This is a genomic window from Salinibaculum salinum (assembly GCF_037645885.1).
Lineage (GTDB): Archaea > Halobacteriota > Halobacteria > Halobacteriales > Haloarculaceae > Salinibaculum > Salinibaculum salinum.
In genome coordinates, this window is the sequence record NZ_JBBENW010000006.1 from 1 (window position 1) to 224,494 (window position 224,494).

At 62.6% G+C, this 224,494-nt stretch carries 223 protein-coding genes, 2 tRNA genes and 1 pseudogene (1 of these 226 cut by a window edge); 112 read left to right on the plus strand and 114 right to left on the minus strand.

Annotated features, from left to right (window positions below; translation table 11 throughout):
- The 3 genes from WDJ60_RS07030 to acs form a co-directional block, all read right to left on the minus strand.
- On the minus strand, positions 1–1,277 hold a 1,277-nt coding region (locus tag WDJ60_RS07030; RefSeq protein WP_340099489.1), incomplete at its 3' end, for an AMP-binding protein.
- Positions 1,278–1,557: 280 nt separating this feature from the next.
- Complete coding sequence (locus WDJ60_RS07035; RefSeq protein ID WP_340099491.1) at positions 1,558–3,288, minus strand: bacterio-opsin activator domain-containing protein; 1,731 nt, start codon at positions 3,286–3,288, stop codon at positions 1,558–1,560.
- 146 nt (positions 3,289–3,434) lie between these two features.
- Complete coding sequence (gene acs, locus WDJ60_RS07040) at positions 3,435–5,399, minus strand: acetate--CoA ligase (RefSeq protein ID WP_340099493.1); 1,965 nt, start codon at positions 5,397–5,399, stop codon at positions 3,435–3,437.
- A gap of 181 nt (positions 5,400–5,580) precedes the next feature.
- On the opposite strand from acs, the gene WDJ60_RS07045 reads away from it, so the two are divergent.
- Positions 5,581–6,048 (plus strand): cupin domain-containing protein, encoded by a 468-nt coding sequence (locus WDJ60_RS07045; RefSeq protein WP_340099494.1) that lies wholly within the window; start codon positions 5,581–5,583, stop codon positions 6,046–6,048.
- A 191-nt stretch (positions 6,049–6,239) separates the two neighbouring features.
- Complete coding sequence (locus tag WDJ60_RS07050; RefSeq protein WP_340099496.1) at positions 6,240–6,677, plus strand: HPP family protein; 438 nt, start codon at positions 6,240–6,242, stop codon at positions 6,675–6,677.
- Between the two features lies 1 nt (position 6,678).
- Here WDJ60_RS07050 and WDJ60_RS07055 read toward each other — a convergent pair whose 3' ends face one another.
- From WDJ60_RS07055 to WDJ60_RS07075, 5 genes are all read right to left on the minus strand, one after another.
- The gene (locus WDJ60_RS07055; protein WP_340099498.1) at positions 6,679–7,395 is read right to left on the minus strand and encodes a type 1 glutamine amidotransferase; all 717 of its coding nucleotides are present in this window, start codon (positions 7,393–7,395) and stop codon (positions 6,679–6,681) included.
- Positions 7,396–7,468: 73 nt separating this feature from the next.
- On the minus strand, positions 7,469–8,761 hold the full coding sequence (locus WDJ60_RS07060) for a hypothetical protein (RefSeq protein WP_340099500.1): 1,293 nt from the start codon (positions 8,759–8,761) through the stop codon (positions 7,469–7,471).
- A 98-nt stretch (positions 8,762–8,859) separates the two neighbouring features.
- Positions 8,860–9,885: a 3-oxoacyl-ACP synthase gene (locus WDJ60_RS07065; protein ID WP_340099503.1), complete on the minus strand. Its 1,026-nt coding sequence runs from the start codon at positions 9,883–9,885 to the stop codon at positions 8,860–8,862.
- A gap of 148 nt (positions 9,886–10,033) precedes the next feature.
- A complete protein-coding gene (locus WDJ60_RS07070; RefSeq protein WP_340099505.1) occupies positions 10,034–11,686 on the minus strand; it encodes a class I adenylate-forming enzyme family protein in 1,653 nt (550 codons plus the stop codon).
- A 183-nt stretch (positions 11,687–11,869) separates the two neighbouring features.
- The gene (locus WDJ60_RS07075; RefSeq protein WP_340099507.1) at positions 11,870–12,655 is read right to left on the minus strand and encodes an alpha/beta fold hydrolase; all 786 of its coding nucleotides are present in this window, start codon (positions 12,653–12,655) and stop codon (positions 11,870–11,872) included.
- A 110-nt stretch (positions 12,656–12,765) separates the two neighbouring features.
- Between WDJ60_RS07075 and WDJ60_RS07080 the strand changes: the two genes are divergently transcribed.
- From WDJ60_RS07080 to WDJ60_RS07095, 4 genes are all read left to right on the plus strand, one after another.
- Positions 12,766–13,515: a DICT sensory domain-containing protein gene (locus WDJ60_RS07080; protein WP_340099508.1), complete on the plus strand. Its 750-nt coding sequence runs from the start codon at positions 12,766–12,768 to the stop codon at positions 13,513–13,515.
- 102 nt (positions 13,516–13,617) lie between these two features.
- Positions 13,618–13,887 carry a DUF7571 family protein gene (locus tag WDJ60_RS07085; protein WP_340099510.1) on the plus strand — a complete coding sequence of 90 codons (270 nt, stop codon included), beginning with the start codon at positions 13,618–13,620 and terminating at the stop codon, positions 13,885–13,887.
- Between the two features lie 390 nt (positions 13,888–14,277).
- Positions 14,278–14,532 carry an SHOCT domain-containing protein gene (locus WDJ60_RS07090; RefSeq protein ID WP_340099512.1) on the plus strand — a complete coding sequence of 85 codons (255 nt, stop codon included), beginning with the start codon at positions 14,278–14,280 and terminating at the stop codon, positions 14,530–14,532.
- A gap of 123 nt (positions 14,533–14,655) precedes the next feature.
- Positions 14,656–16,062, plus strand: coding sequence for a multicopper oxidase family protein (locus WDJ60_RS07095; RefSeq protein WP_340099514.1), 1,407 nt, complete (start codon positions 14,656–14,658; stop codon positions 16,060–16,062).
- Positions 16,063–16,253: 191 nt separating this feature from the next.
- Here WDJ60_RS07095 and alaS read toward each other — a convergent pair whose 3' ends face one another.
- Positions 16,254–19,034: an alanine--tRNA ligase gene (gene alaS, locus WDJ60_RS07100; protein WP_340099516.1), complete on the minus strand. Its 2,781-nt coding sequence runs from the start codon at positions 19,032–19,034 to the stop codon at positions 16,254–16,256.
- Between the two features lie 376 nt (positions 19,035–19,410).
- Entirely contained in the window at positions 19,411–20,385 is a 975-nt protein-coding gene (locus WDJ60_RS07105) for a replication factor C small subunit (RefSeq protein ID WP_340099519.1), read from the minus strand.
- 98 nt (positions 20,386–20,483) lie between these two features.
- Here WDJ60_RS07105 and samp2 point away from each other — a divergent pair, with 98 nt between their 5' ends.
- Positions 20,484–20,687, plus strand: coding sequence for a ubiquitin-like small modifier protein SAMP2 (gene samp2 / locus WDJ60_RS07110; RefSeq protein ID WP_340099522.1), 204 nt, complete (start codon positions 20,484–20,486; stop codon positions 20,685–20,687).
- Positions 20,688–20,693: 6 nt separating this feature from the next.
- On the opposite strand, the gene WDJ60_RS07115 is transcribed toward samp2, so the two are convergent.
- From WDJ60_RS07115 to WDJ60_RS07125, 3 genes are all read right to left on the minus strand, one after another.
- Positions 20,694–21,170: a hypothetical protein gene (locus WDJ60_RS07115; protein ID WP_340099524.1), complete on the minus strand. Its 477-nt coding sequence runs from the start codon at positions 21,168–21,170 to the stop codon at positions 20,694–20,696.
- Positions 21,171–21,232: 62 nt separating this feature from the next.
- Complete coding sequence (locus tag WDJ60_RS07120; RefSeq protein WP_340099526.1) at positions 21,233–22,420, minus strand: redox-regulated ATPase YchF; 1,188 nt, start codon at positions 22,418–22,420, stop codon at positions 21,233–21,235.
- A gap of 100 nt (positions 22,421–22,520) precedes the next feature.
- Positions 22,521–22,661 (minus strand): hypothetical protein, encoded by a 141-nt coding sequence (locus WDJ60_RS07125; protein ID WP_340099528.1) that lies wholly within the window; start codon positions 22,659–22,661, stop codon positions 22,521–22,523.
- A 137-nt stretch (positions 22,662–22,798) separates the two neighbouring features.
- On the opposite strand from WDJ60_RS07125, the gene WDJ60_RS07130 reads away from it, so the two are divergent.
- Together WDJ60_RS07130 and WDJ60_RS07135 are read left to right on the plus strand one after the other, a co-directional pair.
- Complete coding sequence (locus WDJ60_RS07130; protein WP_340099531.1) at positions 22,799–23,302, plus strand: peroxiredoxin family protein; 504 nt, start codon at positions 22,799–22,801, stop codon at positions 23,300–23,302.
- Complete coding sequence (locus WDJ60_RS07135) at positions 23,299–23,697, plus strand: GNAT family N-acetyltransferase (RefSeq protein ID WP_340099534.1); 399 nt, start codon at positions 23,299–23,301, stop codon at positions 23,695–23,697. Before WDJ60_RS07130 ends, WDJ60_RS07135 begins: the two co-directional genes overlap by 4 nt.
- A 6-nt stretch (positions 23,698–23,703) precedes the next feature.
- Here WDJ60_RS07135 and WDJ60_RS07140 read toward each other — a convergent pair whose 3' ends face one another.
- From WDJ60_RS07140 to larB, 5 genes are all read right to left on the minus strand, one after another.
- Complete coding sequence (locus tag WDJ60_RS07140) at positions 23,704–24,237, minus strand: GNAT family N-acetyltransferase (RefSeq protein WP_340099537.1); 534 nt, start codon at positions 24,235–24,237, stop codon at positions 23,704–23,706.
- Positions 24,238–24,303: 66 nt separating this feature from the next.
- Positions 24,304–25,692 carry a phosphohexomutase domain-containing protein gene (locus WDJ60_RS07145; protein WP_340099540.1) on the minus strand — a complete coding sequence of 463 codons (1,389 nt, stop codon included), beginning with the start codon at positions 25,690–25,692 and terminating at the stop codon, positions 24,304–24,306.
- A 124-nt stretch (positions 25,693–25,816) separates the two neighbouring features.
- Positions 25,817–25,966, minus strand: a complete 150-nt coding sequence (locus WDJ60_RS18895) for a DUF7563 family protein (protein WP_465269217.1) — start codon at positions 25,964–25,966, stop codon at positions 25,817–25,819.
- A gap of 84 nt (positions 25,967–26,050) precedes the next feature.
- Positions 26,051–26,305 (minus strand): GIY-YIG nuclease family protein, encoded by a 255-nt coding sequence (locus tag WDJ60_RS07150; RefSeq protein WP_340099542.1) that lies wholly within the window; start codon positions 26,303–26,305, stop codon positions 26,051–26,053.
- Positions 26,306–26,324: 19 nt separating this feature from the next.
- Positions 26,325–27,092, minus strand: coding sequence for a nickel pincer cofactor biosynthesis protein LarB (gene larB / locus WDJ60_RS07155; RefSeq protein ID WP_340099544.1), 768 nt, complete (start codon positions 27,090–27,092; stop codon positions 26,325–26,327).
- A 130-nt stretch (positions 27,093–27,222) separates the two neighbouring features.
- Between larB and WDJ60_RS07160 the strand changes: the two genes are divergently transcribed.
- Entirely contained in the window at positions 27,223–27,390 is a 168-nt protein-coding gene (locus WDJ60_RS07160) for a DUF1931 domain-containing protein (RefSeq protein WP_302082779.1), read from the plus strand.
- Positions 27,391–27,512: 122 nt separating this feature from the next.
- Here the strand turns inward: WDJ60_RS07160 and rpiA are convergent, their stop codons facing one another.
- On the minus strand, positions 27,513–28,193 hold the full coding sequence (gene rpiA, locus WDJ60_RS07165; RefSeq protein WP_340099551.1) for a ribose-5-phosphate isomerase RpiA: 681 nt from the start codon (positions 28,191–28,193) through the stop codon (positions 27,513–27,515).
- Between the two features lie 169 nt (positions 28,194–28,362).
- On the opposite strand from rpiA, the gene glmM reads away from it, so the two are divergent.
- Positions 28,363–29,667, plus strand: coding sequence for a phosphoglucosamine mutase (gene glmM / locus WDJ60_RS07170; protein WP_340099554.1), 1,305 nt, complete (start codon positions 28,363–28,365; stop codon positions 29,665–29,667).
- A gap of 48 nt (positions 29,668–29,715) precedes the next feature.
- Here glmM and WDJ60_RS18900 read toward each other — a convergent pair whose 3' ends face one another.
- From WDJ60_RS18900 to WDJ60_RS07180, 3 genes are all read right to left on the minus strand, one after another.
- Entirely contained in the window at positions 29,716–29,874 is a 159-nt protein-coding gene (locus WDJ60_RS18900; protein WP_436900536.1) for a DUF7563 family protein, read from the minus strand.
- 114 nt (positions 29,875–29,988) lie between these two features.
- Positions 29,989–30,567 carry a DUF7090 family protein gene (locus WDJ60_RS07175; RefSeq protein ID WP_340099557.1) on the minus strand — a complete coding sequence of 193 codons (579 nt, stop codon included), beginning with the start codon at positions 30,565–30,567 and terminating at the stop codon, positions 29,989–29,991.
- Between the two features lie 63 nt (positions 30,568–30,630).
- The gene (locus WDJ60_RS07180; RefSeq protein WP_340099559.1) at positions 30,631–32,724 is read right to left on the minus strand and encodes a restriction endonuclease; all 2,094 of its coding nucleotides are present in this window, start codon (positions 32,722–32,724) and stop codon (positions 30,631–30,633) included.
- 138 nt (positions 32,725–32,862) lie between these two features.
- Between WDJ60_RS07180 and WDJ60_RS07185 the strand changes: the two genes are divergently transcribed.
- Together WDJ60_RS07185 and nucS are read left to right on the plus strand one after the other, a co-directional pair.
- A complete protein-coding gene (locus WDJ60_RS07185; protein ID WP_340099561.1) occupies positions 32,863–33,405 on the plus strand; it encodes a hypothetical protein in 543 nt (180 codons plus the stop codon).
- Positions 33,406–33,560: 155 nt separating this feature from the next.
- Positions 33,561–34,307, plus strand: a complete 747-nt coding sequence (gene nucS / locus WDJ60_RS07190; RefSeq protein WP_340099929.1) for an endonuclease NucS — start codon at positions 33,561–33,563, stop codon at positions 34,305–34,307.
- Positions 34,308–34,317: 10 nt separating this feature from the next.
- Here the strand turns inward: nucS and WDJ60_RS07195 are convergent, their stop codons facing one another.
- The 5 genes from WDJ60_RS07195 to WDJ60_RS07215 form a co-directional block, all read right to left on the minus strand.
- Positions 34,318–34,968, minus strand: a complete 651-nt coding sequence (locus tag WDJ60_RS07195; protein ID WP_340099563.1) for a hypothetical protein — start codon at positions 34,966–34,968, stop codon at positions 34,318–34,320.
- A 37-nt stretch (positions 34,969–35,005) separates the two neighbouring features.
- On the minus strand, positions 35,006–37,648 hold the full coding sequence (gene mutS, locus WDJ60_RS07200; RefSeq protein WP_340099566.1) for a DNA mismatch repair protein MutS: 2,643 nt from the start codon (positions 37,646–37,648) through the stop codon (positions 35,006–35,008).
- A gap of 45 nt (positions 37,649–37,693) precedes the next feature.
- Positions 37,694–38,539: an ABC transporter permease subunit gene (locus tag WDJ60_RS07205; RefSeq protein ID WP_340099569.1), complete on the minus strand. Its 846-nt coding sequence runs from the start codon at positions 38,537–38,539 to the stop codon at positions 37,694–37,696.
- The gene (locus tag WDJ60_RS07210; RefSeq protein WP_340099571.1) at positions 38,536–39,462 is read right to left on the minus strand and encodes an ABC transporter ATP-binding protein; all 927 of its coding nucleotides are present in this window, start codon (positions 39,460–39,462) and stop codon (positions 38,536–38,538) included. The genes WDJ60_RS07205 and WDJ60_RS07210 overlap by 4 nt, the downstream gene beginning before the upstream one ends.
- A 101-nt stretch (positions 39,463–39,563) precedes the next feature.
- Complete coding sequence (locus WDJ60_RS07215; RefSeq protein ID WP_340099574.1) at positions 39,564–39,701, minus strand: DUF7331 family protein; 138 nt, start codon at positions 39,699–39,701, stop codon at positions 39,564–39,566.
- A gap of 231 nt (positions 39,702–39,932) precedes the next feature.
- Here WDJ60_RS07215 and thiD point away from each other — a divergent pair, with 231 nt between their 5' ends.
- Positions 39,933–41,294 carry a bifunctional hydroxymethylpyrimidine kinase/phosphomethylpyrimidine kinase gene (thiD, locus tag WDJ60_RS07220; RefSeq protein ID WP_340099576.1) on the plus strand — a complete coding sequence of 454 codons (1,362 nt, stop codon included), beginning with the start codon at positions 39,933–39,935 and terminating at the stop codon, positions 41,292–41,294.
- Here thiD and WDJ60_RS07225 read toward each other — a convergent pair.
- Both WDJ60_RS07225 and WDJ60_RS07230 read right to left on the minus strand, forming a co-directional pair.
- Positions 41,265–43,382: a M61 metallopeptidase family protein gene (locus WDJ60_RS07225; RefSeq protein ID WP_340099579.1), complete on the minus strand. Its 2,118-nt coding sequence runs from the start codon at positions 43,380–43,382 to the stop codon at positions 41,265–41,267. The two genes, thiD and WDJ60_RS07225, sit on opposite strands and share 30 nt — an antisense overlap.
- 43 nt (positions 43,383–43,425) lie before the next feature.
- A complete protein-coding gene (locus WDJ60_RS07230; protein ID WP_340099580.1) occupies positions 43,426–45,579 on the minus strand; it encodes a M61 metallopeptidase family protein in 2,154 nt (717 codons plus the stop codon).
- A 300-nt stretch (positions 45,580–45,879) separates the two neighbouring features.
- Here WDJ60_RS07230 and WDJ60_RS07235 point away from each other — a divergent pair, with 300 nt between their 5' ends.
- From WDJ60_RS07235 to ygfZ, 9 genes are all read left to right on the plus strand, one after another.
- Complete coding sequence (locus tag WDJ60_RS07235; RefSeq protein ID WP_340099583.1) at positions 45,880–46,278, plus strand: ArsR/SmtB family transcription factor; 399 nt, start codon at positions 45,880–45,882, stop codon at positions 46,276–46,278.
- Positions 46,271–47,431, plus strand: coding sequence for an ACR3 family arsenite efflux transporter (arsB, locus tag WDJ60_RS07240; protein ID WP_340099585.1), 1,161 nt, complete (start codon positions 46,271–46,273; stop codon positions 47,429–47,431). The genes WDJ60_RS07235 and arsB overlap by 8 nt, the downstream gene beginning before the upstream one ends.
- Positions 47,432–47,436: 5 nt before the next feature.
- Positions 47,437–47,886, plus strand: coding sequence for a low molecular weight phosphatase family protein (locus tag WDJ60_RS07245; protein ID WP_340099587.1), 450 nt, complete (start codon positions 47,437–47,439; stop codon positions 47,884–47,886).
- A 74-nt stretch (positions 47,887–47,960) separates the two neighbouring features.
- Positions 47,961–50,660: a DNA mismatch repair protein MutS gene (gene mutS, locus WDJ60_RS07250; protein ID WP_340099590.1), complete on the plus strand. Its 2,700-nt coding sequence runs from the start codon at positions 47,961–47,963 to the stop codon at positions 50,658–50,660.
- Between the two features lie 173 nt (positions 50,661–50,833).
- The gene (locus tag WDJ60_RS07255) at positions 50,834–51,439 is read left to right on the plus strand and encodes a DUF4397 domain-containing protein (protein ID WP_340099593.1); all 606 of its coding nucleotides are present in this window, start codon (positions 50,834–50,836) and stop codon (positions 51,437–51,439) included.
- 247 nt (positions 51,440–51,686) lie between these two features.
- Positions 51,687–53,771 (plus strand): DNA mismatch repair endonuclease MutL, encoded by a 2,085-nt coding sequence (gene mutL / locus WDJ60_RS07260; protein WP_340099595.1) that lies wholly within the window; start codon positions 51,687–51,689, stop codon positions 53,769–53,771.
- Positions 53,772–53,848: 77 nt separating this feature from the next.
- Positions 53,849–54,817 (plus strand): sugar kinase, encoded by a 969-nt coding sequence (locus WDJ60_RS07265; RefSeq protein ID WP_340099597.1) that lies wholly within the window; start codon positions 53,849–53,851, stop codon positions 54,815–54,817.
- A gap of 96 nt (positions 54,818–54,913) precedes the next feature.
- Positions 54,914–56,179, plus strand: a complete 1,266-nt coding sequence (locus tag WDJ60_RS07270; RefSeq protein ID WP_340099600.1) for a carboxypeptidase-like regulatory domain-containing protein — start codon at positions 54,914–54,916, stop codon at positions 56,177–56,179.
- Between the two features lie 44 nt (positions 56,180–56,223).
- Positions 56,224–57,300 carry a CAF17-like 4Fe-4S cluster assembly/insertion protein YgfZ gene (gene ygfZ, locus WDJ60_RS07275; RefSeq protein ID WP_340099603.1) on the plus strand — a complete coding sequence of 359 codons (1,077 nt, stop codon included), beginning with the start codon at positions 56,224–56,226 and terminating at the stop codon, positions 57,298–57,300.
- A gap of 162 nt (positions 57,301–57,462) precedes the next feature.
- Here ygfZ and WDJ60_RS07280 read toward each other — a convergent pair whose 3' ends face one another.
- Positions 57,463–58,548, minus strand: a complete 1,086-nt coding sequence (locus WDJ60_RS07280; RefSeq protein ID WP_340099606.1) for a geranylgeranyl reductase family protein — start codon at positions 58,546–58,548, stop codon at positions 57,463–57,465.
- 175 nt (positions 58,549–58,723) lie between these two features.
- Between WDJ60_RS07280 and WDJ60_RS07285 the strand changes: the two genes are divergently transcribed.
- The 10 genes from WDJ60_RS07285 (at position 58,724) to WDJ60_RS07330 (ending at position 68,800) form a co-directional block, all read left to right on the plus strand.
- Positions 58,724–59,008: an NADH-quinone oxidoreductase subunit J gene (locus WDJ60_RS07285; protein WP_340099930.1), complete on the plus strand. Its 285-nt coding sequence runs from the start codon at positions 58,724–58,726 to the stop codon at positions 59,006–59,008.
- Positions 59,005–59,301: a proton-conducting membrane transporter gene (locus WDJ60_RS07290; protein ID WP_340099609.1), complete on the plus strand. Its 297-nt coding sequence runs from the start codon at positions 59,005–59,007 to the stop codon at positions 59,299–59,301. Before WDJ60_RS07285 ends, WDJ60_RS07290 begins: the two co-directional genes overlap by 4 nt.
- Entirely contained in the window at positions 59,302–59,607 is a 306-nt protein-coding gene (nuoK, locus tag WDJ60_RS07295; RefSeq protein WP_340099612.1) for an NADH-quinone oxidoreductase subunit NuoK, read from the plus strand.
- A 2-nt stretch (positions 59,608–59,609) separates the two neighbouring features.
- Positions 59,610–61,658, plus strand: a complete 2,049-nt coding sequence (gene nuoL, locus WDJ60_RS07300) for an NADH-quinone oxidoreductase subunit L (RefSeq protein ID WP_340099615.1) — start codon at positions 59,610–59,612, stop codon at positions 61,656–61,658.
- Complete coding sequence (locus tag WDJ60_RS07305; RefSeq protein ID WP_340099617.1) at positions 61,659–63,185, plus strand: complex I subunit 4 family protein; 1,527 nt, start codon at positions 61,659–61,661, stop codon at positions 63,183–63,185. It abuts the gene before it with no gap.
- Positions 63,185–64,690: an NADH-quinone oxidoreductase subunit N gene (locus WDJ60_RS07310; RefSeq protein WP_340099619.1), complete on the plus strand. Its 1,506-nt coding sequence runs from the start codon at positions 63,185–63,187 to the stop codon at positions 64,688–64,690. The genes WDJ60_RS07305 and WDJ60_RS07310 overlap by 1 nt, the downstream gene beginning before the upstream one ends.
- 294 nt (positions 64,691–64,984) lie before the next feature.
- Positions 64,985–65,650, plus strand: a complete 666-nt coding sequence (locus tag WDJ60_RS07315; RefSeq protein WP_340099621.1) for a YIP1 family protein — start codon at positions 64,985–64,987, stop codon at positions 65,648–65,650.
- Between the two features lie 140 nt (positions 65,651–65,790).
- On the plus strand, positions 65,791–66,576 hold the full coding sequence (locus tag WDJ60_RS07320; protein WP_340099624.1) for a sulfite exporter TauE/SafE family protein: 786 nt from the start codon (positions 65,791–65,793) through the stop codon (positions 66,574–66,576).
- Positions 66,577–66,626: 50 nt separating this feature from the next.
- On the plus strand, positions 66,627–67,604 hold the full coding sequence (gene mvaD, locus WDJ60_RS07325) for a phosphomevalonate decarboxylase MvaD (protein WP_340099626.1): 978 nt from the start codon (positions 66,627–66,629) through the stop codon (positions 67,602–67,604).
- 56 nt (positions 67,605–67,660) lie between these two features.
- Positions 67,661–68,800, plus strand: a complete 1,140-nt coding sequence (locus tag WDJ60_RS07330) for an NAD(P)/FAD-dependent oxidoreductase (protein WP_340099628.1) — start codon at positions 67,661–67,663, stop codon at positions 68,798–68,800.
- A gap of 6 nt (positions 68,801–68,806) precedes the next feature.
- On the opposite strand, the gene WDJ60_RS07335 is transcribed toward WDJ60_RS07330, so the two are convergent.
- The gene (locus tag WDJ60_RS07335) at positions 68,807–69,772 is read right to left on the minus strand and encodes a chemotaxis protein CheW (RefSeq protein ID WP_340099630.1); all 966 of its coding nucleotides are present in this window, start codon (positions 69,770–69,772) and stop codon (positions 68,807–68,809) included.
- Positions 69,769–70,668: a ParA family protein gene (locus tag WDJ60_RS07340; RefSeq protein ID WP_340099632.1), complete on the minus strand. Its 900-nt coding sequence runs from the start codon at positions 70,666–70,668 to the stop codon at positions 69,769–69,771. The genes WDJ60_RS07335 and WDJ60_RS07340 overlap by 4 nt, the downstream gene beginning before the upstream one ends.
- A gap of 262 nt (positions 70,669–70,930) precedes the next feature.
- Here WDJ60_RS07340 and WDJ60_RS07345 point away from each other — a divergent pair, with 262 nt between their 5' ends.
- Together WDJ60_RS07345 and WDJ60_RS07350 are read left to right on the plus strand one after the other, a co-directional pair.
- A complete protein-coding gene (locus WDJ60_RS07345) occupies positions 70,931–71,425 on the plus strand; it encodes a FlaD/FlaE family flagellar protein (protein WP_340099634.1) in 495 nt (164 codons plus the stop codon).
- A gap of 67 nt (positions 71,426–71,492) precedes the next feature.
- Entirely contained in the window at positions 71,493–72,578 is a 1,086-nt protein-coding gene (locus tag WDJ60_RS07350; protein WP_340099636.1) for a hypothetical protein, read from the plus strand.
- On the opposite strand, the gene WDJ60_RS07355 is transcribed toward WDJ60_RS07350, so the two are convergent.
- A complete protein-coding gene (locus WDJ60_RS07355) occupies positions 72,575–72,751 on the minus strand; it encodes a hypothetical protein (RefSeq protein WP_340099638.1) in 177 nt (58 codons plus the stop codon). The two genes, WDJ60_RS07350 and WDJ60_RS07355, sit on opposite strands and share 4 nt — an antisense overlap.
- A 134-nt stretch (positions 72,752–72,885) precedes the next feature.
- Between WDJ60_RS07355 and WDJ60_RS07360 the strand changes: the two genes are divergently transcribed.
- Positions 72,886–73,017 carry a hypothetical protein gene (locus WDJ60_RS07360; RefSeq protein WP_340099640.1) on the plus strand — a complete coding sequence of 44 codons (132 nt, stop codon included), beginning with the start codon at positions 72,886–72,888 and terminating at the stop codon, positions 73,015–73,017.
- 395 nt (positions 73,018–73,412) lie between these two features.
- Here the strand turns inward: WDJ60_RS07360 and WDJ60_RS07365 are convergent, their stop codons facing one another.
- Positions 73,413–73,625: a DUF7979 domain-containing protein gene (locus WDJ60_RS07365; RefSeq protein WP_340099643.1), complete on the minus strand. Its 213-nt coding sequence runs from the start codon at positions 73,623–73,625 to the stop codon at positions 73,413–73,415.
- Positions 73,626–73,821: 196 nt separating this feature from the next.
- Between WDJ60_RS07365 and WDJ60_RS07370 the strand changes: the two genes are divergently transcribed.
- Positions 73,822–74,193: a DUF2237 family protein gene (locus WDJ60_RS07370; protein WP_340099645.1), complete on the plus strand. Its 372-nt coding sequence runs from the start codon at positions 73,822–73,824 to the stop codon at positions 74,191–74,193.
- On the opposite strand, the gene WDJ60_RS07375 is transcribed toward WDJ60_RS07370, so the two are convergent.
- Positions 74,194–75,999: an L-aspartate oxidase gene (locus tag WDJ60_RS07375; protein ID WP_340099647.1), complete on the minus strand. Its 1,806-nt coding sequence runs from the start codon at positions 75,997–75,999 to the stop codon at positions 74,194–74,196. It abuts the gene before it with no gap.
- 214 nt (positions 76,000–76,213) lie between these two features.
- Positions 76,214–76,336 carry a hypothetical protein gene (locus WDJ60_RS18825; protein ID WP_417750442.1) on the minus strand — a complete coding sequence of 41 codons (123 nt, stop codon included), beginning with the start codon at positions 76,334–76,336 and terminating at the stop codon, positions 76,214–76,216.
- Positions 76,337–76,538: 202 nt separating this feature from the next.
- Between WDJ60_RS18825 and WDJ60_RS07385 the strand changes: the two genes are divergently transcribed.
- Positions 76,539–77,309 (plus strand): creatininase family protein, encoded by a 771-nt coding sequence (locus WDJ60_RS07385; RefSeq protein ID WP_340099649.1) that lies wholly within the window; start codon positions 76,539–76,541, stop codon positions 77,307–77,309.
- A gap of 167 nt (positions 77,310–77,476) precedes the next feature.
- A complete protein-coding gene (gene ppc, locus WDJ60_RS07390) occupies positions 77,477–80,164 on the plus strand; it encodes a phosphoenolpyruvate carboxylase (RefSeq protein ID WP_340099651.1) in 2,688 nt (895 codons plus the stop codon).
- A gap of 6 nt (positions 80,165–80,170) precedes the next feature.
- On the opposite strand, the gene WDJ60_RS07395 is transcribed toward ppc, so the two are convergent.
- From WDJ60_RS07395 to WDJ60_RS07405, 3 genes are all read right to left on the minus strand, one after another.
- Positions 80,171–81,133: an oxidoreductase gene (locus tag WDJ60_RS07395; RefSeq protein WP_340099653.1), complete on the minus strand. Its 963-nt coding sequence runs from the start codon at positions 81,131–81,133 to the stop codon at positions 80,171–80,173.
- Between the two features lie 81 nt (positions 81,134–81,214).
- Positions 81,215–81,838 carry a universal stress protein gene (locus WDJ60_RS07400; protein WP_340099655.1) on the minus strand — a complete coding sequence of 208 codons (624 nt, stop codon included), beginning with the start codon at positions 81,836–81,838 and terminating at the stop codon, positions 81,215–81,217.
- A 97-nt stretch (positions 81,839–81,935) separates the two neighbouring features.
- A complete protein-coding gene (locus WDJ60_RS07405) occupies positions 81,936–82,322 on the minus strand; it encodes an Hsp20/alpha crystallin family protein (protein WP_340099656.1) in 387 nt (128 codons plus the stop codon).
- Positions 82,323–82,457: 135 nt separating this feature from the next.
- Between WDJ60_RS07405 and WDJ60_RS07410 the strand changes: the two genes are divergently transcribed.
- Positions 82,458–82,796 (plus strand): thioredoxin family protein, encoded by a 339-nt coding sequence (locus WDJ60_RS07410; RefSeq protein ID WP_340099658.1) that lies wholly within the window; start codon positions 82,458–82,460, stop codon positions 82,794–82,796.
- Between the two features lie 45 nt (positions 82,797–82,841).
- Here WDJ60_RS07410 and WDJ60_RS07415 read toward each other — a convergent pair whose 3' ends face one another.
- The 4 genes from WDJ60_RS07415 to WDJ60_RS07430 all read right to left on the minus strand — a co-directional run bounded on the left by WDJ60_RS07415 (position 82,842) and on the right by WDJ60_RS07430 (position 88,003).
- Positions 82,842–83,966, minus strand: a complete 1,125-nt coding sequence (locus WDJ60_RS07415; protein ID WP_340099660.1) for a type IV pilin domain-containing protein — start codon at positions 83,964–83,966, stop codon at positions 82,842–82,844.
- An 81-nt stretch (positions 83,967–84,047) separates the two neighbouring features.
- Positions 84,048–85,112, minus strand: coding sequence for an ABC transporter ATP-binding protein (locus WDJ60_RS07420; protein WP_340099662.1), 1,065 nt, complete (start codon positions 85,110–85,112; stop codon positions 84,048–84,050).
- Positions 85,102–86,991 carry an ABC transporter permease gene (locus WDJ60_RS07425; RefSeq protein WP_417750443.1) on the minus strand — a complete coding sequence of 630 codons (1,890 nt, stop codon included), beginning with the start codon at positions 86,989–86,991 and terminating at the stop codon, positions 85,102–85,104. Before WDJ60_RS07425 ends, WDJ60_RS07420 begins: the two co-directional genes overlap by 11 nt.
- A complete protein-coding gene (locus WDJ60_RS07430; RefSeq protein ID WP_340099664.1) occupies positions 86,948–88,003 on the minus strand; it encodes a thiamine ABC transporter substrate-binding protein in 1,056 nt (351 codons plus the stop codon). Before WDJ60_RS07430 ends, WDJ60_RS07425 begins: the two co-directional genes overlap by 44 nt.
- Before the next feature lie 220 nt (positions 88,004–88,223).
- Here WDJ60_RS07430 and WDJ60_RS07435 point away from each other — a divergent pair, with 220 nt between their 5' ends.
- The 3 genes from WDJ60_RS07435 (at position 88,224) to WDJ60_RS07445 (ending at position 90,597) form a co-directional block, all read left to right on the plus strand.
- Complete coding sequence (locus WDJ60_RS07435; protein WP_340099666.1) at positions 88,224–89,210, plus strand: tyrosine-type recombinase/integrase; 987 nt, start codon at positions 88,224–88,226, stop codon at positions 89,208–89,210.
- 90 nt (positions 89,211–89,300) lie between these two features.
- On the plus strand, positions 89,301–90,119 hold the full coding sequence (locus WDJ60_RS07440; protein ID WP_340099668.1) for a hypothetical protein: 819 nt from the start codon (positions 89,301–89,303) through the stop codon (positions 90,117–90,119).
- Positions 90,112–90,597, plus strand: coding sequence for a hypothetical protein (locus WDJ60_RS07445; RefSeq protein WP_340099670.1), 486 nt, complete (start codon positions 90,112–90,114; stop codon positions 90,595–90,597). The genes WDJ60_RS07440 and WDJ60_RS07445 overlap by 8 nt, the downstream gene beginning before the upstream one ends.
- A 298-nt stretch (positions 90,598–90,895) precedes the next feature.
- On the opposite strand, the gene WDJ60_RS07450 is transcribed toward WDJ60_RS07445, so the two are convergent.
- Positions 90,896–90,970 (minus strand) — tRNA-Val (locus WDJ60_RS07450).
- Positions 90,971–91,022: 52 nt separating this feature from the next.
- Positions 91,023–91,286, minus strand: coding sequence for a DUF7553 family protein (locus tag WDJ60_RS07455; protein WP_340099672.1), 264 nt, complete (start codon positions 91,284–91,286; stop codon positions 91,023–91,025).
- 109 nt (positions 91,287–91,395) lie between these two features.
- Between WDJ60_RS07455 and WDJ60_RS07460 the strand changes: the two genes are divergently transcribed.
- Positions 91,396–92,343 (plus strand): MBL fold metallo-hydrolase, encoded by a 948-nt coding sequence (locus tag WDJ60_RS07460; RefSeq protein ID WP_340099674.1) that lies wholly within the window; start codon positions 91,396–91,398, stop codon positions 92,341–92,343.
- 12 nt (positions 92,344–92,355) lie between these two features.
- On the opposite strand, the gene WDJ60_RS07465 is transcribed toward WDJ60_RS07460, so the two are convergent.
- The 6 genes from WDJ60_RS07465 to WDJ60_RS07490 form a co-directional block, all read right to left on the minus strand.
- Entirely contained in the window at positions 92,356–92,892 is a 537-nt protein-coding gene (locus WDJ60_RS07465; protein ID WP_340099677.1) for a cob(I)yrinic acid a,c-diamide adenosyltransferase, read from the minus strand.
- A gap of 58 nt (positions 92,893–92,950) precedes the next feature.
- The gene (locus WDJ60_RS07470) at positions 92,951–93,247 is read right to left on the minus strand and encodes a CGCGG family putative rSAM-modified RiPP protein (RefSeq protein ID WP_340099679.1); all 297 of its coding nucleotides are present in this window, start codon (positions 93,245–93,247) and stop codon (positions 92,951–92,953) included.
- Positions 93,248–93,264: 17 nt separating this feature from the next.
- Positions 93,265–93,594 carry a DUF7521 family protein gene (locus tag WDJ60_RS07475; protein WP_340099688.1) on the minus strand — a complete coding sequence of 110 codons (330 nt, stop codon included), beginning with the start codon at positions 93,592–93,594 and terminating at the stop codon, positions 93,265–93,267.
- A 158-nt stretch (positions 93,595–93,752) separates the two neighbouring features.
- Entirely contained in the window at positions 93,753–94,043 is a 291-nt protein-coding gene (locus WDJ60_RS07480) for a DUF7521 family protein (RefSeq protein WP_340099690.1), read from the minus strand.
- Entirely contained in the window at positions 94,040–94,417 is a 378-nt protein-coding gene (locus WDJ60_RS07485) for a helix-turn-helix domain-containing protein (RefSeq protein WP_340099693.1), read from the minus strand. Before WDJ60_RS07485 ends, WDJ60_RS07480 begins: the two co-directional genes overlap by 4 nt.
- Before the next feature lie 94 nt (positions 94,418–94,511).
- Positions 94,512–95,555 carry a halocyanin domain-containing protein gene (locus WDJ60_RS07490; RefSeq protein ID WP_340099696.1) on the minus strand — a complete coding sequence of 348 codons (1,044 nt, stop codon included), beginning with the start codon at positions 95,553–95,555 and terminating at the stop codon, positions 94,512–94,514.
- 171 nt (positions 95,556–95,726) lie between these two features.
- Between WDJ60_RS07490 and nirK the strand changes: the two genes are divergently transcribed.
- Positions 95,727–96,845 (plus strand): copper-containing nitrite reductase, encoded by a 1,119-nt coding sequence (gene nirK / locus WDJ60_RS07495; protein WP_340099699.1) that lies wholly within the window; start codon positions 95,727–95,729, stop codon positions 96,843–96,845.
- On the opposite strand, the gene WDJ60_RS07500 is transcribed toward nirK, so the two are convergent.
- Complete coding sequence (locus WDJ60_RS07500) at positions 96,836–97,543, minus strand: TOBE domain-containing protein (protein WP_340099703.1); 708 nt, start codon at positions 97,541–97,543, stop codon at positions 96,836–96,838. The genes nirK and WDJ60_RS07500 overlap by 10 nt on opposite strands.
- Before the next feature lie 80 nt (positions 97,544–97,623).
- Here WDJ60_RS07500 and WDJ60_RS07505 point away from each other — a divergent pair, with 80 nt between their 5' ends.
- The 5 genes from WDJ60_RS07505 to WDJ60_RS07525 all read left to right on the plus strand — a co-directional run bounded on the left by WDJ60_RS07505 (position 97,624) and on the right by WDJ60_RS07525 (position 102,369).
- A complete protein-coding gene (locus WDJ60_RS07505; protein ID WP_340099705.1) occupies positions 97,624–98,571 on the plus strand; it encodes an extracellular solute-binding protein in 948 nt (315 codons plus the stop codon).
- Entirely contained in the window at positions 98,568–99,386 is an 819-nt protein-coding gene (locus WDJ60_RS07510; RefSeq protein WP_340099708.1) for an ABC transporter permease, read from the plus strand. The genes WDJ60_RS07505 and WDJ60_RS07510 overlap by 4 nt, the downstream gene beginning before the upstream one ends.
- A complete protein-coding gene (locus tag WDJ60_RS07515) occupies positions 99,383–100,474 on the plus strand; it encodes an ABC transporter ATP-binding protein (protein WP_417750445.1) in 1,092 nt (363 codons plus the stop codon). Before WDJ60_RS07510 ends, WDJ60_RS07515 begins: the two co-directional genes overlap by 4 nt.
- 129 nt (positions 100,475–100,603) lie before the next feature.
- Positions 100,604–101,290 (plus strand): PHP domain-containing protein, encoded by a 687-nt coding sequence (locus WDJ60_RS07520; protein ID WP_340099712.1) that lies wholly within the window; start codon positions 100,604–100,606, stop codon positions 101,288–101,290.
- A gap of 2 nt (positions 101,291–101,292) precedes the next feature.
- On the plus strand, positions 101,293–102,369 hold the full coding sequence (locus WDJ60_RS07525; protein ID WP_417750446.1) for an asparagine synthase C-terminal domain-containing protein: 1,077 nt from the start codon (positions 101,293–101,295) through the stop codon (positions 102,367–102,369).
- Between the two features lie 15 nt (positions 102,370–102,384).
- Here WDJ60_RS07525 and WDJ60_RS07530 read toward each other — a convergent pair whose 3' ends face one another.
- The 3 genes from WDJ60_RS07530 to WDJ60_RS07540 all read right to left on the minus strand — a co-directional run bounded on the left by WDJ60_RS07530 (position 102,385) and on the right by WDJ60_RS07540 (position 104,100).
- The gene (locus WDJ60_RS07530) at positions 102,385–102,561 is read right to left on the minus strand and encodes a hypothetical protein (protein ID WP_340099717.1); all 177 of its coding nucleotides are present in this window, start codon (positions 102,559–102,561) and stop codon (positions 102,385–102,387) included.
- A gap of 211 nt (positions 102,562–102,772) precedes the next feature.
- Positions 102,773–103,576: a helix-turn-helix transcriptional regulator gene (locus tag WDJ60_RS07535; protein WP_340099719.1), complete on the minus strand. Its 804-nt coding sequence runs from the start codon at positions 103,574–103,576 to the stop codon at positions 102,773–102,775.
- A 41-nt stretch (positions 103,577–103,617) separates the two neighbouring features.
- Positions 103,618–104,100, minus strand: a complete 483-nt coding sequence (locus WDJ60_RS07540; protein ID WP_340099722.1) for an NUDIX hydrolase — start codon at positions 104,098–104,100, stop codon at positions 103,618–103,620.
- A gap of 339 nt (positions 104,101–104,439) precedes the next feature.
- Here WDJ60_RS07540 and glyA point away from each other — a divergent pair, with 339 nt between their 5' ends.
- Positions 104,440–105,687 carry a serine hydroxymethyltransferase gene (gene glyA, locus WDJ60_RS07545; protein ID WP_340099724.1) on the plus strand — a complete coding sequence of 416 codons (1,248 nt, stop codon included), beginning with the start codon at positions 104,440–104,442 and terminating at the stop codon, positions 105,685–105,687.
- 59 nt (positions 105,688–105,746) lie between these two features.
- Here the strand turns inward: glyA and WDJ60_RS07550 are convergent, their stop codons facing one another.
- The 3 genes from WDJ60_RS07550 to WDJ60_RS07560 all read right to left on the minus strand — a co-directional run bounded on the left by WDJ60_RS07550 (position 105,747) and on the right by WDJ60_RS07560 (position 106,995).
- Positions 105,747–105,932, minus strand: a complete 186-nt coding sequence (locus WDJ60_RS07550) for a hypothetical protein (protein ID WP_340099726.1) — start codon at positions 105,930–105,932, stop codon at positions 105,747–105,749.
- The gene (locus tag WDJ60_RS07555) at positions 105,929–106,261 is read right to left on the minus strand and encodes a HalOD1 output domain-containing protein (RefSeq protein WP_340099728.1); all 333 of its coding nucleotides are present in this window, start codon (positions 106,259–106,261) and stop codon (positions 105,929–105,931) included. The genes WDJ60_RS07550 and WDJ60_RS07555 overlap by 4 nt, the downstream gene beginning before the upstream one ends.
- Positions 106,262–106,353: 92 nt before the next feature.
- On the minus strand, positions 106,354–106,995 hold the full coding sequence (locus WDJ60_RS07560) for a helix-turn-helix domain-containing protein (protein ID WP_340099730.1): 642 nt from the start codon (positions 106,993–106,995) through the stop codon (positions 106,354–106,356).
- Between the two features lie 195 nt (positions 106,996–107,190).
- Here WDJ60_RS07560 and WDJ60_RS07565 point away from each other — a divergent pair.
- Together WDJ60_RS07565 and WDJ60_RS07570 are read left to right on the plus strand one after the other, a co-directional pair.
- Positions 107,191–107,846 (plus strand): annotated as a pseudogene (locus tag WDJ60_RS07565) (helix-turn-helix domain-containing protein).
- 109 nt (positions 107,847–107,955) lie between these two features.
- A complete protein-coding gene (locus WDJ60_RS07570) occupies positions 107,956–108,321 on the plus strand; it encodes a DUF7344 domain-containing protein (RefSeq protein ID WP_340099734.1) in 366 nt (121 codons plus the stop codon).
- Between the two features lie 20 nt (positions 108,322–108,341).
- On the opposite strand, the gene WDJ60_RS07575 is transcribed toward WDJ60_RS07570, so the two are convergent.
- The gene (locus tag WDJ60_RS07575; RefSeq protein WP_340099736.1) at positions 108,342–108,566 is read right to left on the minus strand and encodes a DUF7542 family protein; all 225 of its coding nucleotides are present in this window, start codon (positions 108,564–108,566) and stop codon (positions 108,342–108,344) included.
- Positions 108,567–108,646: 80 nt separating this feature from the next.
- On the opposite strand from WDJ60_RS07575, the gene WDJ60_RS07580 reads away from it, so the two are divergent.
- Positions 108,647–109,141: a hypothetical protein gene (locus tag WDJ60_RS07580; RefSeq protein ID WP_340099738.1), complete on the plus strand. Its 495-nt coding sequence runs from the start codon at positions 108,647–108,649 to the stop codon at positions 109,139–109,141.
- Positions 109,142–109,476: 335 nt separating this feature from the next.
- Here the strand turns inward: WDJ60_RS07580 and WDJ60_RS07585 are convergent, their stop codons facing one another.
- Both WDJ60_RS07585 and WDJ60_RS07590 read right to left on the minus strand, forming a co-directional pair.
- On the minus strand, positions 109,477–113,583 hold the full coding sequence (locus WDJ60_RS07585) for a PAS domain S-box protein (RefSeq protein WP_340099740.1): 4,107 nt from the start codon (positions 113,581–113,583) through the stop codon (positions 109,477–109,479).
- Positions 113,584–113,818: 235 nt separating this feature from the next.
- Entirely contained in the window at positions 113,819–114,397 is a 579-nt protein-coding gene (locus WDJ60_RS07590; protein WP_340099742.1) for a MaoC family dehydratase, read from the minus strand.
- Between the two features lie 225 nt (positions 114,398–114,622).
- On the opposite strand from WDJ60_RS07590, the gene folD reads away from it, so the two are divergent.
- The gene (gene folD, locus WDJ60_RS07595; protein ID WP_340099744.1) at positions 114,623–115,516 is read left to right on the plus strand and encodes a bifunctional methylenetetrahydrofolate dehydrogenase/methenyltetrahydrofolate cyclohydrolase FolD; all 894 of its coding nucleotides are present in this window, start codon (positions 114,623–114,625) and stop codon (positions 115,514–115,516) included.
- Here the strand turns inward: folD and WDJ60_RS07600 are convergent.
- Both WDJ60_RS07600 and WDJ60_RS07605 read right to left on the minus strand, forming a co-directional pair.
- Complete coding sequence (locus WDJ60_RS07600) at positions 115,513–116,220, minus strand: TFIIB-type zinc ribbon-containing protein (RefSeq protein ID WP_340099746.1); 708 nt, start codon at positions 116,218–116,220, stop codon at positions 115,513–115,515. The two genes, folD and WDJ60_RS07600, sit on opposite strands and share 4 nt — an antisense overlap.
- Positions 116,221–116,492: 272 nt before the next feature.
- Positions 116,493–116,771 carry an amphi-Trp domain-containing protein gene (locus tag WDJ60_RS07605; RefSeq protein ID WP_340099748.1) on the minus strand — a complete coding sequence of 93 codons (279 nt, stop codon included), beginning with the start codon at positions 116,769–116,771 and terminating at the stop codon, positions 116,493–116,495.
- 455 nt (positions 116,772–117,226) lie between these two features.
- Between WDJ60_RS07605 and WDJ60_RS07610 the strand changes: the two genes are divergently transcribed.
- Entirely contained in the window at positions 117,227–117,502 is a 276-nt protein-coding gene (locus WDJ60_RS07610) for a PadR family transcriptional regulator (RefSeq protein ID WP_340099933.1), read from the plus strand.
- 14 nt (positions 117,503–117,516) lie between these two features.
- Positions 117,517–117,756, plus strand: coding sequence for a hypothetical protein (locus WDJ60_RS07615; RefSeq protein ID WP_340099750.1), 240 nt, complete (start codon positions 117,517–117,519; stop codon positions 117,754–117,756).
- Here WDJ60_RS07615 and WDJ60_RS07620 read toward each other — a convergent pair.
- The 3 genes from WDJ60_RS07620 to WDJ60_RS07630 all read right to left on the minus strand — a co-directional run bounded on the left by WDJ60_RS07620 (position 117,753) and on the right by WDJ60_RS07630 (position 123,309).
- Complete coding sequence (locus WDJ60_RS07620; RefSeq protein WP_340099752.1) at positions 117,753–118,970, minus strand: AI-2E family transporter; 1,218 nt, start codon at positions 118,968–118,970, stop codon at positions 117,753–117,755. The genes WDJ60_RS07615 and WDJ60_RS07620 overlap by 4 nt on opposite strands.
- Positions 118,971–119,193: 223 nt before the next feature.
- The gene (locus WDJ60_RS07625) at positions 119,194–121,194 is read right to left on the minus strand and encodes a CARDB domain-containing protein (protein WP_340099754.1); all 2,001 of its coding nucleotides are present in this window, start codon (positions 121,192–121,194) and stop codon (positions 119,194–119,196) included.
- A gap of 171 nt (positions 121,195–121,365) precedes the next feature.
- Positions 121,366–123,309, minus strand: coding sequence for an Ig-like domain-containing protein (locus tag WDJ60_RS07630; RefSeq protein WP_340099756.1), 1,944 nt, complete (start codon positions 123,307–123,309; stop codon positions 121,366–121,368).
- A 231-nt stretch (positions 123,310–123,540) separates the two neighbouring features.
- On the opposite strand from WDJ60_RS07630, the gene WDJ60_RS07635 reads away from it, so the two are divergent.
- On the plus strand, positions 123,541–124,881 hold the full coding sequence (locus WDJ60_RS07635; RefSeq protein ID WP_340099758.1) for a class-III pyridoxal-phosphate-dependent aminotransferase: 1,341 nt from the start codon (positions 123,541–123,543) through the stop codon (positions 124,879–124,881).
- Between the two features lie 43 nt (positions 124,882–124,924).
- Here WDJ60_RS07635 and WDJ60_RS07640 read toward each other — a convergent pair whose 3' ends face one another.
- A complete protein-coding gene (locus WDJ60_RS07640) occupies positions 124,925–125,254 on the minus strand; it encodes a ribbon-helix-helix protein (protein WP_340099760.1) in 330 nt (109 codons plus the stop codon).
- A gap of 260 nt (positions 125,255–125,514) precedes the next feature.
- On the opposite strand from WDJ60_RS07640, the gene WDJ60_RS07645 reads away from it, so the two are divergent.
- Complete coding sequence (locus tag WDJ60_RS07645; protein WP_340099762.1) at positions 125,515–125,658, plus strand: rubrerythrin-like domain-containing protein; 144 nt, start codon at positions 125,515–125,517, stop codon at positions 125,656–125,658.
- On the opposite strand, the gene WDJ60_RS07650 is transcribed toward WDJ60_RS07645, so the two are convergent.
- The 3 genes from WDJ60_RS07650 to WDJ60_RS07660 form a co-directional block, all read right to left on the minus strand.
- A complete protein-coding gene (locus WDJ60_RS07650; RefSeq protein ID WP_340099763.1) occupies positions 125,659–126,114 on the minus strand; it encodes a DUF7992 family protein in 456 nt (151 codons plus the stop codon).
- A gap of 80 nt (positions 126,115–126,194) precedes the next feature.
- Positions 126,195–126,626 (minus strand): acyl-CoA thioesterase, encoded by a 432-nt coding sequence (locus WDJ60_RS07655; protein WP_340099764.1) that lies wholly within the window; start codon positions 126,624–126,626, stop codon positions 126,195–126,197.
- Positions 126,627–126,663: 37 nt separating this feature from the next.
- Positions 126,664–126,939 carry a PadR family transcriptional regulator gene (locus WDJ60_RS07660; RefSeq protein WP_340099765.1) on the minus strand — a complete coding sequence of 92 codons (276 nt, stop codon included), beginning with the start codon at positions 126,937–126,939 and terminating at the stop codon, positions 126,664–126,666.
- Positions 126,940–127,055: 116 nt separating this feature from the next.
- Here WDJ60_RS07660 and WDJ60_RS07665 point away from each other — a divergent pair, with 116 nt between their 5' ends.
- From WDJ60_RS07665 to purM, 3 genes are read left to right on the plus strand one after another with little or no spacing between them, the layout of a single operon-like run.
- Entirely contained in the window at positions 127,056–128,627 is a 1,572-nt protein-coding gene (locus WDJ60_RS07665; RefSeq protein WP_340099766.1) for a TraB/GumN family protein, read from the plus strand.
- Positions 128,624–129,265, plus strand: a complete 642-nt coding sequence (locus WDJ60_RS07670; RefSeq protein WP_340099767.1) for a zinc metalloprotease — start codon at positions 128,624–128,626, stop codon at positions 129,263–129,265. The genes WDJ60_RS07665 and WDJ60_RS07670 overlap by 4 nt, the downstream gene beginning before the upstream one ends.
- 45 nt (positions 129,266–129,310) lie before the next feature.
- Positions 129,311–130,327, plus strand: a complete 1,017-nt coding sequence (purM, locus tag WDJ60_RS07675) for a phosphoribosylformylglycinamidine cyclo-ligase (RefSeq protein ID WP_340099768.1) — start codon at positions 129,311–129,313, stop codon at positions 130,325–130,327.
- A 50-nt stretch (positions 130,328–130,377) separates the two neighbouring features.
- On the opposite strand, the gene WDJ60_RS07680 is transcribed toward purM, so the two are convergent.
- Positions 130,378–130,575, minus strand: a complete 198-nt coding sequence (locus WDJ60_RS07680) for a dodecin (RefSeq protein WP_340099769.1) — start codon at positions 130,573–130,575, stop codon at positions 130,378–130,380.
- 214 nt (positions 130,576–130,789) lie between these two features.
- On the opposite strand from WDJ60_RS07680, the gene WDJ60_RS07685 reads away from it, so the two are divergent.
- Positions 130,790–131,725 carry a metallophosphoesterase gene (locus WDJ60_RS07685; protein WP_340099770.1) on the plus strand — a complete coding sequence of 312 codons (936 nt, stop codon included), beginning with the start codon at positions 130,790–130,792 and terminating at the stop codon, positions 131,723–131,725.
- Here WDJ60_RS07685 and WDJ60_RS07690 read toward each other — a convergent pair.
- Both WDJ60_RS07690 and WDJ60_RS07695 read right to left on the minus strand, forming a co-directional pair.
- The gene (locus WDJ60_RS07690; RefSeq protein WP_340099771.1) at positions 131,722–132,264 is read right to left on the minus strand and encodes a CBS domain-containing protein; all 543 of its coding nucleotides are present in this window, start codon (positions 132,262–132,264) and stop codon (positions 131,722–131,724) included. The two genes, WDJ60_RS07685 and WDJ60_RS07690, sit on opposite strands and share 4 nt — an antisense overlap.
- Before the next feature lie 51 nt (positions 132,265–132,315).
- Entirely contained in the window at positions 132,316–132,681 is a 366-nt protein-coding gene (locus WDJ60_RS07695) for a DUF555 domain-containing protein (protein ID WP_340099772.1), read from the minus strand.
- A 308-nt stretch (positions 132,682–132,989) separates the two neighbouring features.
- Between WDJ60_RS07695 and WDJ60_RS07700 the strand changes: the two genes are divergently transcribed.
- The 5 genes from WDJ60_RS07700 (at position 132,990) to WDJ60_RS07720 (ending at position 136,530) form a co-directional block, all read left to right on the plus strand.
- Positions 132,990–133,157: a hypothetical protein gene (locus tag WDJ60_RS07700; RefSeq protein WP_340099773.1), complete on the plus strand. Its 168-nt coding sequence runs from the start codon at positions 132,990–132,992 to the stop codon at positions 133,155–133,157.
- 181 nt (positions 133,158–133,338) lie between these two features.
- Positions 133,339–133,560: a HalOD1 output domain-containing protein gene (locus WDJ60_RS07705; RefSeq protein ID WP_340099774.1), complete on the plus strand. Its 222-nt coding sequence runs from the start codon at positions 133,339–133,341 to the stop codon at positions 133,558–133,560.
- A gap of 91 nt (positions 133,561–133,651) precedes the next feature.
- On the plus strand, positions 133,652–134,377 hold the full coding sequence (psmB, locus tag WDJ60_RS07710; protein WP_340099775.1) for an archaeal proteasome endopeptidase complex subunit beta: 726 nt from the start codon (positions 133,652–133,654) through the stop codon (positions 134,375–134,377).
- A 39-nt stretch (positions 134,378–134,416) separates the two neighbouring features.
- On the plus strand, positions 134,417–135,130 hold the full coding sequence (locus tag WDJ60_RS07715) for a hypothetical protein (protein WP_340099776.1): 714 nt from the start codon (positions 134,417–134,419) through the stop codon (positions 135,128–135,130).
- Positions 135,131–135,183: 53 nt separating this feature from the next.
- Complete coding sequence (locus WDJ60_RS07720) at positions 135,184–136,530, plus strand: phosphohexomutase domain-containing protein (RefSeq protein ID WP_340099777.1); 1,347 nt, start codon at positions 135,184–135,186, stop codon at positions 136,528–136,530.
- Here the strand turns inward: WDJ60_RS07720 and WDJ60_RS07725 are convergent, their stop codons facing one another.
- Complete coding sequence (locus WDJ60_RS07725; protein WP_340099778.1) at positions 136,531–137,628, minus strand: molybdopterin-dependent oxidoreductase; 1,098 nt, start codon at positions 137,626–137,628, stop codon at positions 136,531–136,533. It abuts the gene before it with no gap.
- 92 nt (positions 137,629–137,720) lie between these two features.
- Between WDJ60_RS07725 and cdd the strand changes: the two genes are divergently transcribed.
- Both cdd and WDJ60_RS07735 read left to right on the plus strand, forming a co-directional pair.
- Positions 137,721–138,116 (plus strand): cytidine deaminase, encoded by a 396-nt coding sequence (cdd, locus tag WDJ60_RS07730; RefSeq protein ID WP_340099779.1) that lies wholly within the window; start codon positions 137,721–137,723, stop codon positions 138,114–138,116.
- A complete protein-coding gene (locus tag WDJ60_RS07735; RefSeq protein WP_340099780.1) occupies positions 138,113–138,964 on the plus strand; it encodes a nucleoside phosphorylase in 852 nt (283 codons plus the stop codon). The genes cdd and WDJ60_RS07735 overlap by 4 nt, the downstream gene beginning before the upstream one ends.
- Before the next feature lie 3 nt (positions 138,965–138,967).
- Here WDJ60_RS07735 and WDJ60_RS07740 read toward each other — a convergent pair whose 3' ends face one another.
- The 4 genes from WDJ60_RS07740 to WDJ60_RS07755 all read right to left on the minus strand — a co-directional run bounded on the left by WDJ60_RS07740 (position 138,968) and on the right by WDJ60_RS07755 (position 142,238).
- Positions 138,968–139,513, minus strand: a complete 546-nt coding sequence (locus tag WDJ60_RS07740; protein ID WP_340099781.1) for a hypothetical protein — start codon at positions 139,511–139,513, stop codon at positions 138,968–138,970.
- 67 nt (positions 139,514–139,580) lie between these two features.
- On the minus strand, positions 139,581–140,105 hold the full coding sequence (locus WDJ60_RS07745) for a hypothetical protein (protein ID WP_340099782.1): 525 nt from the start codon (positions 140,103–140,105) through the stop codon (positions 139,581–139,583).
- A gap of 310 nt (positions 140,106–140,415) precedes the next feature.
- Positions 140,416–141,582: an NAD(P)/FAD-dependent oxidoreductase gene (locus WDJ60_RS07750; protein WP_340099783.1), complete on the minus strand. Its 1,167-nt coding sequence runs from the start codon at positions 141,580–141,582 to the stop codon at positions 140,416–140,418.
- Between the two features lie 122 nt (positions 141,583–141,704).
- Positions 141,705–142,238 (minus strand): Rrf2 family transcriptional regulator, encoded by a 534-nt coding sequence (locus WDJ60_RS07755; protein ID WP_340099784.1) that lies wholly within the window; start codon positions 142,236–142,238, stop codon positions 141,705–141,707.
- Between the two features lie 128 nt (positions 142,239–142,366).
- On the opposite strand from WDJ60_RS07755, the gene WDJ60_RS07760 reads away from it, so the two are divergent.
- The 6 genes from WDJ60_RS07760 to WDJ60_RS07785 all read left to right on the plus strand — a co-directional run bounded on the left by WDJ60_RS07760 (position 142,367) and on the right by WDJ60_RS07785 (position 149,287).
- A complete protein-coding gene (locus WDJ60_RS07760) occupies positions 142,367–143,284 on the plus strand; it encodes an NAD-dependent epimerase/dehydratase family protein (RefSeq protein ID WP_340099785.1) in 918 nt (305 codons plus the stop codon).
- A 76-nt stretch (positions 143,285–143,360) separates the two neighbouring features.
- Entirely contained in the window at positions 143,361–144,275 is a 915-nt protein-coding gene (rocF, locus tag WDJ60_RS07765; RefSeq protein ID WP_340099786.1) for an arginase, read from the plus strand.
- A 45-nt stretch (positions 144,276–144,320) separates the two neighbouring features.
- Positions 144,321–145,145 carry a hypothetical protein gene (locus WDJ60_RS07770; protein WP_340099787.1) on the plus strand — a complete coding sequence of 275 codons (825 nt, stop codon included), beginning with the start codon at positions 144,321–144,323 and terminating at the stop codon, positions 145,143–145,145.
- A 44-nt stretch (positions 145,146–145,189) separates the two neighbouring features.
- Complete coding sequence (locus tag WDJ60_RS07775) at positions 145,190–147,043, plus strand: acyl-CoA dehydrogenase family protein (protein ID WP_340099788.1); 1,854 nt, start codon at positions 145,190–145,192, stop codon at positions 147,041–147,043.
- 39 nt (positions 147,044–147,082) lie between these two features.
- Entirely contained in the window at positions 147,083–148,519 is a 1,437-nt protein-coding gene (locus WDJ60_RS07780) for an APC family permease (RefSeq protein WP_417750444.1), read from the plus strand.
- Positions 148,520–149,287 carry a universal stress protein gene (locus WDJ60_RS07785; protein WP_340099790.1) on the plus strand — a complete coding sequence of 256 codons (768 nt, stop codon included), beginning with the start codon at positions 148,520–148,522 and terminating at the stop codon, positions 149,285–149,287.
- Here WDJ60_RS07785 and gyrA read toward each other — a convergent pair.
- Both gyrA and gyrB read right to left on the minus strand, forming a co-directional pair.
- The gene (gene gyrA, locus WDJ60_RS07790; protein ID WP_340099791.1) at positions 149,284–151,815 is read right to left on the minus strand and encodes a DNA gyrase subunit A; all 2,532 of its coding nucleotides are present in this window, start codon (positions 151,813–151,815) and stop codon (positions 149,284–149,286) included. The two genes, WDJ60_RS07785 and gyrA, sit on opposite strands and share 4 nt — an antisense overlap.
- Entirely contained in the window at positions 151,812–153,737 is a 1,926-nt protein-coding gene (gene gyrB / locus WDJ60_RS07795) for a DNA topoisomerase (ATP-hydrolyzing) subunit B (RefSeq protein WP_340099792.1), read from the minus strand. The genes gyrA and gyrB overlap by 4 nt, the downstream gene beginning before the upstream one ends.
- A gap of 143 nt (positions 153,738–153,880) precedes the next feature.
- Here gyrB and WDJ60_RS07800 point away from each other — a divergent pair, with 143 nt between their 5' ends.
- The 6 genes from WDJ60_RS07800 (at position 153,881) to WDJ60_RS07825 (ending at position 164,623) form a co-directional block, all read left to right on the plus strand.
- Positions 153,881–156,274 carry a DNA topoisomerase VI subunit B gene (locus WDJ60_RS07800; RefSeq protein WP_340099793.1) on the plus strand — a complete coding sequence of 798 codons (2,394 nt, stop codon included), beginning with the start codon at positions 153,881–153,883 and terminating at the stop codon, positions 156,272–156,274.
- Entirely contained in the window at positions 156,271–157,362 is a 1,092-nt protein-coding gene (locus WDJ60_RS07805) for a DNA topoisomerase IV subunit A (RefSeq protein ID WP_340099794.1), read from the plus strand. Before WDJ60_RS07800 ends, WDJ60_RS07805 begins: the two co-directional genes overlap by 4 nt.
- A 71-nt stretch (positions 157,363–157,433) precedes the next feature.
- Entirely contained in the window at positions 157,434–159,011 is a 1,578-nt protein-coding gene (locus tag WDJ60_RS07810; protein WP_340099795.1) for an ATP-binding protein, read from the plus strand.
- A 77-nt stretch (positions 159,012–159,088) separates the two neighbouring features.
- On the plus strand, positions 159,089–160,849 hold the full coding sequence (locus tag WDJ60_RS07815) for a type II/IV secretion system ATPase subunit (protein ID WP_340099796.1): 1,761 nt from the start codon (positions 159,089–159,091) through the stop codon (positions 160,847–160,849).
- A 2-nt stretch (positions 160,850–160,851) separates the two neighbouring features.
- Entirely contained in the window at positions 160,852–162,816 is a 1,965-nt protein-coding gene (locus WDJ60_RS07820; RefSeq protein ID WP_340099797.1) for a type II secretion system F family protein, read from the plus strand.
- A gap of 1 nt (position 162,817) precedes the next feature.
- On the plus strand, positions 162,818–164,623 hold the full coding sequence (locus WDJ60_RS07825; protein ID WP_340099798.1) for an Ig-like domain-containing protein: 1,806 nt from the start codon (positions 162,818–162,820) through the stop codon (positions 164,621–164,623).
- Between the two features lie 153 nt (positions 164,624–164,776).
- Here WDJ60_RS07825 and WDJ60_RS07830 read toward each other — a convergent pair whose 3' ends face one another.
- From WDJ60_RS07830 to WDJ60_RS07850, 5 genes are all read right to left on the minus strand, one after another.
- Complete coding sequence (locus WDJ60_RS07830) at positions 164,777–165,529, minus strand: MBL fold metallo-hydrolase (RefSeq protein WP_340099799.1); 753 nt, start codon at positions 165,527–165,529, stop codon at positions 164,777–164,779.
- Between the two features lie 24 nt (positions 165,530–165,553).
- Positions 165,554–167,221, minus strand: a complete 1,668-nt coding sequence (ligA, locus tag WDJ60_RS07835; RefSeq protein WP_340099800.1) for an ATP-dependent DNA ligase LigA — start codon at positions 167,219–167,221, stop codon at positions 165,554–165,556.
- Positions 167,222–167,279: 58 nt separating this feature from the next.
- Entirely contained in the window at positions 167,280–169,739 is a 2,460-nt protein-coding gene (locus WDJ60_RS07840; RefSeq protein WP_340099801.1) for a type II secretion system F family protein, read from the minus strand.
- Position 169,740: 1 nt separating this feature from the next.
- Positions 169,741–171,471: a type II/IV secretion system ATPase subunit gene (locus WDJ60_RS07845; RefSeq protein WP_340099802.1), complete on the minus strand. Its 1,731-nt coding sequence runs from the start codon at positions 171,469–171,471 to the stop codon at positions 169,741–169,743.
- Positions 171,472–171,572: 101 nt separating this feature from the next.
- Positions 171,573–172,082, minus strand: coding sequence for a DUF7549 family protein (locus tag WDJ60_RS07850; RefSeq protein WP_340099803.1), 510 nt, complete (start codon positions 172,080–172,082; stop codon positions 171,573–171,575).
- A 114-nt stretch (positions 172,083–172,196) separates the two neighbouring features.
- Between WDJ60_RS07850 and WDJ60_RS07855 the strand changes: the two genes are divergently transcribed.
- Positions 172,197–172,640, plus strand: a complete 444-nt coding sequence (locus tag WDJ60_RS07855; protein WP_340099804.1) for a DUF5793 family protein — start codon at positions 172,197–172,199, stop codon at positions 172,638–172,640.
- On the opposite strand, the gene WDJ60_RS07860 is transcribed toward WDJ60_RS07855, so the two are convergent.
- Positions 172,615–173,397, minus strand: a complete 783-nt coding sequence (locus WDJ60_RS07860; RefSeq protein WP_340099805.1) for a Sir2 family NAD-dependent protein deacetylase — start codon at positions 173,395–173,397, stop codon at positions 172,615–172,617. The two genes, WDJ60_RS07855 and WDJ60_RS07860, sit on opposite strands and share 26 nt — an antisense overlap.
- 209 nt (positions 173,398–173,606) lie before the next feature.
- Between WDJ60_RS07860 and sucC the strand changes: the two genes are divergently transcribed.
- Together sucC and sucD are read left to right on the plus strand one after the other, a co-directional pair.
- Positions 173,607–174,755: an ADP-forming succinate--CoA ligase subunit beta gene (sucC, locus tag WDJ60_RS07865; RefSeq protein WP_340099806.1), complete on the plus strand. Its 1,149-nt coding sequence runs from the start codon at positions 173,607–173,609 to the stop codon at positions 174,753–174,755.
- Positions 174,755–175,624: a succinate--CoA ligase subunit alpha gene (gene sucD / locus WDJ60_RS07870; protein WP_340099807.1), complete on the plus strand. Its 870-nt coding sequence runs from the start codon at positions 174,755–174,757 to the stop codon at positions 175,622–175,624. The genes sucC and sucD overlap by 1 nt, the downstream gene beginning before the upstream one ends.
- 9 nt (positions 175,625–175,633) lie before the next feature.
- Here sucD and WDJ60_RS07875 read toward each other — a convergent pair whose 3' ends face one another.
- Positions 175,634–175,915, minus strand: a complete 282-nt coding sequence (locus WDJ60_RS07875) for a DUF7967 family protein (protein WP_340099808.1) — start codon at positions 175,913–175,915, stop codon at positions 175,634–175,636.
- Between the two features lie 218 nt (positions 175,916–176,133).
- Between WDJ60_RS07875 and WDJ60_RS07880 the strand changes: the two genes are divergently transcribed.
- Positions 176,134–176,370: an HVO_2901 family zinc finger protein gene (locus WDJ60_RS07880; RefSeq protein ID WP_340099809.1), complete on the plus strand. Its 237-nt coding sequence runs from the start codon at positions 176,134–176,136 to the stop codon at positions 176,368–176,370.
- A 16-nt stretch (positions 176,371–176,386) separates the two neighbouring features.
- Here WDJ60_RS07880 and WDJ60_RS07885 read toward each other — a convergent pair whose 3' ends face one another.
- On the minus strand, positions 176,387–176,806 hold the full coding sequence (locus WDJ60_RS07885) for an SRPBCC family protein (protein ID WP_340099810.1): 420 nt from the start codon (positions 176,804–176,806) through the stop codon (positions 176,387–176,389).
- A gap of 114 nt (positions 176,807–176,920) precedes the next feature.
- Between WDJ60_RS07885 and WDJ60_RS07890 the strand changes: the two genes are divergently transcribed.
- From WDJ60_RS07890 to WDJ60_RS07905, 4 genes are all read left to right on the plus strand, one after another.
- On the plus strand, positions 176,921–177,808 hold the full coding sequence (locus WDJ60_RS07890; protein WP_340099811.1) for an ABC transporter ATP-binding protein: 888 nt from the start codon (positions 176,921–176,923) through the stop codon (positions 177,806–177,808).
- A gap of 3 nt (positions 177,809–177,811) precedes the next feature.
- Positions 177,812–179,713, plus strand: a complete 1,902-nt coding sequence (locus tag WDJ60_RS07895; RefSeq protein WP_340099812.1) for a PrsW family glutamic-type intramembrane protease — start codon at positions 177,812–177,814, stop codon at positions 179,711–179,713.
- Positions 179,706–180,797, plus strand: coding sequence for an ABC transporter permease (locus WDJ60_RS07900; protein WP_340099813.1), 1,092 nt, complete (start codon positions 179,706–179,708; stop codon positions 180,795–180,797). The genes WDJ60_RS07895 and WDJ60_RS07900 overlap by 8 nt, the downstream gene beginning before the upstream one ends.
- Before the next feature lie 61 nt (positions 180,798–180,858).
- Positions 180,859–181,833, plus strand: a complete 975-nt coding sequence (locus tag WDJ60_RS07905; RefSeq protein ID WP_340099814.1) for an aldo/keto reductase — start codon at positions 180,859–180,861, stop codon at positions 181,831–181,833.
- Here WDJ60_RS07905 and WDJ60_RS07910 read toward each other — a convergent pair.
- From WDJ60_RS07910 to WDJ60_RS07920, 3 genes are all read right to left on the minus strand, one after another.
- Positions 181,817–182,332, minus strand: a complete 516-nt coding sequence (locus WDJ60_RS07910; protein WP_340099815.1) for a hypothetical protein — start codon at positions 182,330–182,332, stop codon at positions 181,817–181,819. The genes WDJ60_RS07905 and WDJ60_RS07910 overlap by 17 nt on opposite strands.
- Before the next feature lie 300 nt (positions 182,333–182,632).
- On the minus strand, positions 182,633–183,745 hold the full coding sequence (locus WDJ60_RS07915) for a transposase (protein ID WP_340099816.1): 1,113 nt from the start codon (positions 183,743–183,745) through the stop codon (positions 182,633–182,635).
- Positions 183,746–183,819: 74 nt separating this feature from the next.
- Positions 183,820–184,341 carry a macro domain-containing protein gene (locus WDJ60_RS07920; RefSeq protein WP_340099817.1) on the minus strand — a complete coding sequence of 174 codons (522 nt, stop codon included), beginning with the start codon at positions 184,339–184,341 and terminating at the stop codon, positions 183,820–183,822.
- Between the two features lie 106 nt (positions 184,342–184,447).
- Between WDJ60_RS07920 and WDJ60_RS07925 the strand changes: the two genes are divergently transcribed.
- From WDJ60_RS07925 to WDJ60_RS07975, 11 genes are all read left to right on the plus strand, one after another.
- Positions 184,448–185,032 carry a PH domain-containing protein gene (locus tag WDJ60_RS07925; protein WP_340099818.1) on the plus strand — a complete coding sequence of 195 codons (585 nt, stop codon included), beginning with the start codon at positions 184,448–184,450 and terminating at the stop codon, positions 185,030–185,032.
- Complete coding sequence (locus WDJ60_RS07930) at positions 185,029–186,471, plus strand: PH domain-containing protein (protein ID WP_340099819.1); 1,443 nt, start codon at positions 185,029–185,031, stop codon at positions 186,469–186,471. Before WDJ60_RS07925 ends, WDJ60_RS07930 begins: the two co-directional genes overlap by 4 nt.
- Before the next feature lie 71 nt (positions 186,472–186,542).
- Entirely contained in the window at positions 186,543–187,181 is a 639-nt protein-coding gene (locus tag WDJ60_RS07935) for a DUF998 domain-containing protein (RefSeq protein ID WP_340099820.1), read from the plus strand.
- Positions 187,182–187,208: 27 nt separating this feature from the next.
- Positions 187,209–187,955 carry an ABC transporter ATP-binding protein gene (locus tag WDJ60_RS07940; protein ID WP_340099821.1) on the plus strand — a complete coding sequence of 249 codons (747 nt, stop codon included), beginning with the start codon at positions 187,209–187,211 and terminating at the stop codon, positions 187,953–187,955.
- A 30-nt stretch (positions 187,956–187,985) separates the two neighbouring features.
- Entirely contained in the window at positions 187,986–189,401 is a 1,416-nt protein-coding gene (locus WDJ60_RS07945) for a hypothetical protein (RefSeq protein WP_340099822.1), read from the plus strand.
- Between the two features lie 101 nt (positions 189,402–189,502).
- Positions 189,503–190,888, plus strand: a complete 1,386-nt coding sequence (locus WDJ60_RS07950; protein ID WP_340099823.1) for a sensor histidine kinase — start codon at positions 189,503–189,505, stop codon at positions 190,886–190,888.
- Between the two features lie 85 nt (positions 190,889–190,973).
- Positions 190,974–191,768 carry an HAD-IIA family hydrolase gene (locus tag WDJ60_RS07955; RefSeq protein ID WP_340099824.1) on the plus strand — a complete coding sequence of 265 codons (795 nt, stop codon included), beginning with the start codon at positions 190,974–190,976 and terminating at the stop codon, positions 191,766–191,768.
- Between the two features lie 105 nt (positions 191,769–191,873).
- Positions 191,874–192,464: a DJ-1/PfpI family protein gene (locus tag WDJ60_RS07960; RefSeq protein WP_340099825.1), complete on the plus strand. Its 591-nt coding sequence runs from the start codon at positions 191,874–191,876 to the stop codon at positions 192,462–192,464.
- Positions 192,465–192,556: 92 nt separating this feature from the next.
- On the plus strand, positions 192,557–192,808 hold the full coding sequence (locus WDJ60_RS07965) for an MTH865 family protein (protein ID WP_340099826.1): 252 nt from the start codon (positions 192,557–192,559) through the stop codon (positions 192,806–192,808).
- A 45-nt stretch (positions 192,809–192,853) separates the two neighbouring features.
- Positions 192,854–192,958 (plus strand) — tRNA-Gln (locus WDJ60_RS07970).
- A gap of 253 nt (positions 192,959–193,211) precedes the next feature.
- Positions 193,212–194,498, plus strand: a complete 1,287-nt coding sequence (locus WDJ60_RS07975; protein ID WP_340099827.1) for a hypothetical protein — start codon at positions 193,212–193,214, stop codon at positions 194,496–194,498.
- A gap of 89 nt (positions 194,499–194,587) precedes the next feature.
- Here WDJ60_RS07975 and WDJ60_RS07980 read toward each other — a convergent pair whose 3' ends face one another.
- Entirely contained in the window at positions 194,588–198,493 is a 3,906-nt protein-coding gene (locus WDJ60_RS07980) for a PAS domain S-box protein (RefSeq protein ID WP_340099828.1), read from the minus strand.
- Between the two features lie 442 nt (positions 198,494–198,935).
- Here WDJ60_RS07980 and WDJ60_RS07985 point away from each other — a divergent pair, with 442 nt between their 5' ends.
- Positions 198,936–200,552 carry a BCCT family transporter gene (locus WDJ60_RS07985; protein WP_340099829.1) on the plus strand — a complete coding sequence of 539 codons (1,617 nt, stop codon included), beginning with the start codon at positions 198,936–198,938 and terminating at the stop codon, positions 200,550–200,552.
- Between the two features lie 74 nt (positions 200,553–200,626).
- Entirely contained in the window at positions 200,627–201,334 is a 708-nt protein-coding gene (locus WDJ60_RS07990) for a DUF502 domain-containing protein (RefSeq protein WP_340099830.1), read from the plus strand.
- Here WDJ60_RS07990 and WDJ60_RS07995 read toward each other — a convergent pair.
- Entirely contained in the window at positions 201,329–202,057 is a 729-nt protein-coding gene (locus WDJ60_RS07995) for a GNAT family N-acetyltransferase (RefSeq protein ID WP_340099831.1), read from the minus strand. The two genes, WDJ60_RS07990 and WDJ60_RS07995, sit on opposite strands and share 6 nt — an antisense overlap.
- A gap of 195 nt (positions 202,058–202,252) precedes the next feature.
- Here WDJ60_RS07995 and WDJ60_RS08000 point away from each other — a divergent pair, with 195 nt between their 5' ends.
- Entirely contained in the window at positions 202,253–202,930 is a 678-nt protein-coding gene (locus WDJ60_RS08000) for an HD domain-containing protein (RefSeq protein WP_340099832.1), read from the plus strand.
- Here the strand turns inward: WDJ60_RS08000 and WDJ60_RS08005 are convergent.
- From WDJ60_RS08005 to WDJ60_RS08030, 6 genes are all read right to left on the minus strand, one after another.
- On the minus strand, positions 202,922–203,605 hold the full coding sequence (locus WDJ60_RS08005) for a LysE family translocator (RefSeq protein WP_340099833.1): 684 nt from the start codon (positions 203,603–203,605) through the stop codon (positions 202,922–202,924). The genes WDJ60_RS08000 and WDJ60_RS08005 overlap by 9 nt on opposite strands.
- An 8-nt stretch (positions 203,606–203,613) precedes the next feature.
- The gene (locus WDJ60_RS08010) at positions 203,614–204,276 is read right to left on the minus strand and encodes a DUF2238 domain-containing protein (RefSeq protein ID WP_340099834.1); all 663 of its coding nucleotides are present in this window, start codon (positions 204,274–204,276) and stop codon (positions 203,614–203,616) included.
- Positions 204,273–204,893 (minus strand): hypothetical protein, encoded by a 621-nt coding sequence (locus tag WDJ60_RS08015; protein ID WP_340099835.1) that lies wholly within the window; start codon positions 204,891–204,893, stop codon positions 204,273–204,275. Before WDJ60_RS08015 ends, WDJ60_RS08010 begins: the two co-directional genes overlap by 4 nt.
- A gap of 46 nt (positions 204,894–204,939) precedes the next feature.
- Complete coding sequence (locus WDJ60_RS08020; protein ID WP_340099836.1) at positions 204,940–205,881, minus strand: metal-dependent hydrolase; 942 nt, start codon at positions 205,879–205,881, stop codon at positions 204,940–204,942.
- Positions 205,882–205,983: 102 nt separating this feature from the next.
- Positions 205,984–206,286: a DUF7116 family protein gene (locus WDJ60_RS08025; RefSeq protein ID WP_340099837.1), complete on the minus strand. Its 303-nt coding sequence runs from the start codon at positions 206,284–206,286 to the stop codon at positions 205,984–205,986.
- Between the two features lie 77 nt (positions 206,287–206,363).
- Positions 206,364–206,603, minus strand: a complete 240-nt coding sequence (locus tag WDJ60_RS08030; protein ID WP_340099838.1) for a DUF5816 domain-containing protein — start codon at positions 206,601–206,603, stop codon at positions 206,364–206,366.
- Positions 206,604–206,686: 83 nt separating this feature from the next.
- On the opposite strand from WDJ60_RS08030, the gene WDJ60_RS08035 reads away from it, so the two are divergent.
- Positions 206,687–207,088, plus strand: a complete 402-nt coding sequence (locus tag WDJ60_RS08035; protein WP_340099934.1) for a universal stress protein — start codon at positions 206,687–206,689, stop codon at positions 207,086–207,088.
- Here the strand turns inward: WDJ60_RS08035 and WDJ60_RS08040 are convergent.
- Positions 207,085–208,086, minus strand: a complete 1,002-nt coding sequence (locus WDJ60_RS08040) for a mechanosensitive ion channel family protein (protein ID WP_340099839.1) — start codon at positions 208,084–208,086, stop codon at positions 207,085–207,087. The genes WDJ60_RS08035 and WDJ60_RS08040 overlap by 4 nt on opposite strands.
- Positions 208,087–208,171: 85 nt before the next feature.
- Between WDJ60_RS08040 and WDJ60_RS08045 the strand changes: the two genes are divergently transcribed.
- Positions 208,172–209,632 carry an RtcB family protein gene (locus WDJ60_RS08045; RefSeq protein WP_340099840.1) on the plus strand — a complete coding sequence of 487 codons (1,461 nt, stop codon included), beginning with the start codon at positions 208,172–208,174 and terminating at the stop codon, positions 209,630–209,632.
- Here the strand turns inward: WDJ60_RS08045 and WDJ60_RS08050 are convergent.
- Positions 209,629–210,078, minus strand: coding sequence for a type IV pilin domain-containing protein (locus WDJ60_RS08050; protein ID WP_340099841.1), 450 nt, complete (start codon positions 210,076–210,078; stop codon positions 209,629–209,631). The two genes, WDJ60_RS08045 and WDJ60_RS08050, sit on opposite strands and share 4 nt — an antisense overlap.
- Before the next feature lie 86 nt (positions 210,079–210,164).
- Here WDJ60_RS08050 and WDJ60_RS08055 point away from each other — a divergent pair, with 86 nt between their 5' ends.
- The 4 genes from WDJ60_RS08055 (at position 210,165) to WDJ60_RS08070 (ending at position 212,984) form a co-directional block, all read left to right on the plus strand.
- On the plus strand, positions 210,165–211,016 hold the full coding sequence (locus WDJ60_RS08055; RefSeq protein ID WP_340099842.1) for an eIF2B alpha/beta/delta subunit family protein: 852 nt from the start codon (positions 210,165–210,167) through the stop codon (positions 211,014–211,016).
- A gap of 74 nt (positions 211,017–211,090) precedes the next feature.
- Positions 211,091–212,221, plus strand: a complete 1,131-nt coding sequence (locus WDJ60_RS08060) for a DUF373 family protein (RefSeq protein ID WP_340099843.1) — start codon at positions 211,091–211,093, stop codon at positions 212,219–212,221.
- A gap of 66 nt (positions 212,222–212,287) precedes the next feature.
- Positions 212,288–212,701, plus strand: coding sequence for a DUF371 domain-containing protein (locus WDJ60_RS08065; RefSeq protein WP_417750447.1), 414 nt, complete (start codon positions 212,288–212,290; stop codon positions 212,699–212,701).
- 85 nt (positions 212,702–212,786) lie between these two features.
- The gene (locus WDJ60_RS08070) at positions 212,787–212,984 is read left to right on the plus strand and encodes a DUF5800 family protein (RefSeq protein WP_340099845.1); all 198 of its coding nucleotides are present in this window, start codon (positions 212,787–212,789) and stop codon (positions 212,982–212,984) included.
- Between the two features lie 197 nt (positions 212,985–213,181).
- Here WDJ60_RS08070 and WDJ60_RS08075 read toward each other — a convergent pair whose 3' ends face one another.
- The 3 genes from WDJ60_RS08075 to WDJ60_RS08085 all read right to left on the minus strand — a co-directional run bounded on the left by WDJ60_RS08075 (position 213,182) and on the right by WDJ60_RS08085 (position 215,187).
- Positions 213,182–213,988 carry an alpha/beta fold hydrolase gene (locus tag WDJ60_RS08075; RefSeq protein ID WP_340099846.1) on the minus strand — a complete coding sequence of 269 codons (807 nt, stop codon included), beginning with the start codon at positions 213,986–213,988 and terminating at the stop codon, positions 213,182–213,184.
- Between the two features lie 209 nt (positions 213,989–214,197).
- Complete coding sequence (locus WDJ60_RS08080) at positions 214,198–214,884, minus strand: helix-turn-helix domain-containing protein (RefSeq protein WP_340099847.1); 687 nt, start codon at positions 214,882–214,884, stop codon at positions 214,198–214,200.
- 21 nt (positions 214,885–214,905) lie between these two features.
- On the minus strand, positions 214,906–215,187 hold the full coding sequence (locus WDJ60_RS08085) for a hypothetical protein (RefSeq protein ID WP_340099848.1): 282 nt from the start codon (positions 215,185–215,187) through the stop codon (positions 214,906–214,908).
- A 78-nt stretch (positions 215,188–215,265) separates the two neighbouring features.
- Between WDJ60_RS08085 and WDJ60_RS08090 the strand changes: the two genes are divergently transcribed.
- Positions 215,266–215,709, plus strand: a complete 444-nt coding sequence (locus WDJ60_RS08090; protein WP_340099849.1) for a pyridoxamine 5'-phosphate oxidase family protein — start codon at positions 215,266–215,268, stop codon at positions 215,707–215,709.
- Between the two features lie 56 nt (positions 215,710–215,765).
- Entirely contained in the window at positions 215,766–216,341 is a 576-nt protein-coding gene (locus WDJ60_RS08095; RefSeq protein ID WP_340099850.1) for a flavodoxin domain-containing protein, read from the plus strand.
- A 45-nt stretch (positions 216,342–216,386) separates the two neighbouring features.
- Here the strand turns inward: WDJ60_RS08095 and WDJ60_RS08100 are convergent, their stop codons facing one another.
- The 10 genes from WDJ60_RS08100 to WDJ60_RS08145 all read right to left on the minus strand — a co-directional run.
- On the minus strand, positions 216,387–217,322 hold the full coding sequence (locus WDJ60_RS08100; protein ID WP_340099851.1) for an alpha/beta fold hydrolase: 936 nt from the start codon (positions 217,320–217,322) through the stop codon (positions 216,387–216,389).
- A 55-nt stretch (positions 217,323–217,377) separates the two neighbouring features.
- A complete protein-coding gene (locus tag WDJ60_RS08105; RefSeq protein WP_340099852.1) occupies positions 217,378–218,184 on the minus strand; it encodes an ABC transporter permease in 807 nt (268 codons plus the stop codon).
- Positions 218,181–218,960: an ABC transporter ATP-binding protein gene (locus WDJ60_RS08110; protein WP_340099853.1), complete on the minus strand. Its 780-nt coding sequence runs from the start codon at positions 218,958–218,960 to the stop codon at positions 218,181–218,183. Before WDJ60_RS08110 ends, WDJ60_RS08105 begins: the two co-directional genes overlap by 4 nt.
- Positions 218,957–220,852, minus strand: a complete 1,896-nt coding sequence (locus WDJ60_RS08115; protein WP_340099854.1) for a NosD domain-containing protein — start codon at positions 220,850–220,852, stop codon at positions 218,957–218,959. Before WDJ60_RS08115 ends, WDJ60_RS08110 begins: the two co-directional genes overlap by 4 nt.
- Positions 220,849–221,508 (minus strand): nitrous oxide reductase accessory protein NosL, encoded by a 660-nt coding sequence (locus WDJ60_RS08120; protein WP_340099855.1) that lies wholly within the window; start codon positions 221,506–221,508, stop codon positions 220,849–220,851. Before WDJ60_RS08120 ends, WDJ60_RS08115 begins: the two co-directional genes overlap by 4 nt.
- Before the next feature lie 214 nt (positions 221,509–221,722).
- Positions 221,723–222,121 (minus strand): thioredoxin, encoded by a 399-nt coding sequence (gene trxA, locus WDJ60_RS08125; RefSeq protein WP_340099856.1) that lies wholly within the window; start codon positions 222,119–222,121, stop codon positions 221,723–221,725.
- A 69-nt stretch (positions 222,122–222,190) separates the two neighbouring features.
- Positions 222,191–222,877: a cytochrome c biogenesis protein CcdA gene (locus tag WDJ60_RS08130; RefSeq protein WP_340099857.1), complete on the minus strand. Its 687-nt coding sequence runs from the start codon at positions 222,875–222,877 to the stop codon at positions 222,191–222,193.
- Complete coding sequence (locus WDJ60_RS08135) at positions 222,874–223,416, minus strand: TlpA family protein disulfide reductase (protein WP_340099858.1); 543 nt, start codon at positions 223,414–223,416, stop codon at positions 222,874–222,876. Before WDJ60_RS08135 ends, WDJ60_RS08130 begins: the two co-directional genes overlap by 4 nt.
- 39 nt (positions 223,417–223,455) lie before the next feature.
- Entirely contained in the window at positions 223,456–224,244 is a 789-nt protein-coding gene (locus tag WDJ60_RS08140; RefSeq protein WP_340099859.1) for a sulfite exporter TauE/SafE family protein, read from the minus strand.
- Positions 224,245–224,246: 2 nt separating this feature from the next.
- Positions 224,247–224,494, minus strand: the end of a protein-coding gene (locus WDJ60_RS08145; RefSeq protein ID WP_340099860.1) for an SCO family protein. 445 nt of this gene lie beyond the right edge of the window; only the last 248 of its 693 coding nucleotides appear in the window; its start codon lies beyond the right edge, outside the window; it ends in the stop codon at positions 224,247–224,249.

Here is a 224,494-nt window from a genome sequence, read left to right on the forward strand (position 1 = left end):
CCGGTTTCGGTCTGCCACCAGGTGTCGACGATGGGGCAGTTTTCGTTGCCGATGTGTTTGTAGTACCATTTCCAGGCGCGCGGGTTGATCGGCTCACCGACCGTGCCGAGCAGGCGAAGCGAGGAGAGGTCGTGTTTGTTGGGGTACTCCTCGCCCCATTTCATGAACGCCCGAATCGCCGTCGGCGCGGTGTACAGCTGGTTGACGTCGTGGTCGTCGACGATCTCCCACATCCGGTCTTTGTCCGGGTAGTCCGGCGTCCCCTCGTACATAACCGAGGTCGTCCCGAGCGCGAGTGGCCCGTAGACGATGTAGGAGTGGCCGGTAATCCAGCCGATGTCTGCCGAGCAGAAGTAGGTGTCCTCGGGTTTGATGTCCAGTACGGCGTGGCTGGTCCAGGCGGCGTACGCCAGGTATCCCGCGGTGGTGTGTTTGACACCTTTCGGTTTGCCCGTGGTCCCTGACGTGTACATCAGGAACAGCATGTCCTCGGCGTCACGGCTGACCGGCTCGACCGTCGCGCCTTCCTGCTCGTCGAGCAGGTCGTGGTAGTCGTGCTGGCTCGGACCGAGGTCGTGGTCGAAGTCGTCTTCGAGGCGGTCGACGACGATCGAGGTTACGTCCTGGTCGACCGATTCGAGTCCCTCCTCGGCCTTGTCGAGGTGGTGAAGCGGGTCACCACGCCGGTAGTAGCCGTCACAGGTGACGAGGTGCTCCGAGTCGGCGGCGTTCATCCGTGTCGCGAGTGCGTCTGCGGAGAAGCCCGCGAAAACAACGGCGTGAGGCGCGCCGATGCGGGCACACGCTAGCATCGCGATTGGCAACTCCGGAATCATCGGCATGTACATCGTCACCACGTCGTCCTCCTGGACGCCCTGGTCACGGAGCACAGCCGCGAACTCGTTCACCTCACGATGGAGGTCTTCGTACGTGTACGTGCGTTCTTCACCGAGTTCGCCGATCCACTCGATTGCGGCTTCGTCACCACGTTCGTCGAGGTGCCGGTCGAGACAGTTCTCCGATGCGTTGAGCGACCCACCCGTGAACCACTTGTAAAACGGCGCTTCGCTCTCGTCGAGTACGGTGTCGTACTCCGATTCCCAGTCGAGGAGGTCGGCCGCCTGTTCCCACGCGTCCGGCCAGTTCTCGTCGAACTCCTCGTAAATCCCCTCATCTGTGACGTTTGCCTGTTCGACAAACGATTCCGGTGGCTCGAATTCCTCCTGTTCTTCGAGCCGAGCCTCAAGTTCTACGTCGAGTTCGTCGTCGTCTGACATTGCAGACAGTCATCCATCAACCTCCATATTAAGGAACACCGCTAATTATCCCAATTCTAAATAATTCCGAAAAATATAATTGAAAATTATCTCTAATTGCTACTGTAAAATATTGTCGTTAACGTTTATTTTTATATACCCTTCTTTTTCCACTTCGTTCCCCGCTACCTGTCTCGAGATGGTGACCGTGTTTTGTGACTTCGGCGAACGCTGCTGGCTCTCCAGACCCTAGACACCTAGTGTTATCGATTCACATGGGGCGTGCGTACACTACCCACGCTCACTCGTCGTCGAAGGCGACACCGAGGAGTTTCTGCTGGGCGCGCCGCAGGTGGTTGTGGAGTGTCGGTGAGGAGATGTCCATCGACTCTGCGAGTTCTTCTGCCGTCGAGCCGCGTGGCCACTCGAAGTATCCGGCGTGGTACGCCGCACGCAACACCGACTGTTGTTTCTCGGTGAGCTTTTCGTCTATCGATTCGCGGAAGCCGGCGGGCGTCTGGTCGGTCGGTGTCACTTCCTGTTTGCTCCGTAGTTCGACGGAGGGGAACTGCCGGTTCAACTCGTCTATAAGCGGTCGAACGCCGACGTTCGGTGCGAACTCCGTCACAATCGTCGCTGTTCCGCTCTCGACGCCGAGTTCGGTAACCGTCCCGCCGCGTTCGGTCAGTGCCAGCGCCGGTGAGTCGCTCTCGATGACTATCTCGAGCAGCGCCCCGTCCTCGAAGCTCCGGATGAGGCGTGCGTCGCCCACGCTGTCCGTTTCTGACACCCAGTTCAACACCGTCTCCGGGGCGGTTCCGTCGACGGTGACGAAACACAACAGCGAGTGGGCGTCGGCGGCCACGACGCCTGTCAGTTCGATATCACAGTCGAGTGTCCGCGAGAGGTCGACGAGAACCGCTGACCGGTTGGTGTACTGCAGTGTGAGTCTGACGACGGTGTCCCCGAGCAGTAACTGGCGGCGCTCGGTCGCAGTGATCGTCAGCCCGATACGCCGTCCGAGGTCTGCAAGCGCTGTCCGCTCGGGGTCGTCGAACGCACCCCGGTTGTCCGCGCGGACAACGAGCGCACCGTAGGTCGTCTCCCCGTGGACCAGCGGGATCGCTGCGAGGAGCCCCCGCTCGGCGGCTCCCGGCTGTGGTCTGTCGGGTGCGACCAGAACGCGGTTGCTCTGGAGCGCCTGTCTGATGAGCGTCGTATCACCCTCTTCGTCGAACCGTTCCGGGTCCTCTCCCGCGTGCGTGCGCACGTCGATCCGCTCGCGGTGGCGCTCGCGCTCGGTGACCCACGCCGCGTCGTAGGTTTCGTCGTCGACGATCGTCTGGCAGACGCCGTCCTCTATTTCGCCTCTGGACCCCGCCGCCGAGAGCCCCTCACCGACTTCGTCGAGTGTCTCGACGACCGCTCGGAGACGGGCCGATTTCCCGGCTCCGTGCTGACCGTCTTCGAGTCGTTCGAATGCCGCCGAAATCTCGTCGCGCGGCGGTTCTTCGAGCGGTGGGAGCAGCCCGTCGACGCCTTCCCAGCCGCCGATTGTGGTCACGATTCGTGGGTCGACCCCCTTGCTGACCAGTAACTGCTGGGCGAAATACCGGCGGAGGATAGACGGGGTCACCGATCCGAGCGTGGGGCGTCCGGCCCACTCTGCGGCCCGTTCACCGATTTCACCGACGAGCATCTGTACCCGCCGCGCCGACACGTCGATAACCGGTTGATCCGTCTCGATGTCGTTGCTCCGGACGTACTGCCAGAAGTCGTGTGCGACACGCGGCGGCAGATACGCTTCTCGCGTCCCGCTGTCCCCTTCGTGGACGGTCATGAAATACTGAGTTCGACCCTCTCCACCGAGACTCTGTACGTCTGAAGGCTTGAGCCGCGGAATCTCGGTCGCACGGAGCCCCACTTCGCCACAGAGGCGCACGAGCAGTTCCTCGCGGTACGTCTCCGTCGACTGGCGTAGCTGCTCGTACTCCCGTTCTGTCAGGCGAATTTCCTCTGCGGCTTCTGCCATGCTTCGACTTACAGGCCGTATGCGAAACTGTTGTAAAGGTCTTTCGCCGGCTCGTCACCTTCGCTACCTTAATTATGATAATTAATAACTGCGTACATCACCGCGATTGCTTTCGTTTCCAATACCAAACACGAAATTGCGCGGGTTCAGTCACTTCGAACTGCCGATTCGATTTCTCCGACGACTTCCGGATTTCTGAGCGCGCTCAAATCCCCCAGTTCCTCGCCGTTGGCGATATCTTCGAGTAGGCGACGCATGATCTTGCCCGACTGTGTTTTCGGGAGGTCCGGCGAGAACACGACTGCCTTCGGGCGGGCAATTGGGCCGATGGCGTCTTCGACGGCGTCGACGACTGCCTGACGCAACCCGTCGGTGTCCTCGTAGTCGTCTTCCGTGCTGACGTACGCGTAGATGGCCTTGCCACGGATATCGTGGGTACCGGTGACGACGGCTGCTTCGGCGATCCCCTCGACGTCGACGATCGCCGACTCGATTTCCATCGTCCCGAATCGGTGGCCCGAGACGTTGATGACGTCGTCGACGCGTCCCAGGATGGTGACGTACCCATCCTCGTCGGCAAGGGCCCCGTCCTCGGTTCGATAGGACCAGTCTGCGTCCGCGGGCGGCGATGCAACGGCACCCGCGTCGGCGGCCCACGCTCGCCCTTCACAGAGTTCCCGTGGCATCCCCGGCCACTGCTGGTCGACGACCAGATAGCCACCGTCACCGGGCGGGACTTCTTCGCCTTCGCCGTCGACAATTCTGACGCTGACTCCCGGCAGCGGCGGCCCGGCCGAACCGGGTTTCATGTCCGTGACTGCGGGTAGTGTGGTGATGAGGACTCCACCGGTTTCGGTCTGCCACCAGGTGTCGACGATGGGGCAGTTTTCGTTGCCGATGTGTTTGTAGTACCATTTCCAGGCGCGCGGGTTGATCGGCTCACCGACCGTGCCGAGCAGGCGAAGCGAGGAGAGGTCGTGTTTGTTGGGGTACTCCTCGCCCCATTTCATGAACGCCCGAATCGCCGTCGGCGCGGTGTAGAACACGTCGACTGCCTGCCGTTCGATAATCTCCCAGAGGCGGTTCTTCTCGGGGTGGTCTGGCGCGCCCTCGTACAGTACCGTCGTCGTCCCGAGCGCGAGTGGTCCGTAGACGATGTAGGAGTGACCGGTAATCCAGCCGATATCCGCCGAACACCAGTAGGTGTCCTCGGGTTTGATATCGAGCACTGCGTGGGAGGTCCAGGCGACGTAGGAGAGGTATCCGCCGGTCGTGTGGGTGACTCCCTTCGGCTCGCCGGTCGTCCCGGAGGTGAAGATGCGAAAGAGGTCGTCGGTCGCGTCCCGCTCGACGGGGGTCACTCGCTCGCTCTCGTGGGCCTCGACGAGCGTGGCGTAGTCGTGTTCGTCGTCGCCGAGGGTGCACTCGTAGCCGTCCAGTCGGTCGACGACGACCGACGTTACGTTCTGGTCGACGGCCGCACTCGCGGTATCTGCCTTGTTCTTCAGTGTCACGGCGTCGCCACGCCGGTAGTAGCCGTCACAGGTGACGAGATACTCCGAGTCGGCCGAGTCCATCCGTGTCGCGAGCGCGTCCGCGGAGAAGCCCGCGAAGACGACCGAGTGGGGCGCGCCGATGCGGGCACACGCCAGCATCGCGACCGGCAACTCCGGAATCATCGGCATGTACAGCGTGACGATATCTCCCTCTTCGACGCCAATCGAACGGAGCGCGGCCGCGAACTCGTTCACCTCGCGGTAGAGTTCGAGATACGTGTAACTACGACGTTCGCCCAGCTGTCCCTCCCAGACGAGTGCGCGCTGGTTTTTCTGTTCGGGCAGGTGTCGGTCGACGCAGTTCGTACAGGCGTTTAACGACCCGCCGGAAAACCACCGGTACGCGTCGTTTTCCTCGGTAAGTATCTGGTCGTAGTCCTCTTCCCAGTCGAGGAGGTCGGCCGCGCGGTCCCACGCGTCGGGCCAGTTCTCCTCGAACTCCTCGTACACCGACTCGTCGGTGACGTTCGCCTGTTCGATGAACGACTCGGGGGGCGAGAGCCGTTCGTCCGCGGGCTGATGTGTACTCAGTCCCGCGTCGTTCCCATCGACCATCTCTTGTGCTTCAAACTACGCGTGTATGCGCGGATAAACTTTCTCACCTTTTTCGCCCACACTGCCGCCCTCGGCGGAATTCCTGCTGGAGTGTTGGCACGTTTGCCCGACGGCGCGGGGTCGACTGCACCGAATCAGCACAGCCGATACGCTATTTGCGCTGGCCGAGACACACTACCGTATGGACCACACCAGTCTCGACGACATCGATTCGTGGATGAGCCCCGCAACTGCCAAGCGCTCGATTTCACACGCCCTCGGTGCGGAGCATCTCGCACTCAACCACTACGAACTCGCCCCCGGCGAGACCTTCGGCTTTGGCTACCACCGTCACGCCGACCAGGAGGAACTGTTCTACGTGCTGGAGGGGACTGCGACGTTCGAAACCGAAGACGGCGACGTCGAGGTGTCCGCGGGTGAGGCGATTCGATTTGCGCCAGGCGAGTGGCAACTCGGCCGCAACGAGAGTACCGACCTCGTCGTCGCGCTCGCACTCGGCGCGCCCGCAGAGACCGGTGAAACCGAAATCGTCCGCGAGTGTCCCGACTGCGGCGAGCGCCAGCAGATTCGGGTCGAACCGACCGAGGACCGGGACGCGCTGTTGGGTATCTGTGAGGTCTGTGGCGCAGAGACGGTCCGGCACTCCTGACGCCTAATTACTGGACATCCGTTACCTCCTCGGAGAATCGACCGGGCCGTTCGTCGGGGGCACAACCGACCATCGACCACCAGAAACCATCGGGGTTTTGCGTTACGAGCGGTAGCGCTTGGTATGAAGACGGCAGTTCGGCGCGGTGTCGTCGCGGGTACACTTGTCGCCGTCGCGGGGGCGTTACGTGGGTGACTGGATTTCCGTTCATCTTCCCGAGTCTCGGTCCCACTGCCTACCTGCTCGCGGTCCGCCCGTCTGCACTGTCGTGTCGGCCGCGAACCGTCGTCGGTGGCCACGCTATCGGCGTCGCCGGCGGTCTCGTCGCATTCTCACTGCTCGCTCCCGACGTGGCGGTGACCGCCGAACTGCCGCCGCTGTCCAGTGACGGACTCCGTCTCGCAGCGAGCGGCGTCCTCGCGACGGGGTTGACTACCGGCGGGATGCTCGCAACCGGGCTCCGCCACGCACCCGCCTGCGCGACGACGCTCATCGTCTCACTGGGCCTTCTTTCGACACCTCCACAGGCCGCAGGGATACTCCTCGCAGTCGTGGTGCTGGTTGGTGTTCACGTCGCCAGTCGTGTGCTCGGCCGCTCGCTGTCGACGATATCGAGTTCTGCTGGGTAGGTTAGTCGTCGGCAGCGCTCGCTGCACCGGCCTGACCGCCGGTTGCGCGCTCGCGAACGAACTGGGTGAAGTTGTCGAAAAGCGTCTTGGCTTCACAGGCCGCACTGTAGTTCTCGGCGTTGATCCCCTCCAGAACCTGCTGGAGTCGCTCGTCCGGGAGGTCCTTGCCGGAGGCAACGTCCTCGGCCGTCGCGGTGTCGTACTCGGGATGGAACTGCACCGCGAAGACGTTGTCTTTCTGAAAGCCGTGGATGCCGTACTCGTTGCGGGCGAACACTTCTGCTCCGGGCGGGGCCTCGGCCACCCGGTCGGAGTGAGTCGTAAAGACGGTAAACTCGTCGTCGACACCCGACAGCAGCGTGTTCTCGCCGTCGTGCTCGACGGTTCGATAGCCGATCTCGTACTCGCCCATGTCCTCGACACTGCCGCCGAGCACGTCCGCGAGTAGCTGGTGGCCGTAACAGACGCCGAGCATCGGCATCCCGGTGTCGATGGCATCGCCCACGTAGGACTTGAGCTCCCCGATCCATGGTTTGTCCCAGTAGACGGAGGCCCGCGAGCCGGTGAGGACACACGCGTCGAACTGGAACGTCTCGGGGAGTTCACCCGCCGGACAGTGGAACTCCACGAGGTCTGCGTCCAGTTCGCGCCGGAAGTTCCGGCGGGTGTCCGCGCCGTCGTGGGCCGCGTTCAGCAGGGCGATGCGTAGTCGACTCATCGCCCCTCCGTAATCGTTCAGCGAGTAAAAACCTGCATATCGGCGGCTAACGTTGCCGGAGACGACGACACCCTCAGAACGAGTCTATCCGACCCGCCAGCCCACGACGACACCGGTCAAGTGCGTCGAGACACCCGTCGGTCGCAGTCGATAGCCCACTCGCGATGGCGTCTGTCGTCGCTTGTCCGACCCGGTGAATGGCCCCACCGGCGCGCCGACCGGCACCGGCAACTCGTCGTCCCGTCTTGCCAGCGACGTGTCCCAGACGCGTCGGGGAGACGAAGCTGACGGCCGCGACGGTACAGACTGCGGCGAGCGTCGGGATGGTCCGAAGCGACCCGAGTCTGGATGCGCACCCGACGTCGCTCTCGGCGTCCGATGGCTCGGCCGGCGACGGTTCGGCGTAGGGGTCGGGGTCCCGCAGGTCGGCCATCACGTTCTCGGCGATGTACGTCGCGCCGTTGTCGAAGTCCGGTGTCTCGGGTGGGTCAGCGACGGCGTCCAGCACGTCGATTGCGTCCGGCGCGACCGTGAACCCGGTGACGTCGAACCGCTCCAGCCAGTCCGCGACGGCATCCTGTTCGTCCGTGGCCGGGTGGACGACACACGGCGTCCCCGCCACGGCGGCGTCCATAATCGTCGAGTAGCCCGAACAGACGACGACATCTGCGCCACGGATGTACGGCAGCAGCGACGGGACCGCCTCCCAGTCATTGTCGGCCACGTCGAGCACGTCGTACCCCTGCCGCCGGAGGTGGTCGGCGATACGCGACAGCGAGGAGTAGTGGCTCGGCACGACGACCACGTCGGCCTCGTCCTGTACTGCCGGTTCGCCGTCAAGAGCCACCGGCGGGATGCGCGTCGCCCGCGCGGGGTCTGCCCCCGACTGCGGCCAGACGACGGGGTAGAAGAACTCCCGGGCGGCCGAGAGCTGAAACAGCGTGTGAAATCGCGCACCCGTTCGCTCGGCGACCCCGTCGTACAGTCCCGGCATGTCGTGTTTCAGCACGTACAGTGGGACGCCACACCGGGTGGCCGCCATCGCCGCGAACATGTCGTCGGTGACCAGTGCGTCCGGCTCGGTCGCCGACAGCCACGCGTGGTAGTCGGCGATACGACCCAGACTCGCCGGCACGCTCTGGCTCGCAACCTGCCACATTGAGCCACCCTGGAACGTGTCGATGTAGTCGACGACCGTCGGTTCGAACTCGTCGTAGCCGTTGAGCGCGACGAACTCGCTCCCGGCACCGCCGCCCGCCATCCGTACCGACCCGCCAGCGGCTTCGAGTGCCTCCGCGATAGCTAACATCCGCGTCGCGTGTCCCGCACCTTCTGGATAGTGCGCGACGGCAATATCCGGCGGCATTGATTCTACTGGCGTGTTCGACCCTCTATACATGTGTCTTGTGGCCACGCGAGCGGACGCCGCGACCGGGTCGCGGCATCAGCGGAGCGTCGCGGACACTACCCCAGCCACTCGAGCACCGTCGCGGACCATGTGTACCCGGTCCCGGCCGCGAGAAAGAGCACGATGTCGCCCTCCTCGACCCGGCCCCGCTCCAGCCCCTCGTCCAGCGCGAAAATCTGGTCGACACTCTGCATGTGGCCGTACTCGTCGAGATAGTAGCCGTCCGATTGGGGGTCGACGCCCAGCTCCTCCAGCAGCGTCTGGTGGAACGACCGCTTCATGTGCGTGACGGCGACGAAATCTATGTCGTCCTGTTCGTATCCCGATTTCTCCAGTGCCTCCTCGGCTACCGACAGGTAGTTTGGCAGCGAGACGGGCGCGATGCGCTCTTTCATCCCCTCGGGGTCGGGCACGTCGAGCGTGTGGAGGTTCTGCTCGACGGTCTCCTCCGTCGGCGGGTTCTTCGACCCGCCGGCGGGCATGACGACGTCTTCGGAGAACGAGCCGTCGGTGATAGCCCCACTCCGATGTACTCGTGCACGCGTACGGTCTTCTTCTGGTTCGGACTCCATCACGTACGCTGCCGCGCCGCTGCCGAAATTGAACATGAACGAGGAGTTCTCGTTCTCGTAGTCCAGCAGGTCCTCCTCGCGGGAGGCCGTCACCAGCAGCGCCGTGTCGACGCTGTCGGCAATCAGTTGTGCGCGGATCGTCCGCATGGCGATTGGACAGCCGGCACACAGCGTGTAGCTCTCGGTCGCGTACGCGTTCTCGGCTCCGATGCGCTCGGCGATGTTCGCGGCGGCCGACCAGACGACGTAATCCTTGTACTCGCTGCCATGATAGAGCACGAGGTCCAACTCCGCCGGGTCGACGCCGGCATCGTCGAGGGCGTCTTCGCCCGCTGCGATGGACATATCTGTTACGTGGTCGTCGTCCGGTGGACAGATACGCTTTTCGCGCATCCCCATCTTCTCGACGACGACTTCTTCCGGAATCCCACTCCGGTTGGCAATCTCTTCCCCACTCACCACCTCTTCCGGCGTATACCGACCATAGCCGGTGAGACCTACGCTGGTCATTACCAACCATTCTCTCTTGTAGCCGAATTAAGTTTCCTATTCTCTCGAATATTTTCACGTATGGAAACCATATTAATTTTGACCGAACCGATATACGAGTATTGTACTGAAAATATAACGCCTGGAATTTCGGACGCTGGCCTGCTAGTTACTCGTGAGCACCGCCGCCGTATTCCTCTTCGAGCGCCTGCCGGTCGATTTTCGATGGCCCGCTCATCGGCATCTCGTCGACGAACGCGAGGTGTTTCGGAACCTTGAATGCCGCAATCCGGTCGTCGAGATACTCCTGTAGTTCGTCCAGTGTCAGGCTTTCCTCGCCCTCGACGACTGCCTTCCCGACTTCGCCCCACTTCTCGTCGGGAACCGGGACGACGATGACGTCCTCGACTTTCGGGTGGCCGGCGATGACGTCCTCGACTTCCGGCGGGAAGACGTTCTCGCCACCGGAGACGAAGAGGTTCTTTTTGCGTCCCTCGATGTGGTAGTAGCCGTCGTGGTCGACGCGAGCGAGGTCGCCCGTGGACACCCAGCTTCCGGAAGCGGTCCCCTCTTCCGACGTTCCGCTCGCCCCGCTCGCGGAACTACCCCCAAACACTTCCTCAGTCTCTGCCTCGTTGTTCCAGTAACGGTCCCCCGAATGTGGGGAAGCGAGCTCGAGTTCGCCGACCTCGCCCTGCGGGAGTTCCTCGCCGTTTTCATCGACGATGCGAGCGTCGACGTACAGCGATGGCATCCCGATGGACGCAGTCTTCTCGCGCTCGAAGTTGTCGGGCATCGCGAAGTTGTTCGGACCGCACTCGGTCAAGCCGTACCCCTGCGAGAGGTCGATGCCGCGATTGCTCCACGCTTCGATGATGGAGTCGCGACACGGACCGCCGCCGCTCTTGGCAAAACGCAGACTCGAGAGGTCGGTGTTCTCCCACTGCTCGTCTTCGACCATAAACCGCAGGACTGCAGGCACGGCGACCAGCACCGAACACTGGTACGCCTCGATGAGGTCGAGCACCTGCCGCGGGTCGAAGTCCCGCGAGATGAGGACCGTTCCGCCCATGTGGAAGAAGGGGATGGTGAGGACGTTCCAGCCGCCGGTGTGGAACATCGGGAACACCATGGGAGTCACGTCGTGTGGCTGCAGCCCCCACGAGATGATGGTGTTGAACGCGTTCCACATGATGCCGCCGTGGGTCTGGACGACTTCCTTCGGCAGACCCGTCGACCCGCCGGTGTGCAAGAACAGATGTGGGTCCGACAGCGCCAGGTCCGCCCGTTCGACGGCCGCCCCCTCGTTGGGGAGCACGTCGGGCAACCGTTCCCACTCGCGACCCTCCGGTGCGCTGTGTTCGCGGAAGTCGCCCTGCTCTTCGGAGGGGAGACCGATGACCGGCGGGACCGCGAACTCCCGGTCGAACCGACGGAGTGCGGTGTCGACATCGGCCTCGAACGGTTTCTCGACGAACAGCATCGCCGGCTCGACGTCGTTGAGCATCTCCGTGATCTCCCGGGGTGCCAGCCGGTAGGAGAGCGGCGCGAGAATCGCACCGACCTTCGCCGTCGCGAAGTAGAGGTCGACCAGTTCCGGCCGGTTTCGCGAGACAACGGCGATACGGTCGCCCTTCTCGACACCGTGTTCGCGCAGTAGTCGTGCCGTCCGATTCGCCCGTTCGTCGAGTTCCGCGTAGGTGTACTCGTCGCCGGTGTCGGCGTCGACCAGACCGATGCGGTCGGGAGAGAGCTGTGCGCGCCGTTCGCTCAGTGCACCGACCCAGCCGTACGGTCGCTCGCCGTGATTGTGTACTGTCATGGTTGTATGTCTCCGTCGCACTCGGGCCGTGCGCGTCGGCGACCGGCCCACCTGGGCCGCCCGATACCATCCGACAGGAGCGACGCTCCTGTCACACTCCCGCCCACCGTATCCCGAGTGTGAGTCTGACACGGCCCGGTACAGACGCCCCGATAAAAATATTTCAGATTTGGATTTTGTCTGTCAGCTCCGCTCGCCCTGGCCGTCGATGTGAGCGAGTAGCCGCTCGGTGACCGCTCGCGAGTGTTCGACGAAACAGAGGTGTTTCCCCTCGACTGGCTCGCCGGTCCCCCGTGGTAACTCCGCGGCCAGTCGCTCCGCTGCGGCGGGAGCGACCACGGGGTCCTCGCGTCCCCAGCAGACCAGCGTCGGCAACGACAGTTCGTACAGCGGTCCTGCCTCGAACGACGCTACTGTCCCAATCTGTGCCGCAACTGCGTCGGCCGGTGCGTCCTCGTCGCGTCGCCACTCGGCAATCTGGTCGACGAGATCCGGGCGAGCGTCGAGAAACGCCTGCGAGAACGCCCCAGTCAGTGATTCCCGGAGCGACGCTTCGTCGCGCTCGTCGGGATGCAGCGCGGCCAGTGCGGTGGTATCGATATTTTCTCCGTCGGCGGCCGTACACAGGAGCGTCAGCGTCCGGGCACGGTCGAACTCTCTGGCGTACCGGAGCGCGACCATCCCGCCAAGTCCCGCACCGACGACGTGTACCCGGTCGACGCCGGCGTCTCGTAACACTGCCTCGAAGTCCGCCGCGAGGGAGTCCACGTCGTAGGGTCCTGGTGGAGCGTCTGACCGACCGGTTCCTCGGAGGTCCCAGACCAGCGACTCCCGTGGGCCGGCGACAGCGCGGTGTTGCCAGCCCCACAGCCACGCGCCGTAGCCCACGTCCGAGACGAACGCGACTGTCTCGCCGTCCCCCTCGGTGTGGTAGTGGAGATCGACCCCGTCGTGTGTCACCGTCGGCATGCGTTCCTCTTGGGGCTCCCGCGGTGACTGTTCTTCGTTTCGCTTGGCGCTTTCGAAGCCGATAATTGCGGGATGTCTTTTTTACGTCTCAGACGGTGCATCCACACTGGATGGCCATTGCGGACATCATCGCGGATATCGACTCACGCGACCATACGCTGACGGTCCTCAACAGGGAGTCGGTCGACCCGATGATAAATCTCCTCGAATCGATGTTCGAGTCAGAGCACGTCACCGTAACGGAGTCGGGAACGGCACCGGCTGGCCCTGCAAACATCGTCCGGCTCCAGGACGAGGACGGCGTCGGAATCGCCACGTCGAGTCTGGACGACATCCGTGACCAGTTGCTGCTGGTCAACTCGGATATGTATATCACCGGGACGCGCTCGCTGGACAGCGTCGAGACGGCCGACGTGGTCGCAAACCTCGACGACACGACATTCAACGTTGATGGAAAGAGCAAACTCCTGCTCATCCACATCTCACGCCACGTCGAACGGATGGCACTCGAAACCGGGTCGGGCGTCCTTCACTCCGGATTTCAGTACCTCTCCCGTATCCACGACGAACGCGGGACGGACAAAGCCTACAACCAACTGTCCGACACCGACGTCGACGTACACGTCTACGGTGTTCCAGACTGGAACCACGCTCCACAGGAGATGTACGTCCACCCTGGCGAGGACGAACTGGCACGAACGTGGTTTGTCGTCCATGATGGAAACGGCGCAGACGAACGGAAGGCTGCGCTGGTCTGTCTCGAAACGGGTCCGAACGAGTACGACGGCTTCTGGACGTTCAGGCCTGCTGTGGTCGACGACGTACTGGACTATCTCGAAACGACCTACAGTACGAATTGATTGCCTGTAATTGTCTGCGTTCTGTCGACTGGCATACAGATTGGCGTCCACTCTCGGGAGTAAGCATTTGTGTGGTGGTCTCATCGTGCTACTCGCATCGCTATGAAACCGTGTCAAAACTGTCAGGCGGCTATCGACGAGTATCTCCTCGATAAACAACTCGACCCCCTGCGTGAGCTCACAGTTGACGACTTCAACGTCTGCGCGGATTGTGCGACTATCGTTGCAGATGCGTGCGTAGAGTGCGGCGACGCGGTGTACGTCCCCCGAAGCGAATCAACCATCCCCGACTACTGTCCAGCCTGTCGGTCCGACCTCATTGACCGCACCGGACACGACCCCGGCTGGAACCGCAATTCCGTCTCTCCCTGAACGGGGCCCTCTCATTCTCCTATTTTTATTGAACCAGCCAATCAATAGTCTGCCTGTTCATCTCGAAGATTGTGTCCGCCAGCCCGTCCCAGACCGTGACTCCGGTCACCCGTTCGGTATCGGTTCGGAGCGAGGTCGCCTCCGCGAGGTTCAGTTTGTCCGCATCTCTCTTGCAGCATCGATGATGTTTCCGAGACACAGACGCCCGATGACTGTATGATGATGGTTGTCTTACAGGAGCCCGCTTTGAAGTCCGGCCGGGGAGCAACGGTTCCAACTCCGCGACTTCGTCACCGGAGAGACCACAGCCCGGTAGCCACCACGAACGACAGTTCTGTCTAGTCTTGTACTAGATGGACAATACTTAAGTCTCGGTCGAGTAGGACAGGTATGATTTGGTCCTTGCTATTGCAGATGGGTGGTGGCGCAGGCGGTTGGGGGCCATTTGTATTTCTCGGTCCCCTCGTCGGCCTGCTACTCGTGGGGACAGTCGTCTACCTCCTGTTGCGCGCGGTCGGCGGCACGTCATCGACATCCACAGCACGAACGAGCGACGCCATGGAGACGCTCCGGAAACGGTACGCACGCGGTGAGATCGACGACGAGGAGTTTGAGGAACGGGCACGAAAGCTCCGGGAGCGGTAGAGCCGAGACGCAGTCATCCACAATGTTCCAAACACAGTCTGACGACGACAACACACCGAAATGACGAACGATTCACACACCATATCGAGGCGTCAGTCGTTACGGATTCTGGGAGGGGTCGGCATGGCTGGACTCGCAGGTTGTACCTCGCTAGCGGACTCACTCCCCGGGGGCGACAGTGGTCTCACGGGCGACCCGACAGGCGTCACACCACGCGCGCCACCGTCCGGACCGCCGGACAAGACGTTCGAATTAGCGGCCGCGCCCGGGACTGACACAGTGGGCGTGTCCCCGTCGACGTGGCTGTACGACGACGCGTTTTCTGGTCCGGAAATCAGGGTCTCAGAGGGTGAGGTCGTCGGCGTCTCACTGACTAATGAACTGCCCGACGAGACATCCATCCACTGGCACGGGCTACCGGTAGCGAACGCGATGGACGGCGTGCCGAACCTAACACAGGCACCCGTCGAACCGGGCGACTCCTTCGACTACCGGTTCCGAGCCGACCCACCAGGCACGTACTTTTATCACAGCCACGCCGGTCTGCAGCTCGACCGGGGACTCGCCGGACCGCTCATTGTTGCGGAAGACGAGCCGCACGTCGACTACGACGACGAGTTCGTGATCGTCCTCGACGACTACCTCTCGAGTGAGCCACGGCCATCAGCGAACGAAGCGGAGGCAGGCAGCGGTCCCGGCGGCCGCGGCAGGGGAGGCGGACCAAGAGGCGGTATGAGAGGCGGTATGATGAATGATTATCGACCATCCTACGCGGGGATGGTCATGAACGGACGGGGGTCGGGGGATCCGCCGGTCTTCGAGGTCTCGGAGGGTGAACGGATCCGTCTCCGGTTCGTCAACGCGAGCAGCGCGACAACGTTCCGGGTCAGCTCCGGCGGGCACGCCTTCGAAATCTCTCACGCGGACGGGCGACCGGTCGAACCGGTGTCCGCCGACTCGTTCACCTTCGGTCCGGGTGAGCGCTACGATGCAATCGTCACCGCGAACAATCCTGGAACGTGGGCAATCGATGCCACCCCGGTTCGGGGGTCGGAACCGAGCGCCAGAGGTGTTCTCCGGTACGCCGGCGAGAGCGACGACCGCACACCGACGGCTCCGGGGACGGGGAGTCGAACGCTCCAGTACGACGACCTCCGCGCAGTCGAATCAATCAACGGGATCGACGGCTCCCCCGACCGAACGTTCGATCTGGCGCTGTCGCAAGGCAGCGACGGCTACAGCTGGGCCATCGACGGACAGGTGTTCCCCGACGCCGATCCCCTCGATATCCGAGAAGGCGAGCACGTCCGCATCCGCATGCGCAATCACAGTCCGGTCCCGCATCCGATGCACCTCCACGGGCACTTCTTCCGGGTCGGCGACGCGGTCAAAGACACCGTCGTCGTCCCGGGGCGAATGGGCGAGGAGACAATCGATTTCAAGGCGGACAATCCCGGAAACTGGTTCTTCCACTGCCACAATCTCTATCACCTCGAAGCCGGGATGGCACGAGTCATCCGGTACGTCTGATGCGGTTCGGTGAAGATGGAACGCCAGTATTTGCCAAGAAATCGAATCGACTCAGCACGGCTCTTTGAAGGGCTTCGCAGCGTGATGGATTCCCTGGTACTCACTCTGCAGATTCATTGAGCAGACAACTCCCTCTACGCTGGTCAAAACAGACAAGTCGCTGATGCCTGTCCCTGAACCTCACTCCACAGTTAGGCGCTGTTGAGCTGTGTGAGAATTTCGGGGACAGCGTCGAGTGCGTCGTCGAGACTGTCGGCGTCGGGACCGCCGCCCTGTGCGAAGTCCGGTGGACCGCCACCGCCGCCGCCGACGCGCTGGGCGAGTTGGCCGACCACATCGCCGGCGTCGACACCGACCCCGTCGGGAACAGCGACGACGAACTGCGCGCCGTCGGCACCAGACCCAATCACGGCAATCTTGCCGTCGTCGACCAGCGCGTTCGCCGTCGCGCGGAGTTCGTCCATGTCGCCATCGAGGCGCTGGACGACAGCCGTCGTTCCGGCGACCTCGACTTCCTCGCCGCTGCCGCCGCCGCTGGCGCGCACCGTAGCGAGTTCCTCTTTGAGTTCCTCGATCTGCTTGCCCCGCGCCTTCCACTCGTCGAAGAATCGCTGGGCGGTCTCGGGCACCTCTTCGGGAGTCACGTCGAGGATGTCGGCGGCCTCGTCGAGTGCGCGCTCGGTCCGCTGGGTGGCCTCGATTGCGGCGTCGCCAGCGGCGTAAGTCAAACGGATAACGCCGTCCTGAATGCGCTCGGTGTTCAGCAGTTTGATCGCGCCGATGTCGCCGCTGCGTGAGACGTGGGTCCCGCCACAGGCCTGGGTGTCGTCCCCGACGGTGATGAGCCGAATCTGCTCGCCTTCCGGAATCCCGCCCTGGTAGATGTCGAAGCCGTACTCGCTTTCGGCGTCGTTGCGGTCGGGCCACTCCTGGCTGACCGGGACGTTGTTCATCACGATGTCGTTGGCGATGCGCTCGATTTCTTCGACCTGCTCGCGCGTAATCGACTCGTAGTGTTTGATGTCCAGGCGTGCGCTATCGGTGTGTTTCTGCGCACCGGCCTGGCGGACGTGTTCGCCCAGTACCTGTCGAGCAGCGTGGCCGACGATGTGGGTTGCGGTGTGGTGGCGCATCAGGCGCCGGCGACGGGTCGCGTCGACCTGTCCGCGGACGAAATCGCCCTTGCCGGGGTCTGTGTCCGTGTGGTGGAGAATGACGCCGTCGACGCGCTGTGTGTCAGTCACGTCGACAGTTACGTCGTCCGTTGTGAGTGTCCCATGGTCTGCAGGCTGGCCACCGCCTTCGGGGTAGAACATCGTCTGGTCGAGGACCACGTCGTAGCCCTCCTCGCGCTCGAAGACGTCGAGGACCATCGCCTCGAACTCCATGCGTTCCTGGTCGTCGTAGTAGAGGCGCTCTGTTTCGGGCAGGTCGGCCAGACGCTCCTCGTCGAGGTCCGTCGTCTCTGTCTCCTCGTCGTCGGTTTCGCCGCTGTGGCGCTGTGCCACCAGCGAGTAGAAGTCGTCGGGAACGTCGACCGTCGCACCCTGCTGTTCGGCGATTTCTGCCACCATGTCGGGCTGGATACCGTGGGAGTCGTATAGTTCGAGGAGTTCCTCGGTCGGAATCGGCTCGCCTTCGCGGGCGTACTCCTCGGCAAGTTGCTCGACCTTTCGGGAGCCACGCTCCAGCGTCTCTCGATACTTCTCGACTTCCGTCCGCACGATGTCTCGAATCGTCTCGCGGTTCTCGTAGCCGAGGCGGTCGGCCTGCATGTCAACGAGTTCGTCGAGCGGCGCGTCGACGCCGACGTTGTCACAGAGTCGTTTGGTTCGTCGGAGAACCATCCGGGCGAGATAGCCAGTCCCGACGTTCGAGGGGACGATACCGTCGCCGAGCATGTACGCCAGGGTCCGGCAGTGGTCGGCGATGGCGTAGATGGTCTCCAGCGGTTCCAATAGGGCACGGAGTTCGGCCACGTCGACGCCGAGCTGGTCGGCGATGTCGCCGCGAGCGGCCTCCACGTCGTCGACGTCGTCGATGTCGAGATTCCCAGAGAGGCGGGCGGCGTCGTGGACGATAGCGGCCTCCTCGTCGGTGTGTTCGACGCCGGCGTTGTCCTTGAGGAACGCTATCATCTCGGGATAGATGGCCTCGTAGACGGTGGGGGTGCCCTGGCTCATCCAGGTCCACCGCTCCAGTCCGTAGCCGGTGTCGACGACGTAGGTGTCCATCTTCGAGTACCGGTTGCCGTCCTTCATTTCGTACTCGCCCTCGGGGTCCTGTTCGAGGGACATGAACACGAGCGTCGCCAGTTCCAGCCCCTTGTAGATAACCTCGATTGCGGGGCCGGCGTTACCGCCGCCGACCCAGGGGTCCTCGATGTACGTTACGTCGTCGGGGTCCGCGCCGAGCTCTTCGAGCAGTTCGTCGCAGTACTGGACCGTCTCGTCTTTCCAGTACACTTCACCCTCGTACGCGTACTCGTCTTCGACGTCTTCGCGGGCGTTGAACGCGTGATGGGCCATCATCTCGAAGGCCATCGTGTGTCGGCCGGTCTTGCCCACGTTGTCGATGTCCTGCATCCGGATACAGGGCTGGCTGATGGTCAGCGGGTTCGCCGGCGGGGGTGTCGTGCCCGAGGTGACGAGCGGCTGGAAGTCGTAAATCGACGCTTGCGTCAGCAACACGTCGTCGCGCCAGCGGTTGGCCGCGACAGGGTAGGGGTCGATGCGGGTGTGGTCCCGCTCCTCGAAGTAGGAGAGAAACGCCTCGCGCATCTCTTCGAGGCTGTGGTGCTCTGCGAAACCGGGGTCGTCGATGAACTCGTACTCCGCACAGGGTGGCTCACCGCACGTCGACCGGGACTCGTCGCGCGTCCAGAAATGGGCTCCACACTCCGCACACGTCAGTCGGTGGAAGCCGTTCTCCGCGAAGTAGTCCAGTTGGTATTCCTCCTCCAAATCGGTCATCCGTTGCTCTAGGGTGGCCTACCAGTCCCTAAAACAGTTCCGAACAGGGAGCAGCTCGGGTGCGCGTACTCTTCTCTTCCGATCAGTGTCTCGCTGAGATACACGTCGTTCGCACCGATGCGGCAATTCTTTTCGCGGTCGTCGGGTGATACGTCAACCCTCGGTGTGGAGACCGGCCACAGATCAACCAGCCCTTATTCTTCCGTACCCTCGTTCCACGTGGGACGTCCTACCGTTTCCGACTGTTCCCAGTCGTCCCACCCACTGGCGGACCGGTGTCCCCGGTTCGCACCGGCACCCAAGTAATCATCGTCTGTCCGCCGGCTGTTCGTAACCGGTCGCCACTACCCTGGCGACCACTGACCGGCGATTTCGTTCACTCGTCGAGCGCCAGCGACGCCAGCAACGCTTCGAGTTGAATCCGCTCGTTCGCACCTTCGGTGATGCGGTAATCCGCCTCGCCGATACGGTCGAGCAGTTTAACTGCCGCACGATCGTCGAGTTCGAACTCCCAGACTGAGCGGTGAAGCTGGTCGATGATGTCGCCGCCGGCGATACCCTCCTCGGTGATGAGCTGGTCGAGCCGTGAGCGCGCGGCCGTAAAATCGCCCGAGAGCGCCAGCGTCACCATCTCGTTGATTTCCTCCGGACGGGCTGTCGAGGTGATTTCGAAGACCGCTTCCTCGTCGACGGTATCGCCAGTGACTGCTGCAGCCTGTAACCCGTTGATGGCTTTGCGCATGTCGCCGTCTGCGGCGTAGACCAGCGCGTCCACACCGTCGTCGGTGACGGTGATACCTTCCGTCGCGGCGATTTTCCGGATCTGCGATTCGACCGCGTCGTCGGCCAGCGGTGAGAACCGGAAGACGGCACACCGCGACTGGATCGGGTCGATAATCTGACTGGAGTAGTTACACGAGAGAATAAAGCGGACGTTGTTCGAGAACTGCTCCATCGTCCGGCGGAGCGCTGACTGGGCGTCGGAGGTAAGTGCGTCGGCCTCATCAAGGAATATAATTCGATAGTCGACGCCGCCAAAAGAAGTCCGGGCGAACGATTTGATGCGGTCCCGAACCACGTCGATACCCCGCTCGTCTGAGGCGTTGAGTTCGAGGAAGTGTTCTTCCCAGTCCTCACCGTATAGCTCTCTAGCTATTGTGACACTTGCGGTCGTCTTCCCGATTCCGGCTGGCCCCGCAAATAGCATGTGGGGAAGGTCGTCACGCTCGACGTAGCTCCGGAGTCGACCGACGATAGTATCCTGACCGACGATGTCGTCGAACGTCTGCGGACGATACTTCTCCAGCCAGATTTCCTCGCGGCCGGTCCCCGATTTTTCGGCCTCGCTCATACGGTTTCGGAGTGGCGGGGCCGGCATAAACCCCGCGAGTGTCCGCCGTCGAGTCCACGTTCCGACACGCTCAAACACCGCCGGCACCGACGACAGATATGGTCACGGTCGAACTCGTCGGCGAGGGCAGTCGGGAGGTGTCCGTCGACGGGGACACCACCTACGGCGACTTGCTCGCTCCCTTCGAGGTCAGTCCGCACGAAGTCACGCTGACGGTCGACGGCAATCCGGTCCCGGAGGACGCGCCCGTCGACGGGACCGTCGAGCGCGTACGCGTGGTCAGACTCATCAAGGGCGGATAGCCATGATCATTCCTCGGTGTCATCGTTCGCTACCGTCTGGGCGTACTCCTCGAACAGGTCTTGCCGGTCCGCGAGAATCTCTTCGACGCTCTCTCCGTCGGTGACTTGCTGGATATCCTCCAGCAGTGCCCGCCTGAATTCCATCTCGATGTTCGGACTCTCGTCGAAAATCTGCTTTGCGACCGTGCTAGCCTGCTCACCTGTCAGTACCCACTCGTGGCTGTCGGCCAGCGTGCCGCACGCTTTACAGACGACGTGGCCACAGGCAGTCGGTTCGTCTTCGTCGGTGTGCGAACACATCATCGGGTCCGCACAGACCAGTGCCGCATGCGCCGGATGTTCCGGCCAGCCGAGCCAGTCCTCACAGTCGGGGCAGTACCACTCGAAAACCGAGAGTTGGTCCTCGCCCTGCCGCTCAACGTTCTCCGATGGGATGTCGTCGGGGTCGTATCGTGGGCTGTCGAGGGAATGGCGTTCTACCACGGGTTACGCGGCTGTTCGTGTCCCCGCACATCAATTGTTGGGACGAGGAACCTCGAAAAAGACTAGTTCGTCGTCGTAATCTCGACGACGTCGCGGTGGTCCAGTTGCGTGTCCGCGCCGATCTGGCGTTCGGTGCGCACGTTGTGGGCGTGAAGGAATCCATCGCCGATGTCCGAGTGCAGGAAGTACGCGAAGTCCTCAGCGGTTGACCCATCGGGCAGGACGAAACAGTCCTGGAGGAAACTCCCGTCGTCCTGTGGCTTTCTCGCGCCGGGGAAGACGGCGATGGCGTCGAGTTCCTCGAACAGTGCCGTTTCGAGTGCCTGCTGGACGCCGGTCCCACCGTAGGCACCGATAAACTCTCGAATCTGTTCCAGTCCCGCTCGTTTCTCGTCGGGCAGGTCGGCAGTCACCTCGAAGTCCTCGTCGCCGGGTCGGTAGTCGAGGACGCCCTGTTCGTCACCGTTCTTGAGCGCTTTCTCGGCGTGTGCGGAGACGGGGACAAAGGTGAGGTGGTCGTAGTCGGGGTCGGTCGTAATCTCGCTCCAGTTGTCCTGGGCGGCCTCGGTGTCCATCTTGTTGGCCGCGACGAGCATCGGTTTCGTCCGGATTCGAATCTCGCGAGCCAGTCGCTCCCGGTCGTCGTCGTCCCACGTGTCGGGGTCGAGTTCCAGGTCGAGTGCGAGAATAACTCGTTTGACCTCCTCTTCAGTAATCTTGAATGCCGACATCTGCTCGGCCAGGTCCTCCTCGACGTCCTTGTCCTCGCCGTTGTAGCCCGAGTGGTAGCGCTCGATGCCCTTCTCCAGGATGTCGAGATACCACATGTCCAGCTCCTCCTCCAGGAAGTCGATGTCCTCGCGGGGGTCGTGGTCTTCGGTTGGTTCGCCTTCGAGGTCAGTCTCGCCGGTGAAGTCGACGACGTGAATCAGCACGTCGGCCTCGTTGAGGTCGGTCAGGAACTGATTGCCGAGTCCTTTTCCTTCGTGGGCACCGGGGACGAGGCCGGCGACGTCGACGAGTTTCGTCGGGACGAAGCGGGTGCCGTCGGCGCAGTAGCCGTGGTTCGGGGTGCAGGCGTGGTCGAACTCCGGAGCTGCACACTCGACGCGGACGTACGCCTCCCCCATCGAAGGGTCGATAGTCGTGAACGGGTAGGCCCCTTCGGGCACGTCGTTCATCGTCGCGGCGTTGAAGAAGGTGGACTTGCCAACAGAGGGCTTGCCGACGAGTCCAATCTTGTAGGTCATTGGAGAGAGACAGGCCAGTCGGCGGCTAAAACGTTATCAAACGGGTCGAGAGCGTGTGTGAATGGCAACCAAGATTGGCTGGCGGCACTATTACTCGTCGTCACAGTTGGACATAACCAGCGAACGGCGGCACTGAGAAGGTGGACTTGCCGACAGCGGGTGAGCGAACCGAAGGTTCGCGATCCTCGTCGGGCCGGAGGTCCGACGGTGGCTTGCCGACGAGTCCAATCTTGTCGGTCATTGGAGAGAGACAGGCCAGTTGGCGGCTAAAACGTCGACAAACGGTCCGGGAGAGTGTGTGAATAGTAAACGCACTGGTTCGGCGTGGTGCGTGAAACTCTCGGTATTGGTTTGAGGCTGGCAGCCGTACGTGCCATCATGTCCGAGTCACGTCCCACCATCGATTTCTCGCTGCCGAACGTCGGTCCTGGCCCGGACCCCTGTTCACTCGCCGACCTCGCCACCGAATACGACTTCGTGGTCGTCTATCTCCAGCGTGACCACCTCTGTACGAACTGCCGCAAACAGGTACAGACAATCAAGGACCGCTACGACAAGTTTCGTGACCGCGATACTGAAGTCGTCTCTATCGTCCCGGAACCACGCGAGAAGGTCCAGTCCTGGCAGGGAAGCTACGACCTGCCCTATCCGCTGCTGGCCGATCCCGACGTGACCGCCGGCGAGACGTTCGACCAGCCGGTCCGTTTCGGCTTTCTGGGGAGTCTCAGTGATTTTCTCGGCCGGATGCCGGAAGTCACCATCCTCGACTGTCGCGACGGCGGGCCACAGGTCGCATGGAATTACAGCGGGTCGTCGACGTTCGATCGCCCGGATATCGACGAGGTGCTGGTCGAACTCGACGAGTTACGGACCGAACCGTGACTGATCGAATCCGCGTTCGTGAGGCGACCGTTCCCGAACTTCCCGACGTGTTGAACGTCGTCGACGGCGCGGTGCTGGCCGTCGATACTGGGCGGCTTCGAAGTGCTATCGACCGCGGTGACGTGCTGGTGGCAGTCGCCGGCGAGACAGGTGGCGACCCTGAGACCGATCGCGTCCTCGGCGCGCTCGTCCTCGCTGGCGAGGAAATCACGGCCGTCGCGGTCCGTCAACGTCGTCGCAACCAGGGCATCGGGACGATGCTCGTCGAGGCGGCCGCCGAGCGCCGTGCGCGACTCGTGGCGACGTTCGACCCGCGCGTGCGGTCGTTCTGGGAGTCACTCGACTTCGCCATCGAACCCGCCGCGGAACCCGACCGGTTCCGTGGCGTCCGGTAGCCGTGTCTACTCGGTTTCTCGCCACTCGTCGGCGAGCAGACCGCACCGGTAGATGTCGACGTACTCCCCTTCGACGAACGCCTCCGCGCGCAACTGCCCCTCCTCGGTGAACCCGACCTTCCGGAGGACGCGCAGTGATGCGGGGTTGGTCGCGTACGCTTTCGCGACCACTTTGTTGAGCCGACGTTCCTCGAAGGCGTACTCGCAGAGGCTCTCCAGCGCGTCGGTGGCGTAGCCGTTGTTCCAGTGTTCCGGCGCGATCATGAACCCGGCCTCGGCCACGCCCCAGGCGTCGTTGTAGTCGCTGAGTCCGATCGTGCCAAGCGGTGTCTCGTCGTCGCAGATCAGGAAGTGCCACCCGTCGGCCTCGGCGAGGGAGTCGACCCACTCCGTTTCCTGCTGGTGGGTTACCGGGTCGACACTCTGGAGAGTCTGGCGAATGCGGGGGTCGTTGATGAGTTGCTGCATGAACTCCGCATCTTCGCGTTCGATGGTGTGTAACTCGACGCTCTCGCCGTCGAGAAAGCGCGGACCTGGCATACTACCTGTTTCGTTGTCACCTCTCTTGAAACTGTGTGGTGACCACTTGCGTTCGAGTTGCCTGTCTCAAATAAGCGGTTCGACGAGTTCTCTCCCGGCGGCCAGCAGCTCTTCGGTCTGTTCGGCGCTCCCAGATTCCGCGTAGATACGCATCTTTGGTTCCGTTCCAGACGGGCGGACGAGCAGCCACGTTCCGTCGTCTAGCGCGATTTTGAAGCCGTCGACGGTGTTCACGTCCGCGACGGGGACGCCAGCGACGCTGTCGGGGAGCGCCGGTTCGAGGTCCGCGAGCACGGTCTGCTTTCGGTCGTCGGGACAGTCGACGCTGACACGGTCCTGGTGGATATCACCGTGTGTCTCGAGGATACGGTCGGCGCGGTCGTCGATTGATTCCTCGACTTCCGCGGCAGCGGTGAGCAAGGCGAGAAGCACGCCGTCTTTGTTCCGGAGGTGTGCGGTCACGCCGAAGCCGCCGCTCTCCTCACCACCACAGAGCGCGTCGTGGTCGGCCATCGCTTCGGCGACCCACTTGAACCCGACCGCGGTCTCGTGAACGGTGTGGCCGTGTGCTGCGGCGACACGGTCGACGAGGCTGCTCGTCGAGACGGTCCGGACGGCGTCGCCGGCGTCGCGGTCGAGCAGGTAATCGTAGAGAACGGCGAGATAGACGTTCGGGTCGAGAAAGCCGCGGTCGGGGGTGACGACACCGAGGCGGTCGGCGTCGCCGTCGTTGACGAAGCCGAGTGCGGCATCACCGCTGGTGACTCGTTCGACCGCTTCCTCGGCGCGTTCTGGGACTGGTTCGGGTGGCGTGCCGCCGAACGTGGGGTCGCGGTCACATCGCAGCCGCGAGACGGTCGCGCCGCCGCGTTTGAGGAGTGCGTCGGTGACCCCGCGGCCGCTACCGTGCATCGCGTCGTAGACAATCCGAAGTCCATCGAGGTCCGTCGACACGAACTCGACGGCGTGGTCGCTGAAGGGTGTCACGAGGTCCCGTTCGGCGACACTTCCGTGGTCCGCATGATCGACTGGCTCCGGTTCTGCGAGTCGGGCTTCGAGTGCGTCTGTCACGTCGGGGAGTGCGGGTGACCCGTCTTCGGGGACGAACTTTACGCCGTTGTACTCCGGCGGGTTGTGCGAGGCAGTAATCATCAGACCGCCGGCGTAGCCGCCGTTCCTGACCGTCCAGGCCAGGACCGGTGTCGGGCAGTCCCGTTCGGCGATGGTCACGTCGCGGCCGTTGACGGCGAGGACGCGCGCCAGTTCCTCGCCGAACCCCCGCGAGTGGTCGCGTGCGTCGTAGCCGACGGCGACCGCACCGTCGATTTCTTCGTCGGCCAGATACGTGGCGACAGCTTGCCCGACCATCCTGACGCGGGGTTCGGTGAACTCCTCGAGCGTCGCGCGCCAGCCGTCGGTACCAAACGATATCGCGTCAGCGCCGTCTGCAGCCATGCGACTGTCTGCGTTACGTATGCACTAAAAGACCCACCGTCGCCACATGGGCTCATCGCACTCAGCTGCGTCGCTGGTTGTTGCTCACGGAAGGGGAGCCAGGGGGTCCGCGGAGGCTAGACGTTCACACTCGCCTGGCACGCTGTCTCGCGACCTCGGCGATTCCGGCGTTGGCCGAGCAACTCGGGCACGCGTATATATCGCCGTGTTCGTCGGCGAAGACGCGAGCGAACCGTTCTGAGACGTGCGCGCCGCAGTGATTACACTCTGACATCGTGTTCGGCCGGCGACCCGTCGCCGGCATCAATAGGGAGGGGTGGAACGGGCAATACCATTGTCCCAAATATATTGGGTACGTTCAACTGTCGTTGTACTCGACGAGCGATTCCTTTGCAGCGCGACTGAGTTGCTTGATTTCGTACTCGCGGGACATCGCGTCCGACCGGGTATCGAAGGACTCGACGTGAACCAGTTCGACGGGCGTGCGTCCGCGGGTGTACTTCGCACCCTCGCCGCTGTCGTGTTCGGCCACGCGGCGCTGGACGTTCGTGGTGTACCCCGTATAGAGCGTGTCGTCGGCACACTGCAGGACGTAGACGTAGTGGTCAGTCATCTGTCTGCGGACATACTCGTCATTCGGTTCGTGCAGCGTCCACGCGGCGAGCGATGAGACCGGCCTGTGCGCCGGCGGTAAAGCCTGCGTCGACGTTGACGACAGAGAGTGCGGTACATGACTGGAGCATGCCCGAGAGCGCGGCCTCGCCCTCGCCAGCGTGGCCGTAGCCCGTCGAGACCGGGAGTCCGATGATGGGCACGTCAACGAGGCCGGCCGTGACCGTCGGGAGTGCGCCCTCGCGACCGGCGGCGACGACGAGCACGTCGTGTGCACGCAACTCGTCGAGCCGGTCGGTCAGGCGCGTCAGCGCGGCCACGCCCACGTCGCTGATGCGTTCGACAGTCGCGCCCATCTCCCGGGCGACGGCCGCGGCCTCTCCTGCCGGCACGGCGTCGGAGGTCCCGGCGGTGACGATGCAGACACTCGCATCGAGGTCGGGTTGTTCGAAGTCGGGGCCGTGCGCGACGAGGACGCCCGCGCGGTCGTAGAGTCGGATGCTCGCTGCGGGAAACTCGTCGTCGAGTCGGCGGCGCGTCGCCAGTACCTGCTCGTCGGTGAGACGGGTCGCGATGGCGCGACCGGTCGTTTCGAGACTCGTGGCGACGAGCGTTGCCACTTCGTCTAGCGTTTTGCCGTCGGCGAGAACCGCTTCGGGGACGCCGCTGCGCGTCTCGCGAGCGGCGTCGTAGCGCCCGGCCTCGCTGGTCGCGTAGCCGCTCAGCTTCGCTTCAGCAGTCTCGGGGCTGAGATTGCCTGCGGCGACAGCATCGAGGATATCGCGCATACCGGCTACTGGTTGGCCCCCCACTCTTAAGTGTCGGTCCCATTCGACTGGCTCAAACCCCCGTCAGTACCGGTATGAGCGGTCTGAAACGGGAAAGCTTATAAATCCCCATCTGGAAATCACGCGGTGTATGGCAGACCTAATTGTCAAAGCAGCCGTCAAGGAAGAGCTCGATGATATGAACGTCGCTTCGGACTTCTACGACGCGCTCGACGAGGAAGTCGGGGAACTGCTCGAAGACGCCGCACGACGCGCAGACGAAAACGACCGAAAGACCGTCCAGCCGCGCGACCTGTAAGGCCGGACTCTGCTCGCGTCCCCGCTGTCTCTCCGCGTGAGAGACGGACACGGGAGCATTTCTTTCCGTTTTTACCCGTGAGTAACAGCACTGAGGTCGCTGTACTCCAGGTCGCGATTCGCTCACAACTCCTCGATGCGAACGCGCTCGTCCGTCCCGACGTGAATCTCGTCTGCGAGGTCGACGAAGAGTCCGTGTTCGACGACACCCGGGAGTTCGGCGAGCGCAACCGCCCGCTCGGTGGGGTTCGCGATGGGTCCGAAGTCACAGTCGAGGACGAGATTTCCGTTGTCGGTCACGACAGGACCGTCCTTGCGCTCGGCACGGCGCAGTTCGGGGTCGCTGCCCTGCGCGCGAACCGCGTCGGCGACTGTCTGCCGCGCATCGGGGAGGATTTCGACTGGAACGGGGATGTCGAGTTCGTCGGCGAACTTTCCGTCGTCGACCACGACGAGGAGGCGGTCGGCGGCGGCGTCGACGATTTTCTCGCGGGCGTGTGCTGCCCCACCGCCCTTGATAAGGTGGCCGTCTGCAACCTGGTCGGCCCCGTCGATAGCGATGTCGGGCGTTGACTCGTCCAGCGTGGTGAGCTCGATTCCGGCGTCGTGTGCGAGTTCCCGGGACTGGAAGGACGTGGGAATCCCCTCGATATCGAGTCCGGCATCGACTTCACGACCGAGTGCACGGATAGCGTGGGCGGCCGTCGACCCGGTGCCCAGTCCGACGACCATCCCGTCGTCGACGGCGTCGGCCGCGCTCTCACCGGCCCGTCGTTTCGCGTCCTCGGAACCACCGCGTTTCATATCTCACCTCATCGGGCCCGACCGCAAAAGTCGTCCGGTGGGTATCTCCATTCGGTGCAGTCCTGTTGGTTTGTCCGGTCGCTGCGGCCGACAAGAGTCGAGGCTGACATGCGAGTGACCACTGGAAGCGACCGCCTACTTTTTGGGGTGGCCACCCGCCCACACTGGTATGTTTGGAACGAGCGGCATCCGTGGGCCAGTCGGCGACGAGGTGACGGCAGACCTCGCCCTCGCTGTCGGCCGCGCACTGGGCATCGACACCGACCGTGCCGTCGTCGGCCGCGACCCGCGCGAGAGCGGGCGTCTGCTGACCGACGCACTCACCGCTGGACTCCGCGAGTCGGGAACCGACGTGGTCGACCTGGGGCTGGCGGCGACGCCGACCGTCGGTCGGGCCGTCGCGTGGGAGGACGCCGATGCCGGCGTCTCCATCACCGCCTCACACAACCCGCCACAGGACAACGGTATCAAACTCTGGCAACCGAGCGGACAGGCCTACGACGCAGCACTGCGCGAGCGAATCAGCGAGCGCGTCCGTGAGGACGCCGCCGCGCTCGTCGACTGGAATCAGCTGGGCGACCGGACGGCCGTCGACGCGACCGAGCGCCACCGCGACACGCTGATCGCAGACCTCGAACTCGACCGGTCGCTCTCGGTTGTCGTCGACGTGGGCAACGGAGCGGGCGGGGTGACTGCCGACGCGCTCGATGCGCTGGGCTGTGACGTGGAGACGCTGAACGCTCAGCCCGACGGGTCGTTCCCGGGCCGGCCGAGCGAGCCGACAGCCGAAAACTGCCGGTCGCTGGCGACGCTGGTCGGCGAGAGCGACGCCGACCTCGGTATCGCCCACGACGGCGACGCCGACCGGATGCGCGCGGTGACTGCCGACGGTGACTTTCTCTCTGGCGACGTGCTGCTGGCACTGTTCGGACGGGACGCGGCGGGCGCGGGCGAGCGCGTCGCGGTCCCAGTCGATACGAGTCTCGCCGTTGCAGACTATCTGGCCGAGGCGGATATCGAGACGACGCGAACGCCGGTCGGCGACGTGTACGTCGCGGCGGCGGCCAGCGAGTCGGACGTGGCCTTCGGCGGCGAACCCAGTGGCGCGTGGATCTGGCCCGAGGAGACGCTGTGTCCGGACGGGCCGCTGGCGGCGTGCAAGATAGCGGCGCTGGCCGCCGAGCGACCGCTGGCCGAGCGTGCCGCGGACATCGAGACCTACCCGATTCGGCGGACGAGCGTCGAAGTTGACGAGAAGGCAGCGGTGATGGACCGAATCCGTGCGACAGTTATCGAGCAGTACGACGACGTGTCGACGCTGGACGGCGTTCGCGTTGACCGCGGCAACGGCTGGGTGCTACTGCGGGCGAGCGGCACCCAACCATTGGTCCGAATCACGGCCGAGGCACGCGATGAAGAGCGCGCCGAAGAACTCTTCGGAGAAGCACGGGAGTTGCTCGAATCAGCCCGGTGAGCGGGCGACACACCGCATAACGGCGGGCGACGGACGTGGGAAAATTCGTTATCCGCGTCTGGTCGACCGCGCCTGGCGAACATCCGCCCCATCCCGAATCTTGTCCTCGCACTGTGGACACACCCGCGGCTTGTCTATCCCGTTCGGTGTGAACACACGCGCGTAATCAGCCGTCACAAATGCACCGCAGTTCTGGCATTCCGGCATACACGCAAAGGATGGGGGTCTTCCTTCTTAAGGATTGGTGCTATGGTATTAACCCTCACTTTGGATTCGGCAGTTTCGTGGCAGAGAATCCCACACATGAAATCCCGGACCGGTCTAGAACGTGGCCGTCAGTGTCCCGTCCTCGTCGAGTTCGACGATGCCGTCAAACAGGGAACGGAAATCATCGACGACAGACTCTTCGTGGACTTCGGCGGCGAGGTGGAAGAGACCGACAGCGTCGTGGTCGGCGAGTAGGCTCTGTATCTCCTGAATTGCCTCCCGGGCTTGCTCTTCGTCGGCGTAATAAATCATCTCGGTGATAGAGTCGACGCTGACGCGGCGTTTCCCGTCGGTCTCTGTGAGGAATCGCCGGACCTGGTCGACGATTCCCTCCAGGTCGTCCGGTGAGGAGACGTAGCGGACACTGTCGCTCTTTCGGCGGCTGTATCCCCGCTCGACGGAAAGCGTATCGAGGATCGTCGCTCGCTGTTCGTCGACCTCGTAGTGTTCGAGTTTCTGTTTGACTTCCCGGGCGGTCGTCCGGGTGGAGACGACCAGCAGGTGGTCGGTGTCGGTTTTCAGGAAGTCAGTGTCGACGCGGTCGGTTTCGGCCGTACTCGGGTGGACGAGCAGGATACTGGTCCCGCCGGAGACTGTTTCCGGCGCGTTCTCGATGGCCAGCGAATACTCCATATGCCCGGGAAAGCGGTCGGACTGTCTTAAGAATACGGGTCACTACTCCATCGAGCGCTGTCGTTACACCAGTCGGTCGGTAAATCCTGCCGCGGCAAGTCTGCTCGCCAGTTCCTCACTGTCGACGACGGTCACGCCCAGTTTGTCGGCGCTGGAGTGGGCTCCGCTAGTGACCGTGCCTGTCGTGACCAGCGTCGCTCGGTCGGCCCCACGACTACTGTCCCGCGTCGTCGCACAGCGCCTGACCACCGTCGCACCAACTGCGCCGTTGTCGGGTCGATGGACGGTCCACAGCAGGAGACGCTCGTCTTCGCTGTCACTGTCACCCTCGCGTAGGGCGACGATGTCGTACACCGTCTCCGTCGTCGCGGAAAAGACAGTCGTCGACCAGCCGTTCTCTTCCCAGAGGTCTGCGACCAGTTCTGTCAGCGATGGTTCGTCCAGCTCTCTGAGTGCCCGTCCCACGTCGGTCTGTGGTTCGTCCGAGACTGACCGTGACGGCTCTCCGCTGGTGGCCGCTGTGTCTCGGTCGGATTCGGCGTCTGGTTCGACAACCGTCTCACGCTCGGTAATCGAGTCCGTGCTGTCCAGCGCGGCTCGCTTTTCCCTCTGGCTCCGTTCGGTCGATCCGCCGTCATCCGGTTTCGTGTGCCGCTGAACTGTCGGCGTGCGGTCGACCGACTCGTCGATGCGGTCGCTCGGTCGATTCTCGCCCGCCTCTGCCGATTCACCGTCCTCGTCCGGTGTCGAGTTACGACCGTCAGGGGTGTCGAGTTGGTCGTGCTGGTCGCTGTCGGCGAGTTGGTCAGTGATTGCTGCGACTGATAGCGTCGTCTCGCCGGCGTCAGTCGACGGAGTCACTTCGCCGCGCTGCCGTTTTTCGAGTCCATCCAGCAGATCCGCGATATCGCCGGTCCGCTCCGGTGCAAGTTCTCTGGCGATCTCTCCCGCCCGCTGAAAGTGGTCTTTGGCCCGCTCGTAGGCCTGTCTGGCCGCCCGCTCGCGACCGTTTCTGACGATTTTGTCGCCCGCCGTGGCCCACGCTTCGCCCGCCTCGATGTGTGCATCGATGGCTTCGGTGGTGGCCTCACCTGCCCGCTCCCTGGCACGGTCGCGTTCGACGACGAACCCTCGCTCGCGTTTCCCCCAGTCGAGCGTGACTGCTTCCCGGTAACAGGTCAGCGCCGTCTCCCACTCGGCGGCAGCTTCGTCGGGGTCGTCGGTCGCCATTGCGACCTCGCGGGCGGCCTTCGCGTCGGCCATCGGCGCGACTCGTAGCACTTCCCGCTCTTTGAGAAGTCCCTTTAGCCGCAATTGCAGGGCTTCGTCGGACGGAATCGCCCCCTCTGCCTCCAGCGCTCGCTCGTACTCGGCGGCGCCTCGTTCGTACTCCTCGGCGGCCTGCTCGAAGTCGTGGTCGGCCTTCCAGGCGTTCTGTGCGGCGGCGTGATGGTGCGCTCCTTTCCTCGCGGCAATCTCCTGTTCCAGTTGCCGGAGCCGATCGATAAGGCCGCTCGCCCGCGATTCGAGTGCTTTGGCTGCCCCGTTGCCGACCGACGAGACCCGCTGGCGTGCGGTCGACACGTTCTGCGAGACGTCCGCCAGTACGCCGCGCGCCTCGGTGAACGCCTCCGCCTCGAGAGACTCCCGACTCGCTTCGAGTTGATCGCTGGCCTCGTCGATGAGGCGGCTGGCGTTGGCCCAGGTCTGTGCCGCGTCGTCGACGAACGCGGCCACCGCCGAGACGTCTCCTCGGCAGGCGAACCGAAACTGGTCGGCGTCAACAGTTTCGACGAGCAGCACGCTCTTCATGAACCCGCTTTTTTCGGCGCGGGCTTCAACGATCTCGTCGTGCCTGACGGATTCGAAATGGTCGCCGCTGGCGCGCCCAACGAGATAGAGAACGCGACAGTCGGTTACGACGGCGAGTGCCTGATGGTCGCCATCTGGCCGTTGCGTCCGGTCACTACCCGTGTTCCCGACGCTGACTCCTGATTTCTTGTTACGAAGGGCGTACTGTGGCTGTTCGTAGGGCTTCAGATGCGTTTCTGGCGGGTCCTCGCTCAGATACTGCGTGTCGAACAGACCGCCCGACGTGCTGGTTACCAGCTCGTCGGCCCTGCCGTCTGTGTCTGTCAGATCCCGTATTCGGTCCATGGCCCCTCGCCGGCTTGCACGTCAGTCTCTCCCCAGTCGACCTAAAGACTTCGGCCATCTCGCAACCCACCTGTCCGACTTTTTATATCCGAATCCGCGGCCACCTCGGTCCAATGATACCGAGACCACTTCTGGTCCGTGAGTATCGTGGCTGAGCGTGCCCTCCTTGCCAGCGAACGGGCTGACGGTAGCTACGCCGTTGCAACCTCGCGCTGGGGCGGTACCGACCAAATGCTGGCTGCTGTCTGTGCTGGGATACCACCGTCTGTGTTGCCCACTCTCACCTGGAAGGCACAGCGGGACCGGCCGGACTTTCTATCCGTCGTCGCCACGCTGGACGTGCTGTCGACTGAACTCCTCTATCGTGTCTCCAGTGGAGAGACAACTCCCTTCCTGCCGCTGTGGTTCGGATTACCGCTCGCGTCGACAACTGCCCGTCCGACTGTCGGCGCGCTCGTCGCCATCGAGTCGTTGGCCGACGCCCGAGCGCTTCGCCACTGGTTCCGTTCGCTGAAAGGGAGTCTCGCTGACGAAGTGACAGACAGGTCTCTCTCACTCTCCGTTGTACCACTGATTCTCGTGGCCGCTGTCGCCCACCTCTCTGGTCGGGAACGCTACCTCCTCCCGTTCCCGGGAACGGCCGAGCCTTTATCAACGAACACGAGACCAGACGGCCCGTGACCTGACAACCGTCGCGGCGTGTTTCGCGATCGTGTGGCACGACACGCCGCGAACGCGATGAGCGTTCCGCTCGCAGCTGTGCCACCTGTTCGCTACTACCGACACCACCTACAGTAGTGGCGTTTTAGTATCCAGCCAGTCTACGCTGTGGCGTGATAGACGGTCTACAGACGGTCCAGCAGCCCGACCCCGCCCAGGCCCAGGCACTGGTCACTGACGGTATCGAAACTGACGCCGTCGTGACCCTGTTCGGCCGCTGTACCGTCGACTACGACGGTCGCGCGGCCAGCACACTCGGTCCGGGCGACAGACTGGTCGTTCTCAAACCCGACGGGACGACGCTGGTCCACACCGACGAAGGACAGCAACCGGTCAACTGGCAACCGCCCGGCTGTACTCACGACGTACGTATCGACGACGACGGCCAGCTCGTTCTTCGGAGCGAGCGTTCGACCCCCGAGGAACTGCTCGTCGTCCGGTTCGAGTCGCTCGACCACGCAGGCGCCTTCGCCGGTACTGACCCCAGTGATCTCGACCTCGTCGGAACTGAGGCCGACCTCAAAGACCGCATTCTCGAGGAGCCAGCACTCGTCGAGACTGGATTCGAACCCCGGGTGACAGAGCGCGAAACTCCCGCTGGTGCTGTCGACATCTACGGAGAGGACAGCGACGGCAATGCCGTGGTCGTCGAACTCAAACGACGGCGGGTCGGGCCTGACGCTGTCGGCCAGCTCACTCGCTATGTCGATGCCCTGGAGCGGGATCTCCACGCCGAGACGGACGTGCGGGGTATTCTCGTTGCCCCGTCCGTGACAGACCGCGCCCGGCGATTACTGGCCGAGCGTGGACTCGAATTCGTCTCGCTCGAGCCGGCAGCAGAGCCCTCGCTTTCGGGGGAGTAACTGGAACCGCTTACTGCTGACCGACTGCTTCCAGTTGCGCCGCGAGTATCGCAACTGCATCTCCTGCCGCGTCTAGTTCCTTGGCTGTCAGGCGCGTAAATGGAATCTCGTACACGACTCGATCGGGCCGAATCGTGTACGCGCCCGGCACCTCGACGGTTAACAGCGAATCCCTGATCGTCTCTGTCAGTAGCGCGGCCACGTTTCCCTCCGCGCCAGTGATGACAAAGCGGTCGTCGAGCGCGTCATCACCAGTCCTCACTCCGTTCTTGTCGGTCAGCTCGCTGTCGACGATGCGAACGGTAAAAGAGGTATCGACACCCTCGACGGCCGCGCTGACCTGCGTGTGCTCGGGGGCCAGGAGGCCAGTCACGTCCGTCGTTACTGTGACGGACTGCCCACGAACGATTTGCTGGAGATCGGCGGTGTGGCCGCTCGGGCCGGGGTCGAACGCGGAATCCTCGACCAGCGCCGACCAGTGGCGTCGCTCGCCGAGACCGAGCACGACCAGTCCCGCCACCCAGCAGATGCCTGCTGCGCCCACGATGACCACTGTCGGCAGTATCCCTGTGAGCTGTACGGGGACGGCGAGGAGGCCGAGGAGCAGCGTCCAGCCGGCCTGTCGTACCTTCGTCCCTGTGTACCGCCGCCAGTCTGCCATTGTCGGTGCGTCTCGGTCGGGGACAAAAAGTCTCCCTCTACTCGTCGACCGAGCGCTTGAGTTCGGCCAGCGTGTTCAGCGCCTCCAGTGGCGTCATCGTCGCCACGTCAGCGTCCGCGAGCGTTTCACGGACGCTCGCCGGCAGGCCTTCAGTCTCCTCCTGTCCGGTATCGACGGCGTCGACAGTCACCGACGTATCCGCCTCGTGCCCGTTCGTCCGCTGACTGTTTCCTCCTGGCTGTGCGTTGTCTTCGTCGAGCAGTTCACGCGCTCGGTCGACGACACTCTCAGGAACCCCTGCGGTCGAGGCGACTTCGACGCCGTAGGACGCTGCTGCGGCCCCACGCTCGACGGCGTGGTCGAAGACCACTGCCCCGTCCTCGTGGTGGGTCCGGAAGTGCAGATTGAACACACCGGCGAGGTCGTCGGCGACGGCCGTCAGGTCGTGGTGGTGGGTCGCAAACAGCGTTAGCGCACCCATTTCGTCGTGGATGTGTTCGGTGACTGCCCGAGCGATGGCGAGGCCGTCGGCGGTGCTGGTCCCTCGCCCGACTTCGTCGAGCAGGACGAGCGACCGCTCGGTCGCGTGGTCGAGGATGTCCGCGAGCTCGGTCATCTCGACCATGAACGTCGAGCGACCGCCCGCAATATCGTCGCTTGCGCCGACACGGGTGAACACCCGGTCAACCAGGTCGAGGCGGGCCTCGCTCGCAGGCACGAAACTGCCAGCCTGTGCGAGAATCGCAATCAGTGCCACCTGGCGCATGTAGGTCGACTTCCCGCTCATGTTGGGCCCGGTGATGACCGCGAATCGCTCTGTGGCGTCGAGGTGAGTATCGTTTGGAACGAACGACTCCTCGGTTCGCTCGACGACAGGGTGGCGGCCGTCTTCGATGTGAATACCGTCGATGTCGGGGCCGTCGTCGCTCTCACCGATGACGACCGGCCGGGTGTAGCCGTACTCGGCGGCCACCGTCGCAAACGAGACGAGTACATCGAGTTCGGCAAGTGCGTCTGCAAGCGTCTGTACACGCTCGGACTCCTCTCCGACTACCGCACGTACGTCGGTGAAGATCTCGTACTCGAGCTCGTCGGCGCGACTCTCTGCGCTGAGAATCTCGTCTTCGCGCTCCTTCAGCGCCGGCGTATAGTAGCGCTCGGCGTTCTTGAGCGTCTGCCGGCGCTCGTAGTCATCTGGCACGCTATCGAGGTTGGCATCGGTGACTTCGATGTAGTAGCCGTGGACGGAGTTGTGGCCGACCTTCAGCGAGTCGATGCCGGTCCGCTCGCGCTCGCTGGCTTCCAGGTCGTCTATCCACGCTTTCCCGTCGCGTTCGGTTTCCCGGAGATTCGCCAGCGTCTCGTCGTAGGACGGCTGGACGATGTCGCCCTCCGTAATCTCGCGGGCGGGGTCGGATTTGATAGCGTCGCCAATCAGCGAGCGAACGTCTGCGAGCGGGTCGAGTCGCTCGAAAAGCGACTGGAGTTTCCCGCAGTCGGCGTCGGCTAACTCCTCCCGGAGGTCGGGCACCACGTCGAGTGTCTCCTTCAGCGACCGGAGGTCGCGGGCGTTCGCTCGGCCGCGCGCGATGCGGGAAATGAGTCGCTCGATATCGTACACGTCTCGCAGTCGCTCGTGGAGTCGCTCGCGGGTCTGGACTGCGCCGCGGAGTTCGCCGACAGCGTCGTGACGGGCGGCGATGCGGTCGCGCTCGACGAGTGGCCGGCGTAACCAGTCGGTTAGCTGCCGCCGCCCGAGCGCGCTCGCGGTGTCGTCGACGATATCTGCGAGTGTCACGCCCTCGCGACCGTGGACAGCGCGGCGCTCGAACAGTTCGAGACTGTCGAGGGCGACGGCGTCCAGCAGCATGTACTCGCGGGGGTCGTACCGCGTGAGATGGTTCAGGTAGTCGAGCCGCTCGTTCTCGCCGCTCCGTGCGTACTCTGCGTAGGCCAGCAGTCCGCCGCAGGCCCGAATCTCGTCGTCACTGGCCAGCAGCCGCTCGGGCGCGCCGAAGTACTCGGTGAGCGTTTCTCGGGCGGAATTCAGCTCGAAGACGCTCTCGTCGAACGGACTGATGACACAGGCGTCCGGGAGGACTGCGGGGTCAGTTCCGGGGCCGACGATGGCTTCGGCGGGGTCGAAGCGACTCAGTTCGTCGGCGACGGTCGACTGGTCGCGGTCGCTGGTGGCGTAGAAATCACCGGTCGATACGTCCAGTACGGCGAGCGCGTGTTCGTCGCCGCTGGCGATTGCCGCGACGTAGTTGTTGTCGGCACTCTCGAGGAGTTCATCTTCGGTGAGGGTCCCGGGCGTAACGATGCGCGTGACGGCGCGGTCGACGACGCCGGTCGTCTCCGCGGGGTCCTGTACCTGGTCGGCGACGGCAACGCGATAGCCGGCATCCAGCAGGCGTTCGATGTAGGATTCGGCGTTGTCGATTGGGACGCCAGCCATGGCGTACTGACCGGTCGAATCCTCGCGTTTGGTGAGCGTAATCTCACAGAGTCGTGCAACCTGCTCGGCGGCCTCACAGAACGCCTCGTAGAAATCGCCGACCTGGAAGAGCACGAGCGCCTCGTCGTACTGCTCGCAGAGTTCGAAGTACTGGGCCATCATCGGCGTGAGCTCCTCGCGCCGTTCGGCCATCTTCGTGGGTGGACCCAGTGCCGCGTCCATGGATGTCCGGCAGAGTGCCGGCGGGAAATAGCTTTCAGTTGCGGGTCACTCGAGGTCCGCACCGTTGAATCGGAGATAGCCGAGTACGACGGGGACGACGACCCACGCGGCGAGCAACAGGAAGACGAACCAGTCCTGAACGTAGAAGGGCTGGCCACTGATGTCTGGTACCGTTGCTGACCCGCCAACCGACTCCGTGAGGCGTGGCTGAACGAGCCTGTTGAACAGCCGACTGTACGCCTGTGACGGAGAGATGAATCGCAACAGGTTCTGTACGCTCTCGCTCAGCGAGACATCGAGTCCGGCGTCGGCGATAAAGTTCAACGCAGTAATCAGTCCGCCCCAGAGGCCGGTCGCAAACAGGATAACGACACCGACAGCGGGAGCCATCGCCCGCGTTCGCGTCGTCGACATCGACGAGATCCCGACGGCGATACCGACGAAGGCCAGCCCGAGGAGTGCAGTCAGGCCCATCGTTAGCAGGAAGGACCCGGCTGGGAACCCGTCGTACAGCAGCAGACTCGGCACCAGCGCCACGACGAAGGCGATGACAATCGCGCCGAGGACGACAGCCGTCCGTCCGAGGAACTTCCCCAGGACGATGTCGCGCCGCGACGGCGGGAGGCTGAGCAGGATATTCAACTGTCCCGATTCGCGCTCGCCCGCGATGGAGAGATACGACGCGATAACGGCAGTCAGTGGCACGAAAATACCCGCAACAGGGGTGATAATCGTCACTACGAACTCACCGGGAATGTCGTTGTCCAGCAACCCCGGCACGACGGTAAGCAACAGCACCAGTGCCAGAAAGAGGCCGACGACGCCCCACAGCATGAACGAGCGCCGGGAGTTCTCGAAGTCGTATTTGGCGACGGTGAGCGTCCGGTTCATGCCGGGACCTCCGTCTGTTTGCCGCCGTTCGTGTACGTCGCGAACAGCTCCTCCAGCGAGGCTTCTGACGTTTCGATGTCTTGGATAGTCGCACCGCCTTCACGGACCCGGTCGATGAACGATATCTTCGCGTTCGGGTCAGTGATGGCTGCTTCGATGACGGTGTCCCGTGTTGTGACAGTCGAGACGCCGGGTACGTCCGAGAGGTCGACCGATGGGACGGTGTCGACAGTGAGGGTGAGTGTCGACCCGGTGCCGACCTCGTCGCGGAGGCCGTCGATGGTGTCGACGGCGACGAGTTTGCCCTCTGCGAGGATACCGACGCGGTCACAGACGGCCTGCACCTGTTCGAGGATGTGGCTCGAGAAGAACACTGTCGCACCACGGTCGGCGTGTTCTTCGACGATTTCCCGCATCTCGCGTGCACCGTTGGGGTCGAGTCCGTTCGTCGGTTCGTCGAGGATGAGCAACTCGGGGTCACCGGCGATGGCCATCCCGAGCGCCAGGCGCTGGCGCATCCCCTGCGAGTAGTCACCGGCTTTCCGGTCGGCGTCGTCGCGGTCCAGCCCGACCCGGTCGATGATCGCGTCGGGGTCGTCGCTGGCCTCTTTTAGCTCGATTGCCATCTCGATGTGGCTGCGTCCACTCAGCCGGGGATAGAGGTCGTACCCCTCCGGGAGAACGCCGATTTGCTGGCGTATCGTCGTAGTCTCTGCCTGGGCATCGTGGCCCAGTATCTGTGCACTACCGCTGGTCGGCCGGATGAAATCGAGCAACATGTTGATTGTCGTCGACTTCCCGGCGCCGTTCGGGCCGAGAAAGCCGAAGACTTCGCCCTCTTGAACTGTGAGGTCGAGTCCGTCGACGGCGTAGAGGTCGCGGCCGAACCGTTTCGTGAGGTTATTCGTTTTGATAGCTGTCATATCGGGGACCGTGCACCAGAGTGCTCGCACGCCCCAAATATAACAGTACTGGCATCAATATCGCCTCAATGTAGCAACAAAAACAGCGGGTGTGACCGACCCTACGCGCTCACGTCGACTGTGTGGTCAGACTGGAGCCATGCCGTCTCCTCGTTTCGGTCGTAGATGACCAGATCGCCGTCTTCCGTCTCGATGGCTCCGTACGTCTCCTTCTCGTCCGTGTCGGTCTCTGATTTCATTGTGCTCCTGGGCCGCGTCAGCCCGTTACAGTAAGATAGTGGCTGTAAAGTGAATAAATGTTTCGAGTCTGTGCACATTCTGTGAACGATCCTCTTACTTTCTCCGGGAATAATATCTATCTTCCTGCCTAATTCTGAATATTTTGTAGGTGTTGTTGGGGATATAGCCCACATTTCCAACCGGTGGACTGGGTCATTACCTCTTTGTATGAGCCACTGATAGCGAGTGATATGACCCGAAACGCCGCGCCCGTGACGCCACCGGTCGTGCTGACGATTGCCGGTAGTGACTCCGGTGGCGGTGCCGGTATCCAGGCTGACCTCAAGACTATCGAGGCAGGCGGCGCCTTCGGTACGAGTGCCGTTACGAGTGTCACCGCACAGAATACGACCGGCGTCGAGAGCACGCACGTTCTTCCGACCGAGGAGATCGAAGCACAGTGTATGGCCGTCCGCTCCGACTTCGATGTGGCTGCTATCAAAACAGGGATGCTCGCGACGAGCGATGTCGTCGAACTCGTCACTGACGCGGTCCGGGACAGCGACGCGCCTGCTGTCGTCGACCCGGTGATGGTCGCCACTTCCGGAGACCGACTGCTCGAACCGGCGGCCGAAGCTGCCTACGAGGACCTCGTTGCCGAATCGACGCTGGTGACGCCAAACGCCGACGAGGCGGAGGTACTGACCGGAATCGAAGCGACCGACAGCGCACGCGCACAGCAGGCCGCCGAAGCTCTGGTAGAGATGGGTGCCGACGCGGCACTCGTCAAGGGTGGACACGTCCCCGGTGACGATATCGTCGACGTACTCGCCACCGGGGACAGCATTGAGACGGTGCGTCACACCCGCGTCGACACCGAGGCGACTCACGGCTCCGGCTGTACGCTCTCTTCGGCGATTGCAACCCGGTTGGCACACGGTGACGACCTTTCTGTGGCTGTTCGGACGGGCATCGACCTCCTCGCGCGAGCGGTGCGATACAACCTCGACGTGGGCGAGGGGCCCGGCACAGTTCATCATATGGTGGCCGTCCGCGACCAGGCAGAACGGGACCCGACCGCCGAGCGCGTCGCTGAGGTCGTCGAGCAACTCGTCCGGCGCGACGTGTCTCCGCTCGTTCCCGAAGTCGGCCTGAACGTCGTCGGTGCGACACCGTACGCGGAGGTTCCCACCGAGTGTGCCGCTGTCGAGGGCCGGGTCACGCGCACGCTCGACGGCGTGGCAGCGAACCGTGGCGTCCGATTCGGTGCGTCGACGAACGTCGCGCGCTTCCTGCTCGCTGCCAGAGAGTACGATTCGGACCTGCGGTTTGCGGTCAACTGCCGGTTCGACGATGATATCGAGCGGGCACTCGACGCCCTCGACGGTCCTGTCGCCGAGTACGACCCGTCGAACCGACCAGAGGAGGCCGCCGGACAAACCGTCGAGTGGGCGGCAACAGAGGCGTTTGCAGAACGTGACGAGTCACCGGTTGCCGTGGCCGGCCGTGCTGGCGTCGGATGGGAGCCGACCGTCGTCCTGCTGGCTCCCGACACGGCGACGCTCGCCGACCGGACGGTGACACTACTCGACGCGGTGACCGACGAGGAGTAGCGCCGCGAGCGCGAGGAGCGTCCCGACCAGTCCGAAGCCGGGGCCGCTTCCGCCTGCCGTTTCATCAACGGTGTCGTCGTCGGACTCGTCTGCAGTCTCGCCAGCGCCGTCGGGCGGCGGTCCACCCGCTTCTTCGACGGTCACGTCGACCGACTGGTCGCCAGCGCTGAAGGTCGTCGACCCCAGTTCAGTGAGCCGTACGGTCGTCGTCATTTCAGTGCTGTCGCCGCGAGCGAGGCTAACTTGGCGTTCGAGGAGTGTCTCGCCGTTCTGCTGGAGTGAGACGACACCTGTCGCCGGTATGTCGTCGCCGTTTCCGACAGTTGCGGTTACGCTGACGACGCCGCTCTCCTCAACAGTCGTCCGGTTAGCGGATACGTCTGTGACCGTCGGCGTTGCTGGTTCGGAGACGCGAACGTCGAGACTGTCCGAGCCTGTCGACAGCCGGTAGATGCCGGGGCCATCGAACGGGAACTCGACCGTCTCGACAACCCGTTCGCCGGCGTCTGCGGTCCCAGTGCGGTTGGCGACGGGTGTCCCGTCGCGGGTAACGGTGATGTCGTAGGTGCCAGCCACTCCGCCGACGTTTTCGACCGCGATATCGGCGACGAGCGTCTCGTTGGTGACCAGCCCAGCGTCGGTGATGGTTCCGTTACGGAACGGTCCGTGGGCGCGTAAACCGTCACTGCCGACTGCCGGGAACGTGGCGGTGAACTGTGCCGGCAGGTCGCCGAAGGCCTCGTCGTGGGCGTGCTGGGGCCACATCTCGGGGCCGTCGGTCGTCTCGGTGAACTGCCGGGTTGTGTCGGCGACGCTGGCTCCGCCGGCACGCTCGACGCTCTGGACGAACCGTTGCTGAGTAATCCTCGAATCGTACTCGTTCAGCCGCTGGAAGACGCGCTGAAGTGATGTTTCGCTGTCAGTCGCCAGTCGGATACGGCGGTCGATATCGCCCGCGACAAGCCCGCCCTTGTTGTAGTTCGCAGCGTCGTGCCAGGTGTCGGGGGCGGCAAGCGTCACGTCGTCGAAGCGCCGGTCGGCTCCGACGCCGATAGACGCCGCGAACGCGTCGAAGTCGATACGGCCCTGCTGGAGCGTCAGTTGCGCGCCGTAGTACTCGGCGCTGGCCTCGATAACCCACTGTGTCGCGTTCGTCGTCTCGAAGTTCTGTCTGGTGTGGACGTACTCGTGGACCCAGGTGTTATCGGGCGCGTCGACGCTCCGATTGGCGACGGTGTAGAAGGCGTCGTCACCGCGCTGGAGTCCGCGCACACCCCACGAGACGGAGGTGGGTGCGGCGAACATCGTCACCGTCTCGTCGCGGTCACCGACGCGCAACGCGTCCGAGGCGGCCGCGACCGAGTCGAAGATATCTCTCGGCTCCTCAGTGAGCGCTGCCGCTTCGGGGACGATCAGCCGAAACTGCTGGCCGTGGGCGCTCTCGTTTGTCATCTCGTAGGGGCCGAGATACACCATCGCGTTGCTGCTGACGCCCTCTCCGGCGGTCCTGTTCGTCCGGGTGACCGTCGGTTGTCCCGGGTCTTCGTAGTAACTGTACTCGATGTTCGCCTGTGGTGGGCGCTTGATGAGCGCCCAGTCGCCGGTGTCGGCGTATTTCAAACGACCGTCGTCGGTCGTCTCGTTGACTGACTGGGTGAAGGTCACCGACGGCGCTCGCGTCGACTGGTCGTCTTCCTGCCAGTGTAGCGTCCCGTCGATTCGCTCGAAGCCAGTCTCGTCGACCGTCTCTGCAACCGGTGGTGGATTCGTCACGCTGAGTTCGGGGACGCTCTCCGGGATATCGACCGTCCACCGTACCTCCACCTGTCCGGGTTCACCCGGCGTGAGCCGGTATTTCTGGTCGATATGGATGGTGTTGTCGCTCGTCTGTGTCTGCGGTCCCGTTGCGAGTGCTGACTGCCCAGCACTGTCCGACTCGTTGCTCGATTGCCCCATGTCGAGCACTGGAGCGGTCTGGAGTTCCCGTTCGCTGGGACTGTCGCCCGCGACGGCGGCCCCGCTCGCACTCGCGAGCGCCACCACGAGCGCGACGACCAGACAGACTGTCACACCGTCCTGTCGGTTCATCGGCTGTCCCTTCCGCTGTCTCCCGGATAATTGCTGGGTTGTGTCAGCGCTTCCGATACACACGGCCCAGGACGATGACCACAAGCGCGGCGACGAGCGAGACGATACCGAACCCGTTACCGCTCGTCCCGACTGTCTCAGCCGCGCCCGCCGTTGTCGTTCCCGTCGCCGGTGGCGACGCCGTCGCTGAGGTTACCAGCACCGAGACGGACTGGTTGGCGGCTGTGAACAGGTACCGCTGCTCTGGCGCCACCGACACCGTCGTCGAAATCCGTCTCGACTCGCCGGTATCGAGGCGAACCTGTCTGTCGAGAACCGCCGTTCCGTTCTGCCGTATCGTCAGATTCGCTCTCGCTGGTCTGTCTGCGCTGTTCTCGACGGTGGCGGTCAGTCGAACTGCGCCGCTACCGGTTACCTGCGTCCGGTTGGCAGTCAGTTCCGTCACCGCCGCTGTCGCTGGTTCGCGGACGGTAATCGTGTTACTTTGCTCTCCTGTCGCGAGCCGGAAGCTTCCGGCAGTATCGAAGACTTGCGCGACGGTTCTGGTCGTGCTCGTGCCACCGCGGAGCGTTCCCGTGAGCGTCGCAATCGTCTCCTCGTCCAGCGTCACGGACTGGTTGTAGGTTCCTTCGGTGCCGCCGACGTTGGTGACGTTGATGTCGGCGACGAGTGTCTCGCTGGTGACCAGTGGCTCGGAGCCAAGCGTCCGATTACGGTAGGGGCCACGGACCCGGAGGTCGTCGCCCCCGGACAGCGGTAGCGCGTAGGTGAACCACGCCGGGAGCGGTTCGAATGCAGCCTGGTGCGTCTCCTGTGACCACAGCGATGGCTTTTCCGAGGTGTCAGTGTACTGCTGTGCCGAACGTCGGAGACTGGTTCCACCGACTGCGGTTACGTCGTCGAGGAAACCGGATTGACTGACGGCCGTCGATTGCCGATTGAACCGTCGGAAGACACCCTGAAACGTCTTGCTTCGATTCGTCGTGAGTCGGAGCTGCCGGTCAAGTTCGGCCGTGACGAGCGCACCAGTGTAGTAGTTGGCCCCGGTTCCCGTCCACGTCGTCGGGTCCGAGAGGACGACGGTCGAGAACCGCCGGTAGTTGCCACGCGAGAGGTACTTCCGAAAGTCGTCGAACTCGATGCGGCCCTGTTCGAGCGTCAACAGTCCGGCGTAGTACTCGGCGCTGGCCTCGGTGACCCATCTGGTCTCGTTCGTCGTCTGGAAGCTCTGTCTGGTGTGGACGTACTCGTGAATCCAGACGTTGTTCGGGTCGTCGACGGGTTCGTCGGCCACGGCGTAGAAGTTGCGGTCACCGCTCTGGAGTCCGCGAACCCCCCAGGGTATCGTCTCCGGTGCGGCGAACATCAGCACCTGTCGGTCGCGGGCTCCCACGCGGAGACTCCCGGCGGCGTCAACGACGGTATCGAATACGTCATCTCGATCTGGCGTGAGCGTCGCCGCCTCGGGGACAATGAGTCGAAATCGCTGGTCGTGTGCCGAGCGCGTATACTCTTCGTACGGACCGAGGTAGACCATCGACTGGCCGATGACGCCCTCGCCGGCGGTGGTGTTGGTCCACTCGACGGCCGGTTCGTCACCGCGGCCCCGGAACGAAAACCTCGGCCCTGGTTCCCGTTCGATGAGCGCCCAATCGCCGGCGTCGACGAACAGGTAGCGCCCATCGGCTCCGATGGGACCGCTTACGTCACTGTCAGTCTGGTTGACCGCTGTCGTGTACGTCAGCGTCGGCGTTCGGGTCGACTGTGCAGACCGCTGCCAGACGTAGCCGTCGTCGGTTTTCCTGAATCCATTCCGGCGCGGATTCGTCGCGTCGCTGGGGAGTTGGGTACTGATCTCGTTTACGCTGTCCGGAATCGTGAACGCCCACTGGATGTCGACTCGGCCTGGCTGGTCAGGCGTCAACCGATACTCCTGTTCGACACTGATAGTGTCGGTCTTGGCTGGCGTGGCGGCGACTGCGCCGCTGGTGTTGGCAGCCGTCGTATCCTCGGCTGTCTCGATCTCGACTGTCACATCTTCAGCGGTCGCGTCCGGTTGGTGTTTTCCCTCGGCGACGACCATCGTTGCCGCTGTCGTCGTCCCACTGCCGTCGGCTGTTGTGATACCGACACCGACGATCAAAAGCGAAAGTGCGACGACGAGTAGTGCTCCCAGCCGAACCGTCCCTCGACCCATTGCCCCCTGTTACTGTTACTGTGAGAAAAGGCTTCAGGCCAGTATCCTCTCGATATCTGGTACCATACCAGCCAGTACGAGGGCACAATCCACACTGAAGTGTACGGACGAACCATCCGAGTCCGGTTGTCGGTTGAAGAGTCTCTGCTGGCACTGTCTTCTACCCTACGTAGTTGTAACTATATTCAATCGATTGGACTCTCTGTTTTCATCTATATGATTGGTTATGGTGGGTCAAATCACTCTATGACTGCTCGTACACCAGAACGTATAATTGTGTGCAGCATATTCGGTTGAACAATGGCTCAATCGACGGCGCGTCTGGAACGGTATCTGGAAGACGAACTCGGGGAGTGTCGAAGCGAGGATGTCGACAGGCGTCTCGACGAACTCGGGGCGCTGGAGGCGGCGCTCGGACCGTCCCGGGTCGAGACGGAACTCGACGTACTGTCGGCACTGGCAAACGAGACACGCCTGACGCTCGTCCGTTCACTCGTGGCCGCGAAGGGTGAGTTGTGCGTCTGTGAACTCGACGCGCTCGTCGACGTGAGCGAGAGCGCAATCAGTCACGCACTCTCGACCCTGAGTGAAGCCGGGCTGGTCTCGGGGCGCAAGGACGGCCGCTGGAAAAAATACCGCGCGACCAACCGCGCCGTCGCGCTGGTGACTGTCCTCGACGGAGGCATCGGCGATGAGTAACGTCGCACACGAGCACGGCCCGGACTGCGAGTGTGAGAGTTGCGGGGACCCGCGCTCGATGGACTTTCTCGACAAGTATCTCACCGTCTGGATTTTCGGCGCGATGGCCGTCGGCGTCGGACTCGGCTTCGTCGCGCCGTCCGTGACGGCTCCGATTCAGGACCTCCACCTCGTCGAAATCGGACTGATTCTGATGATGTACCCGCCGCTTGCGAAAGCCGACTACTCGCAGCTCCGGACGGTGTTCAGCAACTGGCGCGTGCTCGGACTGAGCCTGATACAGAACTGGCTCATCGGACCGACGCTGATGTTCAGTCTGGCGGTCATCTTCTTCAGCGGGCTCGTTCCCGGCCTGCCGGCTCGACCGGAGTACTTCCTCGGACTCATCTTCATCGGGATGGCCCGCTGTATCGCGATGGTCCTGGTCTGGAACGAACTCGCGGAGGGCTCGACCGAATACGTCACGGGGCTGGTCGCGTTCAACAGCCTCTTTCAGATTATCACCTACGGCGTGTACGTCTGGTTCTTCGCGCTCTTTCTCCCGCCGTTGCTCGGCATGGAGTCGCTCGTCGCCGGCATCACCACGTTCGATATCACGCCGATGCAGGTGTTCGAAGCCATCGTCATCTTCCTCGGGATTCCGTTCGCCGGCGGTTTCCTGACTCGCTACGTCGGGACCCGCGCCAAGAGCGAAACCTGGTACGACGAGCAGTTCGTCCCGAAAATCGACCCGCTGACGCTCGTTGCCCTCCTCTTTACCGTTATCGTGATGTTCGCGACGCAGGGCGAGAACATCGTCGCCGCGCCCGCCGACGTGTTGCTCATCGCTGTCCCGCTGACCATCTACTTCGTCGTGATGTTCCTGGTGAGCTTCGGGATGGGCAAGGGCATCGGTGCCGACTACTCGACGACGACAGCAATCGGCTTCACCGCCGCCTCGAACAACTTCGAACTGGCAATCGCCGTCGCCGTCGCGGTCTTCGGCGTCGGCTCCGGCGTCGCCTTCACGACCGTCGTCGGCCCGCTCATCGAAGTGCCCGTCCTGCTGGCACTGGTTAACGTCGCGCTGTACTTCCAGCGGAAGTTCGACTGGAGCGGCGCAACGACTGGCAGTCTCGACACGACGACCGACCCCGCGACTGACGACGATTAAGAAAGATGACAGCAGCCACAGACTCCGACGACCCGATTCGCATCGCATTCATGTGCGTCCAGAACGCCGGCCGCTCTCAGATGTCGACGGCCTTCGCCGAGCGCGAACGCGACCGCCGCGATCTCGGCGACCGCGTCGAGATTCTGACCGGCGGGACCGACCCCGCCGACAGTGTCCACGAGGAAGTTGTCGACGTGATGGCCGAGGAAGGGTTCGACCTCTCGGAGCGCCAGCCCCGCGAAATCACGCTCGATGAACTCCGGTCGTGTGACTACGTCGCGACGATGGGCTGCTCGACGCTCGATGTCGGCGACGTTGGCGAGTCCGTCGACGTGCGCGACTGGGCGCTGCCCGACCCCGACGGTCAGGACATGGACTCCGTCCGCGAGATACGCGACGAAATCGAGGGGCGCGTCACGGCGCTGTTCGACGAACTCGACGACGCCGCGACGTAGCGACCGCGCCGATTTACACTGAAACCACGGCGGGACCCACAGCGTTTTAACCAGAGACGCACCCAGAGAGGAGTATGACTGCCGAGGGTATCGTCGGGGAGTTTTTCTCGCTCACAGAGGAGACCGACGCCGATCTGCTGGCGATGCAGTGTGGCGATTTCTACGAGTTCTTCGGCGAGGACGCCGAACGAGTTGCCGACGAACTCGACCTGAAAGTCTCCCAGAAATCCTCACACGGCTCTTCATATCCGATGGCTGGTGTCCCCCTCGACGAACTCACGCCGTACGTCTCCGCGCTGGTCGAGCGCGGCTACCGCGTCGCCGTCGCCGACCAGTACGAGACCGACGACGGCCACGCCCGCGAGATTACCCGCGTCGTGTCACCCGGCACCCTGTTAGAGACGACAGACGCCGAGGCGCAGTATCTTGCGGCCGTCGTCCGCGACAGCGAGACGACCTACGGTATCGCTTTCGCCGACGTGACGACCGGCCGGTTTCACGTCACGGAGCTGTCGGGGGAAGACGCCCGTGACCGTCTGCTGACGGAACTCTACCGATTTGCACCCGTCGAGATTCTGCCCGGGCCGGACGTGCGCGGTGACGACCCGCTGTTGAACCGACTGCGCGACCGGACCGACGCGCTGCTGACGCTGCACACCACCGAAGCCTTCGCACCGGGTCGCGCTCGGCACCGCGTGCGCGAGCAGTTCGGCAGCGAGACCCTCGAAAGCGTGGGCGTCGCCGAACAGGAAGCTGCGGTCCGTGCGGCCGGCGGGATTCTCTCGTACGTCGAGGAGACGGGTGCGGGTGTGCTGGCGTCGATGACCCGTCTCCAGGCCCACGGCGGCGGGAACCACGTCGAACTCGACGCGACGACACAGCGCAATCTGGAACTCACCGAGACGATGCAGGGTGACCGCTCGGGGTCGCTCGTCGACACCATCGACCACACCGTCACCAGCGCGGGGTCGCGGCTGGTGACCGAGTGGCTCCAGCGGCCGCTACAAGCGCGTGGCGAACTGGAGCGCCGTCAGTCGGCCGTCGCCGCGCTCACCGAGGCGGCGATGGCCCGCGAACAGTTGCGAGAACTGCTCGACGGCGCGTACGACCTCGAACGACTCGCCGCCCGTTCCACGTCGGGGAGTGCCGACGCGCGCGACCTGCGAGCGGCCCAGTCGACGCTCGCGCTCCTTCCGGACCTTGCCGATCTGGTCGACGAGACGGCGCGCTTTGCCGACAGCGCGCTTGCTGATATCGTTTCCCGGCCGGACCACGATGCTGTCGCCGATCTCGCCGGTGAACTGGACGCTGCGCTCGTCGAGGACCCGCCGGGGACCATCACACAGGGTGATATCATCCGCAAGGGGTACGACGACGAACTCGACGAAATAATCGAGCGCCACGAATCGGCGCTGGAGTGGCTGGACACGCTCCCCGAACGGGAGAAAGAGCGGACCGGTATCACCCACCTCTCGGTCGACCGCAACAGGACCGACGGCTACTACATCCAGGTCGGCAAGAGCGAAACCGACGCCGTCCCCGAAGAATACGAGCAGATCAAGACGCTGAAAAACTCCGAGCGGTACACGATTCCGGAACTGGACGAGCGCGAGCGCGAGGTGTTGCGCCTCGAAGAGCAGCGCCACGAACTCGAACGGGAACTGTTCGAGCGCGTGCGCGAGCGAGTGGCCGCGGACGCCGAACTGTTGCAGGATGTCGGTCGCGCGCTCGCCCGGACGGACGCGCTGGCGAGTCTCGCGTCGCACGCGGTCCGCAACGACTGGACGCGCCCGGAACTCACCGACGGGCGGGAACTGGACATCGAGGCGGGGCGACACCCCGTCGTCGAGCAGACCACCGACTTTGTCCCCAACGACCTCCGGATGAGCGACGAACGGCAGTTCTGTATCGTCACCGGCCCCAACATGAGTGGGAAGTCGACCTACATGCGCCAGGCGGCGCTCGTCACGCTGCTGGCGCAGGTTGGTAGTTTCGTGCCTGCTCACTCGGCCCGTCTCGGACTGGTCGACGGTATCTACACCCGCGTCGGCGCGCTGGACGAACTCGCCCAGGGGCGCTCGACGTTCATGGTCGAGATGCAGGAACTCTCGAACATCCTCCACTCCGCCACCGAAGAGTCGCTCGTCATTCTCGACGAGGTCGGTCGGGGCACGGCGACGTACGACGGCATCTCCATCGCGTGGGCGGCCACCGAGTATCTGCACAACACCGTCCGCGCGAAGACACTCTTTGCGACACACTACCACGAACTCACGACGCTCGCCGACCACCTCGAACGGGTCCACAACGTCCACGTGGCTGCTGATGAGTCCGACGGCGACGTGACCTTCCTTCGGACAGTCAGAGACGGGCCGACCGACCGGTCTTACGGAATTCACGTCGCGGACCTGGCGGGTGTTCCTGAACCCGTCGTCGACCGCTCGCGGGACGTACTCGACCGCCTCCGCGAGGAGAAGGCAATCGAGGCGAAAGGTGGCGACAGCGAACCGGTCCAGGCGGTCTTCGACCTCTCTGCCGGGGAGTTTCAGGGTGGTACTGCCGAAAGTGGTGGTGCAAGCGACACAACAGCGGGTTCAGACGACGGAGCGGCCGCGGATGGCGGGTCACGCGGTGATCGCCTGACCGATCAGTACGGCGAGGACGCCGAGACGGTGCTAACGACGCTCGCGGACCTCGATGTCAACGAAACACCACCGGTCGAGCTGATGGCGAAAGTACAGGAGTTACAGAGCCGACTCGACACCGACGAGTAGCGGGCGTACCCGGTAATCGCTGCCTTTCTTGCAGATGGTCTCTTGTGGAGTGAGTCGACCATCTAGTACCGAAATTACTCCGGGAGAGGGGTGGCTTACCCATAGAGCGTGGCTCGATACTGCCTTTATTACAACATCTGTTCGGATTATTTTTTCAGATGGAGGAACTCGAAATGGTAGATCCACTAGTCCGAGTCGGCCACTGCAGTCCGGACGCACCGAACGTCGACATCCACGTCGACGGTAATCTAGCCTTCCAGGATGTTGCCTTCGAAGACATCTCCGAGTACACGACGCTCTCGGCTGGCAACCACGACATCCGAATCACCCCCGCTGGCGCGGACGCCCCTCTCGTCGATGCACCGCTCGCCCTCCATTCGGATACGAAGTACACAATTCTCGCGACCGGGATGCTCGACAACATCGAGGCGACAGTCTTCGAGGACGACCCCGGTGAGGTGCCGTCCGGGAAGGCTCACGTCCGATTCATTCACGCGTCACCGGATGCGCCGCGCGTGACCGTTCAGGTCGCGGATGGACCGAAACTATTCAGACGGATGAAATATCGGAAAATGAGCGACTACGAACAGGTCGATGCCGGGAGCTACGACATCGAAGCCGTCGCAAAACGAGGAGAGGAACCGGTCTTGCGACTCTCTGACCTGCAGTTTGACGGCGGCGGTGCGTACACCGTTATCGCTGTCGGACAGGTCCAAGAGGGGACACTCGATGCGCTTTCCGTCGAAGATGCGATGGCTGAAATAGCTGCTGACGACTGAAAAAGAGCGGACGAAACCGTGACAGACGGTGAGCGCGCTGGTGTACGAGTCGGGAGCTGTACTGACGCTTCTGATGCTTGAGACGCCAGCAGCGACCGCTGCTTAACCTCCCACTGTCTTCAGAATTGTTCGTCGCTTTGTTCCGTGGTGAAACACCGCCACCCGAACTCTGCGTTTTTTACGCCCGTCGGTGGCTGACAGTCCAGACAGCGGGCAGTATATGTGGCGCGCTTTCGAAGGTGTCTCAATGGCAGATATCCGGGAACTCGACCCCCAGACAGTTGAGCGCATCGCAGCGGGCGAGGTCGTCGAGCGCCCGGCCAGCGTCGTCAAGGAACTCGTCGAGAACAGCCTCGACGCTGGCGCGAACCGCGTCGAGGTCGCCGTCGAATCGGGCGGTGTCGACGGGATTCGCGTCACCGACGACGGCGCTGGCATGACAGAGGAAGAGGTCCGGCGAGCCGTCGAGAAACATACCACCAGCAAGATCACTGACATCGCAGACCTCGAAGGCGGCGTCGGGACGCTCGGATTTCGCGGCGAGGCGCTGCACGCAATCGGCGCGGTCTCCCGGCTCACCATCACGACGCGCCCACGCGAAGACCGGAGTGACACCGATGCCGACCGGGGGTCCGAACTCGTTGTCGAAGGGGGCGACGTGACGAGTGTCGCTCCCGCCGGCTGTCCGACGGGGACCACAATCGAGATTCGAGACCTCTTCTACAACGTCCCCGCACGCCGGAAGTATCTCAAACAGGAGTCGACGGAGTTCGCCCACGTCAACACTGTCGTCACCAGTTACGCGCTCGCCAACCCGGACGTGGCCGTCTCGCTGTCTCACGACGGCCGCGAGACCTTTGCGACTACCGGCCGCGGTGACCGCCGCGAGACGGTCATGGCGGTGTACGGCCGCGAAGTCGCCCAGTCGATGCTCCCGGTCGACGACGCTGCGATGCCCGATGGCCCGCTCGACGGGGTCTCCGGACTGGTCAGTCATCCCGAAACGAATCGTGCCTCCCGCGAGTATCTCTCGACGTTCGTCAACGGGCGGTACGTCACCGCCTCGACGGTCCGCAACGCCGTCGTAGAGGGGTACGGCGCACAGCTTGCGTCGGACCGCTTTCCCTTCGCGGTACTCGACCTGGCCGTCGACCCCGGCGACGTCGACGTGAACGTCCACCCGCGGAAACTCGAAGTTCGCTTCGCCGACGACGAGCAGGTCCGCGCGCAGGTCAGTACCGCCATCGAGCAGACGCTGCTCGACGAGGGACTGATTCGCTCGTCGGCACCGCGGGGTCGCTCTGCGCCCGAACAGACCGAGATTCGCCCCAGTAGCGGGGCCGATTCGGACGACGAAAGGGCGGCCGACGCCACCGACAGCGACGCTCGGTCCGCAGGCGGGAGTACCGACGCCGGCTCCTCGAACGGCCCAAACCAGAGCGAGACCGGTCCCGACACGACGACTTCACCGACACGGACCGAATCGACCACGTCGCCGTTGTCACCCAGTCCGCAAAACACGCCACCTTCCCCCGAACCCCAGAACACGAATCGGGAGTCAGCGGACGACGAAGCGGGGGAGGTGGGAACGGCAGCCGAGACCAGGACGGAGATAACGGACGAAGATGGGGCGGGACCAGGTAGCGACGACTCGAATCGGAAGTTCGCGGCCAGCCACGACCAGCGACAGCTCGGTAGCGACGCCGTCACAGACGACCACGACTTCGAGACGCTGCCCGCGATGCGCGTGCTGGGACAACTCCACGACACCTACGTCGTCGCCGAGACCGACGATGGACTCGTCCTCATCGACCAGCACGCTGCCGACGAGCGAATCAACTACGAACGGCTCCGAGCGGACTTCGACGGCGAGACGACCACCCAGGCGCTTGCCGACCCGGTCGAACTCGAACTCACGGCAAAGGAGATGGCGGTCTTCGAGCGCCACGGAGACGCCCTCGCGCGACTTGGCTTTCGGGCCGAACGGGTCGACGACAACACTGTCGCGGTGTCGACGGTCCCGTCACTGGTCGCAAAAGCGGCCAGTCCCGACCTCCTCCGGGACCTGCTCGGAGACCTCGTCACGGGAGAGGCCGCCGCGGCCGAGACGGTCGACGCTGCTGCCGACGAACTCCTCGCGGACCTGGCGTGTTACCCCTCGATTACCGGGAACACTTCACTTACCGAGGGGTCTGTCGTCGACTTGCTCGACGCACTCGACGACTGTACGAATCCGTACGCGTGTCCGCACGGGCGCCCAGTTATCGTCGAACTGGACAGCGACGAACTGGAGGCACGGTTCGAACGGGATTATCCAGGTCACGGCGGGTAGGTGTCTCCATCGACACCGCGTCCAGCCGGGTAACGCCGGGCTAGAGAACTAAGCCCCTCCCTGTCAATTGCCCCCGTATGCCAGAACTTGTGACGTTCGGGGAGACGCCGTTACGCCTCTCGCCGCCCGGAAAGGAACGCCTGGAGACCGCAGATTCGATGGCGCTCGACGCAGACGGGACGGAGAGCAACGCCGCTGTCACGGCTCAACTGCTCGGCGTCGACAGCACCTGGGTGTCGAAACTACCGGACTCGCCGCTCGGGCGACGCATCGTCGCCGAACTCGAGAGTCACGGTCTCGAGACAGATATCACCTGGGCCGACAGCACCGAATATCGGCAGGGGCTGGTCTTTCACGAATCGGGCCACCCGCCTCGCGAATCGATGCGATGGCACGACCGGAAGGGATCGGCAACGGCGACGGCCAAACCGGGGGATCTCCCAATGGACCGTATCCAGACCGCCGATATCGCGTTCACCGGTCTGAGCACGCCTGCGCTCTCGCGGGACGCTGCTGAGACGACGAAAGCGATGCTACGGGCGGCCCACGGGAGCGGCGTCACGACTGCCATCGATATCGATTATCAGGCCGGTCTCGCCGATCCGGCGTTTCTCAAGGACGTTCTTCTGGAGCTGTTCGAACACCTCGAAGTACTCGTCGCCAACGAGGAGCGGATTCGAACGGTACTGGACCGGTCAGGCAAGCCCCGCGAACTGGCGAACTCTGTCGCCGCGGAGTACGACCTCAAGACAGTCGTCATCACCCGCAGCAAACGCGGTGCGGTCGCGCTGCAGGACACGCCTGGGACGAACGTGATTCACGAGCGCGAGACCGTCGAGACCGAGGCAGTCGACGACGCCGGACAGCACGGCGCGTTCTCTGGCGGCTTTCTCGCCCGCCTCGCCGACGACGGTGACCTCTCTGCGGCGCTGAGCTACGGCGTCGCCGCGGCAACGCTCGCCCGGACTGTCCCAGGGCCGCTGTTGACTGCCGAACGGAGCGAGGTCGACCGAATCGCCGACGACGTCATCCAGGCATCGCGGTAAGACAACGATATCGCGGAGTAGAACGACCTTTTCCAAGCCGACGTACCGGAATAAGCCGTCGTTAGAGATTTAAGACACACCTGCAACATTCAGAGTATGTTACGGTTGTCTGCGGGAGTTGTCACAACACTACTCGTCGTTTCGGTACTCGCACCGGGTGCTATCGGGGGAGCGACAGCACAGGACGATACTGTCACGGTGACCGTCGCCGTCGTTGACTCGAACGGTGACTCAGTCGGGGACGTTGACATTTCGGTCACCTGGAACGGGGGCGAAGGCGGGCCGATAAACGAGACAACTGCCGGTAACGGGAAGGCATTCGTCGACGTTCCACGAGGAGCAGACCTCGAAATCGAGATAGACGACGACGAGTACGTCAGGAACAGCCCGTTCGTGAAGTTCAACGCCGCCGAGGAAGAGATTCGGGTTCCCGTCTCGCTGAGCGGGCAAGCGACGCTCACCGTCGAGAGCGAAGACGGGCCTGTTTCGAATGCAGATCTTACTCTGCTGAAAGGAAGCAACAGTGTCGAATCGGTGAGCACCAACGAGAGTGGGGAGGCAACGACCCGTCGACTCGAACGTGGCAACTACGGGCTTCGAGTCGAGAAACCCGGATTTCTCACAAACAACTCTGAGATTGCACTGACCGGTGTTGTCGAAAAGCGAGTCACACTCGAACGCGGGACCGTCTCGGTCGATTTCAGTGTCGTGGACAATAATTTCGACGAGGCACGCCCCGTAGAGAACGCGACGGTGTCGATTCCACAGATCGGCTACTCCTCGCGGACCTTCGACAACGGTGAAACGTCGACCAGTGTCCGGGTCAATCGAGAGTACACTGCCGAAGTCTCGAAAGACGAGTACGAGACTGTCAGCCAGCGATTCACTGTCGAAGAGGAACCCGTGTCGGTCGACATCGCCATCTCGCGGGCGGATACGCTGAACGTTCGGTCGGCGAACAACCGCGTCGTCGTCGGCGAGTCGACGCGTATCACGGTCACCGACGAGTACGGCGACCCGGTTCCGAACGCCGCGGTTCGGGTGGGCGGACAGAGCGCGTCGCGGACCAACGATGACGGCGAGACTGACGTGACGATCAACGCAACTGGCAACGTGACCGTCACCGTCTCCGACGCCGGTCTGTCGGCATCGGTGACTGTCGAGGGTGTCGAGACCGGTTCGGACCCGACCCCGACGGCAACGCCGACTCCGGATTCGTCGACGCCGTCACCCGAACCGACCGAAACTGACGAAATGACGACTGAGCCCGAGGAGACGGCTGGAGACAGCGGCCCCGGATTCGGTATCGCTGTCACGCTCGCGGCACTGGCTGGTGTGCTCGCGCTTGCTCGCCACCGCTAGCTCAGGTCGGGGAACTTAACCACGCTCCCCCGCTGATTTCCTGTATGACCGTTCTCGCCTCGGTCCACGACGACCACGATGCCACCTACACGGAGCGTGCAGGTCGGCGAATCGTCGCCCACTACGGCCGGCCCGAGCGCGTCCATCGCGCTGTCAGAAACGTCGTCGGCCTCATCGAACACGCATACGGCGTGCTCACCATCTCCGGTGCCGACCGAATCGACTTCGTCGATAATTCCGTCTCGAACCGCATCCCGTCTGCCGATGGACAGGGTGTCTACGCACTCCTCCTCGATCCGCAGGGCCGCATCGAGACGGACATGTACGTCTACAACGCCGGCGAGCGACTCCTCGTCTTCACGCCGCCCGGTGAGGCCGCGCCGCTGGCCGAGGAGTGGCGCGAGAAAACGTTCATTCAAGATGTCGATATTGCCGTCGCGACCGACGAGTTCGGTACGTTCGGGATTCACGGCCCGAAAGCAACCGAGAAGGTAGCGAGCGTCTTCTCCGAACAGACGCCCGACCAACCCCTCTCGTTCGTCCGCGGCGGGATGGGGGACCACGGCGTGACGGTTATCCGAACGGACGGGCTCACCGGCGAGGAAGGCTACGAAGTCGTCTGTACTGCCGACGCTGCCGAGGAAATTTTCGATACACTCGAAAACCGCGGAATGAACGCCGCACCGTTTGGCTATCAGACCTGGAATTCGCTCACACTCGAAGCTGGGACGCCGCTGTTCGAATCGGAACTCGACAGCGAGGTGCCGAACACGCTGGGGCTGCGCAACGCTGTCGACTTCGAGAAGGGCTGTTTCGTCGGCCAGGAGGTCGTCTCTCGCGTCGAGAATCGCGGTCGGCCGAGTAATCGACTGGTCGGACTGACTGTCGATTCCGAGCCAGACGCCGGCGCAGCGGTGTTCGCGGGCGACGAGGCCGTCGGCGAGGTGACGCGCGCTGTCGAGAGCCCGACGCGTGAGGAACCCATCGCGCTCGCCCGCGTCGCATTCGACACTGACAGTGACCTGACCGTCCGTGTCGACGGCACGGAAGTTGAGGCGCGTCGCGTCGAGTTACCGTTCGTCAACGGGACAGACCAGTCAGCGCGTCTGCCGCAGTACTGACTGAGCGCTGTTGTTCTTTTCAGACTGAAGTTTATCAGGCAGAACGGGACCAGACGGCGTGTGCGTTGAGCATCGCCCGGCGACGGCTTGCGGTTGTGCGACACACCGTCGTCGGTTCTGCCCGTGTCGCCTGTTCGTCACAACTGCGCCAGCTACAGCTCGCTACCGCGAGAGCAGCGCACGCAACTGCTCGCGCGAGAACAGTGACGTCGGCCGGTCCATGTGGACGCCGATCTCACCCTCGAAGACAGCCATGCCGGCGCGCTGGAGCAGTACCGGTGCCGAGTAGCCCGCGCGGACAAGCTTGCCGAGTCGGATGTCAATCCGGAGGTCCGCGCGCCACGCGCGCTCGTAGTCCCCGAGTGTCCCGGGGCTGTCGGGGTCTATTTCGCGGGCCGCGTGGTCGGCGGCGGTCATGCCGTACCGGATACCACCGCCGGTGAAGGGCTTGGTCTGGGCAGCGGCGTCACCGATGAGGAACGACCGCCGACCGGTGACGCGTCGCGGTGGGCCGATGGGAATAAGTCCCGAACAGCGACGGTGTACGTCGGCACCGTACTCGTCGACGAGTGCATCGAAGCGCTCGCGGACATCCGCGCTGTCGGCGGCCATCCCGAGCCCGTACTCGACGCCGGCATCGCCGCGCGGGATGCGCCATGCGAAAAACCGCGGGACAGTGAGGTGAACGTCGACGAAATCCTGATCGTCTGGCGTCTCGTCGAACCCGAGCACGCCGTGGAGTAGTTCGTCGGGTTCGGGCAGGTTGAGCTCCCGGCGGACGCGAGATTTCGGACCGTCGCAGCCGGCGACCATCTTCGCGCGGTGCGTTTCGAGTCCGTCGGTTCCGCGTACGTCGACGCTGACGTGGTCGCGGTGCTCGGTGACGCCAACGACGGTGTGGTGTTCGCGCAGGTCCGCGCCTGCCTCACGCGCGCTGTCTGCGAGGACTCTATCGAGACCGACGCGGTCGATGACGTTCGAGACGGGTTCGTTCTTGTAGAACTCGTAGGCGCGCGAATCAGTCCCGCCGAGGTGAAAACGCGCGCCGAAGACCTCGTTTTGAAGCAATTTCTCGCGCGCGCCAGTCGGGGTAAACTCCCAGATGTCGGTACTGACGTGTCCGGAACAGGCAAGCGGTGTCCCAACCTCTCCCTGCTCGAAAACGAGCACGCCGTACCCGGACGCGGCCGCGCGGCGGGCGAACCGCGACCCAGCCGGTCCGGCCCCCACGACGACGAAATCGTGCATGTCCGAACGTGCCAGACCGAAAGATAAATCACTCACGATTGGTCTCGATCGTCCAGAATTGGGTGTCGGAAGCGTTGCAACAGTGTGACCCCCGCTCACAGGGGTCCTGAACAGGGCAAATACCGAGAGAAAAAAGGAATCTTCAAAAGCACGCCGCATGGAGACTCACACAATGATGGCTAGCATAGGCGCGTTATTCTCGTTAGAGGGAATCGCATTCGCGCTGTTCGCCATGGTAACAGTGGGGAGCAGTGTCGGTGTCGTTCTCGTTCGCGACATCTGGCACGCAGCGCTGTTACTCGGCGTCGCGCTACTGAGCGTCGCGGTTCACTACGTGATGGTTCAAGCCGAATTCATCGCGGCAATGCAAATCCTGGTGTACGTTGGCGGCGTCCTCATCCTCATCACCTTCGCGGTCATGTTGACCCGTGAGGACGACACGCTGGAGGTGCCAGTATGACGACTAAACCCCGGCCGATACGCCTGGACCGGAGCGCACTCCCCGGTCTGGTTGCCTTCGGGCTGTTTACCGTCATGGCGGCGGTCTTCATTGGAGCCGAATTTGGCACTGCCGAGGGATTCCCCGCCGGTGAGAGCATCGTCGCAGGCATCGGAAACTCGCTGCTGGGTATCACCGACGGCGGCCTCGTGGTGGAGAGTTTCCTCGTTGCGCTCATCCTCATCGCTATCGCGCTGGATGCGGCGCTGGACGGCGCTATCCTGCTGGCCGAACGCGACGGGGGTGACGAGTAGATGGCTGTCTCACCCCAGTTCTATCTGCTGCTCTCGGCAGTCGTGTTCTGTACGGGGCTGTTCGGCATCCTCGTCCGCCGGAACGCGCTGATGTTCCTGATGTCTGTCGAGTTGATGCTCAACGCCGCGAACATCAACCTCGTCGCCTTCTCACACTACTACGGCAACCTCACGGGCCAGGTCTTTAGCCTGTTTATCATCGCACTCGCTGCCGCCGAGGTCGCCATCGGCATCGGCATCATCCTGGTGTTGTATCGTAACTTCGATGATATCGACGTGACCAAAGCAACGACAATGAGGTGGTAACTATGGCACTTGCATTCGACATCTCTCCGGCCATTGCGGCGCTCCCGTTCGCCGCGTTCCTGATCGCACTGGCGTTCGGCAACTACATGCCAAAGGGCGGTGCCCTCGCTGGCATCGCGGCGACCGGCGGCTCCCTGCTCCTGTCGCTGTGGGTCGCGGTGACCCTCTTTGGCGGTGCCGACCCATATCACACTCAAATTTACGAGTTTGTCCTCGGTGCTGAAGGCGTCGCCGGGGTCGACCTCACCTTCGGGTTGCTCATCGACCCGCTCTCTGCGCTCATGCTGGTCATCGTTTCGCTCATCTCTTTCCTCGTCCACATCTTCTCGCTGGGATACATGAACGACGAGGGCGAGACCGGTCTCCCGCGGTACTACGCCGGTCTCGGCCTGTTTACCTTCTCGATGCTCTCCTTTGTCTACTCGGACAACCTCCTGATGGCGTTCATGTTCTTCGAGCTGGTGGGGCTGTGCTCGTACCTGCTCATCGGCTTCTGGTTCCGCCAGGAGGGGCCACCGAGCGCAGCGAAGAAGGCGTTCCTGGTCACCCGCTTCGGTGACTACTTCTTCCTCATCGGCGTCGTCGCCGTGCTGGCGACCTTCGGAACGGCGCAGTTCGCCGGCGAGAACTCTTTCGTCGTGATGGCCGAACACGCGCTCGATCCCGGACACACGGCTGAAATCACCACCTACCTCGGGCTCGGTGCCCAGGAGTGGTTCACTGTCGTCGGCCTGCTCGTTCTGGGCGGCGTCATCGGCAAATCGGCGCAGTTCCCGCTGCACACCTGGCTGCCCGACGCGATGGAGGGTCCGACGCCCGTCTCCGCACTCATCCACGCGGCGACGATGGTCGCGGCCGGTGTCTACCTGGTCGCACGCATGTACGGGTTCTACGCGCTCTCGCCGACTGCACTCGGCGTCATCGCGCTGGTCGGTGGCTTCACCGCGCTCTTTGCGGCGACGATGGGCGTCGTCAAGCAGGAACTCAAACAGGTGCTGGCGTACTCGACCATTTCCCAGTACGGGTATATGATGCTCGCGCTGGGCGGTGGTGGCTACGTGGCTGCAGTCTTCCACCTGACGACCCACGCCGTGTTCAAAGCGCTGCTGTTCCTCGGTGCCGGGTCGGTCATCATCGCCATGCACCACAACGAGAACATGTGGGACATGGGCGGTCTGAAAGACAAGATGCGCGTCACCTACCTCACCTTCCTCTCCGGGTCGCTCGCGCTCGCGGGCATCGTTCCGTTCGCGGGCTTCTGGTCCAAGGACGAGGTGCTCTACGAGACGCTCTTGCACGCGCTTGGAACCGACAGCACTGTCGGCACGCTCCTGCTCGCCGGCTACGCGATGGGGCTGCTCGCAGTGTTTTTCACCGGCTTCTACACGTTCCGGATGGTTTTCCTGACCTTCCACGGTGACGCGCGATCTGACACGGCGCGCGACCCCGAACCGGTTCGCTGGAACGTCAAGCTCCCGCTGGCCGTGCTCGGTGTCGGCGCGGCGACGGTCGGGTTCATCAACATGGCGCCGGTCGAGAAGCTCACCGGGATTCACCTGACGTTCCTCCACGACTGGCTCGACGGCAGTCTGAGCTCGCTGAACGCGCACCACTACGTCGAGATTCTGGAGTCGGACTTCGGCGCGGGCTACCACGCGGCGGACATCGGCGTGGTGGGCCCGGGTCTCGCCTCGCTCGGGCTCGCACTCGCCGGTGTCGGGACGGCGTACTTCCTCTACGGTGGTGCCGCGCCCGAACAGCACACGAAGAAACTCGGTTCTATCCGCACGCTACTCATGAATAATTACTACCAGGACGAATATCAGGTCTGGCTGGCTCGGGGCGTGACCGTCCCGGTCGCGAAGGCCGCTGACACGTTCGACCAGGGTATCATCGACGGTGTCGTCAACGGCATCGGAAGCGTCTCGCTGTTCTCCGGCGAGCGCTTCCGGAAGATTCAGACGGGCGTCGTCAGCAACTACGCCGCGCTCCTGGCGCTGGGGCTGACGCTCTTGGTTCTCGTCTTCGGAGTCGTTGGGGGGTGGTTCTGAATGTATATCGAGGCACTCCTCGTTGCAACACTGGCCGCGGCCGGAATCGTCTTCCTGGCCCCGAACCGCATCGCCGGGAAGCTGGCGACAGCGCTCTCGGTGATTCCGCTGGTCGGCAGCCTCTACATGTGGTTCACCTTCGACGGCAGCGGGAACGCACTCCTCGAAGGCAGTACGATTGCCTTCGAGACGACGGCGACGTGGCTCCAGCTCGGCCCTTACCAGCTGCAGTGGCACGTCGGCGTCGACGGTGTGAGCCTCCCGCTGCTCGCGCTCACCACCATCCTGACGACGCTCGCGCTCATCTCCTCGTGGACGCCGATCGACGAGCGCCAGTCGCAGTTCTACGGCCTCATGCTGTTCATGGAAGCAGCACTCATCGGCGTGTTCACCGCGCTTGACTTCTTCCTCTGGTTCGTCTTCTGGGAGGGCGTGCTCATCCCGATGTACTTCCTCATCGGGGTCTGGGGCGGCCCGCGCCGGAAGTACGCCTCGATCAAGTTCCTCGTCTACACGAACGTCGCCTCGCTGGTGATGTTCATCGGACTCTTCGGGCTCATCTTCGGGCTCGGCGACAACCTGACGACGCTCGGACTGCCCGAAATCGCCCAGTCAGTTCGCGGCGGCGATCTCGGCTCTTTCGCTGGCTTCGAACCGGAAGCGCTGAAACTGGCGGCCTTCGTCGCCATGTTCGCCGGCTTCGCGGTGAAGGTACCAGTCGTCCCCTTCCACACGTGGCTGCCGGACGCACACGTCGAGGCCCCGACGCCGGTGTCGGTCATCCTGGCGGGCGTCCTGCTGAAGATGGGGACCTACGCGCTGCTCCGATTCAACTTCACGATGCTCGCCGACGTGGCCCGCGACTACGCGGAAATTATCGCGGCACTCGGCGTACTCTCGGTCATCTACGGGGCGATGCTCGCACTCGCACAGCGCGACCTCAAGCGCATCGTCGCGTACTCCTCGATTTCCTCGATGGGATACGTCATCCTCGGACTGGTCGCGTTCACGCCACACGGCTTTGGCGGCGCGACCTTCCAGATGATCTCCCACGGCCTCATCTCGGGACTGATGTTCATGACCGTCGGCGTCTTCTACAACTCGACGCACACGCGGATGGTCGGCGACATGTCCGGGATGGCAGACCGGATGCCATGGACGGCGGGCATCTTCGTCGCCGCCGCCTTCGGGTACATGGGTCTGCCGCTAATGAGCGGCTTCGCCGCTGAGGTCCTGGTGTTCATCGGCGCCTTCCAGTCGACGACCATTGCCGGCGCACCGATCTACACCGCGCTTGCGATGTTCGGCATCGTTGTCGTCGCCGGCTATCTGCTGTGGGCCATGCAGCGCACGCTGTTTGGCTCGTTCGAACTGGAAACTGACTACGAAATCGGCCGCGCGCCCGCTCACGACGTGGCGCCGCTGGTCGTCCTGCTCCTGCTCGTCATCCTGCTCGGTGTCGCACCTGACATCGCGTACGAGATGATACAGGATGCGATCAATCCCCTCCTCGGAGGTGGTGCCTGATGGCAGCAATTCCACTCCCTGACACGGCCGCAATCGCACCGATGGCGCTGTTCGCGGTGACCGCACTGGTGTTGTTCCTCTACGACACCGTCGACCCCGACAGCATGAACTCCGAAGCGCTCGCTGGCATCTCCGTCGCCGGCTCGCTCTCGGTTCTCGCCGTCACTGGCTGGTATCTCGTCGCCGGCACCGGGCAACCGCCCGAAGGCGCTATCAAGCTCTTCGGCGACAGTCTCGTCGTCGACGGGATGGCGCTGTTCTTCACGGCGCTTATCGCCAGCGTCGTCACGCTGGTGGTCGTCGCCAGCTACGACTACCTGAAAGGCCGCGAGAAGCAGGCGGAGTACTACTCGCTGGTGATGCTAGCTGCCACCGGGATGGCCATGATGTCGGCGGCCAACTCCCTCGCGACGGCCTTCATCAGCCTCGAACTCGCCTCGCTGCCCTCCTACGCGCTCGTCGCGTATCTCAAACACAACAAGGGTAGCGTCGAGGCCGGGCTGAAGTACTTCCTCATCGGCGCGCTTTCTTCTGCTATCTTCGCTTACGGTATCTCGCTGGTGTACGTCTCGACGGGCGCACTCCAGTTCGACGCCGTCGCAAGCGCGCTCGCCGACCCGACCGCACCGGGCGTGCTCGGCCTCGGCGTCATGATGATTATCGGCGGGCTGGCGTACAAGACCGCCAGCGTCCCGTTCCACTTCTGGGCACCCGAAGCCTACGAGGGCGCGCCGGCACCCATCTCCGGGTTCCTCTCCTCGGCCTCGAAGGCCGCCGGCTTCGTGCTCGCGTTCCGCGTGTTCACGGTCGCACTGGGCGGCCCGACTGGTGAACTCGCAATCCTGGACACTATCGACTGGGTCGTCGCCTTCCAGATTCTGGCCGTCGTCACGATGACGGTCGGGAACTTCGCGGCGGTCAAACAGGAGCGGGTCAAGCGGATGCTCGCCTACTCCTCGATCGGCCACGCCGGCTACGTGCTCATCGCACTCGCCGCGCTTACTGAAGGGGCTGACCACCAGCTCGTGCTCGGCTCCGGGATGGCCCACCTGCTCGTCTACGGCTTCATGAACACCGGCGCGTTCATGTTCATCGCCCTGACCGAACACTGGGGTGTCGGCCGCGAGTTCGAGGACTTCAACGGCCTCGCCAAACAGGCACCCTTCGCCTGTGCCGCGATGTCCATCTTCCTGTTCTCGCTGGCCGGCCTCCCGCTCGGTGGCGGGTTCCTCTCGAAGTTCTACCTGCTGATGGCTTCGATCAACGGCGGCGTCGCGCTGCTCGCGGTTGCGCTCGTCGTCAACAGCGCGCTCTCACTCTACTACTACACGCGCGTCGTCCGCGCGATGTGGATCGAAGAACCAAACGGCGACGTCGAAATCGAGAGCTACCCGACGGGGCTGTACGCCGCCATCGCGATCGCGGCGGTCGCCACCGTCCTCCTGCTGCCCGGCTTCGGCCCGGTCATCGAGACCGCGCAGACGGCCGCCGGGATGCTCGTCTGAGACTACTTTTTTCGGCTGCGGGTGTCGCACGCGCGGCTTCGCCGCGCGGCGCACCGCTTGCCGAAAAAACATAGTGAAAAAGGCTGCTCGCGGTCGGTAGACCGCTCGCAGGTGCTATCGTAGTTTCTTCCGCAACAGCACCGCACAGCAACGGCAGGCCTGCCCTTCCCCGAATCACGCGGCCCTTCGGGCACGCGTTCTCGGCCGCGTTGATTATCGAATATTTGAGCGACGGTCTGCGAGCCACGGATTAGCGACTCTCTTACAAACTGAACGTCTCAGAGAGAGGGGTCTATGGTTAGAACTCCGCTGGTACGTCCGGGCGAATTTTTTAGCGAGCGGGCCAGTCCACCGGCGTTCCTGCCACCAGCGAGTATCGTTGTGGTCTGGTCGCTGCTCTATGGATTGGTCGGCATACTCTTCACCGAGATTCTCTGGGAGGAGCTAGCGACCGACCCGGAGTTTGCCGACCTCGTTCCCAACGAGACGGCGGCTCCGCCCGGGATGGGCCTTGAAGGACTCCCCGGGCTCCTGGGTGAAGCGTGGGTCTGGTATGCAGTCGGCCTCGTCTCTGTCGTCATCTTCGCTCTGGGTTTCTGGCTCGCCCTGGCAGCCGTACTGTACCTCGTTTCGGGCCTGTTCACTGAGACGGGACGGTTCGGGCGACTGCTGCTCTACACAGGGTGGGGGTTCCTCCCTGCACTGCTGTACACCGCGTTCGTACTCGTCGAACTCCTCGCTTTTATCGTACTTTTCGGCCCGAACGCCTACTGGGACACGCTCTTGCTGACGGACCTCATCGACCCGGCACTGTCCTGGTTCGTCACGATCTGGGTCGGATACATCTGGGTGCACGCACTCGAAGCCGCACGTGGTCTCACGCGTAAACAGGCCATCATGACGACCGCAATTCCGATTGGCGCGTATTTTCTCTACGAGTTCTGGTTCTGGTTCCTCTAAGGGGAACGGTCACGTCAGGTGATCACCAGCCCGGCCCTTCCACATACTGCAACAACGCTCTCGGCCACGCTGGTCACAGATCGATCACCTTACTGCGACGTGAGCTACCTTTATTCGAACCGCTCTCAAACACCGCTGGCGTGCAGATTTCGCTGTCGCTGAATGTGTTGCTCTTGGTGGCGACCATCGTCCTCGTGGCCGGGGTCGTCAACGGTGTGGCGGGCTTTGGGTTCGCCATCGTGGGGACGATGGCGCTGGCCTCGCTGATTGCACCCGCGACGGCCGTCGTGTTCATGATTCTCCCCATCTTCGCGGCGAATCTCACACTCGTCCGCGAACTCTCTGTTGCCGACCTCCGGAGTTGCGGGAGCCGATTCGCCCCGCTGATTCTCTCGGCGCTGGTCGGGACTGTCGTCGGGATGGCGATTCTCGAAAGTCTGCCCGCGGCCCCGCTGCGCGTGGGGCTGGGCGTGCTCACACTCGGATTCGTGCTCACCGCACAGAATCTGGTCGCACTCCCGGGGCTGGACCGCGCGAAATCGGGCTGTTTCGTCGAGTCGACGCCGGCGATGGTCGGTCTCGGCGGCATCTCCGGTGTCGTCTTTGGCGGGACCAACGTCGGCGTCCAGCTCATCGCCTACGTTCGGAGCTGTGACCTCTCTCACGGCCTGTTCGTCGGCGTCGTCGCACTGGTGTTCCTCGGCCTCAACGGCGTGCGCGTCGGCGCGGCGGGCGCGCTCGGTCTCTATCCGGACCTTGCGACAGTCGGGTTATCGGCGGCCGCCGCGGTGCCAGCCGTCGTCGGCGTCACTGTCGGCCAGCGAGTGCGTGGCCGGGTGAGCACGCAGGCACGCAGACGGGGCGTTTTCCTTCTGTTGACACTCATCGGGATTCGACTGGTTCTCGGCGGTCTCGGCATCGCGTGACGTCGGCGTCGGTTCACAAACGCCAAGTGCTGCCCCACGGAGGAGGTGATATGAAGGCGACAGCGAAAGCGCACCCGATTCAGGGACTGGTGAAGTACCACGGGATGCGCGACGAGGAACTCAGACTCCCGTATCACGACTCCATCAGCCTCTGTACCGCACCGAGTCACACGAAGACGACCGCCGCGTTCGACGACTCGCTGGCCGAAGACGAGTACTCCATTGACGGTGAGGAAGTCGAGGGCCGCGGTGCTGAACGCATTCGCGCGGTCGTCGACCACGTCCGCGAACTGGCCGACATCGACCACCGCGTCCGCTTCGAATCGGAGAACACCTTCCCGACGAACATCGGCTTTGGTTCGTCGTCGTCTGGCTTCGCCGCGGCGGCGATGGCTCTCGTCGAGGCCGCCGGACTCGACATGACGCGCCCGGAGATCTCGACCGTCGCACGCCGCGGCTCCTCCTCTGCCGCACGCGCGGTCACGGGCGGGTTCTCGCACCTGCGGACGGGACTCAACGACGAGGACTGTCGCTCCGAGCGGATTCCTGTCCCCGACGACCTCGAATCGGATCTCCGCATCGTCGCGGGGATGGTCCCCTCCTACAAGGAGACCGAAGCGGCACACAAGGAGGCCGCCGACAGCCACATGTTCGAATCGCGGATGGCTCACATGCACGGCCAGATCGCCGAGATGCGCGACGCGCTCCGCGGCGGCGACTTCGAGGCGGTGTTCGAACTCGCCGAGCATGATTCGCTGTCGCTGGCGGCGACGACGATGACCGGCCCCGCGGGGTGGGTCTACTGGCAACCCCGGACAATCGAGATTTTCAACGCCGTGCGGGAGCTCCGCGAGGAGGGCGTCCCGGTCTACTTCTCCGTCGACACCGGTGCGAGCGTGTACGTCAACACGACCGAGGCGTACGTCGACGAGGTCGAGGCAGTCGTCGCGGACTGCGGCGTCGACACGCGCGTCTGGGAACTCGGCGGCCCGGCCGAGATTCTCGACGAGAGCGACGCCCTGTTCTGAGCCCGCCACCGTTCACCCGTCGCAGGGCTTTACTCCGTTCCAGCCCAACCACTGGTATGCACGTCGCCGTTCTCGGTGCTGGCTACGCCGGTATCAGTCTCACGCGAAAACTTGAGCAGTCACTGTCTCCCGAAGACGAGATTACGCTCGTCGACGAACGTGACACGCACCTCGTCCAGCACCTGATTCACCGCGTCGTCAGCCACCCGTCACTGGCCGACGACCTCCAGTTGCCTATCGAGAACCTGCTCGATCGTGCCGAGTTCCTGCAGGCAGAAGTGACCGGGTTCGACCCCGACACAGCGACTGTCGACCTCGCTGACGGAACACTCGATGCGGAGTATCTCGCTGTCACCCTCGGCGCGCAGACGGCCTTCTACGAGATGTCAGGCGTTCGTGAACACGCGACGCCGCTCAAACGCATCGAGGACGCAGAGCGCATCCGCGCGGATTTCGAACCACTTCGCGAGCACGGTGGCAGCGTCGTCGTCGGCGGTGCCGGCCTCTCCGGTATCCAGATTGCGGGCGAACTCGCGGCGATGGCAGAAACGGCCGACGGTGACGTCGAGGTAACACTCGTCGAACGCCTCGATAGCGTCGTCCCGAACTTCCCCGAGCGATTTCAGCGAGCCGTCGCCGAGGAACTCTGCGAGCGTGGCGTCACCGTCCAGACCGGCCGCACCGTCGAGGCTGCCACCGAAGATACCGTCTCCTTCACCGCCGGTGACGAACTCGACTACGACCAGTTCATCTGGACGGGCGGTATCGCAGGCCAGGACGCTGCGGGGGGTGAGCGCCCACAGGTGCGTGCGGACCTCCGACTCGGCGAGCGTGCGTTCGTCGCGGGCGACGCCGCGCGCGTCGTCGACACTGACGGCCAGCCGGCCCCCGCGAGCGCACAGACGGCCGTCCGGCAGGCAGGCGTCGCGGCGAACAATATCGAGAAACTCCTCGCTCACGAGCGCACCGGCGAGGGATTCGCACCGAGACTCGACCGCTATCGGTACACGGAACTCGGCTGGCTGGTCAGCGTCGGCGACGGCGCCGTCGCACAGGTCGGCGGGCAGGTCGTCCGGGGACGAGCGGCAAAGGCGCTCAAGACGACGGTCGGTGCTGGCTATCTCACCTCAATCGGTGCAGTACAGAACGCCAGCGACTACGTCTGGGAGAAAGTCGGCGGAGCCAAGGCGGACTAACAGCGATTACTCGGCCTCTTCGAGCGCGAGGTCGGGCGTCGTCCAGATGACGAACTCGCCGTCGTCGCGGTCGATGACGCCGTTGATGTAGTCTTCCTGCATGGGCGGGGTGTTGACCTGGTCCTCGCTGATTGGCGAGACCTGGCGCACGTCGTCGACGACCCAGCCGATGTGACCCTGGTCTTCGAAGGCCTCGGAGTCGAAAACGACGATGAGGTCGCCGGCTTCCTTGTTCGGCTTGTCGATGGTCACCTTCGGATTGAGGATGGTCGTAATCTGTCCGCGGAGGTCGACGACACCCTCGACGAACTCTGGCGTGTTCGGTACCCGTGTGATGTTCGTGTGTTTGACGATCTCCTCGATGTACTGGATGTCGAGACAGTACTGCTCGTCGTCGAGCGTGAACTCGAGGATGCGGGTGTCGGCTTCTTTGGTCTGTTCGGCTTCGCCGGCGAGGCCTGCCGGGCCTGCCGCCTCCTCGTCTACAGGGTCGGTATCTTCGGCGTCGTCGTCGGCCTCACTGTCGGCTTCTTCAGCGACCTGCTCGGCCTGCTCCATGGTCTGTTCCATGGCGGCCTCCATCTGCTCGGCGCTCGGCAACTCGGCCCGCGTGCCGCTGGCGGTCTCGACTGCCTCGTCTACGGCGTCGTCCGTCTCGTTCGCCTCGTCGGTTTCACCGGTTGCCGCTTCGTCGGTGGTCTCCGGCTCGTCCGTCTCGGGTCGTGCAGTGGTCGCGGCGGCACCGCCGTCGGTCGACGTGGTCGCCCTGTCGGCTGGTGGCTGCTCGTCGGCTGCAGCCGGTGTCTCGGTCTGTTGGTGCTCGTTGTCCGCTCCGGTCGTGTCGTCCGGACTGGACTCGGCCGACCGCTCGTCGGTATCGTCGGTTTCGGGCGAGTCGTCCTCGCCGTCGCGCTGTCCCTCGCGCATCCGTCGGATGCGCCGTGCTCGTTCCATGCGTTCGTTTTCACTCATGCTGTCACCTCGGCGTAGCCGAACTGCCTGTCGAGTTCCGTCGCGATGTCGAGGAAGATCTCCTCCATATCGACGCGCTTCTCGTAGCCGAAAATGGATGTTCCGGCCGAGAACGCCCGCTGGAGTGCGACGCGCTTGCGGACCTCCCAGACAGGGAAGTCCGCGAATACCTCCTCTAACCACTGGAGCATCGTCCGGTCCTCGCTCGTGTTCTCGATGCGGTTTGCCACCACACCCACGGTACTGACCTCGATGCCGACCTGTCCCTCCAGTGCGGCAATCTGGTCGATGAGCAACTCGATTGCGCGCTCGGAGGTGGCCTCGGTCAGCGCCGGCACGATGACGTTGCGCGCGGCGAAGATGCCCGTGTCAGTCAGTTTCCCATAAAAGGGCGGGGAGTCGACGATGACGTAGTCGTAGTCGTGGTCGAGCTCCGCCAGTACAAGGTCGAGTGCGTCGAGTGCGTGTGTCCCGGTGATGCCGGCCGGGTCGACGTTGATTGCGAGCGATTCGAGTGCGTCGAGTCCGCCCGAGAGGTCCGGGTCGGATTTGATACGTGCGATGAGGTCGGCAATCGTCAGTTCGTGCTCGGCCTGCAGGAGGTCGATGTTCGCCGGGAGCACGTCCATCTCGTCGTGCTCGACGACCAGGTCGGTGACGATGTCCCGGCGCGTGTGGTCGGTCAGCGCGTCGAAAAGCGTCGGCGGCGCGGCGTCGTACGCCCCCAGCAGTCCGAGCCCTTCGGTGGCGTTGCCCTGCGGGTCCAGGTCGACGAAGAGCACGTCCCGGCCGCGCTCGTTGAGCGCGCCGGCGACGTTGATCGCGATTGTGGTCTTGCCAGTCCCGCCCTTCGCGTTCGTCACGCAGATGCGCGCAGCACTATCGTCGCGTCTCATCAGCAGCTACAAAAAACTCCGGGGCCCGCCGTAATAAAAATACGTTCCCTATTATCACTCGAAAGAAAGAGACGGCTACCGGTTGTAGGACCCTCCTACTGCAACACGCTCTGACTCCGGAGTGGCGTCTGTCTGGCTGTCTGCTTCCTTTTTCCTTCCTGGGTATCCTTTTGGGAACGGCGAAATCAGGCCGGAGCGACGTCAGACGCCCGTCTGACTGTGTGTAAGATTTAACACAATGGGGAACGCACCGTTATCTATCATGAGTATCAACCCGCGCGATTACGACCTGGACGAGCTGCGGAAGATGGCCAGGAAGCGCGGGGGGCAGACCAACGGTGGCGGTGACTCCGACTCGGACATCGGCCTCGGGTCGATGGGGCCGGGCGAGGACGAACCGACCACTCCCACCGGTGGCTCCTTCCGCGAAGGGCTGTACCGCGAACTCCTCCCGCTCGAAGCCGGGAGTGGCGAGACGACCAAACCCTACCTGGAGGGGCTTCCCGAACACTACGCCGGAGAGAATCTCATCTTCGAGTGGCTCGAGTTCCTGCTTCTCCACGCCGGCTACCAGGGAGCCACCGAAGCACTCGATTACTACGAGTCGGTCGGCTGGATTACCGAGGGCGTCGAGGCGGACCTCGGTGATTACCTGCTCGGACTCGACGACCAGGCTGCAAACGACGGCAACAGCCTCGACGTGGACGACCACATGCTGAGTCTCGTCTACATCGCCAAGTTGGAATCGATGGCCTAACGGGTCGTATCGTCTTCATTACCCTTTTCGATTCTTATATACCGGGTGCGCTGTAACAGCCGCGTGTATGAGTACCGATGTGGACGCCGAGACCGAAGAGGTGTCGGGCGACGGCGGAACCGACAGCGACGCCGTGCCCGTCGGCGTGAAACTCGGGAGTACCCGAACGGTGATTGCGCTTCCGACCGACGACGGCTCCGGCCTGAAGACTATTCGGACGCTGACCTGTCTGGCGAGTTACGAGGACCCGCTGACTGGCGAGGAAAAGTATCTCTACGGTGAGGAAGCCGCCCGGGAGTATCCCGACCGCGTGCAGTTCATGCTTCGGTCTGGCCTGCCCGAAGACGAAGACCGGGCGGAACTGACCGAGCAGTTCTTCAGGAGTATCATCGAGTCCCACGAGATCCCCGAGGAGAGCGCGGTCGTGTACGCGATTCCGACGATCGACAACCCGGAGGGACTGGCGAATCTCCAGAACGTCATCGAGGACAGCCCCATCGGGACCGCGCTGATAGAGAGCTATCCCGAGTCGCTCTGTGGCTCGATTCCGGCCTTCGGCGACGACCTCGAAGCAATCGAGCAGATCTTCGTCTCCGTCAATATGGGGTCGACGAATCTCGAAGCATCCGCTTACCGACGCGGCGAGCAGATCTCACCCTTCACGACCGGTTCAGTCACCGGCAACGAAGTCGACCGCGTCATCGCCAACTACGTCGAGGAGGAGACGCAGGGCCGCGTCAACATCGATATCACGACTGCTCGGGAGTATAAAGAAGAGCACGCCGACTTCGAGGAGTTCGAGCCCTTCACCGACATCATCCAGCAGCCCGGCGGCGGCTCGCACGAGTTCACGATCGAACGGTCGGTGATGGACGCTTGCAACGAGTATCTGGACGATGTCGTCGAGGAGTTTGCCAACACGTTCCTCTCGCAGTTGGCCAACGACCACATGAAGGTCTACCAGCTCGCACTCGACCGTCCGGTCGTGCTGACCGGCGGGATGGCCTGTATCCCGGGCATCGTCGAGGAGTTCGAGGAGCGCGTCGGCGAGGCACTCGGGCGAGAAATCGAGGCCGTCGCCGCCGAGCGGCCGGACCTCTCGGCGACCATCGGTGCACAGCGCATCGCGGCGCGACTCGCCCAGAACAGCTAGTCGTCGCTCTTCGCCCAGCAATCGAGCCAGCGGATGATTTTCCGGCTCGTGTCGTCAGCGCCTTCGATGCCGGAGCCGAGCCGACGCGATGTCGTCTCTGCGCCCGGTCGTCTCTCCGACCCTCTCCGGTCGCGTCTGAGTTCGTCTGGCAACGATATCTTGAGCCGGGCCATACCAGAGGGTATCTTCCAGTCCGGTTGTAAAACCCCGTCAGACAGCTGTCTGTCGCTGTTTCGTCTGTCGCATGCAAGAACGACTCTTCTACAAAAACCTAATAATTAATAATACGGGTATCGAAGGTCCAGTCATGACACACTGTCCCCGGTGCGGTTCGCGGATGAGCCACAACGACGAGACGACGAAACTAACCGAGTACGTCTGTCCGAGTTGTCACAACACCGAGATTGTCTGGAAGCCAGCCTACAGAGTTACCGCCTGAGACGTCTATTTTCCTGTCTTTTCGAGCGCAGACGGTCGGATTTCGCAAGAGCCGCGAAAACCATAATGATTAATAATCCCTCCGTTGTAGAGAGAAGTGGAATGACACAGTGTACCCGGTGCGGTTCGCGAATGAACTACAACGACGAGACGACCAAGCTGACTGAGTACGCCTGCCCGAACTGCCACAGCACCGAAATCATCCAGAAGGAATCGTTCCGCGTCACGGCATAATCATGAATCGGCACGACCTCAAATCCGGTCGCATCGTATCGTCCGCACTGGTACACTCCGTATAGACGGCTATAGTTCCGTTTTTGACTCTCGCTAATCAGTTAGCAACAGCTGTGCTGGCCAATCTCGAACGCTGATACGAGCGATTCAGTAAACTACCGCTCAGTCTGAGGCCTGCGCGCCCCGACTCTCGATGCGATAATAGCCGGTAAATCGGACGACATCGCTGTCGAGACTGGTACTCCCTGTGACCGATTCGCCGTCGACGAGTCGGCGCACTGCTGCCTGCTCGTCTTCGAGGAGTTCGTCGTAGTCGCTGACCGTTGCCGTCTGTGGGACCTCGTCTACTTGCTGCGCCGTGAGTTGTCGTGCCATGTTTGTGACGGTCTAACACCCACTCAGTTCTGGACGTACTTCAATCTACTGCTAAAATTTCTGCTGAGAATACATCTAACGATCGTTCAATACGGGTATAAAATAACAAGTGTTCATAACGTAACGCTGCCTCCATTCGAAGATGGCTGCTGCGCTCCTCCCCAACTGATTACCCCTTTCAGGGCCAACGACGGCCATGAGCGAAGCGGAAGAGCGAAACGTGCTGGGGACCGAACTGGCGACCTGTAGCGAGGACCCGACGACCGGTTACTTGCGTGACGGCTGCTGTCACCACCTCTTTGAGGACGCCGGTCGGCACGAACTCTGTGCGGTGATGACCGAGGAGTTTCTCGAATACAGTAAATCGCGTGGCAACGACCTGATAACACCACGCCCGGAACTGGACTTTCCCGGACTCACGGCGGGCGACCAGTGGTGTCTCTGTATCGACCGCTGGCTCGAGGCGAAGGCGGCCGACGTGGCCCCGCCGGTCGTGTTGGCGGCGACCGCCGAGGAGGTCCTCGACAGAGTCGAGCTGTCCGAACTCGAAGCGCACGCCGTCGAGTGACTACTCCAGTTGGTGGTAGTCGAGTTCGTAGTCGGCGTCTAGCGCCGCCTGCACGGCGTCGCTCGGTGTTCCCACCGGCTCGGTGGTGAGGCGCATCGCGCCGACGCTGTCCTCGTGCATGTCGATGTTACGCCGCCAGGCATCGTCTCGCTCGGGATAGTCCGTCCGGTAGTGTGCGCCGCGGGACTCCGTGCGCTCGCGCGCTCCTCGGAGAATGCTCTCGGCGACGACCAGCCCGAAGCCGAGGTTCAGCGCGAACTCGAAGGCACGGCCGGTCCGCTGGCCGAGCGCGACGTTGCTTGCCTTCCGCTGGAGTTCGCCAAGTCGGGTTAGGCCTGCTTCGATCTCGTCGTCGGTCCGGCGGATACCGGCGGCTTCCCAGAGCAGGCCACGGAGTTCGTCCAGCAGCGTCTCGGGGTCGTACTCGCCGTCCCGGCCGGTGAGGGTCCGGAGAGTAGCGAAGTGCTGGCGCGCGCGGTCGTGCAGGACGCCCTTGTCGCGAGCGGGTGTGGTTCCGGCGAGCAGACGTTCGGCGACGGCCTCGCCGGTCACCTGCCCGAACGCGACGGTTTCGGCCAGCGAGTTGCCGCCCAGACGGTTTGCGCCGTGGACGCCGACCATCGTCTCACCGATAGCGTACAGCCCGTCGATACCTGTTTCGCCCTCGCTGTCGACGACGACCCCACCCATGCCGTAGTGGGCTGTCGGCGCTACTTCGACGGGCTCTTTGGCCATGTCGACGCCCAGATCAGCGAAGCGTTCGTACATCCGCGGCAGGCGCTCCTGGATGAAATCCCGGTCGCGGTGGGAGATATCCAGATAGACGCCGCCAGCGTCCGTGCCGCGTCCGGCCTCGATTTCCTCGTCGATAGCCCTGGCGACCACGTCGCGAGCGTCCAGTTCCATCTGGTCGGGAGAATACCGCTCCATGAACCGTTCCCCTTCTGTATTGTAGAGTCGGCCACCCTCGCCTCGAACGGCTTCGGTGACGAGGCGGCCGTCCCACTCCTCGCCGTACCGGTCGCCGACCATCCCCGTCGGGTGGAACTGCACGAACTCCATGTCCTGGAGGCTGGCTCCGGTGAGGTATGCCAGGGCCGGACCGTCGCCGGTGTTTTCGTCGTCCCGGGAGGAGTGTCGCTGGAAGAGGCTGGTGTAGCCACCGGCAGCGAGCACGACCACGTCGGCGTCGAAGAGAACGAACTCGCCGGTGTCCATGTCGTACCCGGCCGCGCCAAGCAGTCGGTCGTCGTCGTCGGCCAACAACTTCGTCACGAAGACGTTCTCGCGGTAGGGAATCGAGAGCGACTGGGCGCGCTCGATGAGCGTCCGCAGCATGGACTCGCCGGTGTGGTCGCCGGCAAACGCCGTCCGCCGGAACGACTGCGCACCGAAGTACCGCTGGTCTATCTCGCCGTCCTCGGTCCGACTGTACTCCATCCCCCAGTCGTCGAGTTCCCGCAACCGGTCGGGCATCTGCCTGGTCACCGTCTCGACTTTCTCGGGGTCGTTGAGGAAGTGCCCCTCTTTGAGGGTGTCTGCGGCGTGAATTGTCCAGTCATCTTCGGGGTCGTGTGTCCCGAGTGCGCCGTTGATACCGCCGCGCGCCCACGTCGTGTGCGCGTCACCGTGGCTCCGCTTCCCGATGACGAGCACGTCTTCGGGGTCGACGCCCGACTGGACCATCTCGATGGCGGCTCGTGCCCCCGCAGCGCCCGCACCAACGACCAGCGCACCCACGTTGACCGTCTCGTAATCGATGGCTGTTCCGGTGGGAGCCGTGGCTCCGAGGTCGTCTTGTTCCATACCAATGTTTGGGGCCGAAGGGGCTTGAACCCCTCGCGGTTGTGTGTCCGTTCAGCGGGCGATATCGGACCTCTGAGTGTAGTTTCCGCACCTAAATACACTGCAAAATACCAGCTCGACTGGTCTCTCGGCTCGGCGGGTAGTCGGCGTCAATCCGTCCCGGTCGAGGCTGGCGATTCGCTATGCGGGTCGAACCGTCTGTGCAACGCCGGGATCACCATCGAGTCCAGCGAGTACCGCCCCACACCGTGACCATCAACGCGGAGGTCAGCCCGACGAGTGTGATCTGTGCCAGCACCGGGTCGTCGGGCAGGCCAGAGAGCCTCGTCGTCAGCATGACCAACGACACCGTGGCGGTCCCGCGGTGAACAGTCCGACAACGAACGCGAATGCGAGCACTACACCGACGCTCCGTCGGGTAGTTCGTCTCATCAGTTCGCCTAGGGAGCAAGCCGGGAAGCATGTCTCGGCGGGTCTCGTGGTGGTATCGTCGGGTTCGAGGGAACCGCTTTTGGCGCTTGCACCATTCCCTTCAGGCGATGTATCTCGCCGATGAAGCGTGGCCAGACCTCCGGACGTACTTCGAGGAGGAGTCACTCGCGCTCGTTCCACTGGGGTCGACCGAACAGCACGGCCCGCATCTGCCAGAAGGGACCGACCACCTGATTGCACAGGCGCTCGCTCGCGAGGCTGCCGAGCGAACCGGCTACCTCTGTACACCGACAATCAACGTGGGCGTCAGCCCACACCACCGCCAGTTCCACGGGACGATGTGGGTCGACGCGCCGGTCTTCCGAGACTACGTCGAGAGCTTCTCCGAGAACCTCGCGTACCACGGCATCGACCGCATCGTCTTCGTCAACGCCCACGGCGGCAACGTCGAACACCTCCGCGAAGTGGGCCGTCGCCTCCACGAGGCCGAAACCGCCTACGCCGTCGAGTGGATGTGGGACGAGTCGATTCCCGAACTGGTCGACGACCTCTTCGAGACGAACGGGCCACACGGCGGGCCAAAGGAGACGGCGATGATTCAACACATCGCGGGCGACCTGGTCCACGACGACCGACTGGCCGAGGCCCGTGACGGCGGCCTGACCGAGTTCGAGTACGACGCGATGCGTGTCCACGGTGCCCGGACGTTCTACGACGCTATCGACAACACCGACAACGGTGTACTGGGCGACCAGACCGACGCCACTGCCGAGAAGGGCGAGCAACTGTTCGAGGCCGCGAGCGACCAACTGGTCTCGCTGTGTGACTGGCTGGCCGAGCGCGACCGTGCGGAACTACTGCCCAAAGACCACGTCTGACTGGCACAGGTGAGTCGCCGCTCCCCCGTCCTGTGGTGTGCTTCTTTGTGAACGTTCATGATCTTTGAACGCAAATCCGTCCTCGTATCCGCCATACCGTTGGATAAATAATGATGTAGTCGTCAGTAATCGAAGGTTTTTCAATCGTGCTCGGACTCTGACGTGGTATGCGACTACATCGCAGGGACATCCACGAGGACGTGCGAGAACTCGGCGCGATGGTCGGTGACGTCATCTCCGAGCAGACGACCGACGAGGCGTTCGAGACTGTCGAACTCCTGCGAACGACGGCAATCGACTATCGGGACGGAGAGATAGACAGCCGCGACCCCCTGGAGACGGCGCTGGCGGCGGCCGACGACGACCAGATGCTCGTCGTCGCGCGTGCCTTTACGACGTTTTTCGAACTCATCAACCTCGCCGAGGAGCGAGAACGGGTCCGCGCGCTCAGAGAGCAGTCACAGGCGACGCTCCCCGACGATGGACTCGAGGAGGCCGCTATCGAACTCGCCGACGCCGACAGCGAGACCGCCCAGCAGATACTCGACGACGTGCTCATCCAGCCGACGTTCACCGCACATCCGACCGAGGCACGGCGCAAGACGGTCAAAGCGAAACTCCGATCCGTTGCCGACCACCTCCAGACGTTAGACCAACAGCTCCTGACCGACAAGGAGGCCCGTCAGGTGAAACGCGACCTCCGCGCCGAGGTGACGAGCCTCTGGCAGACGGCACAACTGCGCGACCGCCAGCCCGAACCGACCGACGAAGCGCTGAACGTCCAGTGGTATCTCGAGAACGTCCTGTTCGACGTAACCGGCGAGGTGTACGACGAACTCGAAGACGCGCTCGGCGAGGAGTTCGACGACATCGACGTGCCGAAACTCTTCGAGTTTCGCTCGTGGGCCGGGAGCGACCGCGACGGCAACCCCTACGTGACCCCCGACGTGACTGCCCAGACGCTTGAGCGCCAGCGACGGGTCGTCCTCGAGAACTACCGCGAGCAGATTGGGGACCTCCTGGGAATTCTCAGCCAGGACGGCGGGCGAATCGACCTCGGTGACCGCGTCGCGGCGTCACTCGAGGCCGACCGTGACCGACTGCCGACCGCGGCCGAGGACGCAGCAGAGCGGAACCGCGACGAACCGTACCGACAGAAACTGCACCTGATCCGCGAGCGCCTCGACCGGGTTGGCGACCTCCGACCGGGCGGATACGAGACTGTCGACGAACTGCGCACGGACCTCGAAACCATCGCGGCGGACCTGCGAGCCAACGACGCCGAGCGCATCGCCGAGTCACACGTCGACCCGCTCGTCCGCCAGGTCGACACCTTCGGGTTCAACCTCGCCAGTCTGGACCTGCGGGACCACCAGGAAAATCACACGGCGACCGTCGACGAACTCCTGGCCCGACAGCAGCTCGATTACGCCGGGATGGACGAGGACGAACGGGTGGCCGTGCTCACCGAGGTAATCCTGGATGGAGGGGGGTTCGTCGACCTCACCGACACCGACGACCTCTCCGAGATAGCGGCGCGGGTCGTCGACCGCTTCCGGTCGCTGGCAGACTGGCAGGCCGAGTACGGTACCGACGCCATCGATACCTACTGTATCAGCATGTGCGAGGAGCCGAGTCACGTCCTCGAAGTGCTCTTTCTGGCCTCCGAGGTCGGTGTCGTCGACCTGCCCGGCCACTCCGGGCTCGACATCGTCCCGCTGCTGGAGACCGAGTACGCGCTCTCGGGTGCGCGGCGTATCATGGGAACGCTGTTCGAAAACGACGCGTACGCGCAGGCACTCGACGCGCGCGATGGCGTCCAGGAAATCATGCTGGGGTACTCCGACTCGAACAAGGAGAACGGCTATCTCGCCGCACAGTGGTCGCTCTACCGCAACCAGAAGCGCCTGGCGTCTATCACCGACGACTACGGCGTCGAACTCCGCCTGTTCCACGGCCGCGGCGGGTCGATTTCCCGCGGCGGCGGCCCGATGAACGACGCGTTGCTCGCGCTGCCGAGCGAGACCATCACCGGCGAGGTGAAGTTCACCGAACAGGGCGAAGCCATCTCAGAGAAGTACGCCAACGCCACTATCGCGGAGCGGGAACTCGAACAGATGCTCAATGCACAGATGCGGGCGCGTTCGAACGCGCTCGACCAGTCGACCGAATCGGTCGACCAGGAGTGGCTCGACGCGATGGAGACGGCCGCCGACGCCGCCAGAACGGCGTATCGCGACCTGCTGGACACCGAGGGCTTTGTCTCCTACTTCGAGCAGGCCACGCCGATTACCGTCATCGAAGACCTCAACCTCGGCTCGCGGCCGGCCTCTCGAACCGGCGAGCGGACTGTCGGAGACCTCCGGACGATTCCGTGGGTGTTCTCGTGGACGCAGGCGCGGTGTGTCGTCACTGGCTGGTACTCGCTGGCGGCGGGACTCGACGCCTACCTCGACGACGGCGGCGATATGGTGACGCTCCGGGAGATGTACGAGCAGTGGCCCTTCTTCCGGACGATGCTCGACAACGCCGCGCTCGCGCTCGCCCGGACGGACATGGAGATTGCAAGCGAGTACGCAGCCCTTGCCGACGAAGACCTCCAGGAACGGGTCTTCGGTCCGATCGTGGCCGAGTACGACCGTGCGACCGACCTGGTCTGTGCGATAACCGGCCGCGAGTCGCTTCTCGAAGGCGGCTGGCTGGAGGAGAGTCTCGAACGACGCAATCCGTACGTCGACCCGCTGAACTACCTGCAGGTTCGGCTGCTCGGCATGGACGAGCGGACCGAGACCGAAGAGCGGGTCCTTCGCCTGACGGTCAAGGGCATCGCCGCCGGGATGAAAAACACCGGGTGAGGTGGTTCAGGCAGTCGGTGTCAGGGTCTCGATGGCGTAGCTAACGTCTGTCAGGTCTTCGGAGACTTCCCAGAGACGCTCGGCGGTTGTCTCGTCCCGCGACGCGCCGTTCGACTCCTGGCGTTCGGGTGCACCGCGCATGTTCATGAGTCCGCCGGGTCCGTAGTACGTGCCGCCGTCCACGCCGGGTGCTGTCGCGGCGTACAGCAAGGGGAGTGCTCCCTGCGCTGCGGGCTGGGCCGCGACGGTGTTGAGGGCTTTCATCATCGCGTATCGGATTTTCGACCCGCTCGCTTCGGGGCCGCGGTACTGGAGATTGGTGTCGGCGTAGCCGGGGTGGCAGGCCACGCTTTTCGTGTCCGTAATCCCCGCGTCGTCGAGTCTGCGCTGGAGTTCGTAGGCAAAGAGGAGATTCGCCAGTTTGCTCTGCCCGTAGGCTTCCCACTTGCTGTAGGAGTTCTCGCGGTGCAAATCGTCGAAGTCGACGTCGCCGGCGGTGTGGGCACCGCTGGAGTGGCTGACGACGCGCGTCTCGCCGTCGGTTCGGACGAGCATCTCCAGCAGGTGGGCTGTCAGCGCGAAGTGACCGAGGTGGTTCACGCCGAGTTGCATCTCGAAGCCGTCCTCGGTTTCGCCTCGCGGGATAGCCATCACACCGGCGTTGTTACAGAGGATGTGGAGGTCGTCGTAGTCCTCGCGGACGCCGTCGGCGAACGACACGACTGAATCGAGCGAGGCGAGGTCACACTCTCGAACGTTGAGCGTTGCGCCCGTTTGCTCGGTGATGCTGTCCTGAATCTCGCGGGCCGCCTGCTCACCACGGTCGAGACTCCGACAGGCCATCACGACTGTCGCCCCCTTTTGCGCGAACGCTTTGGTCGCCTCGAACCCGAGCCCGCTGTTTGCGCCCGTGACGACGACTGTCTTCTCCGAACAATCCGGCATCTGCGCTGCCGACCATTCTGTCATTGCCACCAATAGACACGACACGCGTACAAGCCTCTTGCCAAACCAATGAGGGGGTCTCTCACTTCACCGCGAGAACGCGTTTTACTGGTGAGAGACGATACTGGTCCGCTGGGTCACGGGGTCGAGATAGACGGTCAGCGACTCGTCGTCGGTTTCGGCGTCGACGACCCAGACACTGAGCTGGCGTTCGGCCCCCGTCACCTCGGCGGTGTAGCCCTCGTCCGCGAGTGCGTCTTCGACGAGGTCGCGGGCGTGGTCGGCATCCTCGACGGTCACGTCGGTTTCGGGGAGCCGCACCGTCATCACGGGACAGGTCGCGTGGCGGACCAGTCGCTCGGCGACGCTGCCGATGAGTCGTCGCTCGATGCCCGAGCGGCCGTGGGTTCCCGCGACGATCGCGTCGGCCTCGATCTCGGCGGCGTACGCCAGAATCTCGTCGGCCGGGTCGCCCTCTCGGAGTTCTCCGGTTGCCTCGACGCCGTGGACCGACGCCATCTTCGTCACCCGGTCGATTGCCTCCTGGCCGCGTTTATCGAGTGACTCGCCGCTGCTCCCCATGTCGGGCAGCAGTGTTCTGACGCTGTCGTCGACGACGTACAACACGTGTACTGTTGCGCCGTACTTCTCGGCGAGGTCGATTGCCTGCAGTGCGACGTGGGCGCTTCCCTGACTACCGTCGGTCGGAACCAGTATCTGCTCGTACATGCACGACGGTTTGTTCGGGGCGTTTTTATAATAGCCCTCCGCTCTCAGGGGACGGGAATCGACGCAAGTGGATTGCAAGAAATGACCGCTGACCGACTCAGTCGATATCGATCCGGTGGGTGTCTCCCGCGTCCTCTTCGGTCGGTAGCGTGACTTCGAGGACGCCGTTGTGGTAGCTGGCGGTGATGTCGTCGACCAGTACCGGCCCGGGAATCGAGAGTCGCTCGTGGACCGTCCGGCGACGCCTGTGTGTCGCTTGCCCGGCCGTCTCGTCGACTGCCACTTCGCCCTCGATGGTGAGGACACCGTCGTCGAACTGCAGTTCGATATCCTCCTTCTCGAAGCCGGGGAGGTCGGCCATGACCACGTACCCCTCGTCAGTCTGCTCGACTGAGACGTTCGTGTCGACGCCGTCCCACACCGACTGCCGGGTCTGTTCGAAAAGTCGGTTCATCTGCTCGAAGGGGTCGTATCTGAATGTCATTGTACACATACTATTGGATTTACGAAAATATAAACATAGCTGAATGTGTACTATCACTGGGTCGTGTCTTCCCAGCGGTATCGACAAGCGTTGTCTCACCGTGGGCTTACACGTCTGCAGGACCTACTATCGGCTATGACAGCGACCGAAGCTGACCGTCCCCAGTCGCTCGCGGACGAAGCGGCCGTCGACGACCTGATTGCCAGCAACGATGTCGTCCTCCTGGAACTGTACACCGACGGCTGTTCTATCTGTGCGAGTATGGAACCGATCTTGACCAACGTCGCCCGAGCCACCGACGCCGTGGTCGCGACCGTCAACCCCCGTAACGACCCGCCGCTGGTCGACCGCTTTAGTGTCCAGAGCGTCCCGAAGTTCGTCCTCTTTGTCGACGGCGAGCCGGTCGCCGAGCGTGCGGAGGGCTTTATTCCGAACGACGACCTCGTTTCGTGGGTCGAAGAAAACGCCGCCTGAACTGACTCACGCCGCCGGTGACCTCTCCCCCGAGCCAGTACTATCTCAGTAGTCATCGGGGTCTTTCGGTGAGTACTCGCTACAGTCCTGGCCGTCTATGGTCGAGTCCGCACAGTTGAAATCCGAATCGGGATCGGCGACGTACACGTCGCCCTCGATGGTCGCTTCGTTCAGGTCGACGGTACCCTCTGTCGCAAGTGCACCGGAGACCGTGCCGTCGTCGACTCTGATCTCCTCGTCGCTCACGATATCACCGGAGACGGAACTCCCGGATTCGACCCTGATGATGGCGTTGCCGTTCGTGAGACCGCCGCCGACGGTGCTGCCGGACTGGACTTTGATTTCGCCGTCAGTGTCGACCGACCCTCCGACTGTCCCATCGTTGATGGTGACCGTATCCGTGGCTGTAATCGAGCCACCGACGTCGCCTCCCGATTTCACGTCGACCAGGTCGTTGCTCGTCGCTACGTCGCCGTCGACGACACTCCCCTGGAGGACTTTCACTTCCTCGTCACCGCTCGTGGCGTCGCCGTACACTCTCGTCCCGTCATCGAGTTTGACGACGTCATCCGCCACGACGCTCCCGTAGAACACCGCATCCTGAGCATCCACCAGCTTGTTGTTGCTGCTCGTCTCGCCGATGACGGTGCCGCCGTTCTCGACGTAGATGTTCTCAGCGGTTTCGACGTTGCAGTTCACGACTGTCCCGCGTATCGTCACTTCGTCGCTGCCACCGTTCGTCTCTGCGTCGACCCAGTCACAGCCCTCGTCGGGTTCGGGGACGGTCTGGTCGGCCTGGAACGTGCCAAGCTGGTAGGTCGTCCCGTGTTCGCCGGTGTAGATAACTTCTATCTCCGATTCGACGGCGTAAAATTCGGCGTCTCCGCCCGCCGTGAGTTGCGTCCCGGCCAGCGCCTCGGGGTCGGCCGCTCCGCGGAGCGTCACTTTCTCGCCGTCGAGCCTGTCGCCCTGCTCGTGGACGAGTTGCTGGCTAATCCCGTCGTCTGCAAGCTCTGTTTCCAGCACCACGTCGGGTTGTGGCTCGCGCTCCTCGGTGAGGCTGAAAAACGCGACGGCCGCCCCGCCGGCGAGAATAGCGACGATGGCGACGAGTAACACGACACCGATGACCGGTGAAATCGCCCGTCGAGTGGGGTCGTCTCCGTCCATCGGGCGTCTGTTGGTTACCACTCGTATATTAGTTACGACAGTTATCTTGCCCGATACGCTTGCCTTCTCCCGAGGCTTTCGTCAGCTGAGCCGTTCGACGACGTGTGCGTCTGCGGGGTCGAACCCGACGGCAACGTCACCGTCTAGCGGCTCTCGTGTCCGGACGAGGAGTTGCCGACCAGCCCAGTCGAGGGTGACGCGGGTCGTCTCACCGAGAAACTCCGCGCTCTCGACGGTCGCCCCGAGACGATTCGAGTCGCCGCCGACGACCATCGCTTCGGGGCGGACACAGAACGCGATTCGGTCGCCGACCGAAATCGATTCCTCATTCCAGCTACCGAGGTCGACTGTCAGTGACTCCTCGTCGGCTTCGACCGTCGCCAGTTTCTCGTTCACGGCTCTGACCTGCCCCTCGAAGAGGTTGTTGTCACCGATGAACTCGGCGACGAACCGGGATGTGGGGCGGTGGTAGAGGTCTCGCGGCGTGGCTACTTGCTCGGCGGTGCCGTCGCGCATCACGGCGACGCGGTCCGACACCGCGAGCGCCTCCTCCTGGTCGTGCGTGACGTACACCGTCGTGATGTCCAGTTCTTGCTGGATGTTTCGGACCTGCACCCGTAGCTGTTCGCGGAGCTTGGCGTCGAGTGCGCTCATCGGCTCGTCGAGTAAGAGCACCTCCGGACCGGGAGCCAGCGCGCGGGCCATCGCGACGCGCTGCTGTTGGCCGCCCGACAGACTCGCCGGGTCCCGGTCCTGCGTTCCGGGGAGGTCGACCAGGTCCAGCAGCTCGGCGACCCGTTCGTCGTCGCTCACGCCGCTCGGCGGGTCCGCGAAGTTCAACCCGTAGGCGACGTTCTCCGCAACGGTCATGTGCGGGAAGAGGGCGTAGTTCTGGAAGACGACGCCGGCGTCGCGGTCCTCCGGCGGGACACCGGCCACGTCGCGCCCGCCGAACCGAATCGAGCCGCTGGTCGGCGCTTCGAATCCCGCAATCAGCCGCAACGTCGTTGTCTTTCCACATCCCGAGGGGCCGACTAGCGTGAAAAACTCCCCCTCGGCGACCGACAGTGAGAGATCGTCGACGGCCGTCGTCTCGCCGTACCGCCGCGTCACCCCGTCGAGTTCTAGCGCCGGGTCAGAGGCCAACGCGGTCACCCCCAAGCCGGTCGATGAGGAGGAAGCTCACGCTGGTGACGACCAGCAGGACGACGCCCATCGCCGTCGCGGGGCCGAGCCGCCGACCGATGAACCGCTCGATGGCGATTGGCATCGTGTACTGGCCGGTGCCGGAGGCGAGGACCGCGGTCGCGGAGAACTCCCCGACGGAGAGTGCGAAGGCGAAGGCCGCGCCCGCGACGACTGCCGGCCACACCAGCGGGAGTTCGATATCGAGGAGCGCCCGCGCTCTGGGGGCACCCAGCGCCCGCGCGGACTCGACCAGCCGTCGGTCAAGCGATTCCAGTCCGGGCGCGACGATGCGGACGACGAAGGGGTAGCCGGCGACGGCGTGGGCGGCGACGATGGCGAGCGCGCCGCCGACGGCGATGCGCCAGCCGCCGATTTCGACGCCGAAGACGAGGCCACGGAGCAGTCCCAGCCCGACGATGATACCCGATACGGAGAGCGGTGCCATCGCGACGGTGTCGACGAGCTTTCGGCCCCGATAGTCCCGGGTCGTGAGTACTGAGACGACCACGCCCATCGGGAGCGCGACCGCGAGTGCGGCGACTCCGAACAGCAGGGAGTTTCGCACCGCTGGCCACGGACGGACCTGGAAGGATGCGCCCGTTGTCTGGCGTTCTACCAGGAACCGGTAGTGGTCCAGCGTGAGTCCGCTGGGACCAGAGACGCTGGCGTACACCATGCTCGCGATGGGTGCGGCGAACAACACGAGCGCGACGACGGCGTAGGCGGCCAGCCCGACCCGCGGCAGCAGGTCCCGAAGTGAGCGTGAGGGCGGCCAGAGCGGGCGTCGCTCTTGCGGGCGAGCGCCGCCCGACTGCACCGTGTGCGCCGCCTCGTACCGGAGATACGCGTACAGGAGCGACAGCGAAATGGCCAGTTCGACGAGCGCCAGCGCCGCGCCCTCGGCGTAGTTGAGGTCGCGGATGAGCTGATAGACGAACACTTCGACGGTCGCCAGTTCGAACCCGCCCAGCGCGAGTACGATGGGGAACGTACCGAAGGTGAACACGAACGTGAGCGCCGCGCTCATCAGGACTGCCGGGTAGACCTGCGGCCACACCACGTCGCGGAACGCCCGGAACGGGCTGGCCCCGAGACTCCGCGCCGTCTCGACGGCGCTGGCGTCGACTGACTCCCACGCTGCGGTCGTGATTCGGGCGACCAGCGGCGCGTTGTAGAAGGCGTGGGCGACGACGATGGCTTCGAGCGACGGAAGCAGGTCGAGCGGTCCCAGCCCGACGGTCCCGAGTGCGGCATTGAGCGTCCCGTTCGCGCCGAACGTCGCGAAAAACCCCACTGCGACCATGATCGAGGGGAGGACGAAGGGGAGAATCGTCAGCGACCGAATCGTCTGCCGGCCGGGAAACTCGTAGCGCGCCAGCAGGTACGCCAGCGGGATGCCGACCACGACGCTGACGAGTGTGGACAGCGCGGCCTGATAGGCGGTAAAGCCGACGATGCCGAGCCGACGCTCCGGTGAAAGCACAGTCTTGGCCACCGCCAGCGGATTCTCGCCAGCCAACAGCCGCGCCAGTTCCCCGAAGTAGAAGGGGTCGGTGAGGATGGCCCAGAACACCTGGAACGTTGCCCGTCCCTCGACCAGAACGGCGTCGACGAACACCGTCGCTACCGGGTAGTAGAACATCACGACCAGCAGGGCGACCGATGCCACCGCGAGCGCCGGGAGCGAGCGCCGTTCGACGGCTCCGAGAACCCGGTGGCGTGCTGTCTCACTGGGGCCGTCGGCGTTCGCTTCGGGCGTCCGACCGCCAGCGGCGCTGTCGTCGGTCACGGCTTCAGTTGCTGGCGAACTGTCGCTCCCAGTCTTCGATCCAGCCACTAACCTGTCCCTGTAGCTCCTCGTACGTGAACGTCACTGGTTCGGGTGGCTCCTGGGCCAGTTCGGCGTAGTCGTCCGGTACGTCAGCGCTGTCGGTCGCCGGGAACTGGACGTTTCGGACAGCGATTTCGCCCTGGATTTCGGGCCGCAGGAGGAACGACATGAACTCGCGGGCGGCCTCCGTTCGGTCGCTGTTGGCGAAAATTGCCATCCCCTCCGGGTTGGCGTATCCCTGGTCGTTCAGGAATCGGACCTGGTGCTTTTCGAGGTCCTGTCCCTCCTGGTCGGCGAACACCTGATCGGTGGAGTAGGAGACGACCATCGGTGCCTCGCCGTTGCTCCACGCGCCGTAGGCGTCGCCCCACGACCCCAGCACCTGCACGTCGTTGTCCTGCAGGTCTGTCCAGTAGTCGAGATAGCCGTCAGGGCCGTACTCTTTGATGGTGTGCAGGAGAAACGCCCGCCCGGTCGAGGAACTGCCGGGGTTCTGTGCGATGAGGTCGCCCCGCACGTCGTCAGCGAGCAGTCCGTCGAATGTCTCCGGTGCGGTCATCTGCGTCCCGTCGTAGACCAGGCTGACGTAGCCTGTGTCGTAGGGCACCGCACGATCCTGCGGGTCGAACTGCAGGCCGGATTTGACGTCGTCTTTGCCCTCGATGTCGCCGGATTCGGTAAACAGCGACTCGTCGAGTTCGTCGTCGATGCGGACGAGGTCCTCGGTGTTCACGCCCAGATACACGTCGGCATCGATGTCTACGTTCGACTGCTTTCGCTGGACGTAGTGGTTCAGTTCGTTGCTCGGCGTCTGCCAGATGAGGTCCCTGTCGAACTCGCTCTCGAACTCCTCTTTGAGCCACGCGCCCGGCGACGACGAGGGCGAGTCGATGAAAGAACTGTACGTCCCGACGACCAGTGAGTCGCTCCCACCATCGGTACTCCCCGGTGAGAGACACCCGCCGACCGCGGCAGTTGCTGCGGCACCTGTGGTAACTACGAACTCTCGTCGCTTCATTACCTGGTGGTCACACTCAGTGATATTTAAATGGCAGGTTCCCGAGACAGACGATGCCCAAACTACGACACCCCTGCAGCTATCTCTGGCGAGCTACCTTGTCCTTCATATGCAGGAAGTAAGCGGATGGGTCGGGCGGAACGGTTGTGTGGATCATAGGATCCCTAAACGGCGAATTTACGGGGATAGAACACCGTCAGAATGTGTTCCATGAGGCTCGATGACAACCTCAAATGACGATCTCGAACCGATCGAGCCGAACGTCGCGTTTAAGCGCTTCATCGATCACAAGAAGAGCGCGTGCGCGGAAGCGACAGTCAGGAACTACCGCTACCGCCTCCAGTACTTCCTCGAGTGGTGCGAAGACAACGGTATCGACAACCTCAACGATCTCAACGACCTCACTGGACGGGACCTCCAGCAGTTCCACATGTGGCGCAAGAACTCGAAGGACCTCGCAGAGACGACGATCCGGAACCACTTGTGCTCGCTGCGCGTGTTCCTGAAGTGGGCTGCGTCGATCGAAGCTGTCCCGCCGAACCTCTACGACAAACTAATTATCCCACAGGTCGGTCACGGGGACCGTCACCGTGAGGAGATGCTGGATTCGGACACGGCCCAGGAACTGCTCGACTACCTTCGGAAGTACCACTTTGCGTCCACCGAGCACGTCGTCATCGTGCTCCTGTGGGAAACCGGGATGCGGATCGGCGCTGCCATGTCTATCAACCTCCAAGACGTGGACTTCGACGACGAGCGGATCGATCTCCAACACCGTCCCGAGGAAGACACGCCGCTGAAGAATGGGACAGGAGGTGAGCGACCGATAGCAATCACCCCAGAGCTAACTGAGTTGCTACCCGAATACGTCGAAAACAGGCGGCGAGACGTGACCGACGACAACGGCCGGAGACCGTTGCTGACGACTAGTGAGGGGCGGATGCATCGGAGTACCATCCGCGAGATAGTATACCGAGTGACCGCTCCGTGTTTCCGGGACCTCGAGTGTCCGGACTGCAACAAGGACACGACGAAAACCTGCCCGGAGGCAGTATACCCGCACGCCATTCGGCGAGGGAGTATTACGCATTTTCTGAGTGAGGATGTGCCCGTCGAAATCCTGAGCGACCGGATGAACGAGAGCCCTATACCTCAATCAAGCCATCAGAAGTTGATCAACGGTAACCCATCTTGCTTACCAATCTGATTCAGATGCGTAGGAAGCGTAGTGCGATTATGGATAGCCGAAGATTCTTACTCTGTTGCGCTCGATGTTGATGTAACGAGAGACCGGACTATGTCAAACGCACAGCCAGGCGGGGATGTTTCGCAGCGTGGCCCAGGGGAGTATCTGGATCCGTTAGCCCCGCTTGCGTCCCAGTTCCAGCAGCTTCGGTCGATGATGGAACTCGTCTTCGACGACTACGAGGAGTTCCTTCAGGATCTCAACGAAGACATACTTGCTTTGCCGCCGGAGGAACGGTTCACCCAGAGTCACGAGGTCCTTCGAGAACACGTCGAAAATCGATTCGGGAGTACTGATGCGTTCGCCGCAATTCTTCCTGAATCTGATCCAGAGAAACTACCAGCGTTTCTCCAACAAGTATTCGATAAGATACTGACTGATGTTCTTGAGGGCGTTTTCTTCCAACGTGATCCGGAAGATCACCTCATCTTGGCGGCACTGTTTCAGACCCTCGACCACAGTATTCACCGTCTGTCTGAAGCAGAGAAACAGGAAACCAAAGATCGAATTGCATCAACCATGCTCGCTATGGTGAGTAGACTTCAGGACATCCTTCGTGACTCCCCCGAGTCTCTCCCTGACGAAGCTATCTGGGATACTGCCTACGGTCTTCACTATCTCACTATCCAGGATAGTGGATCGGATTTCCCGAACCCTGACAAACTGTCCTACGATGAGGCAAAACAGCAGGTTATCGAATTCGGTGCCGCAATTGCTTATGATCGGTTAAGTATCTCAATCAGTCGCGGCGCTGAATTAGCCGGTACCTCTACTGACGAGTTCCGAACCAAGCTTGACCGATATGAGATTGAACCTCGATTCGGCCCGAACTCTGTCGAAGAACTCTATGAAGACGATATAGATGAGTGAGTCGGTGCTGGTTCTGGACAACAGTGTCCTGTCTTCACTTTTTGCAGCCGGTTGGTTCGATGCCCCCTCATTCTATAGACCTGAGCAACTAGTCCTTATCTCTGATCGTATCTGGAACGAAGAATTCAGTCCGTATCACGATGTCGAGAGTGAACCGGCATGGGCAACTATACGAGAGGCCGATCTGGAAATAGTACAGACCCAGGCGTTGGGTCAATTGAGTAAACCTGACTGGTCGTGTATTGCGTTAGCAGAAGAAATCGAAGGGAACCCGATAGTCGTGACGAATGATCGCGCTCTTCGTGAGGTTACTATGCGTCGTGATATCCATGCGGAATGGGGAACTCACTTTATAATTCGTACGTTCAAAGGGTGTGGAATTACTGTGTCGGATTATGAGGAGGGTGTCGAGATGTATCTTGGAGATGTCACACTGCCCGGTGAGGTAGCAGCCGAAGTTCGAAGTACTGAGAAGTAGCCACAATATTTCTGCTGTGCGGCTGCTGTTGCTGCTGAGGAAGTCATTGTTATCGGTGTTTTCGACGAGAAGGTCGGCGTGGGAGACGTCGTTACATCGGTGACTCGAAGCCCCACTTTCATAACCCTGCGCGCGATATCAATCTCCGGAACCAACGGACGGCGCTGACCCCCGTTCGATAGCCTAATGAAATCCGGGTCTCAGCGACCCTCGAAAAACGCCCCGAAAATGACGAATCTATCCCTACGCACTCTGAAACGGGCGAAAGCGGATCCTTACGATCCGTGTGAGGATCAGATGGGTCGGGGCGGATTTGAACCGCCGGCTTCCTCCGTGTGAAGGAGGTATCATAACCGGACTAGATCACCGACCCAGTCAGCCGAGGCTACCCTCGCGCCGGACTTAAGAATTGTCTTGTGCTCGCGCTACTGCGCGCGCTGTTCCCGAACCGTCTGCAACCGCTTGCGTGCCTCCCGAATCGCTTCTTTCGTCTCACCTTTCGCACGCCCCTGCAACTCCTTCAGCTCCATCCGTACTTCCTCCACCCGACCCGGTTCTGGCTCCGCTTCTTTGCCGACCAGTTTCTTCACTCGACGCTCGACTGGTTCGAGCTCCTCGGAAACGCCTTTCTTGGCTGTTTCTCCGGCTCGCTTGACGTAGTACCGCGTATCTTCGAAATGCCTGTTCATACCAATGGGTAGGGTCGGCCAGAATATATCCTTTGCGGAGCAACAGAATCCTACCGGCTGGTAGTTTGACAGCACAACTGGTATGCCATCCCCGACTGAAGTGGGTTGCATGTTCACACGAATCGACGTACCGACGCCGTTTCAGGTCGGTCGGGTCAACACCTACTTTTCCGGGCGGACCGTCGTCGACCCCGGGCCAGACAGCGAAGAGGCGTGGTCGGCGCTGCTGGACGGTCTCAACGCGGCGGGGCTGGCACCCGACGATATCGAGCAAGTCGTCGTGACCCACCCTCATCCCGACCACTTCGGGCTGGCTCGGCGACTCCGAGAGGCGGGTGCACGCGTTTTCGCCAGTTCGCAGGCGGCCGACATTATGGCCAAGTTCGACGAGCGACTCCACTACGAACAGTCCTACTTTACAGACTACTTCCAGCGGTGTGGGCTCTCGGCCGAGGCGGCCCAGACGGTGACCAACCTGCCAGAGGCATTCTTGCCCTTTGCCCCCAACGTCGAGACCGACCGCCGACTGTCGAGCGGTGACAAGTTCTCTATCGTGGAGACGACGCTGACGGCCGAGGCTGTCGAGGGTCACGCACCTGGCGAACTCATCTTCGACTACGAAACTGACGGCCAGCGTCGCGCGCTCGTCGGTGATAACGTGCTTGGTCACATTACGCCAAATCCCCTGCTCCAGCCACCACCAGAGCGCGGCGGCGAGCGCCCCCGCGTCCTGCCAGCGTACAACGATTCGCTTCGGCGCTTGCGCGAGGAGTCCTACGACCGCTTTTTACCGGGCCACGGTGAGTACGTGACTGCCCCTGCCGACCGCATCGATGAGATTCTGGATGCACACGAACAACGGACTGCGACCGTCCGCGACCTCGTCGACGGACCGACGGTTCCAGCGGAAATCATGCACCAACTGTTCGAGGACCTGCCGCTGACCGAGCAGTTCTCGGGGTTGAGCGAGGCAGTCGGCCATCTGGACGTCCTCGAAGCGCGCGGCGAAGTCACCCAGCGCGAGTCGGGCGACGTCATCGTCTACGAACCGACCTGAGCACGGCGCTCGTCAGTACGTCGGGTTCTCCTCGCGGACGCCCTCGCGTTTGTTGACGACGCGAGCGACGGTAAAGAGCGCGTCAGAGAGGCGATTGAGGTAGACGATAGCGGTGTCGTTGACCGACGCCTCCTCGGAGGCGAAGGCGACGGCGCGGCGCTCGGCCCGGCGACACACTGCGCGTGCGTGGTGGATTTTTGCCCCAGGTTCGGAGCCGCCGGGGAGGATGAAATCTTCGAGCGGATCCAGCTCTTCTTCCCAGTCGTCGATCCAGTCTTCGACGGTGTCGACGTGTTCGCTGCGGACGACGGGGTCGCCCTCGTCGGGGTCGGGATTGGCAAAGTCCGCCTGGACGATGTGGAGGTGGTTCTGGGCCTGCTGGAGTTGGTCGTCGATGTCGTCGTAGCCGGTCGGTCGGACCGACCCCAGGATGGCGTTGACCTCGTCGACGGTGCCGTAGGCTTCGATTCGGGCGCTAGCCTTCGAGACGCGGTCCATGTTCCGCAGGTCGGTCATTCCCTCGTCGCCGCGACCGGTGTAGATTTTCATACGTACCACTGTGGTCGACAGCAACTTATAGTCACGTACGCCGGAGGCAGGGACGCGCTCACACGTGTACGCGCGTGACGTGACCACCACAGCCACACTGCTCGACGTACTCGTAGTCGACGCCGTCGATGGCGTTCTCGAGTGCGTCGTAGAGATACTCGCTGGGGTGGCCGTGGTCGCCGTGGGTGACGAGATTGACGTGGTTACCGCTGGTGGTGTGTTCGATTGCATCGAGCGCCTGGTCGACGACGAGACTGCGGTCGTCGGCGTGCTTGGGCTTTTCGAGATTTGCCGACCAGGAGTTGTCGTGGACGGTGTCGGTGATTGGTTCGACGTCGTCGTGTGAAACGCCCATGCCTGTCCAGAGGTGCTTCAGTCGCCAGTACGTGCTCCCGAACGTGTTCGGTCCGGTTCGTCGATGATGTCGACGAACAGCGAGTAGGTCATCACGGCAAAGCCAACGGCAGTAAAGACACTCTGGACGCTGACGCTGGCTTCGAGGGTGATGTCGGCGAACTGGTGAAGGACGCCGCCGAGCAACACTCCGAGCGTCAGGAGGGCGATTCCTATTGTGAGTGCGCGTAGCGCCCGGGAGTCGGTCCGGCGAAACGCGCTGTAGGAGAGATATGTCAGCGCGCTGCCGAACGCGAGTGTCGCCGTCTTCGCGGCGACCAGGACGACTGTGGTCTCGTGGAGGTTCATACTAGGCCCCTCGATACAAGGGAGGCTAGCAACCCGTATATAAATTATTGCGAATTACCACTGGGTGAGAACAGTTCGCGAGACCACTGTCTGTGAGCAGTTCTAGATGTCCGCCATCGCGGAGAGAGAGCCCCTTCAAGAAGGTGCGGCTGGCAGTCTCAGCTATCGACGTACAGCGAGTAGACGATGATGGCAAAGCCAACGGTGACAAGCGCCGTCTCGACCAGTTGCCCGAGCTGAAAGCCAAGGTCGAGTATCTGGTCGATTGCGCCCGCCAGTAACGACCCGAGAGTGATGAACCCGAAGCCATACGCGAGGAAACGTAACGGCCGTGCACCGGTTCGACGGTACGCCTTGTACGCGAGATAGGCGATAGCCGCGCCCAGAATGAGCGTAATCGTCTTCAGCGCGATAACCGCAATCGGCGTCGTAACTTGATGGGGGCTCATGTCTCTTTTTGTACCTCCGACCACAGGTTCGCTAGCCGTTCGTCTGCTGTCCGCGGGCGCCGTGAGATATCGACCTCGAAATCCCGACTCTCGGCGATTCCGATGATGACTTTCTCGAACGCGACGGTGTATCTACTGGCGTGTTGGCCGTCCGGCCGTATCTCGGTTCCCTCCTCGAGGAGCGAGGCCTCCGTCAGCAGGTCAAGTTTCCGATATGTCGTCGACAGTGGCACATCCGCTGCGTTCGCTATCTCGTCGGCGGTCATCGGTTCTTCCAGAATCCGGACGATAGACCGGCAGTCGGGGTCGTCCAGCGCATCGAGGATGTCCTGTAGCTCCGGCGTATCATCCTCGGCGAACGGGTCACGGACCATCCCTGCCGGGTCTATCCGGTGGATGATTAAAATAGCACCGACATCAACCGTCGTCCGTCCTGTGAATAGACACGTTGTCGCTTATCGGACCTCCTTACTCGGGCCGTGGTGCGCCCTGCATCTTCCGGCGGACGAACAGCAGGAAGATGATCGGTGAGAGCAGGCCCAGCACGAGCATCGCCGCGAGCGTCTGGAGTGCCAGGTCGTTTGCTGCCGTCGTCGACCCGCTGTCGTCGCCGCCGACATCACCGCCCTCACCGACCACGACCGCACCTTTCATCCCTGCGCCCTCGTGGGGTCGACAGAAGTAGGTGTGGGTTCCGTCATCTTCGAACGTGTACTCGTACGTGCCGGACGTTTGGGGCTCTCCCGATTCGAAGGCCCCGGTGTTGGCGACGACGTTGTGTGCGCCGCCCTCACCGGTCCACTCCCAGGTAACCGTGGTCCCCGGGTCGATGTGGATGGCCGCCGGGCCGAACGCCAGTCCCGTGTCTCCAGCGCCGACATCGACGGAGACGGCGTCTTCGCCGCGCAGGTCTTCGACGGTTCCGTCGTAGTTCATCGCATCGTCGAGGTAGCCGTCGAAGTCGTACTCCGTACTGCCACCGTCGTCGCCGTCGCTGCCGCCGTCGTCTCCCTCGCTCTGGAGTTCGTCGGGTGCGACGACGTCGCCCTCGGCGGTGTCTCCGACCGCGACGACGCCCTTCATACCCGATCCCTTGTGTGGGTTGCAGTAGTACTGAGAGACGCCTTCTTCCTCGAACGTGTACGAGAAAGTGGCACCCTCGTCGCTCACGGGATCACCACTATTGAACGACTCGTCTTCGGCGACGACGTTGTGTGCGCCACCCGCACCGGTCCACTCCCAGGTGACCTCTGTTCCGGGGTCGATATTGATGGCGGCGGGGCCAAAGGCCAGCCCCGTATCCCCGGCGCCGACATTGACGGTAACGCTGTCTTGGCCGGTGTAGTCGGCGGTCCTGCCGTCGTAGTTCATCGCATCCGAGAGGTAGCCGTCGTAGTTCTCGTCCTGGGCGAGTGCCGTCCCGCTCGTCGCGGCGAGCGTGACCGCTGCGCCGGTCCCTGTCTTCAGGAGTGTCCGGCGCGAACACGTTTGCTGGGGCGTTCGCTTACTCATACATCCTACTCGAAGCGCCAGCGCTGATAAAACCGATTATTTTTGTTTTGCGTCTCGCCTGGTGCTTATAGTATCGAACCGAACGTGTTCCCACACCCTGCCGACCGCTGAGAATCCTGATTCTGGTTATGTGTGCGTCTCTCAAACACAGTACTGTAGAGGTGACCACCAATGTTCGAAACGTCGCGCCGGAAACTACTCGGCGCACTCGGCGTGGGCGGTGCTGCGACGATCGCAGGCTGTGCGGCAGACGCTCCGGGAACGGCCGGGGACCAAACTCCGGCTGTTGGGGGTCAACAACAGACCAAACAGGTCGATACCGACCAGCTGGCAGCCGATCCCACGGATGTCCCGGAGCCAATTGACCGGGACGAACCGACCACCCACGAGGTGACCCTGACCGTCGAGGAGGTGACGGCCGAGATCGAGCCCGGCGTGACCTACGACTACCTCACGTTCGACGGGCAGATTCCCGGCCCGATGATTCGGGTCCATCAGGGCGACACCGTCGAGCTCACCCTCGAGAACCCCGACGGCAGCCAACTCCCGCACAACGTTGACTTCCATGCCATCTACGGAACCGGCGGTGGTGCTGTGGCGACGACGGCCGCGCCCGGCGAGGCAAACGCCATGTCGTTCCAGGCGCGGTACCCCGGGGCGTTCATCTACCACTGTGCGGTCCCGCGGCTGGACTACCACATCTCCGCCGGGATGTTCGGGATGATACTGGTCGAACCCAAAGATGGGCTGCCCGAGGTCGACCGCGAGCTGTACTTCGGTCAGCACGAACTGTACACTGACACCGAGGCAGGCGAAGAAGGCCACCACGGTCACGACCCCGCGTCGATGAAAGCAGAAGACCCCAACTACGTGCTGCTCAACGGCGAGAAGTACGCGTGGGCGGCCGCTAACCGCGGGCCAGTCGAGACTACCGTGGGCGACACGGTTCGGGTGTTCATGGTCGACGGCGGCCCGAACCTCTCCAGTAACTTCCACCCTATCGGCAACGTCTGGAATCGGGCCTACCGCGACGGTGGCCTCCCTGAAGACGGGGATATGGGCTCCTACGCCGACAAGAACATCCAGACGATGACGGTGCCACCGGGAAGCTGTATGATCGGCGAGATGGAGATGGCGGTGCCCGAACGCGTCAAGCTCGTCGACCACGCCCTCTCGCGGGTCCGTCACAAGGGACTGCTCGCCGAAGTCGACGCCGACGGCGAAGAACACGAGGAGGTCTACGACCCCGACTTCGACGGCACCAGTCACGAGGGGCCGCGCTACGAGTGACTGTCTCGCGTCGTTGCCCGCGCTGCCGTCGCTTTGAACGTCGCCAACACGTCGGTCCCGTGCGCTAACCCGAGTCGCTCGCTGCTCTCTGTCGTCACCAGCACGGAGAGCGGCCGCATCGTCCCGACGTCGACGCGAACTGTCGCAATCGCCTCGCGCTCGTCGATGCTTTCGACGGTTCCCTGCAGCCGATTCCGGGCGCTCGTCTCTTCGTCTGTCGGGCTCCCCACCGGGTCGTGCAGTGTCACAGCATCGGCAGTCAGCGTCACCTCGACGTGCTGGCCGACGGTGCTGGCTTCCTCAGCGGCGGCGAGTGCGCGAACTGGCCCAGCCTCCGTCTCGACGGTCACCAGTTCGCCGTCGTGTGCGCGCACCTCCCCCGAGAGGACAACCTCTTCGACCCCTGCAGTCCCGGCGAGTACTGCCCGAACGCGGGCAAACCGGGCGAGCAGATCGTGACCTCCGTCAGTCAGCGCGCTTCCGCCGCCGCCAGCTCCGCCGCGTTCGCGGTCGACCAGCGGTCCGAACGCTGCTTCCAGTTCGGTCAGGCGCTTGTGCGCCCGCGAGTACGACCGCCCGAGTGCGTCCGCGGCGGCGTTGAGCGATCCTCTCTCGTCGACTGCTCGCAACAGCGCTGCGTCCGTCTCATCGACGGCCACGTCACCGGCCCGCAGCGACGCCTCGACATCTACGTCCATACGTTGCTACTTGGTGTCACTGTGCAAAATCTTTATGTCCTAACCGACACAACCACCGTTGTGTCTGAAGTGATATAACGATGGTCGATACCAGTTCGTTCGTCTGCTCCAGGCGGTCGCTCCTGGGGTCGCTCGGTGCAAGCGGCGTCGCGGCGCTGTCCGGGTGTGCCAGCGTTCTCGGCGGCGACAGCCAGTCCGTTCGCCTCCTCAGTGCCGGAAGTCTTGCGAGCCTGTTCGACGAGCACGTCGGTCCGGCGTTCGAAGACGAGACGGGAATCACGCTTCACGGAGAGTACTACGGCTCGAACGCCGTCATGCGGATGGTTCGGGACCGGACCAAACATCCGGACGTGGTCGTGAGTGCCGACGCGTCACTCCTCCGGGAGCAACTGTACGAGGAGTTCACCGACTGGGACGTCGAGTTCGGGTCGAACAGCCTCGGGATCGGATACAACGAGGAGACGTCGCTCGGTCGCGCCCTCGAACGCGGAGAGCCGTGGTACGAGGTCGTCCGCGGTGTCGAGAGTGGCGACCTCGCTATCGGCGATCCGGACCTGGACCCGCTGGGCTACCGCGCGATACAGGCGTTCGAACTCGCAGCCGAAAAACACGACCTCGACGGGTTCCGTGACGAACTGCTGGACCTCGTCTACGAGGAACCAGAAGAACCGCAGATGATGGCGGGGGTCGAAACCGGGAGCAGAGCCGGGGCCGTCGTGTATCACAATATGGCTGTCGACCACGAGATGCCGTTTCTCGAATTCCCGGACGAATACAACTTCTCGGACCCCGGACTGGCGGACCACTACGCGTCAGTCTCCTACACGACGGACGACGGCTACACTGCGCCGGGGCGACCTATCCTCTATAACGCTACAGTAACAGACGACGCCGACAATCCGTCGGCGGGCGCGGAACTCGTCCAGTTTTTGATCGACAACCCCGACGTACTGACGGATGCGGGACTGACGGTCTCCGAGAGTCTGCCACGCACACACGGCTCCGTCCCGGAGGATATCGACGTATGAACCGGACCGATTCGAGGGTCTCTTGGTGGTCGTTTCGCGTCCCGGAGCGGCTCGTTCCCGCACTTCTCGGGGGGCTGATTCTCGTCTATTTCGTGCTCCCGTTCGCCGCCTTTCTCTCCCGCACCGGCACCGCGAACGTCGTCGCACAGCTGTCGACACCAGCGGCACAGACCGCGATTCGCAACTCGCTCATCACCGCGCCGATTTCGACGGCGATTGCGACGCTGTTCGGCGTCCCGCTGGCGTACGCGCTCGCCCGCAGTTCGTTCGTCGGGAAACGCCTCGTCGAAGGCGTCATCATCCTGCCGCTCGTCGTCCCGCCGGTCGTCGGCGGTGCGATGATTCTGACGGCTGTCGGACGGTTCACACCGCTCGGAAGTGCCGCCGCTGCGGCGGGAATCCCGCTTACCGGCAGTTTACTCGGCGTCATCCTCGCCCAGACGTTCGTCGCTGCTCCGTTCGTCATCATCACCGCTCGGGCCGGGTTCGGCTCCGTCGACGAACGGTTGGAACAGGCTTCGCGGTCGCTCGGATACGGGCCGCTCGCGACGTTCTGGAACGTCTCGCTCCCGCTGGCACGGGGTGCGATTCTCGCCGGTATCGTCCTGACGTTCGCACGAGCGATCGGTGAGTTCGGGGCGACGATGATGGTGGCGTACAACCCGCGGACGATTCCGACCCGTATCTGGGTCGAATTCATCTCTGGCGGTATCGACGCGACCGTTCCGCTCGCGCTCGCGTTGCTCGCGATAACGCTGGTCGTCGTCACCGCAGTACAGCGACTCGGGCAACTCCCGACGGTGGTCGACCGATAATGCTCGCTGTCGACGGTCTCACGCACCGCTACGGCGACGAGACGGCTGTCGACGATGTCTCCTTCGGTATCGACGACGGCGAACTGGTCGCGTTGCTGGGGCCGAGTGGCTGTGGCAAGACGACTATCGTCCAGGCGATTGCCGGTCACGTGCGTCCGACGGCGGGAACTGTGCGTCTCCGTGGCGAAGGCGTGACAGCCGATCCGCCCGAAGCCCGCCGGGTCAGTCTCGTCTTCCAGCGGTCGACGCTGTATCCGCACATGACCGTCGGCGAGAACGTCGCCTACGGGCTCGAAGCTCGGGGGTTCGAACCACAGCGACGGGACGAACTCGTCGCGGAACACCTCGAACTGGTTTCGCTTGCGGACAGACACGACGCGTATCCGTCCGAGTTGAGCGGTGGGCAACAACGCCGAGTCGAACTGGCGCGTGCGCTGGCTCCGCAGCCGGACGTACTCCTCCTCGACGAACCGCTGTCGGCGCTCGACCGGACGCTCCGTGACCAGTTGCGCGACGAAATCGCACGCATCCAGCGTGAGACCGGCGTGACGACACTGTACGTCACACACGACCAGGAGGACGCGATGGCGCTGGCCGACCGACTCGTCGTGATGAACGACGGGGCGGTTTCCGCGACTGGCCGGCCGCGGTCGCTCTACGAGTCGCCACCCACTCCGTTCGTCGCGTCGTTTCTCGGCCGGTCGAACACGTTCCCGGCAACTATTGCCGACGAGCACCCCCTCTCGCTGAACGTGGGGAATCGAGTACTGACACTGGACGAGACGGAGACGACGTTCTCGGACGGCACCGCCGTGACGTGTTACGTGCGGCCGGAACACCTCTCGATTCGAGCGGCTGACCCCGGCGAACCAGTCCCGACGATACGAGGCGATGTCACCCGCGTCGTCGACCGCGGCCGCCGCTACGACGTGTGGATACGGACCGCGACCGGAGACGAACTCGTCGTCGAGCAGTCGTCGGAACCACCGGCGGTGGGCGACACCATCACAGTCGAGGTGCCGCCGGAGCGACTCCTCCTGTTCGGTCCCGAAGCCGGGAAGCACACCGAGGCGTCCGACAGTCGATGACCGGTGGAGCTGTCACTGTCGCCATTGGTGTGCATGTGACGGGCGGAGACTGTCGGGGGAGTTCTCCCGTGACGTGTCTCGTCGGCGCGTATCGGGGCGCTTTTCTCTCCCCCGACGTTACGGGAGCGTGTGCTTTCGGTCGAGTTACACGCGCACTCGTCGCTCTCGTACGACGGCCGCGACCCGGTCGAGGACCTCCTCGAACGGGCGGCCGCCGTCGGTCTCGACGCGCTCGCTGTCACTGACCACGACGAAATCGATGCCAGCCTCGACGCTGCCGCGAAGGCCGCCGACTACGGACTCGTCGGTATCCCCGGTATGGAAGTCTCTTCCAGCGCCGGCCACGTCCTCGGGCTCGGCATCGAGGAGCTCGTTCCTGCTGGCCTCTCCTTTCGGGAGACGCTCGACCGCATCCACGACCAGGGCGGTATCGCCGTCGTCCCGCATCCGTTTCAGGAAGCCCGCCACGGCGTGCTCGACAACATCACGAGGGACGAACTGACCGCCGCCGACGCCATCGAGGTGTACAACTCGCGGCTCTTTACCGGCCGGGCGAACCGTCAGGCCGAGCGCTTCGCGCGCACCCACGGACTGCCGATGACCGCCGGGAGCGACGCCCACATCAGCGAGATGGTCGGCCAGGCGATCACCAACGTCGGCACCGACGAACGCAGCGTCGACGCGATTCTCGATGCCGTCGCTGCGGGCGAGACGACCGTCGAGGGTCGGCGGACGCCCTGGCGCATCAGCTTCCAGCAGTTTGCCGGTGGTGTGAAGCGCCGCGTCGCCGCCAGTGTCCGCAGCTTTCTCGAATGACGATTGCCGGTGCCGCTCCCGAACTCGTCCGCACCGCGCTCGCAGATGGCGACTCGTTCCCCGGGACAGCAGGCTTTGCGGGCGAACTCGACGGCCGTCTGGTCCGCGACGTTCTGGGCCGGGAACTGCTCTACGCCGAGCGCGATGACCCAGCGGACTGGAGTCACGACCCTACAGTCCTCGCCGACCCCGCCACGGTACCGGCGGGACACGCTCGCGACGCGACTGGTGACGAGCGGGTCTGGACACTCCCCGACCCCGAACCCACGCGCGACCACGACCGCGCCGTCGAGAGCGTTCGCGGCGCACTCGACGAGACACTCGCGGACGTGTCGACAGAGAACCTGGCTGTCGCGTTCTCCGGTGGCGTCGACTCGGCGCTGCTGGCGGCCCGGCTGGACGCCCCGCTGTACGTCGTCGGGTTCCCCGGCAGTCACGATGTCGAGGCGGCCCGCTCGGGTGCGAGCGCACTGGGACGGGACGTGCGCGTGGTCGAACTCGACCACGCTGCCCTCGAACGGGCGGTCCCGCCGCTCGTCGGTGCGATCGGCCGGACCGACGCGATGGCCGTCCAGATTGCGCTCCCGCTGTTTCTGGTCGCCCGGCGAGTCGCCGCAGACGGCTTCGACCGCCTCGCGCTCGGGCAGGGGGCGGACGAACTGTTCGGCGGCTACGCCAAAGTCGCGCGTGCCCCCGACGACCCGCGCGTCGAGGCGACGACGGTCCGTGGCGCGCGCCGGGAGATGCTCGAGACGTTGCCGGACCAGTTAGAGCGGGACGTGCTGGCGACGCGGGCGGCCGGCGTCGAGCCGGTGACGCCGCTCCTCCACGACCGGGTAGTCGAGGCTGCACTCTCCCTTCCCGGTGACCTGCTCGTGACCGAGCGCGGCGAGCGCAAGTGGGCGCTGCGGCTGGCGGCCCGCGAGTGGCTCCCCGACCGGCTCGCGTTCCGGGAGAAGAAAGCCGTGCAGTACGGCAGTCTCATCTCCCGCGAACTCGATCGGCTGGCACGCCAGAACGGGTTCAAGCGTCGAATGGACGACCACGTGACGCAGTACGTCGAGTCACTGGTTGCCTGACCGCGCTCGGCGGTGTCACGCCGTGACGAACTGCGAGTCTTCGACGAGTTCGATATCGTCCTCGGTACAGAGGCTTCGGAGACAGTCCGTACAGAGGTGCAACTCGATGACACGGGCGTCGCGACCCGCCGGCGTACACCGGAGCGTGTACGACATCGTTATCGCGTCATCACCACAGTGCGTACACGTCATCCGTCCCTCCTGCTGTCGGTCAATTGCGACCGCCTGTTCTCCCCTTGACGGTCTGGTACTCGCGTCATGTCGAACTGGTATCGTTTCTCTGTGGACACCGGCGAAACGACCCAGGGGCTCCCTCTCCCTGACATAGCGGTTTACATATTCACGCCGACGCGTATTATACTATCTCGTGCAATCTGTGCAGACCGTGCACAGTTGTCAACGCTTACCGCTCGAAGGATTCGGCTGACTGTTCGTTCGCTCGTGCGCGATACGTGTCGTACACGTCCTCTCCCCAGGGAACAACCGGGCTCGCGTCGGTTTCGAGGAGCGCCCGCGGGAATCCCTCGTCGTCTTCGACCCCGATCTGGACAGTCTCGCCGCCGAGTCCGAGATAGAAGGGCAGGGGTTCCTCGGCCACGTAGACGGTCAACCGCCCGGTATCCAGTTGTTCGCGGAACAGTCTGGCGAACTCCCCGCTGGTAATCCGGTCACCGACGTTGGCAGAGACGACGATTTCGGCCTCGAACGCGCCGTTCATGATTTGTTCGTGGACGACTCTGGTTCCCTGTATGTCGATAGACGGGAGAAACCCACGGAACTCGTCTACTCGCTGGAGAAACTCCGTTTGCCGCCTGCCGGGCGCGTACGGGTCGCTGTCGGTCGACGGTGTCACGTCGGCTCCCCTCATGTGGTTCATATCGAGTTCGAACTCTGATGTCGGAAACCACCGGAGGAACGACGACAGTTCCTCGGTCGTCCGCACTGACGACACGAGGTCCAGAAACCGCTCTGTGATACTCTCCCCTGTTGCCGTTAATCGGTACCCGTTGCCTGCCTTCGCCACCCAGTTACGGCCCTGAAGATCCGTGAGCGTCCGTGTCACTGTCGACCGTGAGGCGTCGACGCACTCCCTGAGTTCTCGCTGGGTCAGCGGTCCCGCCTCGAGCAACCGTTCGAGGATACGAACGCGTGATTCTGACCGGGCGAGAAACGCGATATGGTCGATGGCATCGGCGTCCTTGCTCATCTAACCTGTCTGTGGGATGGAACCTATTATAAAATCTCGTATCAATGACCCGGTAGTTCGTGGATCCTCTCGATGGCCCGCTGACCGATTTCGACCACGTCGGGCTCCAACCGGTCGGCGTTGCTGCGCAACTCTTCTGGCGTGAACCACTCCCAGTCGTCGGCCGGTTGTTCGCCCGCCGTCGGTGTGATCTCCCGACTCTCGACAGTGCCGTAGAAGATGAAGTCGATGTGCTGGTGTCCCACGTCGCCGTCGCAGGAGTTGATATCTTCGAGCAGAAACTGCTGGGGCTGAGGGATCGACTGGACGGTCGGCGAGTCGATGTCGGCCGTGGGGGCAACGAGCGTGGGGTCGAGTCCCAGTTCTTCTCGGACCTCGCGAGCGGCGGCCTCGTGTGGAACCTCGTCGCGGTCGATGTGTCCCCCGGGCGGCAGCCACATATCGAGTTTGTCGTGGGCGTGAAGCGCAGTCGCGCCGTCGTGGACAACGTAGACGGTTGCAACGAAGTGGCGGGTGGTTTCCATGCCAGTGGCGTCGGCCGGTCCGTCCTTTTGTGTTGCCTTTTTTATTACTCATACTGAATTAAAGCCCTTGGTACACCACCGCAAATCTCTATCTGGACTGCTACCGTCTCTCGTGATGGGCCTTCAGTGCCAGTCACTCCCCACATACTGAAGCCCGATGGATGTTTCCCACCTCTCCCCATCCACTACACACGATTCATCCATTTTCGCTGGCGGAAGACTCGCAGAGACTGTCGCTGCTGCGTGACTTCTTCCCGCCCTCGTTTTGTGATTGTGCGTCTCTCTCACTGGCTCGACTGGAAAGGTAGATTCTTAGCCCCCACTCCCCTGGCTGTCGATATGAGCTACGATACGGTTCGGGACGTGGACCCCGCCGTCGCCGACGCCCTCGATGGCGAACGCGAACGGCAGAACGACACGCTGGCGATGATTGCCAGCGAGAACCACGTCAGCGAGGCAGTTCTCGAAGCACAGAGTTCGGAACTCACCAACAAGTACGCCGAGGGCTACCCCGGCGAGCGCTACTACGCCGGCTGTGAGTACGCCGACGACGTGGAGAACCTGGCAATCGAGCGCGCCGAAGAGCTGTGGGGTGCCGAACACGTCAACGTCCAGCCCCACTCGGGCACGCAGGCCAACATGGGCGTCTACCTCGCCATGCTCGACCCCGGCGACAAGATTCTCTCGCTGGAACTCGAACACGGTGGCCACCTCTCGCACGGCCACCCCGCGAACTTCACGGGCAAGACCTACGAGGTTGAACAGTACCACGTTGACGCCGAGACGGGCTACATCGACTACGACGCGCTCCACGACCTCGCCGAGGAGTTCCAGCCCGACATCATCGTCTCGGGCTACTCGGCGTATCCGCGCGACATCGAGTGGGAGGAGATTCAGGCGGCTGCCGACGCTGTCGACGCCTACCACCTCGCCGACATCGCACACATCACCGGACTGGTCGCCGCCGGCGTCCACTCCTCGCCGGTCGGCATCGCGGACTTCGTGACCGGCTCGACGCACAAGACCATCCGCGCCGGTCGCGGCGGCATCATCATGTGTGACGACGAGTACGCCGACGCAATCGACGCGGCCGTCTTCCCTGGCAGCCAGGGCGGCCCGCTGATGCACAACGTCGCCGGCAAGGCCGTCGGCTTCGGCGAGGCGCTCAATCCGCAGTTCGACGAGTACGCACAGCAGGTCGTCGACAACGCGAAGGCGCTGGGTGACCAACTCCAGGAGCACGGCTTCTCGCTGGTCTCCGGTGGGACGGACAACCATCTCGTCCTGGTGGACCTCCGCGAGTCGCATCCGGACACGACCGGGAAGGACGCAGAGCAGGCGCTCGAAGAGGTCGGCATCGTCCTGAACGCCAACACCGTCCCGGGCGAGACGCGCTCTGCGTTCAATCCGTCGGGTATCCGCGCGGGGACGCCTGGATTGACTACGCGCGGCTTCGACGAGGACGCCTGCCGCGAGGTCGCGGACCTCATCTACCGTGTCGTCGACAACTACGACGACGAGGACGTGAAAAGCGACGTCAGCGCACGCGTTGACGAACTCACCGACGAGTACACGCTGTACGAATAGTCTGCTCGCGGGTTTTGATGTCTCCGTTCTGGAAGTAGATCTGCACTCGGCTGGCTTAGCTACTCTGAGCCTTCGGTCTTTTGCACTTCGGTGATGATGACATCCCAGTCCGGGTGCTCGGTACCGTTTCGACAGTCCCACCCGCCCTCGACGTTGATATCGTTCTCGTGTGCCTGTCGGAGGAGCGACTGCAGTTCGGTGTGTAAATCCTCTTCGGACGTAACTGGTGGCTCTTCTGCTGTCATGCTGAGGCGATGTGGTCTGGTTCTGCTGGTGAGACTGCAACTACTCCGTAACTGTGGACTGTTACGGTATAATTTTCTAGTGATAGTGTTACGTTACTGTCACTAATGGCCGGCGTCTGCGTCTGAATGAATGCATCGAGCGCGTCAGTATCGACCGTCTTCTGGAGCGGTTCCAGTGTCGTTGGGTCCGCGTCCATCACTTCTGCGAGCGCTGATACGACAGCCATGCTCGCTGGTGTCTCCTTCTGGTCGTACTCGAATCTGTAGCTACTCGATTCATCGTGATAGCTCCGCGGCCCCAACTCGAACCCGGTCCTAGTATATGACATTTATACACGATATTACTAGCTGCTACCTGTTCAGACCTACTACTGATAATACAGGGGGTATAAATACTCATTCGCGTTATCAGCGGCTGGATTCACTGGCGCATGAGCGTCGCGGCGATGAGTCGCCGGTGCCCTCGTCTGAGCCGCGAAGAGAGCGATTGCTGCGTAATCCCGAGTTCTTCGGCGATGTCTTCGAGCGACGCCTCACGTGGCGAGTTGAAATACCCTCGTTCGTACGCCATCACCAGCGCTTCCCGCTGGGTGTCGGTCAGTTCGTACCCTTCTCCCTGTATCGGGAGCAGTGCGTGGACGGCGGTGATGTCTATCGGAATATCGTTCTCCTGACAGTAGTCGCGGAATCCGCTGATATCTTCGCGACGCTCCCCGCGGACCTCGAACTCCCACCCGTCGTTGGTTCCGACGCCCGTGAGAACGACGAGGTTCGTTTCGGCAAGCGCGCTCAGGATGCCGACGTACTCCCGGTCCCACTCGGCGCGCATGAGATACTCGTCCTCGACGCTGTCGATGAGTTTGATAGCGTCCACACCGGCGTGGGCGTCGAACTCGGCTTCGATGTCCTCGACGGCCGCACCACGGACCCAGAAGTACGGAATCACCAGCGTTTCGTGCGGGATGAGCCGTTCTAGCTCCACCGTCACGTCGGACAACTGTTCGAAGACACTCCCCAGCGGAAACTCGGCTGATGGACTCGTGAACTCCATGACGGTCGCCATGCGAATATTTTCTCACGTAGCGTCATAACCCGTGGGGGTGGTGGACAAGGGTGGGTGATTCTGCTGACCCGTCGCGGTTTCTGATAGGTAAGCTACCAATACTCTATGCCTGTTTCCTGTCGAATCTGATAACATGGTGGACCATGCCGCCCCGTTTTGTAGGGGCGTGTCCAACCATGGTTCCAAGAGCGAGTGATGAGCGTAATTGCAGAATTTCAGATACAGTCTGCGGATTTCGAGCTCGGCCGAATTCTCACTCTTGAGGGAACGTCTTCTATCGAACTCGAAAGTCTCGTGCCTACTGGCAACGCTACCGTTCCACTTTTTTGGTCTACAACTCTGCGCGGGAGCCGTTCGTCGAAGCGGTCCAGCGCCATCCGACTGTCAACAACGCAGAAGAAGTGGACGTATTCGAAGACCGGACGCTCTTCAGACTCGACTGGGACGCGACCCGCGACCACGTCTTCCAGGGCATCCAGGAGTACGATGGACAGTTACTGAGTGCCGTCGGGACGCCAGAACAGTGGGACTTCGAGCTGCGCTTTCCCGACCACGACGCACTCAGCGAGTTCACGGAGCACTGTGAAGACGCACAGATTTCACTCGAGGTAACTCGCATGTACAACCCGACGGACCCGGACGCTGGACCGTGGTACGGGCTGACCGAGCCCCAGCGCGAAGCAATCACGCTCGCCGTCGAGAACGGGTACTACGACATCCCGAGAAACTGTACGACGCAGGAACTCGCAGACGAACTCGGAATCTCCGACCAGGCCGTGACGGAGCGACTCCGCCGTGCCATCGTATCGCTCGTCACGTACATGTTGGCACCCAACAAATCCGACAGATGACTGTCTGACTCCTTTGTCACCCAGGGTCAAAGATAATCTGGTATGCGCACCATATGACGACTATGCACCGTGTAGTATGTATAAAACAACTGTCAGACGGTACACCCGAATGACTTCCAGTACCCTTCCTACCGAGATGAACCACGAAATCCACCCTGATGCAGTCCTCTCGGCAGTCGCAAACGAACGGCGTCGGGAAGTCCTTCGAATACTGGTCGCTGCAGACGAGGAACAACTGCCGCTCGACACGCTCGTCAATCGACTCGTCGAGCGACTGCGGGAGGAAGACGACGAACTACCGGTAGACGAGTACCGGCAGCGCGTTCGGACCGAACTCTACCACAGCCACCTTCCGAAACTGGAAGCGTGCGGGATGGTCGTCCACGATACCGAAACGAAGCAGGTCAAAAACGTCACCGGTGAACTGGGACAGGAACTGTTGGTGGTCGTCGAGTCGCACGACCCGCACGAGTAACCGACCCGTCCGGTCCCCGTTCACTCACTGTCGACGAGGTCGTCGGCCGACCCGGGAATGCCACAGACGCCGGCTGCCTCGCCGGCACGTTCGACACCTGACGAGAGCGGAGCGAGGTCCCAGACGGGGTCGTGGCCGGTCTCTCGTCGATGCCGCTCGATGCAGGCGCGGGCGGCCTGGAGCTTCTCGAACGCCTCTTCGAGGGCACAGTCCGGACAGGTGACCGTCGCACGCTGAGCTGTCATTGCCGACACTAGAGGCGGTGGCGCATAAGCCGTTTCGCTCCGCGGTCACGCTTTTGTCCGTCACGCCCATCGTGGACTGTATGTCACAGCACGCTGGGCGGACGCGTCGGGCGGTCCTGCTCGCTAGCCTGGGCACAGTCGGGGCGCTGGCCGGCTGCTCTGGAAGCGGGGAGACCAACGGGGGCTCCACAGCTGGGACCGAGGACCTCGACGTGCGCGAGGCGAACGTCGTCGACGTCACCATCGAGCGGGACGGGTCGAGTGTCACGTTCGACGTGACGCTGCACCACGACGACAATGGCGAGTCGGGCTACGCCAACTGGTGGCAAGTTGAGACGGTCGACGGCGAACGTCTCGGCCGACGCGAGCTCACGCACGCCCACTCGACGCAGCCGTTCACCCGTTCGGGAACGTTCGATATCGGGACGGACGTTTCCTGTGTCGTCGTTCGCGGCCACGACCAGACACACGAGTACGGCGGGCAGGCGATGGTCGTCTCACTGGAGACCAATGGGACACGGGCCGTCTCGCAGGGACCTGACCGGCAGTCGCTCAGCGCTGCTGACTGTCCGTAACTCGTCGGAGAACTGCTCAGTACGAAAGGGGGGAGAGGGGGGTCCCAGGCGACTCGCGTGCCGCCCGATAGGGTCTGCACAACTGCGACGGCCGCGTCGGAGATGTCGTGGTGTCCATGCACGACGGGGTGAGAGGGTGTCCGAAGTGGCGGTCGTCGCGTGCGTGCCTCTGACAGATTCCGTCGGTGTCACCGACGGAACAGTCCATCCGGCGGAGCGAACACATCTCGTCGTCCAACTACTCGTCGTGCTGCCGCCGTCATTCCTTCAGAGTGTAAGTGGTATAGAACTACTTCCTAATATACAACAATACTCTCGTCAGGTGGGCTAACTATCTAGATGTCGTCTTCTGTCTCATCGCCGAACAGTTCGGCAAAGAGGCGGCGCTGTGCTTCCCGGAGGTGGTGTGTCACAGTCGGCTGTGACACGTCGAGCAGGTCCGCGAGTTCCGCACCCGTCGTCTCGCGTGGCGATTCGAAAAAGCCGCTCTCGTATGCCGTCACCAGCACCTCGCGCTGGCGATCGGTCAACTCGGCGCCCAGTGTGAACCGTATCGAGTCGCCCGTTTCGGTGTTCGTTCGTTCGTGCCTGGACCGCAGTTCGGTCTCCGGATACGTCTTCTGGACGCGTGCGAGAAATTCGCGGACTGACAGTTGCTGCGGGAGGCGGACGACTGCACGGGTGTAGTCGGCGTGTGCTTCGACGTGCTGTGGGATTCCGCCGCTCTCCAGCAGTGTGCCGGCGACGGTGTCGCCGTTCAGCGTCGCCCTGAAGAGGTGAGAGCCGCTCCGCTCGACGTGTGTCAGCGATTCGACGGCGACGAACTCGCTTTCCAGTGCGAGGATGTCTTCGACCGGCGGGTCCGAGATCTCGAACAGCACGCGAGTCGTTCCGTTGGAATCCGGCGTCGTCTCGCGGTACTGAACTGCAGTTCCGGCCAGTCCGGCGACCGCGTTCAGGAACGTCCCTGGCGTCCCGATCTCCAGTTCGAGTTCGGTCACCTCTTCGGCGAGAATCCCCTGTTTCGTCTCGGCGACGTTGAGTCCGTAGCCGACGAGTTTCCCGAGGTCGGTAAACACTGCTCGTGTCGTCTCGTCGAACGCGTCGGGCTCGTTCGCGTACACTGTCAGGACGCCGTAGCTCGTCTCGCCGTAGGGCAGTGGGACGGACAGCACCGACTGGTAGCCGTACTCGGCTGCTGTCTGGGCCCACTCATCGTCCCGCAGGTGGTCGGTGACGTTCTCGACGACGGTCACGTCGTTCTCTGTCGCCGTGCGCGCGGTCGGCTCACCAGACCCGACGGTGGCGGAGACGCTGTCGAGATAGGTCCCGTCTCCCGTCCACGTTCGGGGTTCGACCGTCGTCCCGTCGGGTGGGAGGACGCCGATCCAGGCGAAGGCGTACTCGTCTTCCGTGACCAGTCGGTCACAGACGGCCTGTTCGATGTCTGCTCGCGAGGACGACTGGACGAGCGTGTCAGCGACGTCTCGCAGTATCCCATTTATATGGTCGAATAGCTCTAACTTCTCCGTTTGCTGGGCCAGTGCCTTGTCGCGTTCGCGGAGACTCGCCTGGCCCGCTACCCGGTCGAGTGCCGTCTCTGTCGTCGCTGCGAGCAGCCCCATGAGTTTGCGTTTCGTGTCGTCGAACGTTCCGACTTCCTCGGATGCAGCGACCAACACGCCGTGGTCACCGAGTGGCAAAAACAGCGCGCCCCGGCCGTCGGTGTCATCGCTCACCGGTCGGTCGGACATGCGGATGTCGTCGAACACCTTCCTTTCGCCAGTGGCGTACGTTTGCCACGTCTCGGAGTCCGTCCGGCCGGGACCGAAGATAGTCGAGTCGCCGTAGAACTCGTACAGCGACTCGGTCGCCGAAATCGGTTCGAGGACGTTCTCCTCGTCGTCGAACAGGAAGAGTCCGACGGCCAGGAGGTCGAGCACGTCGGCCGCCACGTCGACGACCACGTCGCTGACCTCCTGTTCGGTAGTCGTTCCCAGCAGGTCGCGAGTCGCCTCGTACAGCGAGGTGAGCGTCTGTTCGCGCTCGCGACGCTCGACTGCGGCGATGGCATATCCGATTGTCTCACCCAGTTCGCCGAGCACCTCCAGTTCCCGCTCGCTGAACGCGTCTGTCTCGTTTCCGTAGACGGCGACGACGCCGTACTCGTGGTCGCCGTACGTGATCGGAACGGCGGCGAGTGACCGCACGTTAAATTTCTCCCAGAAACTTGGAGGGACAGCATCTGTGTGTTCTACGAGGTCCCTCACGGACTCGACTTCGTCGTTCTCGAGCGCCTGCAACCCTGGACTCTCCACGCGCTGGTCGAAATCGATAGGGAAGACTTCGTCGACGTATTCCTCGGCGGCTTCGGTCCACGCACCAGGTGTGAGTTTCTCTTCGGGGTCCCGGTGCAGCGTGAGTGCGAACTCGTAGCGGCCTGCTGAGGTGAGCCGCTCACAGACTGCCTGCTCGATTTCCTCGCGGCTCGATGCTGCCACGAGCGCCTGGTCGACGTCTCTGATGACGGCGTTGAGTCGGTCGAGCTGTGCGAGGTTGTCCCGCTGGTTGGCTATCTTGCGCTCGCGTTCGTTCCGCTCGCTGATATCGCGGATCACACCTGCGGTCCCTCGGAACTCGTTTTCGACGGGGAGTTTGCGATACCGGAACTCGACGGGACAGGTGGTGCCGTCTTGCCGAATCAACTCGACTTCGATATCCCCGGTTTCCGTTTCCCCGTCGATGACCTTCTGTCGATCTTCCTGCCCCCTCTCTAGCTCCTCGTCGGAGAGTATTTTCGACATGTGGGCACCTTCCAGTTCCTCGCAGGTGTAGCCGGTCACGGTTTCGGCAGCCCCGCTGACCGACACGAAGTAGTAGTCCTCGTCGAGTACGTACACCACGTCACCGACCGTCTCGACCATCATCTCGTACTCCTCTTTGAGCGCCCGGAGTTCCTGCTCGCGCTCCTTGCGCTCGGTGATGTCGACGAGGTATCCGAGATAGTACAAAATATCGTCTCCGTCTCTGATGATCTTCGTCGAGTCCGTCACCCAGCGAACCTCGCCACTGCTGGTCACGACGCGGTACGGGTCGTGACTGAACCGGTCTGTCGTCCCGTCGCTGTGTCGCTCGGCCTCTTCGATGACACGCTCGATATCGTCGTCGTGTATCAAATCCTCGTAGGCCACCTCGTCGGACTGGAATTCGTCCGGCGTGTACCCCATCAGCTCCTCGACGTTCTCGGAGACGTACTCGACTGGCCACCCTTTGGCGTTCTCCCATTTGAAGACGACTGCTGGTCCCTGTGCGAACATGTCCCGCTCGGCCATGAGTTCTGCCTGCGCCTGTCGGCGCTCGGTGATGTCCCGTGCGACGCCAATGATGCGCTCGAGTTGACCACCTTCGTAGACGCCGACAGTCCGCGAGTGAATCCACCGGATTTCACCGTCGGGTTGGACGATGCGATACGTCTCGTCGTATGAATCGGGGTCGGCCTTCTGCCGTTCGAGTGCGTCCTCTACCCTGTCGCGGTCGTCGGGATGTATCCTCTCGAGAAACGCCTCGCTGTCCTCGTAGAGTGTTTCCCGTGGTTGTCCCCATATCTCCTTGTAGGCGGCGCTGACGAACGACATCCCGTCGCTGTCTGGCGAGGTTATCCAGACCACGTCGTTGATGTTCTCGCTCAGGTACCGGAGCAGCTCATCACGCTCGCGGAGTTTCTGCTCGCGCTCGCGCTGGTCGGCGATGTCCCTGACGACGCCGACGGTCCCATCGAAGTCGCCGTTACGTCGAAGAACGGCAATTCGGGCCTCACAGGGGACTTCACGCCCGCCTTTGGTGTGGATTGTTATCTCCAGTGACTGAACGTCGTCTTTTTGATCTTTGAGCGCCTGGGCGACCTTTCGGTCACCTCTCTGAATGTCCTCCTCGCTCATTATCAGGGAGATCTCTGACCCGAGCAGCTCCGACCGGTCGTATCCGGTCAACTCGACGGTCGCGTCGTTGACGGCGACGATCCGCCTGTCGGTGTCGAGCTGATAGATCGCATCGACGGCTGTGTTGAGAAGCGTCTCGTACCGTTCTAGTTGCCGACCCTGTTTCGACTGGAGTGAGTTCGCTTCGACGGCACTCTCGATGCGCCGCTCCAGGAGCGGCTGGGAGACGCTCTCGCTCGTCGACTGGATAATATCGGTCGCACCCGCCTGAAGAGTCGCATCGACACCGTCTGCGGATTCCCTGCCGACGAACGCTACGATCGGGACTGCGGAGTGCTCGTCGCGGAGCGTCCGAACCGCAGCGATTCGTTCGTGTCTGTCTGTTTCGTGGTCACAGAGGAGAATACAGTCGACGGTGTTCTCTGCCAGGTGTGTGAGTGCGTTGTCGAGTGTCGTCGCTACTGAGAGCGCAGTACTGTCGTCGAGGCCGAGCTTCGCTGCCATGTCGTCGCAATCGCTCGCTGAATCTGTGAGACACAGCAGGCGTAACGTTTTCGTGGTTGCTTGCATCTGGTGTGGACACCCTCTTGTGTCGCCGCCAGCGGTGGACTGCCGCTGGCTCTACAATGAACCCGGTTGCTACGCACCCCTACGACGCCCAACATATAATGGCTTGCCTTCGGTGCTCGTCGGAGATTAGCTGGAGAATACCACGGTCGACCGAACTGCGTTCGGGATATCAATCCGCGAGGATGAGAACGACCGCTTCGCCGTCGATGACCGTCTCGCCGTCGCCGTCAGTGACGGTCGTCGTCAGTCGATACTGGTTGTTGCCGAGGTCCTCGGCGATTGCGCATTCGGCGGTGACGCGGTCGCCGATTTCCACCGGTGCGAGAAATTCGAGGTCCTGCGAGAGATACACCACGTCACCGGGGAGGCGTGCGAGCGCCGCGCTGATGAGCCCGGAGACGAGAATGCCGTGGGCGATGCGACCGTTGAACCGCGTCTCCTCGGCGAACTCCTCGTCGAGGTGTAGCGGGTTCGTGTCGCCGCTCGACGCTGCAAACCGCGTGACGTCCTCGTCGTGAATCGTCTTCGTGAACGTAATCGCATCGCCGACATCGACGTTCTCACCGGGGACGTCGCTGTCCCACCCTGGGTGGTCCGCTCCGGGCTCGACGGTGTCTTGGGTCGCCGGTGCTGTCTCGCTCTCACCGTTGGTCTCCGGTGCGGTGACAGCGGTGAACGCTGCGGCGTTTGCCTCGGTAACACTCGACAGTACCTGCGTCGACAGTTTCGCATACGTGCTCGGGAACATGGCTTGTAGTAGTGAGACGCCAACCAATGCAGTCGGCAGTGCTAACGTTGATGTTCAGACGCTTCCCCGATTTAGGTGTGTCGCTAATATAGTCAAAGCCTACTCCCCGCTGACACTCTAACAATTGAAGCGGAATGTGGCTCCTGCTCCGACAGTCACCGCTCGATGGCGGGCTATGACTCGATACCGGGGGGTTCAAGACTCGCCGTACCGCCACACCGGATAATGACGGACATCATCGACGGGAACGCGGTCGCAAGCGAGATCCGCACCGCGCTGACCGACAGCATCGACGCGCTCGACGATGCCGGCGAGACACCCACGCTCGCGACGGTCCTGATGAGCGACGACCCGGCCAGCGAGACGTACGTCTCGATGAAACAGAACGACTGCGAGGAAGTCGGCATCGAAGCGCTCGACATTCACATCGAACCCGACGCACCCGCCCAGGAACTGTACGACACCATCGACGACCTGAACGAAGACGACGATGTCAACGGCATCCTCGTCCAGATGCCCGTCCCCGACCACGTCGACCAGCGGGAAGTACTCCGCCGTATCGACCCCGAAAAAGACGTGGACGGCTTCCACCCCGAGAACGTCGGCCGTCTCGTCGCCGGTGACGCCCGCTACAAACCCTGTACGCCCCACGGGATCCAGAAACTCCTCGACAGCGCCGGCGTCGACCCCGAGGGAAAAGACGCCGTCGTGGTCGGCCGGTCTGACATCGTCGGCAAGCCGATGGCGAACCTCCTCCTCCAGAAGGCCGAGGGTGGCAACGCCACCGTCACGGTCTGTCACTCACGGACCGACGACCTGGCCGCAAAGACCAGACAGGCCGACATCGTCATCGCCGCGGTCGGCGTCCCGGAAATCGTCGACAGCTCGATGCTCAGCGAGGGCGTGACCGTCATCGACGTGGGTGTCAACCGTGTCGACGCAGACAACGAGAAGGGATACGAACTGGTCGGCGACGTGGACTTCGAGAGCGCCAAAGAGAAAGCCAGTGCCATCACTCCGGTCCCGGGCGGTGTCGGTCCAATGACGCGCGCGATGTTACTGTACAACACGGTCAAAGCGACTGGCCGCCAGACCGGCACCGACGTGACGCTTCCCTAGCGATCCTCGTCGAACCGATTTCTCCCCCGAGCCAGCGCCGTTTCGTCACCGTCTCGGAGGTAGTCACCGAGGTCACGCAACGCCCGCACGACGGCTTCTGACTCGGTCGGCGAAACGTCACCGTCGAGTGCTTCGATACGCTTGTATCGGGCCCGAACTGCCGAGAGAACGTCTGTGACTGCCGGCTCTGGGTCATCGTACAGTCGGCGGACGTCCGAGATGTAGGCTTCGGCTGCTGCCGCGATAGCCAGCCCGCGCTCGGCACGCAACGAGTCGGGTACTTCGGACGGCGGCGGGCGTTCACCGTCTGCGCCGCTACGGAGCAACGAGAGAACGTACAGTTCCTCGTCGTCGCTGACTCGCAGTGCGCGGCCAACCGTCGTCCCGGCGCGACGAAGTTCGGCCGCGAGCAAGTACTCTTCAGAGAGCGGCAGTAGCTCACCCGCGTGGACGAAGCCGGCTGTCCGCAGGTACGCTCGGGCCTGGTCGACGGCCATGTCCGCAACCGATTCGAGCGTCTCGTCGTCGATTTTCTCGATTGCTGGCTGGAGGTCCAACTCCGCCGGCCCGGCCGTGTGTTCCGCGCGCTCGCCGACACCGACACTTCGGAGACTGCCACACTCGGGACACTCGATACTGCCCGTCTCGTAGTACGTCCACTGGGCGCCGCAGTCGGTGCACTCGCGCTCGCCGCGGACTTCCATATCTGTCGCTACGCCTGCGGACGGTAATAAATGACTGTAATCGAGCCGACAGCTAAGGACGGGACGGCACGCTCCCACAGTGTGGTTCAAGCCGGGCCGTTACACTTAACTTTCTCCCTGCATTTGACTCAAGTGACGCTTCGCTTGGAGGGCCGAAGCGTCAGCGGGGACCAATTCAGGGCGGCAAGCGGCCACGCGGCGTTTCGCCGCGTGGCTGCTTTCCTTTCCGTTTTCACGATCCAATAGTCGCTCGTCTGTCTCTCCCAGTGGATCTACGTAATCGAGAGTGAACTGTCGCTCCCGCTCTCGCCGTTCTCGTCCCACTCGATTTCGAGTTCCAGACTCAACTCGCCGTTACCATCCGGTCCCTCGTGTTCGGCTTTGACCTCGAACTCGACTGTCTCCGGCGGGTCGAGCGTTACACTCTCGCTCCCGGCTTCGAGCGTAACCGACTCACCAGCGTCCAGTTTGTCTGCGACGGTCCGGAGGTACGCTGCGACGTCCGAGAGACTGCTCATGCGTTCGGTCTCGAACAGGACTGTCTCTGTCATAGGACCATGTAGGGCAACTGTAACGATAAGCCTGCTGGGAACGGACCCCTCGTCTGGACGGAATATGCGCAAACACGTAATTGACATCTTCTCTTGTCGAGTGATTGTCTGATATATCGATAGTATGACCTCTTCGAACAGTCCACGTTGGGGGGAACTGGTTGTGTCCGGTCGGCAGTGATAATAACCGACTTCCGTGCTGATTGTTCTCTACCTGCCGTCGACTTCAACTCGTGCTGCCTGGAGAAATTCGCCCATTACGCGGCTGAAACTCGCGTCTATTGCCGTGCGTTGTGGTACCACAACTAGATCGTGACCGCCGCCTTCCATGAGTGAACAGGGTGTCGCTCGAAGTACCGGCTGGTTGTCTCTTTGACCGATGCATCAGCTGTGGCACGTATATACAACGACATATTTAATATATTCCGACAATAACTGTTATGCAGACATCACCGATGTACGACCTGACAGGATTCCAGCGTGACCTGCTGTATGTCATCGCGGGCAAAGAGGAGCCACACGGCCTCGCAATCAAGGAGGAACTCGAGGAGTACTACGAGAAGGAGATTCATCACGGTCGTCTCTACCCAAACCTCGACACGCTCGTCGACAAGGGTCTCGTCGAGAAGGGCCAGCGTGACCGTCGGACCAACTTCTACAGTCTCACCCGTCGCGGCCGCCGCGAAATCGAGGCACGCCGCGAGTGGGAAGATCAGTACGTCGAACTGTAACTGCGCTTTTCTCGATGCTCTCTGCCCGCACAGCAACTGCCGTCACCGGTCTTCTCGCGAGTCTTTTTGTTTCCGTTGCCCTCTGGTGGTACTTCGATACGCTACTCGTCTTTCTCTTTCTCCCCTTCGTCCCCTTCCTGTTCCGGGGGCGCGGACGAGAACAACCCCCCGTCCGCGAATGTCCAGTCTGTGGGTTCCAGACCCGGAATGAGGAGTACGACTACTGTCCGCGGGACGGTCACCGCCTGGACTAGCTGTCGGCCTCAGAGTCGGCTTCGGGGTGAGCATGTTGGTCAGTGTCGGTATCGCCGTTCTCACTGGTATCGGTAGCACCCGTCTCCGACGGTCGGCTCTCAGCTGCGTCGGTAGCCGTCTCTGATTCTCCGTCAGTCGGTTCGGGTTCGACGTGGTCGCTCTTCGGCCGGTCGCCCGCGAGTAACTCCGGCAAGACGAGTCGGACGAAGTGGGCGATCAACACGAGAAGGAGTGGCCCGAGAAAGAGCCCGTACCAGCCAAACAGGACGGGGCCGAGGACGAACGCGAACATGACCGTCCCCGTGTGGAGGCCACGGCCGGAGACGAACGGGCGCAAGACGAAATCCGGAATCAGGTCGACGACGACGATGGAGACAACCGCGACGATTGCGACAAACTGCAGTCCGGTCCCGTCGAGAACGGCGCGCCCGCCGAGATACAGGACCAGCGGGACGTAGACGATTTTCATTCCGACGACAGGGATGAGACTCCCAGCGCCCGCCAGCACGCCCACGAGTGCAGGGAATGGAATTGCCAGTCCCTGCGGTGCCATCAGATTCAGGAGGCTGTAGGTGATTGCAGCGATAACACCCGTTAGAAAGGCGTTGAGGATGGTGCCGAAATAGATACTACTCAGACTCCTGTCGACTGCTCGGCCGTAGGCTTCGAGCGTGCCACGGTCGTCGGCGACGAGTGCGCCATACCCCGCGAGTCGGTCGGCATCCCGGAGGAGGTAGAACGCAATGGAAAAGGCGATAAACAGCGACAGTAGACCAGACCCGACGAGACCGAGATAACTGAGCACCGCTTGGAGTACGTCCAGCGCTGCTTGCGGGTCGCCCACATTGTCGAGCGCCGTCTGAGGATTGTCGACGGCTGTCGAGACGTTCAGATACGGGTCGATGGCCGACTCGTACGGACCGAGGTCGACGCTTTCAGCGAGGAGACTGAGTTCCTGCAGCGCAATCGCTCCGGTGTAGGCGACCAGCAGCACGACCGGCAGCGCCAGTGCCAGCAGGGCAAGCAACGCCGACACCGTGGGTTGTCCGACGTTTGGTTCGATACGGCGGTGGGCTGGACGCGTCGCGTAGTAGAGAAAGACCCCGAAAATGACGGTCCCGAGGAAAGTGACGGTCACCCACGCGAGCACGAGCGCCAGCGCGAGTCCGACACCGGCCCAGACCGCACGGAACCTGTCGAACTGTTCGAACACGACGCTACGTTCGCAGGACGGAATAAAAAATGACGGGTCTGTTTGTTCCCCTGTCGTGCTATCCACCCATACCGCAGTCCGTGTATGGTCTTCCGGACAGCTGTGGTGACCGGGTCGTGGCACGAAATCCCGGCTAGCAGTGTCATACTGTTGGACGTAACTTCGGAAAGCTATTCGCCACCTCCGGGTGGCGAAATTCTTGAAAGGCTTACGTCCGACAGTATCAGTACCCGAGGTAGATCGCCATCGCCTTCAAAACCCCGTAGATGACCGCCAGCGGGACTCCGATGTAGAGGAGAAGCGCTCTGAGGAGGCCGTCCGGGATGAGTCCGCCCCCACCGCCGTCACCGCTATCTTCCGTCGTTGTGGTCTCCGCTGGCGTACCGGATGAGCGTTGTGTCGATGTTGTCGCGGTTTCGTCCGCTTGACTCGGCGTTGCTGTCCCCTCGGGCGGTGTCTGCTCGGCTTTGTCTTCGACAGTGAGCGTGCCGACCTGTTCGTCGTTGGCAGTGTGAACGCCGTAGACGTACGTTCCCGGCGCGAGCGACGCTGTTTCAGCGGTGAACGTGACGGCGGTTGTTTCTCCCTGTCCCAGAGTGATGGATTCGGAATCTATCGGTTCGTCATCGAGGCGAAATTGCACCGACTGAGTCTCATCCGCCTGTCCGTCGTTTCGAATCGACGCCGTCACGTCGACGGCCGTCCCGCGTGTGACGGTCGTTCCACTCGGGTCTAGCTCTGTAACGATGAGGGTCGCATCCTGGTCTCGCTCGTCGCTCCCGTTTCGCTCGACGGTCAGCGTACCGCTTTGGCTATCGTTGTTGGTGTACGCACCGTGGGTGTACGTGCCAGCACCGCGTGATTCTGTCTCGATATCGGTGAACTCGACGGTCGTCTGCCCGCCGCTCGCGAGCGTGACGGCCTGTCGGTCGACAGTGTCACCGTCGATTCGGTACTGGACCTGCTGTGTCGCTTCTTGATCCCCGTCGTTTCGTACCGTCGCTGCGATGTCGTACGTATTGCCTGCGGTGACCGTCCGGTCGGTCGGCGTCAGATCTGTGACGCGAAACTCGGCGGGTGAGTCGCTCTCGACGACGAGTGTTCCAGACTGGCTGTCGTTCGCCGTCGAAACGGTGTGGGTGTACGACCCTAATCCGAGAGCGGCTGTGTCGATGGAGAAATCGACGGTCGTTTCATCATCGGCATCGAGTGTGATACTCTCCGTTCTGTCAATCGTTTCGTCGACAGCGAGCTCGATGTCCTGTGTTCCAGTTGTCTCACCGACGTTCGTGATTGTCGCCGACACGTCGACTGTTGTTCCCTCCGTAACCGTCGTTTCGACGGGTGATAGCTCCGAGACGGAAAAGTTCGGCTGGCGACTTTCGATAGTCACCGTTCCGCTCTGACTGTCGTTTTCTGTCGTGACCGTGTGCGTGTACGTTCCGGGACCGAACTGTGAACTGTTGAGTTCGTCGAACGTGAGCGACGTACTCTCTCCCGCTGCGAGGGTAACGTCGGTGTTGTCGACCGGATTACCGTCGAACAGTAGGGCGACAGTCTGTGTTCCCTCGGCATCCCCGTCGTTCGTGATGGTCGTTGATACTGCCACTTTGTCGCCCGTTTTCAGCGTCGCCTCCACTGGGTCGATGTCCGAAACTGTGAAATTTGGACGGCTCTTCTCGACAGTGAGCGTCCCAGTCTGACTGTCGTCGTCTGTGTACACACCGTGGGTGTTGTCTCCGGTATCCAGGTCCTCCGTCTCAACATCTGTGAACTCGACTCTCGTCCGCTCGTCTGTATCGAGTGTCACCTCCTGTGTGCGGACTTCAGCGTCGTCTATCTGGAGTCCGACAGTCTGTGTCCCAGCGTTAGCGCGGTTCGTGATGGTTGCAGAGACGTTGACCGTGTCACCGCTCGTCACCATCATCTCGGTCGGTTTCAGATTCGAAACCTCGAAATTTGAGTCCCCCGATGCTGTTCCGTCCGGAAACGTCAGATTGAGCTGTTCAGTTCCAGACGTCGGATTTTCGTCGACCTCGTTTGCTTCAATTCGTGTCCCGTCGTCCTTTTTGACGTAGAAGTGGACGGTCGAATCAATGCTGCTGTCCACTCGTAACTTTTCATCGGTGGGTCCCGACCCCCCGTACTGTCCGTCGGGACCGACATCGATGCTATCCTGTACGTCGCCGTTGACGACAGCGATAATGGTTGTTCCCGTCGACAAGTCTGTCCCGTCTTCCGTCTCTGCAGAACCGTAATAAGAACTGGGGGCACTCTGCCCTGATGTGATGCCTGTGACGAGGCCCGTCGCAAGCAGGGCAACTAGAAGTCCAACAGCGACTACGTACCGGCAACTCTGGCTATTTTTGTTCATCGAAAGCGGTACGAACAGTCGTTAATTTCTATTGGCCGCGTCGTACTCGAGTATATCCACGTTTCGGGTTTCCTCCGTGTCGTCGATGTAGACAAAGTATCCCTCGAAACTCCATACCGTGGTCGAGCCATCATCTTCCTCGTATCCCGAGGACCCATCGGATTGGGCGAGGTCTTGATCCTCGTCGCGGGTCCACACCTCGACGTTGTTGCCGTCTACGTCCACTGCACCGCCGAGGTCCTCTGTCGCCGACTGTTTGTTCTGTTCGGCGAGGTCGACGGACGTTCCGACGAGATTCCAGCCCTCGTGGAGCGTGCGGGCTTCCGGCCCTTCGGTCACTCCCGACGCGAAGAGATAACCAACGCGCGCGTCGTCGCTGTTGCCCTCGATGTAGTACCCTTCGCCTGCTGTCTCACCGTCTGTCGCTACCCACTCACTCTCTCCATTTTCTGCGGTCGGGTCGTAGGTTGTCACAACGTCGTTCACGTCCTCGAAGACGAGGTTCTCTGCCGGCATCGGGGTTCCCGCCACTTGGTACCCTTCCTCGAGATCCTTCGCCTCGTGAACAAGTTCGACTGGTGCGGTTGCCTCACCGTCGTCGGCTTGTTCGATTTCGACCGTCGTTTCGTCCGTTTCTGCCGTGGTGGAAATTTCCGTCGGGTCGACAGTCTGTGACAGTTCCCCGTCTTCGACTGTGGCCGTATATGTCGTCTCGGTTCCGGCTATCCTGATATCCACCTCCGTCGGTCCGGAGATGGTGTTCCCCTGCGGGTCGGTGATTCCGGACGCGGTGACCTCCAGTTTGCTGTCGTCTTTGACAATGCCGACGAAGTCGTGGTCGACGCTGAGATTGTCTACGCCGGCAACACTGGTTTCGAGTTCGAGTGCGTCCGTCTTGGTTTTCTCTTGTTCGTTCCCGAACGCGTCAGTCGCCGTCATCGTCAGGTCGACCATTCCATCGCCTGCCGTCGGACTGTCTACCTCGAAGGTCGTGGTGTAGGTGTCGCCGGATTCCGCGCTGAGTGCTTCGTTCGTGTCACCGCCCAGTTCGGATGCGTCGACCGTCACGGTGTCGACACCGCTCGTCTCGTCCGTCACGTCCGCTACCACCTCGACAGTGTCGCCGTCCGAAACGGTCTCACCCCCGTCAGTGGCAGCGGTCGCATCGATCGAACTGATTCCCGGCGGCTTGCTGTCGACGGTGTAACTCACTTCGTTCGTGTCTGAGTCCGGATGCGGAACGACGACTTCTCTGGTGTTGTCTGCAGTGTCGGTCACTCGAATGCTGACCTCGTACGTACCGTCGCTATCGAGTCCAGCTTCCGAAGTGTTGTATTCCCAGTCAGTCGTTCCGTCGGCGTCGACTGCCGTTTCGCTATCGACGAACTCTTCGCCATCTTCGTCGTAGTAGTCGCCGTCGTCGTTCTGGATGAACAGTTCGACCGATTCGACCTCCGTACCGTCCGATGCGGTTCCGTCGATTGTCGGGTGTTCGGTCAGCTCCGCACCGTCCTCGGGACTGTCGAGTGTCCCACTTGGTTTCGTATCATCGACGATGAACGTGTCGCTGGCGTCACTCTCCTTGAAGCTACTGTCCCCGTCAGCGAGAATCGTCACGTCACCTTCGTCGAGTTCGCCGTCACCGCCACTGTAGGTGAGCTCATCCAATTTTATATCGACACTGAAACTCCCATCGTCGTCCACGGATCTCGTGGTTGTTGCCACGTCGTCGTCAGCGGGGTCCTGAATCAGGAACGTCACTTCGCTGGTGGAGCTGTCGGCCGTTCCCTCGACGGTAATCTCATCGTCTGACTGGACCACGTCTTCAGTCACTTCGAAATCCGAGTCATTGACCGTCGCTCCGACCGGCCCACTGACGGTAACGGTCGCCGCAAACAGCGAAAAGACGACCACTACCGCAAGTGTGAGGCTCTGAAGCTTCTCGGTTCGATTGCGACGCTGCATGTTACACTCCTCTCCCTGGCAATCCCGCGACAATCTGCCGCATAGAGCTGTCGTCGTGCGGTTCCATCAATGGATACAACCGCTTTCGAAACTGCTTGAATGAATTCATATGGTAATAATACAGTAGCTAATTGATAAATAATATGGACCATTATCACCGTCTGAAAAGACGGGGCGACTCCGAATTCAACGGAGATGATGGTTTATTGACTCCGCACTCCAATTGAGCGTATGGACCGTGACAGCGTCGAGCCACGGGTATCTGGGTTTCCGGGTGCGGGAGCGAAACGCTGGGTCGAGTACCACCACGAGTTTGCTGCCCCAAGCACCTACGTCTACGATTTCGTCTGGGACCACACCGCACCAGCTATCGGCCCGTTCTGTACCGACGTGGACGGCAACGTGTTACTGGATTTCACGGGTCACGTCGGTGCGATGCCGCTTGGGTACAACAACCCGAAAATTCTGGACCCACTCGACTCGTTCGACCTCGTCGACCCGTTGAAGATCGCCGGCCAGGACTTCTACGTCCGCGCAGGCAGCGACACAGCCAGCGATCCGGATATTCCCGGGCCGGCGGGGTTGATGGAGCGACTCACCGACATTTCGAGTCACTACGGGATGGATACGGTCTTTCTCTCGAACACTGGTGCCGAGGCCGTCGAGAACGCAATCAAGATTGCCTACGATCACACCGCTGGCACGTACGCCATCACCAGCGAAGGTGCATTCCACGGTCGGACGCTCGGGGCGCTCTCGCTCAACCGCTCGAAAGGTGTCTACCGGCGGAATTTTCCCGAGATTGCGGGTGTGCACGACACGCCCTTCTGTACCGACCGGCACTGTACGCCCGAAACGTGTGACTGTGGCTTTTTCCACGACAACTCCTCGTGGCTCCGCGAGATGCTCGCCGACGGGTCGGGCTACGTCGACGCCGACGAGGTGGCGTATCTCATTCTCGAACCCGTCCAGGGCGAGGGTGGGTATCGCTTCCCCAGCGAGGCGTTCATGGACGAAATCGCCGAACTTACAGCAGCCCACGACATCCCGCTGGTCGTCGACGAGGTACAGTCGGGACTCGGGCGAACCGGGGAGATGTGGGCTAGCGACCACTACGCCATTGAACCGGACGTTATCGCCAGCGCGAAGGCGCTCCGCGTCGGCGCGACCATCGCGCGAGAGGAGGTGTTCCCCGCCGAGAAAAGTCGCCTCTCCTCGACGTGGGGTGCCGGCGATATTCTTGGTGCCGCGCAGGGGGCGCTCACCATCGACGCAATCCAGGAGTACGACCTTCTCGACAACGCCACCGAGCGGGGCGAACAGGCCAAAGCACTCCTACGAGAGGCCAACTTGCCGGGTGCTGTCGACGTCCGGGGAAAGGGGCTGATGCTCGCGGTGGAGTGGGAGACGAAAGACCGGCGCGAGGCGGTGATGGAGGCTGCGCTCGCCGAGGGACTGTTGACGATGGGCTGTGGCAAAAAGACGATGCGAGTGCTGCCGCCGTTGGACGCGACCGAACGCGAGATTCGACTCGGCGTAGAACTGCTCAGTACGGCTGCGAACGCTGCTTGAGGATCATTGTGTGCGAATGAATCTCGGCAAAGCAGTCGTCGCTCTAGAACTGGTACCGCCGGTCGTCGTTTTGCTGCGGCTGGGGGAACTGGTTGCCGCCAGTCATCTCCTCGAAGGTCATCCCGGAGAGGTACTCGTCGTAGGTTGTGTCGTACTGACTGCGGAGGTGAAAGTCCAGATTACCGGTCTCTACTGCGGTCTGAAAGAGCATGTGGACAGCGCGCCGTAGCAGTTCGTCCGTACCGTCGGGTTCCAGTGCCGTGGTGAGCATCGCCAGTTCGTTGCGCGTCTCCCGATCGAGGTCGACCGCGAGCTCGTCACCCAACTCGGAGTACTGCGATTGCAGGTCGTCGTTCAAATCGTCGAGGCTCATGTCTTGTCATTCCCGGGCGCGTGGATACGGCTTTCGGCTCTCTACTTCGTGCAGAGCTACTCATCTCAGATGTCGACATCTATTCTTACGATCCTGGCAATTTTGACGATCAACAGAATGCTTTAACCAGCTTGGGGGCGTATTACCGCTCAAATAGTGCTTAATTAGATGAAAAATAAAAAATACAGCAACCAAAAACTCGAATTTACGCCACAGAGTAGCAAGCGACCCGATGGGCCGGTTTCGGAGGTGCGGAGAAAATGAATCCGGATCCGTACTTCCCGTCTGGCGACCGTCTGTACGAGTGTCCGGAGTGTGGCGAACGGGACCGCTGTCAGACACGCACCTGTCGCTGTCCGGCCTGTGGTGGCGACATGCGAAATCTGTCCGTTGCTCGCGAGTAGCTAGAACTCGGGCAAATCGTCGGGAGCTTCGTACTCCGTCTCCCAGTCGATGTATTCGTCTTTGAGTACGTCACACACGATCTGTCCCAGTTCGGTCAGCCCGGCGTTGATACCCGAGACAGTCCCCCAGGATTCGATGTCCGGGTGTAGGTTACGTTCTTTCCAGTCCTCGGGCAGTCCTGGCGCGTGATAGCCGACTCGGTCGGCGTGTGAATCCCAGAAGAAGTCGAACTGTCGGAGGAGTTCGAGGTCGAGGACAATCTGAAAATCCGTCTCGTCCATGTCTGTGTGTTCGGTCCACTCCTCGAAAGCCCGGTCCCACGCACCGTCGTGGAGGAACTCCTCCAGCTCGTCGCGCCGGTAATCGGTATCGCCGACGACATCAGCGTCCTCGTACTCGTTGGGGTTCATCTCCTGGAGCTCCGGCGGGTCCGGCGTCTCGACGTCGAGAGTCATACTACTACATCGGGTCTCGCGGGCATAAGTCTGATCGACAGAAGAGTGGTCGACGGTCCGGGCCCTAGTCTCTCGTCGTCCTACTCGCCGAGTGCGGCGGCCCGGAGGCACTCGCCTTCGTCGGTCTCGACAGTCAGGTTCGGAACGGTGACTGTGTCGCCGTCGTCGCCGACGGCAACCGAGATGCAGACGGCCTCGGTTGCCAGTTCGCGCTCGCCGGTGTGCCGGTCCTCGTCGTAGCCCCGGACCTGGGCAGTGACACTCGACTCGCCGGCCTCGTAGACGTAGGCGTCGAGCAACGCAATCGAGCCCTGGGGAATCGGGCGGTAAAACTGCACGTCGTCGACGCCGACAGTGACAGTGTCGGCACCGGCAAAGCGCATCGCGCTCATCGCACCGACCTGTTCCATCCACTTCAGGAGGTCGCCACCGTGGGCTGTCTCGATGGCGTTCGACTGGCCGGGAAAAATGTAGCGCCGTGTCTCGACTTTGGTCTCCAGCAGCGTCGGCATGCCCACCCCTTCAACTGGCAGCGGGTTGTGTGTACCGCTACGCGGAGACGTACTGTGCTTCCCAGTCCTGCCGAGCGTCGAGTTCTCGCTCCCCACGCTTGGTCAGGTGGTAGCTGTTCGTTCGGCGGTCTTTCTCGCCCTTCTCGACGAGTCCCTTCTCGACGAGTTCGTCGAGATTCGGGTAGAGCCGACCGTGATTTACGTCACTTTCGTAGTACTCTTCGAGCTCCTCCTTGATTGCGAGGCCGTGTGGGTCGTCTAACCCCGCAATGACGACCAGGAGGTCACGCTGGAATCCTGTCAGGTCGTACATCAGCGGGACAATCGAACTCACCCTATATTATGTTAACTTATTCCAGACGGGCGGTTGACTGCAGTCGTCGCTCGGTCCCGACAAGGGTAAACCGGGCGACTGTGTAGAGCCATCGAATGACTGAGCGCGCGGACGGTGATTCCGTCGCGGCGGCGACGCCGACGCCGCCCACCGAACCGACGGGGGAGGGGTCTGTCACCGTCGTTGGCACTGCCCACGTGTCACAGGACAGCGTCGACGAGGTCGAAGAGACGATCGAACGCGAGCGTCCCGACGTGGTCGCGGTCGAACTCGACGAGAACCGCTACAAGCGGATGCAAGGCGAGACGCCGGAGGACATCGATGCCGGCGACCTGATCAAGGGCAAAACGGTCTACCAGTTCATCGCCTACTGGCTGCTCTCGTACATCCAGACGCGCCTCGGCGAGAAGTTCGACACCGAACCCGGCGCGGACATGAAAGCGGCCGTCGACACCGCCGAACGGCTCGGCCTCGGTGTCGCACTGGTCGACCGCGACATCCAACTGACGATTCAACGGTTCTGGAAGCGCATGCGCCTGCGTGAGAAACTCAAAATGGCCGGTTCGATGGCCGTTATCCTCGGGCCACCACTGAGCGTCGGCCTCGGTATCGGAATGGTCGCCGGCCTGATGGTTGCCGTCATCGGGCAGGCTTTCGGTGGCCCCTTCTTCGTCCCGGCCACACTCGGTGCCGGTATTTCACTCCCCGTTCTGGGGAGTCTCTCGGGTATTCTCGTCCCGGTGCTCGATACGCTCGCACTCGCCGGTATCGCCACTGTCGTCGTCGGACTGCCGATGGCGCTAGTGTTGACGCGCCTTGCGGGTGACGTAGAAGGCGAGGAAGAACTCGACATGGACAACCTCACTGACGCCGACGTGGTGACGGCGATGATCGAGGAGTTCCGTCACTTCTCGCCGGGCGGCGCACAGGCGCTCATCGACGAGCGGGACGCGTTCATCGCACACCGACTGGTCGCACTGCGTGAAGCGGGGTACGATGTCGTCGCCGTGGTCGGTGCCGGCCACCGCGAGGGCATCGAGACCTATCTCGCACACCCCGAAACGCTTCCGCCGGCCGAGTCACTCGTCGGGCTCCCCGACAGTGGCCGAATCGGGCGTCTCCTCTACAAGGCGTTTGGCTACGTGTTTACCCTCGGCTTTCTCGTCTTCTTCATCCTGCTGGCGATGGCCGGCGTCCGCCAGAGCTACCTGCTCGTGCTCTTCGGGGCGTGGTTCCTCATCAACGGCGTCATCGCCGCTGGTCTGGCCAAACTCGCGGGAGCTCACTGGCCCAGCGCCATCGTGGGCGGTGCCGTCGCGTGGCTGACGAGTGTCAACCCGCTGCTCGCACCGGGGTGGTTCGCCGGCTACGTCGAACTCCGCTATCTCGACGTGAGCGTCGGTGACATCGGCACGCTCAACGAACTGCTCTCCGACGAGGAGTCCCCGATTATGGATATCCTCAAACGGATGCGTGATGTCCCGCTGTTCAGACTCATCCTCGTCGTCGGGATGACGAACATCGGGAGTTTCATCGCCAGCCTGCTGTTTGCCGCCGTCCTGTTGCCGCAGCTCTCGGCGGAAGTGGGCGGTGTTTCGGGGCTGGCCGACCAGATGCTTATCGGGGCACGTCGGAGCGCGGAACTTATCTGGGAGGTGCTGACATGAGTACTGCTACCTACAATCTCGGCGACATTCGATTCAGCCAGACGGAGCTTCGGGACCTGGCCGCGGCGTGGGTCGCACTCGGTATCGCGTTCACGCTCTTTTTGAACCCCGGTCATCTGCAGGCGCTCCAGTACGGCCAACTCGACAGTGCCGCGCTCGGGCGCTCGTTCGCGTTGAGCATGATAACGGTCGGCGGTGGCTTTCTCCTGCACGAATTGGCACACAAGGTCGCTGCCATCCGTTTCGGACAAATAGCGGAGTTTCGGGCGGACTACGGCATGCTCGGGCTGGCAATCGTCGCCGCACTGGCTGGGTTTCTGTTCGCCGCGCCCGGCGCGGTCCACCACCGTGGCTACATCACCAACCGGGAGAACGGCATCATCGCACTGGCCGGTCCGCTGACGAACGTCGCGCTGGCTGCGCTGTTTTTCCCAGTCTGGTTTCTCTTCGACGGCTTCCTCGGCTCGGTCGGGTCGCTGGGCGTCATCATCAACGTCCTGCTGGCGGGGTTCAACATGATTCCGTTCGGACCGCTGGACGGCAAGACGGTGCTTCGGTGGAACAAACTGGTCTTCGCGGCCGTCTTCGTGCCGACGGTCGGCCTGGGAGTCCTGTTGCTGTTCAACGGTCTCTTCTAGACCGCGAGCGATGGGCTTTTGCCGGTCTCTCGCGGATTCTCGTCCATGACCGAGGACGCTGACGGGAACGAGGACCGCAACGACGACGCGGAGGGGCTGACCTACGCCGAGGCCGGCGTCGATATCGACGAGAGCGAGGCCGCTACCGCGGCACTCATCGGCGCGGTCGGTGAGTTCGAGGGCGACTACGCCGGACTGGTCGACATCGGCGACCGCTATCTCGCACTCGCTGCCGACGGCGTCGGCACCAAACTGCTCGTCGCCGAGGCCATCGACGACTACTCGACTATCGGCATCGACTGCATGGCGATGAACGTCAACGACCTCGTCGCCCAGGGCGTCGAACCCGTCGCGTTTGTCGACTATCTCGCTGTCGAAGAACCGGACGACGAGACTGCCGAGGAAATCGGTGAGGGGCTCCGCGAGGGTGCAGAGCGGGCCAGCGTCGCGCTCGTCGGCGGCGAGACGGCGGTGATGCCCGACGTCATCAGAGGTCTCGACATCGCCGGAACCTGTGCCGGTCTTGCACCGAAAGACGCGCTCTTCCCCGCGACAGCCGAGCCCGGCGACGCCATCGTCGGCTGGCCGTCGTCGGGGATTCACTCGAACGGGTTGACGCTCGCCCGCGAGGCGGTGACCCGAACCCACGAGTACACCGACTCGTTCCCGCCGAATCCGGACCGGACTATCGCCGAGGAACTGCTCGAACCCACGCGCATCTACACTGACGTACTCCCGACCCTGCGCGCCCACGAGACGCACGCGGCCGCACACGTGACCGGTGGTGGCTGGACCAATCTCACGCGAATGGGCGATGTGCGATACGAGATTACCAACCCGTTCGACGCCCAGCCCGTCTTCGAATTCATCCAGCAGGAGGGCAACGTCGACGACGAAGAGATGCACCGGACGTTCAACATGGGGACTGGATTTGTGGCGACGATGCCCGAATCGGACGCTGAGTCGGTGGTCGAAACCGAAGATGATGCGCGGATAATTGGTGCGGTGACGGAATCGGACAGTGAAAGCGGTCTCGTCGAGATCCGCGGGTTAGAGCTGTAGCACCCGCGGAGAAATCGGCGATAGCGGAGGCGGCGGAACCGGCTTCGTCGTTATTCTTCCAGTTCGAACGCAACCTCTATTTCCGCCTGGTACTCGTGCTGATCACCTTCCAGCATCATGGCTTGGTTGACGACCGTCGCCCACTGGAGATTATTGAGCGTCTGTTCCGCCCGTCCGATTGCGTCTTCGGTTGCATCTTCGAAATTCTCGTTACTCCGTCCGACGAGTGTGACTTTTTTGAAGACCATAGTTCCCTCTCCCACGCGCCGTGGGCGTACAGAAATACGATATATTGGATGAAGAGTGTAGTTGTCCTATACATATCACTTTCTACTGTCGTATCGATTTCTGACTTGGTCGATGGGCTTTTTATCTGTCGTTGTGAACCGGTGGAAAGTGACCGCGACGTATACCACTCGGTGTCGATGACGTACGCGGACCTGGTAGTCCGGAGGAAATACCTTGTTCGACGAAAGCCCCACATCACCGATACGTCCGCCCGAGCGCGACGGCGTCGCTCCCATTGCCGACGACGCCGACGAGCCACCCACAGTCGTCAGCATCAGCGACATCCACGGCCACCTCGGCGACGCCCGGAGCGCACTGTTGACACTCGACGACCACCCTGACTACGACCCGGTCGTGACCACCGACCCGGCGATGCGCCTGCAGTGGGCCGACAACAACTACGTCCTCGTTTTCAACGGTGACCTGACCGACCGCGGACCGCGAAACGATGGCGTCGTCGAGATGGTCGCTCGTCTGATAGGGCAGGCCCCCGATGGACGGGTTCGCGTTACCTTCGGCAACCACGAGATGGGCATGTTGACGCCCGACCGTTTCGGGTGGGACGGCTGGTACTCAGTGGAGTTGTCGAACCAGCAGCGACGCGGCTTTCTCGACCGCATCATCGACGGTCACATCGTCGCCGCCTACGATGGATATCGCGTCACGTACGCCCACGCAGGGCGGCAAGACCCGTACGAGACCGACGAACTCAACGAGAAACTCGTCTCCGCAGCGAAGACAGTCAAAGAGGTCCTCGGCACAGCCGAAGACCCGGCCGTCCAGCGAGAAGTCATCGACGGCTATCCGGAGTTACTCGGACTCAGCGGGCGGACGGGACGCGGTGCCGACGCCGGCATCGCGTGGCTCGACTTCGAGTACATGCCGGAAGATGCTCCACCACAGGTGGTCGGCCACACCAGACAGGACAACCCCCGGCGACGCGGTGCGGTCGTCTGTCAGAACGTCATCCGGAACAACAGGCGAACCGACGGCGGGGAGGCGGTCGTCGTCGAAACGCCCGAGCGTCTCGTCGCGCTAGGTCGGGACGGGGACGGCGACGTACGGGACCACGAGTTCTCGCTGCCCGAACCCGCAGAACAGACCGCTTAGGAGAGGTGGCGGGCGATGTCGGCTTCGGTAATGATGCCAACAGTCTCGCCGCTGTCCACGACGAGCACGGCGTCGTTGTGGTCGAGGTGTGCGTCGATGGCGTCGATAGTCGCATCGGGCTCGACGGTCGTCAGCGACTCGTGCATCACCTCGGCGACGGGGAGCTCCCCGACGTTCTCCTCCGAGCGCCCGCGGATGTCTGAAGTCGCGATGAGTCCGTGTGGTGTCCCGTCGCGGATGACTGGCACCTGCGAATACCCTTTCTCGTCCATCAACTCTGTCGTCTCGTGGACACTCGCGTCGGGTTCGACGCTGACAACTGGCGAGTGCATCAGGTCAGCCGCGCGGAGGATGCCGCCCTCGGCCTCCTGCAGTGCGTTGACGATGCGCCGCAGTGTCGAGAGCCGTGGGTCCACGTCGCCGCCCTCGATGCGGGCGATGAGTGGCTGTGAAACGTCGGCCTGTTCGGCTAGCTCACTCTGGGTCAGCCCCAGTTCGGTCCGGCGCTCGCGCAAGTCCTCCGGCGTCGGCAGCTCCATATCTGTAGATAACTGCAAGTAATACAAAAACCTTCGGGCTTCGCGGGGCCGTCAGGCGTCGTCGTCTTCTTCGCCGTCTGCCGTTTCGAGCGTGTCGACGACTTTCAGCGGCACGTCACGGAGCGCGCCGCCGATGTCGCTTTTGGCGATGCGCTGTGCGTGTTCGGTGCTCTCGGCGTTGAACACCTTCATCTCCAGCATGAGGCCGACGAGGGCGGTGTCGGCGGCGATGAATGCCGAGTCGAACGGTTCGCCGCAGGCCGGACAGTCGGTAAAGCCGACCTCGACTTCGACGTACTCCATATCCTCCTGATTCAGCCGTTTTCCGGCTTCGCTGACGGCGACACCGATGGCGTCGTTGATGTCGTCCACGTCGTGGACCAACCAGGCCGCTTCCAGCACGACACGATAGTTCATATCTGCATGGTGTGGTGGCCCCTACTCGTCTCTTTTGATTCGCGTGCGCTCGTTGGCTCTCTGGCCGTGCCAGCTCTCAGCCTGCGCACGTAACTTCGATAATGGGCATAACTTATGCGAACCTCGTCGTTTTCCAACCGTTCGATTACACGTCACAGCATCAATTTGCCCTTATTCTGTCGCCCTATCTCCGACTCGAACGAAACCGCAAGACAGCAACGGTTTCTTGAATAGTTTTGATGATCGTTCGTGTAGAATTTCCGCGAAGCATTTATACGTGTGTACTCGCCGGTATCCACTGAAGTACGATGAACCGCATCACCCGTGCAATGCTGCTCGCACTGTACCAGTTGACCCTGCTCGTCGGTATCGCACTGATGCCGCTGGCACTCGTCACAGAACGACTCGGAATTCGGCTCCCGGTTCACCGGGCTGTCCGGCGTCTGGGGGACGCTTACGAGCAGCGCGCAGCGTAGGATTGTAGGCCACCGACGTTTCGAGCGGTGTATTTTCTATCCTAGCAGCCACAGCCAGCCGCCAAATATCCCGCTCATCAGGACTGAGACGATATCGAGCCAGGGGGCGTACAGCCACAAAGATTATACTTCTGTTCGCCAGGAGAATAGATGAGAGAAATACATTGATGGTGAAATAAATATGGCAGCTGAACATACAATCGGTGGAGCTGTGGTAGAGGCGGTGGCAGCGGAAGAGGGGGTCGCTCCATCTCAACTCTCGAAACCCCTGTACTCTGTCATCGATTCGGATGCGCTCGACGCCCTGTTTCGCTCCACCAGCGGGAGTGTTACCTTCACATACTACGGCTACGAAGTCACGGTCGACGCGACCGACCAGATCGAACTCGAACCGCTCGAGTAACTCGCGGAGCGGACAGACGAGCGGGCGTGAACCGCGTTCCACTCCGCTTGAACGAGTACTTTATTACGTAACGCGACAGTAGACCGGGATAATGCAGGACCCCACTCTCGACGCCGAATTCTCGCGGAACCAGCAGCGCCTTTCGGGCGCCGTTCAGGACCCTTACGAACCGGAACTCGGCTCGCTCCCGAGCGGTGACCGCGACGAGGAGTCGGTCAACAAGACCGGAACCACGACAATTGGTATCTCGACGGCCGAAGGCGTCATCATCGCGACGGACATGCGCGCTTCCCTGGGTGGTCGGTTCGTCTCGAACAAGAACGTCCAGAAGGTCGAACAGATTCACCCAACCGCGGCGCTCACGCTCGTCGGTTCGGTCGGTGGCGCACAGTCGTTCATCCGGACGCTCCGTGCCGAGGTCAACCTCTACGAGGCCCGCCGTGGCGCCGACATGAGCATGCAGGCGCTGTCGACGCTCGCGGGTAATTTCGCTCGCGGCGGTCCCTTCCTCGCTATCAACCCCATTCTCGGCGGTATCGACGACGACGGGAGCCACGTCTACAGTATCGACCCGGCCGGTGGCGTGATGGAAGACGACTACACCATCACTGGCTCCGGTCTCACTGTCGCGTACGGGACGTTGGAGGACCGCTACGAGGAAGATATGACGAACGAGGAGGCCCAGCACGCCGCGGCGGCCGGTATCAAGGCGGCGGCCGAGCGTGACACCGGGTCGGGCAACGGCATCTACATCGCCGAAGTGACCGAGGAGGGTGTCGACATCTCCGACTACGCTCTCGACGAGTTCGACGTATAAGCGTCCCTTTTTCAAGTATCGTCTCCGATACTCCTGTAGATGAATCCGAATCGTGTCGACTCGATTGTCGACCTCTCGTATGGGTTGTTGATATTCGCCGCCGTCGTTCTCATGGTCGTCGTCGGAAACAGTACCGGAATCGCGTTCGGGCTCGGCGTCTTACTCTCGTATACGCTGCACGTCGTCTGGAAGATGGGTCGCTACGACCCCGAATGGATGACGAAAGAAGTCGCCGAGAAAGTCGAAGCGGACCTCTCCGAAGACGTAACCAAGAGCGTCGAAGAGACGGTGACCGAAGAAGTGACCGAGACGGTGGCCGAAGACGTGGCGAAAAACGTCGAGAAGACCGTCGCGGAAGACGTGGCGAAAAACGTCGAAGAGACGGTGACCGAGACTGTCGCGGAAGACGTGACCAAGAGCGTCGAAGAGACGGTGACCGAGACTGTCGCGGAAGATGTCGCCAAAAACGTCGAAGAGACGGTGACTGAAGAGGTCACCGAGACGGTGGCCGAGGATGTCGCGAAGGAGGTTGAGGAGACCGTCACGGAAGATGTCGCCAAAAACGTCGAAGAGACGGTGACCGAAGACGTGGCGAAGGAAGTCGAGGAGACGGTGACGAAGGAGGTCGACGAGGTCAAGGAGAAACTCGACGAAGTGGAGGAAGCTGTCGGCGACGGCACGACGACGGATGGAAACGACGAGTCGACCGAGAGCGGCGAGGCGGCCGACGGCGACGGCAAAGCAGAGACCTGACGCGTCCGACCAGGTCGCCCGGATTATATATGCTGGCAGTTTAAATCCCAGATATGGACCTGTTCGGGACGGCTGGTATCAGGGGACCCGTCACCGAGGTGACGCCCGCGCTCGCGCTCGCGGTCGGGCGTGCGGCGGGTGTGGACGGCACCGAGTTCGTGGTCGGCAGGGACGGCCGAGAGACCGGTCAGGCACTCGCCGCTGCGATGACTGCCGGACTCGAATCCGCGGGCGCGACCGTCGAGCGCGTCGGGACCGTTCCGACGCCGACGCTCGCGTACGCGTCTCGGGGCCGCCGCGGTGTCATGCTGACTGCCAGCCACAACCCGCCTGCTGACAACGGTATCAAACTCTTCGTCGACGGCAGCGAGTACGACAGCGACGCTGAAGCACGAATCGAACGGCGCGTCGCCGACGATACGGGACAGACCGCGTGGGACCGCTGGGGAACCACGGCGCGTGCCGACCCGCTCCCCGACTACCGCTCTGCTGTCACCGAATTTGCGGCCTCACTCGGCGCGGACCCGACGGCGCTCACCGTCACAGTCGACTGCGGAAACGGGATGGCGAGTCTCGCGACACCGCAAGTACTGACCGACCTCGGAGTCGATGTCGTCGCACTCAACGCGAACATCGACGGGCACTTCACCGCCCGCGATTCCAAACCGACGCCCGAGACCCTCGCGGACCTCCGCGCGTTCGTCGCCGACGGCGACGCCGACATCGGTATCGGCCACGACGGTGACGCCGACCGAATCGTCGTCGTCGACGCTGCTGGCGAAATCGTCCACGAGGACACCGTGCTCGCTATCCTCGCCGAACACCACACTCGACAGAGCGATGCCGGCGACCCCGTCGTCGTGACGACGCCCAACGCCTCCGCGCGCATCGACGAGCGCGTCCATGCCGCTGGCGGACGGACGGAACGCATCCACCTCGGTGGACTGCACGAAGGCATCGCCCGCGTTCGCGCCGACGGTGACGACGAGACGGCAGTCGTCTTCGCAGCCGAACCATGGAAACACGTCCATCCGGAGTTCGGCGGGTGGATAGACGCCGTCGTCTCAGCGGCCGTGCTGGCGCGACTGGTCGCTGTCGACGGACTGGCTGCGCTCCGCGAACCAGTCACAGAACGACCATACCGGAAAGAGAGTGTCTCCTGTCCCGACGAACAAAAAGCCGCGGCGATGGACCGACTCGAAACGACGCTTCCCGAACAGTTCTCCGAGGCGAGCGTCGAGACGGAGTACGGCGTGCGACTGACGTTCCCCGACGACTCGTGGACGCTGGTCCGTCCCAGTGGGACTGAACCCTACGTCCGTGTCTACGCCGAGAGCGAGGACGTGGATTCGCTGGTCGAGACAGTCGTTGATACCGTCGAACGCGCCATCGAGCAGTAATCAGTCGAACCCGCTGACGAAGATAGCGAGCCACTGTCCGAAATCCTGCGCGCGGGTCACTTCGATTCTATCGACCCACTTCACCCACTGGAATCCCCGTCTGCCCGGTGCGACCAACCGGATCGGCGCACCGTGGCCGTGCGTGAGTTGCTCTCCGTCGACGTGCGTCGCGAGCAGCGCGTCCCGCGCCTCGTCGAGCGGGAGGCTCCATCGGTAGCCAGTCACCGACCGGAAGCGCACCCAGCGCGCGTCGTCTGTCGTGCCAGTTGCAGCGAGGAGGTCGCCGACGCGGACGCCCTGCCAGTCGCGCTCGGCGTACCACCCGCTCGTACAATCGAGCAGGGCGCGCTCGTCGGTGCCAGTCGCGACATCGTCGCTCCCCGCACCGCCGGGCGTCAGGTCGGTGTATTCGAACGCCCGCTCCTCGTCGGTCAGTCCGCCTACCTGGAGTTGCCACTCGGCGGTGTCGACCGGATCGGGGTCGTCGGCCACCCACGAGGTGACGGGGAAGCTGTTACCCTCGCCGCCGGCGTCGGACGAACCGGTGAACCGTCGGTCTGCGCCCGCCAACCCGGACAGATTGCTAGCGAGTTCCTGGCTGCGCCACGTCAGCGCGCCGACGCCCACCAGCGCGGTGTATCGGAGCACCTCTCGCCGCCCGTCCACGTCGCGTCGGCGCGGGAGCCGAAACCGGTGGCGGAGGTGCCACAACAGCACGGGGACGACGAGCACTCCGAGCAGCATGTGTCCCGTCAGGAGCGTGTAGGGTCCGATTCTGAGCGTGCCGGTCAGCGTCCACAGCAGTCCGGTCACGAGCGCGGCAACCGCGAGCGTTCCAAGCAGTATCGAAACCGGCGTGCCACTGTCCCACAGCGACCGCCGCGTCACCCGCGGCCGAACCCGGCGGAACTTCCAGAATAGCATGATGACGAGCGTGAACCCGCCGATAGAGTGCACGATGAACAGCCAGCCCCAGTCGGGCGTTCCGGCGGTGAGACTCACCAGTCCGGAGAGCACCTCCAGCGTGACGAGCCCCAGAATCGACCAGTCGACCAGCCGGGCGGGTGGGGCCAGTCGGTCGAGGCGGTTCGCGCTCACAGTTCACAATTTGGGCCGGATGTGCTTGGATTGTCCGGTCGTCGCCACCGGTGCACACTGGCTATTTGTCCCTCCCGACCGACACTCCGGATATGCACGAACTGGTCGAGGCGGCTCGCGAGGCACGGGCCGAAGCGTACGCACCCTACTCGGAATACACCGTCGGCGCGGCGCTTCGAACCGCCGACGGCACCGTTTTTACCGGCTGTAACGTCGAGAACGCGAACTACTCCAACAGCCTCCACGCCGAGGAGGTCGCAGTCGGCTCGGCTGTCGCTGCTGGCCACCGCGCATTCGACGAACTCGCCGTCTCCTCGGGCGAACAGGATGGCGTCACTCCCTGCGGGATGTGCCGCCAGACGCTCGCGGAGTTCTGTGGCGAGGAGTTCCCCATCCACTGTGACGGTGGCGAGAACGTGCGGACGTATCACCTCGGGGACCTGCTCCCGGAAACCATCACCGCCGAGCACCTGGGAGTCGAGCGATGAGTGACGGCCGGAACGAAGACAGCGGGGCCGATGGTGTCGGAGCCGAGGACCCCAGCGAGGACGAACAGTACCACCTCGAAGTCACAGCCGGCGAGGTAGCAGACAGCGTCCTCCTGCCGGGTGACCCCGACCGCGTCGAAAAGATACGGGGCGAGTGGGACGACAGCGAGGTCGTCGCGAACCACCGCGAGTACCGCACGGCGACCGGAACCATCGACGACACGCCGATCTCTGTCACGTCGACGGGTATCGGCTCGCCGGGCGCGGCAATCGCCGTCGAGGAACTCGCCCGCGTCGGCGCGGACACCTTCATCAGAGTCGGGTCTTGTGGCGCGATACAGGCGGAGACGGACATCGGCGATCTGATTATCACGAGCGGTGCCGTCCGGCAGGAGGGGACGAGCAAGGAGTACATCCGCGAGGACTACCCCGCCGTCGCCGACCACGCTGTCGTCGCGGCACTGGCTGCGGCCGCCGAGGAACTGGGCTACGACTACCACGTCGGGTTGACTGCCTCGACGGATTCGTTCTACGCCGGGCAGAGCCGCGAGGGATTCGGCGGGTTCCGCGCCCGCGGGAGCGAGGGGGACATCGAGGCGCTGAAAGACGCCGGCGTCCTGAACTTCGAGATGGAAGCCAGCGCCATTCTAACGCTGGCGAACATCTACGGGTTGCGCGCCGGTGCGGTCTGTACGGTGTACGCTGACCGAACGACCGGCGAGTTCCGCGTCGAGGGCGAGCGCCGTGCGGCCAGAACCGCGAGCAAGGCAGTCGCGATGCTCGCCGAGATGGACGAACAGGTCGCCGAGTCCGGTGCCGACGCGTGGCATGCCGGACTGGGGCTGTAGGCGCTACTCGGGACCGCCGTCCGAACCGCGTTCGCTGACCATTCTGGGGCCGTCTTCTGCACGAATCTCCTGTACCGTCCCGACGAGGCCCGCCAGAACGACGAGGGCGCTCCCGGCCATGACAGCGTAGAGTGCAACGTGAACGTCGACCGAGAGGTTCTCCGCGAGCGTTCCGTTGATGCCGCCCTGGGATTCGTAGGTGGCGAGTCGGTCCTGGATTGCCTGGACATCGAGGTAGGCGAGGACGGCAATCACTCCGGAACCCAGGCCGCTGAGCAGCGTGAACGTGCTCGTTCGCCATCCCGGCCCGGTATCGGTGCGGTAGGTGGCGAAAACGAGCGCCACGACGACCACTGCGGCGAACGTCAGCGTCAGGACGCCATCACCATCGATACCGCCACGGGTTATCCGCTCGGGTTCGTCGACCAGCGCGGCGAGTCCCTCGTCGATACGGAGTGTGAACCAGACCGGAATCGACCCAGCGGCGGTCACCAGACACCCCAGCAGTGCAATTCGCTCCCACGTCTTCTCGAAGACTTCCGGTGCCATCTCGTTAGCAAGGCTGTCCAGTTCCGTCCGTATCAATCTCGCCAATTCAGTGTGACCCGACTGTCGGTCAGGTGTTCTGCGCGGCGGCGGTGACGATCCCGGCCGTCTGGCCGATACCGACGACGGCGAGACCGACGACTGTCGTGACCGCCGGTTCGACACCGCCGAGATGGCCGACGGCGTACAGTACTGCGCCAGCCAGCGACGTTCCCGCTGCGGCGACGTAGACGTACCGAGCGGGCGTTTCCGTGACCAACCTGCCGGTCCGGACGTACGCGAGCCCCGGCAGGACCATCCAGCCGTAGAGGGAGACGGCCAGCAGTACCGGTTGATTCGGGTCGAGTGCCAGACCGACAGTTCCGGCAAGGGTGACGAGGAAGCCGCCGGCGAGAACGCCCCGCCACGCGCGCAGGACGGGGTCGTCCATCTCCGAGTACGCGGCTAGCAAAAACGCGAGCAGGAGAACGTCCATAACAGCGAGTGCAATCAGGAGCGTCCGGTCGGAGACGAGCGAGGTGGTGTGTGCGCCGATGGTGACCCCCCACGCTGCTGGCACGAGTCCCGCCGGCCCTACGTCTGTTAGCGTTCCCATCGGGAAACGTGTCGGAGAGAAGCGATAAGAGCGTTTGGTCTGGAACAGTTGGGCCAGGAGTGTGTGGTCGCCGTGCGACCCGCACGACTCGGGGGAGGGCAGGTCTGCTGTGCGGTCGGTACCAAGTTAGCATCTGCGAGCGCTCTACCGTCCGCGAGCAGCCTTTTTCACTATGTTTTTTCGGCAAGCGGTGCGCCGCGAGCCGTCGGCTCGCGTGCGACACCCGCCGTTCACGAGAGCGAAGCTCTCGAAGCTCTCGTGCAGCCCATCAGAAATCGAAGATTTCTGAGGACGCCGAAAAAAGTAGTCGTCACATATCCGACCAGGCACTCAGCGCCCGGCCGGTGCTGTCGACGTCCTTTATCCAGCGCGTTGCGATGGCTTTCTTGAGGAACTTCGCGGGGAAGCCGCCGAAGGTATCGAAGAAGGGGACGACGTAGACGTCGTGAGCGACGGCCGATTCGCCGACGGAGACAACGGTCCCTTTGTCTTTGTACTTCCACTTCTGGAGTGGCTGGCCGCGGATGGAGCGAGCGATGTTCTTGCCGGCGACTTCGGCGGCCTGCCAGGCGGCCTGTGCCGTCGGCGGTGCGGGGTCCTCGCCGGGCTGGTCGACGAGCGCGCAGTCACCGAGCGCGAAGACGCGGTCGTCGTTGGTCTGGAAATCCTGTGCGGCGTGCAGGCGGTGGGAGCGTTCGTCTTTCTCGACGTTGCAGTCCTCGGCGGCTTCCTGACCGGTGATACCGCCGGTCCAGACGAGTACGTCGTAGTCCAGTTCGATATCTTCACCGATGTAGACGGTCTCGTCGTCGACCTCGCCGATGAACTCCCCACACATGATGTTCACGTCGCGGGCTTCGAGTCGATCGCGGAGCGCACCCTGCAGGTCGGGGTCGCTGTTGGGGAGCACCTCGTCTAGTCCCTCGACGAGGTGGATGTCGATGGGGAGGTTGCGCTCGTTGCGGAGTTCCGCCACTTCGCCGGCAGTCTGGATGCCGGAGAGGCCCGCACCACCGATGACGACCTGCGCGGGGTCGCTTGGCGTCGCCGTCTGGGCCTGTTCGGTGATATCCTCGTGAATGCCGAGCGCGTCGTCGAGTCCTTTGAGCGTGTGTGAGTATTCGCGGAGGCCGTCGATACCGAAGAAGGCGGTCCGGGAACCGATACCGACCAGCAGGTAATCGTAACTTACGTCGTCGGCGTCAGCGAGCTCGACGGTTCGCTCGTCGGTGTCGATGTCGACGACCGCTGACTCCACGAAGCGCGTCGACGGTGATTTAATATTATCGACAGGTATCGTGATTTTCTCCTGAACGCTCGGGTCTTTGATACAGCGGTGGGATTCGTGGAGAACCAGGTGGTAGTCGTGCTCTGAAACCCAGGTGACGTCTGCTTCCCCGTCAAGTGCCGATTCGAGGCTCCTGATAGCGCCTGCCCCGGCATACCCCGAACCGAGGACAACGACGTGTTCCGTCATATCGCCTCCTCAGTGACCCGCTGATACAAAGGCTACGAAATCGCCATGCCTCACGGCCACTGTTAGCACGCACCTCTAGATGGCAAATACTGTCGAGAAACACCTCTCGATGGAGTTCAGATTCAGTGTTCGGGTTCGTCTACCGGGGCCTGCATGTCGTCGATAGTCAGAATAAGTACATTATCTGTGCCATCTTTCCCTTCCAGTGTCCCGATAATCTGGAGTTTCGAGAGCGGTGTCGGACCGACGGTTATCTTGTCGCCTTCGTGGAAGTCCGCGATAGAGCCACGGAGTTTGATTTCGGCGCGGCAGGCTTCGGGGTGTTGCACGCTGGTGAGGTCTATCTCTTCGACGTTCGCCTCCTCGACGAGGTCACCGTTGTGAAAGAGCGGAACGTCGGCGGCGTGGTCCATATCCTGAATCTGGAGTGCGTCGTATGCCGTCGCTGTCGGCTTGTAGCCACCTTTCGGGCCCGGTACCCCCTCGACCAACTGGAGGGCCTTGAGGCTCTGCATCTGGTTGCGAATCGTCCCCGGGTTTCTGTTGACCCGGTTTGCGATGTCTTCGCCCTTTACTGCTGTCTCGTCTTCGCGGTAGAGGTTGACCAGTTCCTGCAGGATGGTCTTCTGGCTCGGTGTGAGTTCGATTGATGACATAAGGTCAAGTTCGGTAGTCGCTTCCTTAAGTCCGACGGTGGGTATTACCTTCGAACGAACTTCCGAGGGAGTGTTTGTCGCTGTAACGAATGAGAACTACTTTTGTCCCTCCTCCGGGTGGTCCGGGTATGAACGATGCACGCGTACTCGTCACCGGCGGTGCGGGATTTATCGGCTCGAATCTCGCCAATCATCTTGCGACGGACAACGAGGTCATCGCGCTCGACGATTGCTATCTCGGAACGCCCGAGAACCTCGACGACGGCGTCGAGTTCGTGAATGCGAGCGTCACGGAGGATGACCTTCCGACTGACGTCGACGTGGTCTTTCACCTCGCCGCGCTCTCCTCGTATGCGATGCACGAGGACGACCCCACGCGCGGCGCGCGGGTCAACGTCGAAGGCTTCGTCAACACGGTCGATCAGGCCCGCCGCGACGGCTGTGAAACCATCGTCTACGCGTCGACGTCCTCGATTTACGGCTCCCGGACCGACCCCTCGCCCGAAGATATGCCGGTGACGGTCAACACCGGCTACGAAGCCTCGAAGATGGCCCGTGAACGCTACGGCGAGTACTTCCGTAACCACTACGGGCTGGACGTGGCTGGCCTGCGCTTCTTTTCGGTCTATCAGGGCTACGGCGGCGCGGAGGAACACAAAGGCGAGTACGCCAACGTCATCGCCCAGTTTGCCGACGACGTGGCCAACGGTATCGCCCCGAAACTCTACGGCGACGGCGAGCAGACCCGCGATTTCACCCACGTCTCGGATATCGTCCGCGGCATCGAACTGGCCGCCGACCATCGCCTCAACGGCATCTACAACCTCGGTACCGGCGAGGCATACGACTTCAACACCGTCGTCGAGATGATAAACGACGAACTCGGGACCGACGTGGAACCCGAGTACGTCGAAAATCCGATTCCCGACGACGTGTACGTCCACGACACCTGCGCAGACTACTCGAAGATGCACGACGCGACCGGCTGGGAACCCGAAATCGACTTCGAAGAAGGTATCGAACGCGTCTGCGCGCAGTACAAGTAGGACAGTCGGATCTGGAAGGCGGTCTCTTCGCTGGCGTCCCGATTCCTTTTGTATCAGGACGAGAGACCGCTAGACTATGGAGCAGACCGTCCGGATACTGGGGGTGCCGATGGACCTGGGGGCGAATCGACGTGGTGTGGATATGGGTCCTTCTGCCATCCGTTATGCCGGACTGGCCGACCAGCTCGAATCCATCGGGCAGTCCTGTGTCGACGGTGGAGACATCGCCGTCCCGCGTCCGGAGGAGCGCGACCCCGACGACAACGACTTCAAGGCAGGGCGAGCGAAGTATTTCACCGAGACGCAGGCCGTCTGTGAGGACGTGGCGACAGCCGTGTCGGCGACAGTCGACGATGGCGAGTTCCCGCTCGTTCTCGGCGGGGACCACTCAATCGCCATTGGCACCGCGGCAGGGATCGCCGACGACCGCAACACCGGAATCGTCTGGTTCGACGCCCATGGCGATTTCAACACCCCCGAAACCACGCCATCTGGCAACGTTCACGGGATGGCTCTCGCCGCCATCCTCGGCGTCGGTCCCTTCGCCGACCACGCGTGGACGCATACTCCCCGTGTCCGCCCGGAGAATATCGCTCTCATCGGCCTTCGCGACCTGGATGACGGCGAACGGACCCATATCAACGAGAGTTCAGTCTCCGCGTACACGATGACCGACATCGACGAGCGCGGAATCACAGAAGTCGTCGAGGAGGCAGTCGACGTCGCCACGCGCGACGTGGAACAGCTCCACGTCAGCTTCGATATGGACTGTCTGGACCCCAACGAAGCACCGGGTGTCGGGACGCCGATTCGTGGTGGCATTTCCTACCGTGAGGCCCACGCCGCGATGGAACTCCTGTACAGCAACGCCGGACCGCGACTGTGCAGCTTCGAGGTGGTCGAGGTAAATCCGATTCTCGACCAGCACAACCGGACCGCGGAGTTGGCGTGCGAACTCGTCGCCAGCGCGCTCGGCCAGCGAATTCTCTGAGAAGAACCTGGGAGATATTTGTAGGCTGCTTCCGACAGGGTCGGCATGGTCCTCCCGCTCGCGGCTCCCAGATCGGTCCCGTGGCTCGTGGTTGTTCTGTTCGCCGGTGCACTGCTCGTCGGCCTCGCCTTCCTCGGTACTGGTCTCCTTTCGCTCTGGCGCTGGCGGGTTCTCAGCCGGGGCGACGCCAATCAGTTCCGCGCCGGCCTTGACGGGCTGCTCGAAGTGACTGGTCCCGCTGCACCAACTGACGAGTCCACGCCATTCACTGCTGCTGTCAGTCGGACTGCGTGCCTGGTCTGTGAAATCCAGGCCCAGAAGTACGAAACCAGCCAACACGGCGGCAGCTGGAACACCATCGAATCCCGGACCACAGTCCGGCCCTTCGTCGTCGACTCACCTGTCGGTGATATCCGCGTCGAACCCGACGGAGCGAATCTGGTTCTCGACGAGGAAGTCGTCGCCAGCGTCGGCCGCGGCGAGGAAGCCACCGGTCACACGGCGGCGTTCTTCGATGCCGTCGGCGTCGAGCACCGTGCGGGGAGCCTCGACGTTGGCGTCACCGATATTGGCTACGGGAGCAAGTATCGCGTCCGCGAGGCTCGCGTCGACGTTGGCGAAGACGTGTACGTCGCCGGTCACGCGACGACTGACGACGAGACGGTGGGTGGCTACGGTGGCCCCGATGCTGTCGTCCGCGAACAGGCCGACCGGTCGGTGAACCAGCGACTCTTTGGCTTTCCGTTCGTCCTCGGTGACGGCGGTGAAGCGACGATCAGGCGTCACTTCCTCCGGCGTGGTGTTGGTCTCACGCTGGCAGGTCTCCTCTTTGTCGGTGTTCCCGCTGGTATCGGCTTCCTCCTGGTCTGAGGGCCGCACTAGTGTTATACCGCTGCTTTTCGTACCGTGGTAGCATGACACGGGAGCCGCTGGAATACGGCCAACTGGCGGAGGGAAAGTGTAACTACTGGGCGTGGGACCCGACGGTACGGTACGAAGCCCGCCGAGTCTACCCCGACGGCGAGTTCGAGTGGGCCGAGCGCGTCCTCGACGAGTACGGCGCCGCCGTTGGGGAGACAATCGCGGACAACTCGGATATCGTCGACCGGAACGAACCCGAACTCCACACCTACGACGGGGACGGCGAGGTCCAGAACCACGTCGAGTATCACCCGCTGCAGTTCGAGAACGAGCGCATCACCTACGACGACTTTCGACTGACGCACGACGCCTTTCACGCGCCGCCGAACCGCAACAACCCGGTGGGGCTGCTCCACCCGCTGACGATGCAGACGTTGCTGTGCTACACTGACGTTGGCTTCGCCTGCCCGGCGTCGATGACCGTCGGCGCGGCGATCGTCCTCGACAAGTTCGACGACGGGAGCCTCGACGACTATTTCCAGGGGTTGACCGCCGCCGACTCCGAGGACCATATCGAGGGAGCGATGTTTCTCACAGAAAAACAGGGTGGCTCCGATGTCGGCGCAAACGAGACGCTCGCGGTTCCACAGGCCGACGGCGAGGGTGCAGCGACGCTTCGGGCGGACGGCGACGTCGTCGACGCCTACGAACTCACCGGCGAGAAGTGGTTCTGCTCGAACATCGACGCCCAGGGCGCGCTCGTGCTCGCTCGCACGCCCGATGCGCCCGACGGAACAGACGGTCTCTCGCTCTTTCTCGTCCCGCGTGAGTTGCCTGACGGGACGCTCAACGCTGCGACCTTTCGCCGTCTCAAGGACAAACTCGGCACGCTCTCGGTGCCGACCGGCGAAATCGAATTCGAGGGCGCGACGGGCTATCTCGTCGGCGAGGAGGGCAACGGCTTCCGCCAGATGACGGAGATGCTCAACTACGAGCGCCTCACCAACGCGACCGGTGCCGTCGGTGTGATGGGCCGGGCGCTGCTGGAGGCGAAGGTCCACGCCGCCAATCGGGCGGTCTTCGGCGAGACGATTCAGGAGTATCCGCTGCTTCGTCGCGACCTCGTCGAGATGACTGTTGACTACGAGGCTGCCGCGGCGTTTGCCTTCGAATCTGCGAAGTGGTACGACCGGCGAGAGCGCGCGGAGCGTGGCTCTGCGATTAATTCGAGCGGCGGTGAGCCGCGAGAACGCCAGTACCCTGACGACGAAGGGCTGGACGCCTACAAACTGATGCGACTGCTGGTCCCGATTGCGAAGTACAGGACCGGCGAGATGGTCGTCGACACCTGCTCGTACGCGATGGAGGTGCTCGGCGGCAACGGCTACGTCCGCGACCGCATCACCCACCGCCTTCTCCGGGACGCTCAGGTCCTCCCAATCTGGGAGGGAACCTCGAACATCCTCTCGCTCGACGTGCTCCGCGCGCTCGATCGGGAGGATGCCCACGAGGCGCTGTTCCCGCTGGTAACGAATCACCTCGACGCGGCCGAGCATTCCGCCCTCGAAGCACTCGCCGATACCGTCGAAGCGGCCTTCCACGACCTCCAGACCGCACTCGCGACGCTCGCCGGCGAGGACACAGACTACGCGCAGTACCACGCAAAGCGCCTCGCGGACCTGATTTTCGACGTGGTCTCTGGAGCTATCCTCGTCGCTGAGGCTCAGCACCAACTCGACGAGGCCGATAACGCCCGGAAAGCGCTGGTCGCCGAGTGGTTCGTTCGCGACCGGTTCGAATCCGAGGACGCCGACGGTATCACCAGCGGTGAGACGCCCGGCGACGACCACTTCGACGCTATCGCTCGCTACGGGTCGGTTCCGCCCGAGAGACTGGTTCGAAAATAGCCGGTACTCACTAGTGGGTGCCCTCGGTAAATGCAGATAATGGGTTCTTCTCGTGATTCATCAGGAGAGACTCTGACTGGGGATGACGTACCTCCCCAGACGGACGCGCCGCTTGCGGGTGTCACCGACGAGACAACCGTCACCGAGGAAGGGACCGAACTGGAGCGGTCTATCGGGCTGTCGGGGGCACTCGCAATCGGGATCGGGACGATGATTGGGGCGGGCATTTTCGTGTTCCCTGGACTGGCGGCGGGGCGTGCTGGCCCGGCCGCTGCTGGGTCGTTCGCTATCGGTGCAGTCATTGCACTGCTGGTTGCACTGCCGGCCTCCGAACTGGCGACGGCGATGCCCAAATCCGGCGGCGGCTACTATTTCATCTCGCGAACACTCGGTGCGCTTCCCGGTGCTGTCGTCGGTATCAGCATCTGGCTAGGTCTGGTCTTTGCCACTGCGTTCTACCTCGTCGGCTTCGGCAATTACGCTGTGGCCGTACTCGCCGAGGCCGGCGTCCCGGTCGGTGGTATTCCGGTCGTGACGCCACTGGCGTTGCTCTTCGGTGTCTTGCTCACCGCACTGAACCTCTTCGGTACCGAGAACGCCGCGCGCCTCCAGAACTATGTCGTCGGTATCCTGCTGACGATACTGGTGTTGTTTCTGGGCTATGGCGGCCTCGATTCGCTCGGTATTTTTGGGACCGCCTCCGCTCCGGAGCGATTCATGCCATTCGGCCCGATTCCGGTATTTACAACCGCTGCCCTCGTCTTCACCTCCTATCTCGGCTTCGCGCAGGTGGCCACCGTCGCCGGCGACCTGAAAAATCCTGGCAGGAATCTCCCGCTGGCGATGGTCGGTTCCGTCATCGTCGTCGGTATCCTCTACGTTGCGACGATTTTCGTCGCCACCAGCGCCTTCGAAAGTGCGACACTCGCTGGCTTCGGTGAGACCGCTATCGTCGAGGTGGCGCGCGCGTTCGGCGGGCTGGGCGGCGCAATCGCAATCCTTCTCGCGGGATTACTGGCGACCATCTCGAGCGCGAACGCTTCGATTCTCTCTACCTCGCGGGCCGTTTTCGCTATCAGTAAGGACGCACTCGTCCCACAGTACGCGAGTCGGGTGAACCTGGCCTACGGGACGCCACACGTCGCTCTGGTGATGGCTGGCGGCCCCGTTCTCGTTCTCGTCGCGCTCGGGGAGGTCGAGGTGCTGGCGGAGGTGGCCTCGTTCCTGCATCTCGTGATGTACGGGTTGATGTGTGTCGCACTGCTTGCCGTTCGCCGTGACGAACCCGAGTGGTACGACCCGGAGTTCAGGGTGCCCGCATACCCGTTCGTCGCCGGCCTCGGCGCAGTCGCCAGTTTCGGGCTACTGGCGTTCATGCAACTGGCCTCACAGATCATCGGCGTCGTTATCATGTTCGGGGCGGCCGGGTGGTACAAGTACTACGCGAGTGATGTCTCACTCAAAGGGGTGTTCTAAGTGCCCGGAGACACCGACCGACCGCAGACGACTATCCGCGAACCGCCCGTTGTACTCGTTCCTGTGGCGGTTCTTGAGGGGCAGACGATTCCGGAGACGGTCGTCGACTTTCTCGCACCTGCTCGGGTTGTCATTCTCGGATACCACGTCCTGCCCGAGCAGACGCCGACCGAACAGGCGGGTAGACAGTTCGAGGACCGTGCCCAGCAGGCCGTCGAAACAATCGCCGAGACGTTCCGTGCCGCCGGTGGCGACCCCGACACCCGAATCGCGTTCACTCACGACCGCGACCAGACCGTCGAGCGCGTCGCGGACGATATCGACGCGACGGCGATTCTCCTCCCGAACCCGACCAGTGAAATACACGACGTGCTCGTTCCGCTTCGGGGCGCTGTCGACCGCGACCGCCTCGCGGACCTCGTTGCGACGCTGTTGATCGACGGCGACCGGTCGGTCACTCTCTGGGGTATCGACCTCGGCGACTCCGACTTCGATGCCGACACTGCAATCGAAGAGGCGAGAGAGCGACTCGGTCGGCGAGGCGTTCCCGCCGAGCAGGTCGACTTCGAGCGCTCTAGCGAGGAGGCGCCGCTCCGAGCCATCGTCGAGCGCTCGGCGGAGTTCGACGCCATCGTGATGGGTGCCGGTGAGGGGTCGTTGCTCTCGGTGCTGCTGGGAGAAGACGAAGAACGTGTCGCAGACGCAGCCGTCGCGCCGGTACTGGTCGTCCGACACCAGTCCCAGGACGCGACCGACGACTCGTCCTAGTCGCTGCCGGTGTCCGACTCGACTGCGGGAATCACCGTCACGCTCGCTACACCGTCGCCGGTCTCGACTTCCATCACTTTCACGCCTTTTGTGTTCCGGCCCACCGTCGAGATGTCTGCGACCGGACAGCGCATAATCTGGCCGGTTTCGCTCATCACGACGATATGGTCGGAGTCTTCGACGGCCTTGACCGTCGTGACGGATCCGTTTCGCTCGTCGGTTTTGATGTCGATGAGCCCCTTTCCGTACCGGGACTGAGTTCGGTACTCCGACAGTGGCGTCCGCTTGCCGTAGCCGTTGGTCGTCACCGTCAGCAGGTCCCGCTCGTCGCCGTGTTCGGTGGCGACGAGCCCCGCGACGTGGTCACCGTCCTGGAGTTTGATACCGCCGACGCCGCGCGCGTTCCGGCCCATCTCGCGGACCTCGTCCTCGTCGAAGCGGATAGTCATCCCCTGTTCGGTGGCGATGACGAGGTCTTTCGTCCCGTCTGTCACCTCCACGTCGACGAGTTCGTCGCCGTCTTCGAGGCTGGCTGCGATGATACCCGTCGAGAGGATGTTCTCGAAGTCCGTCACGCACGTCCGCTTGACGTATCCCTGCCGGGTCGCCATCGTGATACACTCGTCCGGTTCGAACTCGTCGGTGTTCACCACTGCGGTAATCTCCTCGCCGTCGTCGAAATCGATGAGATTCACGGCAGATTTGCCGCGTGCTGTCCGACTCATCTCCGGAATCTCGTAGGTCTTCAGCCGGTAGACCTGCCCCTGGTTGGTGAAACAGAGCAGGTAGTCGTGGCTGTTCGCGCGGAACACCTTCGAGACGCGGTCGCCCTCTTTTGGGTCCGAGCCGATGATGCCTTTCCCGCCGCGGTTCTGCGGGTCGAAGGCGCTTGTCGGCATCCGCTTGATGTAGTCGTCTTCGGTGATGACAACCAGACAGTCCTCTTCGGGAATGAGATCCTCGTGGGTGACTTCGCCTTCGGCCTCCATGATTGCCGTCCGGCGGTCGTCGTCGTACTCCTCCTTGATGTCGCGGAGTTCGTCCTTGATGACGCCGAGCAGTTTCTCTTCGTCTGCGAGGACGGCTTCGAGATACTCGATGGTCTCCTGAACCTCCTCGTACTCGGCTTCGATTTCGTCGGCCTCCATCGACGTGAGCGACCCGACCTGCATCCGGAGGATGTGGGCGGCCTGTTCCTCGGAGAACGAAAACGTCGACTGCACGTCGGGGTAGTCGAGGTCTCCCTCCAGCTCGGAGATTTCCTGCTCGCCCTGCAGAACCGCCTTGGCCTCGTCCCGGTCGCGCGATTCGGTGACGAGGTTGACGATGGCTTCGGCCTTATCAACGGCTTCGAGGCGTCCCTCCAGAATGTGTGCGCGGTCCGTCGCCTCGTCGAGGTCGTGTTCCGAGCGCCGCCGGATGACCTCTTTTCGGTGGTCGATGTAGTGGCCCAGCGTCTCCTTGAGCGAGAGCACCTGCGGCTGGCCGTCGACCAGTGCGAGGTTGATGACGCCGAAGGTCGATTCGAGGTGGTGTTCGAGCAGTTGGTTCTCGACCACGTCGACGTTTGCCCCGCGTTTCAGGTCCACGACGATGTGGACGCCGTTGCGGTCGGACTCGTCCCGGAGGTCTGCGATACCTTCTATTTTGCCCTCGTTGACGTCGTCGGCGATGCGCTCGACGACGCGGGCTTTGTTCTCCTGGAAGGGCAGTTCTGTGATGACGATGCGGTCGGCCCCGCCCTCGTTGCGCTGTATCTCGTAGTCCGCACGGACTCGCAGTCGGCCTCGACCGGTCGAGTACGCCGAGTAGATCGCGTCCTTACCGACGATGTTCGCGCCCGTCGGGAAGTCCGGTCCCTTGACGTACTCCATCAGGTCCTCGACCGTGCAGTCGGGGTTGTCGATGAGGTGGACCGTCGCATCGACGATTTCACCGAGATTGTGCGGGGGGATGTTCGTCGACATGCCCACTGCGATTCCCGACGAGCCGTTCAGGAGGAGATTCGGGAGTTTCGACGGCAGCACCTCCGGCTCTTCGAGACGGTCGTCGTAGTTGGGCTGGAAATCGACGGTGTCTTTCTCGATGTCCGCGAGCAGTTCCTCGGCGATAGGAGACATCCGGGCCTCCGTGTAGCGCATCGCCGCCGCCGGGTCGCCGTCCATCGACCCGAAGTTCCCCTGGCCGTCGACCAGCGGGTAGCGCATCGAGAAGTCCTGTGCCATCCGGACGAGCGCGTCGTAGATGGCCGAGTCACCGTGTGGGTGGTAGTCACCCATCGTCTCGCCGATAATCGAGGACGACTTCCGGTGGCTGGTGCTGGCGGTGACGCCCAGTTCAGACATCGCGTACAGGATGCGCCGGTGGACGGGTTTCAACCCGTCGCGAACGTCCGGGAGCGCACGTCCCGCGATGACACTCATCGCGTAGTCGATGTAGGACTGCTCCATCTCGTCTTCGATGCGAACGTGCTCGACGTTCGCGGCCGGTGCCTCCACGTCGTCTGTGTCGGGAATGTCCGAACTCATATGTCGACCCACTCCGCTTCGGGCGCGTGATCTTTGATGAACTCCTTCCGCGGCTCGACGGCGTCACCCATCAGCACCGAGAACATCTTGTCCGCCGCCGCAGCGTCCTCGATGGTAATCTGCTTGAGGTAGCGAGTCTCCGGATTCATCGTCGTGTCCCAGAGCTGCTGGGGGTTCATCTCGCCCAGGCCCTTGAACCGCTGGACCTGGTCGGGGTTGCCGTTGCACTTCTCCTCGACGATCCGGTCGCGTTCGGCTTCGGTCATCGCGTCGTACGTCTCGCCCCTGTACCGGATGCGGTAGAGTGGCGGCTGGGCCGCGTAGACGTAGCCCGCGTCAAGCAGCGGCTTCATGTGGCGGTAGAACAGCGTCAGCAGGAGCGTCCGGATGTGTGCGCCGTCCACGTCGGCGTCGCACATGAAGATAATCTTCTCGTAGCGCACGTCGTCGATATCGAACTCGTCGCCAATTCCTGTCCCGAGCGCCGTGATGAGGTTACGAATCTCGTCGTTCTCCAGGATTCGGTCGAGGCGGTGTTTCTCGACGTTCAGAATTTTCCCCTTGATGGGGAGAATCGCCTGGAAATCGGGGTTTCGGCCCTGTTTGGCGCTGCCGCCGGCGCTGTCGCCCTCCACCACAAAGAGTTCCGCGTCGCTGGGGTCTTTGGTCTGGCAGTCGGCCAGTTTTCCCGGCAGCGCGGTCGAATCGAGCGCGGACTTCCGGCGGGTCAGTTCCTCTGCCTTCTTGGCGGCCTTGCGGGCCTTCGCGGCCTCGACGGCCTTCGAAACGATGGCCTCGGCGGTGTCGGGGTGTTCCTCGAAGTACGTTCCCAGTTCCTCGTGGACGGCCGACTCGACGATACCCCGGACCTCCGAGTTGCCGAGTTTCGTCTTGGTCTGGCCTTCGAACTGCGGGTCTGGATGTTTGACCGAGAGAACGGCCGTGAGTCCCTCGCGGATGTCGTTGCCCTTGAGCGTATCGTCCAGATCGCGGAGCAGCCCGTTCTCCTTGGCGTAGTCGTTGATAATTCGTGTCAGTGCGGTCTTGAACCCCGTCAGATGTGTCCCACCCTCGCGGGTGTTGATGTTGTTCGCGAAGGCATGTATCGAGCCCTGGAGTTCGTCGGTGGCCTGCATCGCCACCTCGACCTGGACGACACCCTCGCTGATCTCTTCTTCGTCGTCGAAGTAGATGACGTCCTCGTGGAGGTGCGTTTTCGTCTCGTTGAGAAACTCGACAAACTCTCGGATACCACCGCTGTACTGGAACTGCTCTTCGTTGCTGTCGCGCTCGTCAGTGAGCGTAATCTTGACGCCGGAGTTGAGGAAGGCAAGTTCCCGAAGGCGAGAGACCAGCGTCGAGAAGACGTAGTCGGTCGTCTCGAAGATTTCGTCGTCGGGCCAGAACCGAATCTCGGTCCCCGTCTCCTCGTCTGGCTCCATATCACGGACCCGTTCGAGTTCGTACTCGGGCTCGCCGTGGTCGAAGCGCTGTTTCCAGACCGCGCCGTCGCGTTTGATTTCGACTTCGAGCCACTTCGAGAGCGCGTTGACGACGCTCACACCGACGCCGTGGAGGCCGCCCGACACCTGATAGGACTTGCTGTCGAACTTCCCACCGGCGTGGAGAATCGTCATAATGACCTCGACGGCGGGCTTGCCGTGTTCCTCGTGCATGTCCACGGGAATCCCACGGCCGTCGTCGCTGACGGAGATGGAGTTGTCCTCGTGGATAGTTACCTCGATAGTGTCACAGTGGCCGGCGAGTGCCTCGTCGATGGAGTTGTCGACCACCTCGTAGACGAGATGATGCAGTCCCCGTGAGTCGGTCGAGCCGATGTACATCGCGGGCCGCTTCCGAACGGCTTGCAGCCCTTCGAGTACCTGTATCTGGCCTGCGCCGTACTCAGTATCCTCAGACATGAAAACCTTAGACACTGATAGTAGACCCCGTCCCTTAAAGCTCACGCACGCGCGAGCGCGTGAGAACGCCACGCACTGGCACCCGTCCACTTTCACTCCGCTGGCGCACAACATTTAAGCTCCGGTGTGGAACGTATAGCCACATGACCTCCTATCAGTCGCACCTCGGCGACGGTGAGGGGATAGCCGAGGAGCTGGCCGAGAGCCAGCAGTCTATCTCCATCGCCGAGTTCTTCGAGAAGAACAAGCACATGCTCGGGTTCGACTCGGAAGCCCGGGCGCTGGTGACTGCCGTCAAGGAAGCCGTCGACAACGCGCTCGACGCCACCGAAGAAGCCGGTATTCTCCCCGACATCTACGTCGAAATCGAGGAAGCGGGCGACTACTACCGACTGGTCGTCGAGGACAACGGCCCCGGGATCACGAAAGCACAGATTCCCAAAATCTTCGGGAAACTGCTGTACGGGAGCCGATTCCACAAACGCGAGCAAAACCGCGGTCAACAGGGAATCGGGATTTCTGCGGCGGTTCTCTACTCGCAACTCACCTCCGGCAAACCCGCGAAAATCACCTCGCGGACGCAGGGAAGTGCCGAGGCCGAGTACTTCGAACTCATCATCGATACCGACACCAACGAACCGGAGATTAGCGAGGAGGCAACTACGTCCTGGGAGCGTCCTCACGGGACGCGCATCGAACTCGAGATGGAAGGGAACATGCGTGCCCGCCAGCAACTCCACGACTACATCAAGCACACGGCGGTCGTCAACCCCCACGCCCGCATCGAGATGGTCGAACCCGACGAGCACTTCAAATACGAGCGGGCGACCGACCAGTTGCCCGACGAGACCGAAGAGATTCGTCCCCACCCCCACGGCGTCGAACTCGGGACGCTCATCAAGATGCTCGACGCGACCGATTCGTACTCTGTCTCTGGGTTTCTTCAGGGGGAGTTCACCCGCGTCGGGCAGAAGACGTCCGATTCGGTCATCGACAACTTCCGTGATCGTCACTTCGGCCGGGAGATGCGGTGGCGACCACCGCAGAGCCATGAAGATGCCGACGTAGCGTCTGCAGTCGAAGACGCCGTCGCCAACAAGGGAGCCGATGCGACTGCCGAGTTCGCCAGCGAGGTCGCCGACCGAATCCAGAACACCGAGCGCATCGCCCACAGCAAGGTCGCCGAGAACGTCGACGACGTTGCCGACGATATCGAAGACGAGTACGGCACCACCTTCGGCGAGACGGTCCGCGAGAACGCCGTCGAGGCAGCCTGGGAACAGGTGACCGCAGAACTCACCTCGGACATCTATACGCTCGTCGACGAAGCGACGACCAAGCGAAAGGACGACGCCCATGTCCAGGGGCTCGCCGAGCGTATCGCCACGAAGTTCGAGAACCGAACGGACGATTCGCGCCACCGCGTCACGCACAAAGACCTCACTGCCTACGTGGGCAAAGCGGCCGACGACACCGAGGAGTTCGACGACGCTACGTTCGGTGAGAAAGCCCGCGAGAACGTCGTCGAGGCGCTCTGGACGCGCATGGAGACTGTCCCAGACGACGTGCCACACGTCCACGACATCGCCAGCGAGCGCGACACCGCCTCGGAGCTGCTCGAAGCGATGCGCGAGACGGACATCATCTCGCCGCCGACGGACTGTCTCTCTCCGATCTCTGCGGACCTCGTGGAGGCCGGCCTCACCAAGGAGTACGACGCGGACTTCTACGCCGCGGCGACCAGAGACGCCTCCGTCCACGGCGGTGACCCCTTCATCGTCGAGGCGGGCATCGCCTACGGCGGCGATGTCGAGGACGGCGGCAAAGCCGAGGTGATGCGGTTTGCCAACCGCGTTCCGCTGGTCTACCAGCGCGGGGCGTGTGCGACGACGGACGTGGTCAAGGGAATCAACTGGCGCAACTACGGCCTCGACCAGCCGGGCGGGAGCGGCATCCCCAATGGCCCGGCGGTCATCATGGTCCACATCGCGTCGACGAACGTTCCCTTCACGAGCGAATCGAAAGACGCCGTCGCCAACATCCCGGAAATCGAGGACGAAATCGAGCTGGCGATTCGGGAGGCCGCTCGTGACCTCAAATCGTTCCTCAACAAGCGCCGCTCGATGCAACAGCGCCGGGAGAAGGAGAACAAACTCGCGACGATCCTCCCGGAGATGGCCGAGAAGATCTCACGGGTGACCGGCAACGAACCGCTCGATATCGACGACACGATGGCTCGAATCATGAACAACGTCCTCGTCGAGCGTCAGCGCGAGAACGGGAGCGTCGAAGTCGTCGTCGAGAACAACGCCGACACCAACGCCGACATCGAGATCACGGATATCGTGACGGCCGAACCCGACGCCGTCGAGGAGGGAACCGTCGTCGAGATGGACGGCGAGTGGTTCGTCAAGTGGTCCCCGACGGTCGGCGGCGGGGAGACGGCCACGCTCTCGTATAGCTTGCCAGGTGACGCGGAGTGCAGCATTTCCGTCGACGGAATCGAAGACGAGAAACTAACGGTGACAGACCAATGAGCGTAGAGACAGACTCAGAGGCGCGCGAGCAACTCATCGACCTCGCGGCACAGTTTTACGACCAGTTCGCCGAGGGGACCGTTCCCTCGATGGAGGTTCCAACCCGGACCAAATCGAACATCGAGTACGACGAGGACAAGAACGTCTGGGTGTACGGCGACCGCACCTCGACGCGCTCGGCCAAGAGTGTCCGCGGGGCAGAGAAACTCCTGAAAGCGATTTACACCATCGACTTCCTCGCCCAGCAACTCGACGAGGACCGCTCGTCGACCCTGCGTGAACTCTACTATCTCAGCGAGTCCTGGGACCTCGACGAGGCACAGTTCTCGAGTCAGGACGAGTCCAACGACCTCGTCGAGGACTTAGAAATCGTCTCCGGGGCGACCCGCGAGGACTTCCACATGCGCCCGGAGGAGTCGGGGGCGACCATCATGGGACCGCTTCGCCTGCGCGAGCAGACGCGTCGTGGCGAACGCGAGATTCACTGCCAGAAGGACGTCGGCGAGGGCGGCTATCAGATTCCGAACAACCCCGATACCATCGACTTCCTGGACAACGACGCCGACTTCGTCCTGGCCGTCGAGACCGGTGGTATGCGCGACCGCCTCGTCGAGAACGGGTTCGACGAGGAGTACAACGCGCTGGTCGTCCACCTGAAGGGCCAGCCAGCGCGGGCGACCCGGCGCATCACCAAGCGCTTGCACGACGAACTCGACCTGCCGGTCACCGTCTTCACTGACGGTGACCCGTGGTCCTATCGGATCTACGGCTCGGTCGCCTACGGCTCTATCAAGAGCGCACACCTCTCTGAGTACCTGGCGACGCCCGAAGCGGATTTCATCGGTATCCGCCCGGAGGACATCGTGGAGTACGACCTGCCGACGGACCCGCTCTCGGACTCCGACGTCAACGCCCTGGAGTCGGAACTGGAGGATCCCCGATATCAGACGGAGTTCTGGACGGAGCAAATCGAACTCCAACTCGACCTCGGGAAGAAATCGGAACAGCAGTCACTCGCCTCTCGCGGGCTGGACTTCGTGACTGACACCTACCTGCCCGAACGACTCGACGAGATGGGCGTCCTGTAACGAGAGCTGTTCCTTTTGAGGGCCACAGCGGAATCGCCATCACTTATTGAGTGGGATCCGTAGGCCGCGCCATGGCAGACTCCGAGGGGCGTCTGGCGGGAGACGAGGCCCGGTCGCGTCTGTACGACGTGATGCGGGCCGAGGGGTCGACCGAGGAACGCATCCGGCGGGCGCTGACGGTCGGCACCGAGTATTTCGGAGTCGAATACGGCTACGTTGCCGAGGTCGATCCGGAATCCGACAGCTGGGAGGTGCTCATCAGCATCGACCCGGACAGTTCGACTGTGCCGGAGGGGCTCCAGGTCGACTACTCGACGACGTACTGCCGGCGGACCATCCAGGAGGAGACGGTTGTTGCACTCCACGACGGCCCCGACGAGGCGTACGCGGCTGACCCGAACTTCGAGAGCCACGGCGTTCACTGCTATCACGGCGCACCGGTGATGGTCGAGGGAGAGGCCTTCGGGACGGTCTGTTTCGTCTCACACGACGCGCGCGGTGAGCCGTTTTCGGACTCTGAAAAGGCGTTCACCGACCTCATCGCACAGATGGTCGGGTCCGAGATAGAGCGCGAGCGAAAGCAGGCCGCCCTGGACGAGCGCGAACGCGAACTCGAGGAGCGCCAGGAGCTGTATCGCGCAGTCATCGACGCCAGTTTCGACCTGCTCTTTCGCGTCGACGCCGACGGGACGTACACGTACCACTCTCCGACTATCGAGCCGATGCTGGGGTACACTCCCGACGAGATCGTCGGGCGACCGTACCGGACACTGCTTCCGGATGACGCGACTGCCGAGGTCGCCGACAGACTGTTCCAGCGCGTCCTCGACGGCGAAACAGTCGAGGAACGGTATCTCCCGCTGGAAACGGCAGCCGGCGATATCGTCTACGTCGACGTCCGCGTGACGCCGATCTACGCGGCAGACGTTCCAGAAGCGGAGCGGACGCCCGCCGACATCGTCGCAGTTCAGGGGATGGCCCACGACGCGACCGAACGGAAGCAACGCGAGCGGCTGGCCCGCGTCCTCAACCGCGTGTTGCGTCACAACCTCCGCAACGACATGACGATTATCACCGGCTACGCCGACATGCTGGCCGACAGAGTCGACGAGTCCGATACCGACCTCGTCAGGCGTATCCAGAACACGGCTGACCGACTCCTCGGGATGAGTGAGACCGCTCGGGAACTCGGAGACAACTTCGCCGACCCGCCCACGCTCGAACCCCTCGACGTCGTTCCGGTCGTTCGTGGAATGGTCGAGCAGGTCGCCTCCCGCGACCCTGCCGCCGAAATCACGGTCGATGCGCCCGACACCGCCGTTGCAAGCGCCGCACCGCGACTGGAAACTGTCGTCTGGGAACTGCTGGACAACGCGGTGAAACACGCCGGCGAGTCCCCGACTGTCTCTGCCACTGTCACTGTCGCGACCGATACTGTCGAGATCCGAATTGCAGACGATGGCCCCGGCATTCCCGCTCAGGAAGCGACAGTGCTCGAAACGGGCGAGGAGACGCCACTGGTCCACGGGAGTGGACTGGGACTGTGGCTCGTCTACTGGATTGTCTCCAGCCTCGATGGCGAGGTTCGTGTTCCGGAACAGACGGATGGGACCGCCGTTCGGATACGTCTTCAACGCGCCGACAGATAGGTCGGTGCCGCAGTCATCACATATTCGAACATTGTCACAAATCCTTTATTTCCCCGCTCGTCAGCTAGTGCCATTGCATGCCTGAACCGGAACCTGGTGGTGGTGGGGCTGACGGCGAGGCCGACTGGAGCGACCGAATCGACACCGCCGACCACCTCGACGAGAACGACCCACAGAACCTGGGGCGTGACGCAGTCGAGGGTATCGTCGAATCTGTTCCGACTATCGAGGACGCGCCGGCCGACCCAGCGGAGACCGTTCTCGCGGACGTTCGGGAGTACTTTTCGGACTTCGAGAGCGAGTTTGCGCCTGCCCCAGCCGACGAGTTCATCGAGCGTTCGTTTTTCGACTTCGGATACCGCGAGGACCTCGAGGAAGTCGATCGGTACTGGGTGAACGAACCCTTCGCGTACATCGCCATCTGTCACAACCCACGGACGAACGACTACGAGTACCGCGTCGTCGAACCGACGCTGACCGAGTTCGAGCGCTACGTCCGCGAGGACATCATGGTGGACCTGCGGGACGTGCTGATGCACGTCGACCCTGGGGCGGTCGACCGAGAACAGCGTCTCGAGGAGGAACTCACCACACTGTCGAGCCGGTATCTGCGGGATACAGAGCCGGGGTCGTTACACAAGATACGCTACTACATCTTCCGCGATTTGCTGGGATACGACCGCATCGACCCGCTGGTTCGCGACGCCAGACTGGAGGATATCTCCTGTGACGGCACTGACGTTCCAGTCTACGTCTACCACCGGGAATACCGGGACATGGAAACGAACATCTCCTTCGGCGCGGACCGGCTCAACTCGCTGGTGGTTCGCCTCGCTCAGCGCAGTGACAAACACGTCTCCGTCGCGGACCCGCTCGTCGACGCCAGTCTGCCAAACGGTTCGCGCATCCAGATGACGCTCGGAACCGAAGTCAGTACCCGCGGGTCGAACTTCACCATCCGACAGTTCTCGGACGTTCCCCTGACCCCGGTCGATCTCATCGAGTTCGGAACCTTCTCAGTGGAGACGATGACGTACTTCTGGCTGGCAATCGAGAACAACCTCTCGTTGCTGTTTGCGGGCGGGACCGCGTCGGGCAAGACCACCTCGATGAACGCGATTTCGATGTTCATCCCGCGCAAGAACAAGGTCATCTCTATCGAGGACACTCGCGAGATTACGCTCCCGCACGACAACTGGATTCAGAGCGTCACGCGAGAGGCCCGTACGTCTGGAACCGGCGAGGTAGACATGTACCAGCTTCTCCAGGCGGCCCTGCGCCAGCGACCCGAGTACCTGCTCGTCGGGGAGATTCGAACCGAAGCGGAGGTCGCACTCGCGTTCTTTCAGGCGATGGCAACCGGCCACGCCGCCTACACGACGATGCACGCGGACTCGACGGCGACGGTCCTCTCGCGCCTGCAGAATCCGCCGCTGTCGGTCCCCGAACAGATGGTCAGAGAACTGGACATCGTCGCGGTGCAACGGCAGATTTTCGTCGGTGACCAGCGCGTGCGCCGCAACGTCAGCATCTCCGAACTCGGCCGCGGTGACGACGGCAGCCCGAGCACACAGCACATCTACGAGTGGCGTCCCGCGACGGATTCGATGGCGTCGGTCGCGCCATCGGGGAAACTCCGCGAAATCATGTATGCGAACGGCTGGGACGAGGAGCAACTCGAAGCCGAACTGCGTCGTCGTGAACGCTTGCTCCGATATCTCGTTCGTGAGGGTATCTCTGACTACGAATCGTTCCAGACGATAGTCTGGCAGTACGCCAGCAACAGAGAGGAAGTGATGGCACTGGTCGACTCCGGGCAACTCGAACAGCTCCTGTGACCATGACCGACACGACAGCCACCACGGAACGAACGTGGCTCATCAGACAGACTGCGTGGCTCTACGAGCCGCTCCGGCGCTTTTTCGACGGACGGGGCGACCGCCACGAGGGACTCCGGAGTGACCTCAACGCCGCTCGTGTGCCGGTAACCGTCGCTGGCTATCTCGCGCGCTCGGTCGTCCTCGCGTTGCTCGTGGCCAGTATCGGCGCCGTCGTTGGCCTGCTAGCTGCGATCCTGTTTGCGGAGTTGGGCCACATCGCAGCGCTGACCGGCATCGGGAGTCTCGGTGCAGTTGGGCGATTTGTCAGCACCTATCGCTTCCCCATCGTCGCATTCGTCCTCGCTGTCGGCGCTGGACTCTCGTCTGGTGCCGGAACCTGGTATTTCAGATACTACTTCCCACGATACCTGGCCAGCGTGCGGGCGAAGAAGCTCAACCTCATGCTCCCGTCGGCTATCAGCTACATGTACGCCCTCTCCCGGGGCGGGTTAGACATCGTCGAGGTGTTTCGCCGACTGGCCGCTGCCGAGGAAACGTACGGCGAACTGTCTCGTGAGGCCGGACTCGTTCTCAATCACGTCGACTATCTCGGGCGGGATTTCATGCAGGCGCTCCGGGAAGCGAGCGAAGTGACGCCCTGTGACTACACCGCCGAGTTCTTTACCGATCTGCTGGGCGTCATCGAGTCTGGTGGTGATACCGAGGCGTTTCTCGCCGACCAGCGCAACGAGGCGCTACAGGACGCTCGCGTCGTCCAGGACTCCTACATCGAGAATATCGCGCTGTTCGCCGAGGTGTACGTGACGGTGCTCATCGCCGGTCCGCTGTTCTTGCTCATCCTGCTGATGGTGATGGGAATCACCGGTCTGGGGACGCTGGAACTGGTCAACATCGTCGTCTATGTCGGCATCCCGCTCGCGTCGGTGCTCTCTCTGCTGGTACTCGACCAACTCGGCGAACCGTTCAGACAGACCACGTCCCGTCCGAACGACACTGCGACCCGTCGCCCCGAGATTCCCGACGACCCCGAAACAGCGGCCTACGCGCGGCAAAAGCGGCGTCTCTCGACGGACGGATACGTTTCGCGGTTCCGTTCGCGCTGTCGGACGCAGCCGACATACGTCCTCGTGGCGTCGGTTCCGCTGTCTGTCCTCGCTGTTGTTCTTGCCGTCTGGTCCGGTGTCGCTTCGCTGTCGATAACGGGTGTCTATGCGCGTCCGCTGGTCGCCACAACGTTGTTCTTTGTTGTCCCGTTCGTGCTTGCAACGCTCCCGCTCGTGGGGTTTTACGAACTTCGCAACCGCCGCCTCGATACAATTTTGCGGCGGTTCCCCGACGTTCTTTCCTCGATTGCGGGTGCAAGCCGGATGGGAGTTCGACCACCCGATGCGATTGCAGCGACGGCCGAACGCTCCGAGGGGCCGCTGTCGGTGGAACTCGAACAGGTTCACAACGAGATGGAGTGGTTCGACGACATGCGCGGCGCTCTCGTCAGACTCGCACGTCGCGCCCAGACGCGTGTCGTCACGCGGACGATTCGACTCGTCGTCGACGCTGACGAGGCGAGTGGGAACCTCTCGGAGACGCTCTCTGTCGCTGCCGAGGACGCGCGAAACCAGCGTCAGTTCCTCCAGCGCCGGTCACAGGAGCTGTCGTCGTACGTCGCCGCGGCGTTTATCTCCTTTCTCGTCTACCTCGGCATCATCCTGCTGATCAACGAGTTCTACTTCGAGCAGGCACTCGCTCTGGGACAGCAGAGCACTGCCTCGACGCCAGACTTGCCCATCAGTCTGCAGTCGATAGACGCGGACGGCTTCCAGCTCGCGTTTGTCCACTCCTCGCTCGTCCAGTCGCTGTTCATCGGGCTGGTCGCGGGCAAGATGGCCGATGGCCGCGTCCTCGCGGGCTTGAAATACAGTCTGGTGATGATACTGCTCACTATCGCCGCCTTCGGGGTGCTCTGAGATGCGACGGCCACACTCTCGCAGAGGGCAGACGGCAGTCATCGGCTTCGTCCTCGTCTTTGGCATCCTGATGCTGTTACTGGTCACGCTCCAGACGACGGCCGTTCCCGCCTGGAACCAGGGCGCTGAATTCGAACACAGCCAGCAGGTCCGTGACGATTTCGATGGGCTCCGCGAGGGGACGCTGCAGACGGCTGCAACCGGGCGCATCACGTCCCAGCCGGTACAACTCGGGACTCGATATCCCAGACGACCGTTCTTGCTGAATCCGGTGGACCCGTCGGGTCGGATTCGGACCACTGACCCGGGGACCGTCCGACTGGAGAATCTGACGGCCAGCGGTGAGACCGGCGACTACTGGACGGCGAGTGGGAACCGGACCCGGACGTTCGAGACGCGCCACGTCAGCTACCGACCGAACTACAACGAGTACCGCAACGCACCGACGACGGTTCTGGAACACGGTGTTCTCTACGACCGACGCGGTGACCGTTCACTCCCCTTGACCGACGCCACTGTCGTCGATGGGCGTCGCATCACGCTGGTTACTGTGGACGGGTCTCTCTCGGAATCGGGAACCTCGGCCGAATCGGTGACCGTCGAACCGGTGAGCGCCCCCCAACAAGTCACCAGCGTCACTGGCAACGGCACCGTCCGGATACAGTTGCCGACCCGCCTCGACGAGGAGACGTGGACCGAACTGCTCGCCGACGAGTTCGTCACCGAAGGCGGTAACGTCTACGACAACGTGACCGTGACGCCCGGCGACCCCTACGACACGGTCACCATCTCCCTGCGTGGCAACCAGTCGTACGACCTCCGGCTGGCAAAAGTCAGGGTCGGGAGCGGGACCGGCGAACCTGGCCCACACTACATCACCACCGAATCCCCCACTCGAATCCAGGCCCCCGTCGGGAGTGCCGAGCGCGTGACCTTCGAGGTGCGCGACCGGTACAACAACCCCGTCAGCGGCGTCACAGTCGATGCCGATGTCAGCAGCGGGCCGGGCGCTCTGGATACGCCGACGGTGACGACCGATGAGAATGGGCACGCGGCGTTCCGGTACACGACCGAGACGACCGGAACCGCGAGTATCAACGCGACGTTCGGGGAATCACCCGGGGCGCTCGAAAAGGCGTCCGTGACCGTCGAGGGGACGACGGCCAGTGGGGGGACAGACACCACCGGGCCGCAGATTATTGATATTGGAACGAATCAGACGACTGCGAACAATCAGACGCTTCCAGAGGACGCAGTGTTGACGCTGATTGCGAACGTCAGCGACTTCGCTCGGGGTGGGACCGACATCTACGCTGCCGAGTGGACTCGGAGGGCTCCGGACGGAACCACCGGTCCGACGACCGCTCTCACCCCCGCAGACGGGGCCTTCGATACCGTCGACGAGACAGTTCTCGACACCGGCATCCAGACGAAGTCGTGGGCTGCCGGCGAACACGTGCTTTCGGTGCGCGCCCAGGACGCGAACGGCAACTGGGGGCTGGTCGAGAACCTCTCTGTTCGGGTCCCTGCGACCGAGTACGCGATCAACAGTGTGAACGCAACCGCAAGCGGCGGCGGCAACAACATCAATGTCACGTTCGACGTTAGTACGAGCGACAGTAACGCAGAGGTGCGGGTACAGTCGTTTAAAAATGGAACTGCCAAGCAAGGTGGAACAACTGTCAGTGTTGGGTCGCAACCTCAGACGGTCACAATCAAGGGACAGAACCAGGCTGACTCGATTCGAATCTCTCTCTTGGACAGTGCCGAAACCGTTCAAGCCACCCGGACGATTCCGTTCCCGTAAATCACCCTCTCTCGCTGGCTGCTGAGCCGTTCGCTCCGTGAGGATGTGTCCCTCACCTCGAAAACGATGAGTCACTCCACCGGTTGAAACGTTCTCGCAGCCGACTACACTTTCAATTGAAAGAACTATACTGGCACCCCGAACGCTGCTCCGCTACTGTTCGTCCAGTTCGACCGCCACACCGCGCTCGTCGAGGTCGGCCGCGAACGCACTCGAATCAGCTTCGATAGCGTCGAAGGTGTTGTAGTGGACCGGAACGACGAGTTCGGGATCCATCGCTTCGGCGAGGTCGGCAGCGGCGTGACTGTCCATCGTAAACGTGCCGCCAATCGGTGGCAAAAACACGTCCACATCGAGTTCCGCGTGTCCGTCCAGTACGTCGGTGTCGCCGGCGAAGAAGACGCGAGTGCCGCCGATACTCAGTAGGTAGCCACAGCCAAAGCCCTCCGGGTGAATCGGCGTCCCGTCCGGACGCGTGTGCGGACCGTTGGGATGGTTGTACGCGGCGATAGTCCAGAACGCCACGTCGTCGACCAGCCCCTGCGACTCCAGCCCGACCGACCGGACTGCAACGGACAGGTCGACCGGCCGCACGTCGGTCCTGTCCGTTCCGTGGACGTTGATACCGTCGAAGGTAATAAGTGTCGCGTCGTCACCGGCAACGCGTTCGATGCCGTCGGGGTCGTAGTGGTGGCGATGAGTGACGAAGACGGCGTCACCGTCTTCCGGCCGGTAATCGGACGCTGGTGGGTGGGTGTCTGCGGCAGCCTCGCTGTCGGGGGTCCACTCACCAGTCAATACGCCGTAGCGTCCGGGGTCGACGTAGACGACAGTCTCCGGGCTCTCGATTCGGACGGTGGCGTAGCCGAGCCAGTCGATGGTGAGTCCGTCGACGTGGACAGTCATTGTCGGACGAAGGCGTCGGGGGCGTTAATCGCCACCGGTCTCGACCAGTCGCTCGACGCGTGCCAGCGAATCGGCATCGGCGGGTGCTTTGTCCGTGCGGATACTCAGAAACCGCGGGAAGCGGAGCGCGTACCCCGACGAGTACGTCGGCGAGGACTGTATCTCCTCGTAGCCCACCTCGAAGACGACGGCTGGATCGATCGCTACTTCCGTTCCGGATTCGGCCGTGATGTGCGGTTCCAGCAGGTCGGTCACCTCCTGTAGCTTCTCGTCGGTGATGCCGGTCGCGACCTTCCCGATGGTCTCGTACTCCTCGCCGGTACGCACCGACAATTCGAACGTCCCGAGCACACTCGCCCGCCGGCCTTCGCCCCACTCGGCACCGGTCACGACCAGGTCCAGCGTCTCCACGTCGGGTTTGCGCTTGCGCCAGTTCTGCCCCCGCTTGCCCGGTGTGTACGGTGCGTCGGGCTGTTTTAACATGATTCCCTCGTGGCCGTCTGCCAGCGCATCGGTCTCGATATCTTCGATGGTCTCGGCGTCCTCGCACAGCCAGAGTCGGGAGACTTCGCGACTGTTCTCGCCGTCGAAGACACTCGCGAGTCGGTCGTGGCGTTCGACCAGCGGTGCATCGAGCAAATCCTCGCCGTCGGCGTGTAGACAGTCGAAGGCGTGGAGCCGGAGCGAGACGTTCTCCTGGGCTTTCGCCACGTCGTGTTTGCGGCGGAACCGGCGAAGGACCTGCTGGAAGGGGAGCGGGTCACCAGCGTCGTCGACTGCGACCACCTCACCGTCGAGGATGACCGGCACGTCGACGCGTTGCTCGACAGTCGCGACGATCTCCGGCAATGGCTCGGTCACCTCCTCCATGTTCCGGGAGTACAGGGCGACGCGCTCTCCGTCGTAGTGGACCTGGACGCGTGCGCCGTCGTACTTTATTTCGACACCGACGTTCTCCCAGTCCTCGAGTGCCCCACTTACCGTCCCGGTCTGTGCGAGCATCGCCTGGACCGGCCGACCGATTTCGAGTTGAATCGCGTCGAGGCCGTCTTCGCCCTCCGATCGGGCTGTCTCGGCGACCAGTCCGTAGTCGTTCGACAACTGGAGCGCTCGCTCGACGCTGTCGACGGGCACGTCGAACGCCTCGGCGATTGCATCGCGAACGGACCCGCCACCGACGCCGATGCGCATCTCTTCGAGGACGAGCCGAGCGAGATACCGCGCTTCGTCGTCGCTACAGCGATTGAACAGCCCGAAAAGGATGTCGAGTTTCGTCTCCTGGCTGCCGGCTCCATCGACGGCGGCGAGTTCCCGCAGACGGGTTTCGACCGCTGCGACGGTCAGCGCCTCCTGCCCACCGTTTCCGAACGCGGCCAGTCCCTGCTGACCGCCGAAGTCGTAACTCGCTGCGACCGCGCCGATTTCCCCCGTCTCTGCCAGGCGCGTCTCCACGTCGTCGGCGCTGACGTTCTGTCCGGCGGCCCGCGCAATCGCCTCGTAACACAGCCGCGGCCCGATGTCGAGCGTCCGCGAGTCGTGAGCCGGGAAGACGCGACCGAGCAGGAACCGGACCAGCGTGGCGAGGTCAGTCCCGCTGTCACGGAGCGCGTCGGCGACCAGCGACTGAATTTCCAGATCCGCTGGTTCCTCGTCGATAGCAGCGGCAGTGGCGGCGAACTCGACAAATTCCATCACCGCAGGGTACGATAGCCCGGACAAAAAGTCGCCCCATTCGTCGCTCGGGGGCCCGTCAGTCGCCGACGTACCCGACTTCGATATCGGCGCCGGGGTTGGTGTTGGCAGCCTGTGACTCGTAGGGGTCGTCGGTCTGGTCCGTGTTCGGGAGATACGGTGGCCCCTCGTAGCCGAACTGTCTGTTGCCGTCGGTGTCCCGGTGAGGGACGATAGTGACGGTCCTGTTTTCGGTGATTTGTCGGTCCAGCGGGATCGTTATCTCTCGGTGCTCGCCTGGTTCGAGATACGCACTCCGGCCGATGACCGAGGAGTTGATGCCGTCGTCGTAGACGACGATCCAGCCGCCGCTCGACAGCGACGCTGATTCGATCTGAATGCTGTCGCCGTCGGTCGTTGCCTGCCCGGGATTCATCGAGGCCACCGGCGACGAGATGACGAGGAAGACGACGTACGCGATTGTCAGCATGATTGCGGCGTGTTTGGTCCCGTCTTTCAGCGAGCCTTCGCCGATCTGGCCGGCGATGAACCCCGAGGAGACTGCCTGGATGAGTGCAGCGTGGAAGAAGACGAGCGTGTAGCCGGCCTTGTCGACGCTCCCCAGTCTGGCGAAGGAACTGGTGTCGACCCCGAGCCGGTTGCCCGAACTCGGTGTGGGCACCGTGTCCGGGAGACTCGGAACGAGCACCTCGTTGACCGAGAGGATGATGACCAGGAAGACGACAAAGGAGATGTAGATGACGACGAGGTAGGTGAGCATCTGTCGGCGTCGCTGTCTGCGCATCTTCAGGTCCGCACGTGACTGGTTGGCTGCGATACGCAACACCGGCCCCATGTTACCGCTGGCTTTCATCGCGTTGGTCAACAGCACCACCATTCGGGTGACGGTCGTCGTTCGAACCCGGCGACCGAAGCGCACGAGCGCGTCCGAGAGGTTCGAGCCGTACTCCAGGTCACGCCAGATGCGGTCGACTTCCGGCGTGAGGACGCCGAGGTCGCTCCCGCGAACCCGCTTGAACCCCTCGACGACAGACATCCCTGCCTCGTTCAGGCTGGCCAGTCGCTCGAGCAACTCGGGCGTCGCGGCCTCGATGCGGTCGATTCGGCGCTTGTACAGTTCCCTGAAGACGGCGTACGTCACGAGGACGAACAGTGCTGACTGGACGAGGACGTCGTCGAGCGCTCGCTCGTTGAGTCCGACATCAGTCAGCGTACTCGGGAATCGAATCGCGACGGCAAGCAGTCCAACCGGGACGGTAATGTACAGCAGCACCTTCGGCTTCCAGACAATCGTCCGGAGCGGGCTCCGGACGACGTGCTTGATGCGGCTGAACGTATCGAACCAGTTCAACATTCGCTCGTTTTCGCTGTCTCTGGCCAGGCCACCGTCGGCGCGGCGTGTCTCGGCCGGCGGCGAGGAGCGAACCGGTGTGCTCAGATTGTACCGTTCGAGGATGCTGTCGCTGCCGCCACGGGAGATGCCGAGCGTTTCCAGTTTCTGTGCGAGGAAGATTGCGAAGCCGAGGTTGGCGAGTGGCACGATAAGGTACGTGAGCCCCTGCAGCAACCACAGCGTATCCGTGGTCGTCAGCCCGAACACCAGCAGGATGGTGATGAGAAAGAGCACGCCGGCGACGAGGACCGTCACGTATGCTTCCGCGATTGTCGCGAGCACTTCGAGCACCTCCTCCTGGCGCTCTTCGGCGTCCTCGCGGAACCGCTCGTACTGCTCGCTGAGGAACTCGGAGAGGTCGCTCCCGCTCTGGAGAACGCTCGCCAGGTTCTCCGAGAACGTCTTGAACTGCTCGCTGGGTGTTCGCTTTGACATCTGCCGAATCGCCGTAATCATGTCCCGGCCGAACAGGTCCATCTCGCGGACGGCAATCGACATCTCGTCGGCCGTCTGGCCGTATATCTCCCGGTTCTCCGTCAGCGTTCGCAGAATCTGCGGGAACTCGAGGCCGCCGCGTGAGAGCGCGTACATGAACGCCGTCATCCGTGGCAGTCCGGCCTCGATGCTCCGGCGGCGCACCTCGGCGTCACTGACGGGCAACTGCCAGCGGAAGACGTAGGCCAGCACTGCCGCGACCAGTCCCACAGCGGAGCCGCCACCGAGCAGGATAGCCCACCGCTCTTCCGACGAGAGTACGAGTCTGTAGTCGATGCGCGCACCCAGTGGGACGGCAATCGTGTCCGGGAGGCCAGTCAGCAACCGGACGAAATCCTCGAAGACCAGCAGGACGCCGGCCAGGGCGTACGCACCTGTGATGGCACCGGCCACCAAGGCGAGCAGCGTGTACAACAGCGTCGTCGCGGCGTAGCCGTTGTACGTCTCGCTGATGTACGCGGCCTGAAGTGCCCGCTTTCGGTCCGTGTTCTCGGAGACGAAGCGGCCGAAGAGAACGCGGGCAAAGCGGTAGACGACGCGATTGACGCCGGTGTGGAACTTGGCGGCTAACCACGCTCCGACCGAGAGGACGACGAACACCGGCGGGAGCAACCAGACTGGGCTTACCATCTCAGGTCTCGATCTCGGCACCCGCGCTGTCGATTCGGTTCATCACTTCGTCGGCGTCCGCGTAGTACTTGTTGACCATCGCGGTAAAGCGCCGGTAGTCGGTGATGTCCTGTTCCTGTAGATAGCGGAGGAATCGACGGCGGTTCTGGAGTTCGCGCAGGAGCCTGGACTTGTTCCAGCCCCGCTCCTCGCGAATCTCTTCGAGCAGTTCCGAGTTGGACTCGCTGAACTCGTCTTCGGTGGCGTTCCAGTTGTAGGTGTTCGAGTAGTCGAGTTCCCCTGTCCGCTGGTCGATACCCTCGATTTCCGCCAGCGTCTTCGCACGACGCACCCGCTCGCCCTGCGAGCGTGCGAGCACCTGCACGCAGAGGACATCAAGTGAGGTGACCATCGGCCGCGGGACGTTGATCGGCTCGTTTTCGAGTCGGTTGATGACCGTCTGCACACTGTCGGCGTGCATCGTCGAAAAGGTCGTGTGTCCGGTGTTCATCGCCTGGAACAGCGTAATCGCCTCCTCACCACGAACCTCGCCGACGATGATGTACTCGGGCCGGTGACGCAGCGCAGAGCGCAGCAGGTCGTACATTGTGATGTCGCCGTCACCCATGCGCTCGCGGGTGACCGAGGAGAGCCAGTTGTCGTGATACAGCGAGAGTTCGCGGGTGTCCTCGATTGTCAGGACCTTCGACCGGGGCGGGATGAACATCGAGACGGCGTTCATCGAGGTGGTCTTACCGGCTGCAGTCCCGCCGGCAAAGAGCAGGGACCTGTTGGACTCGATGGCCAGCCACAGATACGCGAGCTGTCGGAGGTTGAACGTGCCGTAGTTCAGCAGGTCTATCGGCGTGAACGGCTCGTCGGCGTATTTTCGGATCGTGAAGGCAGACCCCTTCGGCGTGACTTCCTCGCCGAGCGCGAGTTCGATACGCGAGCCGTCGGGCAGCGTCGTCGAGACGACGGGGTCCGAGACGGAGATGTGTCGACCCGAGCGCTGGGCGAGCTGGATGACGAAGTTGCTCAGTTCCTCGGCGTCGTAGACGACGCTGGTCTCGATGTCGGTGTACCCGTCGTGGTAGACGAAGACCGGCAGTCCCGGTCCGTCACAGGAGATGTCCTCGATGTGGGGGTCGTACATCATCGGATCGAGTTTGCCGTACCCCTGAAACGACCGGTAGAGATAGTAAAAGAGCCGGTAGAAGGTTTCTTCCTCGATAGCGACACCGTATTCTTCGAGTCGCTCGCGGAGTTCGTCCCGCAGGGCGACCTCGGGATTGTCGTCGATGTCCTCGCGGTACAGCAGCGGGTCGCGAACGTCCTCGTAGAGCCGGTCGAGCAGACGCTGTTCGACCGCCGAGAGCTGCGGTTCGACGACGTGGTAGAGATGTTCCTGTGCCTCGGGATCGAAGTTGATAGAGACGAACGCGAAGGGCGCGTCGACCCAGTAGCGCTCGACCTCTTCGTACCCCTCTAGCCCGTCGAAACTGACCAGTTGACCGTGTCGTTTGGGGTCGTAATCGGTGACTCTGATGGCCGATCCGGTCAACAGCCGGCTGGTCCGGGAGAGCCACTCGCGCACCTCGGCCAGCGAACTCGACTCTCCCTCGTCGGCGCCGGTAGAACCGTCTGCGACTGTCTCGTCAGTCCCCACGGCCGACTCGCCGGCTTGGTCACTCGAGAGCCACCCTGGTAGCACCGAATTCCCCTCATCGTCTCCGGTCTCTGGTTCTGACATCGTTGCGTAGAGTACCCCTACTCGGGACGCGAACGCGGTTAGACAGGGCTTACGCGGCCAGGTACTTAAATTCGAACCCACCGAGGGGACGATCGTCTCGGTCAGGTTCGCTCGGCCCGGAGCAAGACTGCACCCAGCCCGAGCTGGACGATCGCTCCGACCGGGACTGTGGTCCCCGACTGCTCGGCAAACAGCAGACCGCTGGCGACGAGCAACAGCGCGCCGCTGGCGACGAGCAAGCCACCGAGCGTGCGGACGGGGTCGAAACGCAACGACTCGACGCGGGCCTCGTCGAGATAGTAGGCGATACTCAGGGCGAGCGCCAGCAGGAACACGACTGTCGCGACCGCCCAGACGTACCCGGCGATAGTTTCGCCTCGCGAGGCGACGAAGCCGGGGACTTCCCAGACCCCGTTCCAGGGCGACCCGCTCCGCTCGATTGCGCCGAAGACGTAGAGGAAGCGACCGGGCAGGAACCGGAGCCAGACCGCGTTGACCGTGCCGGCCGTGCCGAACGACTCGCGAAACACCGACACCGACCAGGGGAGCAAGGCACACAGCCACGTCGAGAGGACGGCAACTTCCCCGGCGTACTCCGATTTCACCCACATACGTTCTCCCGCACACCCCCGCTGGTAAAAGGTATCGCCTCGCCTCGTCTTACCTGCTTGTTCCGCTAGCGGCGTTACGTTCATTGCCCTACGAGTACTACTGGAGAACACCCGATGAGGCGCGACCACTTCACCCTCTCTGCGGAGAACCTTTCCCCAGAGACAGCCGACGGACCGGTACTTGTCGTGAGTTATAGCGGCCCGCCAGGTACACTGACAGCGCGCCTCGAAGCCGAGACCGGAACACCACCCAGCGGCGACGACGTCGACGCCTCGTTCAGATTGCTGCCCGACGACGACGGCGCGGACGGCGCTGGCGTGTTCGGTCTCAGCCGCCGGCTCACCGGTGATTTCGTGCTGGAGGCAAACGCGAACACCGAGGACATCTTCGCGCTCGTCGACGCCGCCCGCGAGGCCGACGAGACTGCCTACCAGATCCGCATCGAGCGCCCCGGTGCCGAGACCGTCGTCATGGACATGGAGACGCTGCTCGTCTACGACGAGGAAGGGAGTCTGCTCCGCCAGCGGAGTCTCATTCCGAGCGGCGTCGAACTCTAGCTTCGAGGGCCGGGAGTACCGCGGTCACGTCGTCCCTGATATCGTAGGCTGCTTGCCCCGAGATGCTGGTCTCGTCGAGATTGACCACCGCCACCGTCGCGCCGCGGCTGGCTGCCACGCGCGGCAGTGACGCGGCCGGTTCGACAGTCAGCGACGAGCCGACGGCGAGGAACACGTCCGCGTCGCGGGCATGGTGCTGTGCCTGCTGGAGCGCACCATCTGGCATCGGCTGTCCGAACAGTACCACGTCCGGTTTCAACGCACCGTTGCACTCCCCACAGCGCGGTGGCAACTCACCGTCGCGGGCGCGCTCGTAGACCGGGCTGGCATCGATTCGTCTTCCGCAGGAATCACAGACTGCCCGCTGGGCGTTACCGTGGAGTTCCAGGACGGACTCTGAGCCGGCCGCTGCGTGCAATCCGTCGACGTTCTGAGTAATCAACCCGTCCAGCGTGCCCATGGTCTGGAGGTCGGCGAGCGCTTCGTGAGCGGCGTTTGGCTCGATATCCTCCCCATACATCCGGTCGTGGAGGTCGATGCGGTCGCGCCAGAACTCGCCGGGATCGGACTGAAATCGGGAATACTGGAAGTCCGCAGGGTCGAACTCGTTTCCCCAGATGCCGTCGTCGCCGCGAAAAGAGGGGAGCCCGGACGCGGTACTGACACCTGCGCCCGTGAGCGCGACGACGTGGTCGGCCGCGAGGATGTCCGCCGCGAGTGCGTCGATGTCCGCTGTCGGGAGCGACGAGTCGGTCATAGTCGTGCGTGGACTACCGACGCCGAAAAACCTCTCGCTGTGTCACCTGGCTGGTGGGACAGCGGTGGCACAGTCCGACGATTCCCGACTAACGGAACGCACATCGTCCGCTGTCTGTCGAACCGTCGGCGGTTGTCCCACACTGTGGTCCGGTCTCGCGGAGCGAATGAGCGGGTTTTATGCGCGTGCCTGTCCCGACATTCGGACGTATGAGACTCCACGAGTATCAGGCCAAGCAGGTCTTCGCCGAGGCTGGTATCCCGACACCGGCATCGGAACTGGCGTCGACGGTCGAGGACACCGTCGCGGCAGCCGAGACGATTGGCTACCCCTGTGCGATCAAAGCACAGGTACACGTTGGCGGACGTGGCAAAGCTGGCGGTATCAAACTTGTCGACAACAAAGAAGAGGCCCAGGAGGCCGCCGAGAGCATCATCGGAATGGACCTCAAGGGCTACGACGTCGAGACGGTCCTCGTCGAGGAAGCTGTCGACTTCGTCAACGAACTCTACGTCGGCGTCACGATGGACCGCGGCGAGGGCAAACCCGTCGCCATGGTCTCGACGAAAGGTGGCGTCAACATCGAAGAGGTCGCCGAGGAAGACCCCGACGCGATCGCCCGCGAGCACATCGACCCCGCCTTCGGAATGCACCCATACCAGGCGCGGAAGGCCGTCTACGATGCTGGCGTCGACCAGGACATCGCCAGTGACGTGGCGTCGGTTCTCACGACGCTGTACGAGCTCTGGGACGACAAGGACGGCAGTGACGCCGAAATCAACCCGCTGATGGTCACGAGCGACGACGAGGTCATCGCGGCCGACGCCGTGATGAACGTCGACAGCGACGCGCTGTTCCGACACCCGGACCTCGCGGAGATGGAAGACGAGGCTGCCGACGACGACCTCGAAGCCAAGGCCAACGAGTACGGATTCGACTACGTCCGACTCGACGGAAACGTCGGCATCATCGGCAACGGGGCCGGGCTCGTGATGACGACGCTGGACCTCGTCGACTACTACGGCGGCAAGCCCGCGAACTTCCTCGACATCGGTGGCGGGGCGAAGGCCGAACGAGTGACGAACGCGCTCGACATGGTCTTCTCCGACGAGAACGTCGACGCCGTCGTCTTCAACATCTTCGGCGGTATCACTCGCGGCGACGAAGTCGCGAACGGTATCAACACGGCACTCGAACAGTTCGACGAGATTCCAAAGCCAGTGGTCGTTCGACTCGCTGGTACGAAAGCGGAAGAAGGCATGGAGATTCTGAACACCGACCTCGTCCAGGTGGAGGCAACGCTCGAAGACGCCGTGCAAGCAACTGTCGCACTCGCTGACGAGGAGGTGGAGGAATAATGTCTGTCCTCGTCGACGACGACACGCGCGTGGTCGTACAGGGTATCACCGGTGGGGAAGGCAAGTTCCACACCGAACAGATGATGGAATACGGCACGAACGTCGTCGCCGGTGCCGTGCCGGGCAAGGGCGGCCAGGAAGTCGCTGGCGTGCCGGTCTACGACACCGTGCAGCGTGCTGCCGAGGAGGAAGACGCCGACGCGTCGGTCGTCTTCGTCCCGCCGGCGTTTGCCGGTGACGCGCTATTCGAGGCCATCGACGCCGATGTCGACCTCGTCGTCGCCATCACCGAGGGTATTCCAACCCAGGACGTGAGTCGCGTCTACCGCCGCCTCAACGAGACGGACACCTACATGATCGGCCCGAACTGTCCGGGTATCATCACGCCGGGCGAGGCGAAACTCGGCATCCTGCCGGGCAACATCTTCTCGTCGGGTAACGTCGGTCTCGTCTCCCGGTCGGGGACGCTGACCTACCAGGTCGTCGACAATCTCACCGACCGCGGACTGGGCCAGTCGACCGCCATCGGTATCGGCGGCGACCCCATCATCGGGACGGACTTCATCGATGCACTGGAACTGTTCGAGAACGACCCCGACACCCACGCCATCGCGATGTGTGGCGAAATCGGTGGCGAAGACGAAGAGGAAGCCGCTCGCTACATCGGCGAGCACATGGACACGCCCGTCGTCGGCTTCATCGCCGGCCGAACCGCGCCGCCGGGCAAGCGCATGGGCCACGCCGGCGCGATCGTCTCCGGCTCCGGGACCGGGACTGCTCAGTCCAAAATCAACGCGCTCGAAAATAACGGCACGCCGGTCGGTGACACGCCCGAGGAAGTCGTCGACCACCTCGAAGACCTGCTCTAGTACGGTCTGTTAGATTTCGTCGCCCGGGTCGTGCGTTTCGGCCATTCGCGCCGCTTCCGTGGCGTACTGCTCTCGTTTCTCCGGGTCGTCGACGCTGTGACAGTTCGTCACCGAGACGTCGAGCGCCGCTTTCGTTCCCCGTCTGTCGCCGGTGAAACTCGTCAGCGCTCGCTCTTTCCGGAACGCCCGTTTTCCGTCCAGCGTTGCGTACGTGAGGATGATGAGATTCTGTTCGTCGTCGCCGTAGGTCCGTTCGACGAGCCAGACCCGAATTGTCTCCTCTGTTGCCATGGTTCAGACTACGAGTGCGACAGTAAGAACGTCGCTGCCGGTTCTCATATCCTGAAAGAGTTGTAGCCAATCTCTCGGCCGTGCAGTCGTGTATTTTTCACTCGCTAGAGCTAAAATTGAACTATTCACAGTAATCCTCCGTTGCTAATTCAGAATTGAAAATGTTGGTCGTGAACGTTCCGATGCAGTTTTAAGATGAGAAGGAGAAAGTTAAAGATATGCCACACACTTGCCGGAACTGCAAGCGGACGTTCGGGTCCGAACTCGAACTCGAACTTCACCAGGACAACTGTTCGGAGGGACAACTCTTCTGTGACGACTGCGGGGAGCGCTTCGCAGAGCGAGCGGCCACAGAGGACGGCTGGCACTATCGATGTCCGAACGAGGACTGCGACGGGAGCGGTATCGGCGAGGACATTCACAAAGTAACCGACGTTCGGCTCGAAGTACCCTGAACTCCGTCTCTTCTCTCTACGACGTTTCTCCAGCCAGTCGTTCTTCGATGTGACCGAGTGCGCGCGCACAGACGGGTGCGTACCCGCTCGCGAGTATCGCGAGTTCGAACCCGACACGGCAGCCGCCGGGCCGTTCTTCGACGAAGTGTCCAGTCGCCGGAATGCGTGCGACCCGCCACGTCCAGCGCCGGTCGACACACGACGTAATCTCGAAGGGGAGCCAGAGTCCGCCGGGCAGCCGAACCCGACCGGTCGTCTCGCCGTCGATGACCCGTTGAGAGGCGTCGACAGCACGGACCGACGGACCCCACTCCGACCACCGCTCGGTGTCTGTGAGCAACTCCCAGGCGTCGTCCGGGGGCGCGGCAATCTCCCGCGCGACGACGAGGCGGCGACCGTCCGGCGTCCGTTCGAGTCCGATCTCGGTGTGGCCCATACCAACCGGTAGGGGCGACAGGATAGTAACGCTGGGGTATCCACACTGCAAGACAGAGCTACTCTGGTAACGGGAGCCAAAGTATACATTCGAGGGCTCGTAACGGGGGTGTAGATGATAGAGGTCAGTGACCTCCGCAAGGAATACGGAGATTTTGCGGCGGTCGAGGGAAGCACGTTTTCCGTCGACCAGGGCGAGGTGTTCGGGATAATCGGTCCCAACGGTGCCGGCAAGACCACGACGCTGAAGATGCTCTCCGGCCTGCTGGAGCCGACCAGTGGTGACGTGACGGTCGCTGGCTACGCCACCGACGACACCGAGATGCGAAAGCGACTCGGCTTTCTCCCCGAAGAATCCCCGCTTTACGAAGAGATGACGCCGTTGTCCTACCTGAACTTCTTCGCGGACCTCTACGACGTACCGAGCGACACCGCAGAACGGCGCATCCACGACACGCTCGACGAACTCGATCTCGAACACCGCACGCGACAACTCGGAGACATGTCCAAGGGGATGAAGCGGAAAGTCGCCATCGCGCGCTCGCTGATCAACGACCCCGACGTGCTCGTCTACGACGAACCGGCGTCGGGGCTGGACCCGCTGACGACGAACTACATCATCGAGTTTACCGAGCGCCTCGCCGAGGAAGGCAAGACAATCGTCTTCTCTGCGCACAACCTCTTTCACGTCGAATCTATCTGCGACCGCGTCGCCATCATGAACGAGGGGACAATCGTCGCCAAGGGTGACCTCGAAACGCTCCAGGCCGAGTACGGCGAGACGGAGTACCACGTCTACACGACCGTCGAAGTCCCCGAGAGCGTCCAGAAAAACGGTCGGTACCGCCGCGTCGTCGACTCGATGGACGCCGTCGACGTGACGCGGACGGCCGCTCAGGACGCTGGCGGCGAAGTCGTCGACATTCGCACCAAGGAGTCGAGTCTGGAGGAGGTGTTCCTGAACGTCGCCGAGTCCGGTCGACGCTCGGGGTCGGAGGCCTGAGGCGTGGGGCTACGGAAACTCCTCCGGGTCGCACGCTGGGAGGTCACGAAAAACGCCGGCGGCGTCGACAAACGGACTATCGCCGTCGCAGCCCTCGCTATCGCACTCATCGGCGTGTTCGCCCCCGTCGTCGCCGGGCAGGGTGCGGTCCTCGACGACGGACTCTACCGGGTCAGCATCTCCGAGGACAGTCCCTATTACGACGCCGTCGCAGACGACGAGACGTTCGTCGTCCGACCAGATGCCACGTCGGCGGACCTCGGCAACTCGGTCGAACTCGTCGTCGACGGCCGCGAGGTGGTGTGGGCAGACTCACCCAAAGGCCGGGCCGCGATGGAGGAACTCCGGTCGACAGTCCAGCGGTACAATACCGAGCAACTCCGACAAGAACCCAACCAGAGTGCAGCGTTCCCCGTCTCTGTCTCGCTTGAATACCGCGACCAGTCGAACGTCGGGAGCAGTTACAGCGTCGATACGAGCGGGTCGGGACAGCAGGACGACACTACGGGTGGGAACGACACCGATGGCTCCACCGGTGACAGCTCCACTGTCGACGGCACTCCCGACGACAGCACCACAGACGACGGGACTGATACCGGCACGAACGATGGCGGGACCACCGGACCCGGTGGCAACGGAACCGGGAGCAGCACCGGCGCTGTCGACGGCGATCCGACCAACTCCGGCGGTGGCCTCGGCGGGTTCGGCTCGTCATTGTCGGGCGATTCGACCAGCGTCGATTCGCCGTCACAGCTCTCGCCACCGTTCCCCTTTGGGTCGCTCGTGCTCGCGTTCGTCTTCATCGTCCCGCTGAACTTCCTGATTCAGGCGTACGGCAGCACGATTCTCTCCGAGCGACTGAACCGCCGTGGCGAACTCCTGCTCGTCTCGCCCGTCTCCCGGTTCGACATCATCGGCGGGAAAACACTACCCTACTTCGGGGCCGCGATGGCAATCGAGGCGCTCATCGCCGTCGGCGTCACCTACATCTCGACGGAAACGCTGGGTGGACTCGTCTCGATTGCCGCCATCGTCCCGCTGGTGTTGCTCTTTCTCGCGGCGACGTTCCTCGGCGCGATGTTCGCCCGGTCGTTCAAGGAACTCACCTTCGTCACCGTCACCATCACTGTCGGGCTCACCAGCTACGCCTTCGTCCCAGCCATCTTCACCGACGTGACGCCGATTGCGCTCATCTCGCCGCTGACCGTCGTCGTCCGCGATTTGCAGGGCCAGGCGGTCGGGCTCTCGCAGTTTCTCTTTTCGGTGACGCCACCGCTGCTGTCGGCGCTGGTGCTGTTCGGACTCGGGGCCGGCCTCTACCGCGAGGAGGACATGTTCGCCCAGCGATCGATTCCGCTGAAAGTACTCGACGCGCTCGCCGGCCGGATTCGGAAGGCGCGAGACGTTGCAGTCGTCGTCGCCATCCTCCTCCCATTCGTCTTCGTGCTCCAGTTGCTCGCTATCGCGGTTCTGTTCGCGCTGGGCGAGATCTCCATCCCGCTGATTCTCGTCGTCGTCGCCGTCGTCGAAGAGGTCGCAAAGAGCCTGCCGATCTACGCCGCCTACGCACACAAGCGGTTCGAGCCGACGACCAGAACGGCCCTGGTTCTCGGACTCATGAGCGGCGTCGGCTTCTTCGTCGGCGAGAAGCTCACCCACGTCGCGCAACTGGTCGGGCTACCCGAACTCGAAATCGGACAGGCAGCCCTCCAGATTACGCCGGGCGACGTCGGGATTCCCATCCTGCTTGGCCTCTTCTTCCTACCGCTGGTGTTACACACCGTGACCGCAGCGATATCGGCCGTGGGAGCGAGTCGTGGCAGGCGGTCCTACGCCGTCGCGCTGGGCCTTGCGATGGTGGTTCACTTCGCCTACAACTTCGTGGTGGTGATGTCCCTTGTCTGACTCCAATCGCGGGCTGTTGGTCGACACCAGGACGACGATTGCTCGCCGTGAGATCTCTTCGCTCTCCCGGGAGAAGACGATCGTTCTCGCGTTGCTCATCCAGTTGTTCATCGCGGCGTTCTCCTCGTTTCTCGTCGTCGGGCTCACGTCGCTGTACGACCCCAGTTCCGTCGAGGGCGAGGGCGTCAGAATCGGCGTCTCCGGCGAGCACCAGGATGACCTGCTGCGCGCTGCAGCCGAGACCGACGGCGTCGACCCTGTCGAGTTCGACTCCCGCGAGGGGGCGCTTGAGAGTTTCAACAACGGCGCAGTCGACGCTGTCGTCGCTGCCGAGAGCACACCTGCTGCTAACGGGAGTGGCAGTCGGTTAGACGTGACCGCAGTCGCGCCCGAGGAGAACATCAGGACGACGCTCATCATCGTCCAGTTGCGCGAGATGCTGACCGAACTCGAACGCTCTGAGCGCCAGCAGCGACAGGTCTATCTCGACTACCAGCCCGTCGAACCACCGGCTGACACCGATTCGAGTCCCTACTTCGGGTTCACCTACACGGTACTCATTCCGCTCCTGCTCTTTCTCCCGCCCTTTATCAGCGGCTCTATCTCCGTCGACGCCATCACGGAGGAAATCGAGCGGGGGACGCTGGAACTCCTCAGAGTCGCACCGGTGTCGCTGGTCGATATCGTCGACGGGAAGGCACTCGGGATGATTCTGCTCGCGCCGCTCCAGGCGCTCCTCTGGATTGTGCTGTTGAGTTTCAACAACATCGCCGTCCAGAACGTCGTCCCGCTGCTGGTGTTCGTGACAGCGATAGCAACCATCGTTGTCGTCGTCGGCACACTGTTGGGACTGATTACGGCTCGGCGTCGACAGGCCCAGTTGCTCTACTCGGTGCTGGTCATCCTGCTCTTCGGAGCGGCTATCCTCCTGCCGGAACATCCGGCGACGACCGTGGCAAAATTGGCCGTCGACAGCGCGACAGTCGGTACCTACGCCCACGTCGTCGGCTTCGCTGTCGTGGCCATCGTCCTCTCAGCGGTTGCGCGGCGGTACGCCGGTACGATCGACGCCGAGGCGTTCTAGATCGGCACTCTGGCGCTCCAGTGACGGAAGCTTTTCGACCGTGCCCGTCGACACTTGTCCCATGGAGTACACGACTCTCGGTCAGACCGGGATGGAGGTCAGCCGCATCTGTCTCGGCTGTATGAGCTTTGGGACACCCGACTGGCGCGACTGGGTGCTGGAGGAAGAGGAGAGCCACCCGATTATCGACCGCGCCATCGACCTCGGTATCAACTTCTTCGATACCGCGAACATGTACTCCGAGGGCGAGTCCGAGCGCATCCTCGGTAATGCTCTCGAAGGACGGCGAGACGAGATGGTCGTCGCGTCGAAAGTGTACTTCCAGATGGACGACGACGACCCCAACTCGGGTGGGCTCTCCCGGAAAACGATCGAGCAGGAACTCGAGGCCAGCCTCGACCGTCTCGGGATGGATACCATCGATCTCTATCAGATTCACCGCTGGGATTACGACACGCCGATCGAACAGACGATGCGCGCACTCGACGACGCCGTTCGCCGGGAGAAAGTCCGGTATCTCGGCGCGAGTTCGATGTGGGCCCACCAGTTCTCGGAGGCGCTGCACACAAGCGACCGGCTCGGTCTCGACCAGTTCCTCACGATGCAGAACCACTACAACCTGCTCTATCGGGAGGAGGAACGCGAGATGCTCCCCCTCTGCGAAAAGGAAGATATCGGGGTCATTCCGTGGAGTCCGCTGGCCCGCGGGTATCTCGCACGCCCACACGAGGAGTTCGACGCGACTGCACGCGGCCAGTCCGACGACTACGCGAAAGAACACCCCTACTTCGAGGGCAACGGACAGGAGATAAACGAGCGCGTGCAGGAACTGGCCGACGAGAAGGGCGCGACGATGGCCCAGATTGCACTCTCGTGGGTGCTCCACAACGACTGGGTCGACGCGCCCATCGTCGGGACGACGAGCATCGAACACCTCGAAGCGGCCGTCGAGGCGCTCGACATCTCACTCTCGGATAGCGATATCGAGTGGCTCGAGGAGCCCTATGAACCGGTGACCATCAGCGGTCACGAGTAGCGGTTCTGGTCGCCGTTTTGTCTGTCGGAGTCGCCGTTTGCGTCGAGTCGGAATCGACAGCGACGGTCGTCGCGCGCGCGACTTCCGTTTGACCGCCGTCGAGAGTGACGTGTTCGAGTGTCAGCGTTTCTGGCTGGTCGTCGAGTCTGACGGACCCTTCGTACTCGACGCTGGTTCGACACTCCTCACAGTCCCGGTTTCCCGGGACCGCCGCTTCGATGACGATTGTCACCGTTCCCTCGGTCGTTCCCGACCCAGTGATCACCTGACCGGTGGGTTTCGCACAGATTGCGTCTCCGACGACAGTTCCTTCGACGGAAACGTCACGACCGTCGTGTCTGATGCTCCCCGAGTTTGTGACGCTGTTATCGCAGGTTCGCTGTGTCGCTCCGAGCTGGTCCAGGTCGCCGACGCTGATACCTGGCGTCTGCGTCGATTGCCCACCGCAGCCAGCGATGACGGCACCGCCAACCGTCGCGAGAAACGCCCGCCTGTTCATACTGGTCCGTCGGACCCGGGTAATAAAACGCGTGTGGCTTCTCGGGAAGCGTACTGCCGACCGAATTACAAAAAGTCTAGGAGAAAGCCCACGACTTCACAGTAGTTGCCGATTCAGGCTGCAGAGTGCTCGCTGAAGCATGATGAGATTGCCGAAATCCGGGCTTGCGTCGGTTGTTCAACCGGTGATTTGCATAGGGAACGACCAACGAGACGGATGGTTCGCCGTGACAGAGAGTCTCGCCAGTACGGGGGGGCGTGCTGACCCGAGTGCCAGCTCGGGTCTGCCGCCCGACGGTGATTAGCCGTACATCACCGGCCCGAGGAAGAACCGAAACGTTGCCGTTGAGACTGCTGGGCGCGTTTTCACTCGCCGTTGCTCAGAGAGCAGCAAACACACCATGATCCAGAGATTGTACAGCGTCACAGCGAACAAAAAGTAGAACAATCGCACCGCAAACACCGGTGACGTGGTACGGGGCAGAAACTCACCGACCTTCCGGTAGGACGTTTCTATACCCCAACGACGCCGATACGCTTGTGCCAGTGGCACCGCTTCATCCACCGTTCTCGGTCGATTCGTGATCAGACACAGCGAGTCGTCGTCCCGCGAGTGGTGCGGGACGACGACGAGCGTCACCGGCACACGCATCGTGGGAGACCGCTTTCTGACCAGCTCGTAGTCGGTGACGAATTTTTCTTCATCGTGTTCAGCAAGAACGCGCTTGATCCCCGGCGTTTTGGGTGCGCGCATGACGAACTCTACACCGAGATCGACGAGTTCATCGACTAACTCCACCCGATAGAGGCCACGATCACAGTAGATGCGAGTGATCGAGACGGCTTGACGCGCCGTCTCGATCACCTCGCAGATCGCCTCAATCAGCGACGGTGTGTCGGTCCGAGCAACGTGTGCGGACGCGAGCGTGAACCGCACTGCCGGTGACACAATGCACAGTGTCACGAAAACGTAGGCGAGATCAGTCCCTCGGTCAGGATTGATCCGTGAGACCATTGGTGTCTGCTTCGAGCCGTAATAGAGCCACTCGTGGAGGTCTAACGCAACCTCTGGGGTGTTCGGAAAGCGACGAGCTTTGCGTGTTTGTGTGAGTACCTGATCACGGACGCCATCGAACTGAACGTCGATGGCGTCCGCGTTCATCTGACCGAGATTGTACAGGAGTGATTTCGCCAGCGGACTCCGGTCCTCGAGGTCAAGATCGTCACCTCTGGCAAGTTGGAGGTGCCTAGCACTGGTGTTGGTGAATTCTCGCTCGAAGGCACTCCGAGTGAGGACTCTGGCGAAGTCCTCACTCGGATAGGTCCCGTTAGGCTTCGCTCCGAAGTCCAAGGACGGATAGAGCAATGATCCTGCGGCACGGCAGACCTGACGTGCCTCGGCAGTAGCGACCATGCTTGTCGTACGCTGCCACCGGAGAAATCCGTCTCTCAGGCACTTCGGCAACTACTGTTTAGTCGTGGGAGAAGTCACGACAGCCCGTGTTCGTCTTTGACCGCTGCTGCCACGTCTGCGACGGTGTTGTACTCCTCGTCGCTGTAAGAAATGAACCGAACGTCTTCCAGCGTCTCGGGGTCGTGTTCGGCGATAGTCTCGCAGATGATTCTGGCGCCGTTGTCAAGCGGAAAGCCGGCGACGCCACAGCCCAGTGCCGGAATGACGAGCGATTTGGCGCCGAGTTTATCGGCCCGTTCCAGCGTGTTCTTTGTGGCGTCGGCGATGCTCTGCTCAGTCGCTTTGCCGTCGCCGTAGTGTGGCATCGCCGCGGCGTGGATGACCCACTCTGCGTCGAGTTCGTAGGCGTCCGTGACTGCGATTTTCCCAAGGTCGACCGGTCCCTTCGAGGTGGCTTCGTCGTTGATCGGGCCGCCGGCTCCCCGCCTGAGCGCGCCAGCGACGCCGGACCCCATCTGGAGACTTGTCCCGGCGGCGTTGACGAGAACGTCCGCGGACTGCTGTGCGATGTCTCCCTGGATGACTTCGAAGTCCATACGCTCACTTCGATGGCCAGCATGAAAATTTCATTCCCGCAAATCCACACAACCGACGTGGAAACAAACCCCAGTATACTTCGGTGAGGCGGCCGCAGAGAGGCCAATGGCAGCGCCCTCCGACGGACCGAGCGACGAACAGACCGACGAAGACTCTGCAGCGTCGACGTCCGAACAACGTGCGACCGTGGCTGAGCAGTCGCCTGCCGACATCTCTCGGTTCACGACCGAGCGGCGGACGCTGACATCGAGCGTCCAGCTCATCTGGGCGTTCCGCGTACTCGTCGGCGTGGCAATTCTCAGTGCCATCGCGAGTTTCGCCGCCGCTCGGTTCGATGTAGACCGCAGTTTCGTCGTTGGCGGCGCTATCGTACTGGGGATTCTCGCGCTCGTGTGGGTCCACCTGCGCTATCGCATCTGGTCCTACCGGGTCCGCGAAGACGCGCTCTACTTGGAGCGTGGCGTCGTCACGACCGTCAAGACCGTCGCACCGCACGTCCGAATCCAGCACGTCGACACACAGCGTGGCCCGCTCGAACGCGCGCTCGGACTCTCGACGCTCGTCGTCTACACAGCCGGGTCGCGGGGTGCAGACGTGGCGATTCCCGGGCTCCAGACGGATGTTGCAGCGGACCTCCAGCAGCGGGTTAAGGAACTGGCAATCGAATCGGAGGGCGGTGACGCGCTGTGAAACTCGACAGTCGGACCGTTCCGTACCGCATCCTCGCCAACGGCGCCAGGATTGTCGGCCTCATAATCTTCAGTGTCGTCACCTCGGCGTCGAGTGGCGGGAGCGTGCTCGGCGGTATCGGACTCCTGCTGGGACTGATCGTCCTCGGTGTCGCGCTCAGTATCGGCTGGGAACTCGCCCGGTTTCGCCGCATCGACTACGAGCTGACGGCCGACACCTTCGATCTCAACTCGGGGGTGTTCTCACGCCGCGAGCGGGAGATTCCCTACCATCGCATCCAGAACGTCGACATCGGACAGAACATCGTCCAGCGCGCGTTCGGTATCGCGGAGGTGAGCCTGGAGACTGCTGGCGGCGGCTCGACCGAAGCACAGCTGCGATACGTCAGTCGCGAGGAAGCCGACCGGCTTCAGGACGAGATCAGTCGGCGCAAGCGCGGTGCCGACGCGGCCGAAGAGACCGAGGAAGAAGCGGTCGGCGAGACGCTGTTCGAACTCAGCGACCGCGAACACCTCGTTCTGGGTGTCGTCTCGGCTGACTTTCGGTTCCTGGGGGCGCTGTCAGTGCTCGCGCCGATTCTCGCACCACAGCTCGCGGGCGTTTTTGCGCCCGAGACCGACCTCCTGTTGCTGTTCGGGCCAGCCATCGCAATCGCGGGGCTGGTCGCGTTCTGGGTACTCAGTGGATTCCTCCAGATTTTGCGATACTACGACTTCGAGTTGACGCGGCGCGGCGACGAACTCCGGTACGAACGGGGACTGCTCCAGCGGTACAACGGGACCGTCCCGCTCTCGAAAGTCCAGACCGTTTCGGTACAGGAGAACGTCCTCGCGCGACTGCTCGGCTACGCGTCGGTCGTCATCCAGACGGCCGGCTACGCCCCCGGGCAGGACGGGTCACAGGTCGAGTCGGCGGTTCCGATCGCAAAGCGCGACCGCGCGTTCTCGCTGGCTCGCGCCGTTGAACCCTTTGGCGAAGTCGAGTTCCAGCGCCCGCCGACGCGAGCCCGGACGCGCTACGCGGCTCGGTACACCATCGGTCTGGCCGTCCTCGTCGGAATATTCTGGCTCGTAAACGCCACCACGAACCTCCTGCCGCTGTGGTACGTCCCCGCCGTTGCGGTCGTGCTCGTGCCCGTCGCCGCCCATCTCAAGTGGAAACACCTCGGCTACTACACTGACGGGGAGCACGTCATCACCAGGCACGGCTTCTGGCGGCGACAGACAATCGTCGTCCCGTACGACCGCGTTCAGGTGGTGTTCAGTAGCCAGACTGTCTTCCAGCGTCGCCGTCGTCTCGGGACTCTCACAATCGACACGGCCGGTGGCGGGGGACTCGTCAGCGGCGACGCCGTCGCACTCGATATCGACAGCAGCGTCGCCGAGGAACTCCGCGAGGACGTTGCGAGCAATCTCCAGCGAGCGCTGCGGGTCCGGTGACCCCGGTGTCGACTGCGGCGACTCGGTCTCTGGCGGTACTATTTTGTCGCTGTGGCTTCCGGTGGTGAGGTATGGATCGCGGTGACCGGGTACTTCGCGGGTCTGGCGTGGCTGCAGTCGTCCTGACGATGGTTGCTATTCTGGTTGCGACGGTGCTCTCACCGGCGTTCTCCTGGACCGGAAACGCGCTCTCGAATCTCGGCGTCACGGAGACCGCAGCGGGGACCGGTCTCACTGTAGTCTTGTTCAACGGTGGGCTGATACTCGGTGGACTTCTCGGACTCGGCTTTGCCGTGGCGCTCGCCAGGGCCGCGGTGTCACTCGCTGGCCGCGCGACCGCTCTCAGTTTCGGTCTCGCCGTCGTCTTCATGGCGCTTGTCGGGGTATTCCCGCAGAACACGACTCCTCACTTTCCGGTGGCTCTCGGCTTTTACCTGCTCGTCTCGGTGACGCTGTGGCTCGACGGACTGACTGCACTCGGTCAGGGGTGGCGACAGCGCGGACTCGTTGCTGTGACGTTCGGCACGGCGAATTTGGCCGGCTGGCTCGTCTGGGGGCTGACTGGTCCGCCGACGCGTGCCGGCCTCGCGATTCCCGAACTCTGGGGCGCGCTGCTCTTCTCTGTGTGGACCGGCTGGATTTCCGTCGGTCTCCTTCGGAATCGCTGGCTGCCGTCCGACCGGACCGACCAGTCCGACGCGGGGGTATAAGTCGGTGGGTGCCGATGCCCTGCTCGAATGCCAGCAGTCGAAACGACGGGGCTGACGAAACGATACGGCGACGTGGTGGCGCTCTCGGACCTCTCGCTCTCGGTCGAGGACGGCGAACTGTTCGGCTTGCTCGGGCCGAACGGCTCCGGGAAGACCACGACCATCGAGATTCTGACGGGCCAGCGTGAACCGACAGAAGGGGCGGCGACAGTGCTCGGACGGGACCCGGTGACCGACCCGCTTTCGGTCCGCCAGTCAATCGGCATCCTCCCCGAGCGCGAGGACCCGCCGAGTTTCCTCACGCCGCGGGAGTACCTCCAGTTCGTCGGTGACGTGCGTGAAATCGAAAACATCGACGACCGCATCGAGCGGTGGGCGCGCACCCTGGAGTTCCGGGGCGTTCTCGACACCATCGCGGGTGACCTTTCGGAAGGCGAGCGCCAGCGCGTGATGCTCTCTCAGGCGTTCGTCCACGAACCCGACCTCGTCTTCATCGACGAACCGCTCGTGAACTTGGATCCGCTGATGCAAGAGGAGGTCAAGTCCTACCTCCGGGAGTACTGCGCCGAGGGAAACACCCTCTTTCTCTCGACGCACTTCATGGCCGTCGCCGAGGAACTGTGCACGCAGGTCGGTATCATCGCGGACGGGACACTCGTCACTCAGCAGGACCCCCGCGACTTCGGAGACGGCGGCCTCCTCGATACGTTCGTCGAGGAGGTCGAGGGCAGCGCTGGCGCTCCGGGTGCGCCGGTCGAGGTGGCCGACGAATGACCTTCTCCTCGACAATTTCCCTTGAGAGAAATGACGAGTAACGCTGCGCTGTTCCGGTGGATGCTACTCGAGGAGTACCGACTCCACGCGAAGCTCTTCGGGTCGACCCGGTTTCTCGCCTTCCCGGTGTTCGTCGCTGCTATCGTCGGTGGCGGCGTCTACCTGCTCTCGCTGACGGGCACGTCGATGGGGGCTGTTGTCGCGGGCTTGCACGCGCTCGTCGTCTTTTTCGGACTACAGGTCGGGACACTCGGACTCGTCGGGAGAGACGCGATGCGCGACGTACTGGGTGATGTTACCCTGCTCGTGTTCTCGGCCCGAACGCTCCCGATTTCGTGGGGGCGACTGCTCGCGACGTTCCTCGCGAAGGACCTGGTGTACTACGCCGTCTTCTTCCTGACGCCGCTGGTGGTCGGGTTCGTTCCAGTCGCACTCACCGGTGGCCTCACCCTGGGACAGGTTGGGCTGCTCTGGGGGACGCTACTGGGGACGTTCGCACTCGGTGCCGCGGGAAGTCTCGCGCTCGTTGGACTCGGGACTCGAAGCAAGGTCGCGCTGGTGGTGGTCGTTGTCGCACTGACCGTGCTGGCGGTGCTTCGTGGCGGTGCGCTCGTCGGGGTGACGCCGTATGCCGTCTACACCGACCCCTCACCGACGACTGCGGCGACCGCACTCGTCCCGTTGCTGGCGGTAACCGTCCTCGGCCCGCTGCTGTTCGAGCCGGCAACGGGTGGCACGACACGACGTGTTCGCACGGACCGCTACCGGGAACTCCAGCGACTCCCCGGTGTGGACGGCATGACTGCGCGCCCGCTACTGGAGGTGGCGCGGTCGAGTGGCTCGGTGTGGAAAGTCGCCTTCTCGCTGGGTGTGCTCTTCGGCGTCGCTGCACTCCTGCTCGACCGGGTGGCTGCGGCGACTGGCATCGACCCCTCCGCTGGGGTGGCCTTCGGAACGCTGCTCGGACTGGGGAGTTTCACGACGTTCAACTGGGTGACGCAGTTCGACGACCCACAGGAGTACCTCCGCTATCCGACCGGGATGGATGCCGTCTTTGGGGCGAAGTTCCGCGCTCACCTCGTGCTTGCAGTGCCGACTGGACTCGGCTATCTCGCACTCGCTGCCGTCTGGTATCCGGTTGCTGACCTGCTCGTTGGGGTGGTCGTCTTCCCGCTGGTGTCGGTGTACGTCTTCGGACTGACGGCGTATCTGACCGGGCTCTCCGCGAACGAACTGCTCTTCGATACACCGCTGTTTGCGGCGTTCGGTGCGGGGATGGCACTGCTTGCGGTCCCGTTGCTCGTCGCGTCGCTGGCTGCGGGGACCGCGCCCACGCTCGCAATCGGCGGGGCAATTGCGTTGTCTGGACTGTCCGCACTCGTGGGATACTGGCTCGTCCGGCAGTCGGGTCCGCGGTGGGATGTAAAACTGCGAACCGGCGGATAGGCGTTCCAGAAACCTTTTGAGAGGTGTCTGAAATTGTACTGATGAACCACCATGAGCAGGCTCGGATTCGTCGCGAGGGTGTGTACTGAGCGGGTGGACCGATGACGGCGACCGGTCCGATTCGGGCACTCGTTGTCGACGATAGCGAGTTCTTCGCCGAGATGACGGCTTCGACGCTGACCGAGGAACACGACATCGAAGCGACCTTCGAGACGAACGCTCAGGCTGCCCTCGACTGGCTCGAGGAGTCGCGGGTCGACTGCATCGTCAGCGACTACGAGATGCCCGAAATGGACGGCCTAACCTTTCTCGAACGGGTTCAGGAGCGGTACGACGACCTGCCGTTTATTTTACTCACTGGCCGCGGCGACGAGGAGATCGCCAGTCGCGCCATCGCCTCCGGCGTCGCCGATTACTTGCTCAAACTCGAAGTCGTCGAGGACGAACAGTACGAACGGCTGGCTAACCGCATCGAGGGTGTCGTCAACCAGCAGCAGACGCAGAAAAAGTACGAGCGTCTCGTCGAGAACTCTCCGGACGCAATCGCTCACGTCACCGAATCCGGCACCGTTCTAGCTGCCAATCCCGCACTGGTCGAAGGGGTCGACACGGATTGTGAGTCGCTCGTCGGTACCCAACTGGTTGATGCCTTCGAAGGAACTGCCGGACAGAGACGTCTCGACGCCGGGCGGGAAGCAATCGAGACTGGTGAGACGGTGCGAACCGAGGACAGCTATGACGGCCGCTTCTTTCACAACATATTCGTCCCCGTCGAGACGCGCCGCGCTCACGACTCCTTCCAGTTCATCTCCAGAGACATCACCGAGCGCAGGGAGCGCGAGGAGGAACTCGAACGACAGAACGAACGTCTTGAGAGCTTTGCCAGCGTGGTCAGCCATGACCTCCGGAACCCGCTGAACGTCGCCCAGAGTTCAGTCGAACTCCTCCACGATGAAATCGACAGTGACCACCTCGACCGTATCGACCGCTCGCTCGTCAGGATGGGTGCTATCATCGAGGACGTGCTGACGCTGGCCCGCCAGGGTGATACCGTCGACTCGCCCTCGCCAGTCGACGTGGAGACCATGGCCGAGGACGCCTGGTCGTACGTCGAGACCGGCGACGCGACACTCGTTGTCGAAACGGAGGGTCGAATCGAGGCCGATTCGAGTCGCCTCAAGGAACTGCTGACCAACCTCTTCCGGAACAGCGTCGAACACGGTGAGGCCACGACAATCACGGTCGGGTCTGTTGAGGAAGCAGACGCCGACGACTACGGGTTCTACGTCGCCGATGACGGGACCGGTATCCCCCCGGAAAATCGGGACGACGTATTCGAGTCTGGTTTCTCCACCGCTCGGCAGGGTACTGGGCTCGGACTCACAATCGTCGAGGATATCGCGAACGCACATGGCTGGTCTGTCACGGTTGCAGACAGTGACGAGGGCGGCGCTCGGTTCGAAGTGATCGGTGTCACCGAACGATAGGGTAGTCTGTTGTTTTCGTTCTAATACACTGCAAACACATCCGACGACCGGCGGGATTATGTCTGTCCCGGCCAACACACGGGTGATGGCGCTCAACGGTGCAATCGTGGATTTAGACGGGACGGTCTACCGCGGTGGCACGCTCCTCGACGGTGCGAGTGAGGGTATCGACCGACTCCGGTCGGCTGGTCTGTCGCTCCTCTTTTTTTCGAACAATCCGACCAGAGACGGGGATACCTACGTCGACCACCTCGCCAATTTCGGCATCGATGCGCGACCCGGCGAGGCCTGTTCAGCCGGTGACGTGACGACCAGCTACCTTCGTGACAACCACGCTGACGACAGCGTCTTGTTCGTCGGCGCTGACGGCCTCCGGGAGCAACTGACGGCTGCGGACGTGACGTTGACCACCAGGCCCGACGATGTCGACGTGTTGCTCGGGTCGTGGACGCCGTCGTTCGGTTACGAGGACATGAACGCAGCACTCCAGGCAGTCGACGAGGACACGACGTTTCTTGGGACGGACCCCGACCGAACGTTCCCGCGAGAGAACGGCGGTCTCGAGCCGGGGTCGGGCGCAATTGTCAACTCGCTGGCTGCGACGGTCGGACAGGACCCGGATGCGATTCTGGGCAAGCCATCTGAACCGGCGCTCCAGATGGCGCTGGACCGTCTCGGCGTGACCGCTTCCGAGTGTCTGGTTGTCGGTGACAGACTCGGCACTGACCTCGCGATGGGCGCGCGTGCAGAGATGACGACCGTTCTCGTCTTGACCGGCGTGACTGATCGCGACGACGTGTCGAAAAGCGATATCCAACCTGACTACGTCGTCGACAGTCTGGGCGATATCGACGAGGTGCTGGCGACCGTCGACGGCTGACCTTTTGCGTTCTCCTAACAATTCTGACCTGACTATTCTCGCTCATAGACACTTTTGGCCGAGTGGGTCGTTACCTAAAACCGCACACGGAGTGCGTGATACACTATGGGTAAAGACATCCTGATGATCGTTGGCGACTTCGGTGAGGACTACGAAATAATGGTACCGTTTCAGGCCCTTCAGATGGTCGGTCACGACGTGGACGCGGTCTGTCCGGAGCGCGAGGCGGGAGACGCGTGCAAGACGGCGATTCACGACTTCAGGGGTGACCAGACGTATCTCGAAGAGCGGGGCCACAACTTCGAGTTGAACGCCACGATGGCGGAGATAGACCCGTCGGACTACGACGCGCTGGTCGTTCCGGGCGGGCGCGCACCCGAGTATCTCCGGAATTACGATGTCGTCATCGAGACCGTTCAGCACTTCTTCGAGACGGACAAACCGGTCGCGTCGATCTGTCACGGCCCGCAGATTCTGGCCGCTGCCGGCGTGCTTGACGGCTACGAGATGACCGCCTATCCGGCCGTGCAGGCAGAAGTCGAAGCCGCCGGCTGCTCGTGGGTCGACGGTGTCACGCGCGACCGAAATCTCGTCACCGGCCAGGCCTGGCCGGACCACCCCGAATGGCTGGCCGAGTTCCTTGACCTGCTCGGGACGGACATCGAACACGGCGCGGTTGCCGCCGCGGACGACTGACCCGCGCTGCCGGCGACGAAATAAACTTCCAACAACTCGTATCGTTTCTTATTTCGGTTGGTTTTTAGTGGGTTCCGGTCGACGGGTGGGATATGGTCGACAAGGAAGACCTGCGAGAGCAGTTCACGGATGCCTTCGAAGGAGCGGATTACCCGATAAACAGCCCGATGGATCTCGTCCCGGCACTACCGAGCGGGCCGTCGACGAAGTTCGAGTCGGGAGACTTCTCGATGACAGCGATGGAACTGAACACGAAACTCGGCAGTGGTGAGTTCCCGTACGACGACGTCGAGTCGTTCGTCGACGACGTGATGCGGCAACTCGAAGAGCAGGATCTCATCTGAGCGTTACGTAACGGATTTAAACGCTGGTTCCAAATTCTCGACTGCAGTCCCGTGGTGTAGTGGCCAATCATAGTGGCCTTTGGATTGTGGCCGTCTCGCGCGGCTGTGAGAAGAGAGCCACTGACGGCAGTTCGAATCTGCCCGGGACTATTTTGCGACGAGCATCTCGCGAGTCGCAAATATCCTCGGCAGTTCGAACCAGGGAACGAAGTGACCGTGGTTCGAATCTGCCGGTCTCAGTGTCGTCGGAGTTGTTTGAGCGGTGAGTGACCGTGGTTCGAATCTGCCCGGTCTCAGTGTCGGCAAACCGTTTTGAGCAGTCCTGGGCTGACGCCGTTCACCGACCCGCAGCGGTCGTTTATACTGCTCGCGGCCGTATCGACGAGCCGATGGGTGTGTTTCGATGACCCCGGCGGACCGAGATGTCGTCGAGACACATCTCCGGCACTTGAACGTATCCGAACTGGCGGCTTTCGTTGCCGACCTCTGGGATGCACAGGGGTTCCGGACGGAGCGGGACGGACTCGATGTCGTGGCGACACGAGGCGAAGAGACCCTCACAATCCGTGTCGTCGATGCGGTGTCGGGGCCGGTCAGTGCCGACCTGGTGGTCGCCATCGACGGCGGTTTCGATGGGCACGCCACGACGCTCGATGCCAGTGACCTCGGCGAACGACTCTGGTACGCCGTCGACAGACCGGTCGCTCGGGAACTCTGCCGTCGCCATCTCGGCGAGACTCCGTCGGCGCTGTCGACACCCCTCGGGTTGCAGCTCCAGCGGTGGGGGTCGGGACGGTCCGCTCCCGCACTGGCCGGAATTCTCGTTATCGCTGTGGTGACTGTACTCGCCGTCGGACTCCTCGCGAGTTCGGGGTGGATTCCGAATACGGTGAGTAGTGACTCCCAGGTGGGGGCCAGCGACACGCCGGCAGCGACAGCGACGCCGGCGGCGGCAACGACCTGGTCGCACGAGTCTCGCCTCGTCGACGCGAACACGGTCGACCCGGCACAGTTTCCGCCCGGTGTGACCAGCGACGGTATCGACGATATCGATGCACTGGCGTCGGCACACAGCCTTGCCATCGGAGAGCAGTCGTATACGATGTCGATAGACCGGTATCAGCCCGAAATCTGGGACCAGGAGGTAATCGATGTCCATCGTGATCTCGACATCGAGGTCAGTAACGGGACGTATCTGCTCGACGCTGCCGAGCGGGCGAACGGTGAGACGATTCCGATGGGCACCCTCTATCACGACGGCACGAAGACGTACCTCGCCCAGGAGGGATTCTCTGGTGTCTCGTACCGAGAGGTCTCAGCGACTGAACTGCGCCAGCAGTATCCACCACTGCCGTCGGAACTCACCGAACAGCTGGTCAGCACGCGGTTGTCGACGCCGACGACAGAAGTACGGGGGATACTCAGAGAGGGGGGTGACAGACTGTATCTGCTCACCGGGAGCGGCCAGCCGGAGTGGCAGGACATCGGTGAGGTCCTGCGGTACAACGTCTCTGCGCTGGTCACCGAAACTGGACTCGTCCGTGACGTCTCTCTGTCGTACATGATCCGCGACGGTGACCGAATCGTCGACGTTCGTCGGGAAATCACGTACGACGATGTGGGAGAGACGACAGTCGACCCGCCCGGCTGGTATCACGAACAGTTCGCTAGGAATGAAACAGGGACGTGACTGCTCGTGTGGAACATATATTGTTAGACGTGTGTGAGAGATATTCGATGAAGTAGCCACGAGACCACCACAGAGCCAAATTCACGGGATCAAGTCATCATGCTCTCCCCACTGATTTTCGGCAACTCGACGATGAACACCGCACCGTCACAATCACTGTCTTCATCGATAGTCGCGCCGGTGGAACTGTCCTGTTGACACCTGTCTTCAACCCAGATGTCCCCTCCATAGCTCTCGACGAGTGTTTGGACGAGATACAGTCCGATGCCAGTTCCATGGCTATTCAACCCTTTTTCACCCTTGCCAAAAATTGTCTCTTTCTGGGCGTCCGGCACGCCTGGGCCGTTGTCCGCGACACGCACCACAACTTCGTTTTCGTGCTCTGCTGCGGAAATGGTGATCTCCGGCACCTCAGTATCGTTGTGTTGAACAGCGTTTTTCAGGAGGTTCCGAAAGACTGAGCCAAGCATATCGTTTGCTTGAACTAGAACCGATGGAATGGGTGTCTTGTTTGTAACGACTGCCTCGGAATAGGTCGACTGCACTTCGCTTATCTCCCCTTGAAGTATTGTTTTGACATTAACTTGCTGCAGTTCTTGGTCTACAGAAACCATTACCTCAGCCATCTCGCGTGCGGAAGTAGTGAGTTCAACTGCATGGTTGGCGTTCTCGAGTACCGTCTCGATCGAATCCTGTGCCGCCATGTCGTCGCACTTCTGTTCGAGTAACTCTGCGTGTGCCATTATTAATTGAATATCATTGCGGATGTCGTGGCGAAGCACTTGATTGAGAATATCGAGATTGTCACGCTGTTCTTCGAGTTGCCTCTCGTACTGTTTGCGTTCGGTAATATCGATAGCTGTGATGTAGACCCGGGAGTAATCGTCTGGGTCGGGAATGTACATGTCCAGCAGTTCGTGGCGCTGCTCACCGTCGGACATTTCTGAGACGACCTCTCTGCGGAACTCCGTCTCACCAGCCGCGATACTGGCCCACATTGACTGCGCATCCGCTAGTCCGTCCTCGGTGACAAACGGGGAGAACCCCTCGAGTAGCGTCTCTTTCGACTCGACCCCGTAGTAGTCGGTCGCATTCTGGTTGACATCACGAATGTCGACACGGTCGAAGACCTCCTGCAGTTCCGCTGGATTAGCCTCGAAATACGCCTCCAGGTCGTCAATCTCGGCAGCGAGCTCGTCCACGTACGCTTTGGCCGCCGAGATATCCTCCTCCCAGAGCACGATTGGATTGTTCTCGAACAGCGATCGGTATCGCTCTCTGCTCCGCTCGAGTTCTCGCTGCCGCTGTTTGCGCTCGGATATGTCCCGCACGAGTGCGTGCAGCACGGGTTCGCCCTCGTGCTCGAAGCGGCTGAGTTTCACTTCTGCAGGGAACGATTCCCCATCGACGCGTTTGTGTCGCCACTCGAAGAACGCCTGCCCTTCCTCGAATGCCCTCTCGACGTGTGACTGTGCTGCTTCCTTCGAGTCTCTTCCGTCGGGCTGTGTCGATGGAGACAATTCCCAGGGGCTGTACTCGGTGAAGGATTCGACCGAGTCGAGTCCAAACAGATCGAGCGCACGCCCGTTACAGTCGAAGAACCCGTCTCGATCGAGCAACATGAGGGCGTCACGCGTCTCTTCGAAGAGACTACGGTACTTCGATTCACGTTCTTCGAGTTCTCGCTTCTGTCTCTTGCGGTCGGATATATCTCTGACGAGGGCATGCAACACTGGTTCGTCTCCGTGTTCGAAGCGGCTGAGTTTCACTTCCGCGGGAAATTCAGTTCCATCGGCACGTTGGTGCGTAAACTCGAAAAACGCCTCGCCGTCTTCGAACGCCGTCTCGATGCGAGACAGCGCCGTCTCTTTTGAAGCCGCCCCGTCTGGTTGTGTGGCTGGTGCGAGATCCCATGGCGTGTATTCGAGAAACGATTCGACGGACTCGATTCCGAACAGTTCAAGCGCGCGCTCATTACAATCGACGTAGCCGTCGCGGTCGAACAACATGAGCGCGTCGCGCATGTCCTCGAACAGGCTCCGGTACTTCTGCTCGCGCTCGCGGAGTTTGTACTCCCGTTCTTTGAGCGCAGTCACGTCCCGAGCGTAGCTGAGGACTGCGTCCTGATCGGTTTTTGCACTCTCGAATGGAACCTTTGTTGTCTGGAGGATCCGTGTCTCATCAGCGGCGGTGGTCACCTCTTTCTCGGGGACGAATTGTGCTTCGCCTGACTCTACTACCTCTCTGTCAGCGTCATCGAACTCGGCGAAGAGGTCTGGTATGGAGTCGTCCGACTCAGTCGGCTCTCTGACGCCATCGCGACTCATCCCAAACGCCTCTGCGGTCGTCTCGTTCGCCAGCAAGAACTCTCCGTCGCTATTTCTGGCAAATATCAGATCCGGACTCAGGTCGATAACCTGTCGAAGCTCTTCCCGTGCCTCCTCAAGTGCGTCCTCGTAGTGCTTGCGTTCGGTGATATCTCTCGCGACCGCGACGAATTTTTCGACGGTCCCCTCCTCGTCCGTTATCGGTGCGACTGTCTGGTTGAGAACGACCTGTTCCCCGTCTGCACTTTCGTCGAATACCTCTGATTCCCAGCGTTCGCCAGCGAGAATCGTGTCCCAGAACTCCTCGTAGAACTCCTCGCCGTGTTCGCCTGATCTGAGGATTCTGGGTGTGCGACCAACAGCTTGTTCAGTACTGTATCCTGTGACGTTCTCGAAGGCTGGGTTAACGTACTCGATAGTTCCCTCGACATCAGTGATATAAATCGCATGAGCGCTCTGTTCGACGGCTTTCTTGAATTGCTGAAGTTCTCGTTCGCGCTGCTTGCGCTCCGTGATGTCGACGAGGTAGCCGAGCAGATGCGAGGTTTCCCCTTCCTCTCGCAGATCACGAGTATACTCCATCACCCAGCGGGTGTGACCGTCTGCCGTGACGATCCTGTACGGGTCGAGACTCATGCGCCTGGCTTCCTCTTTCTGGTACTCTGTCACCTGACGGACGACCTGCTCTAAATCGTCCTCGTGAATGAGGTCGGCGAACGACACCTCGTTCGACTGCAGCGCTTCTGGATCGTAGCCGAAAATATCCCTGACGTTCTCGGAAACGTATTTGACGGGCCATCCTTCCGCATCTTCCCACTTGAACACGACTGCTGGTCCCTCCTGAAACATGTCGCGTTCCGCTTCGAGTTTCAACTCTGCCAGCTTCCGGTCGTCGATATCCTGATGCAGCCCCACTGCCCGCGTAGGTGTTCCGTCGTCAGCCCGCTCGACAACTTTCCCCATGGTCCGAACCCACTTCCAGTTCCCCGACTTTGTCTTCAGCCGGTACTCGCATTGGTAGTAGGGTGTTTCATTCTCGACGTGGTGAGCCAGCGCCTCGTTGTGTCGTTTCTCTCCCTCTGGGTGGACGATCTGTTCCCACCCCCGCAAGTGATCTCCCATCTCGGATTGTGTGTATCCGAGCATCTCAGCCAACAGCTCGTCACGTGACACTTCGTCCGTCTCCATGTCCCAGTCCCAGACGCCAAGATTTGCCCCTTCCAGAGCCATTTCCATCCGCTCTTTCGTCGTTCTCAACTCCGCAGTTTGCTCCTTGCGCTCCGTGATGTCGCGGCAGTTCAGCAGGAATCCGTCGATATACTCGTCGTCGAGTCCGTTGTACACGGTTGCTTCGAGCCAACACCACGCGCTCTCGGCTTGCTGATAGCGAAATTCAACGCTCTGACGTGTCTCCGGGGATGTGCGTGCTTCCTCGATGGTGTCCTCGACTGCATCCCTGTCGTCGGGATGCACATACTCGAGGCCCTTTTTACCGGTCAATGATCCGGGCTCGTGTCCGAGACGGCGCTTGACAGCCGAACTGACGTAGGTTATTCGTCGGTTCCGGTCGAGTACGAAGACGATGTCACTCGATTGTTCGAGAATCTGACGACACCAGGCCAGCTCCCGGGTACCCTCGCCTGCCTCTGTTTTCCTCGCGTCAGACATATTTTGTTATGATTTGACCGGTCCACTATTTGAATGTGGGCCTGGTTGTCACTGTCGATAATTACCGTCTGGCCGCATCCTTCTTGTAGTCGCTCAGTGAGTGGTTGACTCGGTAGTTTTATGCTCAATAGCTGTTACAATCTCTGATAAGAACGAACTCGGAACAGATGACGGGGACATGCCAGAGTGCGTTCGTGGCTGGATATTCTTTTTTACTGACTCGCTGGGGATCGCCCCGGAGGCTGGGCGTGAACTAAATGACAGATATTCATAGTGGCTGTGAGGGCGGAAACGGATGAAACTGACTTCCCTGTATAGGTGATAACACGTGACGGACGACAGTGAGACGACGACTGAGGTGACACGGGCGACGAGACGAGAACGACTGTTCCACGCTACTCTCGACAGGAACCCAGGAGATTCCACTATCAGGTGGTGTGGGATGGATATTCATCCAGTCGTGTTTCCGCTTACTCTCCTTTTCGTTGCACTCTTTCTCGGATTCACTCTCGTTTTAGGTGACCAGGCTGCGAGGGTGTACAGTGTTGTCTTCGAGTCGCTCAACCGGAATTTCGGCTGGTTTTACATTCTGGCGGTCAACGTCTTCATTTTCGCACTCGCCTGGTTTGGGATGAGCAGCTATGGCCACATCCGCCTGGGTGGACCTGACGCTGAACCGGAATTTTCGAACATGTCCTGGTTGGCAATGCTGTTCACATCCGGGATGGGAGTCGGACTCCTGTTCTTTGGCGTGGCCGAGCCAATGTACCATTTCCTGTCTGGCGGTGGCTCGTTTTTCGACGTGGCCCCCGCATCTCCGGCGGCCGGACGAGCGGCGACGGCAATCACGATGTTCCACTGGGGGATCCACCCATGGGCAATCTACGGTATCGTCGGACTGGGGCTTGGCTTTTTTTCGTACAACCGGGGACTCCCACTCGGCTTTCGCTCGGTATTCTACCCAATTCTCGGTAGTCGCATCTACGACTGGCCTGGCCACAGTATCGACCTCGCGGCTACTATTGCGACAGTGTTCGGACTGGCCACGGCTACTGGTCTGGGTGCGCTACAGATCACCGCTGGCCTCGATTTCGTGTTTGCCAGCTACACTGGCACTGGTATTCCGGCTGGTGTCGGAACGACCGTTGCTATCATTGCCGTACTTGTGGGGGTTACCACCGTGTCCGCTGCGGTCGGCCTCGAGAGTGGCGTCAGACGACTGGCTCGTGCAAACGTTGGGTTGATGCTTTCCCTGCTTCTGTTGCTGTTCGTTCTCGGTCCGACAGTGTATCTGCTCGATGTGTTCAACAGCGGAATCGCGGCGTATCTGGGCAATTTCATCGAGTTGAGTTTCTATGCCGAGGCGTTCGCTGGCGACAGCGCTGGGTGGCAACACGACTGGACGATATTCTTCTGGGGCTTCTGGATCGTCTGGGCACCGTTCGTCGGCTTGTTCATTGCTCGTATCTCACGGGGACGGACAGTCCGTGAGTTCGTCGGCGGTGTCTTGCTTGTTCCCGCCCTGTTCTCGTTGGTCTGGATGGCCGTGTTCAATGGGTCTGCAATTTTTGTCGAACTGCAGATCGCCGGGGGTGGTATCACAGGTCCGCTTCAGGACCAGGGACGTGCAGTTTCCCTGTTCACAATGTTGTCGTATTTCCCGCTCACGCTCGTGACGAGTCTCACCGCTATCGGAGCGCTGGTGACGTTTTTCGTCACGTCAGCCGACTCGGGCTCGCTCGCAATCAGCTACCTGACAGCAGGCGGAACACGAGAGGCCGAGACACGACAACGAGCGATCTGGCCCCTGCTAATCGGCGGAACTGGTGTTGCGCTCCTTCTGGGTGACGGCCTGAACGCTCTTCAGACGGCTGTCATAGCTGCGGGTCTCCCCTTCGGTGTGCTTATTCTGGTGATGGTGTACACCGTCTATCGGGGGCTGGAACGTGAGGCAGAAATCTACAGATCCGAGGCGTATCAGCAGGCCGCCGACGCGTCCACGGATCTGGAGGGGACGGAGCCAATCGATACGACGACGTCTTTTCGACGCGATGAATGAGTTCGGCTCTCAGTATCTCGTCGCTGGCTGGACACGCCACTATCCTTTTATTCACACACACGGTGGCAGGGTGTATGGGGCTGTCTGAGACACTGAAAAAGAGCCTGATAGCGGGTATTGCGCTTATTGCGCCGCTCGTCGTCACGGTCGTCGCCGTCCGACTCATCTTCGGGTGGCTACGCGGTATTCTCAATCCGATTATCCAGGAGACGGGGCTGGTCAGTCTCTCTGGAAACATCGAAATCGTGGCGGAACTGGGTGCCCTCGCAATTCTCTTGCTCGGCATCACACTGTTGGGGTATCTGGCACAGCGTAGCGGCGGGGCACGGCTGTTCGACCTGTTCGACCGACTCGTCGGTATTATCCCGATGGTGAGTGTCGTCTACAGCAGTGTCCGGCAAGTCTCGGACTCACTCGTCAACCGCGAATCGAAGTACGAGAGCGTGGTCCTCGTCGAGTATCCTCGCGAGGGGCTGTACGTGCTGGGCTTTGTCACCTCCGAGAGTCCGGGAGCGGTGACCGACGCACTGGGTCGGGAAGCGTACAACGTCTACGTTCCGAACAGTCCCAACCCGACACAGGGCCGATTTATGCTCGTGCCGACGGAGGACGTCATCGATATCGACATGAGCGTCAGCCGGACGGTTCGACTGCTCGTGACGACTGGAATCGCCGAAGACCAGGAAGAACTCGAACAGTTTCAGCGCGACGTGCAAACGAAACTCGATTCGGAAGACATCTCACTGGACGATGTCCGGACCGGTGCGCGAGAGGAGTTATAGGTAGGCAGCGTCCCAGCGGGTGGGCTTGCGGGCGTTGCCACACTCGTCGCACTGGATGCGGCCCGACGCGTCCATCGCGTTGGCGAGCTGGTCGCACTTGCCACACCAGTAGCCGTAGATCTCCTCGGCCGCTCGGTCGGTGTAGACGATGTAGAACGAAGCGATAGAGCCGGTTTCCTCGTTCTCGCGGTCGATGTAGACCGTCTCACCACTATCGAGGTCGACCGGTTCCATCCGCTCGGCTTCGACTTCGGCGTAGACGTTCTCGACGTACGAGGTACCATCAATATCGACGGTCTCTTCGCCGATTTTCACGAGGCCGCGATTCTCGTAGAAAGCGTTTCCACCGGCGTTGTCAGCGAGGACACGACCACGGAGGTTGCCGGCGCCGATGCTGGCGAGGTGGTTACGGGTCGCTTTGAACAGGTCGAGACCGATGTCTTCGCCCCGGTAGTCGGGGTCGACGTGGAGCCAGAGGATTTCGCCGGTGTTTTCGCCGGTGATGTCGCTGTCGGAGAAGGCGACGACCTGTTCGTTGTGTTCTACGACGAGCAGCACTTTGTCGTCGTCTTCGAGCAGATTGCGCAGGCGGTTTTCGTCGTACCACTCTTCGACAGCGCCGATAATCGCCGTCGGGTCGAGCGAATAGGATGCCTGCATCGACCGCCGGGCGACGTCTCGAATAGCGGGCCTGTCGTTGGCACGGGCTTCTCGAATCTCCATGCTCTTGCGTTCACACCGATATGCAATAAACGTACAGCACGCAAGTATCCCAGGGGGACGGACGAATCCACACGTTCAGACGGGACCCTCGATGTCTGTCTGTTGTCAAACTGTCTCTTGTCGTAACGCTAAAGAGTCGAACCGCCTTTTTTGCCCGTAAGATGACCAAGGTTCGTTTCGTTCGGAGGTGGTGCTGTGGGTGTTGAGATACGCGAGTCGCCCGTCTCGGACGAGGAGTTTGCGGAGATGGAGGGGTTCGTCCGGGACTATCTCGCTGCGAGCGTCGAAAACGAGGAGGAAGGCGGCCGGATGCGGTGGTACCCGTGGCACTCCGCGGAGTACCGGTTCAACCACATCCGGAACGTGGTCGAACTGTCCACGAAAATCGCCCGAGAAGAGGGTGCAAACGTCGACGTGACGCGCGTCGCTGCGCTCTTTCACGACATCGCGAAACTGGAAGTCGAGCAGGACATCCACGCCGAGGAAGGGGCTCGCATCGCCCGGGAGTATCTGACGACGCAGTGTGAGTACCCCCAGTCGTTCGTCGACCAGGTCTGTGAGTCCATCGCGGACCACTCCTACCAGGGCGACCTCACTGACCTCACGCTCGAAACCCAGTGTCTCGTCGAGGCAGACATCCTCGACAAGGTGGGTGCCAACGGCGCGGCACTCATGTTGTTGCGGATGGGTTACGAGTCCCGGACGCACATGGACAGCGCGGAGATGGTCGGGCGGGTGCTCGAACGCGGCATCACTGCCAAAGAGCGGGTCCGGAGCACGACGGCACAGGACATCGCACACCGCCGACTCAAGCGCGTCAAGTGGTTTCGAGAGTGGCTCGACGACGAAGTGGCGGCGATCGACCTAGAGTAACACCGTCGCGGCCGCCCAGAGGAAGGCGACGCCGAATCCGCCCAGCACGAGCGCACTCGCGCCAGCGACGACCGGCGTTAGCTTCTCGAACCGGTCGCCGGCAGCCACGAGTCCCGCTGGAAAGCCGGTAATCCAGCAGACGATACCGCCGAAAAAGCCGACCAGCAGCGCCGGGCTCCCGGTCTCGACGACGACAAGTCCCGCGAGCGCATCCCCGACGTACTGGACTTCGGCCAGCAGGTCGTGTGTTCCCGGCGTCAACAGCCCAACGCCGACGGTGAGCCAGAACAGGATCTGGTAGGGATTGGTCAGCGCCAGCACGAACGCCTTCCGGAACCCCTTGCTCTCGCTGTCGGGGTCACCGTCGGGTGTCAGTGTCGCTCGCACGCCCCGTGCCGCGTCGACGCCGAACCACAGCATCAGAACGCCGCCGACCCCGAAGAGGATGCCCCGCACCTGTGGCATCGATTCGACGATGGTGACGACACCGGCGAGCGATAACACGAGAAAACACAGGTCTGCGACCATCGCACCCAGCCCCGCTGTAAAGCCCGCACGCCACCCTCGAAGAACGCTCTCTTCGGCGATGATGGCGTTCATCGGGCCTGGCGGTGCCGCGAGTGCGAGGCCGAACAGCGCACCTGCGAGCAGTGTCGAGAGCGTTTGGACGAACATCTGTGAGTTCAGTCGGACGTGCGTGCTTCGAGATGGTCGGCGATGTAGCCGGAGATGTCGTTGAGATGGACGGTTCCCCAGGTGGCGACGACGATTGCCCCGATGGTGTCGAAGACCAGATCCAGCATCGTATCTTCGAGACCGTGCTGGGTGAGCAAGGCGGTGTTGCCCTGCATGCGTGCGAGTTCGCCGAGACCGAACTCGATGACTTCCCAGACGACGCCGAAGGCGAGGACGAACAGGAGAATGTAGACGAACATGAAGCGACGGGGCAGGTGGATATCGGGGGAGTGTTCGTCCAGTGCGCGCGCCGTCGAGTAGCCGACGGCGGCGACGACCGATGCGGAGAGGCCGTGGGTGACGTGGTCGAACCACGGAATCTGCCCGTAGAGATTCTGTTCGGAACCCGGCAAGCCGAGCACGCCGAAGGCGTGCAGGAACACCGCAGAGGTGATCCACAGCGTCAGCGCCGGGTCCATCGGGATGTCGTAATCGCGCTCCAGAATCGGTGGTATCTGCGTGGCGACGAAGCCGACGAAGGCGTTGACGACGACAGTCGTACTCCCACCCCAGACGCCGGCGAAGATGATGCCGACCAGCCCCACTTCCATGGCGTAGGAGAGCTGTTTCTGGCGCCGTTTGCTGATGCCGAGCCAGTCGCGTACTCTCATCGGTCGACCTCCGCCGGGAGTCGTGACTTTACGCGAGCCACTCGGCGCACGTAGAATTCGAAGATAAGCCCCGCGAGAATGCCCGCGATAAAGGAGGCGACGAACTCCAACATGACGGCACGTTCCTGCGCTGCCTCGTCCGGACCGAGCGCCTCGATGAAGCCGGTCCCCAGCCAGATATCTGCCGACCAGCGCGCGACGGCCCAGATACCAGCCGCGGCCATCGTCGTGATGACGACGAACGCCACCGCGAAGCTTGGCGTCATCCGGACTGACGTGAACGTCTGAAGTTCGACAGCCACGATGAGCGCCAGTGCAGCCACCGAGAGATACGTCGCAATCTGGCTACTCACGTCGAAGGTCGCAACCGCCCGCCCGAGTATCGGGAGTGCGGCGAGCAACAGGACTTCCCAGGGGAGCATCACCCGAGGTGAAAAAAATGCCAGCGGCGGAATGCAGACGAGGACGAGGACTGCAACGGCAAAGAAGCTCCACAGTGGGTCCCCTGTCAGGAACGACCCGACGGCGACGAGTGCCACGACACCCGTGATGACCCACGCCAGAACGGCGTTGAGTCTGGCATCTCGGAGTAACTGCTCGAACTCGAAATCGGCCATAGTTGGTGCAGTTGCGGCGGCGTGTAAAACGTGTTGGCTGTAACCGCTACCCGACAAGAGAATACGCCGTTGCGTAGGCGAGGCCGGCCAGCGTGACGGCGGTCAGTGCCGTCACGACGGTGTACCAGCGGTCTCCGACCTGTCTGCGAAGCCGGATCGGGACGGCGATGAGTCCGACGCCCAGGACGCTGAAGACAAAGGGCCACGACACCTGGAGCGTGGGCGCGGGAATCGCGAAGACAGCACCGGCGTACCCGACACCTAGCGCCGCCCGCGGTCGGACGCGCGGGAGCAACTGCCAGCCCCGGAGGTGTGCCACGGCAACCAGCGCCAGCCAGATGGTCGCGAGTTCGACGAAGAACGCACCGAGCAGGTGGAGCGTCGGGTCCGGGTGCAACAGCACGCGGTCGGCGAGTATCGTCACGTCCAGCGGGTAGAGAAACTGCGGTGGCGACCCGGTAAAGAGGTCGCCGAAGGGGTGCGTGAGCAGTCCAAGGAGTGCCGTCGACAGGACGATGCCCGGACCGAAATCGAGACTGCCCGCGACGTGGACGATGGCGAGCCCACCCAGCAGGAAGATGGTGACAATCGCGGCGGCGAGCGGGCCGCTGGTCAGGAAGACGGAGCCGAGCAGTGCGGTAAACGCGAGAACGACAGCACCGAGCCAGATGCGTGTCTGCCCCATCGCATTCGTCGTTCGTGCGCGCCACGCTGCGAACCCGACTGCAGCGATTGCACCCAGAACCAGCGAATGGGTGACCGCACGGTGGACGACAGATGCTGCCTCCCAGAACGCGTCGGAGGCGGCAAACAGTCCTTCAGCACCGGCAGCGAGACCGAACAGGGCGTAGGCCATGTCGATGTCCGGGAGCGTGCCGAAGAGACCCGCGAGGATGCCGACGGCGAGCGCGCGGTCGGTCGACCAGCCGCGGCGATGTGCGACGCTCGCTGCGATGGCGAACGCCAGCAGGCCGTGACCGACGAACATGAGTGTCAGCCGTACGACCTACCGAATTATAAACTGCTCGTTGAATTGGTAGCACGACACAACTCGGGTGTGTGCGAGAATGGGTGGGGGTAGGAGTGAGCGTCAGGCGGTACGGCCGGCGACGGTGTACTCGCCGCCCTCGCGGACGCCGATGATTGCCCACTCGTAGTCGGGGTTCTCTCGTGTCAGGTGCTGTTCGAGGTCACCCGCTCGGTCTTCCCAGGTGACGAAACAGCGGAGGTTCCCGGACGTAGGGATGTCTCGTGGTTCGGACATCGGTGTGACATGTACAGTCCGCCACTTTCGTTGCGCGTGGATTTCCCTTCCGTTCCCCGACACGTTGTATCCGAGGTCTGCGAATATCGACTCGGCTTCCTGTCTGAGTGAGGTGGTAACAGTCCCCATTCGTTACTCTCTACCGAGCCCCAGGTATTAAGCGTATCTAACTGACACTGACACAACAGAACCTGGACTGGTTGGTCTTACTCGTGGGCGGCGTCCCACTCCTCGGCTTTCGTCCGATTGGAACACTCGTTGCACTGGACGCGACCCATCGAGTCGACGGCGTTGTCGAAGGTACCGCAGTTCGCACAGTAAAAGCCCCAGCGTACGTCTGCGGACTCGCTCTCGTAGACGACGAAAAACGGACCCTTCTGCCCACGTCTCCCCTCGGAACGGTCTATGTACAGCGTCTGTCCGTCGGGACCACTCTTCGCTTGCATGCGTCTCGGTTCGCCGCCCACGCCCAAATGCGTACTGTTCGCGGTCACAAACTTTGAGGTTGATGAGCGGTGAAACACGGACGATGACCCAGGTCGTCGTGCCCGTTCGCTATCCGCTGACCGGCCACTCCCGCGCCACGCTCGCGGAGGCTATCGATATCGCGGAAGAAAACGACGCTGCGCTCACAGTGCTTCACGTCAACCTCTACCAGGGTGGACATGCTGTCTCCCGAAGCGAGCTGAAAGACGCCGTCGAGCGCGAGTTCGGGCCACTCCCGAACGCTCGATACCTCGTTCGGAAGGGGTTCCTCGTCGAGGAGACCATTCTCGAGGAAATCGCCGCTGAGGAGGCCGATATCGTCGTCATCGGCAAGAAGCAGGTCAGCCGCTGGCGACAGATGATTCGCCGCCTCGTCGACGACCCCGACGTGGAACACTATCTCCAGAACGAACTCGACTGCGATGTCATCACAGTTACTGGCTAGTTTTCCGTCTCGTCTTCCGTCGGCTCTGTCCGCTGGTGTGCCATCCGTCGGTCGTCAGGTCTGGCTGCTAACCCGTCTCGGTCTGTCTCGTCGAGTGACACCTCCAGTTCGCCGCTGGTATCGTCGAAGTACAGATGTGAGTGCGGGTAGGCGATCTCCACGTCTGCGTCTTCGAGTGCCTTCCAGATGTTCGTCTGGAGGTGGGATTTGACCGTCTGGAGTCGGTAGGGCTCTTTCACCCAGTAGCGCAACCGCAGGAGGATACCGTGGTCGCCGAAGTTCCCGATGAGACAGTCCGGCTGTGCGGGGTACCGAGCGCCGCCGATGCGTATTCGCGGTCCGCCGTCGATGATGTCGTCCACTCGCCGAGCACTCCGTTCGATGACATTTCTGGCCGCTCCAATATCGCTCTCGTAGGTGACGACGACATCGAGCGTCTGGCGCGTCCGTGGGTCCTCGGCGGAGTAGTTGAACACGTCCCGCTCGCGGATGTTCCCGTTGGGGATGACGAGGAAGGTGTTGTCGAGCGTGAACACCTTGGTGTACCGAAGCGTGATATCCTCGACGAAGCCGCGTTTGTCCTGCTCGGGCAACTCTATCATGTCTCCGATTTCGTAGGGCTGGTCGGCGAGCAGGAAGACGCCGCTGATGATACTTCCGACGATAGGCGCGAGGATGACACCCACCACGGCCGAGAACACCGTCACCGAGAGGGCAATATCACCAAGTGCCAGACCGTTGATACGAAGAATGACGAGCAGCGCAAACAAGAAGACGGCCAGCTTGATACCACGAAGCGCGGTGCGGGTGAGGCTGGGGCGGCCGAACTGCTGGGCGATGCGCCGGCCGAGCAGGCGCACGAGCAATCGAGCGATTAGCCAGCCAATCGCAAGGGTGAGCAGCGACGCGACCACCGGCACAGTCCACGCGGGCACCACGTCGGGAAGCCACGGTGGCGGTTGGATGGCCGATTGAAGCGCGACTGTCTGGCCGTTCATGCTCCAGCAATCCCTCGGATACGAAAAAAGCGTTGCGTCACCGTGTCCGAACGTTATTTCCCCGCCGCCCGTCCATATCCTAGCTATGACTACGTTCGACGCCGGGCAGTTCACGCTCGAAAAAGTTCGTGACTGCGTCTGGGAGATTCCCAAAGAAGGAGACATGCGCGTTCCAGCGCGCGTGCTCGCGAGCGAAGCGCTGCTGGAAGAAATCGTCGAGGACAAAACGCTCGAACAGCTCAAAAACACGACCCATCTCCCCGGTATCCAGAAGTACGCTCTCTGTATGCCCGACGGCCACCAGGGATACGGCTTCCCGGTCGGCGGTGTCGCGGGTATCGATACCGAAAACGGCTGTATTAGTCCCGGAGCGGTCGGGTACGACATTAATTGCGGCGTCAGAATGGTGAAAACGAACCTGGCCTACGAGGACCTCCAGGGCCGCGAGGAGGAACTCGTCGACAAACTCTTCGCCAACATCCCGTCGGGACTCGGCGGGGGCGGTATCCACGACGGGACCAAAGCCGACATCGAGGCTATCCTCGACCGCGGCATGGACTGGGCACTGGAGGAGGGGTACGCTGTCGAGGAGGACCTGGCCCACTGCGAGGACGAGGGGTATCGGCCAGACGCCGACGCCAGCAAGATTTCACAGAAAGCCAAGGATCGCGGGGCGAACCAGATCGGATCGCTCGGCTCGGGCAATCACTTCCTCGAAGTCCAGCGGGTGACCGACATCTACCGCGAGGACGTGGCCGAGGAGTTCGGCCTCGACACAGACCAGGTCGTCGTGCTCATCCACTGTGGCTCGCGCGGGTTGGGACACCAGGTCTGTACCGACTATCTCCGTGACATCGAGCAGACCCATCAGGGACTGTTGAACCAACTGCCAGACAAGGAACTGGCGGCCGCACCCGCCGGCTCGCAACTGGCCGAAGACTACTACGGCGCGATGTGTGCTGCCATCAACTTCGCGTGGGTGAACAGACAGCTCATCATGCACCAGACCCGGAAGGTCTTCGAACAGGTGTTCGACCAGTCCTGGGCGGAGATGGAAATGGACCTGTTGTACGACGTGGCCCACAACATCGCGAAAAAGGAAGTTCATACGGTCGAGGGCGAGGACAGAGAGCTGTACGTCCACCGGAAAGGTGCGACGCGGGCGTTCCCGGCCGGACGACCGGAAGTGCCGGCCGCCTACCGCGACGTGGGACAGCCCATCATCATCCCGGGGAGTATGGGCGCTGGCAGCTACGTACTCCGCGGTGGCGAGAACTCACTCGAAGAGACCTTCGGCTCGACCGCCCACGGTGCCGGTCGATTGATGAGTCGAACGCAGGCGAAAAACGAGTACTGGGGCGAGGATGTACAGGACGACCTCCGCGAGCAAGAACACATCTACGTCAAGGCCCAGAGCGGGGCGACGGTCGCCGAGGAAGCACCGGGCGTCTACAAAGACGTCGACGAAGTTGTTCGTGTCTCCGACGCGCTCGGTATCGGCGACCGCGTCGCGCGGACGTTCCCCGTGTGTAACATCAAGGGTTAGCCCAGGTCACCGGCGCCACCCGCAGGGTTCCACTCGTCGAGGACCTTCGTGGAGCCGTTCCGGTAGACGTAGAGCACCTGGATGTTGTCTCTTGACCCGACCTGGCTGCCGTAGGCACTGCTCTCGCTTAGCTGGACGAGGTCGCCTCTGGTCACCTCTCTGGAGCCGTTCCAGCCGGCGACTTCGGCCCACGTGACGTTTGCATCTGGCCCTTTGATACGGACTCTGTCACTCGGGAGTGCGCTCCCATCTTGGTGTGTGACGAGCAGATACGACCCCTGGCTCTGATGCTCGAAGCTGAAGTTCGCCTCTGTCGTGCTTCCGCCCTCGTCGTCCAGAAAGAGGACGTTGACACCTACCGACGCGGTCACGACGACGGTCAACAGGACGAGCGCCGCCAGTCCAGCGCCCTCGGACACGCCACGGTCCCCGAGGTCAGTTGTCATCTGGGCCGACGTAGCGGACCCCACAATAAATGTCGTTCGGCACGGAACGGGAAAGCCATTAGTTGTCCCGGGGCGACTGCTCGCGTATGATAGACGAGACCGCCGAGGAGATCGCGGACATGCAGACTCACAGTTCCTCGGTCGTCGCGGTCAAAGCCGCCCGCGCGCTCCGTGAACTCACCGACCGGGAGTTCCCGACTGTCGAGGAGTACCGCCGAACGCTCACGCGAAACAGCAGCGCGCTCCGTCGCGCCAACCCGTCACACGCGTCGTTGCACAACACCCAGCGCGAAATCACCGAAACCGTCGAGGACGCCGACGTCGACACTGTCGAGGCAGCCCAACAGCTCACCCTCGACACTATCGATGCCGTCGTCGACCGTATCGAGACCGCGAAGCGTCGCGCAGCCGAAGCCGCTGCACCGCTCCTGGCGGAGGCGGAGACCCTGCTCGTCCACGACTACTCGACGACAGTCCTCTCGGCGATAACCCGCGCTATCGAAGACGGCGCGTCGTTCTCGGTGTACGTCACCGAGGCCCGACCCCGCTATCTCGGCCGAAAGATGGCCCGTCGACTCGCCGAGTTCGAAGCTGTCGACACGACCTTGATCGTCGATAGCGCACACGGCCACTATCTCCCCGAATGTGACCGCGTCGTCGTCGGGATGGACTGTATCGTCGAGGACACACTCTACAACCGTATCGGCACTTACCCGATCGCGACGACCGCCGACGACTGCGGGGTGCCGGTGACGTCGCTCGGGTCGGCGGCCAAGCTCGTCGACACCGGCTTCGCCTTCGAAAACGAGTACCGCGCGGCAAGCGAGGTGATGCTCGAACCGGCCGACGGTTTCGATATCGACAACCCCGCCTACGACGAGACGCCGACGCGTCTGCTCCACTCGGTCGTGACCGACGAGGGCGTCGAACAGCTCTGAACCGTCCTGTCCCCCTGATTCGAAGGCGTAAACGGTAGAGAGGATTTTTATCCCGTCCCCTGCTGACTGGAATCGTGAGCACGCTCGTCGTCTGCCTCCACCGCGGTACTCCCCTCCCAGGTGCCGACCCACCTGTCGTCGGACGGTCCGCCGTCGAATCACTCGTGACCGCCGTCGGTGTCGAGGACCCCGAAGACAGCCGCGTCAACTGTTTGCTCGAAGGGCTACGTGTCGCCGACGACCTCTCGGATGCGACGGTAGCGGTCATTTCCGGCACCGGCGAGGCGGTTTCGGCCGACCGCCAGGTCGCACGCCAGATAGACGACCTGGTGGCCGAGCTCGACCCGGACTCGGCCGTCGTCGTCGTCGACAGCGCCGAGGACGAACGGCTGGTCCCGATCATCGAGAGCCGCCTCGCCGTCGACGCCGTCGACCGGGTCGTCGTCCGGCAGGCCCGCGACATCGAGTCGACGTACTACCTGCTCAAGCAGTTTCTCGCCGACGAGCAACTCCGCAAGACCGTCCTGGTCCCGCTCGGTGCGGCACTGATCGCCTTTCCCGTCTTGCTCTTCGTGGCCGACAGTCCGGCGCTCGCTGTCGGCACCATCGCCGCCGCGTTCGGTGTCTACCTGCTCTACAAGGGGCTGGGTATCGACACGTATCTCGCGCGCTTGCCCGGCGACATCCGCGAGGCGCTCTACTCCGGCCAGGTTTCGCTGGTTACGTACGTCGTCGCGGCCGGACTCGCGTTAGTCGGTGCCTTCGCCGGGGCGCTGAGTGCCTCCTCGATGCGCGTCGAGGCAGTCGGAGTGGTCATCCTCGGAATGCGCTTTGCGTTCGACGCCGTCCCGTGGCTCACGGCCGCAGCACTCGCGGCCAGCACCGGTCGACTGCTCGACGAACTCATCCAGGACGAGGGCGTCGGAAGCGCCTACGTCAACCTCCCCTTCGTCGCGATCGCGGTCGGCCTGGCGGTCCGCGGCTTCTCGGCGTACTTTCTCGAACGCTCCGGCGTGTTCGACGCGATGACTATCCCGGCGACTGAATTCGGCCCGATTGCGTTCGACGGACTCGTCCTCACGTCCGCAGAACGCCTCGCGGTGTTCATCCTCGCGAGTATCTTCGTCAGCCTCGTCGGCGTCCGCGTCGCGGCCTACATCAGCGGCAATGATGTCGACGTGCCCATCGAAGAGGGTCGGTCCTGACTACTGCCGCGTGTTTCCCGTCGTCGAATCGTCCCCCTGAAATACCACCGAATGGAATCGCCGGCCATGCAAGAAGTCGTGCAGGCACGTGGCCACGAGCACGTCTCGGCCGAACACGCCAGTACGTTCGAGTTGACCAGCGACGAGTATCTCACGCCAGCGGGAGATTGCATCCTCGGCATCGAGGCCGACCGGGTCCCGGCAGATTTCGGCGAGGACTTCGTCGCCGCCTGTCAGTCTCACGATGCGACTATCGTCGTAACCCTCGACGTTGGCGAGCACACAGAGCGCATCGAGGGTCGAGGTCACCCCGACCTCTCGTTCGAAAACGAGCGGAGTGCGGTCGGTCGGACGAGCGACTACGTCGACGACCGAACTATCGTCGTCGGGGCAGACAAAGCCGCCGGCGACCTCGACAGGGACCTCGTCGACGCGCTGGCTGCGGGTGAACCGGTGACGATGACGCTATCCGTCGAATGATGCCGGTCGCGTCCGCCCGCGACGGGACGAGTGTGCCAGCCGGTATCGGGACAGGCTTTTATTCCGATACGGTCTACGAGCGTCCATGACGCTGCTTTCCTTCGACGAACACGGCGTCGATGTCGTCTACGAGGGGACGGAGTTTCGCCTCGAAAAACCGCTCATCGAGGAGGCCCTCCAGAAGGAGTATCCCGACGTGACGGACCACGAAGTGATGAAGATTGTCGAGCCAGACCCGTCGCTGTCGGGCGAACCACAGCGCATCGCCGATATCCTGACGTAGTACCCAGTCGCCACCTGGTCTCGTCACTCTTTTCCAGTCGAGCGGCGTCTCAGCGCGTCTTCCGACACTGTTGCGCGACAGACTCGTTTCTCTCGTCTCCTGGGCGTACAGTCTATATCGCTATATGGAATGAGTGGTCGTGGGTACGACGCTCCAAAGACTGGTCTGGTACAAAATAACACGGGACTGATTCGGATTTAGTTGCTGCTCTCCGGAACTGGCATCTCCGTCTCGCCGACGAAGGCGCGCACCGTAGGTATGACCCGATCAGGTGCTTCTGCTGGACCGCCGTGACCGACTCCCTCGAACTCGATGAACTGACTGTTCGAGAGGGCCGCATCCACTGCACGAATACCGTCTTGGAGGTGAGGTGGTCCCTCAGTCCCGGTCAGCAAAAGCACTGGCGCGTCGATATCGAGTGAATCCGGGAGACGGTACTGTTCGATAGCACGGTTGATTCGTGCGATGTTTTCGGTCAGCGCGACGATTTCGGGCCACGGCTGCCACCCGGCGAGCCAGCCATCGAGATCATCGATTTCGCCACCGTGCATAACCTCGCTGATGTAGAACTTCATCGCTTCGCGTCGTTCTCCATCGTTGATTCGCTCTTGCATCTGTTCCGCGAGAGTGGCTTGCTCTCGATAGTCGCCGATAAGAACGGCTGGCTCGTACGCGATGACGTTCTCTACTGAAGTCGCTCGTGCGGTCTCAATCGCCAGTAGTCCGCCGAACGAATGCCCGAACAGAACCGGAGTTCCATCGACCGAATCGATGACTGCACGAATATCTTCGACTCCACGGTCGAGGCGATACTCGTCAGCATCGCCGCTTTCCCCAACGCCACGTCGATGGGGGATAACGACCGTGTAGTCTTCAGCGAAGCGAGGAACTATGCGCTTCCAGTACTGGGGAGAAGATCCTCCATGAAGGAGGACGAGTGGCGGGCCCTCTCCGTGCTGTTCGAATGCGATACTGGTCCCGTCTGCAGAAGTGACTGTCTGCATTGATGCGTCTCATCGTTTATTGTGGTAGCGGAGAGTGCCTGTCTCTCAGTCATTCGGCCTTTTATAACAAGGCCAATTCCGGAATGGTGGTTGCGTTTGGGAGGAGGAGTCACGCAGCCTTTCAATTAGGTCTGGCCCGACGCAGCTTCCAGGGAACACTGTCGGTTCAGTACTGTACTGCCAGAGAACGAGAGAGGCACGTTACTGAACTAATTGGGGAGTGGCGGCCACGTCGTAGCCACGGTCTCCTCGATGAGTTGTGTTTGCGCCCGGCGCAGTCGTTCAGATACAGAAGAGGGAGAAATATCCAATTCTGTGGCGACATCTTCCAAGGATACCTGCCGTGGGATATCGAAATAGCCCAGTTCGTAGGCGGTTCGGAGTGCCTCGTGTTGACGGTCGGTAAGTCCATCTCCCGGCGGTTCAGACTCCCCGTCTTGGGTGAGGCGGTGTAACCGGAAGTCAGCGTTCCGCTGCCAAAACGAGGAGAACTTACTGAATGCGTCCCGGTCGGCGAACCAGCCGGTTTGTCGCCACCCGTCTGGCACCACATCGATCCGCTCGATAATCGCGTCGGCCGTCGCGAGCGCTTCGAGGCCTGCAAGGTCGTCGAGATGCGCACCGAGTTGCTCCTCCAGACTGAGCGCTGGGTGCACCTGATATCGACGGGTTTCGCCGGCCTGCCCAACGAGCGTCCACTCACCGACGTCGTATGCTTCCGTGAATGCGTTCTCAATCTCCGACTGAGAACCATTTTGTACGGTCACGAGAAACAAGGGGCGGTTCCCGTGATTGAATTGCATGTTGAGTGTCAGTGTTGCCTCGCTGACGTCCGCTGCCACCCCAGTGAGCGGTAGCGCCTGACAGGCGATAGCGAATTCAGCGACGAGTCCCATATGTCGTTGTTTCTACCGTTCTTAATGGTGGTGTCGAAAATGCAGCCATATCTGTTGCCGTCCCAGCAGCGAGCCTGCGGGGTGCATGTTGAGATACATATCCTCGGCTACCGAGAACGACGCGTCGTCGCGGACGTGTGGTGCGGCGCGGTTGCCGGGCTGATCATCGGGACTGAGTTTGGCAATCGTGCTGTGGGACACACCAAGCGGGTCGAAAACGTTCGACTGGACGTACGCTTCGAGCGTCGTGTCGTCAGATGTCGTGTTCAGAAGCTCGATACTGGGGCAGGCGGAGTGGATCACAGACCCTGCCAGCCTGGTTGGTTCCCGACCGTTGAAAGCGGGACACGCGCTTATATGTCGCCCAGTCGTAGTGTCCGTATGGCAGAGCCAACTATCGAGATGGACCGTGAGGAGGTCGACCAGTTTCTTGGGACCAGCGGGACCGGCGTCATCTCGCTGTCGACGACGAGCGCGGACCCGCCACACTCGGTGCCGGTTTCCTACGGCTACGACGTCGAGGAGGGGGTCTTTTATTTTCGACTGGCCGTCGGGCCGGACAGCGAGAAGGGTGAACTGGGGGGCCGACCTGTGTCGTTTGTCACACACGATTCGGTCGACGAACGCTATCAGAGCGTCGTCGCGCGCGGCCACCTCTCAGACATCGAGGAGGAGCAACCACAGGAGGCACTCGAAGGATTAGAGCGGGTTCACATCCCGCTGTTCGACATCTTCGGACAGCAACCCGGGACCGTCGAGTTCGAGTTCGTCCGGCTGGTGCCCGACGAGTTGACCGGGCGCAAAGAGCAAGCGACGCGGACATGACTCCCCGGAACGAACCGGTATCGCGTTCTTTGTCGCTTGAGAAATAGGACAGACCGATGGCGACCATCTTGATTGCCTACGGGACTGGCGAGGGACAGACAGCGAAAGTCGCCGAGCGAATCGCCGAGACACTCCGAGACCGCGGCCACGATGTGACTGCCGTGGACGTGAGTACGGACTCGTCGCCCTCAGTAGCTGACAGCGATGCTGTCCTCGTTGGTGGGTCGATTCACGTTGGGAAACACCAGCAGTCTGTGCTCAGGTTCGTCCGCGAACATCGTGACGACCTGGTCTCGCGACCGACAGGCTTCTCTCAGGTGTCTCTCTCTTCGGTGGCTGACGACGAACAGCGACGGGCCGAGGCCGCGGGCTACGTCGAGAGTTTCATCGAGGAGACGGGGTGGCACCCCGACCGAATCGGTCTCTTCGGTGGTGCGTTGCGGTACTCCGAATACGGCTTTCTCAAGCGCCTGCTTATGAAGCGGATTGCGAAAGGCGCGACGGGTGACACTGACACCAGCCGTGATTACGAGTACACCGACTGGGTCGAAGTCGAGCAGTTCTCGAACGACTTTGCCGCATTTGTCGAGGGGAGACTCGGCGTGGGGCCGCCCGCCGATGACTCCGCGTAGGCACCATCGGGGACAACACAGTCTTCGAACCGCCGTAAGCCTGACTCAGGTCTCGATTTTGATTCGCCCGCGAACCACGTCGAGGAACTCCTCGGGATGTTCGACGTGCGGGAGCAAAAGCGAGTTGTCGAAGACCACGAGCCGCGCATCGACGCGCTTGGCGAGCTTTCGACCGTCTTCGAGCGGCGTGATGTCGGCCTCGCGACCCCAGACGAGCGTGATAGGCACGTCTAGCTCTTCGAGTGCGTCGCCCAGCTCCTCGTCAGGGTCGAGGAAGCCACTGACAAAGGATGCTGGCGCGAAGCGCGCACCGGGCTGGTGGGCCGACTGCCACTCGTAGTCGACCACGTCGTCGGGGAGGTTCTCCATGTCGTAGTAGCCGTGGTCGTCGTGGAAGTGCCGGATCGAGTACTTGCTGGCGATGAGGTTGTAGATGCCCTGTCCGACGACCGGCGAGCGAAGCAGCGCGCGCAGCCAGACGCGACCGCCGCCCATCGAGGAGTCCGTCGGCGCGACGAGAACGAGTTCCTTCACGTCGTTTTTCCGGGCAGCCATCGCGGCGTAGGAGCCAGTCAGCGAGGAGGCGACGACGACTGGCGGTTCGTCGGCGAGGTCCTCGATGGCGTCGGTGACGAAGGTGGTGTACAGCGAGGCAGAGTACATCAGCGGTGGCCGATCGGAGTGTCCGAAGCCGGGGAGGTCCGGCGCGATGACGTGGTACTCCTCGCTCAACTCGTCGAAGATTCGGAAGAACTCGTGGCTTGACCCGGCGGCGTTGATGCCGTGAAAGAGCAGCACATCCTGGTCTTCGGGGTCGCCGGCCTCGGTGTAGCCGATGTCGAAGCCCCGCCAGCGGTAGGTGCCGTGGTCGCCGTCGAGATACGGTTCGAAGTCTCCAGACCGGGCCGTCAACAGACGGTTGGCGAGTGCGGTCAGGCCGACGGTTCCCGCCGCGACGCCGAAGAGGTTCCGGAGTTTCATACCCCTACAAAGGGCCCTCTGGGGTATATACGTGATGTTCGGACGTATCCGGTTGTCAGCGCCACGCGAGCACCGACGCGAGACCGAGTGCCGCGACCAGCCACACCACGAGCCCGATGATGCTGACGAGAGCCGTCGGTCCCGCGGGGACGCTCACCCCCGTCGGAGCGACACTCATCGCGAAGACGAGGCTCCGGTAGGCGCTGTTCGGACTGATCGCGAGGAGTGCTGTGACGCCGTCCGGTGAGACGAAGCCGCCGGTCAGCGACCCGATAAGCGCGCTGTCGAGGCCGACGACGAGTGTGATCACTGCGCCGGCAGCGAGCGCGAGACCACCGCGTGTCGAGCGCGCCGCGGCCGAGACGAGAATCGCGATCGCGAGGATGACGAGCGCGAAGAGTGCGGTCAACAGGATGTACCGCAGGTACAGCGTCGGGGAATCGACCGTGGCGTGAGAGGCGATAACCGAGAGCTGACGTTCCTGGCTCATCGGCACGAACACTGCTGATACGAAGAGACCGAGGAGAACGACACCGAGCACGACGACTGCACGACCGACGTAGACGCCGAAGACGTAGCCGCCGCTGGCGATCGGATAGGTGCGAATAGTCTCCAGTTCGCCGCTTTCGCGGTCGCCCAGCAGTGCCCGGTAGCCGAAGGCGAACGCGAGCACTGGAACGAGCACCTCCACGGGCGTCAACAGGTCTAGCACGAGCGCGAGGTAGGCACCAGTTGCACCGAGCCACGCGATCCCAGCCACCAGCAGGATGTATCCGGCACCCAGCAGGAGTAACATGGGCGTCCGCAGGACGGTCAGGAACTCCCGCTGTGCCACGTCCAGTACGTAGCGGTAGTCACTCACGCGTGCTCACCTCCGTGGAGGCCGGCCGAGACGCTGACGGCACCCTCGCCTCTGCTGAGCCGCTCGAGCGCGTCTTCGAGCGTGTCGGTGTCGGTTTCGGCCAGCAGTTCGTCCGGCGTCCCGGTCGCGACCAGTTCTCCCCGGTCGACGACCAGCACCGTGTCTGCGATGCGCTCGACCGAACGCAGGTCGTGGGTCGCAAACAGGATGGCATCGTCCGCCGCCGCGAGCTCCCCGACTACCTCGGTGATGTGGCGGGTCATCGTCGGGTCGAGGCCGCTGGAGGGTTCGTCGAGGACGAGTACCGACGGGTCACCGACCGTCGTCTGGGCGATGCCGAGCAGACGTAACATTCCACCGGAGAGGGCGTCGACGCGCCGGTCGGCCACCGCCGTGAGGCCGACCCGTTCGAGGATCTCCTCGGTATCGACTGCCCCATCGACGAGCGAACCGTAGAACTCGATAGTCTCTCGGACGGTGAACTGCGGCCGGAACGCGGGTTGCTGGGCGAGATAGCCCACGCTGCGGTCGCCCTCCCCGGCGACGCGTACGCTCCCCGTATCGGGTTCGAGCAACCCAGCGATGAGACGGAGCAGCGTGGTCTTGCCGCTCCCGTTGGGGCCGATGATACACGCGATAGTTCCGGCGTCGACGCTGAAGGACACGTCACCGAGCACGTCGAGGTCACCGAACGAGTGGCTCAGTTCCGATACGTCGACGACTGTCTCGTACTCCCTGTCCGGTGCTTCCTGCTGTGTGGTTGTCTGGGAAGTCATGGTGTAGTCACGTTCAGCGTCTCGAGTCGCTCCCGATTGACCGGGTCCGTCAGCGGCGCGGGGTCGACAATCGTCGACCCACGCAACCCGGGGACAGACTGCTGGAACTGTCTGAGCGTCTGTATCGTCGGTGCGTGTGCGAGCGTGTAGCTGCCCGCCGAATACTGGGCGGTCCGGTCGACGGTATCCGTCGGGCGGTAGGTCCGGTCACCGACGCCGTCCCCATCGCGGTCGAATCCGGGGACCGGCCCCCAGTAGTTCCCGCGCCCATCAACGGCCCAGCTGTTGAGCGTGCCGAGGCTGGCCGAGACCGGCTGGCCGTTGGCCACGACGTCGTTCTCGAAGACATCGTTGGTGGGGAGCATCGTCGACGACCGGATGCCGACGTTGTTGTCGACGACGGTGTTCGCCCGGTAGACCGACCGACTGGTACCGATAGAGAGTCCGATGTCGTTGTTCACGAGGACGTTGTCGTTGGTATACGAGGCCGCGCCGACGGTGAGGATACCGATCTCGCTGTCGCGGACGTCATTTCCGACCTGGACGTTCCCGGTCGGTCGGGTCATCAGGATGATGCCGGCGTTGGTGTTGCGCATGGTGTTGTTGAACGCCAGGATGTTGCTGGTGTACATCTCGTGGAGGCCGTAGCGGAGGTTTTCCATCTCGTTGTTCCGGACGACCGTCCCGTCGGCGTAGTGTGTGTAGACGGCGTCACGACCCCCGTCGAAGTACGAGTCCTCGACGACCATCCGCGAGTACATCGGCAGCACGCTCATGAATCCGTCCTGCCACTCCTCCGCGCCGTACACCTCGGTGTCGTGAACGACAGCGCCCGTACTGTTGAGCGCAACGACGCCGTTCGATGGCGTGTCGATGGTGACGTTCTCGACCAGCGAGTGATGGGCGTCACCCATCCGGATGGCTGCATCGCCATACCCGTAGGCGAGTCTGATTCGCTCGTCCCACTCGGAGCCGTTGTCCGGCTGCATGTCCCCGGCGTTGCTCTCTCCAACCCCGGTAAACCGGAGGTCGGTGATTCCCACACGGGGTGAGCGGATTGTCACGACAGTCCCGTTGTCGCCACCGTCCAGGACCGTCTCGTTGCCAGCACCACGGAGTGTGACTGGCTTGCTGATGGTGAGATTCGTGTCGTAGCGGCCCGGTGGGAGTTCGATCGTGGTGTTCGCCGGTGCCTGCTCGACGGCCGCCGCGAGTGTGGGAGCGTCTTCGCCGACGACCACTGAAGTGGGGCGGTCGCGCGTCTGCTGTGCCGTCTCGACGGTCTCGTTGGCCCACTGCTGGCGCTCGGCTGTTGGCGGCTCGAGGTCGCTCTCGCCAGTTCGGCCGGCGAGACGGCTTTTCAACCCGTCCCAGTCGACGACTTCGCCGTCGTGCTCGCGAGCGAACTCCCGCGCTGCGTCCCGGTCACCGAACGGGACTGTCGTCGGTCCGGCGGGCGTTCGGGCCGCGGTGTCGACGACGAACCACGACTCGTCTGCGCGCGCCCAGCCGCGCTCGACGCTGTTCGAGAGCGTCACGTAGCCCTCGTCGGTGAGTTGCGGGTCGGTCCCCGAGAGGTCGGTGACGAACACGCCGAGTGGCTGGCCGAACTGTTCGGTGTGGCGACTCCCGGTAACGCCCGAGACGAGCGCCTCCATCCCGTAGTAGCCGACGACGTACTGGTACTGCGAGTAGAACACCTGTCCTTTCGGGACGACGTAGCCGGCCGCCTGGGCCTGCTGGACGTCGACACCGGTCAGCCCTGTCGTGAGCGTCTCGTCGAAGGGGACCGGTGAAAGTTGCTCCCCGCCGGCCGGACTCGTCGCGAAGCCACTCGCGGCGAGCAGGAGGGCGAGCACGACCGCGACTCCGGCGTAGGTAACTGTCTTCATGTGCTCGCGAGTTCTGCGATGGTCGACTCGGTCACGTCTTCGAACGCGACCACCGTCCCGCCGTACTCCGACTGGAAATCCTCTGCGTCGGCCTGGTCCGAGAACCCGATGAGGTCACGCCCCATCGCGCCTTTCACTTCGGAGCCAGCGACGAAGGTAACGCCTGCCGCGTCCACGAACGCATCTGCCTCGACGTGTGTCGAGATGAGCGTATCTCCGGCATCGGTGGTCAGTTCGTAGTCGACCGATGAGTAGTCGGTGACGTAGAATACGTCCCTGTTCCACCCCTCGTTTTGGCGTTCGAAGTCGTACTGGAACGCCTCCCACGTGCTGCAAAAGTGCGCCGGGTTCGGATGACCGGTGGGGGTCTGATCCGCGTAGAATATCTGTGCGTTCGGCCCGGGGTGATTCGGAATAACCATCCCACAGACCTCACACTGGTCGTCCTGCGTCAGCGATATTGGCTCGGGAACGTCCCCACCGTCGTCTCCGTCAGAACCGAGGCAACCGGAAAGCCCGAGAGCGACCGCAGCGCTGCCAGCGAGCACTGTCCGTCGCGTCAGCGCCGCTTCACTGGCGCCCCTCCCGCCGATGTCGCGCTGTCTGCTGGTCGCCTCGTGTCTCTCACAGACACGACTGCTGTGGCGGTCACACATACCAGTAGATTCGCGCGTGCGACAGAAAAGTGTAGAGTCGGTCACTGACTCGTGGTAACCGCCGACGGTTTTATACTCTTGTCGCATTTGTAACCTCTTACGAGAACCATACTAGTGTGTTTTACACACACATCTATCCGGTTGCGTCCCAGTCGGGACTGTCGACGGGACGGAGCGCAAAATGGGGCGTCAGCAGACTGCTCGGCGGACCCGATTAGCTGTACTTGGCGATGGTCTGGGCCAGCGCCTCTTTTTGCTGGACACCGACCATCTGCTCGGCCTGTTGGCCGTTGGCGAACAACACCAGCGTCGGCACGCCCTGCACGCCGTACTGTCCGGCGAGTTGCTGGTTCGCGTCTACGTCGACTTTCGCAACTGCGGCGTCAGTTTCTTCGGCGAGCGACTGCACGATTGGTTCGAGCATCTTGCACGGTCCGCACCAATCCGCGTAGAAGTCAACCAGTACCACGTCGTACTGCTGCACTGCTTCGTCGAGTTCCGCCTGCCCGTTGACGTGAATCGGTTCGGACGGTGCATTGGCTCCTTGATCCTCTTCGACCAGTTGTTCGCGCTTTTTCTTTCGGATGTCCTCGAGTGAGTTGTCCTCGCTCATCGAGAGACCGTAGGCACTGGAAGGTTTTAGTTGTTTGCATATTTTCCACAATACTACGTGGCTGTGGGTTCACACCACGGCCGGCAGCGACGGGACGGCAGCTGGCGCGACGGCGACGACAATCTGTCCGACACCGGCGAGGACCAGTACGGCTCCGGCAGCGTTCTCCAGGAAGGCACCGTGGCCGGCTATTCGACCCGCGGCAACGTCCAGACCGAGGCCGACTGCGATAGTGATTGCCAGTAACGGCACCGCGACGCTGGCTGCGTAGACGGTGACGACGGCCGCTGCGGCCGGCACGGGGAGCGAGATTGCCTGCACCACGACGGCCAGAAAGATGGGGAGGACACAGCCGGCCGACGCGCCTGCGTACCCGACGCCAAAGAGTGCGAACCCGGGCGTATCCGCACGACGTGCCGGCAGCGGCACGCGCCAGCTGGGACCGCGTCCAGTCACGACGAGCGCACCGAGGACGACGAGTGCGACGCCGACGGCCGGTTCGACGACCGGGAGCGCCCGGGTGACGGGCCGACCGACGACGATTGCCAGGCCCGCGAGCGTTCCAAGTGCCACGAGGACACCGGTCGCGGCCGCTATCCCGCGTGCTGCGATGCCGGCTGCGTGCTGGTCGCCCCCCGATGCGCTCGCGTAGTAGCCGACGTAGCCCGGCACCAGCGGGAGCGCACACGGCGACAGAAAGGTCGCCAGGCCGGCCCCGGCGGCGAAGGCGAGATGGCCGGCGAGCGGCTCGCTCACGCCTGCCCACCGGCGCGAGCCGACTGAATCTCTTCGGCGAGTGTTGCCGTCTCGACCCGGCCGGAGTGCGACCACGTCACGGTCCCAGCGGCGTCGATGACGACTGCTGTCGGGACGCTGGTTGCGTCGTATCGGCGGGCGAGTGTGGTGCCGTCGTCGGTGGCGACGGGCCAGGAGCCGTCGTGGTCGGCCCACCACGACGCGACTTCGTCTTTCGAGACACTCAGCCCGACGGGCTCGCTAGTCACCGAGAGAAACTGCACATCGTCGTCGACGCGCTGGTAGGCCTCGCCGACGACGGGCATCTGCGAGGCGCAGATATCGCAGGTCGTCGCGAAGAACTCGACGAACGTCACGCGCTCGGGGGCCGGAACGGTCACCGTTCCCGCGTCGCTGCCGGGAGCATCGATGGTCTCGACGGTCACCGGTCCCTGTTCGCTGTCGCGCTCTCCTGTCGCCGATTCGCCGAGACTGTCACAGCCTGCGGTCGCGGCTGCCGTCGCGCTGGCGAGCGTCGCGAGCAACTCACGCCTGCGCACGCGAGTCACCCCCAGCTGTCGACCGTCTCGCTGTGTCGCTTACCATGGCTGGAAATGAGGGAGCGGGACTGCCGGGAGTGCGATGCCGAGTGCGGCGAGTCCGTGCTGGAGCGGGATGTAGCCGAGGACGACGAACGCGACACCCAGTGCCCTGTGGAGGTGTTTGCGGCCGCTGACGTCCAGACCGTTGAACACCGTCCCCGTCAGGAAGACGGCCGGAATGGTCCCCAGGCCGAGTGCGGCCAGCGCGGCTGCCCCGCCGAGTGCGGACCCCTGAACGAAGGCGTACAGGTACGCAGGATACAGCAGCGGACAGGGGAGGAAGCCGTGGACCGCACCCAGCCCGGCGATGCGGTAGTCCCCTACCCAGGCGTCCACGCGCGGGAGCAGGTGCCCGCGCACGGCCGCTGCGACGCGTTCGATGCCCGGTATCGGGACCGTTCGGCCGCTGCCACCAGTGGCGTAGCTGGCACCGACGGAAGCGACGACCAGACCCACGGTGATACCCGTGACGGCGCGGACCTCCGTCGCGACGAGGGTCACGTCGCGGATGCTGACGAAGACAAGCTCTCCCGCGAGCCCGAAGAGCCCGCCGAGTAGCGTGTAACTGGCCGTTCGGCCGAGGTTGAACAGCGCGTGCTGGCGAACCTGTCGGAGCGTGAGGATTCCGTCTCTGCCGGTCTCTCCCATCCGGTCGGCGTAGGTCGCGACGAGCGGCCCGCACATCCCGATACAGTGTGCACCGCCGAGTAAGCCGACGAGCGCCAGTACGGGAAGTCCGATCGTCTCCGTCCCGAGCAGTGGATTGGCTGGTGTGCATGTTGCCATCGTCAGGTGGTGGCATCGACGACCGTTTCCACGTCCGAGAGGACGCGCTCGTGGTCGGGACTATCGGTCCGATAGGCCCGTTCGACGACGCCGTCGGGATTTCGGAGGAATGTCAACGAGAGGTGCCGGAAATCATAGCCCGGCAGACGCTCTGATTCTCCCGCACCGATACGGTCGAAGGTGATACCGAGTTTCTCGTCGACGACGGCTTTGGCCCGGTCCTCGCTCTCCGGGCGGAGAAAGCGCCAGT

Excerpts from the sequence above, each read along its gene's own strand:
- WDJ60_RS07770 (WP_340099787.1), top strand. The coding sequence starts at position 144,321 with ATGGTCCTCCCGCTCGCGGCTCCCAGATCGGTCCCGTGGCTCGTGGTT.
- WDJ60_RS07755 (WP_340099784.1), bottom strand. The coding sequence starts at position 142,238 with ATGTCATCAATCGAACTCACACCGAGCCAGAAGACCATCCTGCAGGAA.
- trxA (WP_340099856.1), bottom strand. The coding sequence starts at position 222,121 with ATGAGCGAGGACAACTCACTCGAGGACATCCGAAAGAAAAAGCGCGAA.
- WDJ60_RS07950 (WP_340099823.1), top strand. The coding sequence starts at position 189,503 with ATGACGGCGACCGGTCCGATTCGGGCACTCGTTGTCGACGATAGCGAG.
- WDJ60_RS07430 (WP_340099664.1), bottom strand. The coding sequence starts at position 88,003 with ATGAAGCGACGAGAGTTCGTAGTTACCACAGGTGCCGCAGCAACTGCC.
- WDJ60_RS07535 (WP_340099719.1), bottom strand. The coding sequence starts at position 103,576 with ATGAGCAAGGACGCCGATGCCATCGACCATATCGCGTTTCTCGCCCGG.
- WDJ60_RS07405 (WP_340099656.1), bottom strand. The coding sequence starts at position 82,322 with ATGACATTCAGATACGACCCCTTCGAGCAGATGAACCGACTTTTCGAA.
- WDJ60_RS07935 (WP_340099820.1), top strand. The coding sequence starts at position 186,543 with ATGGATCGCGGTGACCGGGTACTTCGCGGGTCTGGCGTGGCTGCAGTC.
- WDJ60_RS07825 (WP_340099798.1), top strand. The coding sequence starts at position 162,818 with ATGCGACGGCCACACTCTCGCAGAGGGCAGACGGCAGTCATCGGCTTC.
- WDJ60_RS07090 (WP_340099512.1), top strand. The coding sequence starts at position 14,278 with ATGATTTGGTCCTTGCTATTGCAGATGGGTGGTGGCGCAGGCGGTTGG.
- WDJ60_RS07340 (WP_340099632.1), bottom strand. The coding sequence starts at position 70,668 with ATGAGACGCGACGATAGTGCTGCGCGCATCTGCGTGACGAACGCGAAG.
- WDJ60_RS07055 (WP_340099498.1), bottom strand. The coding sequence starts at position 7,395 with ATGAGTCGACTACGCATCGCCCTGCTGAACGCGGCCCACGACGGCGCG.
- WDJ60_RS08005 (WP_340099833.1), bottom strand. The coding sequence starts at position 203,605 with ATGTTCGTCCAAACGCTCTCGACACTGCTCGCAGGTGCGCTGTTCGGC.
- WDJ60_RS07415 (WP_340099660.1), bottom strand. The coding sequence starts at position 83,966 with ATGGACGGAGACGACCCCACTCGACGGGCGATTTCACCGGTCATCGGT.
- WDJ60_RS07645 (WP_340099762.1), top strand. The coding sequence starts at position 125,515 with ATGAATCCGGATCCGTACTTCCCGTCTGGCGACCGTCTGTACGAGTGT.
- rocF (WP_340099786.1), top strand. The coding sequence starts at position 143,361 with ATGGAGCAGACCGTCCGGATACTGGGGGTGCCGATGGACCTGGGGGCG.
- WDJ60_RS07665 (WP_340099766.1), top strand. The coding sequence starts at position 127,056 with ATGACTGAGCGCGCGGACGGTGATTCCGTCGCGGCGGCGACGCCGACG.
- WDJ60_RS07345 (WP_340099634.1), top strand. The coding sequence starts at position 70,931 with ATGAGTATCAACCCGCGCGATTACGACCTGGACGAGCTGCGGAAGATG.
- WDJ60_RS07775 (WP_340099788.1), top strand. The coding sequence starts at position 145,190 with ATGACACGGGAGCCGCTGGAATACGGCCAACTGGCGGAGGGAAAGTGT.
- WDJ60_RS07230 (WP_340099580.1), bottom strand. The coding sequence starts at position 45,579 with ATGGGTCGAGGGACGGTTCGGCTGGGAGCACTACTCGTCGTCGCACTT.
- WDJ60_RS07575 (WP_340099736.1), bottom strand. The coding sequence starts at position 108,566 with ATGACAGCTCAGCGTGCGACGGTCACCTGTCCGGACTGTGCCCTCGAA.
- WDJ60_RS07720 (WP_340099777.1), top strand. The coding sequence starts at position 135,184 with ATGGACCTGTTCGGGACGGCTGGTATCAGGGGACCCGTCACCGAGGTG.
- WDJ60_RS08120 (WP_340099855.1), bottom strand. The coding sequence starts at position 221,508 with ATGTGTGACCGCCACAGCAGTCGTGTCTGTGAGAGACACGAGGCGACC.
- WDJ60_RS07410 (WP_340099658.1), top strand. The coding sequence starts at position 82,458 with ATGACAGCGACCGAAGCTGACCGTCCCCAGTCGCTCGCGGACGAAGCG.
- WDJ60_RS07695 (WP_340099772.1), bottom strand. The coding sequence starts at position 132,681 with ATGAACTATCGTGTCGTGCTGGAAGCGGCCTGGTTGGTCCACGACGTG.
- WDJ60_RS07995 (WP_340099831.1), bottom strand. The coding sequence starts at position 202,057 with ATGGAGATTCGAGAAGCCCGTGCCAACGACAGGCCCGCTATTCGAGAC.
- WDJ60_RS07985 (WP_340099829.1), top strand. The coding sequence starts at position 198,936 with ATGGATATTCATCCAGTCGTGTTTCCGCTTACTCTCCTTTTCGTTGCA.
- WDJ60_RS07585 (WP_340099740.1), bottom strand. The coding sequence starts at position 113,583 with ATGGCAGCGAAGCTCGGCCTCGACGACAGTACTGCGCTCTCAGTAGCG.
- WDJ60_RS07455 (WP_340099672.1), bottom strand. The coding sequence starts at position 91,286 with ATGAACAGGCATTTCGAAGATACGCGGTACTACGTCAAGCGAGCCGGA.
- WDJ60_RS08070 (WP_340099845.1), top strand. The coding sequence starts at position 212,787 with ATGACGCTGCTTTCCTTCGACGAACACGGCGTCGATGTCGTCTACGAG.
- WDJ60_RS07750 (WP_340099783.1), bottom strand. The coding sequence starts at position 141,582 with ATGACGGAACACGTCGTTGTCCTCGGTTCGGGGTATGCCGGGGCAGGC.
- WDJ60_RS08055 (WP_340099842.1), top strand. The coding sequence starts at position 210,165 with ATGATAGACGAGACCGCCGAGGAGATCGCGGACATGCAGACTCACAGT.
- sucD (WP_340099807.1), top strand. The coding sequence starts at position 174,755 with ATGTCTGTCCTCGTCGACGACGACACGCGCGTGGTCGTACAGGGTATC.
- WDJ60_RS07065 (WP_340099503.1), bottom strand. The coding sequence starts at position 9,885 with ATGACCAGCGTAGGTCTCACCGGCTATGGTCGGTATACGCCGGAAGAG.
- WDJ60_RS07880 (WP_340099809.1), top strand. The coding sequence starts at position 176,134 with ATGCCACACACTTGCCGGAACTGCAAGCGGACGTTCGGGTCCGAACTC.
- cdd (WP_340099779.1), top strand. The coding sequence starts at position 137,721 with ATGCACGAACTGGTCGAGGCGGCTCGCGAGGCACGGGCCGAAGCGTAC.
- WDJ60_RS08115 (WP_340099854.1), bottom strand. The coding sequence starts at position 220,852 with ATGAAGACAGTTACCTACGCCGGAGTCGCGGTCGTGCTCGCCCTCCTG.
- WDJ60_RS07360 (WP_340099640.1), top strand. The coding sequence starts at position 72,886 with ATGACACACTGTCCCCGGTGCGGTTCGCGGATGAGCCACAACGACGAG.
- WDJ60_RS18825 (WP_417750442.1), bottom strand. The coding sequence starts at position 76,336 with ATGCTGACGACGAGGCTCTCTGGCCTGCCCGACGACCCGGTGCTGGCA.
- WDJ60_RS07580 (WP_340099738.1), top strand. The coding sequence starts at position 108,647 with ATGTCACAGCACGCTGGGCGGACGCGTCGGGCGGTCCTGCTCGCTAGC.
- WDJ60_RS07650 (WP_340099763.1), bottom strand. The coding sequence starts at position 126,114 with ATGACTCTCGACGTCGAGACGCCGGACCCGCCGGAGCTCCAGGAGATG.
- WDJ60_RS07460 (WP_340099674.1), top strand. The coding sequence starts at position 91,396 with ATGTTCACACGAATCGACGTACCGACGCCGTTTCAGGTCGGTCGGGTC.
- mvaD (WP_340099626.1), top strand. The coding sequence starts at position 66,627 with ATGAAGGCGACAGCGAAAGCGCACCCGATTCAGGGACTGGTGAAGTAC.
- WDJ60_RS07990 (WP_340099830.1), top strand. The coding sequence starts at position 200,627 with ATGGGGCTGTCTGAGACACTGAAAAAGAGCCTGATAGCGGGTATTGCG.
- WDJ60_RS07800 (WP_340099793.1), top strand. The coding sequence starts at position 153,881 with ATGACCTCCTATCAGTCGCACCTCGGCGACGGTGAGGGGATAGCCGAG.
- WDJ60_RS07365 (WP_340099643.1), bottom strand. The coding sequence starts at position 73,625 with ATGGCACGACAACTCACGGCGCAGCAAGTAGACGAGGTCCCACAGACG.
- WDJ60_RS07125 (WP_340099528.1), bottom strand. The coding sequence starts at position 22,661 with ATGACCGACAAGATTGGACTCGTCGGCAAGCCACCGTCGGACCTCCGG.
- nirK (WP_340099699.1), top strand. The coding sequence starts at position 95,727 with ATGTTCGAAACGTCGCGCCGGAAACTACTCGGCGCACTCGGCGTGGGC.
- WDJ60_RS07680 (WP_340099769.1), bottom strand. The coding sequence starts at position 130,575 with ATGGTCTTCAAAAAAGTCACACTCGTCGGACGGAGTAACGAGAATTTC.
- WDJ60_RS07205 (WP_340099569.1), bottom strand. The coding sequence starts at position 38,539 with ATGAACCGGACGCTCACCGTCGCCAAATACGACTTCGAGAACTCCCGG.
- WDJ60_RS07910 (WP_340099815.1), bottom strand. The coding sequence starts at position 182,332 with ATGAACAGGCGGGCGTTTCTCGCGACGGTTGGCGGTGCCGTCATCGCT.
- WDJ60_RS07045 (WP_340099494.1), top strand. The coding sequence starts at position 5,581 with ATGGACCACACCAGTCTCGACGACATCGATTCGTGGATGAGCCCCGCA.
- WDJ60_RS07130 (WP_340099531.1), top strand. The coding sequence starts at position 22,799 with ATGTCCGAGTCACGTCCCACCATCGATTTCTCGCTGCCGAACGTCGGT.
- WDJ60_RS07310 (WP_340099619.1), top strand. The coding sequence starts at position 63,185 with ATGGCAGCAATTCCACTCCCTGACACGGCCGCAATCGCACCGATGGCG.
- ligA (WP_340099800.1), bottom strand. The coding sequence starts at position 167,221 with ATGGAATTTGTCGAGTTCGCCGCCACTGCCGCTGCTATCGACGAGGAA.
- WDJ60_RS07635 (WP_340099758.1), top strand. The coding sequence starts at position 123,541 with ATGGACCGTGACAGCGTCGAGCCACGGGTATCTGGGTTTCCGGGTGCG.
- WDJ60_RS07590 (WP_340099742.1), bottom strand. The coding sequence starts at position 114,397 with ATGTTCCCGAGCACGTATGCGAAACTGTCGACGCAGGTACTGTCGAGT.
- WDJ60_RS07875 (WP_340099808.1), bottom strand. The coding sequence starts at position 175,915 with ATGGCAACAGAGGAGACAATTCGGGTCTGGCTCGTCGAACGGACCTAC.
- WDJ60_RS07035 (WP_340099491.1), bottom strand. The coding sequence starts at position 3,288 with ATGGCAGAAGCCGCAGAGGAAATTCGCCTGACAGAACGGGAGTACGAG.
- WDJ60_RS07735 (WP_340099780.1), top strand. The coding sequence starts at position 138,113 with ATGAGTGACGGCCGGAACGAAGACAGCGGGGCCGATGGTGTCGGAGCC.
- WDJ60_RS08025 (WP_340099837.1), bottom strand. The coding sequence starts at position 206,286 with ATGGGGACTGTTACCACCTCACTCAGACAGGAAGCCGAGTCGATATTC.
- WDJ60_RS07780 (WP_417750444.1), top strand. The coding sequence starts at position 147,083 with ATGGGTTCTTCTCGTGATTCATCAGGAGAGACTCTGACTGGGGATGAC.
- WDJ60_RS08075 (WP_340099846.1), bottom strand. The coding sequence starts at position 213,988 with ATGCAGACAGTCACTTCTGCAGACGGGACCAGTATCGCATTCGAACAG.
- WDJ60_RS07745 (WP_340099782.1), bottom strand. The coding sequence starts at position 140,105 with ATGGGAACGCTAACAGACGTAGGGCCGGCGGGACTCGTGCCAGCAGCG.
- WDJ60_RS07530 (WP_340099717.1), bottom strand. The coding sequence starts at position 102,561 with ATGACGTGTACGCACTGTGGTGATGACGCGATAACGATGTCGTACACG.
- glyA (WP_340099724.1), top strand. The coding sequence starts at position 104,440 with ATGAGCTACGATACGGTTCGGGACGTGGACCCCGCCGTCGCCGACGCC.
- WDJ60_RS07605 (WP_340099748.1), bottom strand. The coding sequence starts at position 116,771 with ATGACAGAGACAGTCCTGTTCGAGACCGAACGCATGAGCAGTCTCTCG.
- WDJ60_RS07440 (WP_340099668.1), top strand. The coding sequence starts at position 89,301 with ATGTCAAACGCACAGCCAGGCGGGGATGTTTCGCAGCGTGGCCCAGGG.
- WDJ60_RS07615 (WP_340099750.1), top strand. The coding sequence starts at position 117,517 with ATGCTCTCTGCCCGCACAGCAACTGCCGTCACCGGTCTTCTCGCGAGT.
- WDJ60_RS07890 (WP_340099811.1), top strand. The coding sequence starts at position 176,921 with ATGATAGAGGTCAGTGACCTCCGCAAGGAATACGGAGATTTTGCGGCG.
- WDJ60_RS08050 (WP_340099841.1), bottom strand. The coding sequence starts at position 210,078 with ATGACAACTGACCTCGGGGACCGTGGCGTGTCCGAGGGCGCTGGACTG.
- WDJ60_RS08140 (WP_340099859.1), bottom strand. The coding sequence starts at position 224,244 with ATGGCAACATGCACACCAGCCAATCCACTGCTCGGGACGGAGACGATC.
- WDJ60_RS07180 (WP_340099559.1), bottom strand. The coding sequence starts at position 32,724 with ATGGACCGAATACGGGATCTGACAGACACAGACGGCAGGGCCGACGAG.
- WDJ60_RS07210 (WP_340099571.1), bottom strand. The coding sequence starts at position 39,462 with ATGACAGCTATCAAAACGAATAACCTCACGAAACGGTTCGGCCGCGAC.
- WDJ60_RS08095 (WP_340099850.1), top strand. The coding sequence starts at position 215,766 with ATGGCGACCATCTTGATTGCCTACGGGACTGGCGAGGGACAGACAGCG.
- WDJ60_RS07475 (WP_340099688.1), bottom strand. The coding sequence starts at position 93,594 with ATGAACCTCCACGAGACCACAGTCGTCCTGGTCGCCGCGAAGACGGCG.
- WDJ60_RS08020 (WP_340099836.1), bottom strand. The coding sequence starts at position 205,881 with ATGTTCGTCGGTCACGGCCTGCTGGCGTTCGCCATCGCAGCGAGCGTC.
- WDJ60_RS07550 (WP_340099726.1), bottom strand. The coding sequence starts at position 105,932 with ATGACAGCAGAAGAGCCACCAGTTACGTCCGAAGAGGATTTACACACC.
- WDJ60_RS07305 (WP_340099617.1), top strand. The coding sequence starts at position 61,659 with ATGTATATCGAGGCACTCCTCGTTGCAACACTGGCCGCGGCCGGAATC.
- WDJ60_RS08080 (WP_340099847.1), bottom strand. The coding sequence starts at position 214,884 with ATGGGACTCGTCGCTGAATTCGCTATCGCCTGTCAGGCGCTACCGCTC.
- WDJ60_RS07480 (WP_340099690.1), bottom strand. The coding sequence starts at position 94,043 with ATGAGCCCCCATCAAGTTACGACGCCGATTGCGGTTATCGCGCTGAAG.
- WDJ60_RS07445 (WP_340099670.1), top strand. The coding sequence starts at position 90,112 with ATGAGTGAGTCGGTGCTGGTTCTGGACAACAGTGTCCTGTCTTCACTT.
- mutS (WP_340099590.1), top strand. The coding sequence starts at position 47,961 with ATGACTGCCGAGGGTATCGTCGGGGAGTTTTTCTCGCTCACAGAGGAG.
- WDJ60_RS07140 (WP_340099537.1), bottom strand. The coding sequence starts at position 24,237 with ATGCCAGGTCCGCGCTTTCTCGACGGCGAGAGCGTCGAGTTACACACC.
- psmB (WP_340099775.1), top strand. The coding sequence starts at position 133,652 with ATGCAGGACCCCACTCTCGACGCCGAATTCTCGCGGAACCAGCAGCGC.
- WDJ60_RS07820 (WP_340099797.1), top strand. The coding sequence starts at position 160,852 with ATGACCGACACGACAGCCACCACGGAACGAACGTGGCTCATCAGACAG.
- WDJ60_RS07570 (WP_340099734.1), top strand. The coding sequence starts at position 107,956 with ATGACTTCCAGTACCCTTCCTACCGAGATGAACCACGAAATCCACCCT.
- WDJ60_RS07120 (WP_340099526.1), bottom strand. The coding sequence starts at position 22,420 with ATGACCTACAAGATTGGACTCGTCGGCAAGCCCTCTGTTGGCAAGTCC.
- folD (WP_340099744.1), top strand. The coding sequence starts at position 114,623 with ATGACGGACATCATCGACGGGAACGCGGTCGCAAGCGAGATCCGCACC.
- WDJ60_RS08040 (WP_340099839.1), bottom strand. The coding sequence starts at position 208,086 with ATGAACGGCCAGACAGTCGCGCTTCAATCGGCCATCCAACCGCCACCG.
- WDJ60_RS07485 (WP_340099693.1), bottom strand. The coding sequence starts at position 94,417 with ATGGTCCGTGACCCGTTCGCCGAGGATGATACGCCGGAGCTACAGGAC.
- WDJ60_RS07540 (WP_340099722.1), bottom strand. The coding sequence starts at position 104,100 with ATGGAAACCACCCGCCACTTCGTTGCAACCGTCTACGTTGTCCACGAC.
- WDJ60_RS07945 (WP_340099822.1), top strand. The coding sequence starts at position 187,986 with ATGACGAGTAACGCTGCGCTGTTCCGGTGGATGCTACTCGAGGAGTAC.
- WDJ60_RS07860 (WP_340099805.1), bottom strand. The coding sequence starts at position 173,397 with ATGACCGACTCGTCGCTCCCGACAGCGGACATCGACGCACTCGCGGCG.
- WDJ60_RS07235 (WP_340099583.1), top strand. The coding sequence starts at position 45,880 with ATGGCTCAATCGACGGCGCGTCTGGAACGGTATCTGGAAGACGAACTC.
- WDJ60_RS07510 (WP_340099708.1), top strand. The coding sequence starts at position 98,568 with ATGAACCGGACCGATTCGAGGGTCTCTTGGTGGTCGTTTCGCGTCCCG.
- WDJ60_RS07630 (WP_340099756.1), bottom strand. The coding sequence starts at position 123,309 with ATGCAGCGTCGCAATCGAACCGAGAAGCTTCAGAGCCTCACACTTGCG.
- WDJ60_RS07175 (WP_340099557.1), bottom strand. The coding sequence starts at position 30,567 with ATGGAGTATTCGCTGGCCATCGAGAACGCGCCGGAAACAGTCTCCGGC.
- WDJ60_RS07080 (WP_340099508.1), top strand. The coding sequence starts at position 12,766 with ATGGCCATTGCGGACATCATCGCGGATATCGACTCACGCGACCATACG.
- thiD (WP_340099576.1), top strand. The coding sequence starts at position 39,933 with ATGACCCGAAACGCCGCGCCCGTGACGCCACCGGTCGTGCTGACGATT.
- WDJ60_RS07335 (WP_340099630.1), bottom strand. The coding sequence starts at position 69,772 with ATGAGTGAAAACGAACGCATGGAACGAGCACGGCGCATCCGACGGATG.
- samp2 (WP_340099522.1), top strand. The coding sequence starts at position 20,484 with ATGGTCACGGTCGAACTCGTCGGCGAGGGCAGTCGGGAGGTGTCCGTC.
- WDJ60_RS07400 (WP_340099655.1), bottom strand. The coding sequence starts at position 81,838 with ATGTACGAGCAGATACTGGTTCCGACCGACGGTAGTCAGGGAAGCGCC.
- WDJ60_RS07655 (WP_340099764.1), bottom strand. The coding sequence starts at position 126,626 with ATGCCGACGCTGCTGGAGACCAAAGTCGAGACACGGCGCTACATTTTT.
- alaS (WP_340099516.1), bottom strand. The coding sequence starts at position 19,034 with ATGACCGATTTGGAGGAGGAATACCAACTGGACTACTTCGCGGAGAAC.
- WDJ60_RS07740 (WP_340099781.1), bottom strand. The coding sequence starts at position 139,513 with ATGGCACCGGAAGTCTTCGAGAAGACGTGGGAGCGAATTGCACTGCTG.
- WDJ60_RS07350 (WP_340099636.1), top strand. The coding sequence starts at position 71,493 with ATGAGTACCGATGTGGACGCCGAGACCGAAGAGGTGTCGGGCGACGGC.
- WDJ60_RS07850 (WP_340099803.1), bottom strand. The coding sequence starts at position 172,082 with ATGTGGGTGAAATCGGAGTACGCCGGGGAAGTTGCCGTCCTCTCGACG.
- WDJ60_RS08090 (WP_340099849.1), top strand. The coding sequence starts at position 215,266 with ATGGCAGAGCCAACTATCGAGATGGACCGTGAGGAGGTCGACCAGTTT.
- WDJ60_RS07660 (WP_340099765.1), bottom strand. The coding sequence starts at position 126,939 with ATGTACGACCTGACAGGATTCCAGCGTGACCTCCTGGTCGTCATTGCG.
- WDJ60_RS07905 (WP_340099814.1), top strand. The coding sequence starts at position 180,859 with ATGGAGTACACGACTCTCGGTCAGACCGGGATGGAGGTCAGCCGCATC.
- WDJ60_RS07395 (WP_340099653.1), bottom strand. The coding sequence starts at position 81,133 with ATGACAGAATGGTCGGCAGCGCAGATGCCGGATTGTTCGGAGAAGACA.
- WDJ60_RS07085 (WP_340099510.1), top strand. The coding sequence starts at position 13,618 with ATGAAACCGTGTCAAAACTGTCAGGCGGCTATCGACGAGTATCTCCTC.
- WDJ60_RS07920 (WP_340099817.1), bottom strand. The coding sequence starts at position 184,341 with ATGGACTTCGAAGTCATCCAGGGAGACATCGCACAGCAGTCCGCGGAC.
- WDJ60_RS07470 (WP_340099679.1), bottom strand. The coding sequence starts at position 93,247 with ATGGGCGTTTCACACGACGACGTCGAACCAATCACCGACACCGTCCAC.
- WDJ60_RS07845 (WP_340099802.1), bottom strand. The coding sequence starts at position 171,471 with ATGTCAGAACCAGAGACCGGAGACGATGAGGGGAATTCGGTGCTACCA.
- mutL (WP_340099595.1), top strand. The coding sequence starts at position 51,687 with ATGGCAGATATCCGGGAACTCGACCCCCAGACAGTTGAGCGCATCGCA.
- WDJ60_RS07145 (WP_340099540.1), bottom strand. The coding sequence starts at position 25,692 with ATGGCTGCAGACGGCGCTGACGCGATATCGTTTGGTACCGACGGCTGG.
- WDJ60_RS07700 (WP_340099773.1), top strand. The coding sequence starts at position 132,990 with ATGAACCGCATCACCCGTGCAATGCTGCTCGCACTGTACCAGTTGACC.
- WDJ60_RS07070 (WP_340099505.1), bottom strand. The coding sequence starts at position 11,686 with ATGACAGTACACAATCACGGCGAGCGACCGTACGGCTGGGTCGGTGCA.
- WDJ60_RS07385 (WP_340099649.1), top strand. The coding sequence starts at position 76,539 with ATGTATCTCGCCGATGAAGCGTGGCCAGACCTCCGGACGTACTTCGAG.
- WDJ60_RS07370 (WP_340099645.1), top strand. The coding sequence starts at position 73,822 with ATGAGCGAAGCGGAAGAGCGAAACGTGCTGGGGACCGAACTGGCGACC.
- sucC (WP_340099806.1), top strand. The coding sequence starts at position 173,607 with ATGAGACTCCACGAGTATCAGGCCAAGCAGGTCTTCGCCGAGGCTGGT.
- WDJ60_RS07280 (WP_340099606.1), bottom strand. The coding sequence starts at position 58,548 with ATGCACGATTTCGTCGTCGTGGGGGCCGGACCGGCTGGGTCGCGGTTC.
- WDJ60_RS07245 (WP_340099587.1), top strand. The coding sequence starts at position 47,437 with ATGACAGCAGCCACAGACTCCGACGACCCGATTCGCATCGCATTCATG.
- WDJ60_RS07330 (WP_340099628.1), top strand. The coding sequence starts at position 67,661 with ATGCACGTCGCCGTTCTCGGTGCTGGCTACGCCGGTATCAGTCTCACG.
- WDJ60_RS07600 (WP_340099746.1), bottom strand. The coding sequence starts at position 116,220 with ATGGAAGTCCGCGGCGAGCGCGAGTGCACCGACTGCGGCGCCCAGTGG.
- WDJ60_RS07840 (WP_340099801.1), bottom strand. The coding sequence starts at position 169,739 with ATGGTAAGCCCAGTCTGGTTGCTCCCGCCGGTGTTCGTCGTCCTCTCG.
- WDJ60_RS07375 (WP_340099647.1), bottom strand. The coding sequence starts at position 75,999 with ATGGAACAAGACGACCTCGGAGCCACGGCTCCCACCGGAACAGCCATC.
- WDJ60_RS18900 (WP_436900536.1), bottom strand. The coding sequence starts at position 29,874 with ATGCCGGAATGCCAGAACTGCGGTGCATTTGTGACGGCTGATTACGCG.
- WDJ60_RS18895 (WP_465269217.1), bottom strand. The coding sequence starts at position 25,966 with ATGTCAGAGTGTAATCACTGCGGCGCGCACGTCTCAGAACGGTTCGCT.
- arsB (WP_340099585.1), top strand. The coding sequence starts at position 46,271 with ATGAGTAACGTCGCACACGAGCACGGCCCGGACTGCGAGTGTGAGAGT.
- nuoK (WP_340099612.1), top strand. The coding sequence starts at position 59,302 with ATGGCTGTCTCACCCCAGTTCTATCTGCTGCTCTCGGCAGTCGTGTTC.
- WDJ60_RS07805 (WP_340099794.1), top strand. The coding sequence starts at position 156,271 with ATGAGCGTAGAGACAGACTCAGAGGCGCGCGAGCAACTCATCGACCTC.
- ygfZ (WP_340099603.1), top strand. The coding sequence starts at position 56,224 with ATGACCGTTCTCGCCTCGGTCCACGACGACCACGATGCCACCTACACG.
- WDJ60_RS07160 (WP_302082779.1), top strand. The coding sequence starts at position 27,223 with ATGGCAGACCTAATTGTCAAAGCAGCCGTCAAGGAAGAGCTCGATGAT.
- WDJ60_RS07500 (WP_340099703.1), bottom strand. The coding sequence starts at position 97,543 with ATGGACGTAGATGTCGAGGCGTCGCTGCGGGCCGGTGACGTGGCCGTC.
- acs (WP_340099493.1), bottom strand. The coding sequence starts at position 5,399 with ATGGTCGATGGGAACGACGCGGGACTGAGTACACATCAGCCCGCGGAC.
- glmM (WP_340099554.1), top strand. The coding sequence starts at position 28,363 with ATGTTTGGAACGAGCGGCATCCGTGGGCCAGTCGGCGACGAGGTGACG.
- WDJ60_RS07465 (WP_340099677.1), bottom strand. The coding sequence starts at position 92,892 with ATGAAAATCTACACCGGTCGCGGCGACGAGGGAATGACCGACCTGCGG.
- WDJ60_RS07225 (WP_340099579.1), bottom strand. The coding sequence starts at position 43,382 with ATGAACCGACAGGACGGTGTGACAGTCTGTCTGGTCGTCGCGCTCGTG.
- WDJ60_RS07555 (WP_340099728.1), bottom strand. The coding sequence starts at position 106,261 with ATGTCATATACTAGGACCGGGTTCGAGTTGGGGCCGCGGAGCTATCAC.
- WDJ60_RS08045 (WP_340099840.1), top strand. The coding sequence starts at position 208,172 with ATGACTACGTTCGACGCCGGGCAGTTCACGCTCGAAAAAGTTCGTGAC.
- WDJ60_RS08035 (WP_340099934.1), top strand. The coding sequence starts at position 206,687 with ATGACCCAGGTCGTCGTGCCCGTTCGCTATCCGCTGACCGGCCACTCC.
- WDJ60_RS07855 (WP_340099804.1), top strand. The coding sequence starts at position 172,197 with ATGAGGCGCGACCACTTCACCCTCTCTGCGGAGAACCTTTCCCCAGAG.
- purM (WP_340099768.1), top strand. The coding sequence starts at position 129,311 with ATGACCGAGGACGCTGACGGGAACGAGGACCGCAACGACGACGCGGAG.
- ppc (WP_340099651.1), top strand. The coding sequence starts at position 77,477 with ATGCGACTACATCGCAGGGACATCCACGAGGACGTGCGAGAACTCGGC.
- gyrB (WP_340099792.1), bottom strand. The coding sequence starts at position 153,737 with ATGTCTGAGGATACTGAGTACGGCGCAGGCCAGATACAGGTACTCGAA.
- WDJ60_RS07215 (WP_340099574.1), bottom strand. The coding sequence starts at position 39,701 with ATGAAATCAGAGACCGACACGGACGAGAAGGAGACGTACGGAGCCATC.
- WDJ60_RS07925 (WP_340099818.1), top strand. The coding sequence starts at position 184,448 with ATGGCAGCGCCCTCCGACGGACCGAGCGACGAACAGACCGACGAAGAC.
- WDJ60_RS08065 (WP_417750447.1), top strand. The coding sequence starts at position 212,288 with ATGCAAGAAGTCGTGCAGGCACGTGGCCACGAGCACGTCTCGGCCGAA.
- nuoL (WP_340099615.1), top strand. The coding sequence starts at position 59,610 with ATGGCACTTGCATTCGACATCTCTCCGGCCATTGCGGCGCTCCCGTTC.
- WDJ60_RS07965 (WP_340099826.1), top strand. The coding sequence starts at position 192,557 with ATGGTCGACAAGGAAGACCTGCGAGAGCAGTTCACGGATGCCTTCGAA.
- WDJ60_RS07760 (WP_340099785.1), top strand. The coding sequence starts at position 142,367 with ATGAACGATGCACGCGTACTCGTCACCGGCGGTGCGGGATTTATCGGC.
- WDJ60_RS07815 (WP_340099796.1), top strand. The coding sequence starts at position 159,089 with ATGCCTGAACCGGAACCTGGTGGTGGTGGGGCTGACGGCGAGGCCGAC.
- rpiA (WP_340099551.1), bottom strand. The coding sequence starts at position 28,193 with ATGAAACGCGGTGGTTCCGAGGACGCGAAACGACGGGCCGGTGAGAGC.
- WDJ60_RS07435 (WP_340099666.1), top strand. The coding sequence starts at position 88,224 with ATGACAACCTCAAATGACGATCTCGAACCGATCGAGCCGAACGTCGCG.
- WDJ60_RS07810 (WP_340099795.1), top strand. The coding sequence starts at position 157,434 with ATGGCAGACTCCGAGGGGCGTCTGGCGGGAGACGAGGCCCGGTCGCGT.
- WDJ60_RS07290 (WP_340099609.1), top strand. The coding sequence starts at position 59,005 with ATGACGACTAAACCCCGGCCGATACGCCTGGACCGGAGCGCACTCCCC.
- larB (WP_340099544.1), bottom strand. The coding sequence starts at position 27,092 with ATGCGCGATATCCTCGATGCTGTCGCCGCAGGCAATCTCAGCCCCGAG.
- WDJ60_RS07195 (WP_340099563.1), bottom strand. The coding sequence starts at position 34,968 with ATGGCAGACTGGCGGCGGTACACAGGGACGAAGGTACGACAGGCCGGC.
- WDJ60_RS07270 (WP_340099600.1), top strand. The coding sequence starts at position 54,914 with ATGTTACGGTTGTCTGCGGGAGTTGTCACAACACTACTCGTCGTTTCG.
- WDJ60_RS07955 (WP_340099824.1), top strand. The coding sequence starts at position 190,974 with ATGGCGCTCAACGGTGCAATCGTGGATTTAGACGGGACGGTCTACCGC.
- WDJ60_RS07960 (WP_340099825.1), top strand. The coding sequence starts at position 191,874 with ATGGGTAAAGACATCCTGATGATCGTTGGCGACTTCGGTGAGGACTAC.
- WDJ60_RS07505 (WP_340099705.1), top strand. The coding sequence starts at position 97,624 with ATGGTCGATACCAGTTCGTTCGTCTGCTCCAGGCGGTCGCTCCTGGGG.
- WDJ60_RS08110 (WP_340099853.1), bottom strand. The coding sequence starts at position 218,960 with ATGACTTCCCAGACAACCACACAGCAGGAAGCACCGGACAGGGAGTAC.
- WDJ60_RS07670 (WP_340099767.1), top strand. The coding sequence starts at position 128,624 with ATGAGTACTGCTACCTACAATCTCGGCGACATTCGATTCAGCCAGACG.
- WDJ60_RS07610 (WP_340099933.1), top strand. The coding sequence starts at position 117,227 with ATGTACGACCTGACAGGATTCCAGCGTGACCTGCTGTATGTCATCGCG.
- WDJ60_RS08010 (WP_340099834.1), bottom strand. The coding sequence starts at position 204,276 with ATGAGAGTACGCGACTGGCTCGGCATCAGCAAACGGCGCCAGAAACAG.
- WDJ60_RS07715 (WP_340099776.1), top strand. The coding sequence starts at position 134,417 with ATGAATCCGAATCGTGTCGACTCGATTGTCGACCTCTCGTATGGGTTG.
- WDJ60_RS07690 (WP_340099771.1), bottom strand. The coding sequence starts at position 132,264 with ATGGAGCTGCCGACGCCGGAGGACTTGCGCGAGCGCCGGACCGAACTG.
- WDJ60_RS07975 (WP_340099827.1), top strand. The coding sequence starts at position 193,212 with ATGACCCCGGCGGACCGAGATGTCGTCGAGACACATCTCCGGCACTTG.
- WDJ60_RS07915 (WP_340099816.1), bottom strand. The coding sequence starts at position 183,745 with ATGGTCGCTACTGCCGAGGCACGTCAGGTCTGCCGTGCCGCAGGATCA.
- WDJ60_RS08100 (WP_340099851.1), bottom strand. The coding sequence starts at position 217,322 with ATGAAACTCCGGAACCTCTTCGGCGTCGCGGCGGGAACCGTCGGCCTG.
- WDJ60_RS07265 (WP_340099597.1), top strand. The coding sequence starts at position 53,849 with ATGCCAGAACTTGTGACGTTCGGGGAGACGCCGTTACGCCTCTCGCCG.
- WDJ60_RS08030 (WP_340099838.1), bottom strand. The coding sequence starts at position 206,603 with ATGCAAGCGAAGAGTGGTCCCGACGGACAGACGCTGTACATAGACCGT.
- WDJ60_RS07095 (WP_340099514.1), top strand. The coding sequence starts at position 14,656 with ATGGCTGGACTCGCAGGTTGTACCTCGCTAGCGGACTCACTCCCCGGG.
- WDJ60_RS07705 (WP_340099774.1), top strand. The coding sequence starts at position 133,339 with ATGGCAGCTGAACATACAATCGGTGGAGCTGTGGTAGAGGCGGTGGCA.
- WDJ60_RS07285 (WP_340099930.1), top strand. The coding sequence starts at position 58,724 with ATGGCTAGCATAGGCGCGTTATTCTCGTTAGAGGGAATCGCATTCGCG.
- WDJ60_RS07940 (WP_340099821.1), top strand. The coding sequence starts at position 187,209 with ATGCCAGCAGTCGAAACGACGGGGCTGACGAAACGATACGGCGACGTG.
- WDJ60_RS07980 (WP_340099828.1), bottom strand. The coding sequence starts at position 198,493 with ATGTCTGACGCGAGGAAAACAGAGGCAGGCGAGGGTACCCGGGAGCTG.
- WDJ60_RS07490 (WP_340099696.1), bottom strand. The coding sequence starts at position 95,555 with ATGAGTAAGCGAACGCCCCAGCAAACGTGTTCGCGCCGGACACTCCTG.
- mutS (WP_340099566.1), bottom strand. The coding sequence starts at position 37,648 with ATGGACGCGGCACTGGGTCCACCCACGAAGATGGCCGAACGGCGCGAG.
- WDJ60_RS07255 (WP_340099593.1), top strand. The coding sequence starts at position 50,834 with ATGGTAGATCCACTAGTCCGAGTCGGCCACTGCAGTCCGGACGCACCG.
- WDJ60_RS07315 (WP_340099621.1), top strand. The coding sequence starts at position 64,985 with ATGGTTAGAACTCCGCTGGTACGTCCGGGCGAATTTTTTAGCGAGCGG.
- WDJ60_RS07150 (WP_340099542.1), bottom strand. The coding sequence starts at position 26,305 with ATGACTGACCACTACGTCTACGTCCTGCAGTGTGCCGACGACACGCTC.
- WDJ60_RS07105 (WP_340099519.1), bottom strand. The coding sequence starts at position 20,385 with ATGAGCGAGGCCGAAAAATCGGGGACCGGCCGCGAGGAAATCTGGCTG.
- WDJ60_RS07560 (WP_340099730.1), bottom strand. The coding sequence starts at position 106,995 with ATGGCGACCGTCATGGAGTTCACGAGTCCATCAGCCGAGTTTCCGCTG.
- WDJ60_RS07885 (WP_340099810.1), bottom strand. The coding sequence starts at position 176,806 with ATGGGCCACACCGAGATCGGACTCGAACGGACGCCGGACGGTCGCCGC.
- WDJ60_RS07075 (WP_340099507.1), bottom strand. The coding sequence starts at position 12,655 with ATGCCGACGGTGACACACGACGGGGTCGATCTCCACTACCACACCGAG.
- WDJ60_RS07830 (WP_340099799.1), bottom strand. The coding sequence starts at position 165,529 with ATGACTGTCCACGTCGACGGACTCACCATCGACTGGCTCGGCTACGCC.
- WDJ60_RS08015 (WP_340099835.1), bottom strand. The coding sequence starts at position 204,893 with ATGGCCGATTTCGAGTTCGAGCAGTTACTCCGAGATGCCAGACTCAAC.
- WDJ60_RS07060 (WP_340099500.1), bottom strand. The coding sequence starts at position 8,761 with ATGCCGCCGGATATTGCCGTCGCGCACTATCCAGAAGGTGCGGGACAC.
- WDJ60_RS07355 (WP_340099638.1), bottom strand. The coding sequence starts at position 72,751 with ATGGCCCGGCTCAAGATATCGTTGCCAGACGAACTCAGACGCGACCGG.
- WDJ60_RS07640 (WP_340099760.1), bottom strand. The coding sequence starts at position 125,254 with ATGAGCCTCGACGATTTGAACGACGACCTGCAATCGCAGTACTCCGAG.
- gyrA (WP_340099791.1), bottom strand. The coding sequence starts at position 151,815 with ATGAGTTCGGACATTCCCGACACAGACGACGTGGAGGCACCGGCCGCG.